The sequence below is a fragment of the Rhodococcus sp. IEGM 1409 genome (genome assembly GCF_030056735.1).
GTDB lineage: Bacteria > Actinomycetota > Actinomycetes > Mycobacteriales > Mycobacteriaceae > Rhodococcus_F.
In genome coordinates this window covers 263204-493889 of sequence record NZ_JASHKN010000004.1, presented here as the reverse complement: position 1 = coordinate 493889, position 230686 = coordinate 263204, and the positions used below count along the sequence as shown (strand labels likewise).

Below are 230686 nucleotides of genomic sequence, written 5' to 3'. Positions count from 1 at the left end.
GTCCGTCGTGCATAATGTTGCCGGCACCACCGTCGACCCGGTCGACTCGATCGTCGAACTCGGTGGTCGCCCTTGGCGTTTCGTCGACACGGCTGGTCTGCGCAAGCGCGTCAGCCATGCCAGCGGCGCGGAGTTCTATGCGTCGCTGCGTACGAAGAGCGCGATCGAGGCCGCTGAGGTCGCGATCCTGCTGATCGACGCACACGAGCCGATCACCGAGCAGGACCTGCGTGTTCTGAGCATGGTGGCCGACACGGGTCGTGCATTGGTGATCGCATTCAACAAGTGGGACCTCGTGGACGAGGACCGTCGACTCATGCTGGACAAGGAAGTGGACCGTGATCTGGTCCGCGTTCCGTGGGCTCAGCGAGTCAACATCTCCGCCCACACCGGTCGCGCCGTGGCGAAGCTCGTGCCGGCTCTCGACACTGCGCTCGAGTCCTGGGACAAGCGCATCCCCACGGGTCGCCTGAACACCTGGCTCAAGGAAGTTGTGGCAGCAACACCGCCGCCGATGCGTGGTGGCCGCCTGCCTCGCATCATGTTCGCGACGCAGGCAAGCACGCGCCCGCCGACATTCGTTCTCTTCACCACGGGCTTCCTCGAGGCCGGCTACCGCCGTTTCATCGAGCGGCGTCTGCGTGAAGAGTTCAACTTCGACGGTAGCCCGATCCGCGTCTCCGTTCGAGTGCGCGAGAAGCGTGACCGTAAGGGCCGCTGATTCTGCGTCCAATTCGGTACTGAAACGGCTCTGACCAGCCGATTGGTACTTCGGCCCGTCCCTGATGTAATCTTTCCAAGCGCCCGAAACAGGGGCGTGGGACGGGCTGTGGCGCAGCTTGGTAGCGCACTTGACTGGGGGTCAAGTGGTCGCAGGTTCAAATCCTGTCAGCCCGACCGAAGTTAGATCGAAAAGGCAGTTTCTCAGAAATGGGAAACTGCCTTTTTTGTATGTGCCTCACAGGTTCGGCAACGGATCTCGTGGGAAGTCCTGTGGTGACGTGATCTCCGCGTCGGCAGCGTTCACGACTGCAACATATTCTTCGTCGATCTCGTACGTAATGCCCGCAACGACGAAATACGGCGTGGACGCAGTGTCGACCGGGCCGATAACGGTCGTTCTCGGAAACTGGGTAAGGATCGATCTCGGCAATTTTCTGGACCGAAAGCTCGTCGAGAAGACGGTGATCGCCTTTCGGCTCACCACGACAAACACACTCGGTTTCGCGCTCATCAGAACGTCCGCTGGAAATACGTACCGGATCTCGTCCTCTGGATCCAAGTAAGACCGAAGGCGCTCGCGAACATCCGCAGAAACCGGCATGGGCGGAAGGTTAGCAGCACGGGCACAAGAGCTTGCAAAGTTCGTGGTGTCGACCGGCGGATAAGCCGATTATTTCTACGGCACTTATCCACTGATCGACGATTCTGCTCCCTGAACCCGTTGATTCAGACGAATGTTGTGGATGGCCACTGTCGCTTCAAAGAGTGCGATCAGAATTGCGGCAAAGGCTGCTGCCAACCACCACGGCGCCGAGCCTGCTGTGTTCAGCCAGATTGTCAGTGCTCCGAAGATTGTGGTCGGAATACCCACAGCACGAGAAAGATCGACGTTCCTCGGATTGACCGGTGGCGTTCTCCACCAATGGAGGCGATGTCCTCGATTCTCGTGCAGCATTCGCAGAATAGACCAGACAGAAAGCGTCACACCAATCGCGAGGATGACCATCCCGCCAATCATTGCCAGAGTGGACCCGCCTCGGAAGTACGTCACGGCAGCGCCTACAACACCTGCAAAACCGATGGCCGTGAAAACTTTCCACGCCGGGGTTATCGACTGGCCATGTGGTTGTGTTGCCATGCAAGCACCCTCCCACAAACCGCGTCGAAGACCTCAACCCCGCTGCAAACTTTGGTTGTGCATCACAGTGATAATCAAACTCGGCATGCCGTTAACTGCGCCGAGTACAGCTACCGCGATACCCGTGCTCAACAGAGGTGCTGTCTCCCAATAGTTGTCGACGACGCGGAATGTCCCGATCAGGCTCAATGCCCAACCCGCGAGTTGAGCACGCCGTACATGTTGTGCTGCTCGCGTTGAGAACGGTCCCACCGCGAGAGGTAATCTTCGCCCGTAGTTTCCGTGAGCCGCGAGGCGCGCGCCGTAGACATGGGCAGCAATAGCAAGCATCAGTGCTCCCAATCCGATCAACATCGTTGATCCCTTCTTCGATTACCGTCGACGTTATCGCCCCTTCGTGCATTTTCGGGTTGTAATCGCTTTCTGCTGCGGAGCGCAATGTTCGTTACTGGCATGATCTCTTCGTATGACTGGGATTCGGATCGCGTGGGTTGTATTGGCGGTCGCCACCGGGATTCTGGGATCCGCGACGGCACAGTGGCCGCTGTATGAGATCACCGATTGCGAAATAGGCCTCGGCCCGCTCAGTTCTGCTGATTGTTACCGCTCGATTCATGACTATTTCGGACGAGAGCTCTTCTTGGTGCTCGCCTTACCGGTGGCCCTGTGCGTCATTCCAGCCGTGATCCCGCGACCATTCGTTTCCTGGATCGTCTCGGCGACAATGCTTTGTGCTGCAGTGGTGGGTTTCGTTACCGCTTTCAGCTCTGATATGCCGTCTCTGCTGTCGATGGTCGGGAGCCTCCCTGCGGCAGTGCTGGCATTGGTACTTGCTGCGGTGCATCAGGGCATCGCCTTGCAGAACAAGCGCGCCACTGCGCGTGCTCGCGGCGGGGTTCGCAATACGCGATCGAGTGGGTGATCAGTCGGGGCTGAAGAACAGTTCCATCGAGATCCAAAACCACGCCACCATTGCCGCGACCGGAAGGAACGCGAGAACCAATGGCAACGCAAATTGCCGGCCGGTGCGGCTGGGAATAGTGATAAGTCCGAGAATGACGAACACAACGGCAGGCGCCGCCCAACTAATCCAGTAGGTGAGCGGTGGCGGGTTGGGGCCGAACGACGTGAACGAACGGTTCGGATAAAGCTGCGGCTGCGGGACATCTGCGAAGTGTTGCCACAGGAGTACCAACGGCAGATAGCCGAACAGCCCCAGCAGAAAGCCAACGACGAGTCCCGCGAAGATTCGCTCGCCCCTCATGTCGATGCGACCGTCCGAATCAATCGTTCCACCGCCTATGCAACTTCTGGAAAGTCACGAGCCTGCATCCGTAGTGCCCACGCTCGGGCAACAACGAATGTTCCAGCCAATACGAGCACCACCAGCAGTACGACTGCAATCCAGGTGGGAGCGGCGGTGGAGAAGCCCAGCCTCCAGGCAGTTCCGACACCCGCAGCAGTCGCCGCCAACGCCCCTACCGGAAGCATCGCCGCCACCGCTCGCGTCGTGCGAACAGTAAGTCGATCCCCGGCAGCGCGAAGGACTCCGAACACGGCGGCGACCGACAGGCCATAAGCCAGGAGACCGCTTACGGCATAGACCAGGAGCGGGGGCCATCCGATATCAACCGACCCGGTGAATGCCTTGCTGATCAAGACCAACAGGGGCGTCAGCCCAAGCGTGACGCCTGCGAGGCCTGCCACCACAGTTCGGACCATTCGAATGTCCTGGCCTCCGGAGACTCGCACGCCCGCGAGGCGGAGCACGAAGCCGGTCAGCGCGCCCAGAAGGGCGCCGATCACCGCAGCCTCTATCGGCCGGTTCCATTGCGGTTCACCCGCGAAGCCCGAGATTGTCGTGCCACCCGAAAAGAGGGTGATGGTGGCCGATGCCTGTGAAGACCCCTGTGTCAGCGACGCGGCGACCAAGGCAACGGCCGCCCCGAACAAAGCAAACCCGAATGCCTGTTTCCACATCAAGCCATCATCACCTAAACGGAGCGGGAATTCGGCACAACGGCAGTCTCATCCGGATGCCTTCTCACTGTGCAGATTCGGGGCGCAGCCGACTTCGGCGATAATTGTGTGAAGCTGCTGGTGGTGACACCCTCGTCGTATCACCACCAGCCACGTCCGACGCTCACGACCTGCTGTCACGCACGCAATCGGCGACGTGCTGCCAGTGCTGCCGGAAATCCGAGATCTGCATCGATCACTTCACCGGAGAGACGTTCCGAGATTTCGATCAGTCGACTGCATCCGGTCTCGCCGATCGCCTCGTACGGGTACGACCCCAGCACATCGGTCTGATGCTCAACCCTCTGCCGGCGATCGCGACCCACCTCGTTCAGGTGAAGCTCGGGGCCGTCTTCGAGCCATCCACGCGCCCGCACACTTTCGACGCCTTCCACCCACTGATCGTTGTCCCATGCCCGGCTCATTTGCAGAGCAGCAGCAGGAACATCACCGGTTGCGGCGTGAACTACCAGTGCTTCGACACCGTTGAGCCCTTCGGTGTGAAGTAGGGCGACATGAGAGTCACCGCGATACTCCCGGAGCAAGGATTGGGCATGCCACAACACGAGATGAGGCTCCTCAGGCCACGGCAATGATGCGTGCCCACCGAACAAGGGTCGCCCTTGTGGTCTGTTGCATGCGCGTTCCGCTGCTCCGCGTGCGAGTTCGGCAGCTTCTCGAACCTCGGCGCCGTCGACATGTTCTCCCCATGCCTTGCGCAGCGAACGGTCGACAGCGTCGAGTCGAGCGGCCAAGATCTGTTCGGGGGTGGCGATCGTCCAGGCTTCCGGCAGGACCGCGTGTACCAGTTCGGGGTTGAAGTTGAAGAAGGTAGCGATGGTGACTTCTGCCGCTACCGCGCCCATGGGTGCGGACCGCGAAGCGAAGTACCCCATTCGAGGATGCGTAAAGCCCAGTGCAGCATATGCTTCCGTGCCAAAGGGGGTGAAGTAGATCATGCCGTGTATCGGTTCGGCTCCACGGAAGACGCGGCGCGCGGTTTCTGGTGCTATAGAAGTCATCGGTATTCCTTCATACGGGTGGTGTGGTGGTCGAGAAGTCGGACTGGGTGCGGGATGTTCGTAAGCTATCTCCCTCTGACATACATGCGGTCCCGGACGGCATCACCCACTCGGTAGACGGCCAGGACGACCAGTGAAATCAGAATGCCGGAGGGGAGAATCTGTTGTGGGGCGCTCAAGATGTGCAGGTACGCATCGGATAAGTCACCGCCCCAACTCGGGGTGGGCGGCTGTATACCCAGTCCGAGGAACGAGAGGGCGGCCTGCGCGAGAAAAGTCAGACCGGTGAGCACAGTCACCTGAACGACAACCGGTCCGATTGCGTGCGGTAGGAGATGACGCAAAAGCACTACGTGCGGCGGACATCCCGAGAGTCGCGCGCTCAGGACGAAGTCTCGGTTCCTCGTTTCGCTGACCCCGGCAGCCAGAATTCTTGCAATCGTGGGTGCGTAGACAACTCCGAGGGCGGACATCGACGTAATCAGGCTCGGCCCCAGAACGCCCGTAATTGCCACTGCAAGAACCAAACCGGGGAATGCCAGTAGTGCGTCTGCCACCCGGAGGAGCGACGCACCGATCCAGCGTGGCCAGTATCCGGCGATCAGTCCCCACGGAATTCCCAACAGCAGACTGACAGCGACCGCAATCGCAACGCCGAAGAAGGCGGAGCGTCCTCCCCAGATGAGCCGACTGAGCACGTCGCGGCCGAAGCCGTCAGTACCCAGCAGGTGCTGTGCACTTGGTCCGGCGAACGTGTTGGTCAGGTTCTGATCGGTCGGACTGTACGGGGCCACGAAGGAGGCCAAGGCGGACGCCGCGATCAGTATTCCGAGAAAGCAGTAGCTGAGCCATAATCCGAGCGTCAGGCGAGGGCGAGGCCGCTTGGGACGAGACTCGCCTGCAGTGGTCACTACGAGTTGGCTCACGAGATCGTTCCCTTTCTCAATTGCGGGCTGATCATGGTGTTGACGACGTCGACCAGGATGTTCACGAGAAGCACGATCACGACGAACAGCAACACGATGCCTTGAAGCATCGGATAGTCTCGCGTGTCGATCGCGATGACCAAAGCGCTGCCGAGGCCCGGCAGCACGAAGATCTGCTCGAGGATGACCGTCGCACCCAGCATCGCCACGGCGAGCAAACCGTAGACCGTGACAATGGTGGGAACGATGTTTCGTAACGCATAGCGCCACAGGATCTTCCGCTCGTCGATACCCATTGCACGCGCGGTTCGCACGTAGTCACCGGACAGTGTCTCGATCATCGCAGCCCTGGTCTGCCGAATCGCAATCGATGCTGCGCCGGCAGCGAGTGCCGTTGCAGGCAAGACGAGATGGCTCAGGTTGTCGATCACATCGTCGCCCAGAGGAACCCAGCCGAGCACCGGTAGAAGTCCCAAGCCGAGGGCGAAGACATCGACCAGCACGATAGCGAGGAAGAAGTCCGGCACCGCGAGTCCGATCCCTGAAACCGTGCGAGTCAAACCATCGCTGCGTCGCCCCACCCGCGTTGCGGTCCACACACCGAGAGGCACGGCCACGACGGCGGACAGCAACAGAGCGAGAACAACGAGTTCCGCGCTTGCCGGCAGACGCGCAAGGATCTGTGGGCCTACTGGGGCGCTGTTCTGTAGCGACGTGCCTAGATCTCCGTGCAGCGCTGACACCACCCAGTTCCAGTACTGGACCAGTAAGGGTTGATTTAATCCAAGGCGCTCGTTGAGCGCCGCGATCGATTCATCGGTGCCGTTCGGACCGAGAAGGGCCTCGGCTGGTCCACCTGGAATGATCCGAATGAGGGCGAAGGTTATGAAACTGGCGATAACCGCGGTCGGAATTATTTGCGCGAACCGGACGGCGATCATCCGTACGTAGGGGTTGACGGGCGATCGGTGAGGGCTTCGAGTTGGAACGCTCTCAGGCCCTGGCATCACCGAATTCTCGCGCGATACGACGGTCGCTGTCATGACTTCGAGAGGTATGCGAGATTGGGGGATCCGTTCAGAGCAGGAACGGCCCCATGAACGTTCTTCGTGTACGCGACCACGTCGGGAGTGAAGTACAACGGTACGTACTCAGCGGACTTGATCACGACTTGATTGATCTGTTTGACGATGTCGAGCTGAGCGGCTTCGTCATATGAGTTGTTCAACATTGCGATCAGCTTCTCCAACTCCTCGTTGGGTACTGAATTCTGCCGGAAGTACGATCGCGAACCCAGTGAGGCTTCGAAATTGAGTGGTGCGGATGCTCGCGTGGGCCATCCCACGCTGAAGACGTCCGCGCTGTTGTGTGCGACGAACTCCGTAATCGCCTGAGGTCCACTCATTTCGACAAAGTCGACCTTGATGCCGACCTTCTCCCATTGTTCTCCGACAAGGACTGCGTTGGTCGAGTACGGCGGTAAATTGCCTGCCAATCCGCGCACAGTGACTCCGTTCGGATAACCCGCCTCGGCTAGCAGCGATTTGGCCTTCTCCGGGTCGTATGGCCATGCATCTTCTGTTTGCTCGTCGTAGAACTGTGAGCCGGGAGGATATTGACCGAACGCCGCAGTTCCTTCCGAGCTGTCCAGCGCGGCTCGCGCAATTGCCTTGCGGTCGAGCGCATATTGCATTGCCAGACGAACTCGGACGTCGTTGACTATTGGGTTCTTGTTGTTGATCACGACGAGTGCAACTCCGAGTCTCGGGTCGTGACTGACGTTCAGGTTGGGATTGCGTTCGAGGATCGGAGCACTCGACGGTGTGAGCCCGTATGCAAAATCCGCGGCGTTCGATGTCAGGGCATTTGTCAGCGCTGTGGGGTTGGAGATCACCTGGATCTGGATCTTGGCGAGCTGAGGGCTGGGTGGACCCGCCGGTTTGTAGTCGTCAAATCGACTGAATGTGTATGAACTGTTCGGGACTGCGCTGGTGAACGTGTACGGGCCGGCACCTACAGGCTTGTTGGCGAAGTCCGCCCCTGCTGCTGCCAGCGCAGTGGGGGAGACGACCATCCCCAATCTGCCGTTGAGCCACCCTGGTAAGCCAGAGGTAGGTGAGCTCAACGAGATCGTTATCTGATCCGGGGACGTTGCTTCGATGCTTTTGATCGTCGGGACGGAAACGATTCCGAGACTCAAGCAGTGTTCCATGCTTGCTTTGACTGCTGCTGCATCGAGAGTTGTACCGTCGTGGAAGGTCAAGCCGTTCTGCAACGTCATCTCGAACGTGAGGTTGTCCGGTCCGGAGAAACCCCACTCGGTAGCGATTCCCGGCCGCAGTTTCTGGGTGGCAGGTTCTGCATCGATCAGTGGTGCGTACATCAACTGTAGGTAGTCGATGTCGTATCCGATGTTTCCCGCACACGGGTCGAGCGAAGCCGGCACGTGCGATGTCGCGACCTTCAGTTCGGCGTTCGGATCGACAGGTCCGGTACCGCCGGCGGTACCTGTGGTGCTGCTCGAACAGCCACTGAGCACGAGGGCAGAAAGTGCGAACGCAGCCACCAGCGCATGTGGGCGACTTTTCCCATGATTCTGGAAGTGGGTGATCGGATATCGAGATCGCGAAAACAGACGTGGATTCATATGGTGGACTTTCGCTTTGGTCTTGCCGGAATGGGGAGACTGACGCGGCACGCATTTACTGCGGCGGGTTCGAGATTCCGGTCGATGTGGCCGGGGAGGACAGATGGCAGGCGGAGCTGTGCGCGGAATTCGGGGCCGCGCGAAGCGCCGGCGATTCCGACGCACAGCGATCCATCGCAAACGGGCAGCGGGTGCGGAATCGACAGCCCGAGGGTGGATTCCGCGGGTCGGGTAACTCTCCGCGCACCAATGCTTTCCGACGATTGCGACGCTCGAGTTCGATATGCGGGGCCGCGGCGAGCAGTGCCTGCGTGTAGGGGTGCGATGGAGTTGTCAGGACCGTGGCAACCGGCCCGATCTCGACGATTCGGCCGAGGTACATCACTGCGACGCGATCGGCGATCCGGGCCACCGAACCCAAATCGTGCGAAATGAAGATGTACGTGAGGTCGTGCTCTTCTCGGAGATCGGCAAGAAGTTGCAACACCTCTTCCTGCAGTGAAACATCGAGGGAAGCAACAGGTTCGTCGCAGAGAATCAGTGGCGCCTTGGAGGCAAGGGCGCGAGCGATGGTCACGCGTTGGCGTTGGCCGCCGGAGAGTTGGGTCGGGAGGCGGTCGGCAAGCTCGGCGCCGAGACCGACCCGACGCAACAGCTCGACGGCCTTCGGCCGCAACGACTGCGGGATTCGTACGCGTCCTGGCGCCATCGGCTCGGCTACGCACGCCCAAGAGCTCATCCGAGTGTTCAAAGCCGACGTGGGATTTTGAAAGATGAGGTGGGAAGATCCGCCTTTGCCGAATGCCGGGCCGTCGAGGTTCGTCGTGATGGAGCCTGCTGCCGTACCGACCAGGCCGGCCAGAGCGTGAGCCGTCGAGGATTTTCCCGACCCTGATTCACCGATGATCGCAAGGGTTTCACCCCTCTGCACGGAGAAGCTGATGTCGTCGACCGCTCGAAGAGCTTTGCGCCCTCGTCCGTACTCGACGGCCAGGTTCCGAACATCGACGATGATGTCGGTGTTGCTCATCAGCTCACCAGTCCGAGCAACTCGAGTTCGGAACTGCGGTGACATCTCGTTGCCGATTCCGGTGATCCGATCAGAAGTGGATGATCGGATACGCAGCGTTCATCGGAGTAGTTGCACCGGGCGAGGTATCGGCAACCCTCACTGGGAGAAGGGGCTTTGGTGGTGAAATCGCCGCGCGTCTTGGGTGATTGGGAGGAGATGTTTTCGAATGTCGAGCGCGCGGCCTCGAGAAGGCTGAACGTGTAGGGATGCGCTGGCCGGCGAAGCAACGCGTCTCGCGGCGCGACGTCGACGATCTCGCCGCGAAACATGGTGATGACTCGATCTGCGACCTCGGCGACGACTGCTAGGTCGTGACTGATCAACAACACGGCAAGATCGCGCTGTTCGGCCAGTTCTCGAAGGAGATCGACGATCTGGGCTTGGATGGTCACGTCGAGCGCTGTCGTCGGTTCGTCCGCGATCAGCAACTTCGGACCGCATGCGAGGGCCATCGCGATCATCACCCGCTGACACATCCCACCGGATAGCTCGTACCCGTACGATTTCAGGGTTCTGCTCGGGTCGGCCAGACCGACCTGGTGGAGAAGATCTGTTGCTACACCCTCTGCGTCGACCTTCGTGATGTCACGGTGCGCCTTCAATACATCGATGATCTGGCGACCGATGCTGACGGAGGGGTTGAGAGCCGAGCTCGGATCCTGAAACACCATACTGACGTCGCGACCGCGTATTTTCCTCAACTCGGCGGCGGGCAGACCCACAAGTTCGCGTCCTTCGAAACGGATGCTTCCGCTGGTCGTAGCCGCGCGGGGCAAGAGACCGAGCAGTGCGAGACCGGTCAGTGTCTTTCCGCTCCCGCTCTCGCCCACAAGGCCGGTGACTTCGCCTGCCCCCAACTCGAAGCTCACTCCGTCGAGGACTCTGTTCGAAATCGATTCCGTCCCAATGTCAACCGTGAGGTCTCGGACTTGCAGAAGTGGGCTCATCGTCGAGTCGTCCACGTGTGATCGTTCATCGCATTCCTCCGTAAACAACTGAATTGTTGTGACTGGAATCACGTACCGGGGAACCATAAACACCCACCTGCAACAAAGTCAATGAATGTTGCAACGATTGCCGTCGACGGCTCCGGCCGATCGTCTCCGGCTACCGACCAGCACGTCGTCAGCGATACATTCACTCAATGGCCGAGACACGTGACATCCGCGCGGAAGCGTTGAGTGCTGCCCGCCGACAGTTCGCAGCCGGAAAACCGCTCGATGTGAACGCTTTGGCTACCGAGTTGGGCGTGGATCGGACCACGTTGTTCCGGCGTGCAGGGAATCGCGACACACTTACCGGTGACGTGCTCGATTCTCTGGCGCGTCGAACGTGGCGAATGGGCCTCGAGGAGTGCACTGGAAGCGGAGCGTCAAGGGTCGTCGACGTCCTCACTTACCATGCACGGGCGACGATCGAGACCGAATTCTTCCGGACGTATTTGACTCGCGAACCGCAAAAGGCGTTGTGCATACTCACAACTGGACTGGGGCCGATTCAGGGCACGATGGTCGAATCCGTGCGAAGGCTGATCGAAGCCGAAATACCAGAGCAGATTCGGCCCGACCTGCCCGTCGAGGACATGGCATATCTGCTGGTTCGCGTAGGTGAGTCGTTCATCTACAACGATTTGCTCACCGGTGGCACTCCGGATACAGAGAAGGCTCGCCTGGCGTTCCGGCTCATCCTCTCGCGTGACTAGTGTGCAGGGTTTCCGTTTTCTCCGATGTCGTGAAAGCGCTTCGAATACAAGCTATTTCATAGCTACGTCTGGCCGCGTGAGAAACTCAGGTGGGTGTGATCGGTGAAAAGATCCGCATCTCGTCCCGCCCGGGGTGGATAACGCCTGCGGCAGATTCGGGAACCTCGTTCCACGCGCCGGGAAGGTCACGCAGAGGCTCGGAGACGACGATTCGGGTCTCCTCGCTCAGCTGGTGCAGGGCTTCCACCTCTGGATGGAGTTTGCGTAGCGTGGAGATCTCGGTGGAGAAGAACAGCGACCTCGACTGGTTCTCGCTCGAATAGCGAAAGATCCAGGTGGAGGTGCCATCCGACGTGGCAACGGTCATCTGGACCGGATTGTCGATTCCCTGCGAGCGAGCCGTGTGCTCGACAAATCCGACGGCCCTCGCGACACCCTCGAACGGATCGTCGGTCAGGCCGAACGTCAGTGCGAGGAAGAAGAGAGTTTCCGAGTCCGTCGATCCTTCGAGGTCGGGGAAGAGCGACGGATCAACGGCGGTCACCAATTCCCGTTTCATGTCGTGGAATCCGCGTAGTGAACCGTTGTGCATCCACAACCACTGCCGGTGCCGGAACGGGTGGCAGTTGCTGCGCTGCACTGCTGTTCCTGTCGAGGCGCGGATGTGGGCGAACAGTAGAGGGGTACGCAGTTGCGAGGTGACCTCGCGCAGGTTCGAGTCGTTCCACGCGGGTTCGATGCTCTTGAACACTGCCGGTTGGGGGCCTTCCCCGTACCAGCCGATTCCGAAGCCGTCGCCGTTTGTCGTCGTGGCCCCGAGTTGAGAATGCAGGCTCTGGTCGATCAGCGAGTGCTGTGGTCGGAACAGCAAGTCATGGGCCAGTATCGGTTCTCCCGAATATGCCATCCACCTGCACATACTTTCAATTCAAGCAGATTGCGGCGGCGTTGACGATGCGTGCGCCGCGGCGTTTGTCGAATGGCTGGGCTTCCAGGTCGACACAGCCCAGATCACGACGATGTTCAGCGCGATGATGAGAGTCGACCACCAGGGGTAATACGGCAGCCACAAAAAGTTCGCGATGATCGAGATCGCGCAGATCACGACGGCCGACACCCGTGCCCAGGCCGCTCCGGTGAACAGTGCGAGCCCGACGAGAGCGACGAGCGCCCCCAGCACGAGATGGATCCAACCCCACGTCGTCAGGTCGAATTGATAGACGTAGTCGATACCGACTACGAACACTTCGTTCTCGGCGACGGCAGCGAGTCCTTGGAAGAACTGCACGATGCCGACCGTCACCAAGATGACGGCTGCCCCGATCGATGTTCCTACCGCGAAACCCTGCTTGACTGACGTTCTATCCGACATGACGGTTTCCCTTGATTCGGTGGGAGCGACCGGACACGTGCCCGGCACGCTCGTTGTAGTGATCGTTGTTCCACCGGCTGACCGCAGTGAAACGGAAATGCCTGTCCATGCGGTGAGAAATCAGCATGTTCTGCTCCGATGTGTGAGGGCGAAATGTAACGTCGGGCCCCTGTAAATGCGATGTACCCCCTGACCGAGTGCGTGTGCGGAGAAATTGCTCGTAACCGAAGTTCACCGAAAACGAGAAGAATTCGGCACGGAATTCGATCTATTTGTCCAGCTGTACTGGCATTTCGACGGAAGCGACCGGAAGCTACGGTCCGCGGAAAAGAGTAGCGAGAGCATGACGATCTTCGGCAGGCGTTCCGCGGGCATCACCGCGACGGCCTTCGTCTTGGCGACTGTTGTGTCGACGGCACTCCCCGCCGTGGGATCGGCTGCCCCCGTCGCGCTCACCCGCGCGTGCAACTCTGAAATCAACGACAACTCGATGTCGCTCGATCCGGCCGTGATCGACGGCTGGTACGACATCTCCACTGGTTCACCGGGAACGAAAATCAACTCGATCGAGGCATGGAGAACCGTGCCGGGAGACATCCTCGAGTTTCGCGCATCGGTGACGATCAGAGCCCACGGAAGTCCCGTCCGAGGCACGCTTCGGATCGACGGAGCCGGCCTGACCGGAGATCAGGATTTGATCGCCAGAATGACATTGACCCAAGATCTCGGTCGGTCGGGATCAACGGTCACCGACGCTGACGACGGTTCGGTCATCCCTGTACGTGCCAAGCTCGCCTTCGATGTCACCACTCCGGGGCAGGTAGCGCAGAACCAGACAGTCAACCTCTCTGCGGTCAAGATCGTTTTGAGTGGCGACACTACCGATCCGGGAGGTGAATGCCCCGGACCCGGCCCAGGCGAAGGCGGGAATAGCGGCGGCGGGAATGGCGGCGGCGGGAATGGCGGCGGCGGGAATGGCGGCGGCGGGAACGGAGGCGGCGGGAATGGAGGCGGCGGGAACGGAGGCAGCGACAACGGTTCCGGCGGTGGTGACGGCGACAACGGCGGCGCACTTCCCGGTCGCGACGTCGGAAACCGCGTTCCGATTTCCCAGGTCCCGTCCGGCCCGACTTCTCGTCCGTGACAGCGACACCCGGATCTGTGATCCGTCGGACATGGGTCGCTGTGGTACTGGCAACGATGTTCCTGGTCGGCGGATGTTCCGACGACGGGAACTCGCCGACTCGCGTCCTCGCGACCGGCCAAGAAGATTTGCCGCCGGCAGTTCGCGCCGCAGTCGACAGTCCGGATGTCCCGACCACACTGCGCATAGTCGACAGCACCGCTGACATTCTGCCGATCAAAACGACGACGGACGGCTCGCTCGTTCCGCCCGAGGATGTCAGCGAGATCGGGTGGTGGGCGGACTCGGCCTTGCCCGGTTCCGGCGTGGGCACCGTGGTGATCACCGGCCACATCAACGACATCTATCAGGGCGACGGTTTCGGGAAGAAGTTCTCTACCTTGGACATCGGCTCGATCGTGACCATGACGGGTATCGGGGGACAGGTCTGGAACTACCGCATCGATGCAGTCGATCACTACGGCAAGGACGGCGAGTTACCGGTCGACAGATTGAACAGCCTCGACGGACCCGAAACCATCGCTCTGATCACCTGCGGTGGCGAATTCGTCGGTCCGCCGTTCGGGTACGAGGACAACGACGTCGCGTGGGGGACCCCGGTGGCCGCATAGGCGAAAAATCGACGTCGGGCCGGTTGATAAACTGGGCCCTGCGTTCGTGGCGATCCACGCATGTTTCGAAAGTCCGAAGAAGGAGATTGTGCTGTGGTTGACCTCGCCTATGTCATCGCTGGGTCCGAAGCGACTGGCGGTGCCGGCCTGCAGGTAGATCTGAAAACGTTTCAGGCATTGGACGTCTATGGCGTAGCGACCACCACGTGCATCGTCTCGTTCGATCCCAAGAACAACTGGGGTCATCGCTTCGTGCCGATCGCTCCTGATGTGATCGCTGATCAGATCGAGGCTGCCACTGCCGCTCACGATCTGGACGTCGTCAAGATCGGCATGTTGGGCACGCCCGCCACGATCGAGGTTGTGGCGGAGGGATTGCGTCGGCAGTCCTGGCGCCACGTCGTCCTCGACCCGGTCCTGATCTGCAAGGGCCAGGAGCCCGGTGCGGCGCTCGATACAGATACGGCACTTCGTGATTCGATCCTTCCGCTCGCCACTGTCGTCACACCCAACCTGTTCGAGGCACGCACCCTCGCCGGAATGGACAGCATCGAGAGCGTCGACGACCTCATCGAGGCCGCACGTCGTATCCATGACCTCGGGCCCAAGTACGTGCTCGCAAAGGGAGGTGTCGAACTTGCCGGTGGCGACGCTGTCGACGTGTTGTTCGACGGCACCGACGTGACTGTTCTCTCCGCTCCCAAGGTCGGCGAAGAGCGCGTCTCCGGTGCCGGTTGCACGTTGGCTGCCGCAGTGACCGCGGAGCTGGCGAAGGGCGCCGACGTGGGAGAAGCCGTCGCTCTGGCCAAGAAGTTCGTGACGGCGGGCATCGAAGGCCGCGTCTCGGCGCACACGCCGTTCGACACCGTCTGGCAGGGCGCGTTCGTTCGGTAAAGGCCTGGCCGTCGAAGGCTGACACGGTCGGGTAGACGATTTGGGTGTGGTCAGGTGAGTGCCCTGGGCCGTCATCAGCCGTGCCGTCCGGGTGCCGGACACGGTCGGCCAGCGGTCGATCCATTCGATCGAGTCCACGGCAGTATTAAAAGAGCAATTCGGTAATCTGTTGTCTCGCTGCCAATTCGGCGATGACATGCGATTCGGTAGATGCCACGGTCCGCCCTCTCTTCGGTTGGACGTGAAGCAAGAAGTACATCTCATCGTAATGTCTCGCGCCTAAAGTGCTGTGACAGTACGGTTTGAGATACTTCAGGCAAGCGTATTAAGCCCCTACGCTTGCGAGACGGTGACGATCTCGAGATGGCCAGGCGGATGCGGTCGAGATCGATCCCCCCGGTGCGGCGCAGCGGGCACGAACTATCTTGCTCGCGTCTCAAGGTGAGTCGAATTCCTCGATCGCGGAATTGGTCGGGGTGTCGCGGCCGACGGTGATTTCCTGGCGCGCCCGCTACGACGCGGACGGGTTGGCCGGCCTCGATGACGATCCGCGTTCGGGCCGGCCCCGGAGCCTCGATCACCGCGAGATTGTCTCCGCGACCTTGATGCCGCCGCCGAAGGAATACGGTGTCACACAATGGAGTTCCCGACTGCTCGCGAAACATTTGGGGATCGGGTACGGCACGGTCGCACGGATCTGGCGTGAGTACGGTATGCAGCCTTGGCGCAGTGAGACATTCAAGTTCTCTACCGATCCCGAGCTGGTCGCGAAGGACACCGACATCGTCGGTTTGTTATTGGAGCCGCCGGAGAACGCGATCGTGCTGTGCGTGGACGAAAAATCGCAGATCCAAGCACTCGATCGAACGCCGCCGACGCAGATCAGGATCCCGGAACGGCAGACTCCGCAATGTTCGTGAACTCACGAGCGAGATTCGGGAGTTCATGAACGGGTGGAACCCGCGGGCACAGCCATTCGTCTGGACGAAAACCGCGGAGCAGATATTCACGAACGCTGACCGTCGAAAAAATTCAAGAACACCGCACTAGTCCGGCACCTTGTAGTTATTCCGATGACCGGAACGTGCGTGCGTTGTCTGCGCAACGTACCCACGGCATTTTATGTGTTGGTAATTCGAGACCAAAGATTCTTTATCTCGTCCCGAAGCGGCTAATAGCGACAAAATGGTGTGTTCGACCCTCTTGGCCGAGAGTGGACTCTCGGCATTCGTGATACGTTCGTTATATGCGTAACCAAGTATTGGCTGAGCCTCTGGTTGCGATGACGCGGGTGTCCAGTACGTAAGAGTTTATTGCGAGAAAATGAATAGTTTGGCTCGGGGGGGACCGATAGATGTTTGCGTTACCTGATGGAATAAGTCGAATAGCTGCCATTATTGGAATTGTCCAAATGGTACTGGTGAGCGTAATTTCTCTTCGACTACTTTCCTATTGGAGCAGTTTCGTGTTCGGGTGGCGCAGATACCGCGAGCGCACTGTGAGAAGCGATGTCGACATCGTCGGAATGAATCCTCCACACCTCAAGGTTCAGATCACAACACGCGGTAGTGAAGGTAGTACCGAGGTGATTCTGCGTGGAATAAATGGGATTGTCCGCTTTGCTGAGGAATCTCCGATACTGGCGCAGTATATTTCTGTCGAGGTCGTCACGGAGTCTGCCGAGCAGGTGTACCTGCTCGAATCAACGTATGCACATTCCCCGATACGGGTAACCGGCCTGCAGGTTCCTGCCGGGTACGACACGCCGAACGGGACGGGACTGAAGGCGCGCGGTTTGCACTATGCCGTGGAGGCTAGACGTCAAGGATGGAATTACCGACCGGGAAAAGTATTTGTCGTACATTTCGACGAGGAGAGCATCATGCTTCCTGCCGAATTGCGAAAATTGATGCACGTGCTCGCGACCACGGACAAGAAGATTCTCGAAGGTCCCATCTATTATCCTCTCGAATATCAGCACAGCAGCGCAATCTGTAAATCGATGGAAGCCAACCGGCCAGCCGGATGCTTCGAATGCCGTGTAGTGATGGAGAAGGGAGTTCCCCTTCATCTGCATGGATCGAATCTGGTGGTCGAGGAGCAGCTCGAGAATGAAGTCGGATGGGACATCGGTCAACTCGACGATAACTATTTCATTGCCGAGGATTTTGTGTTCGGAATGAATAACTACCTTCGGTACGGGAGTGACATATTCGGCTGGCACGGATGTGTGATTCTCGAACAACCGCCGTTTTCGTTCAAGAGTGCATTCCGCCAGCGTCATCGGTGGATCTTCGGTGTTCTGCAGGGGCTGGCGGCCGCCTCGGGCTCGGCGGACTTTCGGACATTGCCATGGATGACTCGGTTTCGCTTCGTGTGGGGCACCCGATTCAGAGCCTTCACCTTTGCTGCGGGATCGGTCGTCGGAGTTCTGTCGTTTCTGATTCTGCCGCTGATGTCGATCGCCGCCGGCTACAGCCTGGTGACCGGCGAACCGTCGCCGTTCAGCCCTCTCCTCACCTTGTGGATGACGATCGTCGGAGGCCTGTGGCTCGGCACCGTCATGATCGGCGCCTGGCTGAATGTGCGTGATGCGAACATGACCGGGGTGCGGCGAGAACTCGAAATCGCGCGAACCATTGCGATCGCTCCTGTAGCCGGAGTTCTCGAGAGCAGTGCGGGGCTGTCTGCTCTGTTCGACTGGGCCCGTGGCAAGCGTGGAATCGCGTGGATTCCTACCCCCAAGACGTTGTCTGCCGACGCGAACGCGATAGGAAAGTGATCGAATGACAACGAATATGTCGAATGAGCAGGTTGTTTACGAGGCCATGCTCTTGCCCGGCGACGAACCGGAGCGACTTTCCGCATCCTGGTTCAAGGCGGTAGCGCTGTACGCGGCCGCATCCGTTGTGGGATTCATCTACATCGTCATTCCCATGACCATGTTCGTTCTGCCGCTCGTGGAAAGTGTCGTGCGGGCTCTCGTCATTTCGCTGGCGCTCTTCCTGTCCGCGATACTCGCCATCCGCATGGTGCTGCGTCGAATTCTGTTCGTACGCAGGATCAAATCCGGAAAGAGGAGGGTGAACCGTTGACCTCCGAGCGCCGACGGACATTTCGAGACGGCCAACGTGTGATGACCGCTGTGCTGGGTGTGCTTCTGGTCGGGTGTGCTGCACTCGTGGGCTTCACCGTTGCGACGAGTGGGCCGGTCGAATCTCTGCGTTACGGATCTGCAGCGTCGTTGGTACACGACGGGGGTGACGGTGACCGGGTCATGTTCGGAGCACAGATCGATTGGGAAGATCAGAGCCCCGACAGCTACTCGGCAGAGCTCGGGAAATCACCCTACGTGTACGGGAAATTCCTCGACTTTCCGCTCAACGCCGAACGACGGGCGTCGCTGGATTCGGCTTGCGAACAGGTCGCGCGTCACGGCGGAATCCTCTTCGTGACGTTGCAGCCGTACGACGGCCTGAGCACGGTCACCGACGCGACTGCGGAACAATTGACCGTAGATCTAACACGGTGGAACAAGGCTGGAACACCGGTCATCGTTCGCTTTGCGCACGAAATGAACGGCAGTTGGTACCCGTGGTCGCAGCAACCGACCACCTACGTGCCGGCGTTCAGGAAGATCGCGGAAGCTGTTCACGCCGCACCGGATTCGGCAATTGTCTGGTCCCCGAACGACGGCGGTGGGTACCCGTTCGACGGCGGCAAGTACCAGGCGACGGCAGGTTCGGAGGATTTCGAGATACTCGACACCAATCACGACGGCACGATTACCGAGGCGGACGATCCGTACGCCCCCTACTATCCCGGAGACGACGCCGTCGACTGGGTCGGGTTGTCGCTGTACCACTTCGGGCCGTCGTATCCGTGGGGGCAGAACGAAGTACCCGAGCCAGGGAAATTCGTCGAGAAGCTCACCGGAAATTACTCCAACATGTTCTTCGACCAACGGGACGTACCCGATTTCTATTCGACCTACGCCGACGGGCATGACAAGCCGCTCGCTATCTCTCAAACCGCTGCCGTCTACAACCCGGCGAATCCGGACGGAGAATCGAACTTCGCGATCAAACAGGCTTGGTGGTCGCAGGTGCTTTCCGACGAAGTCCACGAGCGTTTTCCGCGGATCAAGCTCGTCAACTGGTTCGAGCAGCACAAGGTCGAAGCCGATTTCTCACCTGCTCCGATCCCGTGGGGTGTCCTCGACGAGTTCGACACCCGCGTGGCGTTCAGGCGTTTTCTCCCGTCTTGGTTGCTGTTCGCACCGTGAGGCAGCGAACCCGCGTCATAGCACTCCTGGCCGCGATTGGTCTGGGAATAACCGTTGGCCTGGCGATATCGAAAATCGATACTTTCGCGACCAACGGTAGCCGCAACCGCATGTGTGTAGGTATAGCCGAACGTGATTTGCCGGGCGCCGCGGTGGTCATGAGGACCTACGCGTCCATCGGGGAGACGCGCGATCCGGACATGATCATGTGGTACACCGACTTTCGATCCGACTTGGACGTGACATCTCTCCTCGCCCTTCCACCTCGGCTGACTCCCGTGATCACCTGGGAACCGTTCGATTCCAGTGGTGGCACAGAGCAACCCGATTTTCGGCTCGACAAGATTCTGAGCGGAAGCTTCGACAGTTACATCGAGAAGTGGGCGCGGGACGTCAGTTCGGTGGGCAGGCGGGTTTTCGTTCGATTTGCTCATGAACAGAACGGTGATTGGTATCCGTGGTCGGAGCAGAGGAACGGCAATCGGGCCGGTGACTACGTGCGAACCTGGCGACATGTACAGGCGATCTTCGATCGTGTCGGCGTCGACAACGTCGAGTGGATGTGGAGTCCGAACGTCGATTACGAGGGAGCGACCGCACTTGCGGACGTGTATCCGGGCGATTCCGCCGTCGACGTCGTCGGTATCGACGGTTACAACTGGGGCACTTCCCAGCCCGGGAAGTCGTGGCAGATTCCGGCCGAGGTGTTCGAGGCCACGGTGAATCAGGTTCACGACTTGTCAGATCGGCCGATCATCCTGTCCGAGGTCGGTTCCACAGAGCTGGGCGGCGACAAGGCGACGTGGATCAAGCAGCTCGGGCATTACTTCGAACAGACACCCGAGATCACGGGGTTCATCTGGTTCGACTACAACAAGGAGACAGACTGGCGAATTGCCAGCAGTGAGGCCTCACGTGCGGCTTTTCTCCAAGTCCTTGCAGCCCTTCCCCGGTCTTGCCCGACGGGTGTGTCCAACTGACCTACTGCACCCGTGGTGCTGAGGGGGAAACCTGGCAGGATGGGTCAGGTGAGTACCGCGAACCTGAATCGAAGCGAAGTCGCCGAACGATCTCGAACCATCGACGTCACCGGTTACCGGGTGGAGTTGGATCTGCGATCGGCGGTGGACTCTGGCGAGACGACCTTTTCGACGGTCACGACGATTGATCTGACGTCCTCGGCGGAGTCCACGTGGCTCGATTTCATCGGTGCTGCAGTCGATTCCGTGGACATCGACGGTGTGTCGATTCCGGTGGAGTACGACGGATCCCGGATTGTGCTGCGCGGACTCGGCGGATCGAACGTCGTGCGGGTGGTAGCTCACGGCCACTACAGCCGTTCCGGCGAAGGGCTGCACCGATTTGTCGACGACGCCGACGATCAGACGTATCTCTACACGCAGTACGAGCCGGCCGACGCAAGGCGTGTTTTCGCCTGCTTCGAGCAGCCGGACCTCAAGGCGCCCTTCACGTTCGAGGTGACAGCGCCAGACGGCTGGGAAGTCCTGTCGAATCAGCCCGCGGCCCAGACCCTCTCCGTGGACGGTGCACAACGCGTCACTTTCGCCCCGACGCTGCCGATTTCGACCTACATCACCGCGATCGCAGCCGGGCCGTATCACCGTGTGGCGTCGTCGTGGAGTCGCGGCGAACTCACTGTCGAGTTGGGTGCGCTGTGCCGGGCGTCGTTGGCTCCTCATCTCGATGCGGAGAACGTTTTCGACATCACCCGTCAAGGGCTGGACTTCTACGCCGAGCACTTCGACTATCCGTATCCGTTCGGCAAATACGACCAGATCTTTGTCCCCGAGTACAACCTCGGTGCGATGGAGAACCCGGGATTGGTGACCTTCACCGAGGCATACGTGTTCCGCGGCACCGCGACCGACGAGCAGCATCAGCGCCGCGCCAACACGATCCTGCATGAAATGGCGCACATGTGGTTCGGCGATCTCGTGACCATGGTCTGGTGGGACGACCTGTGGCTCAAGGAATCTTTCGCCGATTTCATGGGATCGCTGGTCAGCGCCGAAGCCACTCGCTTCACCGATGCCTGGGTGGCCTTCGCCATCAAGCGAAAAGCGTGGGCGTATCTCCAAGATCAGCTGCCGACCACGCACCCCATCGTCGCCGACATCGTCGACCTCGAAGCTGCGAAGCTGAACTTCGACGGAATCACCTACGCCAAGGGCGCCAGTGTCCTCAAACAACTTGTGGCGTTCGTCGGGCGTGACGCGTTCTTCGAAGCCGCACGCCGGTACTTCAAGGCCCACGCTTACGGGAACACCACGCTGGTCGATCTTCTCGACGTGCTCGCGGAGACTTCCGGCCGTGACGTGCGCGAATGGGCTCGAATCTGGTTGCAGACCACCGGGGTGTCCACGCTGTCGCTCGACGGAACCGACGTGGTCCAGACGGACCCGAGGCCTCATCGGCTCGCAGTCGGGATCTACGACTACAACGACTCCGGAGATCTTGTTCGCACAGAACGCGTCGAACTCGACATCGCCGAATCCCGCACCTCCGTCGACCTTCCACCTGGAGCGCTCACACTGCTCAACGACGAAGACCTCACCTATGCGAAGGTCCGATTGGACGAGGTATCACTGTCCACTGTCGAGAATTCCCTGGACCGCGTGAGTGATCCGCTTGCGCGTGGGGTGATCTGGTCATCGCTGTGGAACTCGGTGCGTGATGCGCAGCTCTCGGTGTTCCGGTACCTCGACATGGTGGAACGATTCGCCCCCGCGGAGACGGATCTTGCGATTCTCAGCTCGATCCTGACCGATGCCCAATACGCGGTGCTTCACTACGTTCCGAAAAGCTTGCGGCCCAATGTAAGCGCAGGCTGGTTGGAAACGACCTGGAAGACGGTGTTCGAAGCTGAACCGGAGTCCGGCAGACAGTTGGCCTGGGCGCGAGCTCTGTCGGTCGCTGCAACGGTCAACGACGCCCGCGCGGACGAATTGCGGTCGATACTCGACGGCGCGTGCCCGGGACCGGTCGGGCTGGCTCTCGATCCTGATCTGCGGTGGGCGTTGTGGATCGCCCTGTCCGCGACCGGCCACGCGAGTGTGAGCGACTTCGACGGTGAGCTGAGCAAGGACAGCACGTCGGCGGGTCGAACGGCGTACGTCCGCGCCGTGGCGTCGCTACCCGACACAGGGACCAAGGCCGCTGCCTGGGCGTCGGCGACCACCGATGTTGCACTCTCGAACGACCGCCTGGATGCGACGATCGCCGGATTCCGTTCGGGCACGGACGCGTCACTGATCGAGGGATATGCGGACGAGTACTTCTCGTCTTTGGGGAAGTGGTGGTCGGAACGCAGCATCGAGATTGCGCGACGGTTGGTGAACGGACTCTTCCCGGCAGCTGAAGATACTTCTGCGGTCGATTCCTGGATCCGGGCCAATGAAGGCGCGCCCGCATCGCTGCGGAGGCTGGTTCTCGAGCGGCGAGATCACCTTGCCCGGGATCTGCGTGCACAGGCGTCGAACGCGGTGATCTGAGGCCATCAGCTCCGAAATGTCCTGTTCTTGGATATTGTCTAGGCAGGGCTGCGACGGGAGACAACGTGCACACGATCACGGATCTGTCGCTGGTCACGGGCCCCGTCCCGCCCGTGGTGACGGTGCTCGGAATTCTGGCACTTCTGTGGCTGATGTTTTCGCGGTCGAGGCGTCACGTCCTGATTTCGATTCCCGTCTGCATCGTCGCGGCGATCGCGATCACCCTCGTGCTGTACTGGCTCATCGAGAAGGTGTGGCATCCGTTCCCCGATCCGATTGCTCGCCCGGTCTACGTGTGGATCGGGCTGGGCATTCTGGGTGTGCTGCTGGGTGTTTCGAGGATCTTTGCGGCGACGAGGCTCGACGGCCGTGTACTCACCGTGGTCTCCGTGCTGCTGGTGGTGGTCTCGAGCGCGGCTCACGTGAATCTGCAGTTCCAGTCGTACCCCACAGTGGGAACAGCGTTGGGACTCTCGGACGCGGAGCAGGTCTCGCTTGCAGACTTGGACGACGGCAAGGACGGTGCAGTTCCGGTCTCGCAATGGAAGGCGCCGGCGGACATGCCGTCGGCCGGCAAGGTCAGCACGGTCACGATTGCGGGGAAGATCTCCGGATTCAGCGCCCGCGACGCCGAGATCTACCTGCCGCCCGCGTATTTCACCAACCCACGACCGGAGTTGCCGGTGTTGGTACTGCTTGCCGGTCAACCAGGCGCGCCCGAGGACTGGCTGCAGGGTGGCCGCCTCGTCCAGACGATGGACGCCTACGCCGCTGCGCATTCGGGAATGGCGCCCGTTGTCGTCGTAGCTGACGGGACCGGAGCGGAACTGGCGAATCCGCTCTGCGTCGATTCCCAACTCGGGAACGTCGCGACGTACCTTTCGCGTGATGTGCCTGACTGGGTCCGCGGGAACCTGCAGGTGGATCCCGATCCGAGGAAGTGGGCTATCGGGGGGCTTTCCTACGGCGGTACCTGCGCGTTCCAGATGGCGACGAACTTCCCCGCGGTGTATCCGACTTTCCTGGACCTGTCCGGTCAGATCGAACCCACACTCGGTGACCGCAAACAGACGGTCGATGCCGCGTTCGGCGGCAACGAAGCCGCGTTCGTGGCAGTGAATCCGCAGGATCTGCTCCGGGAGAAGAAGTTCCCCGACAGCGCCGGAGTGTTTGTGGTCGGTAAGCAGGACAACGACTACCGCCCAGGTCTCCAGACGCTCTACGAAGCGGCAAAGGCTGCCGGGATGGATGTCCAGTACGCCGAGGTCGACGGTGGACACAGCTTCCAGGTGTGGTCCGCCGGTTTGGCGAGTCAATTAGGTTGGCTGGGAACGCGACTCGGTCTGCCCGGGTGAACGATCGTCCGGGAGTCCCGAAGACCCGATGATCAGCGGGTGAATTCGTCCGGTCGCCCCGGCTTCGGAGCCCAACCCCTGCGGATCGGCCACACTTGCGAGCCGAAGGTCGAGTGCGCCGGTCCATTCACGGGTCAATTGCGCATCGAGAGCGTCGACGCGCTCGAGTAGTGGCGGGTGCTGGTCCGGCGGGCAGGCCGCCAGCAGGGTGGCGAAAACCGCGCGTAGACGACGCTGGACCTGCGCCGAATTGGTGCTGAAGTGGCGGATCTCGTCGGTGGCGACCGACACGTAGTCGGTCCACGTGCGTTGCTGCCCCCGGATCAGCGTGAGATCCGAGGTGGCCGTGTCGAAGCGGACTCTCGGGGCTAGGAGGACCAGAAGATCCTCGATGTGATCGAGCGCCTGGACTGCTCGACCCGGATCGTTGATGGCAGGTGAGAGCGCCTTGAGTGCGATGTCCACGATCGACTGCAGCGCTGCACCGGGGCTGACGACCGGGCTGTGCGTGTCGCCGAAGATCAAGCACGACATCAATGTGTCCGGACGAACCTTCAGCGACGGCCCGCGAACCTCGAAGAGGGGCGCGTTCTGGGCAACGAACTCGCCGATGCTGGGCACCACCTCGACAGCGACGCCCCATCGACCGGCCAACCGCTGCAATCGTGCGAGATCGATCGCCAGCAGAATCCGGCCGTTGGGAGAGAGATGGCGCAGCCGAATCACCAGTGCGTCGGCGTTCTCGGAGTTTTCGGAGTCGCTCGGCTGGACCAAGGGGAGTTGCCGGCTGGGTTTCGTTGCGCCGGAGGGTAAGTCCTCGTACAACGGATAGGCGCGGATTGTCGCGCTGCGACCCTGGGCCGCTATCCAACGCAGTAGCCGACTGGAATTGAGAATCGACCCGACTTTCGCCACCAACGCGATGAACAGGATCGCACTGGCCAACGCCAGAAGCAGTGCGATCGCCGTGGAGATGGTCGGAGAAGAATTTTCCGAATCAAGCGCCAGATCGAGCGCAATGATCAAGGAGAAGACGAACGTGGCCAGAAACATGCCGATCGACCACCGCATCACTCGCTGCTGCGCGAGCATCGGGACGACCCGCACTGAAATCTGCGAGGCACCGAACTGCATGGCGAGAGTGATGGCGGTGAACACCAAACCGGTGAGAGTGATCATCCCGCCGGCGATGACGCTGAGCAATGTTGCGGTGGCCCCGGCGTCCACGCCCTCGGAAATGGCACCGATGTCGCCGTCGCTGACGAGATCTCCGTCGATCCCGACGAGGATGTTCGCGGTGACGACGGACAGGACAACGAGGATCACGGGGAGGCGCCAGACGGGGACTGTTCGTAGTCGTCGGCGAGTTCGACGCCAGCGAATCATGTCCGAAAGCCGACGCGACAATCCGACCTTCGACGTGGGGGTTGCGGTGTCGACGACTGGGAGCGGTGGTGGGGGCGGGGGAGTGGAACCGAAACTTCCCGACACCGTTTCCTGAACGTAGATCTTCGCGTGAATCATCGGCTCGCGATAGCGCTGCTCACGGGCGACTGCCCGGCTCATCTTTGCCGGCCTGTCGCGGTATCGCGAGCGCGCCCACGGCGCACCCGGGCGACTCAACCTAATTGCCCCGACCAACAGAAGCGGGGTGAAGAACAGCCCGATCAAGCCGGTCCAGAGTTTGCCCTTCATCAGGGTGATGACGGCGAGTCCGAGTTGGATGACGATTGCGACGACAATACCGATCAGCGTCGCAAGGCTACGGTCCTGCTCGTACGGGTCGAACTCTCCCGCGAATCCGATCGGGTGGACTCCGAGAAGGAAAAGGAACGAGATCGCGATGGCAACGAACACCGCGTCGATGGACGAGCGACCTTCCTCGGCCCAATAGACATCGCGCAGATGTAACACGAGCGCGTACTCGTCGAGGACCAACGCGCTGCCGATACCGAAGACCGACGCGAGAACACAATTGGCGATCGGGGTGTGATAGTCAGCCAGAGCGATGAAGGCAAAGCCGGACACGAGCATCATCATCAAGCCGAAAACCATGTGGTGGATGTGCATTCCACCGGGCGTGACATTGCCTGGCCACCACGAGACCTCGGCTCGGATCATTCGGACGCTGAACCGGATGAACAGGAACGTCAGGACAAAGGCGAGTAAGAGGAAGAACAGCGGGAGCCTGCCGGTGTCGACGACCGTGTGCTCGAACCAGGACCGCACGGCGTCAACTCTTGCTGGTAGCGAGCTTGATCAGCTGGGGAGCCGTCGCATCGGGAAGATATGCACGCGTCAGCGCGATTCCGATCCGAGGCAGATCGGCCTCGTCGCGGAAGCACAGGAAAACGGGTTCGTACCTCGGCTTGAACTTCTTCTTGAACGCGTGAAGAGACCGGAAGCCGTAGAGCGGTTCCATCGCGGCTCCGAGCATGTCCAGCAGGCGGTCCATGGATGCGGCGTCGGCGCCGTCGTCGCTGCGGGCGAGTGGTGCTCCGGACAGTGAGACGAATTGGGCACCTTGTTCTTTGAATTCGAGGGCCGACGATGCGATGAGGAACTCGACCACTGGACGGAACCCGTCCGGGCGTCGACGCATGACGTCGAGCGTCCAACCCTGGACCACTCCGCCTTCGCCGTACACCGGCAACCACGAGGTGACGCCGTGAATGCTTCCGGTCGGGTCGACGGCCAAACCGACCCGGACGTCGCGATCGAGCGCCTCCTCGACGCTGCCGAGGGTGAACCCCATCTCGGGTAGTCCCTTGTCGCCCACCCATTCCTCGGAGATGGCGCGCACCTGAGCCAGCACGGAGAACGGCTCGTCGGCCAGTGTTGTCATCCGAAAGGTGATGTCGTCCTTCTTGGCCTTGTTGAGCGCCGAGCGGATGTCCTGCCAGGATTTACCGGTGAACTGCAATTCCGGCAGGTCGACGATCGTGTCTTCGGCGACCTGAACGGTGCGCCAGCCCCGCCGCGCGGCGGCATCGGCTGTCTCCTTCCCCACGGAGAACAAGCAGGGAGTGAGGCCGTTGGATTCGGACATCGTCGTGAACTCGTCGACCGCTACGGCAAGTCGGTCGGGGCTCGCGATCGGATCGGCGAGGACTACGACGACGCCGACGTGCCGTTGGAATGCGACGACGCTGTCACCCGACTCGCCGAAGTAGTAACTGTTGCCGTCCCACGTCGTCATCCACGACATGGTTCCGCCGCCGTGCTGTTTGAGCAGTTCCCGAGCGGCAGCGCGCGGATCGTTCCCGGACAACGGCCCGCCTCGAATCTTGCGCCGCATCGGTACGTGAAAAGCGTGACGGCCCTTGATCAACAAGATGAGTTCGAGAAGCCAGAGCAGCGCGGTTCCGACCGTGACGGCGCCGGCGCTCTCGTAGTCGAAGAAGATGACCGAACCGAGGACGAGGGCGGTGGCCAAAACCGTCAGTGAACCGAACACGACGGCAACCCACCAGGCCCAGCGGCGTCCTCGTCGCAACTGATCCGCGATCAGTGCAACGATGACCACGTCGATCAATGCGGTCCAGCCCGAACCGGTTTCGGCTTCCGTCGGTCCGAACGGTCCGCTTCCGGGGAACAGCCAGACGGCGATCTCGACCACGCCGATCAGGAGCAGGCCGATGAATCCGAGCAGGCGGATCTCGCGTCGGGTTCGGGGGATGAACCCGCGCTCTCCGATGCCGAAGAACTTCTCGCCCACCGGCAGGAATATCGCGACCGCGATGAGGTGCTGCACGTCGGCGAGGCGGCCTTCGAAGAGGAACGCGATCGCAATGTACGCACACAGAATGGCGCGGACTCGCATTCGCCAGGGCGAGCGGAGTGTTGCTGTGGTCGCGGCGAGAGCGGCGATGATTGCGGTGGTCACACCGACGTCGCGGTGGGTGGCGAGGTTGCGGGCCCAATCCCAGTCGGTGTGGCTGCCGGCCCAGAGGAGTAGCGAAGCGCCGAGTTCGCCCGCCAACTGCCCGCTGATCGTGACGAGGGCCGCGTTCTTCGTTCCCAGGCGCCATTCGCACCAGCCGACCGCGAAGGCGAAAACGACGATGAGCGAAACATACTGGCCCGGCGTCAATCCGAAGAACCACCCCGTGACGAGTGTCCACCACTTGCCTTCCTGCAAGGCAGGGACTCCGTAGGCGATGTCGTCGAACCACGAGTAGGTGCGGACGTGATTCCACAAAGCGCCGGTCGCAATCCCGACGACGGTGATGGTGAGGACAACGATCGAAGTGAACGGCACGCGCCGCAGGACGCTCAGTGCGTCGGAAGCAAAGCGAGAGGCCCGATTCGACGCACCCGGTGCGCTCTCTTCGGTCTGCGGGGTGGGGGTCTGGGACTGCTCAGCCATCGAGGTTCTCTTCTCGCCATGCCGCACGGTGGATTCTGCCTGTTCAGCATGACAGGAATACCGACCGATAATCAGGCGAAGCGGTCATAATGGACCAGACTGACTGGGGGGCTCGGACTCGTGGCGCTACTGTCGAGCCATGGTGAACGGAGATTTACTGAATCGGGACCACGTTGTCACTTCACTTGCCGCTTTCGAACCTCGATCGGTCGAATTGGGTGGAAGGCGTTCTGCGTCGGTGGTCATCGTCGTCATGCGGACCGCGGACGGGACACCGGTGTTTCCGGTAACCAAGCGGCCCAGCAAGATGCGAGCTCACCCCGGTCAGTTCGCGTTGCCAGGCGGAAGCGTCGATCCGGGTGAGACGTCCGAACGAGCAGCGGTTCGAGAACTGTCCGAGGAGTTGGGCGTCGAAGTCCCTGAGTCGGACATCATCGGCCGACTCGACGACTACGTCACCCGTTCGGGGTTCGTGATCCGTCCGTTTGTCGTCTGGTCCGGCGAGGACATCGCGGGTCTGGTACCCAATCCGGACGAGGTGGCTCAGGTGTACGCCGTGACGTCTGAGGAACTCGACGTCGACTCGCGATTCGTCACTATCGAGGAATCACCGAATCCCGTGATCCAATGGCCGTTCCGGACGAGCCTGATCCACGCGCCGACCGGAGCTGTCATCTATCAGTTCCGCGAAGTGCTGAACGGCCGACACACGCGCATCGACAACCTCGAGCAGCCGGTGTTCGCCTGGCGATGAGAGCAGCTCGACACGCTCGGGACAGTTCGGGCCGCGGTGCCTCGGCGAATAGTGCGTCGCGCTGTGGAAAGCTGGCCGCACGGCAATCGAACGACGCGAGGTGTGTGCAGTGAACTCTGGCGAACAAGAACCGATCCCCACGGATCGGATTCTCACTGTTCCCAACGTGCTCAGTATCGTGCGTCTACTCGCTCTGCCGCTGTTCGCCTACCTGCTGCTGGTCACCCACGCGGACGGGTGGGCGTTGGCGCTGCTGATGCTCAGCGGGTTCACCGACTGGCTCGACGGCAAGCTGGCCAGGGTGCTCGGACAGACCTCGCGTCTGGGAGCTCTTCTCGACCCGTTGGTCGATCGCCTCTACGTCGTGACGACGCTGGTCACCTTCGTCGCCCGCGATTTCATTCCCTGGTGGGTCGCGGCGATACTCATCGGCCGTGACCTTCTGCTCGCGTTGACACTGCCGATCTATCGCAGGCGTGGACTGCCACCTCCCGAGGTCATCTATCTCGGCAAGGCCGCGACGTTCTTGCTGATGTTCGCGCTGCCGTTGATCCTTGCCGGGCACGGAGACTGGGTCATCGGACCGTTCACCCATGCCTTCGGTTTCGCTTTCCTGATCTGGGGAACCGTCCTGTACGTGTGGACTGCAGCGATTTACGTGCTCAAGGCCGCCGACGTGGCGCGAACGCACGAGGTCGTGCCCCGATGAAGTCGACCGGGGAGGACGTCCGTCGTAACCCGGTACCGTCGCTGCTTCGGTCGTTGATGACCGAACATCTCGACCCGGGCTACGAAGCAACTGCATTCGAACGCCAACACGAGCACACCAAGAACACGTCCTCGAAGACGGGGCCCTGGCTGGCTCTCGGCGCACTGTTGATCGGGTTCATCGTCACGGTCTCTGCAGTTCAGGCGACAAAGCAGGTGACCGGCACCGAAGAAGTTCGAAGCGAGTTGGTGGCAAAGGTCCGTGACGCGGAGGATCGAATCGATTCGCTGGCTGCGTCCCGCGATTCGCTCGGCGGCGACGTCGATGCTGCCCGAGGCGTGGCGCTCGAAGGCGATGCACGCGGCAGCGCCGTCCTCGACCAACTGCGAGCGGTCGAATCCGGTGCAGGGGCCGAAGCTGTTCACGGTGAGGGACTGGTGGTGACGCTGACGGACCCGGCCGGACGCCCGAACCTCTCGGACGCGTCGCAGCGGAGCGTCGGCGGCAAGACCGTCGTCCTCGATCGTGATCTGCAAACCGTCGTCAACGCGTTGTGGGCGGGCGGCGCGGAGGCAATTGCCGTCGGCGGCGTGCGAATCGGGCCGACCGTGACCATCCGTCAGGCGGGCGGCGCGATGCTCGTCGACAACCAACCTGTCTTCTCGCCGTACCGCGTCGAGGCGATCGGCGACACGCGCGCACTGCAGCGAGAGTTCGTCGTCAGCGACGCCTACGTGAGAATGTCGAGCGTCTCGCAACTCTACGGGGTCGGTTTCGCGGTGGCCGAAGACGATTCGTTGACACTGCCGCCCGCGACGCCGCGCGCGGTCCGGGTGGCAACAGAACCCACAGAACCCAAGTGACAGAAGGAGTTCGATGAAGGCCGGTTCCGCCCTGTACGGACTCGCAGCACTGGTCGTCGGCATCGTCTTGGGCGTCGTTTTCAGCCCGCAGGTGCCCGACGTCATCCAGCCGTATCTTCCGATCGCGGTCGTTGCGGCGCTCGACGCCGTCTTCGGCGGACTACGCGCGTATCTCGACGAGATCTTCGACGCGAAGGTGTTTGTGGTCTCCTTCGTCTTCAACGTGCTCGTCGCGTCGTTGATCGTCTGGCTCGGTGATCAGTTGGGTGTGGGTACTCAACTCTCGACGGCAATCGTCGTCGTGTTGGGTATCCGGATCTTCGGCAACGCAGCGGCATTGCGACGCCGACTGTTCGGAGCGTGAGTCATGGCGGAACACTCCACGACTGAACCCGAAGAACCACCCGTCACCACTGCGGGTGAAGGTCGTCACGAGCTGCGTTCACCGTCGAAACACCGCACCAACGTCGTCTTCGCCATCCTCGCTGCCGTGCTCCTGGGCGTGCTCGGTGTCGCGATTGCCACACAGGTACGCAGCACCGTGGCCGGAGATTCACTCGACGCCGCGCGCCCTGCCGACCTCCTGGTCGTTCTCGACAACTTGAATCGGCGCGAAGCCGCGCTGAGGCAGGACGTTGCCAATCTTCAGGAATCGCTTGCCACTTTGGAAGCCGGCGGCAACACCGGAGCAGCGTTGGACGAGGCGCGGGCGCGGCTGACCTCGCTCTCCATTCAAGTGGGGACCGCTCCGGCTACCGGACCGGGTGTGACGATGACCCTGACAGATCCGGCGGGCGGCGTCGGCTCCGAAGTGATTCTCGATCTCATCCAGGAATTGCGTGCTGCCGGTGCCGAAGCCATCTCGATCGCAGGTGCGAACGGCGAACCCATACGTATCGGCGTGAACTCGTGGGTGAGTGGGCGCGGCGGCGAAATCGAATTGGACGGAACCAGGATCGAGCAGCCGTACACTGTGACCGCGATCGGGGATCCGCCGACTTTGGCAGCAGCGTTGAACATTCCCGGAGGCGTCTTCGACAACGTCGCACGCAACGGCGGAACTTCCTCGGTCGAGCAATCGCAGCAGGTCACGATCTCCGTCTTGCGACAATTGAATCCGCGCCAATACGCTCAACCTGGAAATTGATCTTTTGCGTCCGACTTTCGGACGGCCTGTGAAAGGAAGCCACTGTGAGTGAGCTCGATACACCTACCGATCTGCGCTACACCGCGGAGCACGAGTGGGTGAAGCGGACCGGCCCGACCTCAGTTCGAGTCGGTATCACCGACTTTGCTCAGTCGCAGCTCGGTGACGTCGTGTTCGTCCAGCTTCCCGCTGTCGACGAAGACGTGACCGCCGGTGAATCCCTCGGTGAGGTCGAGTCGACCAAGAGCGTCTCCGACATCTTTGCTCCGTTCACTGCGAAAGTTCTTGCAGCCAACGGTGAATTGGACGGACAGCCTGACCTCGTCAACACCGATCCGTACGACAAGGGTTGGTTGGTCGAGCTCGAGGTTACCGACGAAGCCACACTCGATGCCGCGCTCGCGGCAACTCTGGACGCGGAGGCGTACAACGGACTCACGTCCGAGTAGAAAACTACGCGTGGACCGGCCAACTCGTGTTGTGTCGCGGCCTGTCTCGCTGCACACGGCGGTCTGCGCAGGGTACGGTCGTTAGGTACGCATGTGCCGAGTCGGGGCGCAGGGCCGTATCGAACGTGACTGTGAAAGATGCTCGTGAAGAAAGTGCACTGCGTAGTCCAGTGATTCATGATCTGGATGATTGACCCAGGAGGAGAAACAGTGAGCGAGAACGGTAACGACGCGGGCTATGGGGAGTCGCCGGCGGAGACCACTTCGGTTTTCCGTGCGGACTTCCTCAATGAGCTCGACAACACCTCCTCTGCAGCACCGGCCGCCGAGCAGCCGGTTTCGGGCGTGGAAGGTCTTCCCGCCGGAGCCGCCCTTCTGGTGGTCAAGCGGGGACCGAATGCAGGATCCCGCTTCTTGCTCGATCAGCCGACGACGTCGGCGGGTCGGCACCCGGACAGCGACATCTTCCTCGACGACGTGACCGTCAGCCGTCGTCACGCCGAGTTCCGTCAGGAAGATACAGATTTCCACGTCGTCGACGTCGGAAGCCTCAATGGCACCTACGTCAACCGTGAGCCTGTCGATTCGGCAGTTCTCGCGAACGGTGACGAGGTTCAGATCGGCAAGTTCCGTCTGGTGTTCCTCACCGGCCCTCGTGCCGGCGGTTCGCAGGTCGGCGAGTCGTCAGCAGGTGCGGGTAGCTAATGACGGCAGTGCGGCAGCAGAGCCAGCCCGGAATGTCGATTGGTTCCGTGCTGGATCGGTTGCGTCCAGATTTTCCCGACGTGACGATTTCGAAGATCCGTTTCCTCGAGTCCGAGGGCTTGATCAGCCCACAACGGACGCCGTCGGGATACCGCAGATTCTCTGTCGAGGACTGCGAGCGTCTTCGCTTCGTGCTGACCGCTCAACGCGATCAGTACCTGCCGCTCAAAGTGATCAAAGAACAACTCGAAGCGATCGACAGTGGCGCTGCGACGGTGAGTGCGGAAGTTCCTCCGCCTCGTCGTGCGCGCGTCCTGTCGATCGCTACGGGCGATATCTCGCCCGAGGCTTTCCGTGTCGACCGCGAAGTTCGAGTCGGTCGTCAGGATCTTCTCGCGCGCGCCGACATCGACGATCGGTTTCTGACCGATCTGATCCGCACCGGTTTGGTCGTTCCCGGCGCGGCGGGCTTCTTCGACGAGGACGCCGTGACATTGGCGCGCACCGCGAAAGCGATGTCCGAGTACGGCTTGGAGGTCCGCCATCTGCGGGCCTTCAAGTTGGCTGCTGACCGCGAAGCAGGACTGGTGACTCAAATCGCCGGACCGGTTGCCAAGGGTCGTGACGCCGGAGCGCGTGATCGCGCCGAGGAAATGGTCCGGGAACTGGCTGCCCTGTCACTGACTTTGCACACGTGTCTGGTCAAATCGGCGGTTCGGGGAAGTCTCGATCGCTGAGTTCCTCGATCAGCGGGGCTCACTCGAATAGAATTTCAGTACGACCGCATCGGAGTCGGTCGACTGGATCACGTCAGGTTGGAGGCAAGCTCGATGGGCGAAATGCGTGTGATCGGAGTTCGTGTCGAGCAGCCTCAGAATCAGCCGGTCCTGTTGCTGCGGGAGTCCGACGGCGATCGGTACCTGCCGATCTGGATCGGGCAAACCGAAGCTACCGCGATTGTTCTCGAACAACAGGGAGTTGAGCCGGCGCGTCCGCTGACTCACGACCTGATCAAGATTCTGATCGAATCTTTCGGTCGGAGTCTCAAGGAAGTGCGGATCGTGGACCTGCAAGAGGGCACGTTCTACGCGGATCTGGTCTTCGACGAGCAGACCACCGTGTCGGCACGTCCGTCGGATTCGATTGCCTTGGCCTTGCGCATCGGAGTTCCGATCTTCGCATCGGAGGCCGTCCTGGCCGAAGCCGGTCTCGTCATTCCCGACGAGCGCGAGGACGAGGTCGAGAAATTCAAGGAATTCCTCGACACCATCTCGCCGGACGATTTCAAAGCCACCGATGGCTAGCGTGAATTGACCGGTTACGGACTTTAGTCTTCAACTCTCAAGTAGAGGTTGAGTCTCGGTCGGCGTGTTGCGTTGACCGCGCACCCTCCTGGTCTTAGCGTTGCGTGCGGTGGAGATCTTCTCGCCTTGTCGATCGAGGCGTACTCTGGGTAAGTCCACTCATGGAATTACCTGCCTTGGATTCACATCTGAAAGTTCGGTCGGCACGGGATCCTCGTGACTGCTGATAGCACAGGTTGGTTACATGATGGCGAAGCGAGAGGGAGACGGCAGTGGAAGAACAGTCGAATGAGCGCGGAACGGGCATAACCGGTAGTGCCGATCCGACTGCACAAATGTCTTCCGAAGAGCTGCAGCCCGGCTTGTTCCCGGACGACTCCATTCCTGACGATCTGGTCGGATACCGAGTACCCAGCGCTTGCCAGATTGCCGGCATCACTTATCGCCAGCTCGACTACTGGGCACGGACGTCGTTGGTCGTGCCGTCCATCCGCGGCGCTGCCGGATCCGGTAGTCAGCGTCTGTACTCCTTCAAGGACATCCTCGTCCTGAAGATCGTGAAGCGTCTGCTCGACACCGGAATCTCACTGCAGAACATCCGCGTTGCCGTCGATCACCTGCGTAAGCGCGGCGTGCGCGATCTTGCCAACATCACGCTCTTCTCCGACGGCACCACCGTCTACGAATGCACGTCTCCCGAAGAGGTCGTCGACCTTCTTCAAGGTGGGCAGGGTGTATTCGGCATCGCGGTCAGCGGCGCCATGCGTGAACTCACCGGAACCATCGCCGACTTCCCGGCCGAGCGCGCCGACGGCGGTGAAAGTGATCCCAACCCGGAAGACGAGTTGGCCTCACGACGTAAGAATCGCGCCAGCCGCAAAACCGGATAACCTACGTCACATCTCTTTGGAGGATGCCACGGTGCAGGTAGGCGCCTCGGTCTACTAGACTGGGCCTGCGTCGCCGGCGTACGGGAGAGCCTCGGATACCGATTCACCGACTTGTCTTTGTTTCAGTTTTTGCTTCAAAGGCCAGTGGTGAGCGGGATCAGGGCGCCGAAGGAGCAATACCTCCCCGTCAATCTCTCAGGCACCAAGGACCGTACGGGCTCCGACGCCTCTGGAAAGCGGTGGGACAACCCACCCGCCGACGGGGAAAGGCTGTGGCTTCCGTCGATTGGCGGATCACTACCGAATCTCTCAGGCGCTCGGGAATCGAGCATGCGACAGAGGGGGAGGAACACACCGCAGGTCGGTGTGTGTCCTGATCCTCCGATCTGTCTGGGAGTTGTCGTGATCGACGCTGCAAGCCGTATATTTGCCGACCGCCATGTCGGTCCGAACGCCGCGGAACTCGCGCGCATCCTCGAACTGGTCGGGGTCGATTCACTCGACGAACTGGCAACCAAGGCCGTTCCTTCCGTCATCCTCGACGCTGCACCGAATGGCATCGCTGCCGGACTCGACGCTCTGCCCCTTCCGGTCGGAGAGCACGAGGCACTCGCCGAACTGACCGCTCTCGCCGCCCAGAACACCGTCGCGACATCGATGATCGGCCTCGGCTACTTCGACACGTTGACGCCGCCGGTGTTGTTGCGCAACATCATCGAGAACCCGGCCTGGTACACCGCGTACACCCCGTACCAGCCGGAGATCAGCCAGGGCCGCCTCGAAGCCCTCCTCAACTTCCAGACCATGGTCGCCGATCTCTCCGGCATGGAACTGGCCAACTCGTCGATGCTCGACGAGGCCACCGCAGCCGCCGAAGCCATGACGCTCCTGCGCCGCGCGAACCGCAGCAAGTCCCCGCGATTCGTCGTCGACACCGATCTGTTCCCGCAGACCCTCGCCGTCATCGAGACTCGCGCCGAGCCGCTCGGCATCGAGATCGTCTCCGCAGACCTCACCGCCGGTCTTCCCGAAGGCGACTTCTTCGGCGTCATCGCCCAGGTTCCCGGAGCCTCGGGACGGGTCGTCGACTACACCTCGATCATCGCGGAAGCTCACGAGCGCGGCGCACTTGTTGCCGTCGGCGCCGACCTCCTTGCGATGACGCTCATCACCTCGCCGGGTGAACTCGGTGCGGACGCGTGCTTCGGCACCACCCAGCGTTTCGGTGTTCCCATGGGGTACGGCGGACCGCACGCCGGTTACTTGGCCGTGCACTCCAAGCATGCGCGTCAGTTGCCCGGGCGCTTGGTCGGTGTTTCGATCGACGCCGACGGAGACAAGGCATACCGCCTCGCGCTGCAGACACGTGAGCAGCACATTCGCCGCGAGAAGGCGACGTCCAACATCTGTACCGCTCAGGTGCTCCTCGCCATCCTCGCCGCGATGTACGCGAGCTACCACGGCGCCGAGGGACTCAAGGCGATTGCGTTGCGCGTCGCTGCCCGCGCACACGCGTTGTCAAACGGCCTGCGCGAAGGCGGCGTGACCGTTGTCCACGATTCGTTCTTCGACACCGTACTGGCGCAGGTTCCGGGCAAGGCGGCCGACGTTGTCGCTGCGGCCAAGGAATCCGGGATCAACCTGCGCCTGGTCGACGCTGACCATGTCGGCATCTCCTGCGACGAGGCCACCACCGCCGACCACGTCCTCGCGGTGCTCGACGCGTTCGGCATCGAAGACGCTGTTGTCGCCATCGAAGCAGAGGGCAACTCGGTTCCCGCTGCTCAGGAGCGCACCTCCGACTACCTGCAGCACGAAGCCTTCACCCGTTACCGTACCGAAACGGCAATGCTCCGCTACCTGCGTGCGCTGTCCGACAAAGACATTGCGCTCGATCGCAGCATGATCCCGCTGGGCTCGTGCACCATGAAGCTCAACGCGACCGCCGAGATGGAATCCATCACCTGGCCCGCGTTCAACGCGATCCACCCGTTCGCGCCGACGTCGGACGCACCCGGTCTGCTGAAAATCATCAAAGATCTCGAAGACTGGCTGGTCGCGGTCACCGGCTACGACAACGTCAGTCTCCAACCCAACGCCGGTAGCCAGGGGGAGTACGCGGGTCTGCTCGCGATTCGCAACTACCACCTCAGCCGCGGCGACGATCACCGTGACACCTGCCTGATTCCCTCGAGTGCTCACGGCACCAACGCGGCTTCGGCTGTCATGGCCGGGATGCGCGTCGAGGTTGTCGCGTGCCGTCCCAACGGTGACGTCGACGTCGACGATCTGCGTGCGAAGATCGCCGATCACGCCGAGCGCCTCGCCGCGATCATGATCACCTACCCGTCAACCCACGGTGTCTACGAGCACGAGATCTCCGACATCTGCGCAGCGGTACACGACGCAGGCGGCCAGGTGTACGTCGACGGTGCCAACCTCAACGCGCTTGTCGGCCTTGCTCGTCCGGGACGTTTCGGCGGCGACGTCAGCCACCTGAACCTGCACAAGACCTTCTGCATCCCGCACGGCGGTGGTGGACCCGGTGTCGGCCCGATCGGTGTGCGCTCACACCTGACGCCGTTCCTGCCCGGACACCCGATGGCCCCCGAACTCGGTGGTAGAGGCACGATTTCGGCAGCGCCGTACGGCAGTGCGTCCATCCTGCCCATCACCTGGACCTACATCCGGATGATGGGAGCTCAGGGCTTGCGCCGCGCCAGCCTGACCGCCATCGCGTCGGCAAACTACATCGCGCGTCGACTCGACGAGTACTTCCCGGTTCTCTACACCGGCGAGAACGGCATGGTCGCGCACGAGTGCATCCTCGATCTACGCGGGTTGACCAAGGACACCGGCGTCACCGTCGACGACGTGGCAAAGCGTCTGGCCGACTACGGATTCCACGCTCCGACCATGAGCTTCCCCGTGGTCGGCACACTGATGGTCGAGCCCACCGAGAGCGAGAACCTCGAAGAGATCGACGAGTTCTGTGAGGCGATGATCGCCATTCGCGGCGAAATCGATCGCGTCGGCGCCGGCGAGTGGACGGTGGAGGACAACCCGCTCCGCGGTGCTCCCCACACTGCCGGAAGCATTGCAGCGCAGTGGGATCACCCGTACTCGCGTGAGATCGCAGTCTTCCCGCGTGGCAAGGCTCGCCCCAAGGTGTGGCCGTCCGTGCGTCGTATCGACGGTGCACACGGAGACCGCAACCTGGTCTGCTCCTGCCCGCCGATCGAAGCGTTCGCAGGTAACTAGTTCGCAGGTAATTAGTTCACCAGCCGCCGGAGATCATCAGTTCTCGAGTACGAGTTCGAGAACGGTGATCTCCGGCGGTGCGCCGACGCGTACCGGAGGGCCCCAGGCCCCGGCGCCACGCGTCGTGTACAGCACGGTGTTTCCGATCTTGTCCAAACCCTGCACCGACGGCTGCTGCAGCGGAACGAGATAGCGCAGCGGCCACATCTGCCCGCCGTGGGTGTGCCCGGACAGTTGCAGATCGATACCCATTTCGGACGCTTCGATCGCCTGGCGCGGTTCGTGCGCGAGAAGCAAGGCGAACGTATTCGGATCGTGGCCTACGAGGGCGGCTGTCAGATTCGGCTCGTACGGGGCCGGTGAGGTGTAGTCGTGGATGCCCACGATGTCGATGGTGTCGCCGTCATGCTGGATCGAGGCTCGGCTGTTGCGAAGGGTGGTGATCCCCAGGGTTTCCCACACGTCCAGCCACTTGCCACCGTCGTCGGCGTAGAACTCGTGGTTGCCGCTGACTCCGAAGATTCCGTCCGGCGCCCGAAGATCGGCGAGCGGAGCAAGATCGGGTGCAACTTTCGCGACGGTGCCGTCGACGAGGTCCCCGCCGATCGCAATCAGATCGACGTTCTGCGCATTGACGATCTCGACCACCTTACGAGTGAACTCGACCCCGCGGGCCGGACCCACGTGCAGGTCGGTGATCAGGGCGATCCGGTATCCGTTGAAGCCCTCGGGCAGGCGTGCCACGGGGACCCGAATTCGGGAGACCTTCGGGTTCGACGCCTCGTAGACGCCGTACCCGGCGGTGCCCAACGCCGCGAGAGTGACTGCCGCTGTGGCCAACTGCAGCGTACGACGCTTGGACGGGTCGACTTCGGCGGTAGTGTCCGTGCGACGTGCACGCAGACGACTGATCCCGGCAAACAGGCCGATCACGAGCAGTCCTGGAATCAGGTACAGCCAGGAGGCCAGCCAGACCCATCCGAGGAATCCGATAGGTCGCGCCCACGACGTCGGGAAGATTTCGCCGCTACCGACCCCGATGAGCGTCGAGACCCCCAAGACGACAAGCGCAGTGTCGGCAAGGCGAGCCCATCGTCTCGGCATGCCCGTGGCACGAACGAGTCTGCGGTGCAGGAACCAGGTCAGAAGGGCGAGGAGAACCGCGAAAACCGCGACGCGCCCCATCAGGACAGCATCTTTGTCACTGCGGCGGCGAGCGCCGGGTCGTACGTCGAATCGACGCGAACCAAAGTTCCGCCCGTCCGATCCGACACGTCTTGGAGCGTAGAGACGTCGTTGCCTGCACCGACTGCGATCACGTCGACCTGCACCGGACGCGACGGATTACCCGCAGCGGCGATCGCGCTGAGTAATTCGGTTCGCGTCGTGGTGGATTCGTCAGGTGTACTCGAGGTGATCAGCAACACCGAGTTGGCCCGTCCCGCGTCGAAACCGTCCACCGCAGCCTTGTACGAACTGGCAAGCGCCGGATACTTGGAGGTCTTTCCGCCGGCGCGAAGCCCGTTGAGGAAATCGGTGATCGTGGCGCGCCGATTCGGCTCGGACAGCGAACCACCCGGAACCAGGACACGCTCGGAAGGTCTTCCGTCCGTGTTGGTGCTGAACTCGCGAAGGCCGATGTCGGAAGCGTCAGGGCTGCGACCTAATTGAGTATTCAATGCCGCAGCAACATTCGCCAAGCGAGTATTGCCACCGTCGTCGGTGCCCATCGACTCCGACGTGTCCATCAGAATGGTGGCACTACGCGGCGAGACCGGGTTGGCCACTATTTCACCGAGTGCCGCTGCGGTTTCGGCGGAAGCCGGTGTCAACGTGGACGAGAACTTGGCTGCGGACACTCCGCCGAGATCGGGAAGTTCGTGACCCTCGACCCGGAAACCGGCGCCCACGAACAACTGTGACTGGCTGGACTCGCGCATGAAATCGGCGAACTGCGCCGCTGCGCGCGACGCGGTTTCATCGATCCCGCTCCCCGAGGTGATGACCGCCGGATAATCCGCGACGGGCGTTGCGCCGGCAGGGGAGTACGTCGTCATCGCCGGGTTCGCGCTCTGCGCTATCGACTGTTCCGTTGCCGGAACGGCTTTCACCGAATCCGGAGTTCCGGCACTCAAGGCTCCGAGGGCTTCGGCTGTGGATGCGGGAGGAGTCGGCAGGGATTGGAACTGTAAAGCACGCGCACTGAGCGCACTGTTGACCTGAGCGGACTTTGCCTGATCCGTCGTGACCGGACCGGTACCCGCGTCGGCGATGTCGGCGGCGATTGCCTGTGCAGCCATCGAGGTTTCGGTACTACCGACCGGCAGGGCGAGTGTCACATCCGACGGCAGCGATTTCCACGCCGACGCTGCGCTGTCCAATGCTGCAGCGGTCTCGGGGCTGACGGCCAGAACGATCGGGGAACTCGCAAGCGAGCGAGGATCACCGTTGATCACGGCCTTGCCGACCAACGGCGCGAGCTCGAACGAACTCGTCGGGATCCACAGCGAGGGACGCGGTCCCAGGGCTGCGTCGTCCCAGGGTGCCTCCGGACCGGCTTCGAGTGCCGTCGAGACGGACGAGGACGGTGCACCGTGTACCGCGACGGCGATGCAGTGATCGCGCACCACCGGCGAGGTCTGGGTGTACCGCTTGGCCAATTCCTCGACTTGCGGCGCGATGGACGGATCCGCGGTGACGTCGAGTGTCTTGTTACCTTCGACGCACGTACCTGCTGCCTGCTGCCCCTGATCGTCGATCCTGTTGCTGAGGGCCTTCCACCCGAAGAAGCCTGCCACGATCAAGGCGATCAGCACGACGACGAGAATCGGCCCCTTGCTGATACCTCTGGCGCCTGACCCGCCGCGATGTTCGCCCACGTACCTTGCCCTAACTCGGTCACTCGAAGAATGTCTCTTGAACGGACTTGTGTCCTCGGCCAGTCTAGTGACGAATCTTCGGGGCCTACGCGAACAGCCTCGACACCGGGAGCGGTGCCGAGGCTGTTCGGGTTCAGCTTCGAGTTCAGCGAGGTGAAATCAGGCGTTGGCAGCCTTGTACTCGCGGCGGCGGCGATGCAGGATCGGCTCCGTGTATCCGCTGGGCTGCTTCGCACCTTCCAGGATGAGTTCCTTGGCAGCCTGGAAAGCGATGTTGGAATCGAAATCAGGTGCCATGTTGCGGTACTCGGCGTCGCCCTCGTTCTGACGGTCGACAACCGGTGCCATGCGCTCGAGTGCACTCACGACGTCGGTTTCGCTGACGATGCCGTGACGCAGCCAGTTGGCGAGCAGCTGGCTCGAGATGCGCAGGGTGGCGCGGTCCTCCATGAGCGCGACATCGTGGATGTCGGGAACCTTGGAGCAGCCGACGCCGGCGTCGATCCAGCGGACGACGTAACCGAGGATGGACTGGCAGTTGTTGTCGAGTTCTTCCTTCTTCTCCGCGTCGGTCCAGTCGGTGCTGGGAGCGAGCGGGATGGTCAGGATGTCGTCGACGCTCGCGCGCGGCTTACCCTTCAGCCCGTCCTGAACAGCGAACACGTCGACGCGATGGTAGTGCGTCGCGTGCAGCGTTGCGCCGGTCGGCGAAGGCACCCACGCGGTGTTGGCGCCGGCCTTGGGGTGGCCGATCTTCTGCTCGAGCATGTCAGCCATCAGCTCGGTCATTGCCCACATGCCCTTGCCGATCTGAGCCTTGCCCTGCAGACCGCAGGCCAGTCCCGTGTCGACGTTCCAGTCTTCGTAGGCGCCGATCCACTTCTGCTTCTTCATCTCGGCCTTGCGCACCATCGCGCCGGCTTCCATGGAGGTGTGGATCTCGTCGCCGGTGCGGTCGAGGAAGCCGGTGTTGATGAACACGACGCGGTCGACGGCTTCCTTGATGCAGGCAGCGAGGTTGACCGTCGTACGACGCTCCTCGTCCATGATGCCGACCTTGAGCGTGTTCTCCGGAAGCCCGAGGACCTGCTCGACGCGGCCGAACAGTTCGGTGGTGAAGGCAACTTCCTCGGGACCGTGCTGCTTGGGCTTGACGATGTAGATCGAGCCGGTGCGGCTGTTGTCGAGCGGGCCGTTGGCGTCACTGATCGACAGGCCGTGCACTGCACAGGTGCTGGTGATCAAAGCGTCGAGAATGCCCTCGGGAACCTCGTTACCGTCGGCGTCGAGGATCGCGGGGTTGGTCATGAGGTGACCGACGTTGCGGACGAACAGAAGTGAACGACCGTGCAGGCTGAGTTCGCTGCCGTCGACGGCGGTGTACTTACGGTCGCCGTTGAGCGTACGAGTGAAGGACTTGGCGCCCTTCTTGATCTCCTCGGACAAATCACCGCGGTTGAGGCCCAACCAGTTCCGGTAGCCGACAACCTTGTCGTCGGCGTCGACGGCGGCGACCGAGTCCTCGAAGTCCATGATGGTGGTGACGGCGGATTCGAGAACGACGTCCTTGACGCCGGCGGCGTCGGTGCTGCCGATCGGCGAGGATGCATCGATCTGGATCTCGGCGTGCAGTCCGTTGTTGAGCAGCAGGATGCTCGTGGGTGCGTCCTTCTCGCCGAGGTATCCGACGAACTTCTCCGGCTGGGCGAGCGTGGTGACCGTACCGCCTGCCAACGTGATCTTCAGTTCACTGCCGTCGACAATGTACTTGGTTGAATCTGCATGCGATCCCGACGCGAGAGGTGCTGCGGCGTCGAGGAATTCACGCGCCCAGGCGATGACCTTGTCGCCGCGGACCTTGTTGTAGCCGGAACCCTTCTCGGCGCCGTTCTCCTCCGAGATGGCGTTGGTGCCGTACAGCGCGTCGTACAACGAACCCCAGCGGGCGTTGGACGCGTTGAGTGCGAAGCGCGCGTTGAGGATCGGGACGACCAACTGCGGGCCCGCCGTGGAGGTGATCTCGGTGTCGACGTTCGCGGTGGTGACCGAGAACTCGGCCGGCGTCGGCAGGAGGTAACCGATCTCCTGCAGGAAGGCCTTGTATGCGGCGGCGTCGATGGGAGCGCCGGCATTATCGCGATGCCACTGATCGATCTGAGCCTGCAGATCGTCACGCTTGGCAAGCAAGTCGCGGTTCTTCGGTGCGAGCTCGGTGATGACCTTGTCGGCGCCGGCCCAGAACGTTTCGGCATCTACACCGGTGCCGGGAAGAGCCTCCTCGACCACGAAGTCGTAGAGAACCTTGGCAACCTGAAGACTGCCGACCTGAACGCGCTCAGTCATGAATAGCCTCACTTTTCCGAAAGCGGAGCACCACATATGGATGCCATGAACCAACACCAATGTTACCTGGGAGTATTCCCACCGCTGTCCGCGCCCTGAGCTGCGATAATCGGGCGCGAAGAGCTGAAACGATCAAGTGAAATTCGTTCTGTCTAGAGTTTGCGCGCGGAAATCTCGAAACCAGCCGCGCGCAGACGCTCGACCAGGACGTCGCCGAGCGCTGTCGCCGGGGTCAAGACGCCGGCGGCCGGTGGAAGATCCTTTTGGTCTTTCGCCAATGACAACGCAGATTCGCCGAGCATCACCGCCGTCGCGCTGTATCCCGGGTCGCCCTTCGCCTTCACTCGTGATGTGTATCGAGCGCCGGTCGTGGTCGTGGTGAACACGTCGAGCGTGAAGTGACCCTTCTTCTGGGTGCTCTCGCTCGGACCTTCGCCGGGAGCAGGCAATACCTTGTCGAGAAGGAAGCGTGTCGGGGGAAGGGCGAGTCCGGCGACGAGCGCGCCGAGGCCGACCGCCACTCCGCCCGCGATCACCGGTGACGCCACCGACGAACCGACGCTCATCACCTCGCTGTACTTGAACTTCTTGCCGTACGTCCACTCTCGCAACGCATTGCTGCGACGGACGACGCGGGTGTTGTACGACGCCATCACGAACGGCGCCTTCCACCCCTTCAATGACAGATCGATCTTCTTGCCGTCGACCACGCTCACGTCGCTCTGACGTCCGAGTTCGGGCTCCCGATCACGATCGGGGCTCAGTGAATACGGCGAGGCCGCGAGTTTCCGCAGGCGCGCATCGTCTTTCGACACGTCGATCTGATTGCGAAGCGAATCGATGGTGCCACCGCTCACGCCACCGCGGAGCGCGGTGACCACCAGGGTTGTGTCGGTGAGTTCGCCGGCGCCGTCGGCAGCGACCTTCTCGTGTAGGACGTGCACTCCGAGATCGGAAGGGATGGAATCGAATCCGCAGGAATGGACGATCCTGGCGCCGGTCGACACCGCCAGGTCGTGGTTGGCGTCGATGCTCTCGCGGTGGAACAGTACCTCGCCGGTGAGGTCGACGTAATGAGTTCCGGCGGAAGCGCATTCGTGAACAAGAGCGTGGCCGTACTTGGCATACGGACCGACCGTGGTGGCGACGACTCGGGTTCGCTGTGCGAGTGCCTTCAGCGCGGTTGCGTCGTCGGCGTCGGCGATGATCAGGGGGAGATCGGCAGCCGCGGTACCCAGATCCGCGCGGGTGGCTGCCAACTTCTCGAGTGAGCGGCCGCCGAGGCCGATCTTCGTGCCTTCGGGCGCGTGTTTGACCAGGTAGTCGGCGAGCAGCTTTCCGACGAAGCCGCTCGCTCCGTAGACGATGATGTCGAGTTCTCGGGCGGGCGAGGTTCCAGTCATGGAGCCAGCCTACAAACGAGTACCGGAAAGTGATGTGACGGCGGTCACTCGACGGGGAGGGGTTCCTTGACGACGAGGATCGGAGCCTCGACTTCGAGCAACAGGCGTTGCAGCGGGCGTTCGAGCAGGAACTTGCCGATGGGGGACATCCGGCGCGTTCCGACGATCAGGAGATCGACACCCGCGCCGTGCACCAGGTTGACGAGCGCGGTTACCGGATCGCCGTCGTGCTCGGTGGTGCGCAGGTCCCACTTCGTCTCCGAGAATCCACCGGCGTCGAGCGCCGACTGGATCTCGCCGCGAAGAGCGACCCGATCCTCCTCGGAGTCTCCGATGTTGACGGTGTCTCCGATGTTGACGTCGTCCAGGACGTGCAGAACCAGGAGTTCATCGCTTCGACCCACGGATTCCCGTGCAGCGGCCACGATTGCGGCGCGGCCTTCCGGGCTGTCCTTGTGTACGACGGCGATCGTCATGGTTCCTCCGAGTCGGTGAGCAGGTTCGCAGTCCATTATCGCCTGCAATGCTGTGCTCTACCTGAAATGAGCTACTCGACACGGGGGTTTGGGGGTGACGAGATCGCCACATCGGGGCGCGGGCGTGCCGCCTGTCACCACTGCGGCGGTGCCGCCTGTCACCACTGCGGCGGTGCCGCCTGTCATCACTGCGGCGGTGCCGCCATCACCACGGTGAGGGTTGGTAATCCTTGAGGAAGCAGCCGTGTAGGTCGACGCCCAGTTCGCCCTGAACGATGGGGTCGTAGACGCGGGCTGCACCGTCGACGAGGTCGAGTGGCGCGTGGAAACCTTCGTCGGCCAGCCGCATCTTGGTGAAGTGCGGGCGTTCGTCGGTGATCCAGCCGGTGTCGACGGCGGTCATGAGGATGCCGTCGTCGAGCAATTCCTTGGAGCTGGTGCGGGTCAGCATGTTCAGTGCTGCCTTGGCCATGTTGGTGTGCGGGTGGCCAGGGCCCTTGTACGCGCGGCTGAACTGACCCTCCATGGCGGAAACGTTCACGACGTACTTGCGTCGAGCAGCGGCCGCGGCCATCGACGGGCGCAGGCGCGAAACGAGGATGAAGGGCGCGACCGAGTTGCAGAGCTGCACTTCGAGAAGCTCGATCGGATCGACCTCTTCGACGGTCTGAACCCAGCTGTTGGTGTGCGCGAGGTCGGGAAGTAGTCCGCCGGCGTCGATGGCGATCCCCTGTTCGATGCGATCGGGTGAAGCCGACTTGGCGACGAGAGCGAGCGAACTGACCGCGTCGGCCGAGAGATTTCCGGAGGTGATACTCGCGACGTCCGACAGCGATCCGGCCAGAGCAGCGGGGTGAGCGTCGCTCGTCTTGCCGAAGGTCAGGACATCGGGCAGTTCACCGGCAGGCAGTGCGCCGGACTCGGCGTCGACCAAAGCGCCGTAGGCGCCGGGGGAGCGTCGAACTGTTTGTGCGGCGTTGTTGATGAGGATGTCGAGCGGACCCTGTGCGGCAACAGAATCCGCGAGTGCAACAACCTGGGCGGGGTCACGGAGGTCGATGCCGACGATGCGCAGACGATGAATCCAATCGTTGCTGTCTTCCATCGCCTTGAATCGGCGGATCGCGTCGTTGGGGAATCGCGTCGTGATGGTCAGATGTGCACCGTCACGCAGCAGGCGCAACGCGATGTACATACCGATCTTCGCGCGGCCGCCGGTAAGTAGTGCGCGTCGGCCGGTGAGATCAGTGCTGGCATCACGTTTGCTGCGGCTGGTGGCAGCGCAATCGGGGCACAGTTGGTGGTAGAAGGCGTCGACTGCGGTGTACCGCTGCTTGCAGATGTAGCACGGCCGCGCCTTGATGAGCGTGCCGGCGGAAGCGCCTGCGGTGTTCGACTTGATCGGAATGCCGGCGGTCTCGTCGTCGATGCGATCGGGTGAACCGGTGGCCGTCGCGGCGACCACTTGGCGATCGGCTTCGTTGACGGCTGCGCGCGAAGCGAGGCGGCGCTTCTTCTTGAGTCGCTTGAACAGATGGCCGACAGCGCGCTGCATGGTGATCGAATCGGGATGCTCGTCGTCGAGTTCGGCGGCTTCGGAAAGGACCTTCAAGCAGATTTCGAGTTCTGCGGGGTCGAGTCCGGTTAGTTCGGCTCGAGCAGATTCTGAATCGGCTGTTTCCAGCGAATCTGCCTGCAGTGCATCCGACTTCTTGGTGTCTGTATCCACTTCGAACTTCTGTTCCATCTCGATCGCCGCTCGCGCGGACTGTTCCCTGGTTCGGGAACTTCGCCAATTACGAGAAAAGCTCCGGTTCGATGAACCGGAGCTTTTCCTGTCTGTCTCAACACAGAGTGTCCGAGGGGGGACTTGAACCCCCACGTCCGTTAATAGGACACTAGCACCTCAAGCTAGCGCGTCTGCCATTCCGCCACTCGGACTCGGCCCCGATTTCTCGGTGCTGGGAAAGAGTATCCGATGCCATCGCCAGGTCCCAAATCGGCCCATTGCTGTGCGCCTTTGTTAACCGCCCGGGGTTAATAAAGGCGCACAGCAAAATGACCCCAACCTGATCAGGCTGGGGTCATTTTGCTGTATTCGAGTGTCCGAGGGGGGACTTGAACCCCCACGTCCGTTAATAGGACACTAGCACCTCAAGCTAGCGCGTCTGCCATTCCGCCACTCGGACTCGGCCCCGATTTCTCGGTGCTGGGAAAGAGTATCCGATTAGCTCATCTGCCCCAAATCGCCAGGTTGCGGGGCATTCCGGTCGCCCGCGTCGTTTGATTCGATGGTAGGAAAGTGGAATGACCACAACCCTGAATAATCCGAATCCGAGTAGAGCCGAAGCAGAAGTAGTCGAACTGGTCAGTTCTCTCATCCGCTTCGACACCTCGAACACGGGAGAACTCGAAACCACCAAGGGCGAGCGTGCGTGCGCGGAGTGGGTTGCTGCGCAGCTTCAAGAAGTCGGTTACGAGACGGAATACGTCGAGTCCGGCGCACCCGGACGTGGGAACGTTTTTGCTCGCTTGAAGGGTGCCGAGTCGGGTCGCGGTGCGCTGATGCTTCACGGTCACCTCGACGTCGTCCCGGCCGAGCCCGCCGACTGGAGCGTGCACCCCTTTGCCGGCACCGTCCAGGACGGTTACGTCTGGGGGCGCGGCGCCGTGGATATGAAGGACATGGTCGGGATGATCCTGGCCCTCGCCAGACAGTTCAAGGCGGAAGGCGTCGTACCTCCGCGTGATCTGGTGTTCGCCTTCGTGGCGGACGAGGAAGCAGGCGGGAAGTACGGATGCCAGTGGCTGGTCGAGCATCGCCCGGATCTGTTCGAGGGAGTGACCGAGGCCGTGGGTGAAGTCGGCGGCTTCTCGCTGACGGTTCCGCGACCTGACGGAACCGACCGCCGCCTATACCTCGTGGAGACTGCGGAAAAAGGGCTCGGGTGGATGCGTCTGACTGCCAAGGGACGCGCCGGGCACGGATCCTTCCTCCACGACGACAACGCCGTCGCCACACTTGCCGGCGCGGTCTCGAGGCTAGCTGCCCACCAGTTCCCGATCGTGATCTCGGATTCGGTCGCGGAGTTCCTCACCGCCGTCGGCGAGGAGACCGGATTGGACTTCGATCCGGGATCACCCGACATCGACGGAACCCTCGCGAAGCTGGGGACGATCGCCAACATCATCGGGGCGACGTTCCGTGACACGGCGAACCCGACGATGCTCAAGGCCGGATACAAGGCGAACGTCATTCCGCAGACAGCCGAGGCGGTTTTCGACTGCCGCGTGCTGCCGGGACGGCAGGCCGAATTCGAGCGCACGGTGGACCAACTGATCGGTCCGGACGTGACCCGCGAGTGGATCACCAAGCTGGACTCGTACGAGACGACGTTCGACGGCCATCTCGTCGACGCCATGAACGAGGCGATCCTCGCTCATGATCCGGAGGCCCGCACCGTTCCGTACATGCTCTCCGGTGGTACGGACGCGAAGGCTTTCGCGAAACTCGGCATTCGCTGCTTCGGTTTCGCGCCGTTGCAGTTGCCGCCCGAGTTGGATTTCAGCGCGCTGTTCCACGGCGTCGACGAGCGAGTTCCGGTGGACGCACTACTGTTCGGGACACGTGTTCTGGAACATTTCCTGCTCAATTCCTGACGAGCACGTGGATAGATCCGTGGGCTCGACTCACATCGAGCTCTCTTGTCACAGAAAGGATTCGCATGGCGCACGATCCGTACGAACCATTGCCGAAGTTGCCGAGTTTCGAGCTGACCAGTGACGACATCACTGCCGGCCAGCCGCTGAAGCTTGCTCAGGCCAGTGGTGCTTTCGGTGTTCCCGGTGGCGAAGACATCTCACCGCAGCTCTCGTGGTCGGGCTTTCCGGCCGAGACGAAGAGTTTTGTCGTGACGGTGTTCGACCCGGACGCACCGACAGCGTCGGGATTCTGGCACTGGGCCGTGGCGAACATTCCGGCTTCCGTCACCGAACTTCCGGCCGGCGCCGGCGCGGCGGACAGCAGTGTCCTGCCTGCCGGAACCGTCACACTCCGCCACGACGGCGGCGGGTTCGGTTTCATCGGTGCAGGCCCGCCACCCGGGCACGGCCCGCATCGCTACATCATCGCGGTGCATGCCCTCGACGTGGAGACACTGGACGGGGTTACTGCTGACTCGTCGCCGGCGTTCCTCGGTTTCAACGTGTTCCATCACGCGATTGCGCGTGCAACCCTGACCGGGACGTTCGAGGTCGAGTAATCACCCTGCTGTGCGCCTTTGTTAACCGCGGGCGGTTAACAAAGGCGCACAGCAGTTTCTAGCGAGGGTTCTCAGCTCCGACAGCCTGCGCGATCGACGAGAAGCCCGCCGCGCGCACGCGCTTGGCGATGCCTTTGTGGATGCTGCGAGCCCAGAACGGTCCGCCGTAGATGAAGCCGGTGTATCCCTGAACCAGCGTCGCGCCGGCGAGGATCCGTTCCCACGCCTGATCGGCCGTCTCGATACCGCCGACCGAGATGATGGTCATCTTTTCGCCCACTCGGCCGTACAGCCTCCGAAGTACCTCGAGCGAGCGCTCGGCAACCGGTGCGCCGGACAGCCCGCCCGCGCCGAGTGCAGCTACCTCGGCGTCCGGGGTCTTCAAACCGTCGCGGCGGATCGTGGTGTTGGTCGCGACGATTCCGGCAAGTCCGAGTTCGACTGCCAGATCGGCAACGGCGTCGACGTCGTCGTCGGAGAGATCGGGAGCGATCTTCACCAGTACCGGCACGCTGACGGTGTCGAGCACGGCCTGCAGGATAGGGCGCAGTGATTCGACGGCTTGCAGATCACGGAGCCCGGGTGTGTTCGGCGAGCTGACATTCACGACCATGAAGTCGGCCAGAGGTCCGAGAAGCTGCGCGCTGGCGGTGTAGTCGGCAGCGGCGTCGGCGGCTTCGACGATCTTGGTCTTGCCGATGTTGGCGCCGATCGGCACCGTGACGCGGCGCTGCCGCAGGAAGTTGGCTGCGTGACCGGCGCCGTGGTTGTTGAAGCCCATCCGGTTGATCAGAGCATGGTCGGCTGGAAGACGGAACAGGCGCGGCGCGGGGTTACCGGGCTGAGCCTGGGCCGTCACCGTTCCGACCTCGGCGAAACCGAAGCCCAACGGGCCCCAGGCGTCGACTCCGGTGGCGTCCTTGTCGAACCCGGCCGCCAGTCCGAGAGGTGCGGGGAACGTCAGACCGAAAGCTTGACTGCGCAATACCGGGTCGTCGACGACAAGAACTTTCGAGACCAGCCAGCGAAGGGGAGCGAATCGTGTCACCAATTTCATCGCGGTGAAGGCAATGTGGTGGATGCGTTCCGGTGGGACCCGGAACATCAGGCTCAGCAGCAGTTGGTACACGATTCTCCAGCTCTTCGGTGGTGTGATGTTGTCAGCGGCTTCGACGGCGGCGGATCCTGTTTCGTATGTCGAACAATCAGTGCTGAATGCCGTCCGGATCGGTCACGTGCAGCGGCGTCTTCTTGCGCTTGAGAAGCACACGTCGGCTGCCGTCGGGATAGAGACGAACGCGGGAGAGTTCCCACCCGCCGAACTCGGCGGAGATCGCCAGCCGCATCGACGCCGTGACCCGCGAAACGTTCGGCGGTAGCCGGAGCGGCACGTAGTCGAACTTGTCGTCCGACGTTTCCCACTGCGCGGGGATCCCGCGCGCACGCTTTTCCATCAGTTCTCCCGTGACGGGATGACCTGCAGCCCGTCACCGGTTGCCGATCCGACGATCAGATTGCCGTTGGAAGAGTCTACGGCCAACGAATTCGGCTGTCGCACCGTCTTGAACCGTCCGGTCTCCACGGGGATGCCTGACGACAGATCGAAGCCGACCACCTCGTTGGTCGCGGTCAGCGTGACCCACACCCGATCCGCGGTTTCGTCGTAGGCAACGGCGTAGGGCGACTCGCCGACGGGGTAGCGCTGGTGCATCAGGAGCGGATCGGCAGTGAAGACGAGTAGTTCGTTGCCGGTGGTGTCCGTGACCAGAATTCGTCCGAATCGATCGGTGGTCAGGTGGGTCGCGCCTTCACCGGCGCGGAGAGCAACGCCGAGTTTGCTGTCTTCGAGATTGATCGCCGTCAGCGAGGTCTGACGGTGATCGAGTGCGCTCAGGTTGTCGCCGGTCACCGCGAGTTCGTCAACGGAGGCGAATCCCGAAACCGTCTGTGACTGATCGGTCTTCGGGTCGATGATGTGAACTGAACCATTGTCCGTGCCGATCGCGATGCGGCCGTCGGTGAGCTCGACCGCGGAGTTCGCCTGGCCGTCGACTGGGATGGACGTCTGTTCGCCCGAAGTCAGATTCAGCTTCACTACCTGGCGATTCATCGACAGCAGCGCATTGCCGTCAGCGGCGATCGAGACATCGCGCACGTCCGAATCCAGGGTGATCGGACGACCTGTCGAGGCCGGGTCGGCGCCGGCCAAGCTGTCCGAAGGAACGACCAGCACCGAGCGGGGGTCGTTGGCGACCAGGACAGCGCTGCGCGTGATCGGGTCGAATGTGATGGAATCGATCAGACCTGAATACGGGTGAACCACGCCGGCCGGGGTGCTGGTGGTGGCCGGCGAGACCCCGGCCGTTGCGGGATCGATCGTGATGAGGTCGTCTCCGCCATCTCCGGAAGAACATCCTGTGACCAGCAGAACCGCCGCCCCCATTGCTGCTGCAGTGGTGCGGATCCCTAGGCGAGCCATGTGTAGTTCCTCTTTTTCTTGTCATCTGTTCTTCACGCAGTGCGACTGTCATCGATCATCCCTGATCGCAGTCGGGCGCCATTCATCGCGTCGAGGAACCACTGACCATTCCGCTCACACCCTTGACGCGATACCGTACGAACAGCGATTGCGGTTGACGCTGCAATCACCGAGGAGATCATTGTGATTCCCACAGAACCCACCGATTCCGGCGCACAGCCGCCCGAACCGGCGCGGCCGGGCTTCGAGATCGAGGACCTCAGCATCGGCGCTCATGCACATGGTTTCGGCAGGTCCGACGGTCGGACTTTCGCGTTCCGCGTGCGTAAGAGCGTGTTGTTCGTCGAGGTTTACGGCGAGTACTGCGAGCACAGTGTGCCGACCCCGTCGGATGTCATCGCTACGGCGGAGCGATCGGTAACCGATATCGATCTGACGGACGAGCGAAGTATCGCCGGTGTGGTCCGCGACGCAGTGCTGTCGACGGAGACTGATTGGTCACATCCCGGTTCCGGTGACGGTGTTCGTGAGGGCGACGGTCGCAGCCTGCCGACGTTGAGAGCCGTACTCAACAGGCTGGGATCGATCATCGATTCTGTTCGGTGAATTCTCGGCGCGGGATCACCAGGGTTGCTCCGGTCTTCGGATGCGGGAACACCTCGACCGGATAACCGTAGACGCGGGTCAGAAGCTCTTCGTGCAACACCGATTCCGGGGGACCGTCAGCGGCGATTCGCCCATTTTCGAGTACGACGATCCGATCCGCGTACGCCGCTGCCAACGCGAGATCGTGCAATACGACGACGACGGCATCGCCGTCCGCAGCGCGGGCGCGCGCCACGGACATCACCGCCTCCTGGTGTCCGAGATCGAGTGCTGCCGTCGGTTCGTCCAGCAAGATGGTCGACGTCTCCTGCGCCAGTACCCGGGCAAGCGCGACTCGCGCCTGCTCGCCACCGGACAGCACGGCAAACGGCCGATTGGCGAACCCCTCGACATCGCAGGTCTTCATCGCCGAGGTGATGGCAGCGCCGTCGCGGTCTTCTCGGCGAGTTCCCGCCCAGGGTGCGCGTCCCATGCGAACGACCTGGCGAGCACTGAACGAAAATCCGATCGTGTGTTTCTGGGGGAGCACCGCGCGTCTGCGCGCCATGTCGATCGGCGACCACTGAGTGAGGTCGGTGCCGTCGACATCCACCCGCCCGGCGATGACGGGTTGATCACCGGCCAACGCCGCAAGAAGTGTCGACTTACCGGCGCCGTTCGGTCCGACGAGGACGACGACTTCCCCGGCCCGGACTTCGAGGGACACACCTTCGAGAATGTGCCGACCACCGCGCTCGACGGTGATGTCGCACGCCTCGAGGGTGACATCACCGACGCCAGGGCTCTCCGGTTCGGGGGTGACGCGGCCGAAGAGTTCGCGCCAGTTTCGTACGAGGCTGCTCACGCCCAACCGCCCTGTTGCGCGCGAGTGCGTCGGAGAAGCCAGAAGAAGAAGGGTCCGCCCACCAAGGCGGTCAGCATTCCGAGTGGCAGGTCTGCGTTGTCGATCAGCGACCGCGAGCCGAGGTCGGCGACCAGCAGAACCAGGGCGCCGGCAAGGGCGCTCGCGGGAATCAGCGCGCGATGGCCAGGTCCGACAAGAATGCGCATCAGGTGCGGAACGACCAGGCCGACGAAAAGGATGATGCCGGTGAAGGCAACACTCGCGGAGACGAGGAGGGCGACGATCAGAACCGCGAACTGCCGCAGTCGCTCGACGTTGACGCCCAGGTGACGAGCCGCGTGTTCACCGAGTGCCAGTAGGTCCAAGCGCGGGGCGATCATCATCGTCGCGGCAATCCCGACGGCGGTCATCGGAGCCACGATCAGGACTGCGTTCCAGGAAGCACCGTTGAGTGAGCCGAGTTGCCAGAACACGATCTGATCGCGAGCAGACGGGCTGGCGACGAAGGTGAAGAAAGCGATGAGACCGCCGGCGAACGCGTTGATCGCAACGCCGGTCAGCACCAACGTCACCACTTCGGTTCTGCCCTCGTGCCGAGCGAGCAGATACACCGCAGCGGTGGTGACCAGTCCGGCGACGAACGCCGCGGCAGCTACAGCCCAGCCGGCCACGAACGTGCCGCCGACGACGATGACAGCGCTCGCGCCGACCGCCGCACCCGCGGACACTCCGATCACTCCGGGTTCGGCCAGCGGATTGGAGAACACACCTTGCAGAAGCGCACCGGAACACCCCAGCGCCGCGCCGACACAGATGGCGAGCACGACGCGGGGGAAACGAACCTCCCACAAGGTCACTTCACCGCTGGGATGGGCGGGCATCGGACCGAGGTCGAGCCCGATGCGGTGCAGGATGCTGCCCAAAACCTCGAGTGGCGACGTCGGAACCTGACCGATGCACGCCGACAGCACTGCGACGATCACGAGAGCGAGAGTCAAGCTGATAAGAACCGCACTCACCCGCGACCGCGATGCGGGGCGAGATGCCGACTTGTCGGCGCCCTTGACGTCGTGTGAATCCTCGGCTCCGGACACAGTGTTACCTGTCTCTGTCTTGCCTGTTTCAGTACTCACGAATCAGCACTCACAAATCTCTGCTCACGATCCATCGGGCTCGTAGATCGCTTCGGCAAGTGCCGCCATGACACGTCCGGTGTTCGGCCCGAAGCTGAGCAACACTCCGTCCTCCATGTCGACTACTCGCTTGTTCTTTCCGGCCGGTGTCTGAGCGATCCCAGGGACCTTTTCGAGGCCGTCGATACCGCCGATCGACGCCAACCCGTCCGTCATCATGAGCAGGGCGTCCGGTGCGGCGGCGATGAGCGCCTCGCTGGTGATGGGCACGAACTGTTGTGTGATGCCCGAGGCGGTTCCTGCATCGGTGGCGCCGAGTGCTTCGATCAAGGAATCTGCTCCGGACCCTTCGCCGCCGATCATGGTGATGGCCGATCCGCGCATGTAGAGGAACGCGATCTTCAGTGGATCGCCCTCGGTGGGGACCAGATCACGAGCTCCAGCGATCTCCGATTCGGTCCGATCGACCAGCGCCGCGCCCTGGGCGGGGACGCCGAGCGCGTCGGCGACGGCCTGGAGTTGCCCCGGCACACCCTCGAGTGTTCGGGTCGGATCGAAGAAGACGACTGGAACACCGGCGGCGCGCAACTGATCCTGGACGCTCTTGGGCCCGATACTCGTGTCGGTGAGAACCACGGTGGGATTGAGGTCGAGGATCGCCTCGGTATTGAGCGATTGGCCACCGACCGTGACAACCGGCACGTCCGCGACTGCGGGGAACTTGGCTGCGGTGTCGCGGCCGACAAGATTGTCACCGAGGCCGAGCGCCACCGTCGTCGTCGCGAGCGTCCCGTAGCGGTCGGCCGCAACGATCCGGCTGCTGTCGGTGATGGTCACGTCGACGCCGTCGAAGCTCTTCACCGTCACGGGCAGAGTCGCGGTCGGGTTGTCGGACACGGGAACCGGGCTGGAATCTTCGAGTACCGCGGTCCGAGCGCCCTGAGATGTCGTGGAATTATCGCTGGACCCGCAAGCCACCAGACCGAAACCGACTGCTGCGACCAGTGCCGCCGCGGCCAAGCGCTTCATCATTTGACGAGGTAGCTCTCGATGTCGCCTTCGAGGTCGGCGAACAGGTCGCCGTTGAGGCGGTACGCCAAATTCACCTCGTCGATGAAACGCTGCTGTTCCTCGGCGGGAATCTGCAGCGCATCCAGATTCGAGCGGTAGTCGTCCTTGAAGGGCTTCGGCTTGGGGATGCCTTCGAAGATGTAGAAGCGAAGTCCGTCGGTCTCGAATCCGTAGGCGCGCTCGAGCATGCGGCGGATGATCTGTCCGCCGGACAGATCGCCCATGTAGCGCAGGTAGTGATGTGCGACGAAGCCGGCAGGCCAGTCGAACGCCACCTCCTTCAGCCGGGCGATGTAGCGCTCGGTTGCCGGCAGTGCCACGAGTTCGTCGCGCCAGTTCGGTCCGCCCAGGAATTCGAGATCTGCCTCGAGTGAAGCCACTCGCAGCAGATCCTCGGACAGGAACGGAGTGACCAACTCGTTGTCGGCGTGTGTGCGACCGGCCTCTTCGAGGCTGGTGTAGACGAGGTAGGTCTGTCCCAGGAGAGCGGCATAGCCCGCGGTGGTCAGCTCACCGCCGAGCAGAGCGCCCACGAAACGCGACTGCTCGGTCTCGCGGTGCGCTGCGTCCGTCTCGGTCTTGATTCGTTCGGAGAAGGCGGGGCCTGCGTCAGCGGAAAGGCTGTCTGCGTCGAGCGTGGTCATGGATTCTCCTGAGGCTGTAGTAAAGCGTTGCCTACTAGGTTAGCCTGCCCTCGCCAAGACGATACCTTCGGTATTTCGATCAGCGGGACGAACTAAGCGCTCACGTCGTCGAGAGCCGCGGCAATCGCTTTCGGCAGTTCCAATTCTTCGGTTGCCAGTACTCCTGTCAACTGGGCGAGATCACGCGTACCGACGACGGCGCTGGCCACCCCGCCGCGATCGCGCGCCCAGGCCAGTGCCACCGCCAGTGGGGAAGTACCCAGACCGTCGGCAGCGGTAACGACGGCGTCGACCACCCGGATCGAGGAATCGGTCAGGTAGCTCTGAACGTCCTGTGAATGTGCTTCGTCGGCGCCGCGGGAATCGACGGGAATGCCGTCGCGGTATTTGCCGGTCAGCACGCCGCCTGCGAGGGGCACTGCGGCGAACACTCCGACGCCGTGATGGGCGGCTGCTGCGAACAATTCCTCCTCGACGCCGCGTGCGAGCAGTGAGTACTCGGCCTGCGTCGCGGCGAGTGTTGTTGCGCCACCGGCTCCGACGGCCGTCGCCAGCTGCCAGCCGAGGTAGCCGCGCACCCCGACATACCGCACCTTGCCGCTCGAGACCGCGTAGTCGAGAGTTGCTGCAACCTCGTCGACGGGCGTGAGCGGATCCCAGGTTGCGACCTGCCACATGTCGAGGAAGTCGGTTCCGAGTTCACGAAGAGTCGCATCGAGTTGGCGGAGCAATCCGCGCCGCGAGCAGTCGACGCGGTCGGTGCCGATCGGAGTGGGATCGATGCCGGCGCTCGAGCTGATGATGAGTTCGTCACGCGGAACGACGTCGTCGAGCAACTCGGCGAGGATCCGTTGCGCCGCACCGGCGCCGTACGCGGGCGAGGTGTCGACCAAGGTTCCGCCGGCCTCGGCGAAGGCGAGCAGCTGCGCCGCAGCCTCGTCGCCGTCCGTGTCGCGTCCCCATGTCAGTGTGCCGAGTCCAAGTCGCGAGACCCGAAGTCCGCTCGTTCCGACAGATCTGTGCTTCATAACCGCCTGCATCTCGCGCCTGACTCGTGTGCGCAAGTGCGGCACCCGAGAGATCTCACCACGTGCAGACTAGTGGGCGCTCGCCCCGAGTCGGGGTATTCGGACACGGACGTGCCGGGCGCGGCGCGCTGCAGTGAGCACCGGTAGCGTGGCGCCGGTGAAACGTGAACCCGACACACGAAACCTGTGTGCAGTAACCCCATTCGAATCAGCCGGGATCGGTGAGTGATGGGCGAAGCGATGACCTGGCTCCAGGCCGTGATCCTGGGCCTCGTGCAGGGATTGACCGAGTTCCTGCCCATCTCGTCTTCCGGACATTTGCGAATCGTGTCGGAGATATTCTTCGGCAGTGACGCCGGTGCGTCCTTCACCGCGGTGACGCAGCTCGGCACCGAGCTGGCAGTGTTGATCTATTTTGCGCGCGACATCGTGAGGATCATCACTGCCTGGTTCCGGGGTGTGTTCAACGCCGAGCACCGGGGCGATCTCGACTACCGCATGGGCTGGTACGTCATCATCGGCACCATTCCGGTCGGCATCCTCGGCTTCTTCTTCAAAGACCAGATCCGTACCGGCGCACGCAATCTGTGGTTGATCGCCACGATGCTGATCGTGTTCGCGCTTGTCATTGCCGCTGCCGAGTACTACGGGCGCAAGACTCGGCCCATCGAAACACTCACAGCGCGCGACGGCATCATCATGGGTTCGGCGCAGGCACTCGCGCTCATCCCGGGCGTCTCGCGCTCCGGTGGCACGATCAGCGCCGGTCTCTTCCTCGGGCTCACCCGTGAGGCCGCAGCTCGCTACTCGTTCCTCTTGGCGATTCCGGCAGTTCTCGCCTCCGGCCTGTTCAGCCTTCCGGACGCTTTCGAACCGGCAGGTGAGGGCCTGAACGCGAGCGGCCCGCAGTTGCTCGTGGCGACCGTCATCGCCTTCGCGGTCGGCTACGCAGCAATCGCCTGGCTGCTTCGCTTCGTGGTGAATCACTCCATGTACTGGTTCGTCGGATACAGAATCGCTCTCGGCGTAGTCGTCCTTGCGCTGCTGGCCACAGGGGTCGTGTCCGCGACATAGAGCCCGTTTCGACGTCGACCACCCGTCCGTCTGGCCACCGCCCCATTAGGGTTGTGGAATGACAGTTGTCCTACTGCGGCACGGGCGGTCGACGTCCAACACTGCCCATACCCTGGCCGGTCGAACGCCGGGTGTGGAACTCGACGATCACGGCCGGAAACAGGCCGAAGGCGTCGTCGATCGGCTGGTCGGTCTGGACATCGCGGAGATCGTCCGCTCGCCGTTGTTGCGGTGCGAGCAGACGGTCGGCCCCATTGCCGTCGACCGCGGCCTGACGCCGGTGGTGGAGGATCGCCTCATCGAGGTCGACTACGGCGACTGGACGGGTCGTCCGCTCAAGGAACTGCTGGAGGAACCGCTCTGGAAAGTGGTGCAGCGCCACGCTTCCGGTGCCGTGTTCCCGGGCGGCGAAGGACTGGCCCAGGTGCAGGCGCGAGCCGTTGCCGCGATCCGCGAGCACGACGCACGGCTGGCCGAAGAACACGGCAAGGACGTCGTCTGGATCGCGTGCACGCACGGTGACGTCATCAAATCGGTTCTCGCCGACGCGTTTGCGATGCACCTCGATTCGTTCCAGCGGATCGTCGCCGAGCCCGCTTCGGTCAGCGTGATTCGGTACACGGCCACGCTGCCGTTCGTACTTCGGGTCAACGACACCGGAGACGTGCTCGCAGCGATCGGTGCAGCGAAGGCCGCGACCAACGGCTCGGCTCCCGCGCAGGAGTCCGTCCCCGGCGGAGAGGTCGGTGCGTGAGCTGTGACGGATAATGGGTACTCAGTGATGTTCTGCTCGAACTCGAGGAGGTGCAATGTCGCGCGCGATTCACGTATTTCGCACTCCTGACCGATTTGTCGCAGGAACGGTGGGCGAACCCGGTGACAGGTCTTTCTATCTCCAGGCCGTGCACGAAGCACGGGTGGTGAGTGTGCTGCTCGAGAAGCAGCAGGTTCAGGTCCTCGCCGATCGCATGGGCCTACTCCTCGAAGAGGTACATCGTCGTTTCGGAACCGAGGTTCCGCCGCAAGCCGACGACGTCTCCGATCTCAGCCCGTTGGTCACTCCGCTCGACGCGGAGTTCCGGGTGGGCACGATGGGACTCGGTTGGGACGCCGATGCCGGCGCGGTCGTCGTGGAGCTGCTTGCCGTCAGCGAGACGGAGTTCGACGAATCAGTTGTCCTCGACGACGCCGACGACGGTCCGGACGCGGTCCGTGTGTTTCTGACACCTGAGCAAGCGCGCGAATTTTCGCTGCGGTCCGAACGCGTCATCGCGGCGGGACGCGCGCCGTGCCCACTGTGTGGTGAACCGTTGGCGCCCGAGGGACACGTCTGCATCCGCACCAACGGATACCGACGCGGCGAGTCCTTCGGTTTTGCGATCGACGACGCAGACGACGACGAGGTCTGACGTCGTGGCCGAACCCGGAGTGCCGGACGTTCTGCTCGAGGGTGATCTGACTCTGATCGGTCAGATCACCACGGCGAGCAACGCCACTCTGGTGTGCGAGTCGACTCTGGGGGAGCAGTCCACGCGTGTGGTCTACAAGCCGGTGCGTGGGGAACGCCCATTGTGGGATTTCCCGGACGGCACCCTGGCGGGGCGTGAGGTCGCGTCGTACCGCGTGTCCGAGGCGCTGGGCTGGGGAGTGATTCCGCGAACGGTGTTGCGGGACGGTCCTTTCGGGCCAGGAATGGTGCAGCGGTGGGTCGACACCGTCGATCGCCGCGCGGACGGATCGGGCGGCCTCGAGATGGTCGACCTGTGCAGTCCCGGCAATGTTCCACCCGGGTGGTTCGAGGTTCTGCAGGCCTTCGACTCCGAGGGTGAACCCGTCTCCCTCATTCATGCGGACGATCCGCGGCTGCAACGAATGGCCGTTCTGGACGTCCTCATCAACAATGCCGACCGCAAGGGTGGTCACGCCCTCGAGGGCGTCGACGGCTCGGTGTACGGGGTTGATCACGGAATCTGTCTTCACTCGGAGAACAAGCTGCGGACCGTGTTGTGGGGGTGGGCCGGGCAGCCCGTACCCGGTGCCTTGATTGCCGACGTCGCCGAATTCGCGACAACTATCGACGGGGATCTCGGCGACGAGTTGTCCGAACTGATCACCGAGGAAGAGATCGTGGCGTTGGCGGTGCGGGCGATGCAGTTCGCCGAGTCCGCTGTGATGCCTGAGCCGAACGGCCATCGAACGATTCCCTGGCCCGCTTTCTAGTCGCCCGAATTTTCCTGCTGTTCGCGAGTTGCCGTCTTCAATCCGGGTGAGCGAACCAATCGCAGTAGTTGTTCGCGCAGCGCGGCGACATCCCCGACCCCGACGGTCAACGCCGCGTCTTCCTTCTCGAGCGTCAGTAGTCGCTGGTACGTCAGTCGGCCGGCGTCGGTTATCGCGATCACGCGCCGACGCTCGTCCCGCGGATCGGTGTCTCGGGTGACGAAACCCGCTCGTTCGAGACGGTCGATCGTGCGACTCATCGTCTGATCGGTGACCCGGGCATTCTTCGCGATGTCGCGTTGCGACGCCGGTCCACCAGCTATCGAGTGGAGCACGATGAGACCCGCGTGAGTCATGTCCTGAGACCGCAGAACCTTCTCCCACGAGTGCTCTACCAGGCGTGCAGCGGTGGACAACAGTCGGCCTGTGGGCCAGTCGTCCAGGCCGTCGCTGCTCATGTTTTCGCCTTCCGTTTGCAATTACTCAGCATGCTGAACAAAATAGTCGGTAAGTCCTCTCTGTTGCCGATCCCTGGAGACCCAGTGAGCACACCAGTACAAAATCGTCCTGTTCGTCGCCTTCGATGGATTGTGCCAGCTCTCCTGGTGATCGGCTGGCTGGCAATCGGAGGGTTCGGGGGGCCGTTCGCCGGAAAGCTCAGCACGGTACAGCAGAACGACAACACCTCGTTCCTGCCCGCTTCAGCTGAAGCCACCGAGGTGGCGAAGCTTCAAGAAAGCTTCACGGACACACGCTTCGTGCCGGCCATCATCGTGGCGGAACGATCAGGTGGACTGGGGCCCTCGGACTCCGCCTTCCTGTCCCAGACCGTCGATTCGTTCGTCGGTACCGAGGGGTTCGGCGACGCGTCATCGCCGCCGATCCCGTCGGCCGACGGCCAGGCACTGCAGATGTTTTTGCCGGTCGACAGCACGCTCGAGGTCAAGGACAGCGTGAAAGCGCTGCGCACGGCGCTGGAATCGAGCCCTGATGGACTCACCGTGAAGGTGACCGGTCCCGCGGGGCAGGTTGCGGATCTTTCGGCAGCATTCGCGGGCATCGACGGATTGCTGTTGTTGGTCGCCGGATCAGTCGTGATCTTGATTCTGATCGTCGTCTACCGGAGCCCGATCCTGCCGTTCGTGGTGATCTTCTCGGCGGTCTTCGCCCTCGGTTTGTCGAGCTTGCTGGTATATCTGCTCGCGGACACAGGCGTCATCGCGTTGAACGGTCAGAGCCAGGGAATCCTGTTCATCCTCGTGTTCGGCGCCGCCACCGACTACGCGCTGCTTCTGGTCTCGCGCTACCGCGAGGAGTTGCGGATCGAGAAGGACAAGTACGCGGCGATGCGTACCGCGTGGCGTGCGACGCTCGAACCCGTCGCAGCGTCGGCCGGAACGGTCATCGCGGGCGTTCTGTGCCTGTTGCTCTCCGACCTGAACTCCAACCGCGGACTCGGTCCGGTAGCTGCCATCGGCATTGCTGCTTCCTTCCTCGCGTCGATGACATTCCTACCGGCGGTACTGGTTCTCTTCGGGCGAACTGCCTACTGGCCGACCAAGCCGAAGTTCGACGCCGATCTGGCGCACCACGACGAGGCGAACGATCACCGCTTCTGGGCCGGGCTCGCTGCTCGAATCGGTAGGCATCCGCGCCGCTTCTGGGTGGCGTCGACGCTGGTGTTGGTGATCTTCGCGCTGATGATGCCGCAGTTCAAGGCCAGCGGTGTCTCTTCGTCCGACATCTTCTTGCTCGACGTCGATTCGGTTGCAGGCCAGGAGATTCTCGGTGAGCACTTCGACGCCGGTTCAGGGTCGCCGGCCGTGGTCATCGCCAATGCCGACCAGGTCGATGCGGTTGCGGCAGCAAGTCGCGTCGATGGTGTCAGCGATGTGAATGTCGTCCAGAGCGGGGGAGCGCCTCTGGTTGTCGACGGACGAGTCTCCCTGCAGGCGACGTTGACTGACGCCGCCGACTCACTCGAAGCCGAAGACACCATTATCCGGTTGCGTGATGCAGTTCACTCGGTGGACGGCGCCGACGCATTGGTGGGCGGCGTCACCGCGACCGATCTCGACACCAAGACCACGTCGACTCGGGACCGGACTCTCATCATTCCGGTGGTGATCATCGTGGTGTTCGTCATTCTGTCGCTCCTGCTGCGTTCGCTTCTGGCACCGTTGCTCCTCATGGGCACCGTTGTGCTCTCGTTTGCTGCGACACTGGGCATTTCGTCGCTCGTGTTCGACCACATCTTCGGCTTCCCCGGTGCGGATCCGGTGGTTCCGCTGTTCGCATTCGTGTTCCTCGTGGCGCTGGGAATCGACTACAACATCTTCCTCATGACGAGGGTGCGGGAGGAAGCGCTGAAGATCGGCACTCGCGCGGGCGCTCTGCGGGGACTCACAGTCACCGGCGGGGTGATCACTTCTGCCGGAGTTGTTCTGGCAGCAACCTTCTCGGCGTTGGCGGTGATCCCGCTGTTGTTCCTCGCGCAGATCGCGTTCATCGTGGCGTTCGGCGTCCTGCTCGACGCCCTGATCGTCCGATCTCTGCTGGTCCCGGCCTTGACCTACGACATCGGTCAGAAGATCTGGTGGCCGAGCAAGCTCGCGTCGACGCCCGAACCGGAGCAGGATCAGCCAGCACCTTCCCAGCCTCAGAGCAGCCTCCACTAGGCTCGGCAGCATGCAGTCTTGGTCCGATACCGCACTCCCGTCCGTTCCCGGTCAGGGGCCGCCGTTGCGGCTGTACGACACAGCCGACCGTCAGGTTCGTCCCGTCACGCCGGGCAAGAAGGCGACGATGTACGTCTGCGGCATCACCCCGTACGACGCCACCCACCTCGGCCACGCGGCCACGTACCTCGCGTTCGACCTCGTGAACCGCATCTGGCGCGACGCCGGACACGACGTCCACTACGTCCAGAACGTGACCGACGTGGACGACCCGCTGTTCGAGCGCGCCAATCGCGACGGCGAGGACTGGATGGTCCTCGGCATGCGTGAGACGGCACTCTTCCGTGAGGACATGGAAGCGTTGCGGGTTCTACCGCCGAAGGACTACATCGGCGCCGTCGAGTCGGTGAACGAAGTAGTCGAGTTGGTGGAGAAGTTCGTGGCGTCCGGCGCCGCGTACGTCGTCGACGACGCCGAATTCCCCGACGTCTACTTCCGCGCCGACGCGACCGAGCAGTTCGGTTACGAGTCGGGCTACGACCGCGCGACGATGGAGAAGTTCTTTGCCGAACGCGGCGGAGATCCCGATCGCGTCGGCAAGCGCAATCCGCTCGACGCACTTGTCTGGCGTGCGGAGCGTCCGGGCGAGCCCTCGTGGCCCTCACCCTTCGGACCGGGACGCCCCGGTTGGCACATCGAATGCGCCGCCATTGCGCTCAACCGCATCGGCTCCGGCTTCGACGTCCAGGGTGGTGGCAGCGACCTGATCTTCCCGCACCACGAGTTCTCGGCTGCACATGCCGAATCGGCGACGGGCGATCGCCGTTTCGCACGGCACTACGTGCACACCGGCATGATCGGCCTCGACGGCGAGAAGATGTCGAAGAGTCGCGGAAACCTCGTCTTCGTCTCCAAATTGCGCGGCGAGGGGGTAGACCCCGCAGCAATCCGTCTCGGACTGCTCTCCGGCCACTACCGCCAGGATCGCGCATGGACCGAACAGGTTCTCGAGGATGCTCAGTCGCGTCTGAAGGTGTGGCGGGAGGCAGCGGCCCGCGGTTCTGCACAGTCCGTCACCGACACCGTCGCACGGTTGCGTCAGCACCTGGCCGACGACCTCGACACCCCGAAGGCTCTCGACGCGCTAGACGGTTGGGCACGCCGCGCAATCGAAGGTGGCGGATCCGACGCACAGGCACCCGGCGAGTTCGCCGATGCCGTGGATGCGTTGCTGGGTATTTCGCTTCGCTGAAGTCCTGCTGTGCGCCTTTGTTAACCGCGGGCGGTTAACAAAGGCGCACAGTGGTTTCTAGGCGTAGTCCAGCGCACCCTCGGCTGGGGTCGGCACCCGGCGCCGCAGCGGTGAGCCCAGCGCCCGCGCCAGATCCGTTCCGTCGTGCTCGGCGAGCAACTCACCGTTGGACCACACCAGCAGCGCGGCGCTGACTGCCTGCTCGGCCGTGGAGTGCGCGAGGTCGTAGTGCGCACAGCCTGGGACGTCTGCGTACGTGATCCACAGGTCGTAGCCGGTCATGAACAGATCCAGGTCGAACTGAACGCTCAGGCCGAGAAGCTCGCTGCGCCCGTTGTCGTCGACACCGGCGAAAGCCTCGTCCAGTGCCAGCAGACGTGGGGCGTGCGGGTCGGCCGAGTCCAACATGACGTGCGCCGCTGCGAAGAGTGGAAGGTGCAGCGAAACCGACTGCTCGCCACCGGACAGTGCGCTGTGCCGCGCAACAGTCAGCCGGTCTTCCTTGCCTTCACCGCTGATGAGGGTGAACGAGAACACACGCCACTGCCGGTAGTCGAGCGCCGAGGACAAGATCTCCGGGTACGAGCGTTCGGGGTGTGCGGCGCGGGCGGTGCGGATCTGGGTCGCGAAATGCGCTCGCAGAGTCGCCAGTTCGTCAACTCCGAGGGCCGACGCATCTCGATCCAGCAGCTTGGAGATCGCCCGCGAGCTGTCGTCGAGGTTGTCGGCGAGCACCCAGTGAACGCCGATGGTGTTGCCCGAGGACATACGACGCTCACGCATCTCGGTGCCCATCTGTGCGATCAACTCTCGTGCGTCGACGGTGCGCTCGTGAATCTGCTGAGCCAATCCGGTCAGCAGGGCATCTTCGAGAATGCGACGCTCGGATTCGGTGAGCAACTGCTCCTGATCGCCGCGAGCATCGTGGATCCGCGTCGCGAACTCACCGATCGACGAGTAGCCCTGATCGTCCTGCACTCGTACGACGGTCAGTCCGTCCGGTGCATCCCACTGCAGGCGGTAGTCCTGTCCGGCGGCGGCGAGTTGCGCGTCGAAGTCCTGCAGCGCCGAGGTCAGTGCCGTGCGGGTTGCCTTGCGGGCGCCGTCGGTGACCCGGACCGCCGAGGTCGCAGCCTCGAGCGCCCGGTACAACTTGTCGACGTCTTCGGGGAGAACGGGCGGGTGCGCGGCGTCCTCGCTGCGATCTTCGTTCTGGATGCGGTAGACCAACTGATCGGGACTCATCCACGCCGCCGAACTGGCCGGCCAGCTCAGGTGCTCCTTGACGCCCAACAAATCCAGTAGATCCAGACGAGCGTAGGGCGCGAGTCGCTCTGCATCACTGCGGGTTTCGGTCAGGGTGTGACGCAACGTCTCGACAGCGGTGTTGTATGCACCCTCTGCCGTGCCGATCTGGAGCACCGCGGCGTCGTACGCCTTTCGCGCAGCACGCTGTTCGACCTTGCATTCTTCGATCTTCGCGCGCGCTTTTGCCAGGTCGAGATCGATCTGCTCGGCGCTGGCACCGAGAGTGTCGCGGAGCGTCTCGAGACGCTGCACCTGCTGGAGCAGACTCTCCTCGGCGATGGCGGCTTCCTCGGCGAATTCCTCGGCATTGGCCCGTGATTCGTCGAGACGGTCGCGGGACTCGCGCTCGAGTTCGACTTCCTTGGCGTGCTCGCGCCGGCAGCGCAGCGCCAGTTCACCCTGCTTCTCGAAGTGCCGGATCGCCGCGGCGAGGGAGTCCAGTTCACGGCCGACGTGCGGCGTCCGGTGCTGCGACGCCGTCGCCCGGAGTTGCTTTTCCTTCGCCGCGAGATCGGCGATCGCCGCGTCGAGTTCGCGTTGCGCTGTTTCGGTGGCCTCCGAGCGAGTGCGGAGAGCACCAGCGGATTCGGTGACGGTCTTGAGTGCGCGCAGGATCGAACCGGTCTTCGGCAATTCTTTTGCCGCAGAGTTGATCCGGCTCAGCTGCTCGTTGGTCTGCGTCACCAGTGCCTTGGCCGCATCGTCTGCCGCGGCAAGCTCTTCCAGAGCCGCGTCGATCTCGGCGATCCGAGCCTCGCGTCGACGCGCCCGTGCTGTCGTGCCGATGTACTCGGCGTCGGCCTTGACGTGCCGACCACGTGCGACGCCCTGCCAGAAGCTGCCGTCGACGCCGATCGCGACGCCGGCCTCGGAGTCGCCCGGCGCCTCGACCAGACTGATCGAGGCGAGGATCTCCTGCACCAGAGTGTCGGGTACGTCGGCATTGCCTTCGACCTCGAGGACATCGGCCAGCGTTCGTCCCTTCGGACGCTGCTTGACGGGTAGAGCGGTCAGGAACTGCTCGCTGACGTGATCGGGAATCTTCTCGTCCGGGCAGACCCAGCCGTCCAACAGGTTTGCGGCTTGGAGTGCGGATTCGATACCGGTAGCCACGTCGGGTTCGACGGAGTCGGCGAAGCGCACCAACTGCCATAGCGGTGCGCCGCCCAGGTCACCCCGGTTGTCGGTGCGTGCGTGGAAGGCCGGCGGAGCGTCGTCGTGTTCCGCCGAGACGGCTTTGCGCTCGGATTTGAGAGCCGCGATGGAGGCGTGTGATGCCGAGATTTCCGCTTCTGCTTCGCGACGACGCTCGCGCAGCGTCTCGGTTCCTGCCTCGGTGTGCTCGGCGAGAACTGCGGACAGCGCCGGAGCGTCCTCGTCGCCGACCTCGGCGAGCGCTGAGTCGAGAGCCTCGAACAGCGACGCGTCGGCGCCGACAGCCGAGAACAGAGAGGAGTGATCGGTCCACCACGCGCGCAGCCCACTGGCGCACTGACTGCGCGCGAGTTCCACGGCAGCTTCGCCCTCGAGCACAGCCGCCTTGGACGCTTCGAGCAGCTCTTGTCCACGGCGAGAGCTGTTTTCGGCGCGGGTTCGCTCGGTCGCGGCCTTGTCAACGGTCGCGAGAGCGCTGCGCACGACGCGCACGTCGCCGTCACGCTCCTCTGCATGCCCCCGCACGGCCGCTGTGATCTGGTCACTGCGTGAGCCGTCGGGCAGGGGAGTCCAGACGATGCCGGCGTCCTCGGCCGCTGCTTGCAGTTCGTCCTCGGCGCGCGAGAGTGCTTCGGCCGCACGCTTGACCGACGATGCGGCCTTGTCGGCTTCGTCGCCGCGTTGTGCGAGTGCGGCCTGCGCTTTTCGTGACTTGTCTGCCTGCTGCTCGGTCGAGAGCTTCAGCGTCGCGACGGCCTGGGCGAGATCGTCGAGTTGCTGCTTGCCTTCGTAGGCGCTCGAGCGTTGCAGTGCTTCGACATTGGCGCGCGCGTTCTCGAGTGCGTGCTCGGCCTGGTTGAAGCGCTCCTCGGCAGCTGCCCGCGCCTCGCGGCTGCGGGTCTGTGCGAGCGACGACTCGTCCATGGCGGCAACACCTCTGGTGACCGCTGCGAGGCGGGTGCTGACCTGTTCGATCTCTCCGCGGGACTGTTGACGCAGGTACTTGGTGTAGACCCCGATGAAACTCTGTGCTGCCTGATCTGCTGCCGCTAGCCCCTCGAGCGCCCGGCCGACCTCCTCCATGTCGCTGAACGAACGCGCAGCTTCGAGGACCAGCTGGTCGTCGAGCGGACGGAGGCCGTCGGTGAGCGCTTGCGAGAGGCCCTTCGGATCAAGGTTCTTCGCGAGCTGGGGGCGGCGAAGCGTGAGAATGAGGTTGATCAGCTGGTCGTAGCGCTGCACACCGAGACCGAACATCCGCGCGTCGATGGCAGTGCGGTAGTCGAGGGGACGGTCGGTGATGGAATCGCTGCCGAGTTGTTCGGCCAACTGCTTCTTGGTCAGGGGACGATCGTCGTTGCCGATCAGCGAGAAGTCGACCCCGACGCGGCCGTCGGCGACGAAGTACCAGCGAGTGACCTTGTCGTTGGTGCGTGTTGCACGCATGCCGATTCCGACGGTCACCGACTCGGGGTCTTCGAGTGAGCCGCGGCAGAACTCCATCCACACGTAGGAGTGCGCGCTGTCCTGACCGCGGTAGAGCAGGTTGGACTTCATGGTGCGCTCTTCACCGGCGAACGGGTTGAGGCGCCGCGGTTCGATGCGGCCGTCGAAGACGAACGGGAACAAGACCTCGAGGGCCTTGGTCTTGCCGGATCCGTTGGGTCCTCGCAGAACCAGTCGACCGTCGGCGAACGAGAACTCTTGGTCTCGGTAATCCCAGAGGTTGATGATTCCAGCCCGAGTAGGTCGGAAGCGGGCGTTGCTCATACGTTCTCTACCTCTGATAGTTCGCCGTTGGGGGAAGGTTCGGGGCCGAATTCGTCGACCGGATCCGGTGCGGAGTTGTCCACCGCGAAGTCGATCTGAGGGTCGCGTTCGCGCACGGAGACCACGACGTCTCGGTACCGGGCCAACACGGGCAAGACCAGAACTCCGCCGTCGACCACGTGCGTCAGGCGTAGACGCTGCAACAACCCGAGCGCCTGCTTGCGCAGCCCGTTGTGATCGGCCTGCCACTGCGCCGCGAATGTTCGCCCGAACTGGTCCACCAATTCGGTTACCTTGTCGGCGAGCCAGTCGTCGTCGATTTTCGGGTACGTGACGGGTTCCGGTGGCTCGGTCGGTTCGCCGGCAGGAAGCGCGAATTCTTCTTCCTCGTCGGCGAGGTCCTCGAAGATTCCAGCCTCGGGGATGGCGGCATCGAGTTGTTCGATCAGGTGATCGTCCGACACGTGCGGGATCGGAAGTTTCGGCAGTTCGGGAGCGTCGACGTCGAGTACGCGGTCGGCGATCTCGCCGGCCAGGAGAAGCGCCACCTGAGCGATCGTTCCGGTGCTCGGGAAGCGGACGTCGGAGAGTCGACCGGTGGGATCGATCATCGCGATTCCCTCGGCGCGACGCTCGGCCACCAACCCCGTCAGGAGTTCGACTTCCGACGCGGTCTTGGGCTGCGCCAACGCGATCAACTCGTGCTGATCGAGTTCGCCGGCCAGTACGACCGGGCGCTCGACGAGTGCCCGACGCACCCGGCGCCCGATCTCTTTTGCGTCCACGGGGATTCCGTCGTCCTCGGAGGCGCTCGAGGTCTCCGCCGCCAGTAGCCCTCGGATGGAGTGCAGGTGCTGCAGGGCGCGCGGCGGGCGGAACAGGGCCACGACGACGGAACGATCTATGTCGTAGAGCGCCTCTCCCGCTTCGGGATTGGACGCCCAGCCGTTTGCGTCACCGTCGGCGAGGGCGATGGCGCCCCGGACGCCGAGCCAGCCAACTGCGTCGACGAAAGCGTCGCGGTCCGACGCACGATCGGTGGACAGTTCGACGCCGTCCACCTGCGCGGCGTCGGCCGCGACGTGATCGGCCAACTCCGACAACGTGATCTGGTTTCCGGCGCGGCCCAGCGCGGCCAGGCACAACGCCAGGTAGGCGTAGCGCGTGCGATCGAAGGTTCGCTCGGAGGCAGTTCTGGCCGGTGCCGACGGGTTGAGTCGATCCGACACCGTGAACAGGCGCGCGGTGGTCTCCGTCACTTCGAGGCGGTATCCGAACAGTTCGAGCAAGTCGTCGCGTAGCTCGGTGGCCCATCGGCGCAAGAGCGGCAACGCAATTCGATCCGGATACGTCGAAGTGATCAGGTGATTGGACAGAATCACGCGCGCCGCGCGTTGATACGAATCGAGGGCAAGGGGCGTGATCTCGCGAGCTCTCATCGAACACTGACCTCGATACCGTCGAGGTGCATACGCCCGCGAGCAGTTTTGATGGTGGTTGAACCGTCCGAGGGACTGAGCGTGAGCTTCACCCCGTTCTCGCTACCGGTGGAACTCTTGACGCGTCCCACCACCGGAACGCGTGCGGTCAATGCTGCATTGAGCAGACTCAGCAAAACTTCGGTCTCCTGCTCGTTGAGTTCGCGCTGATAAACACCGTTCGACGCGAGAGATTGCGCGGCGGCGCTGCGGGTACGTTGCGCCGCCAACTGCTCTTCGCGCAGTCGGCGGATGCTGCCATCGTTGCGGGCAACCTTGCTCGGCAACCCGGGTGAGGGCGGCCGGCCGGTTTCGGCGAGCGTCCGCGCGATCTCCACCGGCGGTGCCTCCCACCACGAACGCGAGTGCGAAATGATGTCGGCGTCCGGATGCACCATCGACAGGTGGCGTGGTCGGCCGAGATCGAAGACAGCTTGAAACAGAGCGTGAGCTGCGTCTTCGGACGGGGTGGCGGCAAACCAGCCGGCGAGGTGCCTGAGTTGGCTCTCACGGCTGACGCCGCCGCGACGGGTCTCCGTGACGCGGCGAAGGAGCGCCAGAACCGCGGCAATCGCACTCATCGTGCCTTCACGCAGGCGTTCGGACTCGCTGATCCCCGATTCCGCGGAGACGAACCAGGCGGTCAATCCTCGCCAACGGGCAGCCCAGTCGTCTTCGCGTTCGGCGATCGGGACGAACACCCGCTCGTCACTGGCGGCGGCGAGGCGGATCATGCGATCGACGCCTGTTGATTCGACGTGCTCGATCGCTTCCTTGAGCTTCGGGGCGTAGCGCGCCAGATCGGAGCTGAATTCGCGCATGTGCGTGAGCAGAGCGTCCTTGTGCGTGAGGAAAGCCTGCGGAGTGATCTCCGTGGTCCGAACCAAGTCGCCGAGTGTCAGATAGAAGTGCGCGGCTCGATCGGCCATGTCGGAGAGCGTCGAGTCGAGGCGCTTGAGCTTGCGGAAGATCAGATCGCCGTCGGAGCTTCGGTTGGCTTCCGCGAGTTCGGACATGTCTGCGAGCAGATCCGCAAGAGCGAGACGCGAGAGCGACGCCGAGTCCAGGCGTGCGGCAAGAACGTCCTCGACTGATCGATAGACCTGGTATCCGGCCTGACCGAACTGGTAGACGAAGTGGCGATTACGGTACTCGGCCAGCGTGGCCGCACGGGTGCCGTCGTAGCTGCGCTCGAGGATCTCCCAGACGTGGAGCTGATCCAACAGGGGAGTGACCTCTGCTGCCGACAGATCGGCAGCGGGATCCGACCCGCCGATCTTCTCGAGGATGTGCGCGACGGTTCCGGCATGCAGCAGCACGGTGTAGTTGGCCCGAGCATGGTCGAAGGCACGAAGCACCCAGAGGTATTCGGCCCGTTTTTCCGCGATCGTGAACGAAAACAGCTTCAGTCGATTGGTGTCGGCGTACGCGGCGTAATCGGGCGCACTCGTTTCTTCCACCATGACAGGGTAGGCGAGAGACGCCCCCTCTTTTTCCTACGGGCGATCCGTAGCAGGGGATGCGGCGCGTCGCCACTGTGATTCGTTCTCGATCATCCACGTGAGCAGGTGCTCGGCTGCCGCTTCGTCGGAGTCCGGGCCGACAAGAAGATCAGCGAACGCCTGGCTCGGCGCGACGATGCGGATGCCGTCGCGAGTGAGCAATCGGTCGAACGCGGACGGTGAGAGGGGAGCGGTGATCCACACGTCACCGCCGGATTCCACACGCCGAAGGCCGAGAGCGTCGGCGAACTGGTCGACGTTGTCGGCATGGAAGTGTGCGCGTTGGGTGGGCGCATACCGAGCAAAGGGCGCCGCGGCCACCGAGGCGGTACCGGCATAGATGTGACCGCTGAGCTGACGCAGTTGATCGAAGAGTGCTTCCAAGCCGTCCGGCGCGTGAAAGCCGTGAGGCGTCGGTGCTTTGGCCCCGGCTTCAGCCGCCCATTCACGAAGCATCTTCGGCCAGCGGACGTCGCCGATTCCGCCGCGGGGGAGCCTGGTCACCAGTTCGCGATCCGAGAGTGTCTGAACCACCCGATAGGTTGCTCCCGTCGACGCACCGGCCAGGCGCACCAAGGCAGTGATCGCCAGCGGCGCCGCGAAATCGGCAAGCGCACGCACGACGCGAGCTGACGGATCGCCCGTCAGCTGTCCTGAGGGACGTCCGGGCCCCCGCCACGGATCGGCATCGGCTCCGCGTCCACGAACCCAGACGGCGGGTCGATCAGCGGTCAACGACACGTTGCCCGTGGCATCTGCGTACGAGATCGCGTGGGAATCGAGCTGCCGGCGGACCGGCTCGGACAGATATTTTGCGCACACGAAGCCCGATTGACCGGTGGGGAAGCGATCGGCGATACCGGGAACGTCGCTGCTCAGGACACCGTGAGCGGCGTACACACCGAATTTGGCCACCGCGCCGTCAGGGGAGCGGAGGTCGAGACGGAGCGGCGCCTCGGACAGGTCGGGGGAGCGCTGTGTCGACAAAGACCAGGTAGGAGGCAAATTTTCTTCGATGACGGCAACCGATCGCCGAAAAATGTCGATCGGTCGTTCCGGTTCCGACTCAGATTCGCTCATGTTCCAACGGTATCAATATCTGTCGCCGACGGAAACATATGATTTTCAGAATATGGCTCATCCTGACAATCACAAGGCAACGGCGGTCATTTTCCCCAATCGCCTCACCGTTCGCACAACAAAAATTCCGAAAGCGGCCCAGACCGATCAGCGTTGCTTCGGCATCACCAGGGGAGCGACGACGGCGAGCAGTATCGCGGGGATCAGGAAGCTCGCGGCAGGCGAGGAGTCGTAGATCGGTGTCAGGGCCAGAGGAGCAAGGGCAGCGCCGCCGAAGCGCATCGCTTGGACAACCGACACGGCGCCGCCGCGGTTCGGGCCCTCGGAGCCGAGTACCGCCGCGTTGACGCCTACCAGGACGAACTGGCTCGCGACGCCTGCGACAAACCATGCGATCGCGATCACCGGCACCAAGCCGGCGAGGCCGACGATGGATACCAGAACTGCACCGCCCAGGGCGCCGATCATCACGGAGGAGCGTGCTCCGATGCGATCGATGAGGCTTCCGATGCGCCGGGCCGAGATAATGCCGGCCACACCGAAGACGGTGAGCAGCAGGCCACGGACGGTGGGGGACAGTCCGAACTCGTCTTCGAAGCGGAAGGCAAGCAGGAAGCTCAGCCCACCGAGAGCGCCCCAGCCGAGCAGTGCAGCGATGCCGATCCGGAGCACTTCGGGGCGCAGTGCATCCCGTAGGCGTGCGGGAGTAGTTGCTGTCTGCGCTTCGGACTTCGGGAGTCCGACGGCTCCCAGGACGCCTGCGACCACTGCAATGACGAGAAAGGCCAGACGCCAATCGAATTCGGCCGCGAGGCCGCCGATCAACGGAGCTGACGACTGCCCTGCGGCTTGGAAAGCACCGAAGGCTCCGAGCGCTCGGCCCAGTCGAGCCTGCGGTGTTGCGGCCGCCAACGAAGCAAGCAGTAGCGGTGTGGTGAATGCGTTCGCGGAGCCCTGCAGTACCCGGGCGGCCAGGAAGATCTCGAGAGTGGGGGCGAGGAAGCATGCCAACGACGCGAAAACGTAGACCCCGTACGCGATCCGCACGGTCCGGACTTTGCCCCACCGCGTCCCGAGTGTCCCGGACACCAACATCAGAGCGGCGAAGGGGAGCAGGTACGCGGTGAGCGAGGAGGCGGCCGCCGACGGACCGACCCCGAGATCGTCACCGATCTCGGGGAGGATCGAAGCAACCACACCGCCGCCGAACGGGCCGAGGAACCCGCCGGCGTACAGCGCGATCAGTTGAAGTCGGAGGCGCAGGGGGCGCGGTGTACTTCCGCCTTCTTCCTCTGGAGTGTTCTTGCTCACAGCCCGAAGCTGCCGGGGCCTCGCCGTCTGAGGTAGCGCTCGAATTCCGCGGCGATGGCGTCGCCGTCGATCTTGGAGATCGCTTCGCTGATGTCGGTTTCAGCGTCGCCCCGTTCTTCCAGGGTGCGCACGTATTCGCCGATTTCCTCGTCGTCCGCGGTCATTTCGTTGACCGCTTCCTCCCAGTCTTCCGACTGAGCTGGGAGCTCCCCGAGGGGGACCTCGATGTCGAGAACATCCTCGACGCGTTGAAGGAGGGCCACTGTGGCCTTCGGGTTGGGTGGCTGCGACACGTAGTGCGGAACCGCTGCCCAGAACGAAATAGCGGGTACACCAGCACGAACGCACTCGTCCTGAAGGACTCCGGTTATGCCCGTCGGTCCTTCGTAGCGGGTCTGTTCCAGATTGAACCGGGCGGCGGATTCACTGCTGTACGCGGTGCCTGTGACCGGGACCGGGCGTGTGTGCGGAGTGTCGGCAAGCAGTGCGCCGAGGATGACCACGGTCTTGACGTTCAGTTGGTCGATCAACTCGAGCAGATCCTCGCAGAAGCTGCGCCACCGCATGTTGGGTTCGATCCCGCGCAGCAGGACGATGTCGCTCTCGCTGCCAGGAGGCGAACAGACCGACAAACGTGTTGCCGGCCAGACGATTTCGCGGGTGACTCCGTCGACCTGACGGACCGTGGGACGGTTGACCTGATAGTCGTAGTAGTCCTCGGAATCGAGTTCGGCGAGCGGCTGGGCATCCCAGATCAGCTCGAGATGTTCGACCGCACCACTGGCCGCGTCACCGGCGTCGTTCCAGCCCTCGAAAGCTGCAACGAGGATGGGATCACGTAGGACAGGGATGTCGCCCTCGAGGCGGTCGCTGCTGTCGACGGCAAAGCCGTCAGGACTCTCGAAGGCCGCGGAATCGTCGAAATCGACCGGGCCATCGGGAGTGACGGGGAACTCACTTGGACTCACCCACCCAGCCTACGGCCAGAGCTTGTCGGTGCGCCCACTACTCTGGACGGCATGTCTGCCCCATTTAACTCTGCCCTGCTTGATGCGCTGAAACAGCGCGTTGTCATCGGCGACGGAGCGATGGGCACCATGTTGCAGGCCGCGGACCTCACCCTGGACGACTTCCTCGGCCTCGAGGGGTGCAATGAGATCCTCAACGACACCCGTCCCGACGTGCTCAAAGACATCCACCGTGCGTACTTCGCCGCTGGTGCCGATGCCGTCGAGACCAACACCTTCGGTTGCAACCTGCCCAACCTCGCCGACTACGACATCTCTCACCGGATCCGCGAACTCTCGGAAAAAGGTACTGCTCTCGCCCGCGAAGTAGCGGACGAGATGGGACCCGGCCGTGACGGAATGGCCCGATTCGTACTCGGCTCGATGGGGCCGGGAACCAAGCTTCCCAGTCTCGGACACGCACCGTACGCAGTCCTTCGTGACGCGTACACCGAAGCTGCGCTCGGCATGATCGACGGTGGCGCCGACGCCATCCTCGTCGAAACCTGCCAGGACCTGCTTCAGGTGAAAGCTGCAATCCTCGGCAGTCAGCGTGCGATGGAGCAACTCGGACTGCGGTTGCCGATCATCACGCACGTGACGGTCGAGACAACCGGAACGATGCTCCTCGGCAGTGAGATCGGTGCGGCGCTGACGGCACTCGAGCCGCTCGGTATCGACATGATCGGTCTGAACTGCGCCACCGGGCCGGCCGAGATGAGCGAACACCTCCGACATCTCTCCAAGTACTCGACGCTGCCGGTGTCGGTCATGCCCAATGCCGGCCTGCCGCAACTCGGCCCCAAGGGCGCCGAGTACCCGCTGACCGCCGACGAACTGGCCGAAGCCCTCAGCGGCTTCGTCTCCGAGTTCGGACTCGGTCTCGTCGGTGGCTGCTGCGGTACGACACCCGAGCACATCAGTGCGGTGGCCGAGGCGGTCCGTCAGGTCGAGAAGGCGCAGCGCACTCCGATCCACGAGCCGAGCACCTCTTCGCTGTACTCCGCGGTGCCGTTCGAGCAGGACGCCAGCATCCTGATGATCGGCGAACGCACGAACTCCAACGGCTCCAAGGCTTTCCGCGACGCAATGCTCTCCGCGGACTACCAGAAGTGCCTGGACATCGCCAAGGACCAGACCCGCGACGGCGCCCACATGCTCGACCTCAACGTCGACTACGTGGGCCGTGACGGTGCCGCTGACATGTCAGAGCTGGCAAGCCGCTTGGCGACGTCCTCGACGCTGCCGATCATGCTCGACTCCACCGAGCCTGCTGTTCTGCAGGCCGGTCTCGAGCACCTCGGTGGACGCTGCGCCGTCAACTCCGTCAACTACGAAGACGGCGCCGGCCCGGATTCGCGTTTCCACAAGATCATGACGCTCGTCAAGGAACACGGCGCCGCGGTTGTCGCCCTGACGATCGACGAAGAAGGCCAGGCTCGCACCGCCGAGACCAAGGTTGCCATCGCCAAGCGTCTGATCGAGGACATCAAGGGAAACTGGGGACTCGCCGAGTCCGACATCATCGTCGACGCGTTGACCTTCCCCATCTCGACCGGTCAGGAAGAGGTTCGACGCGACGGCATCGAGACCATCGAAGCCATCCGTCAGCTCAAGGCCGCCTACCCGGAACTGCACTTCACCCTGGGTATCTCGAACATTTCGTTCGGTTTGAACCCGGCCGCACGTCAGGTCCTCAACTCGGTGTTCCTGCACGAGTGCACCGAGGCCGGTCTGGACACGGCGATCGTCCACGCGTCCAAGATTCTGCCGATGGCCCGAATCCCGGACGAGCAGCGTGAAACCGCGCTCGACCTGATCTACGACCGTCGTAGCGAGGGCTACGACCCACTGCAGAAGCTGATGGCTCTCTTCGAGGGCGTTTCCGCTGCGTCGGCGCGCGAGTCCCGTGCACAGGAACTCGCGGGACTTCCGCTGTTCGATCGTCTCGAGCGTCGCATCGTCGACGGTGAGCGCAACGGCCTCGACGACGACCTCACCGAGGCGATGACGATCAAGCCGCCGCTGGCCATCATCAACGAGACTTTGCTGTCCGGCATGAAGACGGTCGGTGAGCTCTTCGGCTCCGGTCAGATGCAGCTGCCGTTCGTGTTGCAGTCGGCCGAGGTCATGAAGGCTGCGGTGGCCTTCCTCGAACCGCACATGGAAGCCACCGACGAGGACGGCAAGGGCCGCATCGTGATCGCGACTGTCAAGGGCGACGTTCACGACATCGGCAAGAACCTGGTCGACATCATCTTGAGCAACAACGGCTACGAGGTTGTCAACATCGGCATCAAGCAGCCGATCGCGACCATCCTCGACGTCGCGTTGGACAAGAAGGCAGACGTCATCGGCATGTCCGGACTGCTCGTGAAGTCCACTGTCGTGATGAAGGAGAACCTGCAGGAACTCAACGCACGCGGTGTCGCCGAGAAGTTCCCGGTTCTGCTCGGCGGTGCGGCGCTGACGCGCTCGTACGTCGAGAACGATCTGCAGGAGGTGTACGAGGGCGACGTCAGCTATGCCCGCGACGCCTTCGAGGGTCTGAACTTGATGGACCAGATCATGACGACCAAGCGTGGCGGCGGCCCGGCGCCGGACAGCCCGGAGGCCATCGCAGCTCGCGAGAAGGCTGCCGAGCGCAAGGCCCGTCATGAGCGTTCCAAGCGCATCGCCGAAAAGCGTAAGGCTGCAGCGGTTCCCGTCATCCTGCCGGAGCGTTCCGACGTTGCCACCGACATTGCGGTTCCGACGCCGCCGTTCTGGGGCTCGCGGATCGTCAAGGGCATCTCTCTGTCCGAGTACTCGGGCCTGCTCGACGAGCGCGCTCTCTTCCTCGGCCAGTGGGGTCTTCGCGGTCAGCGCAAGGGCGACGGTCCGACGTACGAGGAACTGGTCGAGTCGGAAGGCCGTCCGCGGCTTCGATACTGGCTCGATCGCCTGACCTCCGAGGGCATCCTCGCGCACGCCGCTGTTGTGTACGGGTACTTCCCGGCGATCTCGGAGGGCGACGACGTCATCGTGCTCACCGAGCCGAAACCGGATGCACCCGAACGGTTCCGGTTCACTTACCCGCGTCAGCACCGCGACCGATTCTTGTGCATCGCGGACTTCGTCCGCTCGCGCAAGGACGCCGAGGCCACAGGCCAGGTCGACGTGCTTCCGTTCCAGCTGGTGACGATGGGTCAGCCGATCGCGGACTTCGCCAACGAGCTGTTTGCGTCGAACTCGTACCGCGATTACCTCGAGGTGCACGGTATCGGCGTCCAGCTCACGGAATCGTTGGCCGAGTACTGGCATCGACGTGTTCGTGAGGAGTTGGTGCTTCCCGAGGGGCATACCGTCGCGGAGCAGGATCCGACCGAGGTTGCCGGGTACTTCGATCTCGAGTACCGCGGCGCTCGTTACTCGTTCGGATACGGCGCGTGCCCGGACCTCGAGGATCGTGCCAAGTTGGTGGCGTTGCTCGAACCCGAGCGGATCGGCGTCGAATTGTCCGAGGAACTGCAGCTGCATCCCGAGCAGTCCACTGACGCTTTTGTCCTGCACCACCCGGAAGCAAAGTATTTCAATGTCTGAGTTGTTGACCGAGGTATCCGAAACGACCCTCGGTGGAGTCCTGTGGGACATGGACGGCACCCTGCTCGATTCGGAGAAGCTGTGGGACATCGCGCTTCGTGAGTTATCCCTGCGCCTGGGCGGACCGATGACGGAAGCAACACGCATCGCCGTCATCGGTGCGTCGAGCCCGTTCGCCCTGGCGACGGTGTTCGACGCGCTCGGCTTGGAGAAGCATCCCGATGCCATCGCCGAGGCGAAGGACTGGATGTACACCCGCGTCGGCGATCTGTTCGAGGACGGCGTGACCTGGCGACCGGGCGCTCGCGATGCACTGTCGACCGTGCGTGACGGTGGTCTGCGTTCTGCACTGGTCACCAACACCGAGCGAGTTCTGGTCGATCGGGCGCTCGCCATGCTCGGCCGCGAGTTCTTCGACCACTCGGTATGCGGCGACGAGGTCCCCAACGGAAAACCGGCGGCGGATCCGTACCTGCGCGGCGCGCACCTGCTCGGACTCGAGCCGGCGCAGTGCCTCGCGATCGAAGATTCACCGACCGGTACGGCGTCGGCCAGCGCTGCGGGTTGCGCGGTGCTCGTCGTTCCGTGTGAGGTCGACGTCCCGGCCGGTCCTGGCCGCGTGTTCCGAGAGTCCCTGGTGGACTTGTCCATTCACGATCTTCACGACGTTCACTCGAGCGCGGCACGTTAGGCTGGATTTGCTGTGGCTATTCCGAAAATTGTTCTGTTCTACCAGTTCACGCCCTTGGCGGACCCGGAAGCGATCAAGCTGTGGCAGCACAGCCTCGCTGAGTCGAACAACTTGACGGGTCGGATCATCGTCTCGCCTCACGGGATAAATGCGACGGTCGGCGGAGACATCGAGGATGTCAAGCGATACGTCCGAGGTACTCGTGGCTACGGGCCGTTCCGCACCGCTGACATCAAGTGGTCGGACGGACTCGGTGACGATTTCCCTCGCCTGAGCGTCAAGGCTCGCTCGGAGATCGTGACGTTCGGTGCCCCCGACGAGCTGAAAGTCGACGAGAACGGTGTAGTCGGCGGCGGAGTTCACCTGGCACCCAAGGAACTACACGAACTCGTCGACAGTCGCGGTGACGAGGTCGTGTTCTTCGACGGGCGCAATGCGTTCGAAGCCGAGATCGGCCGTTTCCGAGATGCAGTGGTTCCGGACGTGGCCACCACTCGCGAATTCGTCGACGAACTCGACAGCGGCAAGTACGACCATCTCAAGGGCAAAGCCGTGGTCACCTACTGCACCGGAGGAGTGCGCTGCGAGGTCTTGTCTTCACTGATGCGCTCACGTGGCTTCGACGAGGTCTACCAGTTGGACGGCGGAATCGTCCGTTACGGTGAAACTTTCGGCGACCGCGGTCTCTGGGACGGTTCCCTGTACGTGTTCGACAAGCGGATGAACATCGAGTTCTCATCCGAAGCCAAGACGCTCGGCGTCTGTGTCGACTGCGGTACTCCGACGCCGCGGTTCCGCAATCGGATCGACGGTGACGGTCGCACCCTCGAATTGCTCTGCGAAAGTTGTTCACCAGACCTCGAGCAGGACTGAGCAGTGCCCAAGGCTCCGTTGCCGATCCGAAACGGTCTCGGGCCGGATCGGCTGCGGATGCCGGCCGGGTCGTCCGCGCGTACCGTCCTCGAACATCTGATCGCCGAGAATCCGGGGGAGCGGGATCTGTGGGCGGATCTCGTGAACGCCGGGGATGTCGTCGACGAGCACGGGCGGAAGATCACCGGCGAAACGCCCTATCAGCCGACCCGTTTCGTGTACTTCTACCGCGAACCAGCTCCCGAGATTCCGGTCCCGCACGAGATCGAGATCCTGTACCGCGACGACTCGATTCTCGTGATCGACAAACCACACTTCCTGGCGACCATTCCGCGGGGAGCACACATTGTCGAAAGCGCGGTAGTGCGACTGCGTCGCGACCTGGAACTTCCGGATCTTGCGCCAGTTCACCGCCTCGACCGGATGACGGCGGGGGTCATCGTGTTCACCGTGACACCGGACCTACGACGGCCGTACCAGGAACTTTTTGCCGAGCAGCGGATCGTCAAGGAATACGAGGCGATTGCAGGCTTCGATCCGGACCTGACTTTCCCTCGCACGGTGCGCAGTCGCATCAACAAGGTTCACGGCGAGATGACGGCCACCGAGATCGCAGGCGAGCCGAACAGTGAGACCTCGATGGAACTGATCGAGGTGGTCACCGACTCGGCCGGCCGGACACTTGGGCGATACAAGTTGCTCCCACGGACCGGCCGGACCCATCAGCTTCGCCTGCATCTGAACTCGCTCGGTATCCCGATCGTCGGTGACAATTACTACCCCGAGTACCTACCCGCGGTGCCCGGCGACTTCTCCACGCCATTGCGATTGCTGGCAAGGGCACTGGAATACCCAGATCCGATCACCGGGCAGATCCGCAGGTTCGAGAGTTCGCGCAACCTCGACGCAGGGCTGTGAACACCGCTGTTCGTGGGCGTGTGAAAACCGCTTCCGTCCTCGTGAAAGAATGTCTACCCGTGAAGACCTTCGAATCCTTGTTCGCCGAATTGACCGAGCGTGCTGCTACTCGCCCCGAGGGGTCCGGCACTGTCGCCGCCCTCGACGCCGGTGTGCATGCGCAGGGCAAAAAGGTCATCGAGGAAGCCGGTGAAGTGTGGATCGCCGCGGAATACCAGAGCGATGAGCAGCTAGCCGAGGAAATTTCCCAGTTGCTGTACTGGACGCAGGTGTTGATGGTCGGTCGCGGACTGACCCTCGAGGACGTGTACCGACATCTGTGATCGGAGCTGACCAGCGAGATGTTCGCCATCTCGCTGGTCCAGGGCTTCCGATTCACGTCGTCTCACGTCAACCACACCTTCCGAAAGGACATCCACCATGCTGCGCGTAGCAGTTCCCAACAAAGGCTCACTGTCCGAGTCCGCCGCCGAGATTCTCAGTGAGGCCGGCTACCGTCGACGCACCGATTCCCGTGATCTGACGGTCCTCGATCCTGCCAACCAGGTCGAGTTCTTCTTCTTGCGCCCCAAGGACATTGCGATCTACGTCGGCTCCGGTGAACTGGATCTCGGCATCACCGGTCGCGACCTCGCCGGCGACTCGGGAGCTCCCGTGTCCGAGCGTCTGTCGCTGGGCTTCGGCCGTTCGTCGTTCCGCTACGCAGCACCGGCCGGCAAGGATTGGACGGTCGAGGATCTGTCCGGCCTTCGCATTGCGACGTCGTACCCGAACCTCGTCCGTAAGGACCTCACAGATCGCGGACTCGATGCCACCGTCATCCGTCTCGACGGCGCCGTGGAGATTTCGATTCAGCTCGGTGTCGCCGACGCGATCGCCGACGTGGTCGGATCGGGTCGCACTCTCCGTCAACACAACCTCGTGGCATTCGGCGAATCGCTCTGCGATTCCGAGGGTGTGCTGATCGAGCGCACCGGCGCCCCGCAGGACGATCCCGCACGCAACCAGCTCATCGAACGCGTACGCGGAATTGTCTTCGCTCAGCAGAATCTGATGATCGACTACGACTGCCCGCGCACCATTCTCGACGATGCCATCAAGATGACCCCCGGTATGGAGTCGCCGACACTCTCGCCGTTGGCCGATCCCGACTGGGTCGCGGTTCGCGCGATGGTCCCGATCAAGGGACACAACCAGGTGATGGATGCCTTGGCGGAACTCGGTGCCAAGGCCATCCTCGCGTCGAACATTCGCTCGGTACGCGCTTTCTGATCACTGCCTGAACAGATTTACGCGTATTCGCGCCCGTTCCTGAAGTCAGGAACGGGCGCGAATCTGCAAAGTCTGGGCGATACGGCCGACGGCACCCTGCTCGTCGTAGAGCACACCCGCACACATGCCGACGCCGTCCGGACCGGTTGTGGTTTCGGCGGCGACACCGACCCAGTCACCCTCGGGCACGCGGAAGATGTGCACCGTGAGATCGGTATTGAGGAACGTCCAGTGCTCCGGGTCGAGCTTGGCGCCGACGCCGTTGGAGATGTCGGCCACCGCGAACAAGCGCTCGAGGGCAGACATCTTCTCGCCCTCGACCAGCTCGGGCTTGGGGCGTGCCCACACCTTTCCGGTGCCCACGCACCCGATCGGAGCAATCCAGGACCAGTCGAGGGTCTTGAGGTACCCGACGCTCCAGAGACCCTCGAGAACGCCCGGGGTTCCACCGTCGCGGGGTTCGAGCGGGGGATCGACAACGTGGACGACGTCACCGGTATCCACCGTCTCCATCCGCCATGCCGTCCCTCGTGCAACAGCGCGTGCAGATCCGTCGGTGGTGGTCGCCCACAGTTCGGCGACAATCAATTCGATTCGGCGACCGGGTCGTTCGATCCAGGACCGGAGTTCGAGGTCGGCGATCGGAATCGGTCCGAGAATCTCGACGACGACACGCGTCAGACGGGTTTCGTCGCGCGCACCGCACCGCTCGAGGGCTCGTACCAACAGCGCTGACGGGGGAGCGCCGTGCTGCAGCGTCGGGCCCCAGATGCTGACAGTTGCCTGCGTGCTCGCGAACCGCTCGTGCCCTTCCTCCGTCGTTCCGAGGTAGCGGTAATACGAACTGTCCGTCATGTTATGAATTCTCCTTTGCGACAACAGGTTCGGTGCTCGTCAGATCCGGCCAGCCTGGATACGGCGGTGGTGTTCCGCCGAACGAGGGGCACAGTGACTTGTGATCGCACCAGTCGCACAGTTTGCCAGGCTTGGGTCTGAAGTCTCCGGTCGCACCTGCTGCGAGGATCGCCTTCCAAATGGCGGAGAGGGTTCGTTCGAATCTGATCAGCTCGTCGTGGTCCGGGGCGTACGTGAGAATCGAGCCGGAGGCCAAGTAGATCAGGCGCAGTTGCGCGGGAACGATTCCGCGAGTGCGCAGCAGTACGAGCGCGTAGAACTTCATCTGGAAGAGCGCTTTGGACTCGGTGAACTCGCGAGGAGCCTTCCCGGTCTTGTAGTCGACCACCCGCACCTCGCCCGTAGGCGCAACGTCTATCCGGTCGACGAAGCCGCGGAGTCGAACGCCGTTGTCCAATTCGGTCTCGACGTACACCTCGCACGCCTCGGCATCGAATCGAGTGGGATCTTCGAGCGTGTAGTACGTCGCGACGAGCTTGCCGACTTCACCGAGAAACGAATCCAGCTCGTCCTCCGGAATCAGATCGGCCGCCTCGGGAGACTCGGCACTGACACGCTCCCACGCAGGCCGGACGAGTTCAGCTGCGCGATCAGGAACCCGGTGACCGGCCGGGAGTGCAAACAGCGCTTCCATCGCCGCGTGTACGACGGTGCCTTTGACCTGGGCTCTGGTCGGTGTTTCCGGAATTCTGTCGACCGCTCGAAAACGGTAGAGCAGGGGGCATTGTTTGTAGTCACCCGCCCGAGACGGAGAGAGCGCCGGCCGACTACGCGGGCGCTCGTGTGATGTTGCACCCGTTGGAGTGGGGGTTGGCAATTCGACAGAGCTCACACCTGGCAGGCTATGCGGTTGGTCCGACAACTCCGTCGGAGCCGGTGGCGAGGACACCGGAAACAAGCGAACAGGGATCATCTGCGCATGGCGAACGAGCTGCAACCAGAAGAAGTCACGACCGAAATGGATGAGGTTGCGCAGTCCGCTGTCGCCGAGATTCCCGAACAAGAGATTCCAGAAGCTGATCTCACCGCGCCGGGTAAGAGGCCATCGGGACCGTTCCGCGTCGGCGACCGCGTCCAGCTGACCGACGGCAAGGGACGGCATTACACGATCGTCCTCGAGGCGAACCGTGAGTATCACACCCACAAGGGTGGAATCGTTCACAACGACCTGATCGGTGCCGACGAGGGCAGCGTCGTCAAGTCGGTCAACGGAACGCCCTATCTCGCACTGCGCCCACTACTGGTCGACTACGTGCTCTCCATGCCGCGCGGTGCCCAGGTCATCTACCCGAAGGACGCGGCTCAGATCGTCCACGAGGGCGACGTGTTCCCCGGAGCGCGCGTGCTCGAAGCAGGAGCCGGCTCCGGCGCACTGACGTGTTCACTGCTGCGCGCTGTCGGTCCCGAGGGCAAGGTCATCTCCTACGAGGTCCGCGACGATCACGCCGAACACGCGGTTCGCAACGTAGAGACCTTCTTCGGGGAGCGTCCCCCGAACTGGGAACTGACCATCGCCGATCTCGCGGAGTTCGATCCGGAAGCGCACGGCGGCAAGGTCGATCGCGTCGTACTCGACATGCTGGCTCCGTGGGACGTCCTGCCCGCCGTCTCGAAGGCGCTCGTGCCTGGCGGCGTGCTGATCGTCTACGTCGCGACGGTTACTCAGCTCTCGAAGGTCGTCGAGGCGATGCGCGAGCAGGAATGCTGGACCGAGCCCCGGTCGTGGGAATCGATCGTGCGCGGGTGGCACGTCGTCGGTTTGGCAGTGCGCCCCGAACATCGGATGCAGGGCCACACCGCGTTCCTCGTGAGCGCTCGTCGTCTGGCCGAAGGAACTGTCACCCCGAAACCCCAGCGGCGCGCGGGCAAGGGTTCGAATACCGCAGCCAAGTAGTCACAGGAAAACAAGAAGAGCGGCGATCCGGTATCCGGATCGCCGCTCTTTCTGTTGCCTGAAACCTATGCGGTGCAGGAAGCGCGGCCCATTTCCAGGAGCACGCAAGCCGAGGTGTCGGACAGCTTCCAGGAGCCGTCTTCGAGCTCCCAGGTCCAGGGCATTGCCGGAGCAGCGCCATGAGGGCTGACGACGGCGACGTCGGCGGTTGCGGTCTGACCGTCCACCTTGACGTTGTCCACGGTGAACGTGATCGCGTAGGCCGGGTTACCGCCCAGCGCAGCACTCATCGTCTCGATGTTGGCCTGACGCTTCGTTCCGTCGACCACCAGAGCGGTCTTCTCCTCGATCGGCTTCGCCGGATCGATCAGAGCGACGAGCGAAGCGTTGAGCTCGTCGGCCGTCGGAGCCGCTGCGGCAGCCGCGGCTGACGTCGTGGCGGAAGCCGAGGCCTTGGCCGTGGTGCTCGAGACGGCGGCGGACGTCGAGCTGGCAGCCGTCGAATCCTTGTTGTCGTCCGAGCTGCATGCACCCATGGTCAGGACAGCAGCGACGGCACAAGCGCTGATGAGAGTCTTGCGGATGATCACAGCGTTACCTTTCGTTGTAAAGAGAGACAGGCGCTGTCTCCATCTTGTAGGCAAGGCTAACATGACCAAAATCTGGCTCGAGACCAGTCGGCACGGCCCCCGCGCGGGTGTGAATTCGCACTCGCGCACCGTGTCTGGCGACAGTTGGGGCCTTATGCCGGTAGCGTTGATGGATCGCACTGGGAGGAGACGCACATGAGCTCGACAGAGAACCCGGATTCGGTTGCGGCAGCAGAAGAACTCCACGCGCTACGAGTGGAAGCACAGGTACTGCGCCGACAACTCGCACAATCGCCGGAGCAGGTGCGTGAGCTGGAGTCGAAGGTGGACTCGCTGTCCATCCGAAACAGCAAGCTGATGGACACTCTCAAGGAGGCCCGTCAGCAGCTCATCGCACTTCGTGAAGAAGTCGACAGACTCGGTCAGCCGCCGAGCGGTTACGGAGTCCTTCTCTCGGTACACGAGGACAAGACCGTCGATGTGTTCACGTCCGGTCGCAAGATGCGATTGACGTGCTCACCGAACATCGACACGGACACACTTGCCCTCGGACAGACGGTTCGCCTCAACGAGGCACTCACCATCGTCGAGGCAGGCACCTACGAGCAGGTCGGCGAGATCAGCACGCTCCGTGAGGTACTCGACGACGGACTGCGCGCGCTGGTGGTCGGGCATGCCGACGAGGAGCGCATCGTCTGGCTCGCAGCACCGTTGGCGGCTGTCTTCGCCGACCCCGAAGCCGACATCATCGCGTACGACGCCGATTCTCCGACCAGAAAACTGCGTCCCGGTGACTCGTTGCTCGTCGACACCAAGGCCGGATACGCCTTCGAGCGCATCCCGAAGGCCGAGGTCGAGGATCTGGTTCTCGAGGAAGTTCCGGACGTTCACTACGACGACATCGGTGGTCTCGGTCGTCAGATCGAGCAGATCCGTGACGCCGTCGAGCTTCCGTTCCTGCACAAGGACCTGTTCCACGAGTACTCGCTGCGACCGCCGAAGGGTGTACTGCTCTACGGTCCGCCCGGTTGCGGTAAGACGCTCATCGCCAAGGCCGTCGCCAACTCGTTGGCCAAGAAGATCGCCGAAGCCCGGGGCCAGGACAGCAAGGACGCCAAGTCCTACTTCCTGAACATCAAAGGCCCGGAACTTCTGAACAAGTTCGTCGGCGAAACCGAGCGTCACATTCGGATGATCTTCCAGCGAGCTCGCGAGAAGGCGTCCGAGGGCACTCCGGTGATCGTCTTCTTCGACGAGATGGACTCGATCTTCCGCACCCGTGGTTCGGGAGTCTCCTCCGACGTGGAGACCACGGTCGTTCCACAGCTGCTCAGCGAGATCGACGGCGTGGAAGGGCTCGAGAACGTCATCGTCATCGGTGCGTCCAACCGTGAGGACATGATCGACCCGGCCATCCTGCGTCCGGGCCGACTGGACGTGAAGATCAAGATCGAGCGTCCCGACGCGGAATCTGCTCAGGACATCTTCTCGAAGTACCTGGTGGACGGTCTGCCGATCAATGCGGACGACCTCGCCGAGTTCGGTGGAGATCGCACTGCATGCTTGAAGGCGATGATCGTTCGCGTCGTCGATCGCATGTACGCGGAGAGCGAAGAGAATCGTTTCCTCGAGGTCACGTATGCAAACGGTGACAAGGAAGTTCTGTTCTTCAAGGACTTCAACTCGGGTGCGATGATCCAGAACATCGTCGACCGTGCCAAGAAGTACGCGATCAAGTCGGTGCTCGACACCGGTGCTCCGGGCTTGCGTGTACAGCACCTCTTCGATTCCATCGTCGACGAGTTCGCCGAGAACGAGGATCTGCCCAACACCACCAATCCTGATGACTGGGCACGTATTTCGGGCAAGAAGGGGGAGCGGATCGTCTACATCCGCACTCTCGTCACGGGCAAGAACGCCAGTGCCAGCCGCGCGATCGACACGGAGTCGAACACGGGTCAGTATCTGTAGCGAAACGAACACCGATCGGGCCGGCCACTCTTCGAGAGTCGTCGGCCCGATCGATGTGTCGCTGCTGTTCCCTTCGCTGCGATTGGACCGGTCGGTCGCGCTGGTTTAGAGTCCCGCCGTGCAGATACATCTTCGACACAATCCGTCGTCCACCGTCGCTCGCTGCTACCTCGCGCCCGGGGAACCGCTGCGCGTGGAGAGCGGGGCAATGCTCGCGCATTCCGCCGGCGTAGTTCTCGAAGCGAAGGCGCAGGGCGGCGTCCTGCAAGGCCTCAAGCGGTCGATGCTCAGTGGAGAATCGTTTTTCGTCACGACGTATACCGCTCCGCCACAGGGTGGTTGGGTCGATGTGACGGGCGTTCTTCCCGGCGATCTGATCCCGCTCACCATCACGTCCGATCGCCCGTTCTTCCTCAACCGTGGAACCTGGTTGGCCAACTCCTACGGCGTGACGGTCGAGTCCAAGTGGGGAGGCATGTCCAACCTCTTCGGCGGTGAGGGCGGATTCGGTCTGCGGGCAAGTGGCGACGGTGAGGTAGTCCTGGCCGTCTACGGCGCGATCGACGTCATCGACTTGCAGCCGGGCGAGACGATCACGATCGACACCGGTCACGTGGTCGCCTACGACCTCGGGATGACCTTCAACATGCGACGCGCCGTTCAGGGGCGCACCATTCAGTCCATGAAGTCCGGCGAAGGATTTGTCTTCGACTTCACCGGCCCCGGACGCGTTCTCGCGCAGACCCGCAACCCCAGTGCGTTTGCGGCGTGGCTCTCGGCGATCACCCCGGGCTGATCACAGTCCCAGCGGTGTTGAGCTCCAGCGGTGTTCAGCTCCAGCAATAGTCGGCCAGCAGAGCGCGTGAGTCCGGAACGAACAGCCACGACGGGTCCTGCAGGTGGGCGCCGAGTTCTTTCGGCGTCCACCACCAACCTTCGGCGATTTCGCTGGGTTGATGTGCCATCGGGCCGTCGTACCTGAGTTCGAACGCAAACAGGTGACAGCGCAGCGGAGAGTTGTTCCACTCGCCGTCCCAGGATTTTCGAGCGATCTCCGTCAGTTGGAGCGGCTGATCTGCCGTTCCGAAGATGCCGAGTTCTTCACCAACTTCACGGATCGCAGTTTCCTGCGGCGTCTCACCTGGATCCACGACACCCCCGGCAAGACAGTCGTGATAGCCCCCGAACACCGCTTTCGTGTCGGTTCGGCGATGGACGTAGATGTGCGAGCCGTCCTCGGTGCGAACGAGGACTCCTGCGCTCGCGTGCCAGAGCCCACCCGAGTAGACGACGGAGCGTGAAGCGCGGCCGACCGGATTACCCGTCCGGTCGTACACGGCGACTACCTCGTCCGCGGGATTCAGGTCTGCGGTGAGAGGTTGGTGCATTCCTCCAACTGTGCCACGCCTGTCGGCACCGCGCCGCAATCACATAGGCTCTTGTGTCATGCAGCGGATCATCGGTGTCGAGGTCGAATACGGAATATCTTCACCCAGTGAGCCGTCGGCGAATCCGATTCTCACTTCAACCCAGGCGGTGCTTGCCTACGCCGCCGCAGCGGGCGTGCCACGGGCCAAGCGCACACGCTGGGACTACGAGGTCGAATCTCCGCTTCGTGACGCCCGAGGCTTCGATCTGGGGAGAATGAGCGGTCCCGCACCGGTGATCGACGCGGACGAGATCGGCGCCGCGAACATGATTCTCACCAACGGGGCACGGTTGTACGTCGACCATGCCCATCCGGAGTACTCGGCCCCCGAGGTCGCCGACCCGCTCGATGCCGTGATCTGGGACAAGGCCGGCGAACGTGTCATGGAAGCGGCTGCGCGGCACGCGTCCAGTGTGCCGGGCGCACCACGGCTGCAGTTGTACAAGAACAACGTCGACGGCAAGGGTGCGTCGTACGGCACGCACGAGAACTACCTCTGCTCGCGTGACACCCCGTTCGCCTCGATCGTGACCGGCTTGACGCCGTTCTTCGCGTCACGGCAGGTGATCTGCGGTTCCGGTCGTGTGGGTCTCGGTCAGTCCGGCGACGAGGCCGGATTCCAGCTTTCGCAGCGATCCGACTACATCGAGGTCGAAGTAGGCCTCGAGACCACGCTCAAGCGCGGAATCATCAACACCCGCGACGAACCGCACGCGGATGCGGACAAGTATCGCCGTCTGCACGTCATCATCGGTGATGCGAACCTCGCGGAGATGTCGACGTACCTCAAGGTGGGAACAACCGCGCTGGTACTCGACCTGATCGAGGCAGGTGTCGACCTCACCGATCTGCAACTGGCACGTCCGGTCACTGCTGTCCACCACATCAGCCACGACCCGACTCTGCGCAAGACCGTCGCGCTGGCCGACGGACGTGAACTGACAGGGCTTGCGCTGCAACGTATTTACCTCGAACGTGTCTCGAAGTTCCTCGATCGTGAGACCGATCGTGATCCGCGAGCGGACGATATCGTCGCCAAGTGGGCGATGGTTCTCGATCTCCTCGAACGCGATCCCATGGAGTGCGCGAACATCCTCGACTGGCCGGCCAAACTGCGTCTGCTCGAAGGTTTCCGCAATCGTGAGGGACTCGCGTGGTCGGCGCCGCGATTGCATCTGGTGGATCTGCAGTATTCCGACGTACGGCTCGACAAGGGGCTGTACAACCGCCTGGTTGCTCGCGGCTCCATGGAGCGGCTGGTCACCGAACAGCAGGTTCTCGACGCGGTCATGAACCCTCCCACCGACACTCGCGCATACTTTCGCGGCGAGTGCCTGCGTCGGTTCGGTGCCGATATCGCGGCTGCGAGCTGGGATTCGGTCATCTTCGATCTCGGGGGCGAGTCGTTGATCCGGATCCCCACGCTCGAGCCGCTTCGAGGCACCAAAGCGCACGTCGGAGCGTTGCTCGACTCCGTCGACAGCGCCGCAGAATTGGTAGATCAGCTCACTCACTGAAATCAGCCGATGCGGCTCGCCGTCGCGTCTCTCCACACCTGACGGTGCCGCTCGGTAGGGTGAAGGTCCGAGCGGGATCAGTTACCGACTCTGCTGGGCCGAACAGGATGCTCGCGAGAGCTCCCTTCACACAAGGAGGTCGACGGCGATGGCTCAAGAACAGACGCAGCGTGCCGGTGGCGGCGAAGACGACGAAACCACTGGTGGCGACGGAAGTGCCGGCCAGGAACGTCGCGAGAAGCTGGCTGCAGAAACCGACGACCTGCTCGACGAGATCGACGACGTGTTGGAAGAGAACGCCGAGGACTTCGTCCGCGCCTATGTCCAGAAGGGCGGCCAGTGACGGTGGATCGCGCGCCCCGGATCACAGACGGGGACACACGCTTGAGCTTCGGCTCGAATCTGTCGTCATTCTCGGAATACCTTCGGGTGCATGCACCCGAGCATCTTCCGCAGAACCGCTTCGCCGACACAGGAGGTGTTGTCATGGGCGGGGGAGACGTAGCGCCGCACGGCACCACCATCGTCGCGATCAGCTATGCGGGTGGTGTTCTGCTCGCTGGTGATCGCCGAGCGACGATGGGCAACCTCATCGCCAGCCGTGACGTGCAGAAGGTGTACGTCACCGACGATTACTCGGCTGCGGGTATCGCCGGAACGGCCGGGATCGCAATCGAACTGGTTCGGCTTTTCGCGGTCGAACTCGAACATTACGAGAAGATCGAAGGCGTCCCTCTCACCTTCGACGGTAAGGCCAATCGACTTTCGTCGATGGTTCGAGGAAATCTCGGAGCGGCGATGCAGGGATTGGCGGTCGTGCCGCTGCTGGTGGGTTACGACTTGGACGCGGTCGATCCGTCAACGGCCGGGCGGATCGTCTCCTACGACGTCGTCGGTGGGCGATACGAGGAGCGCGCGGGGTATCACGCAGTCGGGTCGGGTTCGCTGTTCGCTAAATCGGCGCTCAAGAAGCTGTATTCCCCGGGAATCGACGAGGCCACTGCGCTTCGGTTCGCAGTCGAAGCGCTGTACGACGCAGCAGATGACGATTCGGCTACCGGTGGTCCCGATCTGACACGCGGGATCTATCCGACAGCGGTCACCATCACCTCGGCCGGCGCGGTGGAGTTGTCGACGACGCGGGCTGCCGAGATTGCCAGGGAGATCGTCGCGGCTCGCACTGCGACCGCGAGTCCGGAAGGGGAGTCTGCGCTATGACGATGCCGTACTACGCATCAGCCGAACAGATCATGCGCGATCGTTCGGAATTGGCGCGCAAAGGAATTGCCCGCGGACGCAGCGTCGTCGTTCTCACCTACCGCGACGGAGTTCTCTTTGTCGCGGAGAATCCGTCGCGGGCGCTGCACAAGGTCAGCGAACTGTACGACCGTCTCGGTTTTGCTGCAGTAGGCAAGTACAACGAGTTCGAGAATCTGCGCCGCGCGGGCATCGTGCACGCGGACATGCGCGGGTACTCGTACGACCGTCGGGATGTCACGGGGCGTTCCCTCGCCAATGCGTACGCGCAGACCTTGGGAACGATCTTCACCGAGCAGCCCAAGCCGTACGAGGTCGAGATCTGCGTTGCCGAGATCGGCCGCTTCGGAAGCAGTACGTCGGCTCAGCTCTACCGGATCACGTACGACGGTTCCATCGCGGACGAGCAGGAATTTGTGGTCATGGGCGGTACAACCGAACCGATCGTGACGGCGATGCGCGAGTCGTACCAGCGAGACCTCGACCTCGAATCCGCAGTGCGGATCGCGGTAGGGGCGCTTCAAAAGGGTGGCCCGGCACCGGCCGGAACCACTGAGGCGGAACCGCGAACACTCGATGTGAGTGCGCTCGAGGTTGCCGTCCTCGACAGCAACCGTCCACGCCGCGCGTTCAAACGAATCGCCGGAACGGCATTGGAAGAGATGCTTCCAGCTCCGGCAGCGACTGAGGATGCGCCGCCGGCAAACGGCGACGCACCCTCGTAGTTACTGCGTAGGTCTGGGAGTTATTGCGTGATTCTGTAGACGGCCACCGCGCCCGGTTCGGTGTCGAAATCGAACCGGCGCGCGTCCGCCACCACCTCACCGTCGGTGGCGATGGCTACCGGTGAATCGGCCACTCGCACCGACATCGACGACACGAGTTCGCGAACGTAGACCCTCGAGCTGCCCAATGTTCCTGTGGCAGCCGCAAACAGAAGACGTGAGCGCGAGAACTTCTTGTCCGCGCGCAGGTAACGGACGTCGAGTAGTCCACGGTTCATCTCCGGACGCGACATCGGCACCTGATCAGCGGGGGAGTATCGCCCGTTTCCGACGAACAGCATCCAGATGGTGCTCCGCTTCCCGTCGATGGTGACAGTCATCGGCTCCGCCGCCGCGAGAACACGGATCATTGCGGCGCCCGCGGCCGGCCATTTACCGAATCGCGGCTCCCACTTCTCCCGCAGCCGCACGGCGTCCGGGTATCCGCCCAGGCTGGCGGTGTTGAGAAACCGTGCAGTCACTCCGGAATCCGTGCGCACCACCGCGTGGTCGACAAATGCCGCCTGACCGGACTCGACTGCCTGTGCGGTCTCCTCGACGTTCACGGCACCGACGTCACGGGCGAAGTGGTTCAATGTTCCGCCGGGAAAAACCGCAAGTGGTAGCTCGTGCTTTGTTGCCGCAGTCGCGACTGTGACCACTGTTCCGTCGCCCCCGCATACTCCCAACGCTTTCGGCGAGAGTTCGGGGATCTTGGCATCGATCTGCATGTCGAAGTCGATGTCCGCGTCGAACTCGTAGACGATCGCTTCCGGTAGTAATTCTCGAATCGATTCCACGATCCCGTCGTCCTCGGATCCCGAACCCGGATTGGTGAAGACCAGCAAGCCTTCTCCGCGCGGGAGCGCGGGAACCACGCACTCGGGTCCGAGTTCGGCCGGTTCTTCGTCGCGCACCGCCCACCAGCGCCGCGTGCCGGCGGCAATAGCGCCGCCAACCGCGAGGCCGGCGAACACGTCGGACGGCCAGTGCACTCCGTTGTGAACGCGTGAGTACGCGACCGCTGCGGCCAGTGGTGAGAGGGCCGCGCCTGCCGCCGGGGATTCCATGGCCACTGCCGCGGTGAATGCCGCCGCTGATGACGAGTGACCAGAGGGGAACGAGGACGACGTCGGAATGTCGACTCCTCGCTTCGGGCTCAGCCAGACACGCGCCGGTGGGCGCCGCCGGGGAAACAGGGGCTTGAGTATGCCGTTGGCCAGCGCGCTCGAACCGGCAAGTGCGAGCATCCCACGTGCCGCTGCCCTCCTGGGGCGGCCACCGATCATCGCGAGCAAGGCGGCGACAACCATCCACAAAACGCCGTGATCGGCCGCTCTGGAGAGAAACCGCATGGTCGGGTCGAGCACGGAAGGGCGCAGTGCTCCAGTACTTTCCATGACTTTGACGTCGCTTCGGACAACTTTTCGGCGAATAAGGCTCACACCGTCACAGTATGCCGCCGCCCGACGTTGTCGAGTCGTGACGTACGACGCGATCGAAGTACACGGGTGAACCTCGCATTCTGGTTGTACTGTCGAAGTGTGCAGAGACGAATCATGGGTATCGAGACGGAATTCGGCGTTACCTGCACCTTTCACGGGCACAGGCGACTGAGCCCCGACGAGGTTGCTCGTTACCTCTTCCGTCGTGTCGTGTCGTGGGGTCGCAGCTCCAACGTCTTCCTCCGCAACGGAGCCCGCTTGTACCTGGATGTGGGTTCGCACCCGGAGTACGCGACGGCAGAGTGCGACAGCCTCATCCAGTTGGTCAATCACGACCGAGCCGGTGAGCGTGTGCTCGAAGAACTGCTGATCGACGCCGAGGCGAGACTCGCCGAGGAGGGGATCGGTGGCGACATCTACCTCTTCAAGAACAACACCGACTCGGCCGGAAACTCGTACGGATGCCACGAGAACTTTCTCGTCGCGCGCGCCGGTGAGTTCTCCCGGATTTCGGATGTCTTGTTGCCGTTCCTCGTCACGCGCCAGTTGATCTGCGGCGCCGGCAAGGTGCTGCAGACACCGAAGGCTGCGACGTTCTGCCTCTCACAGCGTGCGGAACACATCTGGGAAGGCGTCTCGTCGGCGACCACTCGTTCGCGTCCGATCATCAACACCCGCGACGAACCGCACGCGGACGCCGAGAAGTACCGCCGTCTGCACGTGATCGTCGGCGATTCGAACATGGCCGAAACGACGACGATGCTCAAGGTCGGTTCTGCAGCACTCGTGCTCGAAATGATCGAGGCCGGAGTTTCGTTCCGCGATTTCGCCCTGGACAATCCGATTCGTGCCATTCGCGAGGTCAGCCACGACGTGACCGGCAAGAAGCCTGTCCGGCTGGCCGGTGGACGTCAGGCCAGTGCTCTCGATATTCAGCGCGAGTACCACTCCAAGGCAGTCGAACATCTGCGTAACCGCGAACCAGACCCACAGGTCGAGCAGGTTGTCGATCTCTGGGGTCGTACCCTCGATGCCGTCGAGGCTCAGGATTTCGCGAAGGTCGACACGGAGATCGACTGGGTCATCAAGCGCAAGCTGTTCCAGCGCTACCAGGACCGTCACGGCTTCGATCTGTCCGATCCCAAGATCGCGCAGCTCGACTTGGCCTACCACGACATCAAACGTGGCCGCGGCGTCTTCGACGTGCTGCAGCGCAAAGGCTTGGTCAAGCGGGTCACCGAGGACGAGACGATCGACGAAGCCGTCGAGAATCCGCCGCAGACCACCCGCGCCAAGCTGCGGGGCGATTTCATCACCGCAGCCCAGGCCGCCGGCCGGGACTTCACGGTCGACTGGGTTCACCTCAAGCTCAACGATCAGGCGCAAAGAACTGTGCTCTGCAAGGACCCGTTCCGTTCTGTCGATGAGCGTGTGGAGCGTTTGATCGCTTCGATGTAGGTCACCGATTTTCACGATGTACAAGACGGCAGGTCTGTTTTACGGCGACGCGCCGGGCACGAAAGTGTCCGGCGCGCGTTCGGTTATCGGATAGCCACTAGGATTTCGGCGTGGCGACATCAAAAATCGAGCGGTTGATGAACCTGGTGATCGCATTGCTGTCCACCAGACAGTTCCTCACGGCGGAGAAAATCCGCGACAGTGTGGCCGGGTACAACGATTCCGCGAATTACGAAGCGTTCAGCCGCATGTTCGAGCGCGACAAGAACGAACTTCGTGACCTGGGTGTCCCGTTGGAAACCGGTCTGGCAGGACGGTTCTCGACGGTCGAGGGGTACCGGATCAATCGCAATGCCTACGAGCTTCCGGACGTGGATCTCACCAGCGAGGAATCTGCTGCCGTCGCCGTCGCGGTGCAGTTGTGGGAATCTCCGGAACTTATTTCGGCAGCCCAGAGCGCGCTCCTCAAACTCCGAGCGGCCGGCGTGCAGGTCGACGCAGAAGTCAGTGCCGCACCGGTTACTGCGATTCCCGCACGCACCCGCGGCTCGGAGCCCGCCCTCGGAAAGCTGCTTGCAGCGGTCGACGCCGGCCGAGCAGTTCATTTTCAGCACCGCGGGGCATTGAACGAACCGTTCACCGAACGCACCGTCGAACCGTGGGGCGTCGTCACGCACAACGGCAAGTGGTACCTGGTCGGGCACGACGTCGATCGTGATGCGGTGAGAACCTTCCGGCTCTCCCGGATCGGTGACGACGTCAGGGAGTTCGGGCCCGCCGGATCGGTCCACAAACCCGAGGGTGTCGATCTTCGCGAGGTCGTCGATCGGGTGACCGGGTCGGGCGTGGTGACCGGGACCGCTACGGTGTGGGTCGCAGACGGTCGCGCACACGAGCTTCGCCGGCTTGCGACGTCGGCGTCCGATCGGCGGTTGACCGATCGCGACGGCAGCGTGCTGTCCATCCCCGTCCGATCCTGGGAGTGGACCGCTCGGTTGATCGCCGGACACGGGGTGGATGCACTGGTGTTGGACCCACCGGATTTGCGTGCGGAGGTCGTCGCGAAGCTGCGCGCCGCGGCGCGCCCTATCACCGGCAATGACGGACAGGGGGAGAACTGATGAGCAATCGACTGTCATCTCGGTTGGCGCGGCTGCTCAACCTCGTGCCGTACTTCATCGCGAATCCGGGCATCAGTCCCGCCGAGGCCGCCGAGGAACTCGGTGTCAGCACCACTCAACTGATGACCGACCTCAATCAGCTGTGGGTCTGTGGACTGCCCGGGTACGGTCCGGGCGATCTCATCGACCTGTCCTTCTCCGAAGAAAGCATCGAGGTCACGTTCTCGGCCGGGATCGATCGTCCGTTGCGGCTCACCTCCACGGAGGCGACGGCGTTGCTGATTGCTCTACGGTCGTTGGTCGAAATGCCGGGCATGGTTGATCCGTCTTCGGCACAGCGCGCTATCGCGAAGATCGAGGACGCAGCAGGCTCGGCCGCGGCGCGAGCCGTCGGCCAAGATCGCAGTACTTCGCCGGCTCCGGATATCGCCGAAGACCCGATCGCCGCGACGGTCAGAGCCGCGCTCGCAGACAAGACCGCCCTCCGACTGACGTATTACTCGGCCTCGCGAGACGCGGTCTCCGAGCGCATCGTCGATCCCGTTCGCATCGTGTTGGTCGACAACTACAGCTACCTCCAGGCCTGGTGTCGCCAAGCCGAGGGTGTGCGGTTGTTCAGATTCGATCGGATCGACGCCGCCGTCCAACTCGACGAACCTGCCGATCCTCCGCCACAAGCCCTCGAGGAGGACTCGAATCTCGAGTTGTTCAGCGGCGACGGTTCCCTTCCGGAAGCACGGTTGTTCATCACCAAAGAGTGGGTGTGGATGCTCGACTACTACCCGATGGACGTCGTGCACGTGAACGACGACGGCTCAGTCGAGGCGACGATGAGTTTCGGAACTCTCGAGTGGATGGCAAGGCTGGTCCTCGGGTTCGGTGAGGGTGTTCGCGTCCTGCATCCGCCGGAATTGGTTTCCGAAGTCCATGATCGGGCCGTTGCGGCACTCGACGCGTACGACGTAATCGGTTCGTAAAACTTCGGGAAACTTCACCTTCAGTGAGTTCGCAGGAAACAAACAGGTAAAAGGTAGCTGAAGTAAGTGCTTTGACACCTCCGAGTGCCTGTTGTGTCCGGTAGCATCGAGGAATCTGATCATGGGAGGTCGTTATGGGTGCAATGCAGCCGATGCATTGGCTGATTGTCGCTGTTGTCGTCGTAATTCTGTTCGGGTCGAAGAAGCTTCCCGATGCAGCACGCGGTTTGGGTCGTTCCCTCCGCATCTTCAAGAGCGAAGTCAAGGAAATGCAGAACGACGATGCGGCGCCCGCAAGCGCGCCGGTCGCACAGCCTGCTCCGGCACAGTTGCCGACGGCCAACACCGCGGTGGTCGCAAACGGTGCAGCAGCCCCTGTTGCGCAGCCGACCGAAGTCAAGCCGCTCTAGTACACACTGCGTTCCAGCCGGGGTGAAATATTCGTTCACCCCGGTTCTCTGCTGACCAAGACCAGGATGCACAGTGCGTATTCCGTTAGACCCGCGTAACCGCAAGCGGAAGGTCAATCCAGACGGCACCATGTCGTTGGTCGACCACCTGTACGAATTGCGGACTCGTTTGTTGTTCGCATTCCTCGGCGTGATCATCACCACGGCGTTCGGCTTCTTCTGGTATTCACATTCGATACTCGGTTTCGAGAGCCTGGGCGATCTGCTTCGCGGACCGTATTGCGAGCTTCCGTCCGAGAGCCGCGCCAACCTCAGCACCGACGACGCGTGCCGATTGCTCGCGACCGGACCGTTCGAGCAGTTCATGCTGCGATTCAAAGTGGCGCTCACCGCCGGCATCGTCCTTGCCTGCCCTGTGTGGCTGTACCAATTGTGGGCCTTCATCACCCCGGGCCTTTATGCAAAGGAACGTCGATACGCGGTCGGATTCGTCACCGCGGGTGCCGCCCTGTTCATTCTCGGCGCGATTCTGGCGTACCTCGTCGTGGCAAAGGCTTTGCACTTCCTCCTGACCATCGGCGACAACGTCCAGATCACCGCGCTCAGCGGTTCGGAGTACTTCGGCTTCATCATCAATTTGCTGCTCATCTTCGGTGTCAGCTTCGAGATTCCGTTGCTCGTGGTCGTGCTGAACTTCGCCGGCATTCTGACGTACGAGCGTTTGAAGGCCTGGCGTCGAGGATTGATTTTCGGGCTGTTCGTTTTTGCCGCAGTTGCCACGCCGGGTTCGGATCCGTTCTCGATGCTGGCGCTCGCATTGGCCCTGACGCTTCTCTTCGAGGTCGCGGTCCAGATCGCTCGCCTCAACGACAGACGTAAGGCCAAGCGAGCCGGTGAAGACTGGGGCGCAATCTCCGACGAGGAAGCTTCCTCCATCTCGGCTCCGTCCGATCTGAACGAGGCTTTCGACAATCCGACCAAACCCAAGGCCGAATCGAGTGGATTGTTCGGACGTAAGTCCAAGCCCAAGGCTCCGGCCGCGAAGAAATCCGATGCCGGCGGCGGCAATGCACCCGGCCAGGATTTCACTGACACTCTCTGAGCGCCGTGCCACCACGTCGGCGGCGTGTGAAACCCTGACGAGGTGGTTATGAACAAGAGCGAACTGAGCACATTTGCGTCCAGCCTGAAGTTCGAACTCGATCCATTCCAGGTGAAGGCATGCGTTGCGCTCGAAGCGGGCCACGGAGTCCTTGTCTGCGCACCAACCGGCGCAGGCAAGACCGTGGTCGGCGAGTTCGCTGTCCACCTGGCTCTCGCGGCCGGCCGCAAGTGTTTCTACACGACGCCGATCAAGGCATTGAGCAATCAGAAGTACGCAGAACTCGTCGAGCGCTACGGCCCGAGCGAGGTCGGGCTACTGACGGGTGATTCGAGCATCAATTCGGACGCGCCGGTGGTCGTGATGACCACCGAAGTCCTGCGGAACATGCTCTACGCCAACTCCGAGGCACTGCGCGGGCTTTCGCACGTCGTCATGGACGAAGTGCATTACCTGGCCGACCGGTTCCGCGGGGCGGTGTGGGAGGAAGTGATCCTGCACCTGTCCGAGGATGTTCGCCTGGTGAGCTTGTCGGCGACCGTGAGCAACGCCGAAGAGTTCGGTGGCTGGATGGAAACCGTCCGCGGCGACACCACCGTGGTCGTGGACGAGACGCGGCCGATCCCGCTGTGGCAGCACATCATGGTCGGTCGACGGATCTTCGATCTCTTCGACAGTCGTAGTCATCCTTCGGCTGGGCCGAAGACCGTACTCGTCGACCAGGATCTGGTTCGCCACGTCAAGCAGCGTCAGGCTCTCGAACGCGTCGAGAGCTGGCAGCCGCGTGGCCGCGGACGGCGTGGCAGCTACCAGAGTTCCAACGATTTCCGACCCTTGCCGCGACCTGACGTCATCGCTCAGCTCGATCAGTCCGGGCTGCTCCCGGCGATCACCTTCATCTTCAGCCGCGCCGGTTGTGATGCGGCACTTGCACAGTGCCTGCGGTCCAGACTCGACCTGACTTCTCCGGAGCAGGTTCGCGATATCGACACCATCATCGAGAAGCACACCGGGGAACTACCCGAGGAAGATCTCGAAGTCCTCGGATATCGGGACTGGTGCAAGGCACTGCGACGCGGACTGGCGTCCCACCACGCGGGCATGCTGCCGGCATTCCGGCAGACAGTCGAGGAACTGTTCGTCAAAGGTCTCGTGCGAGCGGTCTTCGCGACCGAGACATTGGCCCTCGGTATCAACATGCCGGCACGCACGGTGGTGCTCGAACGACTGGTCAAATACAACGGTGAGTCGCATGCCGAACTGACACCGGGGGAGTACACGCAGCTGACCGGCCGGGCCGGCCGACGCGGTATCGACGTCGAAGGACACGCGGTGGTCCTGTGGCAGCCCGGGGTCGAGCCGACGGATGTCGCCGGCTTGGCGTCGACACGGACGTTCCCGCTCCGCAGTTCGTTCCGCCCCTCGTACAACATGTCGATCAACCTCGTCGAGCGCATGGGAGCGGCTGATTCACGCAAGCTGCTCGAGCGTTCCTTCGCACAGTTCCAAGCGGACCGCTCGGTGGTCGGCCTGGTGCGTGGCATTGAGCGGAACGAAGAAGCACTGAAGGGTTTGCAGGAGAAACTCGGTGGCGCGGACGGCGAGTACTTCGAATACGCGTCGTTGCGTGAGCGGCTCAGTGCGCGCGAGCGGGCGCTCGAACGTAAGGGCCGCGAGGATCGTCGCGAAGATGCCGTGGAGTCCCTCCGTGCACTCGCCCGCGGTGACGTGATCGCGATTCCCATCGGTCGTCATTCCGGCGTGGCAGTGGTCCTCGTTCCGGACAACGATCCGAAAGACCCCCGTCCGTTGGTTCTGACTGCCGATCAGTGGGCCGGCCGACTCTCCTCGAGCGATTTCCCGGAAGCAGCCGAGGCTCTGGGAAAGATGCGGCTGCCCAAGCATGTCGATCACCACACCGCCCGGATCCGGCGCGATCTGGCTTCGGCGTTGCGTAGCACCGGAATCAGCGCCCCTCGGCGGAAGAAGCGCCACAAGGCGGGCGCGTCCGAAGATGCCGAGGTCGCTACTTTGCGACGCGCTATTCGCTCGCATCCGTGCCACAGCTGGCCCGATCGCGAACATCTGAGCCGGATCGGTGAGCGCTACAACCGGCTGGCCCGCGAAACGCAGGCGATGAGGGAAAAGGCCGCGGCCACCACCAACTCGTTGGCGCGAACATTCGACCGAATCATCGCGTTACTCAAAGAGCGTGAGTACATGACTGCCGAAGCAGCGCCCGAAGTCACCGAATCCGGACGACGACTCAGTCGCATCTATTCGGAAAGCGACCTTCTGGTCGCCGAGTGCCTGCGGACCGGTGCGTGGACAGGTCTCGGTCCGGCCGAGCTGGCGGCTGTCGTCTCCTCGGTGGTCTACGAATCACGTCGAGACGGCGACACGGTCGATCGGGTGCCGACCGCCGCACTTCGCCACGCGCTCAACGACACTCAACGACTGTGGAGCGAATTGCGGTCGGACGAGATTCGCCACAAGCTGCCGCCGACGCGCGAACCCGATCTCGGATTCGTCACTGCCGTTTACCACTGGGCTAGTGAAAACTCGCTGGTCGACGCTCTGATCGCGGCCGGAGTGCAAGGTCGCGCGCTGTCTGCGGGTGATTTTGTCCGCTGGTGTCGCCAGGTGATCGATCTCCTCGATCAGGTCCGACTGACATCGACGGACGCCGACGTCGCGAAGACCGCGGCGCGGGCGGTAGCTGCCATTCGTCGCGGGGTGGTTGCTGTCGACGCAGCATGACCGCAACTATGTGGTTTGATTCGCAGACTGGTATTTCGAGTGGGAGGCGAACATGAGCGGGCCTTACGGACCGAACGATCCGAATCGGCAATGGGGTCCTGGTGATCAGCAGCAGCCGAACGAACAGCAGTGGGGGCAGAATCCCCAGCAGCCGGGCGGACAACAGCAGCCTGGTCAGCAGCCCGGCCAGCAGCAGCCGTGGGGTCAGCCTGGTCAGACACAGCAGCCCGGTCAACAACCCGGCCAGCAACAGCCGTGGGGACAACCTGCCTACGGCCAGCCCGGGCAGCCGGGTGTCCAGCCGGCATACGGTCAGCCGCAGCAGCCTGGACAAGGACAACCCGGCCAGCAACAGCCGTGGGGACAACCCCAGCAACAACCTCCAGCTCAGCCGTGGGGCCAGCCCGGGCAACAGCAGGCACCGGATGCAACCCAGGCGTGGGGTCAGCCTCCTGCAGCCGCACCTCAGCAGGCGTGGGGCGCCGCGGCTCCCGGCCAAGCTCCGGGACAGCAGAACCAGTGGAACCAGGCTCAGCCGTTCCCGAGCCCAGGTGCGCCCGGAAACCAGGCGGGCAAGTCGAAGAAGCCCCTGATCTTCGGTGCGATCGGTGTTCTCGTTGTTCTGGCGGCTGTGGTGGTTGCCCTGGTGTTCGGTGTATTCGGCAAGAACACACTCGATCAGAGTGCGGCTCAGGCCGGCGTCGAAAAGATCGTCACCGAGTCCTACGGGGCAAAGAACGTGAGCAACGTTCAGTGCCCCGCGGACCAGGAAGTGAAGTCAGGCAACAAGTTCACCTGCACGCTCTCGATCGCGGGCGTCAAGTCGAACGTGACCGTGACGTTTGTCGACGACAACGGCACGTACGAGGTCAGCCGCCCGAGCTGACGCTCAACTGGTCGGAACGGCCTGCCGCCGCAGCCTTCAGCGCGGCGGCAAGCCGGCCGGCCGAGCGTTCGATGTTCAGCGAGGCGGCCACTTCCTCGAAGCGTGCGGGATCGACGGGGATCGCCGGGAGTCGGTCGTCCTTCGAGAACTGAACGTCCGCGTCGCGAACGACTCGTACTACCGGCAACGCAGCGTCGAGGTATGCCATTGCCTCTGGTGAGGTGAGTTTCGCGCGAATTCCCTTGGCCATATCCGATTCCGGATCCGCGGCGGCCGCGCGAAGTCCGGCCAGCGAGCCGTAGCGGAGCATCAGCGTCGACGCAGTCTTCTCACCGACACCCTTGATGCCGGGTAGACCGTCGGAGGCGTCTCCGCGCAGTACCGCGAGTTCGGCGTATGCCTCGCCCGCACGGTCATCGGGTACCCCGTACTTCTCGGCGACCTCGACCGGTCCGAAAAGTTCCGCCTTGGACAAACCGCGGCCCACGTAGAGGACACGAACGGGCACGTACTCGTCGGTGACGACCTGCAGAAGGTCTCGGTCACCACTGACGACGACGGTGAGATCTTCGCGCTCGGTAGCGGCAAGCGTTCCCAACACGTCGTCGGCTTCGAGCCCGACGGCGCCCGCCGTCGCGATACCTGCTGCTGCGAGCACGTCCATGATCATGTCGACCTGAGGTGTCAACGTGTCCGGAACTTCCTCGGACGAACCGTCAGAGCCTTCCTCGACGCGATGCGCTTTGTACGTCGGGACGGCGTCGACGCGGAACTGTGGTCGCCAATCCAAGTCCAGGCATACTGCGAGGCGACTCGGCTGGTGTTTGGTGATCAGGGAAGCAACCATGTCGGTGAATCCGCGCACCGCGTTGACAGGTCTGCCGTCGGGGTCGACGAATGACTCGGGCAGTGCGTAGAACGCACGAAACCACAGGCTGGCACCGTCGAGGAGAAGCAATGGCCCACTCATGATCACCATCCTGCCAGGCGGCACTAACCTGTAAGCCATGACGTCTCCAGCCGAACAGGATTCCCGATTCTCCAGCGCCGTGTACGGCGCACGTATCGCTCGTGCCGCCGAGTTGGCTCGATCAGCAGGACTAGACGGTCTGGTGGTGACTCCCGGTCCGGATCTGCGGTACCTGACGGGTTCTCGGGCTGACTCGTTCGAGCGCTTGACCGCGTTGGTGATCGCCGCGGACACGGCGAAGGCGGCCGTCGTGCTTCCTCGCTTGGAGTTGGCGTCGCTGAAGGAATCGGCGGTGGGGGATCTGGGCTTGGAGGTTCTCGACTGGGTCGACGGTGTCGATCCGTATGCCATTGTGGCGGCGCAACTCCCGGCCGGCGCCAAGGTTGCGGTGACGGATGCGATGCCTGCGCTGCATTTGATCCCGCTCGCAGACACGTTGGGTGCGTTGCCGATCCTCGCCACCGGCGTGCTGCGTGAATTGCGGATGGTCAAGGACGACGCCGAGATCGAGGCGATGCGACGGGCTGGTGCGGCGATCGATCGTGTTCACGCTCGTATGGCGGAGTTCTTGATCGTCGGCCGCACGGAAGCCGAAGTGGGTGAGGCGATTTCGGCCGCGATTCTCGAAGAGGGGCACACCGAGGCCGCGTTTGTGATCGTCGGATCGGGCCCGCACGGTGCCGATCCGCACCACGAGGTTTCGGGCCGGGTGATCGAGAGCGGTGACGTCGTGGTGATCGACATCGGTGGACCGGTCGAGCCCGGATACAACTCGGACTCCACCCGCACCTACAGCATGGGGCAGCCGTCCGACGAGGTTGCAGCACAGTTCGCGGTACTGGAAGCTGCGCAACAGGCTGCCGTCGATTCGGTGCGGCCAGGAGTATCCGCAGAATCCGTGGACGTTGCCGCCCGCGAAGTGCTTGCCGCGCAAGGTCTTGCAGAGGTGTTCGTTCACCGCACCGGTCACGGTATCGGGCTGTCCGTGCACGAGGAGCCGTACATCGTCGAGGGCAACACCATCGAACTCGTCGAAGGTATGGCCTTCAGCATCGAACCGGGTATCTACTTCCGCGGCAATTGGGGCGCCCGTATCGAGGACATCGTCGTCGTGACCGCCGACGGTTGCGAGTCGTTCAACAACCGTCCGCACGGCCTGACTGTCCTCGACTGATCAGTTTTCCTTGAACGCCGCGGACCCGAGTATGCGTGTGACATCGATTTCGATCACCACACGCGCAGGGTTGACCCGTGGCTGGCGGTACCGCTCGGCGTAACGCCGAACGGCGTCAGCCACGGAGTCCGCGTCGGTGAGAACGCGTGCAGGCCCCTCGAGTGTGAGCCAGCGGCCACCGTCAACCGAACTGACGGCGGCGTATCCGCCACGCGCTGCGTTGATTGCCTTCTGTGAACCACCGCTGGTGATCACGCGCGCCTTTCCGGCTTCCTGATCCCAGGTGAATCCGACCGCCACGACGTGCGGGGTGCCGTTCGGACGCAACGTCGTGAGTGTCGCGAGGTGGTATTCACCGACGAACTTCAGCCCGTCTTCGGTGAGAGTCTGCTGTGACGATGGCGTGGTGGAGGGGGTGAGCGTCATGCCACGACGGTAATCCAGGACACTGGAGCGGTGACTGCGGGTGCGAACGTAAATGACGTCGAGACAGTGCTGCTCCTCGGTGGACGAAGTGAGATCGGCCTCGAGGTCGCGGTCAGGCTCGCGCCGGGCCGCAACATCGTTCTGGCTGCCAGACGCAGCGGAGAACTGTCGGAGCAGGAGCAGCTGCTCAGGAACGCCGGAGCGATCGACGTCTCCTCCGTCGAGTTCGACGCCGACGCCGTGGACACTCACGGAGACCTCCTCGGCGCCGTGGTCGCCGAGCACGGCCGGATTTCGGTTGCAGTGCTGGCTTTCGGAATTCTCGGCGATCAGGCGCGTGCCGAAACCGACGCGGCGCATGCGGTCGCGGTGGTGCACACCGACTACGTGGCTCAGATCAGCATCCTTACGCACCTCGCGGAGATCATGCGCCGACAAGGAACCGGAAAGATCGTGGTGTTCTCGTCCGTCGCCGGCGTTCGGGTTCGCCGCGCCAACTACGTCTACGGGAGCGCAAAGGCCGGCTTGGACGGATTTACCAGCGGCCTCGGCGACGCACTGCACGGTTCGGGCGTTCAATTGATGCTGGTTCGGCCGGGATTTGTCATGGGCAAGATGACCGAGGGAATGTCGCCGGCCCCGATGTCGAGTACTCCGTCGCAGGTCGCCGACGCCGTCGTACGGGGATTGAACTCCGGGGCGACGCGTGTGTGGGTTCCGCGAATTCTTCAGCCGGTGTTCTTTGTCATGCGGCTTCTGCCTCAGACGATCTGGCGCCGGATGCCGCGATGACCACACACCCGGTGGTGATCGTCGGCATCGGTGCCGATGGCTGGGAAGGGCTGTCCGAGATTGCGCAGGGCGCAATCCTGGGCGCAGAGGTCCTGATGGGGTCACCGCGTCAGCTGGAGTTGGTTCCGACGACACATCTCGGAGCGCGGCGAGCGCACACCCGTCTGGCGTGGCCGTCTCCGATGATCCCGGCCTTGCCGTCGATGTTCGCCGAGAGCGCCGATCGCAGAGTGTGTGTACTCGCGAGCGGTGACCCGATGTTCCATGGGATCGGAGTGACTTTGGTGCGACTGCTTGGCGCGGACAACGTGCGAGTGATCTCCCACCCGTCGTCGGTGGCATTGGCGAGCGCGCGAATGGGATGGGCATCGACCGAGATCGATGTCGTGAGCCTGGTCAACCGAGACTCGGCCACGGTCTTGGCCGCCGTGACCGACGGTGCGCGCCTGCTGGTTCTGAGCAACGGATGCTCGACTCCGGGGGAGGTGGCGAGGTTGTTGTCCGGCGCGGGATTCGGTCGATCGACCGTGACCGTGCTGGCCCAGCTCGGTGGGGCCGATGAATCGCGGACCGTCACCGTCGCAGACGAGTGGGACTATGCGGACGAGGACGTGGACGCGTTGAACGTTCTCGCCGTAGAGTGCATCTCGGTGGATCTTCCGATACGGCTGACTCGAATCCCGGGTCTACCGGACGCTGCTTTTGTCGGAGACGGTCAGATGACCAAACAAGAGATCCGCGCGTTGACGTTGTGTGCGCTCGCTCCGGCGCCGGGAGAACACCTCTGGGACGTGGGCGGCGGATCGGGAACCATTGCTGTCGAGTGGATGAGGACCCACCCGCGTTGCAGCGCAACAGCATTCGAAAAGGTGGCGAGCCGCGTGTCACAGATCGGCAGCAATGCGCGCAATCTCGGCGTTCCAGCGTTGAACGTGAAAGGGGCCGCGCCCGAGGCGTTTGCGGATGAGATCCGCCGACCCGATGCGGTGTTCGTCGGCGGCGGCGTCACGCAACCGGGAATGCTCGATGCGTGCTGGGAGCAGTTGAGCGTGGGTGGCCGTCTGGTTGCGAACGCCGTGACCGCCGAATCCGAGTCGTTGCTGCTCGGCTGGCTGAGTCGCCATGGTGGGACGCTGCGACGCTTTCAGGTGCAGCGCGCGGAGCCTTTGGGCACGTTCAACGTTTGGCGACCGCAACTCCCGGTGGTCCAATGGTCCGTCACAAAAAGTCCGCCGTCTGCAGGCGCAGACACAGATACGCCGGAGGAATCCACACAATGACCGTTCATTTCATCGGTGCGGGTCCCGGTGCGGCAGATCTGATCACTGTCCGCGCGCAGCGCATCATCGCGGCGAGCCCTGTGTGCTTGTATGCCGGCAGCCTTGTTCCAGCGGAGTTGCTCGAGTGGTGCCCGGTCGGTGCTCAGGTCGTGGACACTGCTCGCCTGAGCTTGGACGAGATCACCGCGATCCTTGTCGAAGCGCATTCGGCCGGACTGGACGTTGCGCGCCTGCATTCCGGTGATCCGTCGATCTTCAGTGCGGTGGCTGAGCAGGCTCGTCGCCTGGACGCCGCAGGGGTCGATTTCGCCATGATCCCCGGTGTTCCGGCATTTACCGCGGCAGCAGCCGCGCTGGGGCGTGAGCTGACCGTTCCAGGGGTCTCGCAGACCATAGTTCTCACCCGAGTCTCTACTTTGTCGACAGCAATGCCGGAGGGCGAGGATTTGAGGTCCCTGGGCCGCAGCGGCGCAACGATGGTGGTCCACCTCGGCGCTCATCGCATCGAACAGATCGCATCCGAGTTGGCCGACAATTACGGCGAAGATTGCCCCGTCGCGGTCGTTGCCTTTGCCTCGCGGCCCGAGGAGATCGTTGTTCGAGGCACCTTGAGGACGATCGTCGAACTTGTTCATGCGGCCGGCATCACGAAGACAGCCGTTGTGATCGTGGGCCGAGTGTTGACGGCGGAGGGATTTCCGGACAGCTACCTCTACTCGGCAGCGCGTGAAAGAAGCACACACTGATCCCGACGGGTCGTCGCGTACTCCTACTCGGAGGCACGGGCGAGGGCCGAGCGATCGCATCTCGGTTGGCCGGTTCAGCCGAGCTCGACGTTGTCACCTCACTGGCCGGCCGGGTTCGTGATCCTCGCTGGCCGGAGGGCGAAGTGCGCATCGGCGGGTTCGGGGGAGTCGAAGGACTCTCGGAGTGGTTGTCGGCCAACGGTATTCGCGCGGTGCTCGACGCCACGCACCCCTTTGCCGCTCGCATCACCAGAAATGCATCCGAAGCCTGCCTCGCGAATTCCGTTCCGTACGCCATGTACCGACGCCCGCCATGGCGTGAGCATCCCGGCGACACGTGGTTTCCGGTACGCGATCTCGATCACGCCGCAGAACTGGTGCCGACGGTCGGCTCACGCGCATTCTTGACGATCGGGAGGCAAGGTGTCGCGGCGTTCGATCGCGTGAACAACGTCTCGTTTCTCGTGCGCTCGATCGATCCGCCTTCGGGGACATTGCCGCCTCACTCGCAATCGCTGCTCGCACGTGGTCCATTCGACGTCGAAGCAGAAGTCGATCTGATGCGCAATCACGGCATCGACGTCGTGATCACCAAGAACAGTGGCGGCGAACAGACGTACGCAAAGATTGCGGCCGCCAGGCAACTGTCGATCCCGGTCATCGTCGTCGAGCGACCACCGATCCCGGCGACCGTCGAGGCACTCGACACCGAAGCCGCTGCGGTGAACTGGCTCACGGCTTTCGGTGGGGGATCGGAGCCATGAGGCGAACATCGCGTTCGCTTCAGGTTCGTCTAAGGTTCCGTACCCATACTGGAGGGATGTTGGGATCTTTCGACGCCGCACCGCGGGACCGCGCATGAGAGTGCCGGTTCCCGGAATGGGCCGTCGAAAACCATCGGGAATTCATGTGCGGACGCTCCATGCCCGCGTGAAATTGCTGACCGCAGGCCTGGTGGCGATCGCGGTGATCGTGTCGGCGTCGGCGGTCTACATCGTGTTCAACGCGTATTTGCAGGGCAACGTCGACCGGCAGCTCGAGCGTACGAGTGATGCGATCACCGACACCGTCAATTTCGGCGGTGTCACACCGGTTCTGGGATTGACGGCCGGCGCGGATACAGCGGTTATCCAGGCGGTAGGGCTTCTCACTGCTGACGGCGCTTTGGTGACCGCGACTCCAGGTCTGCCGCCGTTCAGCACGAGCGCGGACGCCATCAGGTCGATCGCCGACGGGAACTCGTCGCAGACAATCGCAACCGTCGATGCGTATCGAATTCTTGTCGAGCCATCGGTTGCCGGGCAGACGCTGGTTGTCGCGCAATCCTTGGGGCCGACACGTTCGGTACTCAAGCGGCTTGCTGTGGTGTTGGCGGCACTGGGTGCGGCTGGGATTGCGCTGGCCTACGCGGCCGGAGATGCAGTGGCACGCACAGGATTACGGCCCATTTCGCGACTCACTGCGGCGACCCGACGAGTTGCCGAAACGGATGATCTTGCGCCGATCCCGGTAACCGGCGACGACGAGTTGGCGTCGTTGACAGTCAGTTTCAATCGGATGCTCGGGACGTTGTCGGAATCGCGGGCGCGCCAGAGAAGTCTGATCACCGAAGCGGGTCAGGACCTTCTGGCTCCGTTGACTGCACTGCGCACCAATATCGAGTTGTTGATGTCCTTCGATACCAAGTCCCGCGCGATTTCCGAAGCAGATGCTGCGCAGTTGCGTGATGAAATCACGGACCAGATGATGGAGTTGACGCTGCTTGTCGGAGAGTTGGTGGACCGTGCGCGCGTTGACGAAAGTACGTTGGGGAGAGGAGATTCCCCCTAGATCGGACGTCTGACCAGCACTTTTGTTGCATTCGGAATTGAAGCAGCAGAAGGAGCACTGGTAATGTGGGGCAATTGCGAAGTTTCTGGGTATAGCTGCAGTGTGGCGCGAACCGTGGGGTTTGCTGGGTGGGGGCCTTTGGAGGGACGAGAGGGTTTCAGTGGTCAAGCAAGCACGCGCCGAGCTGACTCGGCAGCAAATCGTTGCCGGCGCGGCCGCGCAGTTCGAGAAGACTGGTTACGGCAGCACCAGCATGGCCGACATAGTCTCGGGGGCCGGTACTACCAAGGGCGCGTTGTATTTCCATTTCGCGTCGAAGGACGAGCTCGCGCAATTCATCATTGCCGAACAACATCGGCTCTCGATCGAATCGGTGCAGGCGATTTCCGCGACGGGCAAGAACCCGTTGGAACAAATGATCATGCTCACGCACGAAATGGCGCGCCAGATCGTGGACGAGCCGATAGTTCGCGCGGGCATTCGTCTCACGCTGGAACTGAGCACGTACGAGGGACCGGTGGAACCGTACGCCGAATGGATCTCGGCAATCACCGATCTCACCGCCAGAGCTCAGGCGGAAGGTGAAATCCGGAAATCGGTCAGCGCAGAATCGTTCGGCAGGTTCATGCCCTCGGCATTCACCGGAGTACAGCTTGTTTCGAACGTTCTCACCCGACGCTCGGACCTTCCGGATCGTGTCGACGAGATGTGGCAGCTCCTGCTTCCGGGAATCGTCAGCGACGAACTTTCCGGTGACATCGAGCGGCTCGTCAAGTCGCGGTGGACTCCAGCGGCGGCGTAGCCTGCGGGACATGACCGTTACGCGGATTGTTTCGGATCTGTCGAGTAGTTCTCTCGAGGCCGCGCAGCGCTTCTACACCGAAGTGCTGGGCCTCGAAGTTGTGATGGATCACGGGTGGATCGTGACGTTGGCTTCGCCGACGGATCCGTCCGTGCAGATCAGTGTCATGACGCACGATGCTCATGCGCCCGTAGTGCCGGACGTCTCCGTCGAGGTGGACGACCTTGATGCGGCGTACGAGGCCGCGGTGCAGCGCGGCGACACCATCGTCTATCCCGTCACGGAGGAGCCGTGGGGTGTGCGCAGGTTCTTCGCTGCCGACCCCGACGGGCACGTGATCAACATCCTCAGCCACCGACGCGATCAATGATGGCTTCCAGCCCGGGCGGGCTGACGTACCTCGAGGTGGGCGCAACGTCAGGCGTTCTCCCAGCCGGCTATCACCACGTTCACGAGAGCGCGACGGTCGGATCCGGACGTGAGGATTTCGAGGTCGCCGTCAAGACCGTCTCGAATTGGGGAATGCACCGCGGAGCCGGTTTGACCGTCCGTACGGCAGCCCCGACCGCGGTGGCGGGTCACGATGCGACTTTCGGACTCGGTCCGGTGGCTATCCCAGTTCGGATCGTCTACGTCGTCGACGAACCCAATCGGAAAGGCTTCGCGTACGGAACCCGCGCAGGCCACCCCGAATGCGGCGAAGAACTGTTTGTCGTCCAGTTCGACGAGACCACCAAAGAGGTTCTCATCGAGATCGTCGCGTTCTCCAAGCCTGGAACGTGGTGGGTGCGTCTCGGCGCTCCGATCGGGCGCCGAGTTCAAGCGTTTGTCACGCGGCGCTACATCCGTGCCGTCCGCGCGAGCGTCGACCGATCGCGGGTATGACCCTCGGATCGGTGGGCTGGAAAATGATTGGACGGGCTTCGGTTCGGGTTGATAGCTTGTGCGAGACCGTGACAACACGCCAGGAGGTGAGACCTATGAACGCAGTAACCATGTGGGTGCTCCCACTCGTGTTCACGGATCGGCGATTGACGTAGGTGTCGCCGGGAGCGCCTCAACCAGGCAATCCCGAAAGGTAACACCATGCAATCCAATTCTCAGACCATGGAATTCACTTCCGAGACAACGTCGAACGGTGTCGTCGAACGCCATTTCGTTCTGGACGACATCACCGGTGTCCTCTGGTCGCCCGCATCCGGATCTGTCGGATCACCACTCCTGCTGTCCGGGCACTCCGGCGGCATGCACAAGAAGGCACCAGGACTGGTTGCCAGTGCACTGCACAGCGTGAGCTCCCACGGTTTCACAGTCGCCGCGATCGACGCGCCCGGACACGGTGACCGGCCGCGGGACACACAGGACGAACAGTGGGTCGACGCGATCCATCAGGCCCGGGCCGCCCGCGAGCCAATCGCCCCGATCGTCGTCGAGTACAACCGGTCGCTGGCGGAGCGTGCAGTGCCGGAATGGCAGGCGACCCTGGACGCCCTGCAAGCGCTGCCCGAGGTCGACGCCGATGCTCCGATCGGCTTCGGTGGCGTGTCGTTAGGGGTCGTGACCGGGCTGATGTTGGCCCCGGTCGAATCCAGGATCGCTGCCGTGAGCTTCGGTGGAGTTTTTGTGGACGACTCCGTCATCGAAGCGGCACGAAAGCTCACCGTCCCGGTCGAGTACCGAATTCCTTGGGACGACAAGGATTACGACCGCACGTCAGGGGTGGCGTTGTTCGATGCCTTCGGATCGAAGGAGAAGACACTGCACGCCTACTCGGGCAGGCACTATCCGGTGCCCGACTACGAGCGCGACAGTTCGGCTCGGTTCTTCGCCCGCCACCTCGGCGCGGGTGCTGGTGCTCCTGTGAGCTGACGTGAAACACGTATCGGCGTCCGGCGCAAGTCGGACGCCGATACGATGTTGACCAGTATGGCGTGACCACCTAGACCCACGACGCGCTGACCAACTGGGAGCACGCTAGCCTAATCGGTGACACCGCACTCACGGAATTTCCGTACCAATGGCTACTCCCGCACAAGCCCGCATGGTCCGTGGGAAAGCTCCTCTGGGGCTGCACAATCGGAAGTGGTGGTGCTGACAAGGGCTCGGTACGCACTGCGCACCATGTCCTCATCAAGCGGTCTGTCCGCGTGGAGTGCGCGATAGCTCCACCACCCCCCACATCAACGCGTCAACCGCTCGAGCTGAGCCGTCCGACAGCAGCGGCGAAGAACCGCTGTCGTCAAATGTTGGGGCCGTTGAGCCGCATGTGGCGGCCACGAGCGCGTCGACGACGTCTGCAGGGTTTTGCGCCTTGCACACAGGGTCTGCGTATCTCGGTTCGAGCGGATCGCGCAGGGTCTCCTCCGATGTCTGCCCAAGTGCGTACCTTTGTACGCACATCCGGGACGGTTACGTTCTGGCGAGTGATTTGAGGAGGTCGGGCATGGATGGTGACACGTTGCAACAGCACGCCCGGAGCCGAGTCGGTGAGCTTCCGGGCGCTGAGCTCGAGCATCCGTCCGGTGGGACCGTGCAGAAACACCTGGTCGATCCCCAGACCTTCGGCCGGAGGGAACAATGATGCTGTCGGGCGCGCAGCTGCAGCAGTATGCCCGCGACACCGCGGGATCGCTCGAGGACGTCACCAGCGGGCGCCCGTTCACACCGCACCTTGATGTGTGGAAGGTCCGTGGCAAGGTGTTCCTCATCGTCACCGAAGATGATCCGGACCTGCAGATCGTCACAGTGAAGGTCGACCCGTACCGAGGGGGTGCGCTCCGTCGGGACTTCGACACGGTCACGATCGCGCGCTATTTCGACAAGCGGCACTGGATCTCCATCGGGCCCGGCGCCGGGATTACTAAGCAGCTGATCGAGGACCTGGTGCACGATTCCCACGACCTCGCCGACGACCGCCCACGGAAGCAGCAGTCGTGAGCGAGGAGCCGTCGCTTTTCGAGATCGACGACGCCTCGCGGCCACTGGCTGACCGGCTACGGCCGCGCGCCGTGCGGGACGTCGTCGGGCAGGATCACCTTCTTGCGGCGGACGCCCCGATCGGGCGGATGGTCAACGCGCAGCGGCTTGTGTCGATGGTGTTGTGGGGGCCGCCCGGGTGCGGGAAGACGACGATCGCTCGGCTCCTCGCGGAAGCGACCGATCTCGCGTTCGAACCCCTCTCTGCTACGTTCTCCGGCGTCGCGGACCTCCGCAAAGTGTTCAGCGCGGCGCAGCGCCGGCGAGAGGTCGGTCAGGGCACGCTGCTCTTCGTCGACGAGATCCATCGCTTCAACCGCGCCCAGCAGGACTCGTTCCTTCCCTACGTCGAAGACGGCACCATCGTTCTCGTCGGCGCAACCACCGAGAACCCCAGCTTCGAACTCAACGGCGCACTGCTCTCCCGCAGCCAGGTCTTCGTTTTGAAGCGTCTTGACGACGCCGCGCTCAGCACCCTCATTACCCGCGCGGAAGCGCTCATCGCTCAACCACTACCGCTGACCGGTGCCGCACGCCAGGCGCTGATCGCAATGGCGGACGGCGACGGGCGGTACCTGCTGAACATGATCGAGCAGGTGCACGCCCTGCCCGGACCCGTCGATTCGGCCGCCCTAGCTGCAGCCGTGCAGAAACGGGCACCGTTGTACGACAAAACGCAGGAAGGCCACTACAACCTCATCTCCGCGCTCCACAAGTCGATGCGCGGCTCCGACCCCGATGCCGCCCTGTACTGGTTGGCACGGATGCTCGACGGCGGCGAAGACCCCCTGTTCATCGCCCGCCGCATCACCCGATTCGCCACCGAGGACATCGGCATGGCCGACCCGAACGCCGTCCAACAAGCCCTCGCCGCCTGGGACGTCTACGAACGCCTCGGCTCTCCCGAGGGAGAACTCGCCATCGCGCAAGCGGTCATATACCTCGCAACAGCACCGAAGTCGATCGGCGTGTACCGCGGATTCACCAAGGCACGCGCCGCTGCGAAACTTACCGGATCGCTGATGCCGCCCGCGCACATCCTCAACGCCCCGACCCGCCTCATGAAAGACCTCGGCTACGGCGACGGCTACCAGTACGATCCCGACACCGAGACCGGCTTCTCCGGCGCGAACTACTTCCCTGACGGAATGCCCCGGCAGACCTTCTACCAACCCACCACCGGCGGATACGAGCGAGCCATCACCGAACGGTTGCGGCACTGGATGCAGCTCCGGAATGGCGAAACCCACGACCATCCTCCAGAACCCGACGCGGACTTACCCCTCTCCGAAAGTGCCCGTCCATGACCGACACCCCGCACCTGCGCGGTTACGACGAGCCCTCGCGTGTCCGATGGGGCGACATTCAGATCGGCCTCGTAGTCGGAGGCATTGCCGCCGAGGTCCTGTGCGAGGCGTTCGGAAGGTACGGATACGTCATCGGGGGACGTCACGTTGCTGATGAAATATTGGCTCGTCGAGCCGTCAGGTGCTTGGACCGGTTCGATGTTGGACTGTACGAACGCAGTCGCGGTGAACGCGATCGTCTTGGCCCACCACAAACGTCCCATCACGATGAATGTGAAGGCCACGATGACTATCACCACTTGATTCCGGTGGTGGGAGAAGAATGTTCGTATAGTCAGCCACGTCAAGCAGGTACTCGTGTGGGCCGATATCGCACGGCGACCGCTCCTGACCGGAACTCATGGCGATCGACGAGCTCGAGCTGGATGCGCTCGCGCAGGCCCGCGAACAACGTCGGTCCGTGTCCGGCTAGGACCGGTTGCACAACGAACTCGTACTCGTCGATCAGTCCCAGGTCTGCCAGCGCCAGGGGGAGCGTCACGCCACCAACCCACAGGTCTCCGCCTGGCCCATCTTTGAGTCGCTGAACCGCTGGCCCCACGTCGTCTTGCACGAGTTCGGCATTCCAATCGACCTCGCTCAGCGTGCTCGACACGACGTATTTCTTCGCCCGGTCCATAGTCTCGGCGAACGGGATCTCCCACTCGTCCATCCAGTCAGGCCATGTGCCCGTTGCGGGCCGCCGCCACGCCGACTCCATCATCTCGTAGGTGACACGGCCGAATAGCAAGGCATCGGCTCGTTCCAGCTGGGCGGTCCAGTAGCGCATCGATTCCTCATCGGGTGGGAGCCCGGCCTCGTGATGGCAGCAGCCGTCGAGGGTGACGTTGATCGAGTATCGAAGTGGTCTCATCTCGTAGATCTCCCTTGATGCGCGCAGAACGTGTGCACCGGACCGTCCTCAGACTACTGCCGGGCCGTCGGTGCAGATCAGGTTTGGACCCTGGACTCACGCGGGAGTCGACCGAACAGGAACCAGACTGCCGCGCCGAGGACGGGCACGGCGATCACCAGCGCGCACCACCAGAATTTGCCGCCCGAACGGTCGAAGTCGGTGCGCACGATCGCCACGAGCGCGCTAATCGTGATGAAGATCCAGGCAAGAACGAAGACCGTGAAGGTGATGTCCATCCAAAGCGGAATGGTGGGGTTTTGGGTCGATTCGTTCACGCTTCCAGGCTGCTTTCGACGACTGTGCCTTGATGAAACAGCACGGTCCATCGATTCTCGGTGAACCGCCAGACAGACGATCGCTCGGTTACCCGATCCGCCTGCGCCAGACGGTACGTCACCAGATACGTGTCAGCCGCGATCCTGCTCAGCGCAGGCCGGTCAACTGTCCACCCGAGTTAGGCAGCGTCGTTCGCTTCGCCGCGGAGTCGCCGGGTCTCGACTACCGACTGCACGTAGTCGCGGGTGTATCGCGCACCGGAGGCTCCGATTTCTCGGAACTCCGGGTCGACGACAGCATCGAACTCGTCTCGCGACATGGCTACTCGCGTCCGGTGAAACAGAGGTTCGAACTCCATCAGCTCGTCGAGAATCGGACTCAACTCGTCCGGGGCCGTCACGACTGCTCCGAGAACTGCGCCCTCATCTCGATACCTATCTCCGCGTGGCGCAGGAGAAAGGCCTTCTCGTCATACCCCTTGCGCCGCAACCAAAGAGTGACCTCGCTGTTGCATTTGCTCGCATTGCACGAGCGGCATGCCGGTGCAATGTTGTCGAGGGTGTAGCGCCCACCGCGGGAGATCGCCAGCACGCAGTCACGCTGCGGCGACTCGTCCAGCTCGCCGCAGTAAGCGCAGCCACCCCAGGCCGCTTTGAGTGCGGACCACTGCTCGGCGGACAGGTCGTGCTCCACCAGATCCATTCGGCGTTTGCGTTTACGCGCGTATCTGGCTTTCCGGGTCCGGTTGACGGGCATGACGCCATGCTATCGCCGTGTGGGGTTCACTCCGGGTAGCGCCGCGGAGTGAACACCTGACGGCCCGAACCGGTTTCGACGACCGTCGTCATCGAGGAGCCGACGATGAGCAGAGTCCGCATGTCGATCTCGGAAGGCTCGAGTTCACCGAGAGTAACGACTCGGACGGATTCCTCGGCGCCGGCAACATCGCGCCCGATGACAACGGGAGTCTCGGGGGAGCGGTGTTCGAGCACGAGGTCCTTCATGGCTTGGACCTGCCACGTCCGGGACTTCGACGCCGGGTTGTAGACCGCAAATGCCATGTCCGCGGCTGCAACTGCCGAGATCCGGCGTGCGACGACATCCCACGGCTTGAGGCGATCGGAGAGGGAGAGCACCGCGTAGTCGTGCCCGAGGGGAGCGCCGACGCGACTGGCGACAGCGTTTGCCGCCGTCATGCCGGGAAGGATCCGGACCGGGACGCCGCACCACTGGTCTTCGGCGGCAACTTCGAGCACTGCTGCAGCCATCGCGAATACGCCGGGATCTCCCGACGAGACGACAGCTACCCGGGCGCCGTTCTTCGCGAGGTCCAACGCCATCGCGGCGCGTTCCGCTTCGACGCGGTTGTCGCTGGAATGGCGACGCTGGCCCGGACGCGTCGGCACGCGATCGACGTAAGGGCCGTAGCCGACGAGGTCGGTGGCCAACGAAAGCTCATGCGCCACTTCGGGTGTGGTCCATGCGGTGTCGCCTGGCCCGAGTCCGACCACGACCACCTCGCCGCTGAACTCGGCTGCCGGTCGAGTGTTGTTCGACGGGCTCGGAACGATGGCGATCGAGAAGTACGGAACTCCGTCCGGGTCGACGTCGGCAGCGGATTCGACACGTTGACGTGCGGTGCTCGCACGCTCGACGTAGTGGGCTTCACCCAGGCGGCCGGAATCCTCGAGCGATTGCAGGACCGGCGGGAAGGTGCGTCCAAGCTTGAGAATGGCGGCGGCGTCGGTTTCCTTGAGCCGCCTGGTCAGCTCGGCCTGCGGCAACGTGCCGGGCAGGATCGTCAGGATTTCTTCACCCTCGACCAGCGGCTTTCCGAGTGCCGCAGACGCGGCGCTGACGGAGGTGACACCGGGAATCACCTCGGCGTCGAAGCGATCGGCCAGCCTCTTGTGCATGTGCATGTAGGAGCTGTAGAAGAGCGGATCGCCGGCGGCGAGCAACGCGACGGTTCGACCGGCCTCGAGGTGAACTGCGAGTCGCTCGGCAGCCGCTTCGTAGAACTCGTCCATCGCGCCCTGATATCCGCCGGGGTGGTCAACGGTCTCGGTGGTGACGGGGTAGACGAGGTGTTCTTCCATCTGCCCTTCGCGCATGTACGGCGCTGCGACTCCGCGGGAGATGCTCTTGCCGTGCCGCGCAGAGTGGAACGCGACCACGTCTGCCTCGCCGATGACGCGTGCGGCCTTGACGGTCACCAATTCGGGATCACCGGGGCCGATACCGACACCCCAGAGCTTGCCTGCACTCATTCGACTTCGCTCGCAATCGCGTTGACGACGGCCGCGGTGATCGCGCTGCCGCCGCGTCGGCCGCGGAGCACGAGATGATCGATTCCGCTGGCGTGTTCGATGAGAGCTTCCTTAGACTCGGCAGCGCCGATGAAGCCGACCGGACCTCCGACGATTGCGGCCGGACGAGGCGCTCCGGCTTCGATGAGGTTCAGGAGATGGAACAGCGCGGTGGGTGCATTTCCGATTGCGACAACAGCGCCCTCGAGCTTGGCTCCCCATAATTCGAGGGCTGCGGCCGAGCGAGTGTTGTCGATGGTCGACGCCAGCACCGGAACCCGCGGATCGCCGAGGGTGCAGATGACGTCGTTGCCGGCGGGCAGACGCTTGCGCGTGATGCCGGCAGCCACCATCTGAGCGTCGCAGAAAATCGGCGCGCCGTCGCGCAGAGCGGCACGCGCGGCCGAGACGACACCGGGTGTGAAGGCGACGTCGTCGACGAGATCGACCTGGCCACTTGCGTGAATCATGCGTACTACAGCTTGCGAGACATCCGCCGGGAAACGGCTCAGGTCGGCTTCGGCCCGAATGGTGGCAAAGGACTGGCGATAGATTTCCGCGCCGTCACGGATGTACTCGATCATGTGCCACACGATAGAGGCATCACCGATTGGCCTGATTCACCCGGTAACCGTCACCCGTCGCAACCACATCCGCTACGTCCCCGCGGGGACGTCCGCAACTGCGGTCGCACCCCGCCCAGTGCTGTCGCCCAATGACGGGCAGTTCTGCTTGCTCGACGGCGGTGATCGCGTCGGTGCGCACGTCGGCGAGCGACTTCTCGCATCCCGGACTTCCGGTGCAGGCGGTGACATCGAGCCACGGTGAGTTCTCGTCGAAGATCAACCCCATGGGGGCAAGCACTCGGACTACCTGTTCGGCCGCCCATTCTTCGAGGTCGAAGATGTGCACCGATCGCCACGGCGTCACGACGACAGGCTTGTCGACGGCGGCGAGAAACTCGGCGAGCCGAGCGTCGAGCAGCCCGAATCGCAGGCCGCCGCCCAGGGCTACCGTTCCGTCTTGCTGTTCGAGCCACCCGATGGTGGGCCGTGCATCCGGCGTGAGGTCCGCCTCGGCGATGGACGCGGCGCCCAGTCCCAACTGGTCGAGGGTGCGCTCGATTCCGTCCGGAACCTCGGCCAGCCGCCAGTGTTTGTCGCGAACGTCGAGGAAGGATCGAGCCGCCTCGAGGAGCAATTCGACGGCGTCGTCCGCATGTACGCGGTGAGTGGTGTGGTGGCCGGCGAGCACCAGGGAATGCTCGGTGGCGCTGTGCGCATGGAGTCCGAAATCGCCCCGCAGCCCAGTGATGTCTCCGCGGCCGTCGTCGAGGGTGAACAAGATTCGCCCGGGCAGATCGGCCAATGCCTGATCCGCTTGGATGGCCGAATCGAGTCGGTGGACCAGTTCACGAATGTCGGCGACGCCCCCGATACGGCCGGACAGTGGGGACGCGAGGATGTTGCGTACTCGCTCGTGTGTCGCGGACGGTAGGAGACCGGCCGACGCGATGCGCGCCGCGAAGGCTTCGGGGTCCGAGACCGAGCGCAGCTGAACGTTGCCCCTCGAGGTGAGTTCCATCTGACCGTTGCCCAGATCGCGCGCCGCGTCTGCGAGCGTCTGCAATTGGGCCGGGGTGAGGAGACCGCCGGGCAGGCGCACGCGTGCCAGTCGGCCGTCGGCGGCTTGGTGAACTTGCAGTGCACCCGGGCACGCGTCTGGCTGTGAACGGTCCGTGGGCATGGCTCCAGGGTACGACCTGTCATGAGTGCCTTCCGCGGACCGGTAGCATCACCACCACCAGTGACGGCAGTTGAGGAAACCGGTGAAAGTCCGGTGCGGTCGCGCCACTGTGAGTGTTTCTCGAACGGGACGTGTTTCCGTTCGGAAACACGAGTCAGACCCTCAACCGCCGCCCTAGACAGATCTGTGCCACGGGGCGCGAAACCCCAGGAAGGCTTCACCCGTGATTCTTCTGCTCTCCACGTCCGACACCGATCTGCTGAGCGCCCGCGCCAGCCAGGAAGCCGGCGACGGAGTTTCCTACCGTTGGGCCAATCCCTCACGCTTGCTGGTCTCGGAAGACTTGCCGCCGCTGCTCGACGGCGTCGATCTCGTGATCGTTCGTATCCTCGGCAGCCGTCGCAGTTGGGAAGACGGCCTGGACATGGTCCTCGCTTCCGGACTCCCCGTAGTCGTGCTCGGCGGCGAGCACGCACCGGACGCCGACCTCATGGAGTGCTCGACGGTCTCCGCCGGTGTCGCTGCCGAGGCCCACAACTACCTGGCCGAGGGTGGTTCGCAGAATCTGGCACAACTGCACCACTTCCTGTCCGACACCGTCCTGCTCACCGGTCACGGTTTCGAGCCGCCCACTCACCTGCCTTCCTGGGGAATCGCAGATTTCGCGCCCGATCTCGACTCGGCGACCGGTCCCGTCATCGCCGTTCTGTACTACCGCGCTCAGCACCTGGCCGGAAACACCCGGTACATCCAGGCGTTGTGTGACGCCGTCGCCGAGGCGGGCGGCACCGCGCTCCCGATCTACTGCGCATCACTACGAACCGCAGAAGCCGAACTTCTGACCAGTCTCCGCCGCGCCGACGCCATGGTCGTGACAGTTCTTGCTGCCGGTGGCACGAAGCCCGCGACGGCGTCCGCCGGTGGCGACGACGAAGCCTGGGATGTTGCCGCACTCGCTGCGCTCGACGTCCCGATCATGCAGGGCTTGTGCCTGACCAGTAGCCGCGCGACCTGGGACGAGAACGACGACGGACTGTCGCCTCTCGACGTCGCGACCCAGGTCGCGGTGCCGGAGTTCGACGGTCGGATCATCACGGTCCCGTTCTCCTTCAAGGAAATCGACTCCGACGGGCTGTCCACGTACGTCCCCGACGTCGAGCGCGCTGCCCGAGTTGCCGGGATCGCGGTCCGCCACGGCAAGCTGCGCCACATTCCCACCACCGAGCGTCGCGTTGCTCTCATGCTCTCGGCGTACCCGACCAAGCACGCCCGTATCGGCAACGCCGTCGGCCTCGATACTCCGGCGAGCGCAATCGACCTGCTCACTGAAATGCGTTCTGCCGGTTACGACCTCGGCCCGGTCGACGGTCCGGACGCAGTTCCCGGCCTGGCGGCGAAGGACGGCGACGCGCTGATCCATGCCCTGATCGCGGCCGGCGGCCAGGATCCCGACTGGCTCACCGCCGAGCAGCTCGAGGGCAATCCCATCCGCATCTCGGCCGCGAAATACCGCGAATGGTTCGCCACGTTGCCCGAAGGGCTGCGCAGCGGCGTCGAAGAGCATTGGGGCGCAGCGCCCGGCGAACTGTACGTCGACCGCTCACAGGATCCCGACGGCGAAATCGTCATCGCGGCACTGCGATTCAACAACATCGTGCTCATGGTCCAGCCGCCCCGGGGATTCGGCGAAAAGCCAGTCGCGATCTACCACGATCCGGATCTGCCGCCGAGCCATCACTACCTCGCGGCCTACCGCTGGATCGCGGCGACGCCCGACGCGGGTGGATTCGGCGCCGACGCGGTTGTGCACCTCGGCAAGCACGGCAACCTCGAATGGTTGCCGGGCAAGACGCTCGGCATGTCCAGCAACTGCGGCACCGACGCGGCCCTGGGTGACCTGCCGCTGATCTACCCCTTCCTGGTCAACGACCCGGGTGAAGGAACACAGGCAAAGCGTCGTGCGCACGCGACACTCGTCGATCACCTGATCCCGCCGATGGCCCGCGCCGAAAGCTACGGCGACATCTCCCGTCTCGAGCAACTGCTCGACGAGCACTCCAACATCTCAGCACTGGACCCGTCCAAGCTGCCGGCCATTCGTCAGCAGATCTGGACGCTGATGCGGGCAGCCAAGATGGACCACGACCTCGGCCTCGCGGAGCGGCCCGAGGAAGACGTCTTCGACGACATGCTCCTGCACGTCGACGGTTGGCTGTGCGAGATCAAGGACGTCCAGATCCGCGACGGTCTGCACATTCTCGGCCGCGCACCGGAGGGCGACGCCGAGATCGAACTGGTCCTCGCGATGCTGCGTGCCCGTCAGATGTGGGGCGGCGAACAGAGCGTCCCGGGTCTACGCGAGGCTCTCGGACTCAGCGAAGACGGCGACGAGTCCCGCAGCCGTGTCGACGACATCGAGGAAAAGGCGCACGCGCTGGTTCGCGGCATGTACGACGCCGACTGGAACCCCGCTGCTGCCGAAGACCTCAGCGACGACCCGACCGTGGTGAAGATCCTGCAGTTCGCCGCCACCGAAGTGGTCCCGCGCCTGCGACAGACGAACAACGAGATCAAGCAGGTCCTGCATGCGCTCGACGGCGGTTTCATTGCGGCCGGTCCGAGCGGCTCACCGCTGCGCGGCCTGATCAACGTGCTTCCCACCGGTCGCAACTTCTACTCGGTCGACCCCAAGGCAGTTCCGTCGCGTCTGGCGTGGGAGACCGGTCAGGCGATGGCCGAGTCGCTCGCCGCTCGTTATCTCGCCGATCACGGCGAGTACCCGCGCTCAGTGGGTCTGTCGGTGTGGGGCACCGCCGCTATGCGCACCTCCGGCGACGACATCGCCGAAGTGTTTGCGCTCCTCGGTGTTCGCCCCGTCTGGGACGAAGCAAGCCGACGCGTCGTCAACCTCGAAGTCATGGATCTCGAAGAGCTCGGCCGCCCGCGCATCGACGTCACGGTCCGCATCTCCGGATTCTTCCGTGATGCGTTCCCACACGTGCTCGCATTGCTCGACGACGCTGTTCAGTTGGTGGCGGCATTGGACGAGACGGACGAGCAGAACTACGTGCGCGCTCACGCACAGGCGGACCTCGCCGAGCATGGCGACGCCAGGCGTGCGACCACCCGTATCTTCGGCTCGAAGCCCGGAACCTACGGCGCCGGCCTGCTGCAACTCATCGACTCCAAGACCTGGCGCGGTGACGACGACCTCGCCGAGGTGTACACCAACTGGGGCGGCTTTGCGTACGGCCGTGGGCTCGACGGAATCCCGGCAGCCGACGACATGCGCAGTGCATACCGTCGAATCAACGTGGCAGCCAAGAACACCGACACGCGTGAGCACGACATCGCCGATTCGGACGACTACTTCCAGTACCACGGCGGCATGGTTGCCACCGTGCGCGCACTGACCGGAAAGTCGCCCGAGGCGTACATCGGTGACAGCACCCGCCCGGAATCGGTTCGCACACGCACACTTTCGGAAGAGACCGCACGTGTCTTCCGGGCGCGCGTGGTCAATCCCCGCTGGCTCGATGCCATGCGCCGTCACGGATACAAGGGTGCATTCGAGATGGCGGCCACGGTCGACTACCTCTTCGGCTACGACGCCACCACCAACGTGGTAGCGGACTGGATGTACGAGAAGCTTGCCGAGACCTACGTTCTGGACGAGCAGAACCAGAAGTTCATGACGCAATCCAACCCGTGGGCACTGCACGGAATCGCCGAGCGACTCCTCGAAGCTGCAGAGCGCAACATGTGGGAGCACCCCGAGCAGAAGACACTCGACGGCTTGCGTCAGGTTTACCTCGAAACCGAAGGTGAACTCGAGGGGGAGTAGACCTCGAGGATCACCGACAGGTCCGGGCGCTGAAGTGTTTCAGCGTCCGGACTTGATGATCTGAGCGATGTTCCGCTCCGCCAGAGCCGTAATGGTCAGTGACGGATTGACAGTGCCGGTGCTTCCCGGAATGGCAGCGCCGTCCATCACGTACAGGCCGTCGTAGCCCTTGACGCGCCCGTAGCTGTCGGTGGCCTTGCCCAGAACTGCACCGCCGAGGGGATGTGCGGTGAACGAGGAATTGACGTCCTTCGCGAACGGCAACGCAGATGGCAGGGTGGTCCCGGCGAATGCCATCTTGTTCTGGACGGCGCGCAGAGCCTCGACGGTGGCGTCGTTGCCGTTCTTCGGCCAGTTCAACACCACCCGATCGTTGGCGCCGTCGTAGGCGAAGTCGGCGCGCTGCGAGTCGAGAGTCATACCCAAGGTTCCGAGCATGCCGATGTTCACGGGCACGCCGGGAACGTACCAATTTTCCAGAGAGAGTGGCATTCCCGACTCGTCGACGATGCGCGACGCAGACGGCGCGGCCTGCGCGTTGCCGTCACTGAAGCCGAACGAGCGCACCATTCCGGCGTCGCCGTTGGTTCCCCAGCCTTTGCCGACGTGTTCGTTGAGGTTCGGCAGCGCGCCGGTCGCCTGGGCGCGTACCAACAGTTCGGACGTACCGATGGAGCCGGCGCCGAGGAACAACCGGTCACACGTGAGAGTCTTCCGCGCCAGAACGCCGCCCGTCGGATCCGTCGATTCGACGTCGACGACGTAACGTCCATCGCGTTCGCGACTGATTGCGAGCACCTGATGTCCGTAACACACGGTGGTTCGTCCGGTGGCTTCGGCGGCAGGGATGTAGTTCTGAGTGAGGTCGAACTTCGCCCCGTTGGAGTTGCCCATGTTGCTGTCACCAGCGGTGGCCGACGCTCGGGTGCGGCCGGCGAGCTCCGCGCGAACCACGTCCCAGTTCCAGATCCCGTCGATCCGCTGCGGATCGAAGCCCGCACGACGAGCGTCCTGATCCCAGCGGCGCGAGTGACCGAAGTTCGGGGCTTGGTAGATGTCTTCGGGCAACGGGCTCAAACGCAGCATCTGGCGCACTTTGGGGTACCAAGTCGACGACATCTCGTCGTAGTCGAGGGAGTTGCCGAAGACCGCGTCGAAGAATCGGCGCTCGGGGGCGATCATCACGCCGGTGAAGACGATGGAGCCGCCGCCGACTGCAGCACCGCGCCAGACCGAGATGTGTTCGTAGTCGGTGGCATCGAGGACGCCGCTGAAGTAGTCGCACACCACGGGGAGCCCGGTGAGGTTGGTGAACGACGTTCGCCGGAAAACTCCGCGCCCGTCAGCCAGCATGTCGGAGGTGTGAATCTCCCGCTGCGGATCGTGAGGCCACCGCAGTCCGCGTTCGAGGATGGTGACCTGGGTGCCGCTCTGCGCCAACCTGAGGGCGGTGGCGCTGGCGCCGAATCCGGACCCGATGACGATGGCTTCGGAATGCTCCGGGGGAGTAGGCGAGGGTACGAACAACTCGGGGACGAGCGCGCGGTAGTGATCAGCACCCATCGGTAACGCACGCAGAGGTGCGGGGCCGGCGTGGCTGATCGACGTCGACATGAGCGGTGTCGCGGCTGCAACTGCCGCCCCCACCCCGGCCGCTTTGAAAAAGTCACGACGCTGCATGTCACGGCACTGCATGTGTAAGTTCGACTCCCCAATTCGACAGTTTGCCTCAGAATAACTCGAGGGGGAGTTTGGGGACGAAACGGCGTGTTGAATGTGCGCCGAAAACGGATAAAACGTGCATAGGTGGCAAATTTCAGCCCAGGATGAACGGTCGCCAGATATTCGCGGAAGCCTGTCGGTGTTCAGCGAGAGGCGCTCACACCTATCCTCGAGGGGTGAACCCCGACTTCAAGCGTGTCTCCGAGGCCAAGTACGTCCTACTCACGACCTTCCGCAAGGACGGAACGCCGGTGGCGACTCCGCTCTGGGCCGCGCCGGACGGCGACAAGCTCCTGATGTGGACCGTCACCGATTCCTACAAGGTCAAGCGCATCAGGCGAAACCCGTCGGTCACCGTCGCTGCGTGTGACGCTCGGGGAAATCCGAAGGGTGAACCGGTTGTCGCCGTCGCCGAGATCCTCGACGGATCGGGCACGGATCATGCTCGCGACGCGATCGCCCGTAGGTACGGAATCCTCGGATGGATCACCATGAAGGGCAGTCTGCTTCGCCGCGGCAAGACCGGAACGATCGGCCTTGCCATCGCCGCGGCCTGACCGCGCGTCAGTTGCCGAGCAGATCACCCAAGGCTGTGTCGAACTTCGGATAGGTGAATGGGAAGCCGTTGTCCGTCAACACTTTCGACACGGCGTGTCGGCCGGTCAGGCCCAGGGCGGCGTCGCTGCGCAAGAGGAATGCGCCGAGTTTAACCATGAACGCGGGTGTCGGCGGGGCAGGTGGCCGGTGAAGGTGCTTGCGCAACCCGGCCATCAGTTCTGAATTTCGGACAGGATCCGGGGCAGTCGCGATGACTACCCCCGAGGCGGCCGAATCGGGTTCGAGGGCCCAGCGCACGATCGACAGCCAGTCGTCGATGTGAATCCAACTCGTCCATTGCCTACCCGAGGCAACGCGTCCGCCCAAACCGAAACGCACCAGCAACAGTAGTCGCTCGAGCGCCGGCGTGCCCTTTTCCAACACGACGCTGGTCCGCAGGATCACTACTCGTGACGTGTTTGCGCCCTCGACTGCTGCCTCCCAATCCTTTGCGACGTCGGCCATCTGAGGTGGCCCGTCAGCGAGGGGAGAATCCTCGTCGAGACGGGACTCACCCGCGTCGCCGTAGATCGCGAGCGTGCTCGCCTGGATCCAGACCGGAACAGGGCGCGCCAGTAGGTTCGACGCTTCGACCAGTGCGCGGGTCGGATCGACTCGGGAGCTGGTGAGCAGTGCGATGTTTGCCGGTGTCGGTCGGCGATCGACCAACTCGCCGGCAAGATTGATCACCGCGGCGCCGTCGAGTTCTCCTGCCCAGTCGCCGACAGTGACGCCGTCCCACTGAACCTGCCTGTGCCTGCCGGGTTTCGGTGACCGAGTCAGGATCACGACGCCATACCCGCGGTCGGCGAGATCGTCGCTGATCCGGCGGCCGAGAGCGCCGGTGCCGCCGGCGATCACGACCTTCGTCATCACTGCGCCTGACTGACCGAGGACATGTGGAAATCGGGAATCCGCATCGGCGGCATAGCTGTTCGAGTGAACCAGTCTTTCCACTCACGGGGGAGCGTGATCTCTGTGCGACCCGCCTCGGTAACCCGCCGCAGGAGATCGAGAGGACTCTCGTTGAATCGGAAGTTGTTGACGGCGCCGACGATCTTGCCGTCCTCGATCAAATACACACCGTCGCGCGTGAGCCCGGTCAACAGCAGAGTCGTGGGATCCACCTCGCGGATGTACCAGAGGGTCGTGAGCAGCAACCCCTTCTCAGTACCTGCGATCATGTCCTCGATCGAGGTGTCGTCACCACCGGTCAGGATGAGATTGTCGCCGGGAACTGCGACGGGTCGACCGAATTCTCGGGCAGCGTGGCGCGGGTATGCCAGCGCATTGACAACCCCGTCTCGGACCCAGTCGACGGGTTCGATCTCCATGCCGTTGTCGAACAGTGAGACGGATTCGCTCGACGACGTCGTGATCACGAACGGCGCGGACTGCAAGCCCTCTGCCTCGGGGTCGGAGGTCAGCGTGAGTGGCAAGGCACCGAGTTTCTCGCCGATCCGGGTGCCACCGGTGGAGGAAAGTGCGGTGTGGCCCTCTTCGGCGCCGCGACCCTCCATCGTCCACATCAGATAGATCATCAGGTCCGCCACAGCAGACGGCGGGAGAATTGTCTCGTAGCGGCCGGCGGGCAGGCTGACGGAATTACCGGCCCAGTCGAGTCGAGTAGTCAACTGCGACAAGAGCTTCGGCATTGAAATGTCGCTGAAATCGACAGTTCCGGATCCGACCCAGGCACTCGCGTCGCCGCGCTTGCCGTTGATCTCCACGGAGCCGGTGGCCTGAGCCGTTCTACGTCGCACGCCCGTCGAAGTTCCCAGCCAGGTGGTGTGCAACTGGTGGTGGGCGAAGCCGAACAACTGGTCGTCGCCGTCGAAGGCCTTCGACAGATCGGCAGCCAACTGAGCGAAGACACCGATGTCGGTCAAGGCGGGCGGCAGGTCCCAGTCGGTCTCCGCCGCCGATTGGGTGATCAAGTCGGATGCGTCGTCAGCGGGAGTGGCTGTGCGAGCAGCTTCTTCGCTTGCCTGCACGAGCGCGGAAATCTGCTCCGGATCGACACTGCTGGAACTGACAGTGCCCACCTTCGCGATGTCACCTTCGCGCACGATCGAGATCACCGTCCACGTCCGGGACAGTGAGACTCCGTTGGTGGTCATCGAATTGTTGGCCCACCGGAGCGACGCCTCACTCGCGTCGGTCACGATCACCAACGATTCGTCTACCGTCCTCGCGGCCAGTGCACGCTCGACGACCTGCTGCGGATCGATCACTGCTGAGCCTCCGAACGGGTATTGAGGATGTTGACTCCGCGGAACAGAGCCGACGGGCTGCCGTGGCTGACCGCCGCAACCTGACCGGGTTGCGCCTTGCCGCAGTTGAATGCGCCTTGCAGGCGCCACGTCGACTCGCCGCCGACGGCTTCCATCGAGCCCCAGAAATCTGTTGTCGTCGCCTGATACGCCACGTCACGCACCTGACCGTCGAGCTTTCCGTCACGGATCTTGAAGAACCGCTGACCGGTGAACTGGAAGTTGTAGCGCTGCATGTCGATCGACCAGGACTTGTCACCGACGACGTAGATGCCGTTCTCGACCCGCGAGATCAGGTCTTCGGTCGAAGTGTCCGTGTGGGGGTCGGGGGAGAGCGAGACGTTGGCCATGCGCTGGATGGGAACGTGATGTGCGGAGTCGGCGTACGAGCATCCGTTGGAACGCGTCAGTCCCAACCTCGGCGCGAACACGCGATCGAGTTGATACCCGACCAGCGTTCCGTCGGCGACCAGATCCCACCGTTGAGCGGCGACGCCGTCGTCGTCGAATCCGACGCTGGCCAGGCCGTGCTCTTGGTTTCGATCGGCGGTCACGTGCATGAGCGATGTTCCGTACTTCAGCGTTCCCAGCTTGTCCGGCGTCGCGAACGACGTACCGGCGTAGGCCGCTTCGTAGCCGATTGCCCGGTCGTATTCGGTGGCATGTCCGATGGATTCGTGGATCGTGAGCCACAGATTGGTCGGATCGATCACGAGGTCGGTCGGCCCCGCTTCGACGGTCGGTGCCTTCGTCTTCTCGGCCAGCCACTCCGGTATCCGGGCGAGCTCGTAGCCCCAGTTCCACGTGCTCTCCGCCCCGAGATACTCCCATCCGCGCCCTACCGGCGGAGCCAAGGTACGCATCGATTCGAAGCTGCCGGCCGACTTGTCGACGGCTGTCGCTTCGAACTCAGGGTGCAGACGCACCCGTTGCTGTGTGATCGACGAACCGGCCAGATCCGCGTAGAAGGTCTGTTCTTTGACCTGGAGGACGCTCGCCGTGACGTGATCCACGCCGTCAGCGGCTTGAAGCCGTCCGGAATAGTCGACCAGCAGGGCTACTTTGTCGGACGTCGGTGTCGCGAAAGGATCCTCGAGGTACGGCGACACCCACGTCGCGTCGGCGTAGACGGGCTCGTCGGCGAGGGTGACCGGATCACGATTGAGCGAGCGCAATGCCTTCGCAACCTCGACGGCTTGGCGCGCCAGCGCAGCCGCGACGTCGGGGGACACCTCGGCGTGGGAGGCGAACCCCCAGGTGCCGTCGACGATCACGCGGACGGCGACCCCGATCTCGTCTCCGTCGGATACGGCCTGAACTACGCCGTCGCGCAACCTGATCGACTGTGTGAGCACGCGGTGGACACGAACGTCGGCGTGCTGGGCTCCGGCGGTTCTTGCTGCCGACAGCGCCGCGTCAGAGACGGCTCGCAGCGGGAGGGCGAGGAAATCTGCATCGACATCTCGGGTGACGGTCACGCACACGACGCTAGTCGACGACCGCCGATCTCAGCCGAACTGCTGCCATCCGAGGCGGATCACCATGGCGATCACGACAACCAACAGCGTGATTCGCACGAACCCGGATCCCTTGCTCAACGCCATTCGCGAACCGATGACCGCGCCGAGAACGTTGCAGACTGCCATCGCCAAACCCAAACTCCACCAGACATGTCCGGTGACGGCGAAATACGCGAGCGCGCCGAAGTTGGAACCGAGATTGATCACCTTCGCCATAGCAGCGCTGCGGACGAATTCGGTTCCGAGGAATGTCGCGAAGCTGATGATGAGGAACGTGCCGGTGCCCGGTCCGAGCAGACCGTCGTAGAGGCCGATGAGTCCGGCGGAGAGCAGCAGGACGAGGACGGTCTTGCGCTGCGTCGGACGATGAGTGGCGATGGTGGTGCCCAGCGTCGGACGCATTGTCACGAAGACGGCGACGGCGACGAGGACGACCATCACGATCGGAATGAAGTACTTCTTGTCGATCAGTGAAACGGCCGCCGCTCCGCACGCGGCCGTCAACGCGGCCAACGCAGCTGCCGGCGCCAGCTGCCGCCACTCCATCGGGATTCGACGCGAGAACGTGTACACCGCGGCACTCGTCCCGGTGAAGGCCGTGAGTTTGTTGGTGGCCAGGGCCGCTTGCGGAGTCAATTGGGGTGCGACCAGAAAGAGCGCGGGCAGCAGAATCAATCCGCCGCCGCCAACGACGGCGTCCACCCAACCCGCCGCCGTCGCTGCCGTCATCAGCAGTCCCCAATCAGCAATATCCACGGCGGTGACTCTTTCACAGCTGTGACACTCTTGAGCACATGCGGAGGTTCAGCCTGTGGCTGCGAGGAAAGCCGATGATCGCGGACAGCGCTCTGGCGCTCGTGTTCTTCGCGCTCGAAGTTGTCACGTTCGTGAGCTCACCTCGCGAGGAACGATGGCCTCAGCTCGTCGTCGGATTTCTGATCTGCCTGCCGGTCGTGTGGCGTCGCAAATTTCCCCGCACCTCCGCAGCGGCCATATTGTCCATGTCGTATTTCGCGACCCTGATGATGTGGGCGACAGGTGACCCGGCTCCCGAACATCCAGGACTGCTGGCACTCGGCGTCTCGCTCTACACACTCGTTGCGTACGTAGATCGGCGCACCGGGGCAATCTTCGCGTGCTTCCTGGCCCTGGACATGACGCTCTCACTGCTCGTGATCCGCGAAGACGTGATCCTCACGATCATCATCGCGACGCTGCTCTATGCGCTCGCCTGGATCACCGCCGAGTTCTTGAGCGCGCGACGCGCTTACGACGAGGAAGTGGCAGCCAGACTCGAAGTGGCCGAGTACGAACGGGATCGGCGCGCCGAGGATGCGGTGGCCACGGAAAGAACCCGTATCGCCCGCGAACTTCACGATGTGGTTGCCCACGCGGTCAGCGTGATGATCGTTCAAGCAGACGGCGCCTCGTACACGGTCGAATCCAATCCGGCGTTGGCAAAGAAAGCGCTGGGCAATATCTCCAGCACCGGACGCGACGCCCTTGCCGAACTTCGCCGGACCGTCTCACTTCTGCGCACCGAGGTCAGCAGCGATGCCATGCCGCAACACGGAACTGCCGGCATTGCCAAGGTCGTCGAGATGATGCGTGCCGCGGGACTCGGCGTGCGGCTCGAACTGACCGGTGAGCTCGACGACGTCAGTCCGTCGGTCAGCCTGGGCATTCATCGACTCGTACAGGAGTCACTGACCAACGTCCTCCGTCACGCCGGCGCAAATCCGAAGGCACGAGTCACCGTGCGCCGCACCGAGACCGCGGTGCTGCTCGAGGTGGTCGACAACGGAACGTCGAGTTCGACCTTCGCGCACGGTTCGGGGAACGGACTGGTCGGCATGCGTGAGCGGGTGGCGGTACTGCACGGGACACTCGAGACCGGACGACGCCCAGACGGCAGTTGGCGTGTCTATGCGGAACTACCACTCGAGATCCACGACTGATCCAGGCGATGTCCCTGTAACCAGGTGTCGGAGCAATCGCGTTGGCACCGACGACTCAGGCCCGATAGGTTTACGCCGTGCCCATCACCGTGCTGTTAGTCGACGATCAGGAACTCATGCGGATGGGCCTGAACATGGTGCTCGAAGCACACGAGGACATCTCGGTCATCGGTGAGGCCGGCGACGGAGCCGCAGCGGTCGCTGCGGCGGTGGCGCTGAAGCCTGACGTCGTGTTGATGGACGTGCGGATGCCGATTGTCGACGGAGTGAAAGCCACGGAGCAGATTCTTGCTTCCGGGATCGAGTCGCGAGTCCTGGTTATGACGACATTCGACCTGGACGAACACGCCCTCGGCGCCCTGCGAGCCGGGGCCAGCGGCTTTCTCCTCAAGGACACCCCGCCCGAGGATCTCGTGTCGGCCATCCGCAGCGTGGCAGCGGGTGATGCGGTTGTCTCCCCGAAGGTGACACGACGCCTGCTGTCGAGGTTCATTGTCGACGGTCCGGCGCCGCGACGCGATCCGGTTGTTCTCGACGTCCTGACCGAACGCGAACGCGAAGTCCTCGGACACGTGGCCACGGGCCTGTCGAACATCGAGATCGCACAGCAGCTTTACCTGTCCGAATCGACGATCAAGTCGCACGTCGGACGCATTCTCACGAAACTCGACCTGCGCGATCGTGTGCAGGCAGTGGTGCTGGCCTACGAGACCGGATTGGTGACTCCGGGCGCGTAGGCCGGCCACGGGTCAAGCCGCGAGCGGTTCGCTCTGATCACGCATCGAGCGGTCCGCTCTGATCACGCATCGAAGGCGCCCACGGTGGGGAGAACGATGCAGGACTTTCCGTCCGCGTAATCGACATTGCCGAACAGTGCGGCAAATACCTTGCCGTCACCGGTGTCGACGACCTTCGAGAGCAACGGCGTTTCGAGTACCGGCAACTTCTCGTCCAACGGGACGATGCCGCCCTTGAACGTGCCGACATTGATCCAGGCAACACTCAACCCTGATGTCTTGGGAATGCCCACGTAACCCGGGATTGCCTGGAAACGAAGGTGATCGGCCTCGACCCACGGCGGCAAGGGGAAGTTCGGACCGGCCTGCGCGGAGCTGAGCGTGACGGTGACAGGCTCGCCGGCGATGCCGCACCCGATCGTCGGTGCCGGGTACATGAACGACTGAGGCTTCGTGACGCCGATGTCCGGAAGATCGAGGGCGGCCGTGATCTGGTCTGCGCCTGCCGTACCGATCAACTGCTGGACAGCGGCAGAAGCTTCGGGGGAGATGGCTGCGGCCTGGGCGATCAACGCGGCAATACCTTCGGGTGCAACCGGTTCTGCGGCGGCGGTTCCGGCGCTCGTCATCGTGCTGCCGGCGGTGAGTGCCACGACGGCGGCAGTGCCGGCGAGGGCAGCCGGGATGCGTCGGGCGAATGTCTTGCCGGGGAGTGGGCTCATGTCGGGCTCCTTCATTTCATGAGGCCGGGAAATGCGGCCCGAAGTGACTTGACCACGTCCAGAGTCTCAACGTCAACTTGAGGTTTAGAATCGTTAGCGGAGTGTTAGTTAACGCCAGGCAAGTCGACGGCGGCCCGCGGAGGCCCCATGTGACTCACGGCACCCGCCTGTTTTGCAGGTCTGCATCGTTGTCGGGAGAAAAACCGGCCCCTCGAGCGTTGAACGGGTAGACCGTCTGAAAGGGGACGTCATGATCGCCGCCGTATTCCTCCTCTACGTGATCGTCGAGATCGCCGCATTGGTCATCGTGGGCAACGCCATCGGTGTCGCCTGGACCGTGCTGCTGTTTCTTGCCGGATCGCTTGTCGGATTGATCCTCATGCGTTCGCAGTGGCGACGGGTCATGGACGGATTCCGTAAGGCCACGCGGGGTGAGGGATCGCCGTCACTGGCGGTCGCCGACGGCGCCTTGGTCGCGGCGGGCTCCGCATTGATGTTCGTACCCGGACTCGTGACTTCCGTTCTGGGCCTGCTGCTTCTGATTCCGCCGACCCGCTGGGCACTGCGCCCGCTTGCAGTTCTCCTGGCAGGCAAGCGCGCAGCAGCATTTGCTGCCGGTGGTGACGCCTTCGCCGGAACCGTCGGCTACGCGGCGCGGATGCGCGGAAACGGCGAGGTGATCGACGGCGAGATCATCGTCGAGACACCCGAAACCCCCGAGTACGTGGCCAGCAACGGCAAGGAACTGGTCCTCGAGGGTGAGATTCTGGACACGGATACACCCACCCGTTCGCGGGGGCCGCAGTAGTAACAGGCAGACTGGGTGCTCGTGACTACTCGTCTGCTGGTCAACGGCCGGATCTACAGTTCCTTTGCACCTGACGCGACCTCGATCGCCATCACCGACGGCACCGTCGTGTGGGTGGGCGACGAGCGCGCCGGACGGGCGTTGCACCCCGGCGCGGAGATCGAAGACCTGGGCGGTGCGTTTGTCACTCCGGGGTTCGTCGACACCCACGTCCACATCACCGCATTGGGACTCAATCTCGTCGGCCTCGATCTCGTAGGCGCGAACTCGCTGGACGAATGCCTCTCGCGAGTACGAACATTCGCAGCCGCGAACCCCGAAACTGCCCATCCGGACGCAGTCATCTGGGGACACGGTTGGGACGACACCGAGTGGGCCGAGCAGACGCCGCCGTCGACCGCAGATCTCGACGCGGCCGCCCCTGGCCGCAAGGTGTATCTCTCGCGGATCGATGTTCACTCGGCCGCGTGCTCGAGCGCATTGCGCGACGGCATCTCCGGCCTCGCCGACACCGCTGGATACTCAGCCGAGGGCCCGTTGACATTCGACGCACACCACCTGGCGCGCAATGCCGCTCGGAATCTGCTGACGGAAACTCAGCGCGCTTCTGCTCGTACCGCTGCGCTCGATCTCTGCGCCTCGCGCGGAATCGTTGCCGTTCACGAGTGCGGGGGACCGGACATCTCGGGATTGACCGATTTTCAGGAACTCCTGGCCCACGATCACGGCGTGGAGGTTCGGGGCTACTGGGGTGAACGCGTCGACAGCGAGGAGGACGCTCGCGCACTCCTCGACAAGACCGGCGCACACGGACTCGGCGGGGATCTCTTCATCGACGGTTCTCTCGGTTCACACACCGCTTGGTTGCTCGAACCCTATGCAGACCAACCTGATTCGACAGGAAACGCCTACCTCGACGTCGACGCGATCGCCGCACACATCCGAGCCTGCACCCTCGCGGGTGTCCAGGCCGGATTCCACGCCATCGGTGACGGCGCCGTGTCGTCGGCAGCGGCCGCGTTCCGGCAAGTGGCCGACGAACTGGGTGGTCCCAAGGTCGCCGCGCTGGGGCACCGCCTCGAACATGCGGAGATGATGTCGATGGCCGACGCGGAAACCTTTGCCGCCTTGGGCGTCATCGCGAGCGTCCAGCCGGTGTTCGACGCATTGTGGGGCGGTACCGACGGCCTGTACGCGACGCGTCTGGGCATCGACCGCGCGGCAGCGCTGAATCCGTTTGCACCCGCTGCCGGTAAGGGAGTCTCGCTCGCCTTCAGTTCCGATGCGCCGGTCACCCCGATCGAGCCGTGGGCAATGCTGCGCGCCGCTGTTCAGCACCGCACCGACGGAAGTGGGATCTCGCCCCGTGCGGCCTTCTCCGCAGCAACACGCGGCGCCTGGCGCGCGGGCGGCGTGCGGGACGGCGCCGCGGGAACGCTCAATCCAGGCGCACCGGCGTCCTACGTGTTGTGGGAGGCGGGCGACCTCGAAGTGAGTGCACCGGCCGACTCGGTTCAGCGATGGTCCACTGATCCACGCTCGCGAGTACCCGCTCTGCCGAGGCTGGCGGAAGATGCACCGATTCCGCTCTGCACCAAGTCCGTGCATCGCGGACGCGTCGTCTATCAGCGCAGCTCGACGAGTGAGTGAGCGCAGCGCCGAGGCGCCCAGCAACGATCGCTCCCGCGTGAACGCTGTGCTCACCGGTTCGGCATGGCTGCGTTCGCTGTACGCAGCCGCAGGCGGATTCTTCATTTTCGCCGGGTTCCCACCCCGCCCGCTGTGGTTCTTGGCGCCCGTCGGGATCGCTCTTCTGACGTGTGTGTTGACCAACTTCGGCCGCGGCGGACTTCGCCTGCGTGCCGGCTTCGGTTACGGGTACCTGGCCGGTCTCGGATTCCTGGTGCCGCTGCTTCCGTGGATCGGTGTGTTCGTAGGCGCGGTCCCGTGGATCGCGTTGGCCGCGGTGGAGTCGCTGTTCATCGGACTGTTCGGGTTGCTCGCGGTCCTGGTGGCGAGGTTGCCGTGGGCACCGTTGTGGATTGCCGCGACCTGGACGCTGACCGAGTGGCTTCGTTCCAGCGTTCCTTTCGGCGGATTTCCTTGGGGCAGGCTCGCATTCGGTCAATCCGAAGGGTGGCTCCTCCCTCTTGCGAGTGTCGGCGGTGCGCCGCTGCTCAGCTTCGCGGTGGCCCTGACCGGTACCGGATTGGCAGCAGTTGCCCTCGCTGTCGCAGCCAAGCGATGGGACCGAGGATTCTTCGGCGCCATTGCCGCTGCCCTCGTACCCGTGATCATTGCTCTTGTGGTGTCGCCGTTTCTGGCCACCATGGATTCCGGCGAGCGAACGATCACCGTCGCCGCGATTCAGGGAAGCGTTCCGCGTTTGGGATTGGACTTCAATTCGCAACGCAAGCAGGTCCTCGACAACCACGTCACCGAAACCCTGAAACTTGCCGCCGAGGTGGACGCGGGCCGCGTCGATCAGCCTGACGTCGTGATCTGGCCGGAGAACGCCTCGGACATCGACCCCCTGCGAAACGCCGATGCAGCTGCCGACATCACCCGAGCGTCCGAAGCGATCAGAGCGCCGATTCTTGTCGGCACCGTACTCGTGAATGCCGATCGCACGACCACAAATTCGGTGATCGTGTGGGACAGCGCCGATGGTCCTCAGGAACAACACGACAAGAAGATCATCCAGCCGTTCGGCGAATACCTGCCTTACCGGAGCTTCTTCCGGAACTTCTCGTCCTACGCCGATCGCGCGGGCAACTTCGTGCCCGGCGAGGGCAACGGGGTCGTCCACGCAGCGAACGTACCCGTCGGCGTCGCAACCTGTTACGAGGTGGCGTTCGACCGGGCCTTCCAGGAGTCGGTCCGCAACGGTGCACAACTTCTCGCGGTACCCACCAACAACGCCACCTTCGGTGACACCGAGATGACGTATCAGCAGCTGGCGATGTCGCGCGTGCGGGCAGTCGAGCACGGTCGCGCGCTGGTCGTCGCTGCGACCAGTGGCGTCAGCGCGATCATCGGTCCCGACGGCGCGGTGACCTCGCAGACCGAACTGTTCGTGCCTGCCGCACTGGTGGCGAAGGTGCCGCTCTCGACCAGCACCACCCTCGCCACCCGAGTAGGCCCGGCACCGGAAATCGTGCTCAGCATCATCGCTGTCGGCGCGATTGCCATTGCAGTGATCGCCAGGCGCCGAGACCGGACCGAGCTACCTGCCGAAAAGACGGCAGCAACCTGAGCCTCGGGAATCACTCCCCACCAGCAGGGAAAGGCGCATCATGCGACGGCGGTCCCCTCGAGTTCGACCATTTGACCCGGGATTGCCAGCCGAACCACTCCGAGCATTGTCGTGGTCGGTGTGACCCCGACGGCGGCCAGCCGTGAGGCCAACATGCCGTAGTGCGTGAACAACGCGTCCACATCTGTGGTGTAGACGTTGAGACGGACCAGGTTTGCCAGACTCATGCCGGCCTCGGCGAGCACTGCCTCCATGTTGTCGAGGCTGAGCGCCACTTGCGCTGCCATGTCGCCTTCATTCCGAGGTCGACCGTCTTCGCTCATAGACGTCTGGCCCGAGATGAACAGGGTCCGAGTCTGCCCGGAGACGATTTCACCTTGGTTGAATCCCATTTCCGCCGACCACGTCACCGGGTTGACTGCCGTTCGTTCCATTGCCACGTCGACTCCATTCGATTGTTCGAAAAACGTATGGCCGGGGGCTCGACAGCCGCCGTCTCCACCGTCGTGTAAGAAGCCTGTCAATAAATCACGACACCCTCTGTCATGTATTTCGGTAGATTTTCGGAATGCGTGCTGATCGGTTGGTCTCGCTCGTCCTGATACTGCGCCAACGGGGCCGTCAGTCCGCGGACGCACTGGCACGTGAGTTGGAGGTGTCCACACGTACCGTGTTGCGCGATATCGAGGCTTTGTCTGCAGCCGGGGTGCCGGTCTACGCCGAACGCGGTCGAAACGGAGGTTTCGCGCTGCTGCCCGGTTTCCGAACCGAACTGACCGGACTCAACCACGACGAGGCACTCGCACTGCTGACCGCGGGATCGGCGCGTGGCGAGCAGGTTTTCGGACTCGGCTCGGAGCTCGCTTCAGCCATGCGCAAGGTCGTCGACGCGCTACCCGAAAGCAATCGAGTTGTCGCGGACATTGCAGCCCAGCGGTTTCTGATCGACCCCGAGAAGGATCTGCTCTCACGGCGATCGGTCACCGAGGAAGTGCCCGACGCGGTCTTGATCGAGGTCCGGCGTGCGGTACTTGCCGGGCACAAGCTGCGGATCCACTACGCAGCGGTGAACCGGGCGCCGAAGTGGCGCACGGTGGATCCGGTCGGCCTGGTCACAGTGCGCGGCAAAGGCTACCTGTTGACCGTGACCTCGGGCGCTGACCGGACTTATCGGTTGTCTCGGATTCTGGCCGCAGAGGAACTCGCCGAACTCGCTGAGCGGCCGGCCAGTGTCGATCTCGAACAGATCTGGCAGGAACGCAGTACGCGCTTTCGGGCGGGCGGAGACCAGGTCGCCGTGAGGCTGCGGCTGGATCCGGCACGCAGGGAGGAGTTGGTAGAGACGGCGCTGGGCGTGCATACCGAAAGTGCCGGAGACGACGGATGGCTGCGGATGGAGGTTACCTTCCAAGATTCGCGACATGCCGAATGGGCGCTGTGGCAGCTTGGCGTCGATGCGGAGGCGTTGACCCCGCAGTCACTGCGCATTGCCCTGTCGAGCCGCGCCGCCGCAGTGGCGGAAAGCTACCGCGACTCGTCCTGACGCTTCGGGGGCCGTCTTCGCGGGTACTCGCTGTGCCACCCGTTCCAGCGCAAAGGCGGCGTTCCGTGACCGAGCCCGAGAAGACCCAGCCACAGAAGACCGAGCGAGAGAATGCAGTTCGTAAAACGAGCGTGGTCGATGCGGTTCTGCAATCACCGCTCGCGGGCCTGTCGCCGTGGATTCTGCTGTCTTTACTCTCCGGGCCGGGAAGGTTCGAGGAATCCGCAGCTGCCGCGCTGGGGTTGTCACTGCTGATTTTGGCGGCCAGTCACCGGCGCGGCGGCACCGTGAAGCTGTTGGAGGTCTTCGACGTCGCGTTCTTCGGCGTTCTGGCGGCCATCGGGCTCCTCGCGTCGGCGAACACGATTCGGTGGTTCGAACTCTGGGGAGGCGAACTGACCAACATCGCACTGGTGGTCTTCGCCTTCGGTTCGATCCTGCTCCGCAATCCTTTCACTTTGCAGTACGCGAAAGAGTCTACGCCCGAGGAGTATTGGACGACACCGTTGTTTCTGCGCATCAACTACGTCATCACGGCAGTATGGGCGCTCGCCTTCACCTGGTCGGCTGCGGTGGGCTTGTTCGGAGATGCACGGCTGCACGACAGTGACAACTTCTGGACCGGATGGATTCTGCAGTTGCTCGGAACCTTCTTCGCGATCTCGTTCACCGAGTGGTACCCCGAGTACGCGCCGAACAAGGCCGCTCAGGCGCAGGGCCTCGACACCGAACCGCCGCAGTCGATTTTCAGGCTGTTCGACTTTCTGCCGGTGTTCATAGCCGTGACCGGAATCGCAGGGCTGGTGACCGACTCCGTTTCCGTGACTGCAGGCGTCACGTTGATCCTGGTCGGCGTTTTCGGATATCTGGCGATGCGAAGATTCACGGTCGACTAGAAGCTCGCAGTCATCGCGCGCCGACGGGAACCTGGTGCACGATTGTGTCGGCGACCGGCAGAGCGTTGACCGCCTCGATAGCATCCCACTTGTATTGGCCGCATGTGCCCTGGGGAACGTGGGGGCGCATGCCGTACCCCCGATCGTCGACAAGCCACACGGTCGGCGGAACAGGCTGGTCTGTCATGCAAGAGGGATCCCGCAGGTCGGAGGGCACTCTGAAGGCGGACAGAACCGCCGACAGATCGCCCCTATGATGCTGCTCAACCCAACCGACCATGTGATCGGCACTGACATCGCCATTGCCATTTGCACCGAAGTCGCAAGTGATCACTTGGGTGGGGGTGAATCCGTCAGGGATCGATTTCGGTTCGGAAACGATCACTCCTGTACCGAGCGACGCGACGAGATTGTCGGCGAGGCAGGTCGCCGGCTCGAGCATCGAAAGATCGACTGTCGGGGGAGCAGGGGCGAAGCCCCGCACCGGGGACTCGGCACTTCCGCAGCTCACAAGGAGAAGCAGTGCGCTCGCGCCGACAAACATTCCTGACGGTTTCATTCCGGCACTGTATTCGAGGTCCTCATGCGGTAGCGAAGTTTGGTGTACCGAAGTTTGGTGTGTCGCAGGGTTGGGGATACAGCTGACACTGGTGCACGAAGCAGTGCCGATGGTTCTCCAGCGCGAATCCCGCATTCGCGCACTGTCGGCTCGCGAGTGCGCCTGGATGCTGAATGACGTTGTACTGAAATATCCTTCAGTACGGCGAAGCATCTGGAGTTGCAACGTCGAAGAAGGGCCGAAGTATGACGTCGACTTGTGAACGATCACTCCCCGAAGAACGAGAAAGACCGCCCGGTGCAGAACCGGACGGTCTTGATCGAAGTGCTAGTTCATGCGCCGCGACGCTTGGCCTTCAGCAAGTCGAGACGCTCTTTGAGGAGCTCTTCGAGTTCCTCGACCGAGCGACGCTCGAGAAGCATGTCCCAGTGGGTGCGGGGAGGCTTGACCTTCTTGGCTTCGGGAGCAGTTCCCTCCATGAGGCTGCCTTCGAGGCCGTTACGGCACAACCAGGTGCCGGGGATCTCGGCTTCGTCCGCGAACGGGATGTCGAAGATCTCGCCGTTCTCGCACTTGTACTTGGCCATACGACGGGGCGCGAGGTCATGGTCACGGTCGGTCTCGTAGCTCACAGCTCCGAGTCGGCTACCTCGAAGTACGCGATCTGCCATGGTGGTGTCCTCTCTTCGTTCGTCACCGCTGGTGGGCGCCCTGACTTGGGGAGTAGACGCTCACACTCATCTACAACGCCACGAGCACCCGATTGGTTCCCGTGTGGCGAGAAGACGCAACCTCTCCATCTTACCGGGTACCGTGCGCGTTCATCGAAGGCGTCCGAATCTCGAGTACAGTGTCGACTCATGGCTGAGAGCACACGCGTCGGATCACCGCAGACTGCGCGTTCCGGAAACCCGTGCGTGTGGTGCGGCCGCGAGGTCGCGGTGACGGGAGTGGGTCGTCGTCGCCGGTACTGCAGCCAGTCCTGTCGCCAGCGCGCCTACGAACAACGCACTGCCGTCAAAGGCACGTCCATCCCGGCTGACGCCGTCATCTTGACCGCCGTCGAGGCTGTCGAACTCGTGGATCGGATGTTCGAGGTCCGCTGCGCCGCCGAAGATGTGGCGACAGCTGTAGCCGAGGGCGCCGAAAGTTCGGAACTGACACAGTTGTGTGAACGGTTGACCGAACTTGCCCGGGAAGCCGAACGTTTCCGGTGAAGCAGGTGTGGGCAACCGGTTTCTAGCCTTGCGTTGAGCACCGCAGCATTGCGGTGCGCCTGACGCCTGACGACGACAAATTCTGATCCTGAGTTCGGACCTTCGGGGAGGTTCGGACTTCGAAGCGACCCTTCGTCGAGGTCGATGACCTTCGGCTGCGCTCTCGCAGGATCGCCACATGGTTTCCACTCGATATCGAGGCGGTGCGATGTTTCTCTTCAATCCCCGAACCACAGTTCCCAGCGCTGATTGTGGCAACGCCGATCGTGGCACCGCTGTGTGGGGGTGGTCGTGATGGATACCGACAAGAGGATCGATCCGCTGACCGGATCACGGAGTCTGCCGGCCGGGGCATTTCCTCTCTCGGCCGTGCAGCGCAGCATGTGGTTCGCGCAGCAACTTCACCCGACGGTCCCGTATTTCATCGCGCAGTACATCGAATTCCACGGCGACCTGGACATGCAACTGCTCAGCCGCGCTGCAGTGGAGGCTGCCCACGAGTTCGAGTCGCCATTTCTGCGGTTGATGTACCCGGATGGGGAACCGTGCCAGATCGTGGACTTCACGATCGATCCGGGCATCGATTACTTCGACTTCCGTGAGCGTGAGAATCCGAGGCTCGCGGCGTCGGAGTGGATGGACAACGACTACGCGACGACGCTCGACTTGACGCGCGATCGTCTTGTCGAAATGACAATCCTCCAAACTGGTGATCGAGATTACTTGTGGTACACCAGAATTCACCACGTTGCTCTCGACGGATACAGTGGAATGACGATCGTCAATCGGATCGCGGCGATCTACACCGCGGCCGTCGAGGGTCGAGGGCCTGCGGTGAACAAGGCGCTCGACGTCACGACACTGTCCGAACTCGACCAGAAGTACCGCGAATCAAGCAGATTCGAAGCCGACCGCGAATACTGGGCCCAGCGCGTGTCCGGCGTCGAACACGGTTCTACGTTGGCCACGCGTGAGGGACCGCCGACTGCACACAGTGAACTCGTCAGCGCCGCGATGTCGGCGAACAGTCTTGCCGCGTTGGACGAGTGGAATTCACGTTCCGGTGCCACTGCGGCTGCGGTGCTGATTTCGGCACTGGCGTGCTATTTGTCCCGCAACACCGGCTATGACGACGTTCTGATCAACCTGCCGGTCTCGGCGAGGACCACAGCCCCGCTGCAACGGTCGGGCGGCATGCTGGTCAACGTCGCCCCACTTCACATTCACGTCGACCCGGACGAAAACGTCGACGATCTGGTCGGGCGGGTCCAACTCGAACTCCTCGGCGCGCTTCGTCATCAACGGTGCAGTCTCGAAGACATCAGGCGCGATGCCGGCTTGGCGGTCGGCGACGCACGTCTGTCCGGTCCGATGATGAATGTGATGCTCTTCCGGCAGGAGATCACGCTGGGATCACTGACCGGCGAGTTCCACATCGTCACGTCGGGGCCGGTCGAAGATCTCTTGGTCAACGTGTACCAGAGCGGCGATCCGGCCCAGACGTTGATCGACTTTCGTGGCAACCCCAATCGTTACGGTCACGACGAACTGGCTGATCACCACCGAGCCTTCACCGAGTTGGTCGCTGAACTGACAGCAGCGCCGACCGGTACACCGATGAGCCGGATTCATCCGGCCAGTGCCGAGGCCGGGGCGCGCAGTGCACAGCGGAGGGAACACGAGCGGTTCTGGGCGAGATACCTGGGGGACGCCGACGAGGGCTCGACTCTGGATCTCGAGCGAATCGACGCCGAATCGGAGCCGACCGGTACGAATCGGCTGAGCGTCCCGCTCGATCCCGCGGTCGCCGAACTCGCACGGTCGGAAGGTGCTTCGCTCTTTGCCGTTGTCCATGCGGCATTTGCCGCATTGTTGTCGAGATCGACCGAGCGCCGTGACGTGTTGATCGGGACGAGGACCGAGCTGGGGACCTTGCCCCTGCGCTGCGAGGTCGATCCGGCAGCGCCGTTCGATGAATTCGTGGGTTCTCTTGCGCAAGAACACGATACGTTGCTGCTCCGATCGGCGACAGGTGTCCCCGAGCTGCCCGCGCTGCATGTCCATCTCAACGACGGATCGCAGGAGACGACGATTGCCGGCCTCGACGTGGCGATCGACGTCCACGCGGACGCCAATGCCCTCGAGGTGGCGTACTCCGCACAGCACTACGCCGAGTCCACGGTCCGCGCCTTCCTCTCGAGACTGGTGTGGGTTCTCGCCGGCGCAGCCGCAGCCCCACAAACGCCGATCGGAGACCTCGATCTCCTCGACGCGTTCGAGCGTGAGTCCTTGGTGCCGGCACGGGGAGGGGTCGCGTCCGACCCGCTGACCCTCCCCGACATCCTCCGCCGCGCCGCGGCTGTGAATCCCGATGCCCCAGCGCTCGTGTTCGGCGATCGTCAGGTGAGCTACCGGGAACTCGACGCCGAGTCGAATACGCTCGCCCGCGAACTGATCGCCCGCGGAGTTGGCCCCGGCACCTATGTCGCCCTGGCATTGTCGAGGTCGATCGAATCCGTGACCGCGACGTGGGCGGTAGCCAAGGCCGGTGGAGCCTTCCTCCCGATCGATCCGCACTACCCCGAGGACCGTATTCGGCACATGCTCACCGATTCGGGAGCTGTTGTCGGAATCAGCGTGGGGGAGCACCATGCAGCGCTCGCCGATTCGGTGGATTGGCTCCTTCTCGACGAATTGAACGCCGACTGCTCGGATGCACCGGTTCACGATGCCGAACGTCGTTCACGCGTGCGCTACGACGATCCGGCGTACCTGATCTACACCTCCGGTTCGACCGGTGTCCCCAAAGGCGTTGTGGTCAGTCACCGCGGGCTGAGCAGCTTCGCCGACGAAGAGCGAGTCCGGTTCGGAGTCGAACCAGGAGATCGCACACTGCATTTCTCCTCGCCGAGCTTCGACGCTTCGGTCCTCGAACTTCTCCTCGCCTTCGGCGGCGCGGCAACGATGGTGATCGCGCCACCCACCGTGTACGGCGGCGACGAACTGGCCCAGGTGATGCGCGTCGGCCGGGTGACACATGCCTTCGTCACCCCGGCCGCGCTGGCAACCGTCGATCCCGCCGGCCTTCCGGATCTGCGGGTGGTCGTGACCGGCGGCGACGCCTGCTCGCCCGCACTGGTCGATCAGTGGTCACACGGGCGCTCGATGTTCAACGCGTACGGACCGACCGAAACCACCGTCGTCGCCGCCCTGACCGGACCGCTGAGCATAGATGTTCCCGTCACCATCGGAAAGCCGATGCGCGGCGCCGCGGCCGTCCTTCTGGACTCGCGGCTTCAACCGGTGCCCATCGGTGTCGCCGGCGAGCTCTACGTGAGCGGTATCGGTCTGGCGCGCGGCTACCACGCGCGTGCCACGATCACGGCCGAACGATTTGTTGCCGACCCCAACGGTGTTGCGGGAGAACGTATGTACCGCACCGGCGACCTGGCGAGGTGGAACGGCGCCGGTGAACTGGAGTACCTCGGCCGTAGCGACTTCCAGATCAAGATCCGCGGTTTCCGCGTCGAACTCGGTGAGATCGACGACGTACTGCGCCGACATCCGAGCGTCGCGCAGGCCGTCACCGCCGGAGTTGCGGGCCCGAGCGGGGAAACACTGTTGGCGGCGTACGTCACGGCGGCTGCGGGCACACACATCGACAACTCCGAGTTGATCGCCCACGCCGGATCCTCGTTGGCAGCCCACATGGTTCCGTCGCGGATCGTCGTACTCGATTCCATTCCACTGACTCCGGCAGGAAAGATCGACAGGAAGGCGTTGCCGGACATCGATTCAGCGGGCGGCTCGGCCGAATACCGTGCACCCGAGACCTCGACCGAGAAGCGAATTTCGGCGGTGTTCTGCGATCTGCTCGGCATCACCCGGGCGGGAGCAGACGACAGTTTCTTCGACCTCGGTGGTGACTCGCTGATCGCAACGCGCGTCGTGTCGCGGGTCAACGGAGCGCTCGGGACGACGCTCAGCGTTCTCGACCTCTTCGAGGCACCGACTGTCTCCGCTCTGGCTGCACGCGCCGACCTGGCGGACTCGCGAAATACGCGAGCGCCTGCACTGACGCGTATCGATCGCCCCGATCGGATACCGGTTTCTCTGGCGCAGCAGCGAATGTGGCTGACCAATCAACTCGATCCGAACTCACCCGCGTACAACATTCCGATCGCGGTGAGGATGACAGGCGATCTCGACGTCGATGCCCTGTTCGCCGCCCTGCGAGACGTGATCGTTCGACATGAGGTCTTGCGGACCGTTTTGCCCGAGAGTGCTCGCGGTCCGGTACAGCACGTTCTCGGTGTGGACGAGATGTTCGATCACCTTGAGGTGGAAACTGTGCCGGCGGCAGCGGCTGCGGTGCGGGCGAGCGAACTGGCGCGCGTGGGATTCGACGTCAGCGAATCGGTGCCGATCCGCGCGACTCTGCTCGAGGTGAACGAACGCGAGCACACCTTGGTCCTCGTCGTGCACCACATTGCAGCGGACGGCCTGTCGATGGCGCCGCTGGCCCGTGACGTGATGGTCGCGTACGCCTCGAGGGCGAGCGGACGCGTACCGGCGTGGCTGCCACTCGAAGTGCAGTACGGCGATTTCAGCGAATGGCAACGCGGAGCGCTCGGCGAAGCGTCCGACCCGGATTCGATCCTCGCCGAGCAGTTGCGGTTCTGGTCGCACACGCTCACCGAACGCGGCGAGCTTGCGGAATTACCGATGGATCATCCGCGGCCGGCAGGTGTCTCGCTAAGCGGTCACGATCTCGATTTCCGCATCGACTCCGCGACGTACCGCCGGGTCGGCGAGATCGCGGCGCGCAGCGATGTCAGCGTCTTCATGGTGATCCACGCCGCGCTGGCCGTCCTGCTCAGCCGAGAATGTGGAGCGAACGACATCACGGTCGGCACCCCGGTGGCCGGACGTAGCGAGCGCGCCCTCGACGAGGTCGTCGGAATGTTCGTCAACACCGTGGTGCTGAGGACGGTTCTCGACGGGGGGCTCACCTTCGGCGAAGTTCTCACCCGAGTGCGCGACGTCGACGTGGCGGCCTTGCAGCACACCGAAGTGCCGTACGACGTACTCGTCGAATCCCTCGCGGACAACCAGGCGCCGCTGTTCCAGGTCATGCTGGTGATGCAGGGCGCCGCTCCCACCGAGGTCACCTTACCCGAGCTCGACGTCACCGTTCACGAACTCTCCACGGGCGCAGCAAAGTTCGACCTTCAGATCATTCTCACCGACCGCGGCGACCATCTCGACGGCCAGTTGAACTACGCAAGCCAACTGTTCGACTCGGACACCATGTCGGGCCTCGCCGATCGCTTCACGATGCTCCTCGACGCGGTAGCTGCCCACCCTGAATCCGTCGTCGGCGACGTGGACCTCACAGCCCCGGGCGAGGCGGAACTGGTCCTCGCGCGTTGGAATGCCACCGAGCGCGCCGTACCGATCACCACCCTGGCCGATCTGTCGGCGGAGCAGGCAGCCCGGACACCCGAGAGGGCCGCGCTGATCTTCGGTGAGCGAACACTGACGTATGCGGAGTTCGACGCGAGGGTGAGCGAACTTGCCAGAACCCTCATCGGCCGAGGAGTCGGCCCGGACATGCGCGTCGCGGTGTCGATTCGCCGATCACCCGAACTGCTCGTCGCCGTCCACGCCGTGATCCGTGCCGGTGCGGCATATGTCCCGGTGGACCCCGACCATCCTGCCGAGCGCATCGCCTACGTCTTCGACGTCGCGGAACCGATCTGCGTGCTGAGCCGACCCCAGGACCGCGGCGCTCTTCCCGCAGAAGTGCCGATCGTCGACGTCGATGTCGATCATCCGGTGTCCACGACGGCGCCGATTACGGACGCTGATCGGGTCGGGCCCCTCCGTCCGGACAATGCTGCATATGTGATCTTCACGTCGGGATCGACCGGTCGACCGAAAGGTGTTGCAGTATCCCACCGTTCGATCGTCAATCGCCTTCTGTGGATGCAGGACGCGTACCCACTTCACGCGTCGGACGTGGTGCTGCACAAGACTCCGGTGACGTTCGACGTCTCGGTGTGGGAACTCTTCTGGCCCCTGCAGACCGGCGCGCAGTTGTTGATCGTGGAACCGGCGGGTCACCGTGATCCTGGATACCTGTCGTCGTTGATCGCCGAAAAGGGTGTCACGACGGCGCACTTCGTACCGTCGATGCTCGCGGAATTCGTCGCCGTCGCGACTCCCGAGCAGTGCGCGAGCTTGCGTCAGGTGTTCTGCAGCGGTGAAGCTCTTCCACCCACCACAGCGGAGGCGTTCACTCGTCTGAGTCCTGCGGGGTTGTTCAACCTGTACGGACCCACCGAAGCGGCCGTCGACGTGAGCGCCGCCGAATTCACCCCCGACATGACCGTCACAGTTCCGATCGGTGCGCCCGTCTGGAACACGCAGCTCTACGTACTCGACGGACGGCTGCACCCCGTCCCGGTCGGTGTACACGGTGAGCTGTACCTGGCGGGAGTGCAATTGGCGCGCGGATACCTGGGGCGCAGTGACCTCACTGCCGACAGATTCGTTGCAGATCCGTACGGCCCGGCGGGCACACGAATGTACCGAACCGGCGATGTCGTCCGATGGCGCGCCGACGGGCTACTCGACTACGTCGGCCGACGCGATTTTCAGGTCAAGATTCGCGGCCAGCGCATCGAACTCGCCGAGGTCGAAGCAGCGTTGCTGAGGCTCACAGGTGTCGCGCAAGCTGCTGCTCTCGTCCATCACGACAACGTGGTCGGTGACAGCCTCGTCGGCTACGTCATCGCCGAAGCAGCGAATTCGATCGACACGGACGGCTTGCGCACCGAGTTGAGAGGACTCCTCCCGGCCTACATGGTTCCGGCAGTGGTCATCGACCTCGACGTGTTCCCGCTCGGCTCGACCGGCAAGCTCGATCGGAAGGCCCTGCCCGCGCCCAGCTTCGACAGCTCGCAGACGTATCTGGCGCCGCGAACGCCGGTCGAAGCCCAGCTGGCGTCGATCTTCGAGGAGCTCCTGGAATCCGGTGCCGTCGGTGTTCACGACAATTTCTTCGAGATCGGCGGAAACAGTCTCGTCGCTGCCCGCGCCGTGGCGCGAGTGAACGATTCGCTGTCGCTGAACTTGTCGATCAGAGAGTTGTTCGACGCCCCGACCGTTGCGCAGTTGGCGGTCGAGTGCGCCACGGCGCGAGGGGGACCGGCCGTCGTTCCGCTCGAGGCGTTGCCGAGGCCACAGTCGATTCCGCTCTCGCTGGCACAGAAGCGCATGTGGTTTGTCAATCAATTCGACGTCACGTCCGCGGCATACAACGTCGCCATAGCGATCAGGCTCAGAGGCCGGTTGGACGTTGCCGCATTGGAGAGCGCGATCACCGACGTACTCGCTCGACACGAATCGCTGCGCACGCTGTTTCCCATGATCGAGGGAGTGCCGGCGCAGGTGATCGTGGAACCTGGTGAAGCGTTGGGCACGATGCCGATTGTCGTCGCGGACGCCGAAGCGGCACTCACGGAGATCGAGCGCGTCACCTCGACGGGCTTCGACGTGACGCAGGCTCCGCCGATCAGGGCCGAACTGATCGAGGTCGACGCCGAAGATCACGTCCTGACCGTCGTCGTCCATCACATCTGTGCCGACGGATTCTCGATGGCACCGTTGGCCTTCGACGTGATGAGCGCGTATTCGGCCAGACATCGAGGTGAGGCCCCTGAGTGGGTTCCGCTCCCCGTCCAGTACGCGGACTTCGCGATCTGGCAGGAACGGGCGCTCGGCCGGATCGACGAACCGGACAGTACGCTCTCCGGTCAGCTCGAGTACTGGACACGTCAGCTGGCAAGTGTGCCCGAGCTTCTTGCGCTTCCTGCAGATCGTCCGCGGCCGCGTGTGCAGGATCTCTCGGGCGGCGTCGTCCGGTTCGACATCGATGCCGGCATCCACCGTCGTCTGAGCGAAGCCGCGATCGAACATCGAAGCAGTATGTTCATGGCGATTCACGCCGCCTACGCAGCGCTCTTGGCCAGATTGTCCGGCATGGAAGACATAACGATCGGCTCACCGATCGCCGGGCGCGGAAATGCCCTGCTCGATCCGATGGTCGGCATGTTCGTCGGAACTTTGGTCCTGCGCGCCGACGTGGACCCCGCAGCCTCGTTCACCGATCTCCTGGCCAGGGTTCGCAGCACCGACCTCGACGCCTTTGCTCACGCAGACGTCCCCTTCGAGCGCGTCGTCGATGCGCTGGCTCCGGAGCGGTCGACGTCGCATTCACCGCTGTTCCAGGTGATGCTCGAGTTCAAGAACACCACTCGACCAGTCGTTCGTCTGACGGATCTCGACGTCGAAGTCCTCGAACTCGAATCGTCCGTCTCGAATTTCGACCTGCAACTCACTCTTGCCGAGACTTTCGACGAGGACGGTCAGCCGGCGGGAATCGGGGCCGGGTTCACCTACGCGAGTGCGCTTTTCGACGAGGAGACCGTCGACGGTTTTGCTCGGTATCTGATTCGGATTCTGGATGCCGTGACGGAATCGCCACACACACCGGTCGGCGACATCGATCTCGTGAGCGACCTCGACACGATTCGCACCGTCGCACCGGAACTTCCCGAGCAGGTTCACTTCTCGACGTTACTCGAGCGGATGTACATTGGCGAACCGCAGAGAACCGCGCTGGTTTTCGGCGACCGACATCTGACGTACTCCGAACTCGACCGCAGCGCCAACCGGCTTGCGAGACTGTTGATCAGCCGCGGGGCCGGCCCGGAATCCGTTGTCGCCCTGGCATTGCCGCGCTCACTGGAATCCGTGGTGGCGATCTGGGCGGTTGCTCGGACCGGCGCCGCGTTCGTACCCGTCGACCCGGCCTATCCCGTCGATCGTGTACACCACATGATCAACGACTCGGGATCGGGCGTCGTCCTCACCACTGCCGAGCATGCCGGTGTCGTCCCGAACGAGGCGGACGCGATTCTGCTCGATCAGGCCGAGATCCTCGCGACCCTCGAACAGATCGGTGATCACCGGATAGAGGCTTCGGAACTGCTGGGAACTGCGTCGCACGACAATCCGGCCTATGTCATCTACACCTCCGGTTCCACCGGCGTCCCCAAAGGTGTCATGGTCACTCACCGTGGGCTTTCGGCGCTCGCCGAGCAGGAGCGCAGTCGCTTCGGAGTCGAGTCGACTTCCCGCACGCTGCATTTCAGCTCACCGAGCTTCGATGCCTCGATTCTCGAACTTTTGATGGCGGTCGGTGCCGGGGCCACGATGGTCATCGCTCCACCGAGCATCATCGGCGGAACCGAACTGACGAGCCTGATCGCCGATCAGCACATCACGCACGCCTTCATCACCCCAGCCGCTCTTGCCACAGTTGATCCGAGCGGACTGGACGAGTTGGTCTGCATCGGAACTGGCGGCGACGTCTGCCCGCCCGATCTCGTGGCTGCCTGGGTCAGTGATCACCGGATCATGATCAATGCCTACGGGCCGACCGAATCGACAGTCGTAGCCAGCATCACCGAGCCGATGTCACCGACCGATCGGGTAACCATCGGACGGCCGTCGACAGGCATCACCGCGTGGGTTCTCGACAATCGCCTACACCGCGTCCCGGTCGGAGTGACGGGGGAGTTGTACGTCAGCGGCGACGGACTCGCCCGCGGCTACCGCAATCGCGCGGGCACCACCGCCGAACGGTTCGTACCCAATCCCGCGGGCGATGCGGGCACGCGGATGTACCGCACCGGCGACCTCGCCCGGTGGAACAAGAACGGAGAACTCGAATACCAGGGCCGCGGGGATTTCCAGGTCAAGATTCGCGGATTCCGCATCGAACTCGGCGAGATCGAGGCAGTTCTCGCTCGCTATCCCGGCGTCGCACATTCCGTGGTGACGACGCACGAACGTGACGGCGGCGCCGCACGGATCGTCGGATACGTCGTGCCTGCCAGCGACGCTCAGACTGTGGATCCCGAGGCCGTCATTGCGTTCGCGGGTTCGGCTCTGGCCCCGTACATGGTTCCCGCAGTGGTGGTAGTCCTCGACGAACTTCCGATGACTGCCAACGGAAAGCTCGACCGCCGAGCCCTGCCGGTTCCCGACTTCCGGGTAACCCAGGCACGCTCGCGGGCTGCCGAATCCGATACCGAGCGCACGCTGGCCGCCCTGTTCGTCGATGTCCTGGGCGTCGAATCGGTGGGCGTCGACGACTCGTTCTTCTCGATGGGCGGCGATTCGATCATGTCGATTCAGCTTGTCGCCCGCGCCCGCGACGCGGGACTCGTGTTCACCCCGCGGGACGTCTTCGAGGTGAAATCGGTCGCCGGTCTTGCGGTATTGCTGGCGTCGACCAAGGACGACGAACCCGAGGTGCTCGAGGAACTTCCCGGAGGCGGCGTCGGCCACGTGCCCTTGTTGCCGGTAGCGCAGTGGTGGCTCGACCGGCTCGGCGCCGACCACCAAGGGCTCGATTCGTTCTCTCAGGCCACCCTTCTCAATGCGCCGCAAGGACTCCACAGTGTGGAGCAGTTGACCGCAGCGCTTCAAGTCGTACTCGATCGTCACGACATCCTTCGGGCTCGCCTCGAGCTCGGTGACGAGCGCAGGCTCGTCGTCGACGAGCCTGGATCTGTTGCAGCCGAGGACATCTGCCAGGTACTCGAGGTGGAGGCCGAGCCGGGCACCGCAGTGTTCGACGCGGCGATCGTCGACGCCTTGGGCGGTGCACGCCGAGAACTCGACCCCAGCCGGGGTGTGATGGTCCGTGTCGTCTGGTTGGCCGGCGTGCGCAACACCGGCCGGTTGCTCCTGGTGATCCACCACCTCTCGGTCGACGGTGTCTCCTGGCGCCTCCTCGTGCCGGAACTTGCGTCGGCGTTCCACCGCATCGATGCAGGCGAGAAACCGGAGCCTTCGTACTCGGGCACGTCGGTTCGTCGTTGGTCGTACGCGCTCCGAGACATCGCGCCCGGCCGAAGAGTCGAATTGCCCAGGTGGCGTTCGATACTCGAAGGTGCCGACCCCCTGATCGGAACCCGCCCACTGGACCCGCGACTCGACACGTTCGACTCGGTCGGCCGAGTCGTCGCCGATGTACCCGTCGAACTGTCCGAAACAGTCCTGACAACGCTTCCGGCGCTCTTCGGTGGATCCGTCAACGACGGCCTCGTTGCTGCCCTCGCACTGGCATTGACGCAGTGGAGGCAGGCACAGGGCATACGAACCGACAACGTGCTCGTCTCGATGGAGGGCCACGGACGCGAAGCTCACGTGGTCCCCGGCGCGGATGTGCTGCACACCGTCGGCTGGTTCACGAGCGTCTTCCCGATGCGGATCGACCTCGCCGACATCGACATCGCGAACGTGATGAGCAGCGGCCCCGAGACCGCGGTGGTGCTCAAGCGCGTCAAGGAAGAGCTACTGGGTGTTCCGGACAGCGGTATCGGGTACGGAGTTCTGCGTTACCTCGACGAGGTAGGTCGAGCGGCACTCGAAGACCTCCGCCAACCGCAGATCTCGTTCAACTATCTGGGGCGTTTTTCCGGCACCGAAGCAGGAGAGGCGCTGGGGGACTGGGCACTGGCCCGTGACGTCGATCTGGAAGCGGCAGCTCAGTCCGACATGCCCGTGGGTTCGGTTCTGGACGTCAATGTCGTCACCACCGAAATCTCGGGTGCACCGCACATCGGCGCCACTATCGCCTATCCCACCGCCGTGCTGGCGGACGGTGATGTGCGCGCCATCGCAGAACTCTGGGTGCAGGCGTTGCGCGCTCTGGCCACGTACGCCGAGCAGAGCGAACGCGGTGGACTCACACCGTCGGACATCGACCTGATCGACCTGGACCAGGAGTCCATCGATCGCCTCGAGCTCGAGTTCCCGACGCTGACCGACGTCTGGTCCCTCTCACCGCTGCAATCCGGACTGCTGTTCCATGCCCGCTACGCAGAACACACCGTGGACGCGTACACCGTCCAACTTGCACTCGAACTCGACGGCGTCGACGCGTCCCGGTTGCACCGTGCCGCACAGGCGCTGCTCGACAGACACGAGAACCTACGCGCTGCGTTCACGACCGACACCGGTGGGCGATCGGTACAGGTGATCAGCTCCGCCGTGGATGTGCCGTGGACCGAGATCGATATTTCCCCGTTGGCACCCACCGAACAGGCGACCGAGATACGCGAACTCCTCCATGCGGATCGGGTGCGCGGCTTCGACATGGACACACCGCCCCTACTGCGGTTCCTGCTTCTGCGAACCGGTGACGACGCGTATCGCTTGATCCTGACCAACCACCACATCCTCCTCGACGGATGGTCGATGCCGCTGCTGGTCCGCGATCTACTCACCCTCTACGCAACGGACAGTGATCACAGCGCCATCCCGCGCGTGCATCCGTACCGGGATTATCTGAGCTGGATCAGCACTCGCGACGAGAGCGTGTCGATCGAGGCCTGGGACGAAGCACTTCGCGGACTCGACGATCCGACACTGCTCACCGGAACCCACGTAGTCGACGAGGACGGTGCAACCTCACGCTCGACCACCACGGCGCTCGGAGAACGTGAGACGGAACTCCTGCGCGGATTCGTCCGCTCCCGCGGTCTGACGACAGCGTCCCTGATCCAAGTGGCCTGGGGAATCGTGCTCGCCGAACTCCTCGGCCGCGACGACGTAGTCTTCGGCGGAACCGTCTCCGGACGCCCGCCGCAGGTTCCCGGCGTCGAGTCGATGGTGGGCCTGTTCATCAACACCGTCCCCGTGCGAGTTCGCCTCGACCCGCGAGAGTCCCTGGCAGCACTGTGCGTTCGTGTCCAAACCGAGCAGGCACGGTTGTCCGATCACCACCATGTGGGTCTTTCCCACATCACATCGGCAGTGGGAGGTGCTGCATCATTCGACACCCTGACAGTCTTCGAGTCGTATCCCGTCGACCGCGGTGGACTCTCGTCCGGCACGGACATCGCCGGAATGCACGTCCTCGACGTCCACGATGCCGAGGATGCGGCGCACTATCCGCTCGCGATCGTCGCTTCCGCGGCAGACGGACGCTTGCGGCTCAAGTTCGAGTATTTCCCGGGAGTCCTGGGCGATCACGACATCGACGCGATCGCGGACCGGCTGCTCCGCACCCTCGAACTGATCACCGCACAACCGGATCTTCCGCTGGCAAAACTGCGTCTGATGCCGGATTCGCAAGTGCAGCAATTGGTTCCCGCGCGAGGAAAGCAAGGACGCTCGGTCAGAACACTCGATCGCATCTTCGTGGACACGGCGAGCAGATTCCCCGAACGGATCGCACTGTCCTGTGGTGACAGAAAGATGACCTACCGGGAACTGGACGAGGCCTCGAATCAGTGGGCACGCGTGCTGATCTCCGAAGGTGCCGGCCCGGACTCACGGGTGGCGATCTGTGTGGAACGTTCCTTCGACTCCGTGGCAGCGGTCTGGGCGATCACCAAGACCGGCGGCGCCTTCGTGCCGATCGATCCGCGCTACCCGAGTGACCGGATCTCGTTCATGCTCGAAGATTCGGCATCCGCGCTGGGAATGACCACGGCGGCACACGCACCGCGCGGCGGCGGCGCGACGAAGTGGCTCGAACTCGACGACCCGACGAGCATCGCTCGGCTCGCCGGAGTGTCCACGGCACCGCTCCGCGAGGACGAGCGCCGCGGAACCACACGGCTGGAGAACACCGCCTACCTCATCTACACCTCGGGCTCCACCGGCCGACCCAAGGGTGTTGTCGTCACCCATACCGGCCTCGAGAACTTCGCCGACGAGCAGCGCCATCGCTACGGTCTCACGGAGAATTCGCGCGCACTGCACTTCGCCTCACCGAGCTTCGATGCGTCCGTTCTCGAATATCTGCTCGCTTTTGCCGTCGGCGGCGAACTGGTCGTAGCTCCGACCACCGTCTACGGAGGAACCGAACTTGCCGACGTTCTCCGGGAAGGACACGTCACCCACGCGTTCATCACGCCCGCAGCTCTGACATCGGTGGATCCCGAGGGAATCGACGAACTGACCACCATCACGGTCGGCGGCGAAGCGCCCTCGGCAGACCTGGTGCGCACCTGGGCTCCGGGAAGATCATTCGTCAACGTCTACGGTCCCACCGAAACCACCATCTCCTGCAATCTCAGTGACCCCATTCCAGCCGGCGACAAGGTCCATCTCGGGCCACCGAACCGAGGATTCAGTGAAGTTGTCCTCGATCGCAGACTCCAACCGGTGTCTGTCGGTGTTCCCGGGGAACTGTACGTGGCCGGAGTCGGACTCGCGCGTGGCTATCACGGGCGTTCACCGCTGACGAGCGAAAGATTTGTCGCCAACCCCTACGGCGAGCCGGGGGAGCGGATGTACCGCACCGGCGACGTCGTGCGCTGGCGTAGTGATCGCACCATCGAGTACCTCGGACGCAGCGACTTCCAGGTCAAGATCCGCGGTTTCCGCATCGAACTCGGCGAGGTCGACACCGCATTGGGCCAACTACCAGGCGTGGAGTATGCGGTCACGCTGGCGGTGCGCGGACCGTCGGAGGAGCAGGCTCTGGCGGCGTACGTCGTCTGCGACGACGAACACCCCGTGACCGCCGAGGACATCCGCGCAGCGGCACGAAAGGTACTGCCGGCACACATGGTGCCCGCGAGCGTCGTCGTGCTCGACGAACTGCCACTCACCGGCGTCGGCAAGGTCGATCGGGCTGCTCTCCCGAAGCCTCGCTTCGACACCGATGCCGAAACGTTCACGGCACCGACTACCGAGCTGGAACGACTGGTGGCGGGTGTCTTCGAGGACGTGCTCGGAGTGACTCCGATCGGCATCGACACTCACTTCTTCGACGTCGGCGGAAACTCACTGACCGCGACGCGCGTCATCGCCCGCGTCAACGCTCTTCTCGGCACCGACATCGGCGTTCGAGGATTGTTCGAGTCTCCGACAGTTCGGCAGCTGTCGCGCCTGGCCGAGAGCGTCGGCCGCGGCGAACACCCCAGACCACCGTTGACGCGACGGTCTCGCCCGGACCCACTGCCCGTGTCGCTGGCGCAGAAGCGGATGTGGTTCCTCAACCAGTTCGACGTGACGTCACCGGCCTACAACGTTCCCCTGGCAGTGCGGCTGGACGGCGATCTGGACTTCGCCGCATTGCAGGACGCCGTAGCGGACGTACTGGGCCGCCACGAAAGCTTGCGGACGAAGTTTCCCTCGATCGACGGGCAACCGGTACAGCAAGTTGTCTCCGCCGAGGCGGTCATGCCGATCCTGGAACCGGAGATCGTCGCTGCTGCACAAGTTTCCGATCGAATTCTCGAATTGGCCTCGGAAGGGTTCGACGCCTCGGTCGATGTCCCGATCCGCTGCGCAGTCCTTCGCGTGGACGGAGACGCACGCAGGCACGTGCTCGTCATCGTCGTCCACCACATCGTCGCCGACGGGTTCTCGATGAACCCCCTGGCAGTGGACGTGGCAGCGGCATATGCGGCCCGCAGCGCCGGCAGCGCGCCGAACTGGTCGGAACTGGCCGTGCAGTACGGCGACTTCGCTATGTGGCAGCACGAGGTACTCGGCTCCGAAGAAGATCCGGACTCTGCCCTGACCCGACAGCTCGATTACTGGAAGGACCGTCTCGCGGGACTGGGTGAGCCGATCGCGCTGCCGACGTCGTTCCCACGTCCGGCGAAGCCCTCCATGGCGGGCTCGGTCCACAGGTTCGCTGTCTCACCGAAGATCCATCGAGCGCTGACCGACCTGGCACGCGAGCACGGCAGCACCATGTTCATGGTCATGCACGCAGGACTGGCGGTACTTGCAGCGCGTCTGGCCGGAAGCGAGGACATCGCCATCGGTACACCCGTCGCCGGCCGCGGAGAGGCCGAACTCGATCACCTGGTCGGAATGTTCGTCAACACTCTTGTGCTGCGAACACAGATCACGCCCGACTCGTCGTTCGAGGACGTACTCGCCCAGGTTCGTGAAGGCGATCTCGGTGCGTTCCAACACGCCGACCTGCCCTTCGAAAGGTTGGTCGACGCACTCGACCCGGAACGCTCGACGTCACACACTCCGTTGTTCCAGATACTCATCGAGTTCCGCAACAACGCACTACCGCAACTTGAACTGCCGGGGCTGTCGGTCTCGGGAGTCGAGTTCGACCTTCCTGTCGCCAAGTTCGATCTCCAACTCGCGGTCACCGAACATTACGGCGCGGACGGAAATTCGGATGGTATCGACGCCGAATTCATCTATGCCACAGACCTGTTCGACGGTGAAATGATCGAATCGTTCTCACACAGGCTGATCACCCTTCTCGATGCGGTTTCCCGAGACCCGTCGACTCCTACCGGCGACATCGACGTCGTCGGCGCCGACGAGCGTCGACAGATGCTGACCGAGTGGAACACTCACGCCGAACCGGCTGCGGCCGACAACATCGCGGACCGTTTCTTCGAGGCTGTTGCAGCACATCCGTCGTCGACCGCGGTCAACGACAGCGACGGCGCAATGACATACGCCGAACTGGACGGGCGCGCGAACCGCCTGGCGCGGATTCTGATCAGCCGCGGTATCGGTCCGGAATCCGTGGTGGCCGTTGCGATGCCCAGAACGACCGATCTCGTGCTCGCTCTCGTCGCCGTCATCAAGACCGGAGCGGCATACCTGCCGGTAGACATCACCTATCCGGCCGAGCGCATGCGATTCCTCTTCGACGACGCGCGGCCGGTATGCCTGGTCACGACCGGAGGCTTCCGAAACGATCTGCCTTCGGAGATCATCGAATCCGGCATCGACATCGTCGAACTCGGATCTCCGGAGATCGCCGTACGCCTCGATCACTCCGCGCCACATCGCATCACCGACGCAGACCGGACGACACCCCTTCTGCCCGACGCGGTCGCGTACGTCATCTACACGTCCGGATCCACCGGGCGCCCCAAAGGTGTCCAGGTCAGCCACCGAAACGTCATGACTCTGATGGACAACACGTCTCCGACGTTCGGGTTCGACGACACGGACGTGTGGACGATGTTCCACTCGTACGCATTCGACTTCTCCGTCTGGGAACTGTGGGGTCCGCTGCTGCACGGTGGCCGGTTGGTCGTCGTCGACTACTACACAACCAGATCGCCGGACATGTTCCACGAACTGCTCCGCCGCGAGCGAGTGACGGTGCTGAACCAAACACCCACCGCCTTCTACCAACTCGCCGAAGCCGACCGCGCGTACACACCGAACGGCACGGAACCCGACCTTGCCCTGCGTTACGTCGTCTTCGGTGGAGAAGCGCTCGATCTCGGGCAATTGCGCAAGTGGTACGACCGGCGCACCGACACGGCGCCGACGCTGGTCAACATGTACGGGATCACCGAAACGACAGTGCACGTCAGTCGAATCGGGCTCGACCGCAACGACAGTGAGCACGCATCGGCGAGCATCATCGGGCGAGCGGTACCAGGATTGTCCGTCTACGTACTCGATCGGCGACTGAACCTGGTACCACCAGGCGTGGTCGGCGAAATGTACGTCGCCGGTGACCAGGTGACTCGGGGATACCTCGGGAAACCCGCATTGACTTCGGTGCGGTTCCTTCCCGATCCATTCGGTAGTTCGGGGGATCGAATGTATCGGAGCGGGGACCTGGCGAGGTGGAACGACGCGGGGCAGTTGGAGTACGTGGGCCGTAGTGATTTCCAGGTGAAGGTGCGTGGTTTCCGCATCGAACTCGGAGAGATCGAAGCCGCAATGCTCCGCTGCCCCGGCGTCGCGGCCTCAGTGGCGCTCGTACGTACCGACGGAGCCTCACCGCGGATCGTCGGGTACGTAGTTGCCGAAACAGGCAGTGCCGTCGATTCCGCGACGGTTACCGACTTCGTCTCCGCTGAACTCGCGGAGTACATGGTGCCCACCGCTATCGTCGTCCTCGAATCACTTCCACTGACCGTCAACGGAAAGCTCGACCGACGCAGCCTCCCGGCACCGGACTTCGCCGTGATCGGAACAACGGAGACGACGCGGGCACCAGCCACCGCTACCGAGGCGGTCCTCGCGGACCTGTTCGCGGAAGTGCTGGGGCGGGGCAGTATCGGAGTGGACGATTCCTTCTTCGGCCTCGGCGGCGATTCGATCATGTCGATCCAACTCGTCTCACGGGCGAAGTCCGCAGGCCTCATCTTCACTCCGCGGGACGTCTTCGAAGCGAAGACGGTTGCCGGACTCACCAAGGTCCTCCTCGTCGAATCAGCGGAAGCTGCACCGGTTCTCACGGAGCTACCGGGCGGGGGAGTCGGCACCCTACCGCTCACTCCGATTATGGAGTGGCTCGTCGAACGCAGTCGCGGTGACCTGAGCATGATCCGCAGTTACAGCCAGAGTGCCCTGATCGCACTGCCCGCGGATGTCTCCGGCCCCGCGCTGGAGCGCGCACTGCAAACGATCCTCGATCGCCACGACGTACTGCGGGCGCGTCTGGACACCGCGACTCACCAACTCGAGATCCGCGAACCCGGCAGCGTCGCCGCCTCCGATGTCCTGCGCCGAACCTCCATCGTGTCCACCAGTGGCGAAGATTTCCTGCGCGCCGCAGAAGCCGCGATGCAGGACGCGTCCAGCCGTCTCGCTCCCGAGCACGGAAAGATGATCAGCGCAGTCTGGTTGGATCCCGTCAGCGCGAACGGCAACCAGGCCGAGGCCGGCCGGTTGCTCCTGGTCCTTCATCACCTCGCGGTCGACGGTGTGTCCTGGCGAATGCTCGTCCCCGGCTTGGTCACCGCATACGCCTCGGCGTTCGACGGCGAATCGCCGATGCTTCCGCCCGGCGGAACGTCGATACGGCGTTGGGCGACCGCCCTTGCCGAGACCGCCGCGGATCGACGCGACGAGGTCCAATTGTGGTCGAGGATGCGGGCCGACGAGCCACTGCTCGGGACACGCGTGCTCGACCCTGCCGTAGACATCGGTTCAACTGTCGACCGCGTCAGCGTCGACGTTCCGACCTCGGTGACCGAGAACATCATCTCGACGGTGCCTCGACATTTCGGGGGCTCGGTGAACGACGGGTTGCTCGCAGCTCTCGCGATTGCCGTCACCGCCTGGCGTCGATCGCGCGGACAGCGCAGCGGGGAAGTGCTTCTCAACCTCGAAGGGCACGGCCGCGAGGAGAACGCAGCACCGGGTGCCGACCTCTCGCGCACGGTCGGCTGGTTCACCACCTTGTTCCCGGTGCGGATCGACCTGACCGGGCTCAACGTCGTCGATGCGCTGTCCGGTGGAACAACCGCGGCCTCGGCGGTGAAGCTCGTCAAGGAAACGTTGCTCGACATTCCGGACAACGGAATCGGTTTCGGCATGCTGAAGTACCTCGATCGAAACGAAGAACTGCGGAAGCTGCCTACGCCGCAGATCTCGTTCAACTACCTCGGACGTTTTGCCGGCTCGGATCCCGAGCACGGCGAAGTGCCGTGGCTGCCGATCTCCGAAGTGACCCTCGACGAAGCGCACAGCGGAGAGCTTGCTGCCGCGTCGGTACTCGACATCAACGCCGTCACCACCGACACCGCACACGGTCCGATCCTGCGCGCTACCTGGTCCTTCCCCCGCGGCATTCTCAGCGAGGCTGAAGTCACCGAACTGGCGGAGCTCTGGGCCCGTGCACTCGGCGCGCTGAGTTCGTACGTCGACGAACACTCCGAGCGTGAGCTCACGCCCACCGATCTCGATCTCGTCACCGCGGATCAACAGAGCATCGAACAGCTCGAGCGCAGATTCCCCGACCTGACCGACATCTGGTCACTGTCACCTCTGCAATCGGGCATGCTCTTCCACGCCCAGTTCGACGAAACGGAAATCGATCCGTACATGGTGCAACTGACCCTCGAACTCGGGGGACGGGTGGAGGCGCCGCGATTGCGCCATGCCGCGCAGGCCTTGGTTGATCGTCATCCGAGCCTGCGTGCGGGATTTGTCTCCGCGCCGGGAGGTCGGGCGCTGCAAGTGATCCGGTCCGGAGTCGAGATCAGCTGGACCGAAATCGACTTGTCCGGGGCCGAAGACAGCGAACTCGCGTTCGCTCAGCTGCTCGAGAGTGATCGCGCTGAGCGTTTCGACATGGAAACAGCCCCACTGATCCGGTTCATGCTCGTGCGAATCGGACCGGACGCGGCACGCTTCGTCGTGACGAACCATCACATCCTGCTCGACGGCTGGTCCACCCCGCTGTTGCTTCGAGACCTGCTGACTCTCTACGCAACTGACGGCGACCCCGAGATTCTGCCCAGAGTTCAGTCGTATCGCGACTACCTCACCTGGATCTCGAAGCAGGAACCCGAAACTTCGCTTCGGGCGTGGCAGGAAGCGCTACGAGGCGTCGATACATCCACCCACCTATCGCAAGCGGGCACCGCCGCCGAAACCGTGGCTAGTGACATTCACTCGTACTCACTGCCGACCGAACGAGCCGAGACTCTTCGGGCATTCGCGCGAAGCCGCGGTCTGACCATGGCGACCTTGGTCCAGGTGGCCTGGGGAATCGTGCTCGCCGAACTCCTCGGCCGCGACGACGTCGTCTTCGGCGGAACCGTGTCAGGACGCCCACCCCAGGTGTCAGGCGTGGAATCGATAGTCGGCCTGTTCATCAACACCGTCCCCGTGCGAGTCCGCCTCGACGCCCGAGAAACCCTCGCGGAACTGGCCATTCGCATCCAATCCGAGCAAGCGTCACTGCTCGACCACCACCACATCGGCCTGTCGGACATCGCGGGAGCCGTCGGCGCCGCAGGATCCTTCGACACACTGACGGTGTTCGAGTCGTACCCCGTCGACGAGGCAGCCCTGACCGCCGAGACCGACATCGCGGGAATGCACGTTCTCGGCATCGACGGACGCGACTCGGCGCACTACCCGATCGCCGTGGTCGCTTCGGAAAGTCACACGCTCAACTTGAAGATGGAGTACTTGCCCACACACTTTTCGGCCCGCGAAGTCGCGAAGATCACCGAGCGCGTGGGCATCGTCCTCGAACATCTGGCCTCGGCACCGGATCAGCCGCTGGCCCGTCTGCAGGTTCTCACGGAGTTCGAAAGCCGCGATCTTGCGCCGGTCTTCGGATCCCCGGGTCGCTCCGCTCGAACCCTCCCGGAGATACTCGCCGACGTTTCCGCCACATATCCCGACCGCATCGCGCTCTCGGCCGGTGGCCGCTCCATGACCTACGCCGAACTCGACCGGCGCTCGAACCAGTTGGCCAGAGCCATGATCCGCCGCGGCGCCGGACCCGAAACGTCGGTTGCCATCGGCATCGAACGGTCCATCGAATCGGTTCTCGCGGTCTGGGCGGTCGCCAAGACCGGCGCAGCTTTTGTCCCCGTCGACCCCACCTATCCGGCCGACCGAATCGAACACATGCTCAGCGATTCCGAAGTGCTGTTCGGGTTGACCGTCATCGACGCCATCGAGACACTGCCGCCGATCGTGTCCTGGCTGGTGCTCGGAGAAGAAGCCTTCGACGATGACGTCGCCACCAGTTGCACCCTGCCGATCGCCCAGGACGAACGGCCCGCACCGGTGGTCATGGACAACGCCGCCTACGTGGTCTACACCTCGGGATCCACCGGACGACCCAAGGGAGTAGTGGTCACCCACACAGGACTCGACAGTTTCGCGCTCGATCAGCAACGTCGATTCCACGCCGATCACCACTCTCGGACCCTGCACTTCGCCACCCCCAGCTTCGACGGAGCCATCTTCGAGTACCTGCAAGCATTCGGTGTCGGAGCAACCATGGTGATCGTCCCGACCGACATCTACGGCGGAGCCGAACTGGCAAGTCTGATCCGCCGCGAACACGTCACCCATGCGTTCGTCACCACGGCGGCACTCGCTACCGTCGACCCGGCCGGCCTGGACGAATTCCGGCACGTCGTCGTCGGGGGAGAGGCTCTACCACCGCACCTCGTCGGTCTGTGGGCTCCTGGACGAGAATTCGTCAACGCCTACGGCCCGACCGAGACAACCGTCATGGCAGACATCAGCGAACCCATGACGGTGGGCGCACCCATCACTATCGGTGGCCCGATCCGCGGTGTGCACGAGATGATCCTCGATTCGCGCCTGCAACCGGTACCCGTCGGAGCTCCCGGTGAGCTGTACATCGCCGGTATCGGCCTGGCTCGCGGATACCACCGGCGTCCCGGCCTGACCAGTGAGCGATTTGTCGCCGACCCCTTCGGCAAGCCAGGTGACCGGATGTACCGCACCGGGGACATCGCCTCCTGGCGAAGCGATCACACCATCGAATACGTAGGGCGCAGCGACTTCCAGGTCAAGATTCGCGGATTCCGTATCGAACTCGGCGAGGTGGACGCCCAGATCACCGCAATGGCGACTGTCACGAACTGCGTGACCCTCGGCGTCGACGGACCGGCCGGAGCAACTGTCCTCGCGTCCTACCTCACTGTCGGGGAAGGATCGACGCTGACAGGTACAGAGATCACCGCGCACCTTGCCGGACGTGTTCCGTCGCACATGGTTCCGGCGAGCATCATGATCGTCGACGAGCTCCCTCGCACCGCGGTCGGCAAGCTCGATCGACAGGCGTTGCCGACCCCGGAGTTCACCGGGACCGCTGTGGAATTCCGGGCCCCCGGTACCAGCCTCGAACGCCGGATAGCCGATGCTTTCATCGATGTACTCGGCGTCGAGCGAGTAGGCATGGACGACAACTTCTTCGAACTCGGCGGCAACTCGCTGATCGCCACTCGCGTCGTCTCGCGGCTCAACTCCGCCCTGAACATCGACGTCGGGGTACGCGTGTTGTTCGAAGCACCGACGACCGCCCAGCTCGCCGAGCGGCTTTCCAACGCTGTCACTGCCGTCGGCACCGTGCCGCTCACTCCCATGGAGCGCGACGGCAACGTCCCGCTCTCGTTGGCGCAGAAGCGCATGTGGTTCCTGAACCAATTCGACACACGCTCAGCTGCGTACAACATCCCACTGGCTGTTCGCCTTACCGGTGACCTCGACGTCACCGCCATGCAACAGGCGATCGCCGACGTCGTCGAGCGGCACGAAACCCTGCGGACGGTGTTTCCCGCAGTCGGCGGCGATCCGATTCAGAATGTGCTCACCGCCGACGAGGCAATACCACCAGTCCGTGAAATGACATTGGGGGAGCACGAACTCGCAGAGCGCATGCAACGACTCGCCACCACCGGCTTCGACGTGTCAGTCGACTTGCCGCTGCGCGTGGCACTCTTCCGACTCGACGCCGACGAACCCGTTCACATTCTGTTTGTCGTCGTCCACCACATCTGCGCCGACGGTTCGTCGATGGCGCCGCTCGCACGTGACGTGATGGCGGCCTATCTGGCGCGTACGGCCGGGACCGAGCCCACGTGGGCACCACTCGAAGTGCAGTACGCGGACTTCACGTTGTGGCAGCATCAGGTCCTCGGATCGGAAGACGATCCGGAATCTGTCATCAGCCGTCAATTGCACTACTGGAGTGAGCAACTCGCCGGACTCGACGATGTCATCGCTCTGCCCACAGACCACCCGCGGCCCGTGCAACAGACCTTCCACGGTGACCGATTCACCTTCGACATCGACGCGAACACCCACCGCGCGCTCGCGGACCTGTCCAGGTCCCACGGTGTCACGATGTTCATGGCACTGCACGGCGCACTGGCCGTGCTGATGTCGAAGCTGTCCGGCGCAGACGAGGTCACCATCGGCACACCGATCGCCGGCCGCGGTCAGGCAGCGCTCGACCACCTCGTCGGGATGTTCGTCAACACGCTGGTCCTGCGAACCAGCGTCGATCCCGACATCACGTTTGCCGAACTGGTGGAACACATCCGCGAAATCGATCTGGCCGCATTCCAGAACTCTGATCTACCTTTCGAACGGCTCGTCGACGTGATCAACCCGACGAGATCCACGTCGTACTCACCGCTGTTCCAAGTAGCGCTCGAACTTCAGAACAACGAACCCGCACACTTCCACCTACCCGGCCTCGACATCGACGGACTGACCGTGGAAACCAAATTCGCGAAGGAAGACCTCGAACTGATCGTCGACGAGAAGTTCGACGAGTCCGGCGCCCCTGCCGGGATGTCCGCCGCCTTCGACTTCGCGACGGATCTCTTCGAACCCGGCACCATTCGGCGGTTTGCCGACCGACTTCGCCTGATCCTCGACGCCGTCGGACGTGAACCTGCAACACGTATCGCCGACATCGGCATCCTCGCCGCCGACGAAACAGCAGCCCTGGTGCCGGCATCCGGTGCAGCCGCAACTCGCGCGCGGGTGTGGCCGGAGATCCTCGCCGAAGCAGTCGCCTCGAACCCGGATGCCCCAGCCCTCTCGAGTCGCGAGAGGTCGATGACCTACCGCGAACTCGACGAGGAATCGACGAAGCTGGCGCGAGCGCTGTGCCGGCGAGGTGTCGGACCCGAAGATTTTGTGGCCTTGGGTCTGCCGCGGTCCGCCGCGGAGATCGTCGCCATCTGGGCGGTCACGAAGACCGGGGCGGCATTCTTGCCCGTCGACCCGAATTATCCCGACGACCGCATCAACCACATGCTCGACGATTCACGGGCCGTACTCGGCATCACCGACGACGCTCACCGCAGTCAACTTCCCGACACGGTCGAGTGGATGGTCCTCGATGAAGCGGAGACCGTCGAGGAGATCGACGGCCAGAGCGTCGCCGCGATCACCGATCGTGACCGTGCGATCCCTCTGCATCACGGGCATCCCGCGTACCTGATCTACACGTCGGGTTCGACCGGGAAGCCGAAGGGCGTCATCGTCACCCACCTCGGGTTGTCCAACCTCAACGCCGAAGAACATCAGAGATTCAACGTCCAGCCCTACTCGCGGATCTCGCACCTGGCATCACCGAGCTTCGACGCCTCGGTCTTCGAACTCATGATGGCGTTCGGCAGCGGAGCCTGCTTGGTCGTCATCCCACCCACGGTCTTCGGCGGATCCGAGTTGGCCGACATCTTTGCCGAAGAACACGTCTCACACGCGTTCATCACGCCGACCGCGCTCAGCTCCATCGAAAGCTCCGCGCTGCCCGAACTCCGCGTGCTCGCAGTCGGTGGCGAAGCCTGCCCACCCGAACTCGTGGACATCTGGGGTCGAGACCGTCGCATGTTCAACGGATACGGACCTACTGAATCCACGATCCAGGCCAGCGTCAGTGAACCCATGCGGCCGGGCAAGGAAATCAACATCGGTCGTCCGGCCATCGGCTTTGCCGGCCTGGTCCTCGACGGGCACCTCAAGCCCGTACCAGTAGGAGTCATCGGGGAGCTGTACGTGACCGGCCCCGGACTCGCCCGCGGCTACCACAATCGTCCCGACCTCACCGCCGACCGATTTGTCGCCGATCCGTTCGGTGAACCAGGCCAGCGGATGTACCGCACGGGCGACCTGGTGCGCTGGCGCTCCGACAGCACCCTCGAATACCTGGGCCGCAGCGATTTCCAGATCAAGGTCCGCGGATTCCGCATCGAGCTCGGCGAAATCGACTCTGTCCTGATGGCACACCCCTCCGTCTACTTCGCCGCGACTCTCGGGCACGAAGCGCCGTCGGGGGAGACGATGATCGCCTCCTACATCCAGCCCGTGGACGGACAGACCGTCGACGACTGGGAGCTCCGACGCCACCTGTCTTCTCGCCTGCCCGCGCACATGGTTCCCGGCGCGATCGTTGTCGTCGACCGAATTCCGGTGACACCGGTCGGCAAGCTGGACCGCAAAGCACTGCCGACGCCGAGCTTCGAGCGTCGTACGGTCCCATACGCACCGCCGACCAATGGCACCGAACGAACTGTGGTCGACGTCTTCGAGACCGTGCTCGGTCATGAGCACATCGGCGTCGACGACGACTTCTTCGAACTGGGTGGAACGTCGATCGTGGCGACTCGAATCACCATCGAACTCGAGAAGCGTCTCGGGCTACGAGTGCCGTTGCAGGCACTGTTCCTGGATCCGACGCCTGCCGGTGTCGCACGGGCGGCCGACGGAATGGACGCACACTCGCCGGACGACTCGTCGGATCTGCTCGCCCCGATGATCACGCTGCGCGCCGGATCCGATCGTGCACCACTGTTCTTCGTCCATCCGGGTATCGGATTGTCCTGGGGTTATGCGGAATTCGTCAAACATCTCGAGCTGGATCAACCCGTATACGGTCTTCAGCTACCGTCACTGAGCGGCGGGCCCAGCTTCGACTCGCTGACCGAACTCGCCGACGACTACGCGAATCGCATTGCAGCCGTGACATCGACCGGCCCGATCCATCTGGCCGGCTGGTCGCTCGGCGGTGTCATCGCACACGCCGTGGCGCACAGTCTCACTCGGAGCGGACGTGACGTAACGCTGTCGATCCTCGACAGTTATCCGTCGTCGGATTCCGATCAGCCCGCAGAACTCTCGGTCTCCGAACTACTGGCGGGGCTCGCGATGCCTGCGGGATCCAAGACAGTCGAGACTTTCGAAGAAGCGGCGAAATTGCTGGAGCGGACCCTGGGGGCCGGGATCGGCATCGAAGCGGAGCATCTAGCGCGGATCAGTCGCGGTTACTCCCACTCCGTCGAGTTGACGAATCAGCACCAACCGCCTGTTCACGCTGGAGACATCGAGTTCTTCGTAGCCGGAAGATCTACCGAAAACGGACACGATGTGGCCGAATGGCGCCATTTTGTGGCCGGAGACATCCGCGTCGTCGAAGTCGACTGCGAACACAACCAGATGATCGAACCGGTACCGGCAATGACCATAGCTGTACGATTGCGAGAAGTTATCGCTCAGTGGGGTGTCTAAACCAGGTTCGACATGGGTATGAGTGAAACATACAGGGTGATGGATCTCGCATGGGTCCGGACGAGGGGAAAACGTTGAATCTACGAACCAAACGCGTGTTTACCGGATCGATGCTGACTGCCGCCGCGCTGACCGCCACACTGCTCTCCGGGTGGACTGCACAGGCAGATCCCGCGTATCCGGCACCGGACCCGGACCCGTTCTATTCGCAAGCAGCAGCCGAGGGGAGTGCCGGCACGCCGATCTCCGTACGGCGAGCCCCCGATCTGATGACTTTTCCGGGCGTCGCGATCTGGCAGGTCAGTTATCGGTCCACGAACTCCGAGAACAAGCCGATTGCCGCGGTCAGCACTATCCTGGTCCCTCCGAATCAAGCGCAAGACGGCCCCTTGCTCTCCTATCAGCACATCGTCAACGCACTCGGAACAGGTTGTGCGCCATCGCGCGCGCTCTACGCATCGGATCCCAACATCGTCATCCGTGAAGCACCCATCCTCAACGTCGCTCTGCAGCGTGGATGGACTATCGCGCTTCCCGACCATCTCGGACCCAACAGCGCATACGGCGCCGCACGACTCGGGGGACAGATCACGCTCGACGGCATACGCGCCGTCCAGAAAATCCCCGAATTGCGTAGCGGCACCAGCCCAGTCGGCATCGCCGGATACTCCGGTGGTGGTATGGCCACCGCGTGGGCAGCGGCGCTGGCGCCGACCTACGCACCCGAGGTCAACCTCGTCGGTGTTGCCGAAGGCGGCGTTCCGATGAATCTAGCCAAGATGGCCAACGGACTCGGGCAAGATCCACACCCGGCATTCGGACTCGCCTTTGCCGCAGCGATGGGCCTCGAGCGGGAGTATCCCGACCTCTTGCCGCTCAGTAACCAACTCAACGACCTCGGTCGGTCGATGCGGTCCGAACTCACCAACGCCTGCACCAACGACATTCTGAGAGTCGGCGCCGGGCGCAGCGCTTCCCAGGTGTCGACGTCGACTTCCCTGTTGTCCAGTCCTGAAGTGCGAAAGGTGATGGACGACAACAGTGTCGAACTCTATCCAGGAGTGCCGACCGCCCCCGTGTTCGAATGGCACACGCCCGACGACGTGCTGATTCCCATCGACTCGGTGGTCAACACCATTTCGAGGTACTGCGCCGCGGGAGCAACGATTCAATCCCAACTGTTCCCCAGCCCTGACCACCTCACCACCGCGGTCCTCGGTCTGCCCACTGCATTCGAGTATCTACAGGACAGATTCGACGGAGTGCCCGCGCCACGGTCGTGCTGAAGATCTCCGGCGTGATGTATCGAGCAGGCGCGGCACGTGGCCAACTCTGTGTGCCCGTGGCATCGTTGAGTGTATGAGCGACACGGATGACACCGGCGCGGCCGGCAATGGCGATTACAGTCTCGATCCCGACGACCAGCTTCAACCCGAAGACACTCTGATCGATCGAGGCGTCGACGACATTCTCGACGAGGGAATCTCCCCACCGGAACGCCCACTGGGACTTGATGCCCACGGGCTGACAGGCAGCGAGGAATCAGCGGGGGAGACCCTCGACGAGCGCCTGGCCGAGGAAGAACCCGATCCGTACGCGTCGCTGGGTGATCCGCTGAAGGATCCGGCCGATGCCGACGAATTCGAACGGGAAGAAGAATTCCCGAACGGTGACGAAGTGGGTAACCGCCGCGTCGGGCGTCTCGTTGCCGAAGACGAGGGCCGATACGAGGACGAGGAAAGCGAACTCATTGCAGGAGACGTCGGAATCGACGGCGGCGCAGCGTCGGCAGAGGAAGCTGCGATGCATCTGATCGACGACTCAGAGGACTGAACGACCGCCGAAGCGTTGTGGCTGGTGATCAGTGAGAACGATGGAATGGACGTGATTTCCGCCCATCCTCTTGCTTTCGTACATGGCCGAATCGGCGAGGCGGTGTAGATCGTGCAGGCCGCTTTCTGCTGCCTGCACGTCCGGCCAGCCGCCGTTGTGTACGGCTATGCCGATGCTCGTCGTCGAGAGTGGTTCGCCCGTAGGGGAGTTCATGACGGGGTGAATCCGCGCGAGCAAATCGCCGACATAGGGCAACGGCATTATCTGAACGACGACGAACTCGTCACCGCCGATACGAGCGATCGCTGCGTCCGATCTGGCCCAGTCGTAGAGTCGATACGCGGTCCGCAGGATGACGCGGTCACCCACGTCGTGACCGTAGGTGTCGTTGAAGTGTTTGAAATTGTCGATGTCGATCACTACAACCAGCAGAGACTGATCGAGGCTGGATTTTGCCTGTAGGAGTTCGGAAGTCCGCCGCGCCAGTCCACGCCGATTCAGCAGATCCGTCAGTGGATCGAGTTCGGAGCTTTGTGCGTCGTTGCTCAGGAGCGCCAGAGCAATCTGCGTGACGACCGGTATGACAGTGATGACAGGGATGGCAAAGGCAATGCGTCCCAGTGCGTCTGAGGCTGACGAAGGCGCATCCGTGAAGACCCCGATGCTGGCGACAACAATGACCGCCCCGGACCACAGCAAGTGCCACAGTTGCGCTCGAAGATTGTGAAAGAAGGCTACATACGAGCCGACGAGCCCGAAGACGAGACATCCGAGCAATCGCTGATCCGGATTCGCCTCGGTCAGCACGATCACCGCAACAGCGAAGTCCCCGGCAACGACTAAGAAATACGACTTTTCACGGGTGGTCGCAATGACCGGCAGGGCAATTCCGCCGATCATCACAAGCACTGCGATGACGGCGTCCAACGGAAATCCGATTGTCTGTACCGAGTCGGTGCCCAGTCGCTTCAGCAGAATCGTGACGCCAAGAAGGAAAACCAATACGCCGATTCCTATCCGAGTCGGCATCAGAATTCCGTTGTCGCGCAAGAATCGCGTGAATCGGTCGAACTGGTCTGGCACTGCGAGCCAGCGGTGCACGACCTTGGGTGTGTCGCTCATCGCGGCCACTGATCGTGAGAAGTGGCCGGTCGAATACAACACATGCGGCGATAGTAGTCCGTGGCGATGACAATGGAACTGCGCTCGCTCCCAGCCGGTCAACCCTAATACGTCACTGTGACGAATTAGGGTTGGGTGGCTGGAAGTGGGCGAGACTCGTTCATCAACATCAATCCACATCAGACGGCTTGTTGGTCGATCTTGCTTCGTGAGCGACTAGGTAACGCGGCCACGCCAGGCGGTGGCCGGCAGCGACTCGGCCGGCGACCGCCGAGTCGTAATCATCAAGTCACGCAAGGCGGTCCAGGGTCTCGGACAGAAACGCAGGACAGTCTGCAGATGCATTGATAGATAGACATGAGCAGGCGGCGACAAAGCAGGTTGCAAGAAGCGAGCGTAAGCCGAATATCGCCAGGTCGAGAATTTGCCGATAATCTACATTATGTCAAGTAATGGATATTCGAACGTCCCCCGTCAGCTCGTCCGCTAGCTTTACCCCCATGGATTCTGTGGCGCTTGTCCTCGGCTCACCGCGCGGTCGTCGGTTCTGCGCGAACGTCGGGTACGCGTGCCACGCCGACGCACGCACATCCGGTAGACACTGGCCTCAATCGACGGAACATGCGCTTGAAGTACTCGACACTGTCGATGTCCGAGCAATCACCGAAATGTCGGAACTCGAGATTCTGCACTGTCTCACGTATGCCGTGGATTGTGCACGCTACTGGGAGCCACCCGACGAGGAAGACCTGATCTTCGTGCGCCCCGAGGTCATTGCGGCATTACGCCCGATCGCCCGGACCCTTCTCGGCTCGCCGCACTCCGCCTGGTGGACCGAGCCGGTTGACCTCCTGAACCAGCATCTGGTTGAGAAGCGAAATCCCATCTACGGCTGGTCCGACTTACCCGTGCGGATTTACCGTACAAAGGACGGCCTCGAACAGTGGCGTGAAGAGGCGCTCGATACCGAACGTCGGTTTCTCGAATATCAGATCGCAGATCCCGACCGGCATATCGGAGGCGAATGGTGGTCCACCCCATCTGCCAACGGCACTACGCGAACGACCAGAAGTCGCGACGGCATCGGAGCGCTCGGAGTATTTCTCGAAGAAGACAGCTCGTCGAACGAGGCTCGGGTGCAGCCTGTAAGGATCACCGGCACGCCCCGCATCTATGAAATCGCCGGTCCATCGGACTGGGCGACTCTGGTCGACACCTATCCCCTGGCAGTGCCCGCTTCACGTCGTTCCGACTGGCATGACACCACCGGTCAATACCGTGACTGGTTCATCCCGGATTGGGTATTAGTGGCCGACGATTACGACGCCGTCCACCTGACGATGATGGCGTACCTGACCACGCCGGGCATCGCGATCCCCCTGTCGGCCAACTCGGGTGCCACTGTGCTCGCCGGATGGAATCCCGACACCACCTTCTGGCTTCGCAGCAACAACATCACCCTCGACGGCGACCCGACAGGCTGACGTTCGGCGACATCGAATTCAGCAGGTGCGACCGCACGGCCAGCCACCGTGCGGTGGCCTCGATCCCCTGTTCCAGGGTGAACGTCGGAACCCGCCCGAGTAGTCGCAACCCAGGACATACTTCCCGGTTGCCTTGCGGAACAGGACATCCCGCACTGTTGTGGATCGAACGTCGGCGAACGGAATGTGACGGAAACGATCGAGGCGCTCCGGAAAGATTCGGCGTGTCACCGGCTGCGAGGGCCGGTGCCGCACCCCCGAGGCTGGTCGACGTCACGACCGGCAAAGTTACCGCTGAGGCTGGGCCGACAGTTCGGACAGAAGTACGGCGATCTCCTCGTGTTCAGGGGGCTCGTTTGTCCTGGTCGACACCCGTCAACCGACCGGCATCTCCCACGGCGCCACTGGAAGAGTGTTCCCGGTCTCGAGGTAGGACTTCAGGTTCGACAACACCGCCGACCATCCGCCCGCGACCTCCATGCGAGCCGATTCGTCCGCCAAATCGGTGTGCTTGACGGTCAGTCGCACAATCGCGCCGAAGGCTTCGATATCAAAACTCACCCGCGAGATGTCGACGCCTGGTTCGCCGTTCGGATCGGCCCAGGTGGTGACCAACCTCGACGGTGGGTTGCTCTCGACTACGGTGCCGACTACGTCCGCGACGTTCGAACCGTCGATCCGGCGATGCTCCCACGTCGATCCTGGCTGCCAATCGGAGACGTTACTGTGTCCCCAATACTCCGCAGTGGCCTGTGCATCCGTGAGTGCTTTCCAGACGTTCTCGGCCGTGCTGGCGATGTAGGTGACATACACAAAACTGGGCTTGTCGGTCATGGCTTCCTCCGCGAGTTTCTTGACGGCACTGAGCGCATTCAGGCGCGGTACCTCGAACTTGTTGATCCATCGCTCTCGAATTTCTTCGAGCGCAACGGGATTGAGATAATGAAGCTTGGATCTCCCCTGCCTCACCGTGCTGATCAGATTTGCATCCTCCAGCGCGGTGAGGTGTTGCGTGACAGCTTGTCGACTCATGTCGAGGCTGTCGCACAGGTCGCCGAGCGACTGACCGTTGGCTACGAACAAGCGGTCCAGGAGAAGCCTCCGTGTTGGATCGGCAAGAGCTTTGAACACTGCATTCATCCGGTCGTCCACAACTTCACAATATGCAAGCGTTTACTTGCATGTCAATCGTTGGGCGTGCCGGGTTTCGGAAGTAGGGATCAATAGGGTGTGATGTCACTAGGCAAATGTGATCTGATTCCCGGATCGCAGCACACGAGAGGTTGGGCACATGGACTGGGCAGCAATTGGAGTAGGTGTCGGGTATGCGTCGGTGGCCCTGTCGATCCTGGTTTTCGTCGGCGGGTGCATCGCGCTGTTCATCTTGTCGGTCCGCCAGTAGCTGACACCTCGACAAAGTGGTGATCACCCCCGGTTCGGCGAAGCCGATCGCATCGGGAGTGATCACCTCCGGGGCCGCTTGATCGATTCGGACCCAGCTGCGTTCGGCGGACTGCTCACAGAGAAGCTCGGCCGCGGTGGGACTACCGTAGGACTGTCGCCTAGAACTCGAGGAGTACGGAATGAGCATCCAGTCGGTTGAACCGCACCGCCACCGCGTAGTGGTGATCGGTTCCGGCTTCGGAGGACTGTTCGGCACTCAGGCTCTCAAAAAAGCCGATGCCGACATCACGATGATCGCGCGTACAACCCACCATCTGTTTCAGCCTCTCCTCTATCAGGTTGCCACCGGCATCCTCTCGGTCGGGGACATCGCTCCCGCTACGAGGCTCGTGCTGCGCAAGCAGAAGAACGCCCAGGTACTGCTCGGTGAAGTCGAGACGATCGATCTCGAGAACCGGACCGTGACCTCGCGCCTGCTCGAACGCGTCACGGTAACGCCATTCGACAGTCTGATCGTGGCAGCAGGTGCCGGTCAGTCGTACTTCGGTAACGATCAGTTCGCAGAGTTCGCCCCGGGCATGAAAACAATCGACGACGCACTCGAACTGCGTGGACGTATCCTCGGCGCGTTCGAACAGGCCGAGCTGTCGGACGATCCTGCCGAGCGCGCACGCTTGCTGACCTTCGTCGTGGTCGGCGCCGGCCCCACCGGCGTGGAGTTGGCCGGACAGATCGCCGAGCTTTCCCGCCGAACGCTCGACGGTGCTTTCCGTAAGATCGATCCCCGTGAGGCACGTGTTGTGCTCCTGGACGGCGCGCCTGCAGTCCTGCCCGTGTACGGCGGCAAGCTCAGCCGTAAGGCAGCCGAGACGCTCGAGAAGCTCGGCGTAGAGATCCAGCTCGACGCGATGGTCACCGACGTCGACAACGACGGTCTGATCATCAAGGAGAAGGACGGCACGCTTCGCCGTATCGAGTCGCAGTGCAAGGTGTGGTCTGCCGGAGTTCAGGCGAGCCCGCTCGGCAAGCAGCTCGCAGAGCAGAGCGGCGGGGAAACCGACCGCGCCGGCCGCGTCATGGTCAATCCTGACCTGTCGCTTCCCGGACACCCCAATGTCTTTGTCATCGGCGACATGATGTCGCTCGACAAGCTTCCCGGTTTGGCTCAGGTCGCCATGCAGGGCGGCAAGTACGCGGCTAAGCAGATCAAGGCTGAACTGAATGGCCAGTCCCCCTCGGCGCGAGTTCCGTTCAAGTACTTCGACAAGGGCAGCATGGCAACGATCTCGCGCTTCAGCGCGGTAGCCAAGGTGGGCAAGCTCGAGATCAGTGGCTTCATCGGTTGGGTTGCCTGGCTGGCAATTCACCTTCTGTACCTAGTTGGGTTCCGTTCGCGCGCCTCGACGCTTTTGTCATGGGCGGTGACGTTCTTCGGGCGTGGCCGTGCTCAGATGGCGTCCACCGAGCAGCAGGTCTTCGCGCGAAACGCGATGGGCGAATTGGAGAAGAAGAACAAGGAAGCGACGGAGTCCAGCAGCGCTTCCAACGGCGAGTCGAAGAAGACGGCGAGCAAGCAACAGAAGGCTGCCGGCTGATCAGCACCTGAGTGAACGACGAAGGGCGGCAGTGGAGTTCAACTCCATTGCCGCCCTTCGTCGTGTTGTCAGTTTCCGATCTTCGCCACCTCGGTGATGTTCGCGAGGCGAACCTGTCCCTTGGAAACGAGTCGGTCGTTCTCGTCGGTGATGCGAACCTCCCAGAGCTGCTGAGTGCGTCCACGATGAATCGGGGTTGCTTCTGCGGTGAGTGTGCCTTCCCGCGTTGCACGCAGGAAGTCGGTGTTGTTGTTGACTCCGACCACGTGGCCTCGCTCACCCAGCCACACGGTGCCACCTACGCTGGCAAGAGACTCCACCACCGAGCAGTACACGCCTCCGTGCTGAATCCCTGCTGGCTGGTGCAGCGTGGGCTTGACCGTCCATTGCGCCCGCACACGATCTGGGCTCAGTTCGGTGTACTCCAGGCCGATGGTGGCGTCGAAGCCCGTTCCGAGTCGTTTCATCATCTCTGCGGTCTCAGCAGTGTCGACCATGCCATCTCCATCTGTGATTCTCTGGCGCCGGTATGGCTGCCACTCCCTACTTGATTACACGAGAGGTAACTCGAGCTTGGAATCAGGTCTGGAAAAAGAACCGGCGGGTTTCACATCAATCGATGTGAAACCCGCCGTGGGAAGGACCGGGAGTCTCTGCAGCCCTCAGGACTCCGGCGCGGTCCGGCAGTTTCGCCACTCTCGCGGTGTGTAACTCTCCGCGAGGTGTTCCACAATCATAGGCAAGGCTGACCTAATTTAGCAAGCCCTTCGTCGAACTGATTCCAGCGAGGACGCAGCGAGACCTTGCGGCGCGCGCGAACCGGCAGCCCTGCCGCGACAAAGGCGTCGAGCAATCCCTGCCCACGGCGCTGCGCTGCCGATTCACCTTCACCGGCCAAGATGGGAACGTAGGCAGCTGCACCCAGGATCGATTCCCCCACCAAACCCCAGAATCTGAACTGGTCGACGGGTGCACATCTGGACACGGCGTCGTAGATGGCTCGGAGCGACGTCAGGCAACGGTGCGCAGTCCAGATGAGGAGCGCCTCTTCGCACGGCATGTCGACGACGCCGTCACTTCCGGCCTCCTGCCCGTTCGGGGCCACGCGCAGCGTTTCGTCGACTACGCCGGCCCAGTCGATTCCGCCGTCGCTGTCCATGTGGATGAACAGGTTTTCGAGCCCCGGGTCCCATGCAGACCCCTCCGAGACAATGGATGCAGCAACTCTGCCGACCACGGCATGAATGAGCGACGTCGCAACCTGTACCGCGGCAGCTTCAGCACTGTCGAGATCCTGAAGTGAACGGGCGAACATCTGTTGCACCCGATCCCCACACAAGCCCTCCCTCAGCTGCCACCAGCGCCGTTTGCCTTCGCCTGCCATGGCGGCAACCGCATAGACGCGCGGATAGTCAGGGTTGAGTGCTCGTAGGCGAACGCTGGTGCGGCTCAATGCGTTCGACCGGAGTTCGAATTCACGAACATCCGCATGCTGGGTGGTCAAGGTGATTGTCACCGTGCACTCCAATCGGCCGAAGTTGTCTTGTGGTTCTTAATGTAGGTTAGCCTCACCATAATTCAAGAGTAAAGAACTGTGACGCTGGGCACCGCATATTCACAGGAAACTTGCCCCACAGGGAGCACACCCACATAGGGTTCCGTAACCTAAGATGCGAATTCCCTGCGCACAAAGACCAGGAGCTCGAACCGCCAGTGACGATGATCAAACCTCTCGGGAACGGACATCCCCGAGGACCCAGCGAGACTTACGGACGGCGCATAGTGCCGCGCGGCCCGGCTCCTGTCCGAATGCGTGTCCTAGCTGGGATTTTCGACGCGGGGGTGTTCCTGCTTCCGTTGCTCGTCGGCTGGTACATCGTTCAGTCGCTCCGAGACGAAAACGGTGGCGGCGAAGCCGACCGCGCCGTATTCGGTGGGACGGCAATAGCCATCGCAGTCGGTCTCGTTGTGTGGAACCTCGGATTCCGCGAAGGTGCCACGGGCCGGACCTCGGGAAAGGGATGGGTTGGACTGGTCACGCGTGACACGAAGACAAAGCAGCCCATCGGTGTTCGCCGGGCTCTGCGCAGGCCGTTCGATCAAACCGGAATCGAGGTGGTCCGTGAAACCACGGCGCGCGACGAAGGGTTCGAGGAACTCGCGCGCGACAACAGCGTCGGGGCAACTCGTCGGCGGCGGCTGATCGGTCTTGCGGTGCTCACGGTTCTTCTCGCGCTCGTCATGCTCGCGAGCATCGCGGTGGGCGCTCGGCCGTTGACGTTTGCCGAGATCTTCCACGCCATCTTCAGTTCGGACGGCACCCAGACGGACATCATCGTGCGAACGTTGCGTGCTCCGCGGACCATCCTGGGTCTTGTTGTCGGCATCGCACTCGGTATCGCCGGCGCCCTGATTCAGGGACACACGCGTAACCCGTTGGCGGATGCCGGTCTACTCGGTCTCAACGCCGGCGCTGCGTTTTTCGTAGTCATGGCGATCTACCTCTTCGGCTTCACCGCTCCGAGTCAGTACCTCTGGTTCGCGTTTGCAGGATCGTTCGTCGCCAGCATTGTCGTCTTCGGCTTGTCCTCCATCGGAAACGGCGGCGCAAGTCCTCTGAGTTTGGCTCTGGCGGGCGCCGCCGTCGCGTTCTTCCTGCAAGCCATGACCAATGCCGTGATCATCCTCGATCAGACCAGCCTGGACGCCTACCGCTTCTGGGTAGTCGGGTCGGTGTCCGGTCGCGGGTTCGACGTTCTCTGGCAGGTCCTCCCCTTCCTGATACTCGGTTTGGTCATCGCCCTGGCAAGTACGCCTGGTCTCAATGTCCTCAGCCTGGGTGAAGACGTCGCGAAAGCGTTGGGAACGAATATCGCGTTCAGTCGCACACTCGGCATCATCGCGATCACCCTGCTGACCGGCGCCGCGACCGCAGCGTGTGGACCTATCGCGTTCATCGGATTGGTAGTCCCCCACGTGGCCCGGGCCATCACCGGACCCGACTACCGCTGGCTGGTCCCGTACGCGGGCTTGCTCGGTGCGGTCATGCTGATCACCGCGGACATCATCGGTCGCGTGGTCGTGCGCCCCGGCGAGTTGCAGGTCGGAATCATCCTAGCCCTCTTCGGCGCCCCGTTCTTCATCGCTCTCGTACGCCGCAGGAAGTTGGCAAGTCTGTGACGCTCAAACAAGAACTCCGGGTACTCCCCCGGACCGTCCCCTCCCGTAAGTCGATTCGTATCGGTGGATTCTCGCTGGTCTACCGTCCACTCGCGGTGTCGGTGAGCATTGCACTCGCGGTCGCACTCTTCCTTCTGCTCTGCATCAACATCGGACGGGGCGACTATCCGATCTCGATCCCCGATGTCATTTCCGTCCTCCTGGGTAATGGAAGCAAGACACAGAACCTGATCGTCTTCGACCTCCGACTTCCTCGCTCGCTCACCGCGCTCTTCATCGGTATGGCGCTCGGCATCGCCGGTGCGGTCACCCAGACAATCGCTCGCAACGCCCTCGCCAGCCCCGACATCCTCGGAATCACGGCCGGATCGAGCGCTGCCGCAGTTGCTCTCATCGTGCTCGGTGGTGGCGGGTCGTTCGTGGGACTACTTGCCACACTGGGGATTCCGTTGGCTGCTCTCTGTGGCGGCCTGCTGACAGCAGTGGTGATCTACGCCTTGGCATGGCGCAAAGGTGTCGAGGGGTTCCGCCTCATCCTGATCGGCATCGGCATCAACGCCATGCTCGTGGCAGCGACGGGATGGCTCCTCATCTCGGCGGACATCAACGATGCTTCCCGCGCACAGGTGTGGCTCAACGGTTCGCTCAACGGTGCCACCTGGAATCAGATGTGGCCGGTAGCCATCGCTGTCGCGGTAGTCGGTGGTTACGCGGTGATCGCCTCGTTCACCATGGGAGCACTGCGGTTGGGCGACGACAACGCCACCTCACTCGGTGTTCGCTTGCAATCATCGCAGGCCAAACTGTTGCTCTCCGCAGTGGCGCTGGCCGCCATCGCAACCGCCGCAGCAGGTCCGGTCGGCTTTGTCGCCCTGGCTGCGCCACAGGTTGCCATGCGTCTGGTGCGCTCTGCCGGCCCGCCCATCGTGGCTTCCGCGCTGACCGGTGCTGTACTGGTGGTCGGCAGCGACGTCATTGCCAGGACAATTCTGCCCGTGGAACTGCCTGTCGGAATCGTGACTTCCGCATTGGGTGGCCCGTTCTTGCTCTACCTGTTGGTTCGTAACAATCGGAAGGTCACAGCATGACCACCATCGCCCAGTCCACCGACGCTCCTTCGCGTCTCGTCGCGCAGAATCTGACGCTCGGATACGGGGATCGCATCATCGTCGACGGACTCGATCTGGAGATCCCCACCGGCGTGATCACGACGGTCATCGGCCCCAACGGTTGCGGCAAGTCGACACTTCTACGTGCGCTGGGCCGTCTGCTCAAGCCCAAGGGTGGATCGGTCATCCTCGACGGCAAGGCGATCAGTTCGATGAAGACCAAGGAAGTCGCGCGGGTCCTCGGAATGCTCCCCCAGACTCCGGTAGCGCCCGAAGGGCTCACCGTCGCCGATCTGGTCTCACGTGGGCGCCACCCGCACCAGTCGTGGATTCGGCAGTGGTCCGCGGACGACGAGGGCGAGGTCGCGGAAGCACTCGAGCTGACCGGTGTCTCGGACCTCGCCGATCGGCCGGTCGATCAATTGTCCGGGGGCCAGCGTCAGCGGGCCTGGATCTCGATGGCTCTCGCCCAGGGAACCGACATCCTGCTCCTCGACGAGCCAACCACGTACCTCGACCTTGCGCACTCGATGGAAGTCCTCGACCTGGTGGATCAACTCCACGAGGAAATGGGGCGCACCGTGGTGATGATTCTGCACGACCTCAATCTCGCGGTCCGGTACAGCGATCATCTGATCGTGATGCGCGACGGCGCCGTCGTCGCTTCGGGTGTCCCCAAGGACATCATTTCCGCGGAACTTCTGCTCGAGGTGTTCGGTCTCGAAGCGGCGGTTATCGACGATCCGGTCTCGGATCGGCCCCTGATCGTCCCGATCGGCACCCGGCACGTCTTCGGCGCTGTCGGCGGGCCGGCCAAGCCCGCCTGAAGATCGCGAATCAGCGACCTAGAATCGTCCGAACGAGTTTGAATCCCTGTCCGATCGAAACGGTAGGCAGATATGCCCGCCCGACCGCGTTGCCGATGCTCGGTAGCGCGGCCGGATCGGCGAACGTCATGTGCATCGGCACGTACCGGGGTTGGAACTTCGATTTGAAGGCCAGTAGCGATCGGAAGCCGTACACCGGTTCCAGTGTGCGACCGAGTAGATCGAGGACGCTGTCCATCATCGCCGAAAAGGTCGTGGCCTCAGGTTCGGCTGCGTTCGAATCGGCTGCGTCCATAGTGGAGTCGGCGGCGATTGTTGCCAACGGCGCACCGGACAGACTGAGGAACTCGACACCCTCCTCCTCCAATTTCAGTGCGGCAGAAGCGATAAGAAACTCCATCGCGGGCCGGAACCCTTCGGAGCGTCGCCTCATGAAGTCGAGGGTCCAGCCGACGACCTTGCCGTCGCGGTGCACCGGCAGCCACGACGTGACACCGTGCACCGTGCGATCCTGGTCGACGGCGATCAGGCAGCGCACCGCCTCGTCGTCGACCTCGTCGAGTCCACCGAGAGTGAAGCCCATCTCGGGCATCCCCTTGTCCGCTACCCACTCTTCCGAGATCGCGACGATCTGATCCTTGATCGCGAGAGGCGCGTGCGGGAAGGAAATCCACTCGGCCGTGATCCCAGACTTCTTCGCCCGATTCAGTGCCGTGCGCACGTCCTGGAACCGCTTGCCCGTGAACGCGATTCCGCCCAGATCGAGCACTGTTTCCTCAGCGACCTGTAGGCCGCTCCAGCCCATGGAATCGGTAATGGTGCGCGCGTCGTCGGTCACCGAATAGAAGCACGGAATCCAACCGTTCGACGACGCGAACTCGGCGAACCCCTCGATCGCTGCGCGCATCCGATCAGGAGGACCGACTGGGTCACCGGTGGTGAGTGCGACTCCGGCGATGACGCGGTAGGCGACGTAGCTCGAATCGTCTGCACTGAACCAGTAGGTGTTGCCCTTCCACGTCGTCATCCACGACAACGGACTGCCGGTGCCGGCGAGCAACATCGATCGCGCACGTTCGGCGGCTTTCGGATCAGCGGTCTTGACGGGCTTGAGGAAGCTCACGAAGACCAGCACGGCAGCAACGCCCCAGAACACGACGCCGGTCCACTCGAACAGCAACGTCGACTCGATGTCCACGGGAAGCAGGCGCGGGTCGATCAACTGCAGGTACACCGGCGGCACGAGGCGCTGCGGGAAGTCTGCGAGCAGCATCGTGACAGTGGGCTCGCGGTCGAACCCGTGCCTGGCGAGCATTCCGCCGCCCACGTAGATCACGGCGAGGACCCCGAGCAACGTCACGATCGCGACGCCCAAGCGTCTGTATGTCTTGGCCGGGGCCGCCACGTCGAAGTATCGGCGTGTGGAGATCAACAGGATCAGCACGAACAGCGGCGTGAGGAACGGCACGAGCGTCCGGTACACGTTCGGATCGCTGATTCCGTAGAACAGACTGTCGCTGTCCACGGCGTCGACGAACCTGATGACGAAGTTCCCGATCGAGAGGACGAGCAGGACCACCTGGGCGCACACCGTCGCAATCCAGGCGAATCTCCGGCCACGACGCAGCCCGTCGCTCAGCACCAGGACAAAAATCGACGGCATCAGCGAGAGCAGGGTCGGCCCGATACCGGAGAGTCTGAGCTCGAGGAGTCCTCGTCGACAGTCCGGGTCCGACGCGGACTCGGCGCACAGTTCTCGAACCTCGGCCACCGTCCACGGAACTCCGCGGAAGAGGTCACGGAGGACGGCAAGTGGACCTACCGCTTGCGGGGACAGCGCGGCAATCATCGGGCCGATCGCACTGGACGCCACGACGATGGCCACGAGGACGCGACCTTCCCGCTGGGTCCCGGCAATTCGCTCACCGCGAGCCGACCGTCCCACGACCCACTGGCCGATCACCAGACCTACGACGGCGGCGAAGAACCTGATGACATCTTGAAGCTGGCCGCTGAACAGGGCCAAGGTGATGGTCAAAGCCAGGGTTCCGACGCGGATGCGTCGACGCCACAGTGTGCCCATGTTCGAGCTGGCGGCCATGGCGGCGCCGACGATCCATGCACTCGCGCCGACAGCGGAGCCGACGTGTAGGCGGAACCCCCAATTGGAGTCGAACACCTTCGCGAACGATGCCCAGCCGAGTCCGAGGAGCACACCGAGGATTTGGGTGCTCGCTCCGGCGATTGCGAGCTTGACCGTCCCCATGCGCCGCTCGAGGGGCGCAGCGACCGCGATCAGGAGCACGCTCGCACCGATGTACCCGAGCAGGTTTCCCGCCCACAGGGCGGAGGTGAGCGGAGTCCAGATGCGTCCGTGCTGGATCGAGCCCATTCCCGCGCCGATCGCGTGCTCGAGATCGCGGGACGGTCCGTGCACGAGACTGCCGGTGACAGCGCCCAGGATCCACATCGTGAGAAGTAGAACGACTGTCAACGGTGCGTCGCGAATGCCGAAACGAACGATGTCGGCAGCCTTCTGCGCGACTGCCCGTGCCCGTGATGTGGATTCTTCGGTGCCCGGCGAACTGTCGATCGTCATCTACGTGCGGCTACTTTCTGCGGATCGACTGTGGGCTTGCTCAGTATCGGGCATTTCTCTCTGCTCTCACCACCGTAACCGTCATGCAGATCACTATGGCCAATACCACACCCCCACCGAGGCGGTTACTACTACCAGTAGTACGTATTTGGTCGTGGAAGTCCGTAGAATCGAAGAATGGCAGGTCTAGGTGAACTCGAACGCGCGGTGATGGATCATTTGTGGTCCACATCAGAACCGCAAACTGTGCGACAGGTGCATGAAGCACTCGCGACGCATCGCGAATTGGCGTACACGACGGTAATGACCGTTCTGCAGCGCCTGGCGAAGAAGCATCTGGTGATTCAGCAGCGTGACGATCGCGCGCACCGCTATCTTCCCGTCAACAAGCGCGAAGAACTGGTTGCGAGCCTGATGGTCGACGCTCTCGCCCAGGCTCCGGAGTCCGGCGGTCGCGCTGCGGCACTCGTTCACTTCGTGGGCCAGGTCAATGCAGACGAAGCAGATGCTCTCCGCGAAGCGCTCGCTGCGCTCGAGGTGCGCGAGTCCGCGAAAAAGGCTGCGCAGCCCGGATTTTCTAGGCCGAACTGAATTCGTCGTGCATGATGTGTAGGACATGAACGCCACTACTGCACTGGTTTTCGGACTGCTTGCCTTGTTGCTTGCCGGTCCGGTACCCGCACTCCTGAGCCGCTCCACGTGGCCTTACCGCGCTCCACGCGCGGCCCTGGTTCTGTGGCAAGCGGTCGCAATCGCTGCGGTGTTGTCGGCATTCAGTTCGGGCCTGGCCATTGCCAGCCAGCTGCTCGTCCTCGGCGCTGACGGAAGGCCGACGACGGCTCCGACGGCCGAGATCGATGCTCTCGGGTTGCCGCTGTGGATTCTGTACGTGGTTGTTTTTGCCCTGACACTTCTGATCGGCGCAAAGCTGATCTTCTCGGTCATCCAGGTCGCCGTGAGGACCAGGCGTCGCCGTGCACGTCACCGTGTGTTGGTTGACTTACTCGACGATTGCGCCATGCCCGCCTCGGTCGAACGCACACCCGACCTGCGAGTGCTCGACGTCGACGAACCGATCGCTTACTGCCTTCCGGGTCTGCGCCAACGCGTGGTTCTCAGTCAAGGCACTTTGCAGAACCTCGATCATGCCGAGGTCAAGGCCATCCTGACGCACGAGCGTTCGCACTTGCGGGCTCGTCACGATCTAGTCCTCGAGGCATTCACCGCCGTCAACCACGCGTTCCCCCGTTTCGTCCGTAGCAAGTCGGCTCTCGGATCGGTACAGCTGCTGGTGGAGTTACTCGCCGACGATTCGGCAGTCCGCGCTACCGGACCGACTCCCCTGGCGCGAGCCCTGGTCGCGTGTGCCGGATCGACCGCACCGCGCGGAGCGATGGCAGCGGGCGGTCCGTCAACGCTCATTCGAGTGCAGCGCCTCTCGGCTGACGATGCCGATCCTCGGATTGCGATTTTTGCGTATCTCGGGGCGGTCGCCATTCTGGTGGTGCCCACCGTGGCTGTGGCAGTGCCCTGGCTCACCGAACTTCGCCTGCTTTTCAACGCCTACTGAGTCTTGACCAGCAAAACCCCTGCAGTAGTGCAGGTCACAGGCGGGGTTACCTGACTTAAGTGCCGCCAGTCGCGTAGAGTGGACCTCGGCCACCATCGTGGTCCGTAAACATTAAACGGCACACAGCCCAATTCCCCGCAGTATGCGTTCGGATTGCCAGGTGACATGTGCCCTGGCTCGTCCCTTTGCGAACTGTCGTGTATTTCAGCATGGCTTCTTCCGCTCCGCGACGTGCCCGAAGTCCGGAGAGGTTTCCGCGTGACAAACGCTGTCCAAATGTCGTCTTCTGAGAACATCGACGCCGATGTAGTTATCGAAGACACCACCATCACCACCCCCGCCGTCGAAGAAGCAGCCACCGAGCCGGGTATCACTTTCGCCGAGATCGGCCTGCCCGAGCAGCTTGTTGCCGCTTTGGCTCGCAACTCCATCTCCAGCCCGTCACCGATTCAGGCACTTGCCATCCCGGACGCGCTGGCCGGCGTCAACGTTCTGGGCCGCGCCCAGACCGGCTCGGGCAAGACCCTCGCTTTCGGCCTGCCGATGCTGACTCGCCTGTCGCGTCACGAGGATCGCCCCGCTGCCAAGCGCCCTCGCGCGCTGGTTCTGGTCCCCACCCGCGAGCTCGCATTCCAGGTGGTCGAGTCCCTCAACTCTTATGCCGGTGCACTCGGACTCACCGTCCGTCCCGCCGTCGGTGGAACACCGTTCTCCAAGCAGGTCGACCAGCTTCGACGCGGCGTCGACGTCCTCGTCGCCACCCCGGGTCGCCTGGGCGATCACCTGCGTCAGGGCACCTGCATCCTCGACTCGGTGGAGATCACCGCACTCGACGAAGCCGATCAGATGGCGGACATGGGCTTCCTGCCCGAGGTTCGTTCGATCCTCGGCGAGACCCCCGCTGACGGACAGCGTCTGCTGTTCTCGGCCACCCTCGACCGCGAGGTCCAGTCACTCGTTCGCCAGTTCCTGGCAAACCACGTCACGCACTCCACCGAGGACGGCCGCGCAAGCGTCGACACGATGGAGCACTACGTCCTGCTCGTCGATCGTGGACAGAAGGACTCCGTCCTCTCCGAGATCGGCGCCCGTGACGGACGCACGATCATGTTCGCTCGCACCAAGCTCGGTTGCGAAGGCATCACCGATCGCCTGCGCGCAGTCGGCATCGCTGCCGAGTCGCTTCACGGCGGCAAGGCACAGAACCAGCGCACCCGCGTCCTCGAGCGTTTCAAGAACGGCCGCACCCCGGTCCTCGTCGCAACGGACGTCGCAGCGCGCGGAATCCACGTCGATGGCATCGACCTCGTCGTTCACGTCGATCCCCCGGCTGATCACAAGGACTACCTGCACCGCGCGGGTCGTACCGCTCGCGCCGGCGAGAAGGGCACCGTCGTTGCCATCGTGCTCCCGAATCAGAAGCGTGGGTTCAAGCGTCTGACCGGAATGGCCGGCGTCAATGCCGCTGCCGTTCCCGTCACCCCGGGCTCTGCTGAGCTGGCTCGTATCACCGGCGCCAAGAAGCCGACCGGAGAACCGTTGCGCGAGAGCTCTTCTCGTGGCGAGCGTTCCTTCGGTGATCGTGGCGGAAGCCGCGGCGGATACCAGGGCAACCGCTCTTCCGGCGGATACCAGGGCAACCGTTCCTCGGGTGGGTACCAGGGCAACCGCGACGGCGAGAGCCGCGGTGGCTACCAAGGTGATCGCTCCAGCGGTGGCTACCAAGGCAACCGCGACAGCCGCCCCTCGACCGGATACCAGGGCAACCGCTCTTCCGGTGGATACCAGGGCAACCGCGACGGCGAGAGCCGCGGCGGATACCAGGGCAACCGCTCATCCGGTGGCTACCAGGGTGATCGCTCCAGCGGTGGTTACCAGGGCAACCGTGACAGCCGTCCGTCCTACGGAGACCGAGACAGCCGCCCCTCGACCGGATACCAGGGCAACCGCTCATCCGGTGGATACCAGGGCAACCGCGACGGCGAAAGCCGCGGCGGATACCAGGGCAACCGCTCATCCGGTGGATACCAGGGCAACCGCGACGGCGGCGACAACCGCGCAGCCTCGACCAGCGGTGGCGGCTTCCGTAGCCGCACCGACCGTCGTAGCTATGACGGATTCGACGGCCCGAAGCGCGATCAGCGGTAATACCTGCGCTGAGCTGCGGCTCGACAACTGAACACTGAGAACCTTCCGGCTGCGCCGGATGCTCTATCAAGACGGATGCAGGTCACTGCAATTAAAGTGATCTGCATCCGTGTTTTGTATGCACGGTCTGATGTTCACGCGCGTCGCGGCCGCACAGTTTTCGGCTGCGCACAGCGCAGGATTTCACAGCCGCGGACCGAAAGGGAAAGCTGTAAGCATGTCAACCACTAGCACCGAATCACCCCGAGCTCAGATCGGCGTCACCGGCCTGGCCGTCATGGGTTCGAATATTGCCCGCAATTTCGCCCGCCACGGTCACACCGTTGCCCTGCACAACCGCAGCATCGCCAAGACCGATGCTCTGATCGCCGAGCATGGTTCCGAGGGCGATTTCGTGCGCACCGAGACCGTCGAAGAGTTTGTTGCCGCACTGCAGAAGCCGCGACGCGTCCTGATCATGGTCAAGGCCGGCGCGCCGACGGATGCTGTCATCGAAGAACTCGCGAACGCCATGGAGCCCGGCGACATCATCATCGACGGCGGCAACTCGCTGTACACGGACACGATCCGTCGTGAAGCAGCGATCCGCGCCCGCGGTCTGCACTTCGTCGGCGCTGGTATCTCCGGTGGCGAAGAAGGCGCACTCAACGGTCCGTCGATCATGCCGGGTGGCCCGAAGGAGTCGTACGAGGCTCTCGGCCCGCTTCTCGAGTCGATCTCCGCTCACGTCGACGGCACACCGTGCTGCACGCACATCGGCCCCGACGGCAGTGGACACTTCGTCAAGATGGTGCACAACGGCATCGAGTACGCCGATATGCAGCTCATCGGCGAGGCCTACAACCTCTTCCGTGACGCGCTGGGGTACGACGCCGGTCAGGTCGCCGACGTCTACACCGAGTGGAACAAGGGCACGCTCGAGTCCTACCTGATCGAGATCACCGCCGAGGTGCTCCGTCAGATCGACGCCGAGACCGGCAAGCCGTTGGTCGACGTCATCGTCGACGCGGCCGAGCAGAAGGGCACGGGCCGCTGGACGGTCAAGTCCGCTCTGGATCTGGGCGTGCCGGTCACCGGTATCGCGGAGGCCGTGTTCGCTCGCGCACTGTCCGGTAGCCGCAATCAGCGCGCCGCAGCTCAGGCGCAGGGCTTGGCTTCGGGTTCGCTCGGCGACAAGCCGGCTGACGCCGAGCAGTTCGCCGCTGACATCCAGGCCGCGCTGTACGCGTCGAAGATCGTGGCGTACGCGCAGGGCTTCGACCAGATCGCTGCCGGTAGCGCCGAGTACGACTGGAACCTCAAGCCTGCCGACCTGGCAACGATCTGGCGCGGCGGCTGCATCATCCGTGCGCAGTTCCTCAACCGCATCAAGGACGCGTTCGACGCGGATTCGAGCCTGCCGAGCCTGATTCTGGCGCCGTACTTCCGCGAGGCCATCGAGGCGGGCATCGACAGCTGGCGCCGCGTGGTCGCCACCGCGACGATGCTCGGCATTCCGGTACCGGCGTTTGCGTCTTCGCTGTCGTACTACGACGGTCTGCGCGCGGAGCGTCTGCCGGCCGCCCTGACGCAGGGTCAGCGCGACTTCTTCGGCGCTCACACCTACGAGCGAATCGACAAGCCCGGCAAGTTCCACACGCTGTGGAGCGGTGACCGCAGCGAAATCGAGGCCTGATTCACAGCGGGTATCGGTAGATGCGGTTATCTGCGTCTACCGATACCCGGTAGCCTGGACAAATGCAGGAATCGACGATCGACTCGCCCACCTCGACCGAAGGGCGTTCGTTCGTCGACCTCGGAATCCCCGCCGTGATGGTGCATGCGTTGCGCCGGAGCGGCATCGATGCCCCCTTCCCCATTCAGTCGGCCACCATCCCCGATGTCCTTGCCGGCCGGGATGTGCTCGGGCGCGGCGCGACGGGTTCCGGAAAGACTTTGGCATTCGGGCTTCCGATGTTGGTGCGCCTCAAGGGCGGGGCGAGCAAGCGGAATCGTCCTCGCGGCTTGGTGCTCGCTCCCACCCGCGAACTGGCGATCCAGATTCACAAAGCACTCGACGACGCCGCTACCGAGATCGGTTTGCGTGTGGCCAACGCGGTCGGTGGTGTTCCGATCAAGCGCCAGGCCGACATCTTGACCAGGGGCGTCGATCTGCTCATCGCCACTCCCGGCCGTCTACTCGACCTGCTCGAGCAGCAGGCGGTGGTGCTCGACGACGTCGTGATCACGACCATCGACGAAGCCGACCACATGGCAGACATGGGCTTCATCGACGAGGTCGCGAAGATTCTCGACACGACACCGAAAGATGGTCAGCGTCTTCTCTTTTCGGCGACCCTCGACGGCAAGGTCGACGATCTGGTCGCGGGTTACCTGCGCAATCCGGCGTCGCACTCGACTGCTCCCCCGGTTGCCACAGTCTCGACGATGGAGCATCATCTGCTCTTCGTAGACCGCGACGACAAGAGATCCGTTGTCGCACATATCGCTTCGCGCGCGGGGCGGACCATCATGTTCGTCAAGACCAAGCACGGCGTGGATCGCCTTGCGCAGCAGCTACATTTGATCGGTGTCTCTGCCGGCGCTCTGCACGGCGGTAAGACGCAGAACAACCGGACCAAGACCCTCGCGTCGTTCTCCGACGGGACAACTCCCGTCCTGGTCGCCACTGACGTCGCGGCCCGCGGAATCCATGTCGACGACGTAACCCTCGTTGTTCACGTCGATCCCCCGGCCGAGGCGAAGGACTACCTGCACCGCGCCGGTCGGACCGCTCGCGCCGGTGAATCGGGCGTCGTCGTCACCATCGTCACCGACGAAGAACGTGACGCGGTCGAGAAGTTGACCAAGCAAGCAGGCATCAAGGTTCACGGTGTGCGGGTCCGCCCCGACGATCTGGAACTCACGCGTATCACCGGAGCAATGGAGCCGACAGGCATTCCGGTCGAGGCTCCTGATACGACCGTCGCCGTCAAGCACACCGCCAAGCGTGGCCGCCAGGAGCACGACACCGCAGGCCGGACCGCTGCCGGAGGCCGGATGAAGAAGGACGGCGACAAGCGAGCCGTCTCCTCGCGGCGCGTCACCGACCCCAAGAGTGTGAAGAAGATCCGTGCTGACGGCACCCCGGTCCCGACCCGTTCGGAACGTTTGGCGTCCAAGGGCCTGACCCCGCGGCGGGGTGCACCTGGCGCAGGAAAGCCGTCTGCCGGAAATCGGTCGGGCAAGCGCGCACACTGAGGACATGGGTGATCTTCCACTGATCTCGGTTCTCTGCGCACTCGTCGCCGCACTGCTCTTCGCGTGCGCTTCCGTCGCTCAGCAGCGGGCCGCGTCGGCGGTTCCCGAGGGCGAGGCGCTGGTGGCGTCGCTGATTCGGAGCCCTCGGTGGTGGGCCGGATTGATCGGCGACGGCGGCGGTTACGTCATGCAGGCCGTTGCACTGTCGTTGGGTTCGGTGTTGGTGGTGCAGCCGCTGATCGTGACCTCGCTGCTGTTCGCGCTGCCGCTCTCGGCCAAGTTCTCGGGTATCCGCATCACCCGCTCGGCGTGGTCGCTGGCGATCATGCTCGCGATTTCGTTGGCGATCTTCCTCGTGGTCGGTGATCCTACCGAGGGTGACAGCAATGCTCCGTGGTCCGATTGGGCTGTGCCCCTGACAATCACGGTCGCGGTCGCCGTGGTCGCGACCATCGGCGGCTTGTCCAAAATCGACGGCGGTTGGCGCGCACTGCTTCTCGGCTCCGCGGCCGGTATCTTCTACGGCATTGCGGTCGCATTCACCAAGTACGTCACCGACCTACTCGGACACGGCGTCGTCGGGGTGATTTCGGCATGGCAGACGTGGGCGCTGATCGCCTCGGGTGCGATCGGCGTCTACCTGCAACAACGCGCATTCCAGGTCGGGCCGCTGTCGGCGTCGCTGCCCGCTCTCACTATCGGCGAGCCGATTGCGGCTATCTTCCTGGGGATGACGGTTCTGGACGAACGCCTACGCGTCGACGGCCCCGGAATTGCCCTCATCGGGTGCGCTGTCGCCGTCATGATCATGACCACGATTGCTCTGTCCCGCTCACAGGCACGCGATACCGAGGGCGCCGCGGCGGAATCGACGGTAAGCTCGTGAAACGTGCAGTTCCTCGAAGGGCAACGCCCCCCATACGACCTGACCTACGACGACGTTTTTCTCGTCCCTAACCGGACAGAGGTCACCTCCCGGTTCGACGTCGATCTCACTTCTTCCGACGGATCCGGAACGACCATTCCCGTCGTCGTCGCCAATATGACCGCAGTGGCCGGCCGCCGTATGGCCGAGACAGTCGCCCGCCGCGGCGGGCTGGTCATCATTCCGCAGGACGTCCCCACCGAAGCCGTCGCCGAGACCGTGGCATTCGTCAAGAGCCGCCACCTCGTCGCCGATACGCCGGTCACCTTGAGCCCGGACGACGCCGTCTCCGACGCGCTGGCGCTTCTGCCCAAGCGCGCTCACGGCGCCGTCGTGGTGGTCGAGGACGGTAAGCCGCTCGGTGTAGTCACCGAGGCCGCCTGCGCTGACGTCGACCGGTTCACGCGTCTGCGCTCGGTCGCCATCACCGACTTCGTCACCGCCCCGGTCACCGCTACACCTCGCGAGGTGTTCGAACTCCTCGAAGCCAAGCACGATCCGCTGGCGGTCATCGTCAACGAAGACGGCACTCTTGCCGGGGTCCTCACCCGTACCGGTGCGATTCGTGCGGGAATATACGATCCCGCAGTCGACGAGCGCGGCGCACTCCGGGTTGCTGCGGCGGTGGGTGTGAACGGTGACGTGGGCGCCAAGGCAAAGGCACTCGTCGACGCCGGTGCCGACGTGATCGTCGTCGACACGGCGCACGGTCACCAGCAGAGAATGATCGATGCGCTCACCACTCTCAAGGCGCTCGACCTCGGCGTCCCGTTGGTCGCAGGCAACGTGGTGTCGGCACAGGGCGCCCGTGATCTGATCGCGGCCGGCGCGGACATCGTCAAGGTCGGAGTCGGGCCGGGCGCTATGTGCACGACGCGCATGATGACCGGCGTCGGACGCCCCCAGTTCTCGGCTGTCGCGGAATGTGCCGCAGCGGCACGTGAGCTCGGCAAGCACGTCTGGGCCGACGGCGGAGTGCGCCACCCCCGCGACGTCGCACTGGCCCTCGCAGCGGGCGCGTCGAACGTCATGATCGGCTCGTGGTTCGCCGGTACCTACGAGTCCCCCGGCGACCTCAAGGTCGATCAGGCGGGCAATGCGTACAAGGAGAGCTTCGGCATGGCGTCCAAGCGCGCCGTTGCCGCTCGCACCGCCACCGAAACGGCTTTTGATCGCGCCCGTAAGGGATTGTTCGAGGAGGGTATCTCCAGTTCGCGGATGCGTCTCGATCCCGAGCGCCCGGGAGTCGAGGACCTGATCGATCAGATCTGTTCCGGCGTGCGCAGTACCTGCACGTACGCGGGTGCGCGCTCACTCGAAGAGCTGCACGAGAAGGCAGTTCTCGGTGTTCAGTCCGCTGCCGGATTCGCCGAAGGACGGCCGCTTCCGTCAGGTTGGTGAACTGGGTTCTGTGACAGTCGGCGGGTGCTCGGGTCCCTACTCCTGGGCACCCGCCGGTATCATTGGTTCCGTAAACCAAAAATAAAACTCGGTCGGGTGCCCTTCGGCGACCCGACCGAGCCCGCTACAGCCGAGAAATCCTCGGCTCTGACGAGAGGAACCCGGTGCCCGAGGCACCCACACACTTACCCGGCGCTACACCCGTCGTTTTATCCGAGGAATCGTCTGATTCCGCCGGTTCGGAGGGCTCCTCTAGCGAGCCGGGAGACAAACCCGGCGGCCTCCGTGCACAACTCAGGTGGCGATGACACATGGACATCGTTTTCACCATTCTCAGCCTCTTCGGCTTCATCGCGCTGACTGCAGGCACCGCCCTCTTCGTGGCGGCCGAATTCTCACTGACCGCGCTCGAGCGCAGTACCGTCGACGAAGCCGCTCGCGACGGCGACCGACGCTCGCGCCAGGTTCAACACGCGCACAAGACTCTCTCGTTCCAGCTCTCCGGTGCCCAACTCGGCATCACGATCACCACACTGATCACCGGTTACCTGGCCGAGCCCGTTCTGGCGCGGTTCATCACACCGGTTGCGAAGGCCGTCGGACTCAGCGAATCCGCTGCCTCGACAACGTCTTTGATCTTGGCGCTGGTGCTCGCGACGTCGTTCTCGATGATCTTCGGCGAGCTCGTACCCAAGAACCTCGCAATCTCCAAGCCGATGCCCACCGCCCGCGCAACTGCGGGCCTGCAGGCAGGCTTCTCGTTGATCTTCAAGTGGGCCATCAACGGTCTCAACGGAACTGCAAACTGGATCGTGCGACGCCTGGGCATCGAACCCGCGGAGGAACTGCGCTCGGCGCGCTCACCGCAGGAACTCGGATCCCTCGTGCGGACGTCCGCGCAGCGCGGTTCCATCGACAAGGGCACGGCGATGCTCGTCGACCGTTCGCTGCAGTTCGGTGACCGCACCGCGGAAGAACTGATGACCCCGCGAGTGAAGATCGAATCGCTCGAACTCTCGGACACCGTGGCAGACCTGATCGTGACGGCGTCGCGGACCGGCTACTCGCGCTTCCCTGTCGTTCGCGGCGATCTGGACGACACGGTCGGCGTCGTACACATCAAGCACGCGTTCACGGTTCCCGCCGAGCGTAGGCGCACGACGCGAGTCGACAGTCTGGCTCAACGGGTTCCGGTCGTGCCGTCGAGCCTGGACGGTGACACCGTCATGGAGCGGATCCGCTCGGACGGCATGCAGGTCGCTCTGGTCGTCGACGAATACGGCGGAACTGCGGGCATCGTCACGATGGAAGACCTCATCGAGGAAATCGTCGGCGATGTGCGCGACGAACACGACGAACCGGAGCTGGACGTGCAACGCGTCGGCGACGGATGGTCGTGCTCCGGTCTCCTGCGTATCGACGAGGTCACTTCGGCTACCGGATACACCGCTCCTGAAGGCGACTACGACACCCTCGGCGGATTGGTGCTCACCGAACTGGGGCGCATCCCCGAGGAAGATGACGAAGTGGAGTTGCCCGACGTCGACTCGTCCGGGGATTCCCGCGGAAAGTGGATCGCCCGCGTGACCAGCATGGACGGCCGTCGCATCGACCGAGTGACCATCACACCGGTCCCGGCGGACGTCGAACCCGAATCCGCCGACTACGACAAGAAGGAGTCCGACGATGAATAACCTCTTCGGCGTTCTCCTCACCGTCGTGCTGCTCGCGAGCAACGCATTCTTTGTCGGCGCGGAATTCGCGCTGATCTCCGCTCGCCGTGACCGTCTCGAGGCACTGGTCGCGCAAGGCAAGAAGCGGGCACTCACAGTCATCAAGGCCGGTGAGAACCTGTCGCTGATGCTTGCGGCGGCTCAGCTGGGTATCACGATCTGCTCGATCCTCCTGGGTAAGGTCGCCGAACCTGCCATTGCGCATCTCCTCGAGGTGCCGATGGAAGCCGTCGGTCTGCCCGACGGATTGCTGCACCCGATCTCGTTCGCGATCGCGCTGTCGCTCGTCGTCGTTCTGCACATCCTGCTCGGCGAGATGGTTCCGAAGAACATCGCGTTGGCCGGCCCCGAGAAGACGGCCATGCTGCTCGTTCCTGTGCATCTGGCCTTCATCAAGATCGCTCGCCCGATCATCGCGTTCTACAACCTGTGCGCAAACGGCGTGCTGAAGCTCCTGCGCGTCGAGCCGAAGGACGAACTCGACGTCACGGTCTCAGCGGTGGAGTTGTCCGCGATGATCGGTGAATCGCGATCCGAAGGTCTGATCGACGCCGAAGAACACCGGCGGTTGAAGCAGGCTCTCGAATCGACCGATCGCACGGTGTCCGAGGTTCTGATCACTCTCGACAAGGTTCGGACCATTCCCCTCACTCCGTCGGGAACAACACTGGGTGAGATCGAGCGTGCGGTCATCGAGACCGGATACTCGCGGTACCCGGTGCGGGCGAGCGACGGATCCCTGGCTGGGTACGTGCACCTCAAGGACGTGCTCGACGAGGTTCTGGACGAAGCTGCCGGACCGGACACCGTCGTTCCGACGTCGGACATCCGCCCGCTGCCCATCGTTCCGCTCAGCACGCCGCTGGCCGAAGCGTTGGCCGGCCTTCGTCGGGCCAGCTCGCACCTCGGTGCAGTCACCGACGCCGACGGAGTGGTGATCGGTATCGTCGCGCTCGAGGATCTCCTCGAGGAGTACGTCGGCACGGTTCGCGACGGCACCCACCGCGGCACGGATGCTGTTCCCGGACAACGAAACAGCTGATCGATGACACGTTCGGTGCACTCACTCGCACTCGCGCAGAGCGAGTGGACGGCTCGGCGGGCACTCCATCTCGAGAAGGTGGAGAAGCTCGTCGAGCCGCACCGAGCGCGTCGTAGCGCCGGTATCTCTCACCCGGTGCACGACTTCCTCTTCACGTACTACAACTTCAAGCCCGCTCAACTGCGGCGCTGGCACCCCGGCTACGGAGTCGCACTCGAGAATGCCGGTGAATACGCAGCTTTCTCCGGCTACCGCGTCGATTCGGGTACCGCGACGGTCGAGGATTCAGTGTTGGAGCGTCGCCGTCACACTGTCGAATTCGTGTGGAATCTGTTAAACCGGACGTCTGCGCGGCCCGCTGCGCTGGGCTGTTTCGGCCTCCACGAATGGGCGATGGTGTACCGAGGCGGCGAGGACGCGATCCGCCACCAATCCGTGCCGTTGCGGCTCGGATTCGCGGGTACCGACGCGGTCGTCGAATCCTTGCCCCTCAAATGCACGCACTACGACGCGTTCCGGTTCTTCACACCGGACGCGGCCCCCAAGAATTCGCTCCCCCTTGCACGGGAGACTCAGGCGGATCACGAGCAGCCGGGCTGCCTGCACGCCGGTATGGACCTGTACAAGTGGTCTTTCAAGTTGTTGCCGCTCGTCGATTCGGATCTGGTGATGCGGTGCTTCGAACACGCGCTCCTGGCCCGCGAACTCGACATGCGCGCGAGCCCCTACGACCTCTCCGAGTACGGGTACTCCCCCATTCGCATCGAAACTCCCGCCGGACGCGCCGAATACGTGCGTCAGCAACAACACTTGGCGGATCGTGCTGCGCCGCTCCGCGATACGCTGGCAAAGAAGTGCCGGGAGCTTCTCGGCTACTGAACTGCCGAAAGGCGTCGCATGGATCACGGGTACCGGTTCTATCTCGACGAATACCAACGTGACGTCGGGGTGCACACCGACGACCGGCGCGGGCACATCGAATGCCCGGACTCGGCGGGCTTTCTCGCGGCACACTTGCCGGTGTTCGACCTCGCTGCGGGTTCGGTTGCGGCGTTCGCCTCTGCGATTGACCGAGCAGCCGGGCGCTGGACGCTGAATCCCGAGCGTATCGCCGCGTCCTTTGCGAGCGATCGCCTGTTCCGCACCGGAGGCGACCCGATCAACGGGTTCTCCGAGTACTCGGGATTCTTCGCCGCCCGTGACGGTTGGGTCCGCACGCACGGCAACTATCCGCACCATCGCGACCGACTGCTCACGATTCTGGAACTCGAACCTGGATCTTCCAAAGAAGCAGTGGCGCAACGTATATCCGAACTCTCTGCCATCGCGATCGAACAGCACGCAGCAGAGATCGGCGCCATCGCGGTCCGCGTTCGTACCGAGACCGAATGGCGCCTGAGTGAGCAGTGCGCAGCCGCGAGGTCTGCGCCTCTGGTATCCATCCGGGCACGTGAGGAGGGGAAACCCCGCGCACTCCCGACGCGCCCACGTGTTCTCGACCTGACCCGCGTCATCGCCGGCCCGGTCGCGACCCGTGCCCTCGCGCTGGTCGGCGCCGAAGTTCTGCGGATCGATCCCTCGGCGATCCCTGAAATCGGATGGCAGCACCTCGACAGTGGCCAGGGCAAGCGGTCGGCGCTTCTCGACCTGAAATCCGCGGAGGGAGCGACAGCGTTCCGCGAACTCCTCGAAACCGCCGACGTGCTGGTCACCGGCTACCGGCCGGGTACACTCGAAGCGCTCACCGGGCGAGATCTTCCCTCGCACCTGATCCACGGGCGTGTCAGCGCATGGGGATGGGAAGGTCCGTGGGCGGATCGGCGCGGCTTCGACAGCATCGTGCAGGCAGCGTCCGGTATCTCGTTCCTCGAGGGTGGAGAGAAACCCGGCGCCCTTCCTGCGCAGGCACTCGACCACGCGAGCGGGTACTTCCTTGCAGCAGGGATCCTCGACGCGTTGACAATGCGCTCGCACGACGGCCGTGGCCGCGCAGTCGACGTGTCGCTGGCAAGCACTTGCGCTCGTCTCCTCGATGCACCCGGCCGAACCGTCCACCCCGGCCTACCGACTGCTCCCGGTGCCGATGTGGTCGTCACCCACGGCGACGTGACCACTGCACGACCCGCGTTGGCAGAGTTCGAGGACTACCCGGAACCGGCACATTCGTGGGGATCGGATCCGGCGGAGTGGGCTCGCTGAGGGACCGGCACATTCAGGGCAAGATGGACCTGTGAAGTCACATACCTACACACTCGACCTCCAGTGGACGGGCGATCTGGGATCCGGAACGTCCAGCACACAGGCATATTCGCGCAATCATGCACTATCCGCGGTCGGGAAGCCCGAGCTTCTCGGCAGCTCCGATCCCTCGTTCCGCGGTGACGCGCAGCGGTGGAATCCCGAGGAACTGCTCGTAGCCTCGCTCGCCCAGTGCCACATGCTCTGGTACCTCGGTCTGGCAGCGGCCGCAGGGGTGGTAGTCCTCGACTACAGCGATCAGCCGGTCGGCAGCATGATCGAGGAGTCAGACGGCGGTGGGCAGTTCATCGAAGTGACCTTGAATCCGACGGTGTTGGTCGCCGACGCGTCGATGGTCGAGACGGCCGAGGATCTTCACGGCCCGGCACACACGAAGTGCTTCATCGCTCGTTCGGTGAACTTCCCGGTCCTGCACTCGCCGACGATCCTGGTGGCCACCGATGAGTGATGTGCACAAGCTCATTGTCGACGTCGACACCGGTATCGACGACTCGCTGGCACTGCTCTATCTACTCGCCAGCCCCGAGGCCGAGATTGTGGGGATAGCGAGTACCGCCGGCAACGTTCCGGTGGAACAGGTCGCGGCCAACAATCTGAACTGGCTCGCGCTCTGCGGCGCCCCGGACATCGAGGTTGCTCTCGGTGCCCGCGAGCCCCTGGTCATCGCGCTGCGCACCACCGAGGAGACTCACGGGCCACAAGGGATCGGGCATGCCGTGCTCCCCGATTCGGGCCGTGAGCTGTCGGTTCGTACCGCCACCGACCTCTGGGTGGATCTCGTCCGTGAGTACCCCGGACAGCTCACCGGACTGGTGACGGGTCCGCTCACCAATCTGGCCCTGGCGATCAGACGCGAACCCGACCTTCCCTCTTTGCTGAAACGACTGGTCGTGATGGGTGGGTCGTTCAACTATCCGGGCAACACGACGCCGACTGCGGAATGGAACGTCTCGGTTGATCCACACGCCGCCAAGGAAGTGTTCGACGCGTTCTCCGTAGTACCCGCGCACCGACGCCCGATCATCTGCGGCCTCAACGTCACCGAATCCATCGAGATGTTTCCCGAACATGTGCGTCGGCTCGCCGAAGCTGGCGGGAGCACCCCGGAAGAGATCATCTCGCCTGACGACGGCCCCGACGTCCGCAGTTCCGCGTCCAACAGCGTGATCCGGCACATGTCCGACGCGATCCGGTTCTACATGGAGTTCCATCGTGAGTACGACCAGGGATTTCTTGCTCACATGCATGACCCGTTTGCGGCTGCCGTCGCGCTCGACCCGACCCTGGCGACCCTGAAACCGGCAACGGTAGATGTCGAAACCGAGAGCCCACTCTTGATCGGAACCACTGTCGCGGACTGGGTCGGACATTGGAAACGCGAACCCAACGCGGACATCGCGGTCAGCACCGATCCGGCCGAATTCTTCGATCGACTTGTCCACCGAGTGGGAAATTACGCCCGCGCCGTGGGTTGATCGAGCGCGGCACCGGCTATGCTCGCATGGACAGAACACCAACGAACGAGAACCGAAGGACCCTGACGTGCAGATTTCCAGCCACGATGCCTCCCCGGCATTTGCGCTCGGTTTGATGGCGTTCTGGCCCACTCGTCGTAGCGCATGCTTCGATCAGGCGTGTTGCTGAGCGGCGATTTCTCGCTGCCTGCACCCCTGACTTTGTCGCTTCTTCGCTCGGAGTCTGTCTTCTCATGTTCAACCTTCTTTTGTTCACCCTTGTCGGCGTCGGCGCCCAGCTCGTCGACGGCGCTCTCGGTATGGCCTTCGGTGTCACCGCAACCACCCTGCTGATGATCGGTGGGCTCGGTCCGGCTCAGGCCAGCGCCGCAGTTCACCTGGCTGAGGTCGGCACCACCCTCGCTTCGGGTGTGTCGCATTGGAAGTTCAAGAACATCGACTGGAAGCTGGTCGCCAAGCTGGGCGTGCCCGGCGCTGTCGGTGCATTCATCGGTGCCACCGTTCTCTCGGGTCTGTCTACCGAAGCGGCAGTCCCCATCACGGCGACGATTCTGCTGGCAATCGGTATCTATGTGGCTCTTCGCTTTTCGGTCCGCCCACCGGCCGTCGCGAATGCTCGCACCACCCCGCACACCGCTCGCTTCCTGTCCCCGCTCGGCCTGTTCGGTGGTTTCATCGACGCATCCGGCGGCGGCGGTTGGGGCCCGATCACCACCAGCACACTGCTCTCCCGCGGCAAGACCGCGCCGCGCACGGTGATCGGCTCGGTCAGCGCGTCGGAGTTCCTGGTCGCGTCCGCTGCATCGCTGGGATTTCTCATCGGGCTCGGTCACGAGTCGATGGGAAACCTCCTCGTTGTTGCCGGTCTCGCTCTCGGTGGTGTGATCGCAGCACCGTTTGCGGCGTGGTTGGTCAGCCGGGTGCCCGCGACGTTGCTCGGAACGGCAGTGGGCGGCGTGATCGTCTTGACCAACGCGCAGAAGCTGTTCAAATCCTTCGACATCACCGGAGCGGTCACGGTGGCCGGATACCTCACCATCATCGCCGCCTGGGCAGCGTTGCTGTTCTACGCGTGGAAGCGGTCCACCCTCACCCCGGCCGAAGCAGAAGGTGATTTCACGGGAGTCGAACTCGCTGTCGAGACCGAACTCACCGAGCCTGCAGTCAAGCGCGAACGATAGCTCGTCACAGAAAAAAATCCCGGGTATCCGCGCTCGGATACCCGGGATTTCCTGATTCCGCCCTAGTTGCTTCCGTCGAACGCGTCGAGAATCCGACCCGCCGCCAACGCCGCCGTCAGTGAACCGTCGCGCACGCTCTGCTCGACGTCGGCCCGGATCGCACGCACCCGCTCGTTGCTGGAGAGCCCGCGCAGCAGTTGATCGTTGACCATCGTCCAGGTCCAGTCGACCTGCTGCTGTCGACGCTTCTCCTCGAACTGCCCCGCTTCGGTGAGCACCTCACGGTGCTTGGTGACAGTTCCCCAGAACTCGTCCAGACCGACACCTTCGAGGCCGCTCATCGTGATGACGGGCGGCTTCCAGATCGCGTCGTGCGGGTAGATCAGGCGCAGCGCTCCGGCCAGTTCGCGGGCTGCGCCCTTCGCTTCGCGCTCGTGCTTGCCGTCGGCCTTGTTGACCGCGACGAGATCCGCGAGTTCGAGTACACCCTTCTTGATCCCTTGCAACTGATCGCCCGTACGAGCGAGGGTCAAGAACGTGAAGCAGTCCACCATGTTCGCGACGGTGACCTCGGACTGCCCGACGCCCACCGTTTCCACGAGGATGACGTCGAAACCGGCAGCTTCGAGAAGCACGATGGTCTCGCGAGTTGCCTTCGCGACACCGCCGAGTGTGCCGGACGTCGGTGACGGACGAATATATGCGTTCTTCTCGACCGTGAGCCGAGCCATGCGCGTCTTGTCGCCGAGGATGGAGCCACCGGTGCGGGTGGACGACGGATCGACCGCCAACACCGCAACCCGATGCCCCTTCTCCAGCAAGTACATTCCGAGCGCGTCGATGAACGTCGACTTGCCGACGCCGGGAACACCGGTGATGCCGATCCGGTGTGCTCCCCCGGCCTCGGGCAGCAACTTCAGCAGAAGCTGCTGCGCAAGGGCCCGGTGGTCGTCGCGAGTGGACTCGACGAGGGTGATCGCCCGAGCGAGGCCGGCGCGCTGATTTCCACGTACCGCCTCGGCGAGAGAATCAACTGATGGCCTTGCCGCTGGCGACGGCGTGTCGATGGGCTGACGTGCCATCTTCAGTGACCCCCTTCTCAGCTGTGATCGTGACCCAGTTGGGCCGAAAGCTTCTCCAACAATCCGCTGGCGGCGTCGGCGATGACGGTGCCGGGCGGGAAGATGGCAGCAGCGCCGGCTTCGTAGAGTTCGTCGAAGTCACCGGGCGGGATGACGCCACCGACGACGATCATGATGTCGGGCCGACCGGCCGCAGCCAGAGCTTCCCGCAGCGCCGGCACCAAGGTGAGGTGACCGGCTGCCAACGACGACACACCGACTACGTGGACGTCGTTGTCGGCCGCCTGATTGGCGACCTCTTCGGGGGTCTGGAACAGCGGTCCGACGTCCACGTCGAATCCGATGTCCGCGAAGGCCGTGGAGATGACCTTCTGGCCACGGTCGTGACCGTCCTGGCCCATCTTCGCGACGAGAATACGGGGACGACGTCCCTCGTCTTCGGCGAACTTCTCGACCAGTTCCATCGCCTTGCTGATGTTGCTCACCGTTCCTGCCTCGTCGCGGTACACACCACTGATGGTGCGGATCTCGGCCTGGTGGCGTCCGTACACCTTTTCGAGGGCGTCGGAAATCTCGCCGACGGTAGCCATCGCGCGGGCGGCGACGACAGCGAGGGCGAGGAGGTTGTTCTCCATGCCGCCTTCGGTGGATGCTGCTGCGCGCGTGAGGTTCGCGAGTGCGGCCTCGACGGCTTCCGGATCACGTTCTGCGCGAAGGCGAACCAGCTTCTCGAGCTGTTCCTTGCGCACTTTGGAGTTCTCGACCTTGAGAACTTCGATGGTGTCGACCTCGTCGGGAACGTACTTGTTGACGCCGACGAGCGGCTGCCGACCGGAGTCGATGCGTGCCTGGGTGCGGGCGGCAGCTTCCTCGATGCGTAGCTTCGGGATGCCCTCGTTGATGGCCTGAGCCATTCCGCCGGCTTCCTCGACCTCTTCGATGTGCTTACGAGCCCGGTTGGCGAGTTCGTTGGTGAGCCACTCGACGTAGTACGAGCCGCCCCACGGGTCGATCGGGCGAACGGTGCCGGACTCCTGCTGCAGCAGCAACTGGGTATTGCGGGCGATACGCGCGGAGAAGTCCGTCGGCAGAGCGATGGCTTCGTCGAGAGCGTTGGTGTGCAGCGACTGGGTGTGTCCCTGGGTGGCAGCCATGGCTTCGACGCAGGTACGCGGAACGTTGTTGAAGACGTCCTGCGCGGTGAGCGACCAGCCCGAGGTCTGCGAGTGGGTGCGCAGCGACAGAGACTTGGCGCTCTTGGGGTCGAACTTGGCAACCAGCTCGGCCCACAGGAGGCGTCCGGCACGGAGCTTGGCGACCTCCATGAAGAAGTTCATGCCGATGGCCCAGAAGAAGGACAGGCGAGGCGCGAACTTGTCGATGTCCATCCCGGCGTCGAGGCCGGCGCGGATGTACTCGACTCCGTCGGCGAGGGTGTATGCCAGTTCCAGATCGGCCGTCGCTCCGGCTTCCTGGATGTGGTAGCCCGAGATGGAGATGGAGTTGTACTTCGGCATTTCCGCGCTGGAGTACGCGAAGATGTCCGAGATGATCCGCATCGAGGGCTTGGGCGGATAGATGTAGGTGTTACGAACCATGAACTCTTTGAGGATGTCGTTCTGGATCGTTCCGGCCAGCTTGTCCGGAGTGACACCCTGCTCGCCTGCCGCTGCGACGTACAGCGCGAGGATCGGCAACACGGCACCGTTCATCGTCATCGAGACCGACACCTGCGAGAGATCGATTCCGTCGAAGAGCTGACGCATGTCGAGGATGGAATCGATTGCGACACCAGCCATTCCGACGTCACCGGCGACGCGCGGGTGATCGGAGTCGTAGCCGCGGTGCGTGGCGAGGTCGAAAGCGACCGACAGGCCCTTCTGACCGGCCGCGAGGTTACGACGGTAGAACGCGTTGGACTCGGCGGCAGTGGAGAAGCCGGCGTACTGGCGAATGGTCCACGGCTGGTTCACGTACATGGTCGGGTATGGACCGCGCAGGAACGGAGCAGCACCCGGGAAGCTGTCCAGCGGGTAACCGGACTCGGTGGCGGCCGTGCGGTCGGCACCGGTGTACACCGGCTTGACGTCGATGCCTTCCGGGGTGGACCAGACAACCTGCTCGGCGGCGTAGTTGTTGGCGTTGGCGCCCTCTTCGATGAGCGCCTGTGCCTGCTCGACCGACGGCGGTGTGGGTGCCGGAGACTGCGGGTCCTCGAGTGGGACCTCGGCGAAACTGCCGATCACGTGCTTGACCTCTCGTGTCGTCACTTGGAGCTTCCCGTCTCGATGAAGTCGAGCAGTTCGGTCAGAGCCGACACTGCGTCGATGCGGGCGGTGAGGAATCCGTCCGGGCGAGAATCGCCGGTCACGTCTGCGACTGCCTTTTCCGGGCCGGCCAGCAGCACCTTGGTGATACCGGCGGCGCGAAGTTCGGCGACGGCTGCTGCGGCACTCTCGCCGTAACGCTTGTCCGTGCCACACAGCACGGCGACGGTGGCACCGGAAGCCTTGACGGCAGCGGAGATAGCCTCGGCGCCCACCTCGAGCGGGCCGGGGTTGATTGCGTCGATGCCGCCCGAAGCGAGCAGGTTGGACGCAAACGTGGTGCGCACGTTGTGTTCTGCGACCGAGCCCAGCGGCGCGAGAAGCGCAGCGGGACGGGCGCCGCCGGCGGCGAGGAACGCATCCGAACGGTCGCGAAGCGCTTCGAACGCAGCTGCGTAGCGGGCGACGGCCTGACCGGGCTCGACTGCTTCGGCGGACAGTGGTGTTTCACCGAGGTTCGGGAACTCGTTGATACCGGTGACCGTGGTCTTGCGGTGTGCGATGTCGGAGTCGCGCTTGGCTTTGGTGGCAGCGATGCGACCGGAGACGATTCCCGCCTCGAGTGCAGCAAGATATCCACCGGCTGCTTCGATTTCCTGGAAGAACTCCCACGCGGTGGCGGCGATCTGCTGTGTCAGGTCTTCGACGTACCAGGATCCGGCCGACGGATCGAGGACACGGCCCAGATGCGACTCTTCGAGCAGCAGCAACTGTGTGTTGCGGGCGATGCGTGAGGAGAACGACTTGCTGACGCCGAGGGTGCCGTCGGCAAGCGCGACGTCGAACGGAAGAACCGTCACCGCGTCTGCTCCACCGACACCGGCACCGAACGCGGCGAGGGTGGTGCGCAGCATGTTCACCCAGGGATCACGCTGAGCCATCATCGCGGCGGAGGTGACCGCATGCTGGGGCGCTCCACCGAAATCGGAAGCTCCGCAGACCTGGGCGATGCGTGCCCACACGAGACGTGCGGCACGGAACTTCGCGATGGTCTGGAACTGATCGTCGGTTGCCGAGTAGCGGAAAGCCAACTGCGACAACGCAGCACCGATGGTCAGGCCGCTCTCGGCGGTGAGTGCGCGGAGGTATTCGAGGCCGGCGGCAATCGCGGCTCCGAGTTCTTCGGCATCCCCGGCACCGGCGTTGTGGAACGCCGTGCCGTCGACGGTGATCGCGTGCACAGTTTCCGCGCGAGCTGCAGCGAGGGCGGACAACTCGACGGCGTCGGCAAGCGCGACGTCGGCTGAGCCGGAAAACGAACTGGTCAGCGGAGCGGCACCGAGGTCGATGCGGATACCGGCGCGATCGCTGACGCCGTCACCGGCCTCGGCACGCGCGTCGAGGAGCGAGAAGAGTCCGCGGGCTGCATCGCCGGCCTCCGCACCTGCGTCGAGCGTCAGCGGCGCGAGATCGAGAAGCACGCCGTCGAGCGCAGCGGCGAGGTCGGTGACCGGAACCCCGCCCCTGCCCACCTTCAACCAGAGTGCGCTGACGCCGTTTTCGAGGGCGTCCAGGACGCTGCGATTCGTCTCGACTGCGGAGGCGGTTCCGACTGCAGCGGAGACCAACCAACCGGCATTGACGTCACGGTGAGCATCGACACCCCGCACGTACGGGAACGTGCCCGGCAGGGCCTGCTCAGGACGCTCGTCGCGTGGGCTGTAGAGCGGTGCGACAGTGACGCCGTCGTAGGTGACGGTTTCGAGCAGTTTCTGCGGCTCGGGGCCCAGTTCTGCCGCATCGACTCTGCGGGACTTGGCGAGCACACCGGCTACGGAGCGCTGCCACTCCGCGTATGCCTGCTCGACAGCCTCGGCTTCTGAAGCTAATGACACTGTGTCCGCTCCCTCTCATTTTTAGCGTGAGCGCTGTACCGATAATCGGAATTGTTCGTTAGTTCTGTGATGCTAACCCGCGTCTGAGCTCAGATATCGTGAGGATCACGTCAGGTTCTTCACAGTGCCGTTGACGACGCCGTTCACGAGCACTTCCCGACCGGTCCGCCGGCGTGTGTGTTCAGTGATTCGGACACGTGCAACTGGTCCTTACCTAGCGATTGTTCAGCATGTATGCGAGTTACTCGCGAGTTCGTTTCACTGGCCGGGACTGCAGGTGCGCACCACCTCGAAAGCGTAGTGGTTTTCGTCACAGCGCTGCTTTCATTGTCGCCTGGAGCACGTGAATTTCCAGCATTCGGGATGGTCTCCGGCACATCGTTTCCAGCGTGCGGTCGGCTCGGTTCACCGTTCGCAGGTAGCCTTGTGACCTGTGATGGGACGCCTGCTGGACCGAAGATTGATCGCAATAGTCCTGGTAGTGCTCGCTTTGTTCCTCGCAGCCCTCCTCGCCCCACATCCCACCGTGTCTCAGGTGCGCGAGTGGGCGGACTCGGTTGGCCCGGCGTTTCCCCTCATGTTCTTCCTGGTTCATTCGATAGTCACCGTCGCGCCGTTCCCGCGCACCGTCTTCACCCTCAGCGCGGGCGTTCTCTTCGGTTCGGTGACCGGCATCGCTCTTACCGTGGCGGCAACGACTGTGAGCGCTGTTCTGGCCCTCTACCTGGTTCGCACCATCGGCCGCGACGTCGTCTGGCAACGGATTTCGAGTCCGACGATCCGGCGGGTGGACGAGCGGATCGAGAAGCGGGGGTGGCTGGCCGTCGGCTCGCTGCGCTTGATCGCGTTCGTCCCCTTCTCGGTGGTGAACTACTGCTGCGGCATTTCGTCGATCCGGATCGTGCCCTACGTCCTTGCCACCGTTGTCGGCATTTTGCCTGGCACCGTGGGGATCGTCGTTCTAGGTGATGCACTCTCCGGCGAAGCCGACCCTCGTCTCCTGATCCTGTCGGGGATCTGCATTGCGATCGGCATCGCCGGTCTGGTGTTCGACGCTCGCCGCCAACCTCCGCTGCGCGAAACCACCGCTGACAATAGTCAACCTCAAGGGATTGATTTGATTGAGTCAACCCAAAACGATTGACTATTAAAAGTCAACTACATAGCATTGACTGATGTTCGTACTGACAGTGGATCAGCGAGGTAGCCGACGGGACGTCGATCGCGTCGGGGAGATTCTTGGTGCGCTGTCCAGCTACCAACTCCTTCGACCGTTCGAGCGCACTGCAGGCGACGAGATTCAAGCGGTCACCGACGACCCGGCGCCGCTCGTCCTCGTCGCACTGGAGCTGATTCGGCGCGAACACTGGAGTGTCGGGATCGGGATCGGCCCAGTCGAGCACCCCCTCCCCCGGCAGACTCGCGCCGGACGCGGGCCGGCGTTCGAAGCTGCGCGGGTCGCCGTCGAGCGCGCCAAGCGAGCGCCGGCCAAAATAGCCGTCGAGCAGGCACCGGCCGACAGATCACGCAACGAACTTGCCGCAGACGTCGATGCCGCGTTCACCTTGCTCGGCACGATTGTCACGAGACAGACGAAGGACGGGCGCGAAGCCATCGCTCTGATGGACAGCGGACTCACTCAGGTCAGCGCGGCCGCCCAACTCGGAATCACCAAGCAGGCCATGTCCAAGAGACTCCTGACCGCCGGGTGGCACGCAGAACTCGCCGGGCGCAGACTCGCAGAACGGCTTTTGGTCAGACTCCAGCCCTAGACTGCTCACGCTCGCACCAGTACAACTCGTCGACACAGCAGGGGGCTTGGATACATGGTCGTTCTGGCGTTGATCGCACTCGCAGTCGCCGCCGCCGCACCAGCAGTGGCAGCGGCGCTGGGACCGCTCAGTCGTGGTCGACTGGAAGTGCCCGAATGGGCGTCGTCCGTGGTGGCTCTTCCAGCGCTCGGTGTTGCCGCGCTCGCATCGACCCGAACAAGCCCGGTCACCGGCTTTGCACTCGGGGCGACTCTCGTCCTGTGCGTACTTGCCGCCGCCACGGCCGGTGCACCGTTGGTGCTCGCCACCTTCAAGATCGCTCGTCGCCAACCGGACGGGAGCCCGGCACCAGATGCGGGACCTCTTCGCGGCGGACGTGTGATCGGGATACTCGAGCGGCTCGCGGTGGCGGCGTCTATTCTCGCGACCTGGCCGGAAGGCATCGCGATCGTCTTGGCAGTCAAGGGACTCGCACGGTACCCGGAACTTCGCGAACCGCACGCGTCGGAGCAGTTCATCATGGGAACCTTCGTCAGCGTCCTCTGGGCGATCGCTGTATGTGGAACGGGACGGGCACTCATCACATAGGTGATGAGTGCCCGTCCCGATTACCAGAAGAACCTACTGGCGCTGGCCGCCCTCCGGCGGCTGACCCTGATATGGGTACTTCTGCTGGAATTCTTCACGCTCGGACGGCAGCGGTAGCTGACCGGGCCAAGGATTTTCACCCTGCTGCGGCAGCGCGGGATCTACGAATCCAGGCTGATCGGGCGCACTTTCACGGCGGTGCCTGACCGCAGCTGCCGGGTCTTCGACGGGTGTACGCGCAGCAACTTCAGCGGCGCGAACTGCTTCCGCGATGGCCGGGTCGGATTTTGTCTCGAACCACTCTGCTACCTCAGCTGAATCATCCTCAGGTTTGGGAAGATTCTCTTCGGCGGCCGGCGGCTCGTAACGGAAAACACCGTCCTGCCCCTGCGCGCCAAGTGTTTTCGCAAATCCCTTCAGTGCGTCACCGAAGTCGCTGGGTACGAGCCACACCTTGTTTGCATCGCCCTGAGCCATCTGCGGCAACGTCTGAAGGTACTGGTATGCAAGCAATTCCGGAGTCGGTTTGCCGGACTTGATGGCGGCGAAGACCTTCTCGATGGCCTTGGCCTCGCCTTGGGCCTGCAAGTACTTGGCCGCGCGGTCACCTTGAGCGCGAAGGATCTGAGACTGACGCTCACCCTCGGCGTTCAGGATCGAGGCCTGCTTGTTGCCCTCGGCAGAAAGAATCTGACTCTGCTTTGCGCCCTCGGCGGTCTTGATGGCGGACTCACGGTGACCTTCAGCCGTCAAAATCATGGCGCGCTTTTCACGGTCCGCCTTCATCTGCTTCTCCATCGACTCCTGGATCGAGGGCGGCGGATCGATACTCTTGAGCTCGACACGGGCCACTCGCAGGCCCCAGCGACCGGTCGCCTCGTCCAGGACACCGCGAAGCTGACCGTTGATGGAATCACGCGAGGTCAGCGTCTCTTCGAGGGTCATACCGCCGACGACATTTCGCAGCGTCGTAGTTGCCAACTGCTCGACGGCAGCGATGTAGTTGCTGATCTCGTACACCGCAGCTTGCGGATTGGTGACCTGGAAGTACACCACCGTGTCGATGGACAGTGTCAGGTTGTCCTGGGTGATCACCGGTTGCGGCGGGAAGGAGACCACCCGCTCGCGAAGATCCACCTTGGCGCGCACGCGATCGGCGAACGGGATCAAGAACGTGAGCTGACCGGACACCGTCTTCGAATATCTGCCGAGCCGTTCGATGACCGCGGCTTCTGCCTGCGGTACCAGTGCCACCGACTTCGCGACCACCAAGATCACGAATAGCACCAACACACCGAGCACTATGAGTGCTGCCATTAAGGTCCCCTCCAGACGACTGCTGTTGCGCCGTTGATTTCCATCACCGTCACCTTGGTGCCCGGCGGGTACACCTCGGTGGTGTCGTACGGCCTGGCACTCCACACCTCGCCGTTCAACTTGACCTGCCCGGAATGCTCGCCCACTTCTTCCAGAACCAGAGCGTGCTTACCTTCGAGTGCCTGAATTCCGGTCGGGGTCGGCGGCGGACTACCGAAGCGACGCAACATGATCGGTCGCACACCCAGGACGAGGGCGGCGGAGAAAACTCCGAACATGACGGCGTCGACCCACACCGGGAAGTCGGTGACAGCACTGACACCGGCAGTAGCGAGTGCCCCACCGGCGAGCATCAACAGGAAGAAATCCCCCACCAACGCCTCGGCCCCGGCGAGCACAAGTGCTCCGATCAGCCAAATAAGTGCAGCCACAACACCATCTAACCAGAATGTGTGACCCAGGCCGCCGCTACGTCAGTTCGGCTCGGTAACGAAATCGACAAGTTGTTCGACGGCGCCGATCAACGGAGGTTCCAGATCGCGGAAGCTCTCCACCGAGTTGTAGACCCGTCGCCAGCCCTCCTGAGGGGTCCCCCAACCCAATGCGCGGCAGATTCCCGTCTTCCAATCCTCGCCGCGCGGAATCTTCGGCCAGGCTGCGATACCGACGGATTTGGGGCGCACTGCCTCCCAGACGTCGATGTACGGGTGACCGGTCACCAGCACGTTCGGGCCGAGGCCCTGAGTCAGTTGGGTTTCCTTGGAACCGGTGACCAGGTGGTCGACCAGGACCCCGACGCGGCGGCCGGGACCTGGACCGAATTCGGCAAGCCGCTCCCCCAGATTGTCGAGTCCTTCGAGATGTTCGACGACAACACCTTCAACGCGAAGGTCGTGACCCCACACTCGCTCGACGAGGGCGGCGTCGTGCACTCCCTCCACCCAGATCCGGCTGGGCAGCGCCGTCCGGGCACGCAAGCCTTCGACTCGCGTCGAACCCGAAGCCGACCGTGCGGGCTTGGTGGACGCGGGCTTGGGCGCGGGCCGGACGAGGGTGACCGGTGAGCCGTCGATGAGGAAAGCCGCCTCGCGCATCGCGAACAACCGCGTCCGGGAGCGCCCGTCCTCGAGCCGCACGAAATCGCCGTCGTACGTGCGCTCGAAACTGACTACCGCCCCGCAGAATCCCGTCGCCGCATCCTCGACGACTAGATCGCGTTCGGCCGCCACTTCGGGCGTCACGCGCTTCTGTTTACGGGTATGACCCGCAAAAATGTCACCGTATCCGTTGCCACCGCTCACGCCGGATCACGCTAGGTCACAACGCCGGGGCCGCGCATGTCGCCACGCCGAACTAAACTTCACGGTCATGAGTTCTCCCAGCGCAACCCTCACCGTGTGGGCAGCGTCATGGCTCGCCGGCGACGCTGCGCCGGACGACGTCATCGACGCCCTTGCCGCGTGGGCACCGATGCACCTGATCGGGGCCGCCGATGCGGAAACCGCAGTCCGCCACGATCTCGAGTGGCCAGGAGTTACGGCATCCGGTGTCTCCACGCTGCTGAGAATCGCACGCTCGGAGGCTGCCGAAGTCCGCCTGGTCCTTCCCACGGCCGGCGACGTTCGAGGCCTGCCCACAGGGACTGAGTTCGCCCGCGCTGCGATCACAGCGGGTGAAGGGATACAAATCGGCGCCGTCGGCAAACCGGGAGTCGGCCTCGTGCCGTCGAAGGAAGGCCCCGACGTCTTGCGGTGGACGGTCTTCTCCATCCCGACTGTGGCGGGCAGCGCCGAAACGATCGGACTCCGCGAAGCCGAATACGAACTGCGCCAAGCTGTTCGGGATGCAGCGGAGATCCTCGGCGGGCTTCCGACCGTTGCCACGGGAATGCCCGGAAGCGACGCGCGCACTCTGGTCGCCGAAGCACTGCAGGCGCAGGCCGACTACCGCTGGCCGTCGACGCTGTCACCGCGGCATCTGCAGGTGATCGACACCGCCGACAACGTAGCGGCGATTCTTGCCGTCGCCGCGTCGGCCGGGACCAATCAGGCACCGAGTGTATCCACCGCGCAGACGCGTGAAGACCTGCTGCGACGACTGTGGGACGTCGTCCGCATCGCCCGTGTTGCTTCGGCCAACAGCGTGTCGATCAGAGCTTGAGCACGAAGTTCCGGCGTTCTCGGCAAACCCGCTCCCCCCAGAGCCGGACGGACGCACCGATAGATTGATTGAGGTATTTAGGGACTTAATACCTACCGCCTGTTGTTCAATAGCTATTTTCAGGAAAACAGTTTGCCTGGTCAACGCACAGACTTGTGATTGATCGCGATGTGGCGGTCGATTCGAATATGTTCGTCCAGCGTCGGGTAGCGCAGGCCGGTGTCCTGGCTGTACCCCTGACGGCGCAACCAATCCAGGACATCTCCCCAGAACCAGATCCCACCGGCCACCGAGTTGTACGGAATCGGGAACGGAGTAGCGGCCTGCCGGACCCCTCGCACCCACTGTCCGACAGCTTGCCGAGTCACGCCCGCGCGGTCGGCAATGTCCTGGCGTGACACCAAATCGGGATGTGTCCGTTGTGGGCGCACACCCGCGGTCACCAACTGATCGACCACGGTGATAGCCGTCGTCGCTGCGCGCATGCCCTCCGAGGTGAGCGTCAGCAACTGCAACCCACGTCGATCCTCGACTCTTCCGCCCAAGCTCTCTTCGATCGCCTGCTCTTGCGAGACTGTCAGCATCTGAACGATGAATGTGAATTCGTAACGGTGATAGAGGTCTTCGGCCACGCCATAAACATAGCCGTAAGCTGCACTGTTTCCACATGGACACACCCGAATCCCACCCTCGAACGCACAATGGGCAGATGATCGACGTGGACGACAGTCAGTTCGAGGACATGGTCAAACGGGCGCTCGACAGTCTGCCGCCGAAATTGGGTGCGGAGATGGCCAATGTCGCGGTGACGGTTCAACTCGAAGGGGGACGACCGGGGCTACTCGGCCTGTACCAGGGCATCCCACTGACCAAGAGAACCACCACATACGCCGGTGTCCTCCCGGACCGCATCACGATCTACCGCAGGGCTATCTGTGCGATCTGCAGCACCGAAGACGAGGTGATCGAGCAGGTTCGCCGAACCGTGATCCACGAGATCGGCCACCACTTCGGGATCGGGGATCCCCGGTTGCGCGAACTCGGATGGTGACAACCAACTCATCTACAAGTCGGAAATCAGCTAGAGGTTGATAATCGGCGAATTGTCATGTCAGCTGTACCAAGCCCGCAACAATTGAACACTTACAGGAGTTCGCATGGTCAATTTGATCCAGATCGCCCCGAAGAATGCCCCGACGTTTGCGATGAGCCGACAGAAGGCTGCCGAACTGTTGGGCATCTCGGTCGACAGCGTCGCGTTTCTCCTCAAGTCCCGCTATCTCCCGGATCTGGACGCCGGCCGCTTGATCTCGATGGCCAACCAACCATGGTTGTACTCGGACGGCGACTTTCCCGTCCTTCAGCAAGGCGCATCCGAACTTGCACCGAAGAAGATGCTGCCGGCCCGTAAGTACATCGGCGAGAGCGCAATTCACTCCGATGCCGAATGCGTGGAAGCCAACCAGGGGCAGTGGGCCGGATTCAACGTCGACCACGTGTTGAGCGCCCGCTTCCTGCCAGTGACGCTGCGCAAGTTTCCGGTGTCGGTTCTGCAGATCCACGACGTCAACGACGACGACGAGGAACGAGTCTCGTTTGTCGCGACCCTCGCCGGGCGAGTCCGCGAACTGGGAGCGCCGACGCTCAACTACATCGACCCGTCACTGAGCCCGGAAGACCGACAGATCGTCGAGACGCTCCTCACCTCGCGCAGCACGTCCACCGTTCCGGGGCCCTGCGGAAAGCTCAAGCAGCCGAACACCTGAGCGTCGGGCCGTCAGCGGGGGCGCTGAACGGCCGCGCAGCAGTTCACTGCGCAGGAGAGTCCGTTGGTGGTCGAGCCGAGCAGCGGCTCGACCCCCAGTCGCAGTGGTTGCTCGGCCTCGGCCAGTTCCTGGACGAGCGTGGGCACCAGTTGCGCAAAACGCTGATCGCGGCCGGGTGTCGCTGCGCGAACGAAATCCATCCCGAGTTCGGCTGCCTTGTCCTTGGCCTCGGTGTCCAGGTCCCACACCACTTCGAGGTGATCGGAGACGAAGCCGACGGGGCACACGATCACGGCGCGAACGTCCTTGGCGGACAACGTGTCCAGATGATCACAGATGTCAGGGTCCAGCCACGGAACCTGTGGCGGGCCTGATCGTGACTGCCACACCAGATCAAAATCTTCGACGCCGACGGCTTCGGCAACAAGCTTCGCAGCCTCGGCAACCTGTCGGCTGTACAGGTTTCCGCCCTCCGTCGGCGGACCCGCATTGCGGTCCGCGGCAATCGGTACCGAATGCGCCGTGAACACCAGGCGCGCGGCATCGCGAGTCGATTCGGGCAACTCTGCGCGGGCAGCTCGGACCCCGTCGGCGAATGCGCCGACGACCAGCGGATGGTCGTAATACTGGCGAAGTTTTGTCAGCGTCGGTGCGCCGTCACCGACCGCCTCACGGGCACGAGCGATGTCCTCGTGGTACTGCCGACACCCGGAGTAACCGCCCCATGCCGACGTGGCGAACACGGCGGCGTTGCGGACACCGTCCTCGCGCATCTTGGCAACGGTGTCTTCGACCATCGGGTGCCAGTTGCGGTTGCCGAAGTACACGGGCAACTCCATGCCGGCTGCTGCCAGCTCACCTTCGACCCGGTCGATCAGGTCTCGGTTGAGCGCGTTGATCGGTGAAACCCCACCGAAATGCATGTAGTGCTCGACGACGGCGTCAAGCCGTTCCGGTGGCACTCCCCTACCGCGCGTGACGTTTTCGAGGAAGGGTCGTACGTCTTCGGGTTTTTCGGGACCGCCGAACGACAAAACGAGAAGAGCATCGAACTGCATGTCCATACTTGCGGTCATGAGTTCAATCTTGCGCGATGCCGTTCGGCGGGGGTCACCCGGGTACTCACCTGCGTAGTAGAAGTGGTGCTACTGGCCGACCATCGCGTGGAAGCCGCCGTCGACGTAGATGATCGACGCGGTCGTGCCGGGCAACCAATCCGAGAGGACGGTGCAGACGGTCTTGGCGACCGGCTCGCGATCGTCGACGTCCCAGCCGATGGGCGCAGCGCCGTCCCATGCGGTGTTCAGTTTGTCCAACTCCGCGCCCGGACCGGTGCTGTCACCGGCAATGGCCTTGGCAGCCAGGGTCTTGATCGGGCCGGAGGACACCAGGTTCGAGCGGATGCCACGAACGCCGACCTCTTTGGCGACGTAGCGGTTCACGGCCTCGAGCGTCGCCTTGGAGACACCCATCCAGTTGTAGAACGGCATAGCGCGCGCCGGATCGAAGTCCATACCGACGATGGACGCGTTGTCGTTGAGCACCGGCAGCAACGCCTTGGCCAGTGCGCTGTACGAGTATGCGGACACCTCGAGTGCGACCGCCACGTCTTCCCACGGCGCGTCCATGAACGGGCTTCCCAGGCAGGAACGGGGAGCAAAGCCGATCGAATGGACGACGCCGTCGATACCCTCGGGAGCCAGCTCGCGAACACGCTCGGCGAGAGATGCGAGATCCTCCGAGCTCTGGACGTTGAGCGAGATTGCCGGCGGCACGGGCTGCGGCAGGCGCTGGGCGATTCGGTCGATGAGGCGCAGACGATCGAACCCGGTGATGAGCACCTTCGCGCCCTGCTCCTGCGCGACTTTGGCCACGTGGAACGCGATCGACGAATCGGTGATGATGCCGGTGACAAGAATGGTCTTACCCTCGAGCAAACCGCCCATGAGATGTCCTCCTGATTTCAGACGTACGAGAAAGGTGTGCGTGTTCGAAAAAGCGGGTCAGTGCCCCATACCGAGTCCGCCGTCGACGGGGATGACCGCACCCGAGACGTATGCCGAATCGTCCGAGGCGAGGAAACTGACAACTGCTGCAACATCTTCCGGCTTTCCGGTCCGCTGCAACGGGATGAACTCGGTGGCCTTGTCCTTGACGGCGTCGCCCAGGGCGGCCGTCATGTCGGTCTCGATGAATCCGGGAGCGACCACGTTGGCGGTGATCGAGCGCGAGCCGAGTTCCCTTGTCAGGGAACGAGCGATACCGACGATGCCCGCCTTGGACGCGGCGTAGTTGACCTGGCCGGCTTGTCCTGCCAGACCCACCACCGAGCCGAGGAAGATGAACCGTCCGAAACGCGCGCGCAGCATCGAACGGGTGGCACGCTTGGAGAGGCGGAAGGTTCCGGTCAGATTCGCGTCGACGACGCTCGTGAACTGCTCTTCGCTCATCCGCATGATCAGGGTGTCGTCGGTGACGCCGGCATTGGCGACGATGACCTCGACCGGGCCCTGGTGCGCCTCGACCTCTTTGAACGCCCGGTCGATCGACTCGGTGTCGGTGACGTCGCAGACAACGCCGAACAAACCTTCAGGTACACCGGAACCGCGATGCGTGACGGCTACCTTGTGACCGTCTGCAGCGAGTCGCTGAGCGACGGCCAAGCCGATTCCGCGGTTGCCGCCGGTGACGAGCACCGAGCGCGGTGTGGTGACGGTCCGTTCGGAAACCACTGTCGTGGGAGGGGTAGACATGGCGATCAACCTATCAATTCTCTGCGGGCCGCGTACCAGCGGTATTTGGACAATTCGGAACTGCTCTCGATCAAGGCAGACGCTGCCTGCGTACCAGGGCAATCGTCAGACCAGCGGTCGCGAATACGACGCCGAGGATCAACCATGGTCGACTCGCGTCGCCTCGAGTCGTCTCGAAACCGATCTGCTCTTCGAGCGTGTCGTACACCTGGCGTAGTTCTTCCAGGCTCGATGCCGTGAAGAAGCTTCCGCCGGACAGGTTGGCGATCTCCTTCAGTGACGGGTCGTCGACCGGGACGGGGATTCGGTCCCCTTCGATCTCGACGCGTCCGTATGTCGTTCCGAAGGAAATGGTCGAGATCGGAACGCCCTTGTCCTTGGCTTGACGGGCAGCGGTGAATCCGCCCCGCGGATCATCCGGGTTCTCGGGAACAGTCTGCTTACCGTCGGACAGCAACACGATGCGCGCCGGAGGCGCCTGATCGCTACCACCGAGAACAGCCGACAGCGTGTCGATCGACTGCAACGAGGTGAAGATCGCTTCGCCCGTCGCCGTCCGCTCACTGAGCTTGAGGTTGTCGATGGCGACCTTTGTCGCGTCACGATTCGTGGTGGGCGACACCAGAACCGAAGCTGTTCCGGCAAATGCGACCAACCCGAGGTTGATTCCAGGAGTCAAGCCGTCGGCAAACGACTTAGCTGCTTCCTGTGCTGCTGCCAAACGCGTCGGCTCGACGTCGGTGGCCTGCATCGACAGCGACACGTCGATCACGAGGATCACGGTGGCGCGGTTTCGCGGGACCTTCTTGTCTGCCGTCGGACCGGCGAGCGCGACGGTGAAGAACACCAACGCAACGACCATCAGAATCGCCGGAATATGACGCCACCGCCCGGGCCGCGAAGGCGCGACCTTCTCCAGTAGCGCGAAGTTCGTGAACCGAAGTGTGTGCTTTTCACGCTGCTTCTGGACAAAAACGTAACCGACGACCAACGCGGCGATGACAGCGAGGAACAGCAGCCACCACGGTGCGGTGAATTGAGAAAGACTCACGAACGAACGCCCCCAGTTCCGGCGCCGGCACCATAACTGTGGCGGCGTGCCGAGATGAATCTCACGACGTCGGCGATCCAGTCCCTGTCGGTGTGCAGGGACATCAGCGGTGCGCCGCAACGACGTAGAGCTTGTCGGACCTCGACGCGGTGCTCAGCGGCGACTCTGGCGAAGTCGGCTCGCAGTTGCGGCGTCGTGGAGAATTCTCTCGTCCGACCTGACTCCGGATCGTGGAGCACCACGTCGCCGACGTCGGGCAGTTCGAGGTCGCGCGGATCGACTACTTCGACGCCGAGCACGTCGTGCCGTCCCGAAATGGCGCGCAGCGAGCGTTCCCAGTCGATCGGCCCGAGGAAGTCACTGATGACCACCGCGAGTCCGCGCCGACGCTGTGGGCGTCTGAGCGCTTCGATCGCACCGACCAGATCGCCACGCACCCCGTCTGGAGCGTGCGGGGTCGTCGCGATCTTGCGAAGCATCGCCTGTGCGTGAATTCGCCCGCCACGGGCCGGAATTCGTGTTGTCTGTGCGCCCGTCGAGATGATGGCGCCCACGCGATTACCTCCCGAACTGGTCAGGTGGGTGATCGCTGCGGCCGCCGCGACAACCAGGTCGCGCTTCTCGCATCCGGCCGTCCCGAAATCGAGACTTGCGGACAGGTCGATGACAAGCCACGTCTCGAGCTCACGATCTGCGACCGACTGACGCACGTGCGGGTGCGTCGTTCGGGCGGTGACGGACCAATCCATCTGCCGCACGTCGTCGCCCGGCTGATATTCACGAGCGTCCCCCGGTTCCGAACCCGGTCCAGGAATCAGACCGAGGTGGTCGCCGTGCAGCACACCGTCGAGGCGGCGACGAACCGTCAGTTCGAGGGTGCGCAGCGCAGCGGTGAGTTTGGGATCACTGAGTTCGCCGGATCGGAACGACGGCGGAGAACCGGTGGATCCGGCGGGTGTCGCCTGGCCACCGTCGCGGCCTTCGGTCACTGCGGGCGACTCATCGTCTCAGCGGTCGCGATCGGCGCGCCGTTGCCCTGTGGATTGGCCATGCCCTGCGGATTAGCTGTGCCCTGTGCGTTGAACTGCGGTGCTTGCGGTGCGCCCGGCTGGGGCGGGCCGGGAACGGTGGGAACCGGCCGCGCGGCGATCTGCGGCAGTCCGACGGTCTGCAGTACCCGGGCGATGACGGCGTCGGGAGTCACCTCGTCGGCCATGGCGTCGTAAGAGAGAACGAGGCGGTGGCGCAACACGTCCGGGATCACTTCGATGACGTCCTGCGGCACGACGTAGTCGCGGCCTCGGACGAGAGCGAGGGCCCGCGACGCAGCGATAATGCCGAGCGTCGCGCGGGGTGAGGCACCGTAGGCGATCCAGCCTGCGACATCCTCGAGTCCGACCTCACGCGGCGTGCGCGTGGCGGCGATGACCCGGACCACGTAGTCGACGAGCGCGTGGTGGACGAAGACGTTGCTGGCGACGCGTTGGAGCCTGACCAACTCCTCCGGACCGAGGATCTGGTGCGGCTCCGGGGCTGCGACACCCATCCGGTAGACGATTTCGCGTTCTTCCTCCACCGTCGGGTAGTCGACGAGGATTTTGAACAGGAAGCGGTCGCGCTGCGCTTCGGGGAGCGGATAGACACCCTCGTTCTCGATGGGGTTCTGCGTCGCCATCACCAGGAAAGGATCGGGCATGTGGTAACGCTTGCCACCGATCGAGACGTGACGTTCGGCCATCACCTCGAGGAGCGCGGACTGCACCTTGGCCGGGGCGCGGTTGATCTCGTCGGCCAGGACGAAGTTCGCGACGACTGGTCCGAGTTCGGTGTCGAACTCCTCGCGGCCCTGACGGTAGATGCGCGTACCGATGAGGTCGGTGGGCACCAGGTCCGGGGTGAACTGCACGCGAGAGAAGGAACCGCCGACGACCTTCGCGAAAGTCTCGACGGCCAGCGTCTTCGCGACACCGGGGACGCCCTCGAGGAGGACGTGGCCCTTGGCCAGGAGACCGACGAGAATGCGCTCGACAAGCCGGTCCTGCCCGACGATGACTCGCTTGACCTCGTAGATCGCTCGTTCCAAGGTCTGAACGTCGGCTGTCAGTGAAGGTGCTGCTCCGTCCGCACTTCCGCCCGCCTTGCTTACGTCGACCGTTCCGACCGAATCTTCACGTGAGGTCACCAAGAATCCATCGCTTTCACCTAGAAAAGTACCGACAGTAACGTGTTCCCCGTCAACTATTCCAGGTAGTTGCGCTCGATGCCGTAACACCACGTCGGGAACTTGATACTTCTCCTGACAAAGCGGGCGTCCGCGACAATTTACTCTGACGGTCAGGACACCAGTCGGACGGCGTACGGCGTCATTCCGCCCCAGCGAACCGGGGAGACCATGACACTCGAACCGGATTGTGGTGCCTCGAGCATCTGCCCGTTACCGAGGTAGAGCGCCACGTGCTGGCTGGCATTGGGGCCGTAGAAGATCATGTCGCCGCGCTTCATCTCCGAAGACGGAACCTGCGTGCCCGCGGTGTACTGATAGCCGGTGTAGTGCGGCAGCGAGATCCCGATGCCGGCAAAGGCGTAGATCATCAAGCCCGAGCAGTCGAACCCGACTTTGTTGAAGTCGCCGTAACTGTCAGCGACGCCGCCGTCACGGATGCCTCGCGTCGGACCGTTCTCGTCGCCGCCGCCCCAGGCGTACTGCACGCCTAGCTGAGACATTCCGCGGTCGATGATGGATTCGATTGCAGCGCTTCCGGTAACGGAAGGCTTCGGTGTAGTGGGCTTCGGCGTGGTGGGCTTCGGCGTCGTCGGCTTGGGCGTGGTGGGCTTGGGTGTAGTGACCGTTTCCTCGTCGGTGCCGGTCTCTTCGTCCGTGCCTGTTTCTTCGTCGGTCCCGGTTTCTTCGTCGGTCCAGGTGTCGTCGTCGTCCGGGATGACGGTCGGAGTCGGGTCTTCGACCGCGGTGTGCGGACGCTGGGCTGCTGCCAGTGCTGCAGCTCGATCCTTGGCGGCCTGGTCGGCAGCTGCACGGGCGGCGGCCTGAGCGGCGGCTTCCTTGGCAGCGGCTTCGAGGGCCGCCTGATGAGCTTCCTCGGCGCGGCGCTGTTCGTCCCACGTCGCGTACGCCTGGCGTTGCCCCTGCAAGCCGGCGACGGCGTTGCGGGCGGCGTCGAGTTGAGCCTGAGCGGAGTTGCGCTCGGCTTCGATCGAGGCCTTCTTGGCTACCTGCTGATCGAGGGCGTTGCGCGCGATCTGAATCGCTTGCTCGGCCAGATCCTTCAGTTGTGCGGCGACCTCGGCTGCGGCGTCGGCCTGCTGCTTTGCCTGGCGGGTGGCGGAGTCCTTGTTCGCCTGCTCGGTACGTGCTCGTTGGAGACCGTCGAGCACTGTGCTCTGTGTATTGGCGAGAAGTTTGAGGACCTGGGCACGGTCGAGAACGTCGCCCGGGCCTTTGGCGTCGAGGAACGACGAGATCGACGCGGTGTTCGTGCCCTTGACGTAGCTCGAGCGTGCGTACTTGTCGAAGTCCGTCTGAGCGACCTCGATCTGCGCCGATGCGTCCTTCAGAGCTTGTTTGGTGACTCCGACGGCCTGCGCTGCGGAGTCTGCGGCGCCGCGAGCGTTCTGCAGATCCACGAGAGTCTTGTTGACGTCTTCACGTTTGATCGCGACTTCGTTGTCGAGCGCCGACAACTGTTCGTTGGCTGATGCGACTTGATTGATGAGCGCGCTTACGGTGCCGACGCTCGACGAGACCTGCGAATCGGCCGCGGCGATGTCCGAGTCACTCGGATTCGGTGGCGGCGGCGGTACGGCCGAGGACATGGCGGGCGTTCCGACGATCAGGGATCCGACGACGCCGAATCCGATGACCAGTTGCGCCAGGCGCATCGACTTACGGGAAGGACCACGACGGGACTGGCCGCCACGTGTTACTTGCCTCACAAATAACTCTCCCTCGCGTGTAACGCCACGTCCCGCTGGGTCGCGATCCGTGCGGGGAGGGAATGCGCAGACCAAGCACCGGTCGCCTGCAGCCCGAGAGCTGCTCGTCGACCTGGACGTGCCGTAAGAACGCCACCGCCGATACCTCGAGAACAAGGCAACCGACAAGTACGCGTCGAACAACATCAGCCTGTCTGCGACACTTCTTCCCCAAAAAGTGCCAGTTGTACCGTACGACACTCAAGCGTTCTTTGGAAACTTTAGCCACAAATAACACAATCGGTATTTGAGCTGGTCGAATGGCATGCAGGCACCAAAAAGGGCAGGTACTCACCGCAAACAGCGGTGAGTACCTGTTTTCGACGAGTTACTGAAAATCTTGCAAAAGGACCAAGGTCAGACGGAATCGGCCCGGTGGTCGGAAGATGTCGCAATCTCTGAAGCAGAAGCGATATGTCTGGTTTGCGTGCTTTCCGGAAGTCGCCGCCACTTGATGGCAAAGGTAATTCCGGCAATTACCGCCACCACGGCGATGACGAGAACCGTGTAAAGCGTCCACGGCGGACCCGGCGCCACGATCTCGTGCGAGAAACGGCCCGCGGTCACACTCGCACTCTCACCGAGAGATCGGTCTTGCGCAGTTTCGAGTTGCACGCGAGAGATCGAGTCGCTGTAGCTGCCCATCCAGTTCGGGCTCAGAACAAGGACCGTTCCGCCTTCGGTTTCGCCGACCGTCGTGGCCAGGTCTCGAAGATCGGACGGGCGGCCGGGATTCGCATCGACGACAACGACACTCAAGTCGACACCACGTTCGCGAGCGTCGGTCACCACCGCGGTCAGCCCCGCAACTTCTGACTCGGGGGCGGAGACGCCGTCCGTCGAGAGATCCGCGAGTACGTCGTCGAGATCGACGTCCGATGGAACAGCGGCGTGCGACGGGGACTTCACGTGTACAGGCGCGAAAGCGTGATTGGTAGGAGCAGACATCTCTCATCCGGGTGCTGTTCGGATTCCGTCCACCGCTGAGATGCGGGGAGTTGGTCCGAGGTCGTTTTTCGGCGGCCGACCCGCGACGGGCCTGCATGCACCCTACTTCAGGTCGCCTGCCACCCGGCGTCACACACAACCGCCGCGCGTGCCGCCCGAGCAGGAACTGTGGGTGCGGTCACCCAGCCAAGCCTGCGTTGCGCAGGCCCGCAGTCTGCACGAAGATTGTTTCGGTCAACTTGCCCTGAATTCTCACAGGACAAGCGTACTGTTAGACTTGGACCGAGAGGTACCACCGGTCAGGACAGTTTCTACTGCAGCTCCGATGTTCGGACAGTTCTCACGCGAACTGTGCGATTGGCGTGAGCTACGGAGGATCTACCAGCCGAAGTACCTCGCTTCAGCTGCCGACACAGCCCCGTCGGTAGCGACCCTCATAGACGAGTGGAGCAGACGTGAGCACCAGTATCGATTCATTCGGAGCCAAGGGAACCCTCGAGGTCGGTGAGAACTCTTACGAGATCTTCCGCCTCTCGGCCGTCCCCGGCACCGAGAAATTGCCCTATTCCTTGAAGGTTCTCGCCGAGAACCTTCTCCGCACCGAAGACGGTGCCAACATCACCGCGGATCACATCCGCGCCATCTCGAGCTGGGATCCCTCAGCTGAGCCGAGCATCGAAATCCAGTTCACGCCGGCCCGCGTGATCATGCAGGACTTCACCGGCGTTCCTTGCATCGTCGACCTCGCCACCATGCGTGAGGCCGTCACCACCCTCGGCGGCGACCCGAACAAGGTCAACCCACTCTCCCCCGCCGACATGGTCATCGACCACTCGGTCATCCTCGACGTCTTCGGCCAGGCTGACGCACTCGAGCGCAACGTCGATCTCGAATACGAGCGCAACGGCGAGCGTTACCAGTTCCTCCGTTGGGGCCAGGGCGCATTCGACGACTTCAAGGTCGTCCCCCCGGGAATGGGAATCGTTCACCAGGTCAACATCGAGTACCTGGCTCCCACCGTCATGTCCCGTAACGGCCAGGCCTACCCCGACACCTGCGTCGGCACCGACTCGCACACCACGATGGTCAACGGCCTCGGCGTGCTCGGCTGGGGCGTCGGCGGCATCGAGGCCGAGGCAGCAATGCTCGGCCAGCCCGTCTCCATGCTGATCCCCCGCGTCGTCGGCTTCAAGCTCTCCGGTGAGATCAAGCCCGGCGTCACCGCGACCGACGTCGTGCTGACCGCAACCGAGATGCTCCGTAAGCACGGAGTCGTCGGCAAGTTCGTCGAGTTCTACGGCAAGGGCGTCGCCGAGGTTCCGCTGGCGAACCGCGCAACGCTGGGCAACATGAGCCCCGAATTCGGTTCCACCGCAGCGATCTTCCCGATCGACGAAGAGACGATCAACTACCTGCGCCTCACTGGCCGCAGCGACGAGCAGCTCGCTCTCGTCGAGGCGTACGCCAAGGAACAGGGCCTGTGGCACAACCCCGACAAGGAACCCGTCTTCTCGGAGTACATCGAGCTGGATCTGGGAACCGTTGTTCCCTCGATCGCCGGCCCGAAGCGCCCGCAGGACCGAATCCTGTTGTCGGAGTCCAAGACTGCGTTCCGCAAGGACATCCACAACTACGTGGAAGAGAACTACCCGACCGAGCACACCCAGCTCGACGAGGCAGTCGAGGAATCCTTCCCGGCTTCCGACCCCGCAGTTCTGTCGTTTGCCGACGACGGAGCGGTCGACGTTCTCTCCGCTGCCAACGGTGCAGAAGGCCGTCCGAGCAAGCCGGTTGTCGTCAAGTCCGACGCGGGTGAGTTCGTTCTCGACCACGGTGCCGTCGTTGTTGCCGGCATCACGTCCTGCACCAACACGTCCAACCCGTCAGTCATGCTCGGCGCTGCACTGCTCGCACGCAACGCCGTCGAAAAGGGCCTTGCCACCAAGCCGTGGGTGAAGACCAACATGGCTCCCGGTTCGCAGGTCGTCACCGATTACTACGAGAAGGCCGGCCTGTGGCCGTACCTCGAGAAGCTCGGCTACTACCTCGGCGGTTACGGCTGCACCACATGCATCGGTAACACCGGACCGCTGCCCGAGGCAGTCTCCAAGGCGATCAACGACAACGACCTCTCGGTCACCGCGGTGCTCTCGGGTAACCGTAACTTCGAGGGACGTATCTCCCCCGACGTCAAGATGAACTACTTGGCTTCCCCGCCGCTCGTGATTGCCTACGGCCTCGCGGGAACCATGGACTTCGACTTCGAGACCGACTCGCTCGGTAACGACACCGACGGAAACCCCGTCTACCTCAAGGACATCTGGCCGTCCACGCAGGAGATCGAAGAGACCATCAAGTCCTCGATCGACCAGGACATGTTCCGCAAGTCGTACGCAACCATCTTCGCGGGCGATCACCGCTGGCAGAACCTCGAAACCCCGGAGGGTGACACCTTCGAGTGGGACGTGAACTCCACCTACGTGCGGAAGCCACCCTACTTCGACGGCATGACGATGGATCCGGCTCCGGTCAAGGACATCAAGGGCGCCCGCGTCCTCGCGCTGCTCGGCGACTCGGTCACCACCGACCACATCAGCCCGGCAGGTCCGATCAAGGTCGGTACCCCCGCTGCGCAGTACCTCGACTCTCACGGCGTCGAGCGTGCGGATTACAACTCGCTCGGCTCGCGTCGCGGTAACCACGAGGTCATGATTCGCGGAACATTCGCGAACATCCGCCTGCGCAACCAGCTCCTCGACGACGTCTCCGGTGGTTACACCCGCGACTTCACGCAGGAAGGCGCACCGCAGGCATTCATCTACGACGCGTCGCAGAACTACCAGGCAGCCGGCATCCCGCTGGTCGTCCTGGGCGGCAAGGAGTATGGCTCCGGATCCTCGCGTGACTGGGCAGCCAAGGGCACCAGCCTGCTCGGCGTCAAGGCCGTCATCACCGAGTCGTTCGAGCGCATCCACCGCTCCAACCTCATCGGCATGGGCGTTGTCCCGCTGCAGTTCCCGGTCGGCGAGTCCGCAGGTTCGCTCAAGCTCGACGGCACCGAGACCTTCGACATCGAAGGCGTCGAGAAGCTCAACGAGGGCGTCACCCCGAAGACCATGAAGGTCACGGCGACGCGCGAGAACGGCGAGAAGGTCGTGTTCGACGCAGTCGTACGCATCGATACCCCCGGCGAAGCGGATTACTACCGCAACGGTGGCATCCTGCAGTACGTGCTTCGCAACATGATCCGGGGCTAGTCAACCGAGCCCTGCTCTAACCCACGTGGCGGACTCAGCGAGGTGCTGAGTCCGCCACGTGCGTTCAGAGCACGAAGAAAGCGCGAGACGAGGACAACAACGTGCCCAAGGTCAGTGAAGACCATCTCGCGGCACGGCGCAGTCAGATCCTTGACGGCGCCCGCCGCTGCTTTGCGGAATACGGCTACGACGGCGCCACAGTTCGCCGTCTCGAAGAAGTCACCGGTTTGTCCCGGGGAGCGATCTTTCATCACTTCAAGGACAAGGACGGCTTGTTCCTCGCGCTTGCCAGCGAGGATGCGAGCCGGATGGCAGATGTCGTCGCCGAAGAGGGCCTCGTCCAGGTCATGCGGGACATGCTCGCGCAGCCCGATCAATTCGATTGGCTGGGAACGCGACTGGAGATAGCGCGTCGACTGCGCAACGACGCCGATTTCCGTGAGAAATGGTCGCAGCGCTCCGCAGAACTGACGGAAGCGACCAGTGCGCGCCTCGCCCGACAGAAATCGGCGGGCCGGCTCCGTGACGACGTTCCCACCGAAATCCTGATCGGGTATCTGGATCTGGTGATGGACGGCCTGGTCGCGAGAATCGCCTCCGGCCACGGCGTCGACAACCTTTCGGCTGTTCTCGACCTGGTCGAAGAATCGGTGCGGCGACGGGATTGAGGGGCTTCGCCCCTGTGAGTGGTTAGGGAGTGCGGGGACTACCTAACCACTCACAGGGGGTTAGGCGAGCTGGATCAGCTCGAGGTACTCCTGCGACCAGTGGTCCTCGTTGCCGTCGGGCAGGAGGATGACGCGCTCGGGGTTGAGTGCCTCGGCAGCGCCCGGATCGTGAGTGACCAGGACGACGGCGCCGGTGTAGCTGCGGAGCGCGTCGAGCACCTGCTCGCGTGAGATCGGGTCCAGGTTGTTGGTGGGCTCGTCGAGAAGCAGAACATTGGCAGCCGAAGACACCAGGCCGGCCAGAGCCAGACGCGTCTTCTCACCACCCGAGAGCGTTCCGGCCGGCTGCTCGAGCTGCGGGCCGGTGAACATGAAGGCACCGAGCAGCGACCGCAGTTCCTGCTCCCCCGTATCCGGCGCGGCGTGGCGGATGTTCTCCCACACGGACGCGTCGTCGTCGAGGGTGTCGTGCTCCTGAGCGAAGTATCCGACCTTTAGTCCGTGACCGGAAATCAGCTCACCCGCGTCCGCCTTCTCCGCGCCCGCGAGGATGCGGAGAAGTGTGGTCTTACCCGCACCGTTGAGTCCGAGAATGACAACACGCGACCCACGATCGATCGCGAGATCAACACCGGTGAAGATCTCGAGCGAGCCGTACACCTTGGTGAGGTTCTTGCCCATCAGCGGAGTCTTGCCACACGCTGCGGGTTCGGGGAAACGAATCCGCGCCACCTTGTCCGAGACGCGTTCGGCATCGAGGTTCGCCATCAACTTGTCGGCTCGCTTCGCCATGTTCTGCGCGGCGACGGCCTTGGTTGCCTTTGCGCCCATCTTCGCAGCCTGAATCCTCAGCGCACCGGCCTTCTTCTCGGCGTTGGCGCGCTCGCGACGACGACGCTGCTCGTCCGTGGCGCGCGCGTCGAGGTACTTCTTCCAGTTCATGTTGTAGACGTCGGCCTCACCGCGGACGGCATCGAGGAACCACACGCGGTTGACGACGTCGTTGAGCAGGTCGACGTCGTGGCTGATGACCACCAGTCCACCCTCGTGGTTCTGGAGGAATCCACGCAGCCAGGTGATGGAGTCGGCGTCGAGGTGGTTGGTGGGCTCGTCGAGGAGCAGTGTCGTGTCCGAGCGGGCACCGCTGCCGTCGGAGGCGGCGAAGAGGATTCGCGCCAATTCGACGCGACGACGCTGACCACCGGACAGCGTGCTGAGCGGCTGCCCGAGGATACGGTCTTCAAGGCCGAGGCTGCTGGTGATACGTGCGGCTTCACTCTCGGCTTCGTATCCGCCGAGGGCCGAGAACCGGTCCTCGAGCTGGCCGTACTTCTTGACGGCGCGATCCTGGGATTCCTGATCGAGCACCTCGCCCATCAGGATCTGCTGCTTCTCCATCTCGCGAAGCATCGTGTCGAGACCTCGCGCGGAGAGCACCCGGTCCTTGGCGAGGATGCTCAGGTCACCCTCCTTGGGGTCCTGAGGGAGGTATCCGAGTTCACCGGTGCGTACGACGCTTCCCGCGTATGCCTCACCTTCACCGGCCAGGATGCGCAGTGTGGTCGTCTTTCCGGCTCCGTTACGTCCGACGAGTCCGATCCGGTCGCCCGGCTGGATGCGCAGCGAGGGCCCGGGAGCCGTGAGAAGGGTGCGGACACCGGCACGAACTTCGAGGTCAGTGGCGGTAATCAAGCAAACTCCTCAGGAAAAACGACGAATACGGGTAAACAATGCCTGACTTCAGACACAAGAACTATCGATTTTACCGTGACCTGACGGTCGTTCCGACCAGCAGCGTGTGAGTCCGCTAACGTTCGGGACATGACTAGCGAAAACAGCACTCGTACTCGCGACCTCGAAGGCCGCGCCGCCATCGTCACCGGCGCAAGTCGCGGAATCGGCAAAGCTGTCGCCGCCGAGCTCCTCTCGCGCGGCGCCGACGTCTTGATCACCGCCCGCAAGCCGGAGCCCCTCGAAGCCGCCGCAACAGAACTGTCCGCCCTGGGACACGGCGGAAAGGTCGTCGCATTCGCGGGCAACGCTGCCGATACAGAAGCCCGCTCCGGCGCCGTCGACCGCGCCGTCTCCGAGTTCGGTTCGCTCGACATTCTGGTCAACAACACCGGGATCAATCCGGTCTTCGGTTCGCTCATGGAGGCGGACCTCGACGCTGTGCGCAAGATCTTCGACGTGAATGTGGTTGCCGCCCTCGGTTACGTCCAACAAGCGCATCGGGCGTGGATGGGCGAACACGGTGGAGCCGTCGTGAACCTGGCCAGTGTGGCGGGGATCCGATCGACGGGCGTCATCGCGGCATACGGCGCGTCGAAGGCTGCGCTCATCCGTTTGACGGAAGAACTGGCCTGGCAACTGGGACCGAACATTCGTGTCAATGCCGTAGCTCCGGGGATCGTCAAGACTCAGTTCGCGGCAGCCCTGGTCGCTGCCGGCGAGGACAAGGCGTCGGCGGGCTACCCGATGAAACGACTCGGCACCCCCGCAGACGTTGCCGGCCTGGTCGGCTTCCTCGTCTCCGACGCGGCGGCGTGGATCACCGGCGAAACCGTGCGGGTCGACGGCGGGCTGCTCGCAACGGGATCGATGTAGCTCGCGGGCACACGAAGACGCCGCTCATGAAGACACACGGTTCCTCCGCGGACGTCGTGATCGTCGGCGGAGGCCCGGCGGGGCGGGCGCTTGCCACCCGCTGTCTCGCCAGGCAACTCACCGTCGTAGTCGTCGATCCACACCCCCGCCGGATGTGGACTCCGACGTATTCGGCATGGGCGGACGAGTTGCCGTCGTGGCTGCCGGACCAGGTGATCGCGAGCCGGATTCAACGTCCGAGCGTGTGGACCAACGGACAGAAAACGCTTGATCGCGCATATTGCGTATTGAATACATCATTGCTGCAATCATTTCTCTCTGGTGCTTCCATGCAGTTCAGAGCATTGCGCGCTCAAACACTGTCCCCCACTACCGTCGTGTGCGTGGACGGATCGCAGCTGACGGGATCCATCGTCGTCGACGCCAGAGGCACCGATCTGACGGTGACAACCGCGCAGCAGACCGCCTTCGGACTGATCGTGGACCGCGCCCTGGCAGCTCCGATTCTGGGCGGCAACGAAGCCTGGTTCATGGACTGGCGAAGAGACAACGGCACTTCCGACGCCGACGCCTCGTCGTTCCTCTATGCGGTCCCACTCGACGACGACAGAGTCCTCCTCGAAGAGACCTGCCTCG

187 protein-coding genes, 3 tRNA genes, 1 pseudogene and 1 riboswitch (2 of these 192 cut by a window edge) are annotated in these 230686 nt (G+C 63.2%); of the genes and pseudogenes, 109 read left to right on the top strand and 82 right to left on the bottom strand.

The features are described from left to right. Both der and QM716_RS14910 read left to right on the top strand, forming a co-directional pair. Positions 1–721 carry the 3' portion of a ribosome biogenesis GTPase Der gene (gene der / locus QM716_RS14915; RefSeq protein ID WP_003946199.1) on the top strand. 707 nt of this gene lie to the left of the window's left edge, so the window shows 721 of its 1428 coding nt (coding positions 708–1428); its start codon lies off the left edge, out of view; it ends in the stop codon at positions 719–721. Positions 722–823: 102 nt separating this feature from the next. Continuing rightward, positions 824–897: transfer RNA gene (locus QM716_RS14910), tRNA-Pro, on the top strand. A 61-nt stretch (positions 898–958) separates the two neighbouring features. Here the strand turns inward: QM716_RS14910 and QM716_RS14905 are convergent. From QM716_RS14905 to QM716_RS14895, 3 genes are all read right to left on the bottom strand, one after another. Further along, positions 959–1324 carry a hypothetical protein gene (locus QM716_RS14905; protein ID WP_283304814.1) on the bottom strand — a complete coding sequence of 122 codons (366 nt, stop codon included), beginning with the start codon at positions 1322–1324 and terminating at the stop codon, positions 959–961. 84 nt (positions 1325–1408) lie between these two features. After that, positions 1409–1729, bottom strand: coding sequence for a hypothetical protein (locus tag QM716_RS14900; protein WP_283304813.1), 321 nt, complete (start codon positions 1727–1729; stop codon positions 1409–1411). Between the two features lie 165 nt (positions 1730–1894). After that, complete coding sequence (locus QM716_RS14895; protein ID WP_283304812.1) at positions 1895–2215, bottom strand: hypothetical protein; 321 nt, start codon at positions 2213–2215, stop codon at positions 1895–1897. 112 nt (positions 2216–2327) lie between these two features. Here QM716_RS14895 and QM716_RS14890 point away from each other — a divergent pair, with 112 nt between their 5' ends. Further along, positions 2328–2783, top strand: a complete 456-nt coding sequence (locus QM716_RS14890; protein ID WP_283304811.1) for a hypothetical protein — start codon at positions 2328–2330, stop codon at positions 2781–2783. Here the strand turns inward: QM716_RS14890 and QM716_RS14885 are convergent, their stop codons facing one another. The 8 genes from QM716_RS14885 to QM716_RS14850 form a co-directional block, all read right to left on the bottom strand. Beyond that, complete coding sequence (locus QM716_RS14885; RefSeq protein WP_283304810.1) at positions 2784–3125, bottom strand: hypothetical protein; 342 nt, start codon at positions 3123–3125, stop codon at positions 2784–2786. Positions 3126–3160: 35 nt separating this feature from the next. Beyond that, positions 3161–3841 carry a hypothetical protein gene (locus tag QM716_RS14880; protein ID WP_283304809.1) on the bottom strand — a complete coding sequence of 227 codons (681 nt, stop codon included), beginning with the start codon at positions 3839–3841 and terminating at the stop codon, positions 3161–3163. 176 nt (positions 3842–4017) lie between these two features. Then, complete coding sequence (locus QM716_RS14875) at positions 4018–4902, bottom strand: SCO6745 family protein (RefSeq protein WP_283304808.1); 885 nt, start codon at positions 4900–4902, stop codon at positions 4018–4020. A 65-nt stretch (positions 4903–4967) separates the two neighbouring features. Then, the gene (locus tag QM716_RS14870) at positions 4968–5828 is read right to left on the bottom strand and encodes an ABC transporter permease (RefSeq protein ID WP_283304807.1); all 861 of its coding nucleotides are present in this window, start codon (positions 5826–5828) and stop codon (positions 4968–4970) included. Next, the gene (locus QM716_RS14865) at positions 5825–6871 is read right to left on the bottom strand and encodes an ABC transporter permease (RefSeq protein ID WP_283304806.1); all 1047 of its coding nucleotides are present in this window, start codon (positions 6869–6871) and stop codon (positions 5825–5827) included. Before QM716_RS14865 ends, QM716_RS14870 begins: the two co-directional genes overlap by 4 nt. Next, positions 6868–8394, bottom strand: coding sequence for an ABC transporter substrate-binding protein (locus tag QM716_RS14860; RefSeq protein ID WP_283304805.1), 1527 nt, complete (start codon positions 8392–8394; stop codon positions 6868–6870). Before QM716_RS14860 ends, QM716_RS14865 begins: the two co-directional genes overlap by 4 nt. A 136-nt stretch (positions 8395–8530) precedes the next feature. Beyond that, positions 8531–9505 carry an oligopeptide/dipeptide ABC transporter ATP-binding protein gene (locus tag QM716_RS14855; protein ID WP_283304804.1) on the bottom strand — a complete coding sequence of 325 codons (975 nt, stop codon included), beginning with the start codon at positions 9503–9505 and terminating at the stop codon, positions 8531–8533. Beyond that, entirely contained in the window at positions 9505–10416 is a 912-nt protein-coding gene (locus tag QM716_RS14850) for an ABC transporter ATP-binding protein (protein WP_283304803.1), read from the bottom strand. The genes QM716_RS14855 and QM716_RS14850 overlap by 1 nt, the downstream gene beginning before the upstream one ends. A gap of 275 nt (positions 10417–10691) precedes the next feature. Between QM716_RS14850 and QM716_RS14845 the strand changes: the two genes are divergently transcribed. Then, a complete protein-coding gene (locus QM716_RS14845) occupies positions 10692–11249 on the top strand; it encodes a QsdR family transcriptional regulator (protein ID WP_283304802.1) in 558 nt (185 codons plus the stop codon). A gap of 85 nt (positions 11250–11334) precedes the next feature. Here the strand turns inward: QM716_RS14845 and QM716_RS14840 are convergent, their stop codons facing one another. Both QM716_RS14840 and QM716_RS14835 read right to left on the bottom strand, forming a co-directional pair. Beyond that, positions 11335–12156: a class II glutamine amidotransferase gene (locus tag QM716_RS14840; protein WP_283304801.1), complete on the bottom strand. Its 822-nt coding sequence runs from the start codon at positions 12154–12156 to the stop codon at positions 11335–11337. A gap of 21 nt (positions 12157–12177) precedes the next feature. Further along, positions 12178–12621: a DUF7144 family membrane protein gene (locus tag QM716_RS14835; RefSeq protein WP_283304800.1), complete on the bottom strand. Its 444-nt coding sequence runs from the start codon at positions 12619–12621 to the stop codon at positions 12178–12180. A gap of 343 nt (positions 12622–12964) precedes the next feature. On the opposite strand from QM716_RS14835, the gene QM716_RS14830 reads away from it, so the two are divergent. The 10 genes and pseudogenes from QM716_RS14830 to QM716_RS14785 all read left to right on the top strand — a co-directional run bounded on the left by QM716_RS14830 (position 12965) and on the right by QM716_RS14785 (position 24422). Next, positions 12965–13765, top strand: a complete 801-nt coding sequence (locus QM716_RS14830) for a hypothetical protein (protein ID WP_283304799.1) — start codon at positions 12965–12967, stop codon at positions 13763–13765. Beyond that, positions 13762–14376 (top strand): class F sortase, encoded by a 615-nt coding sequence (locus QM716_RS14825; protein ID WP_283304798.1) that lies wholly within the window; start codon positions 13762–13764, stop codon positions 14374–14376. The genes QM716_RS14830 and QM716_RS14825 overlap by 4 nt, the downstream gene beginning before the upstream one ends. Positions 14377–14469: 93 nt before the next feature. Next, on the top strand, positions 14470–15270 hold the full coding sequence (gene thiD / locus QM716_RS14820; protein ID WP_283304797.1) for a bifunctional hydroxymethylpyrimidine kinase/phosphomethylpyrimidine kinase: 801 nt from the start codon (positions 14470–14472) through the stop codon (positions 15268–15270). A 386-nt stretch (positions 15271–15656) separates the two neighbouring features. Continuing rightward, a pseudogene (locus QM716_RS14815) lies at positions 15657–16175 on the top strand (IS630 family transposase); the annotation flags it as partial. 449 nt (positions 16176–16624) lie between these two features. Further along, entirely contained in the window at positions 16625–18052 is a 1428-nt protein-coding gene (locus QM716_RS14810) for a glycosyltransferase family 2 protein (protein WP_349307351.1), read from the top strand. Positions 18053–18056: 4 nt separating this feature from the next. Continuing rightward, positions 18057–18365, top strand: a complete 309-nt coding sequence (locus QM716_RS14805; RefSeq protein ID WP_283304796.1) for a hypothetical protein — start codon at positions 18057–18059, stop codon at positions 18363–18365. Positions 18366–18406: 41 nt separating this feature from the next. Further along, positions 18407–19555, top strand: coding sequence for a glycoside hydrolase family 26 protein (locus QM716_RS14800; RefSeq protein WP_283304795.1), 1149 nt, complete (start codon positions 18407–18409; stop codon positions 19553–19555). A 110-nt stretch (positions 19556–19665) separates the two neighbouring features. Next, positions 19666–20535 carry a glycoside hydrolase family 26 protein gene (locus QM716_RS14795; protein ID WP_283304794.1) on the top strand — a complete coding sequence of 290 codons (870 nt, stop codon included), beginning with the start codon at positions 19666–19668 and terminating at the stop codon, positions 20533–20535. A 48-nt stretch (positions 20536–20583) separates the two neighbouring features. Further along, positions 20584–23067, top strand: a complete 2484-nt coding sequence (gene pepN / locus QM716_RS14790; protein ID WP_283304793.1) for an aminopeptidase N — start codon at positions 20584–20586, stop codon at positions 23065–23067. 65 nt (positions 23068–23132) lie between these two features. After that, positions 23133–24422 (top strand): alpha/beta hydrolase, encoded by a 1290-nt coding sequence (locus tag QM716_RS14785; protein WP_283304792.1) that lies wholly within the window; start codon positions 23133–23135, stop codon positions 24420–24422. Here QM716_RS14785 and QM716_RS14780 read toward each other — a convergent pair. Both QM716_RS14780 and QM716_RS14775 read right to left on the bottom strand, forming a co-directional pair. Then, entirely contained in the window at positions 24384–26651 is a 2268-nt protein-coding gene (locus tag QM716_RS14780) for a DUF2254 family protein (protein WP_283304791.1), read from the bottom strand. The two genes, QM716_RS14785 and QM716_RS14780, sit on opposite strands and share 39 nt — an antisense overlap. 4 nt (positions 26652–26655) lie before the next feature. Continuing rightward, the gene (locus tag QM716_RS14775; protein WP_283304790.1) at positions 26656–28791 is read right to left on the bottom strand and encodes a bifunctional lysylphosphatidylglycerol flippase/synthetase MprF; all 2136 of its coding nucleotides are present in this window, start codon (positions 28789–28791) and stop codon (positions 26656–26658) included. Between the two features lie 139 nt (positions 28792–28930). Between QM716_RS14775 and QM716_RS14770 the strand changes: the two genes are divergently transcribed. The 11 genes from QM716_RS14770 (at position 28931) to gcvP (ending at position 38873) form a co-directional block, all read left to right on the top strand. Further along, complete coding sequence (locus QM716_RS14770; protein ID WP_283304789.1) at positions 28931–29545, top strand: NUDIX hydrolase; 615 nt, start codon at positions 28931–28933, stop codon at positions 29543–29545. A 109-nt stretch (positions 29546–29654) separates the two neighbouring features. Continuing rightward, entirely contained in the window at positions 29655–30254 is a 600-nt protein-coding gene (locus QM716_RS14765) for a CDP-alcohol phosphatidyltransferase family protein (RefSeq protein WP_283304788.1), read from the top strand. Further along, a complete protein-coding gene (locus QM716_RS14760) occupies positions 30251–31117 on the top strand; it encodes a DUF881 domain-containing protein (protein WP_283304787.1) in 867 nt (288 codons plus the stop codon). Before QM716_RS14765 ends, QM716_RS14760 begins: the two co-directional genes overlap by 4 nt. 13 nt (positions 31118–31130) lie before the next feature. Further along, positions 31131–31481 (top strand): small basic family protein, encoded by a 351-nt coding sequence (locus QM716_RS14755; RefSeq protein WP_003946178.1) that lies wholly within the window; start codon positions 31131–31133, stop codon positions 31479–31481. Between the two features lie 3 nt (positions 31482–31484). Beyond that, positions 31485–32264, top strand: a complete 780-nt coding sequence (locus QM716_RS14750; RefSeq protein ID WP_283304786.1) for a DUF881 domain-containing protein — start codon at positions 31485–31487, stop codon at positions 32262–32264. Positions 32265–32308: 44 nt separating this feature from the next. Then, complete coding sequence (gene gcvH, locus QM716_RS14745) at positions 32309–32713, top strand: glycine cleavage system protein GcvH (RefSeq protein WP_283304785.1); 405 nt, start codon at positions 32309–32311, stop codon at positions 32711–32713. Between the two features lie 210 nt (positions 32714–32923). After that, complete coding sequence (gene garA / locus QM716_RS14740; protein ID WP_283304784.1) at positions 32924–33418, top strand: glycogen accumulation regulator GarA; 495 nt, start codon at positions 32924–32926, stop codon at positions 33416–33418. Continuing rightward, positions 33418–34155 carry a transcriptional regulator FtsR gene (ftsR, locus tag QM716_RS14735; protein WP_283304783.1) on the top strand — a complete coding sequence of 246 codons (738 nt, stop codon included), beginning with the start codon at positions 33418–33420 and terminating at the stop codon, positions 34153–34155. Before garA ends, ftsR begins: the two co-directional genes overlap by 1 nt. Before the next feature lie 93 nt (positions 34156–34248). Further along, complete coding sequence (locus QM716_RS14730; protein ID WP_003946194.1) at positions 34249–34722, top strand: bifunctional nuclease family protein; 474 nt, start codon at positions 34249–34251, stop codon at positions 34720–34722. Positions 34723–35057: 335 nt separating this feature from the next. Beyond that, a complete protein-coding gene (locus QM716_RS14725) occupies positions 35058–35612 on the top strand; it encodes a MerR family transcriptional regulator (protein ID WP_021344354.1) in 555 nt (184 codons plus the stop codon). Between the two features lie 219 nt (positions 35613–35831). Next, a riboswitch (glycine riboswitch) is annotated at positions 35832–35961 on the top strand. Positions 35962–36014: 53 nt separating this feature from the next. Then, positions 36015–38873, top strand: coding sequence for an aminomethyl-transferring glycine dehydrogenase (gene gcvP / locus QM716_RS14720; RefSeq protein WP_283304782.1), 2859 nt, complete (start codon positions 36015–36017; stop codon positions 38871–38873). Positions 38874–38909: 36 nt separating this feature from the next. Here gcvP and QM716_RS14715 read toward each other — a convergent pair whose 3' ends face one another. The 8 genes from QM716_RS14715 to QM716_RS14680 all read right to left on the bottom strand — a co-directional run bounded on the left by QM716_RS14715 (position 38910) and on the right by QM716_RS14680 (position 48163). Further along, complete coding sequence (locus QM716_RS14715) at positions 38910–40058, bottom strand: metallophosphoesterase (RefSeq protein WP_283304781.1); 1149 nt, start codon at positions 40056–40058, stop codon at positions 38910–38912. Further along, positions 40058–41752: a substrate-binding domain-containing protein gene (locus QM716_RS14710; RefSeq protein ID WP_283304780.1), complete on the bottom strand. Its 1695-nt coding sequence runs from the start codon at positions 41750–41752 to the stop codon at positions 40058–40060. Before QM716_RS14710 ends, QM716_RS14715 begins: the two co-directional genes overlap by 1 nt. Before the next feature lie 159 nt (positions 41753–41911). Further along, on the bottom strand, positions 41912–44095 hold the full coding sequence (locus tag QM716_RS14705; protein ID WP_283304779.1) for a malate synthase G: 2184 nt from the start codon (positions 44093–44095) through the stop codon (positions 41912–41914). Between the two features lie 152 nt (positions 44096–44247). Further along, positions 44248–45498, bottom strand: a complete 1251-nt coding sequence (locus tag QM716_RS14700) for a saccharopine dehydrogenase family protein (RefSeq protein WP_283304778.1) — start codon at positions 45496–45498, stop codon at positions 44248–44250. 44 nt (positions 45499–45542) lie between these two features. After that, a complete protein-coding gene (locus QM716_RS14695; protein ID WP_283304777.1) occupies positions 45543–45974 on the bottom strand; it encodes a universal stress protein in 432 nt (143 codons plus the stop codon). Positions 45975–46179: 205 nt separating this feature from the next. Further along, complete coding sequence (locus tag QM716_RS14690; protein WP_283304776.1) at positions 46180–47721, bottom strand: SDR family NAD(P)-dependent oxidoreductase; 1542 nt, start codon at positions 47719–47721, stop codon at positions 46180–46182. Positions 47722–47829: 108 nt separating this feature from the next. Further along, positions 47830–47915 (bottom strand) — tRNA-Leu (locus QM716_RS14685). Between the two features lie 162 nt (positions 47916–48077). Beyond that, positions 48078–48163 (bottom strand) — tRNA-Leu (locus QM716_RS14680). A gap of 118 nt (positions 48164–48281) precedes the next feature. On the opposite strand from QM716_RS14680, the gene QM716_RS14675 reads away from it, so the two are divergent. Both QM716_RS14675 and QM716_RS14670 read left to right on the top strand, forming a co-directional pair. Next, entirely contained in the window at positions 48282–49634 is a 1353-nt protein-coding gene (locus QM716_RS14675) for a M20/M25/M40 family metallo-hydrolase (protein ID WP_283304775.1), read from the top strand. A gap of 65 nt (positions 49635–49699) precedes the next feature. Continuing rightward, positions 49700–50236, top strand: a complete 537-nt coding sequence (locus tag QM716_RS14670) for a YbhB/YbcL family Raf kinase inhibitor-like protein (protein ID WP_283304774.1) — start codon at positions 49700–49702, stop codon at positions 50234–50236. A gap of 58 nt (positions 50237–50294) precedes the next feature. Here the strand turns inward: QM716_RS14670 and QM716_RS14665 are convergent, their stop codons facing one another. The 3 genes from QM716_RS14665 to QM716_RS14655 all read right to left on the bottom strand — a co-directional run bounded on the left by QM716_RS14665 (position 50295) and on the right by QM716_RS14655 (position 52715). Further along, positions 50295–51365: a quinone-dependent dihydroorotate dehydrogenase gene (locus QM716_RS14665; protein ID WP_283304773.1), complete on the bottom strand. Its 1071-nt coding sequence runs from the start codon at positions 51363–51365 to the stop codon at positions 50295–50297. A gap of 76 nt (positions 51366–51441) precedes the next feature. After that, entirely contained in the window at positions 51442–51690 is a 249-nt protein-coding gene (locus QM716_RS14660) for a DUF5703 family protein (RefSeq protein ID WP_007733391.1), read from the bottom strand. Next, a complete protein-coding gene (locus QM716_RS14655; RefSeq protein WP_283304772.1) occupies positions 51690–52715 on the bottom strand; it encodes an NHL repeat-containing protein in 1026 nt (341 codons plus the stop codon). The genes QM716_RS14660 and QM716_RS14655 overlap by 1 nt, the downstream gene beginning before the upstream one ends. 183 nt (positions 52716–52898) lie before the next feature. Here QM716_RS14655 and QM716_RS14650 point away from each other — a divergent pair, with 183 nt between their 5' ends. Next, complete coding sequence (locus QM716_RS14650; RefSeq protein WP_283304771.1) at positions 52899–53321, top strand: hypothetical protein; 423 nt, start codon at positions 52899–52901, stop codon at positions 53319–53321. On the opposite strand, the gene QM716_RS14645 is transcribed toward QM716_RS14650, so the two are convergent. The 5 genes from QM716_RS14645 to QM716_RS14625 form a co-directional block, all read right to left on the bottom strand. Further along, positions 53302–54165, bottom strand: coding sequence for a heme ABC transporter ATP-binding protein (locus QM716_RS14645; RefSeq protein ID WP_283304770.1), 864 nt, complete (start codon positions 54163–54165; stop codon positions 53302–53304). The two genes, QM716_RS14650 and QM716_RS14645, sit on opposite strands and share 20 nt — an antisense overlap. Continuing rightward, entirely contained in the window at positions 54162–55259 is a 1098-nt protein-coding gene (locus QM716_RS14640; RefSeq protein ID WP_283304848.1) for a FecCD family ABC transporter permease, read from the bottom strand. The genes QM716_RS14645 and QM716_RS14640 overlap by 4 nt, the downstream gene beginning before the upstream one ends. 63 nt (positions 55260–55322) lie before the next feature. Next, a complete protein-coding gene (locus QM716_RS14635; RefSeq protein ID WP_283304769.1) occupies positions 55323–56330 on the bottom strand; it encodes a heme/hemin ABC transporter substrate-binding protein in 1008 nt (335 codons plus the stop codon). Continuing rightward, positions 56327–57013, bottom strand: coding sequence for a biliverdin-producing heme oxygenase (locus tag QM716_RS14630; protein WP_283304768.1), 687 nt, complete (start codon positions 57011–57013; stop codon positions 56327–56329). Before QM716_RS14630 ends, QM716_RS14635 begins: the two co-directional genes overlap by 4 nt. Positions 57014–57105: 92 nt before the next feature. Continuing rightward, positions 57106–58041 (bottom strand): aldo/keto reductase, encoded by a 936-nt coding sequence (locus QM716_RS14625; RefSeq protein ID WP_283304767.1) that lies wholly within the window; start codon positions 58039–58041, stop codon positions 57106–57108. Between the two features lie 228 nt (positions 58042–58269). On the opposite strand from QM716_RS14625, the gene QM716_RS14620 reads away from it, so the two are divergent. From QM716_RS14620 to QM716_RS14605, 4 genes are read left to right on the top strand one after another with little or no spacing between them, the layout of a single operon-like run. After that, on the top strand, positions 58270–59115 hold the full coding sequence (locus tag QM716_RS14620; protein WP_230815760.1) for an undecaprenyl-diphosphate phosphatase: 846 nt from the start codon (positions 58270–58272) through the stop codon (positions 59113–59115). Between the two features lie 58 nt (positions 59116–59173). Then, positions 59174–59869 (top strand): histidine phosphatase family protein, encoded by a 696-nt coding sequence (locus QM716_RS14615; protein ID WP_003946173.1) that lies wholly within the window; start codon positions 59174–59176, stop codon positions 59867–59869. A 55-nt stretch (positions 59870–59924) separates the two neighbouring features. Beyond that, positions 59925–60524, top strand: coding sequence for a DUF3090 domain-containing protein (locus tag QM716_RS14610; protein ID WP_030537532.1), 600 nt, complete (start codon positions 59925–59927; stop codon positions 60522–60524). Positions 60525–60528: 4 nt separating this feature from the next. Next, on the top strand, positions 60529–61335 hold the full coding sequence (locus tag QM716_RS14605; protein WP_283304766.1) for an SCO1664 family protein: 807 nt from the start codon (positions 60529–60531) through the stop codon (positions 61333–61335). Here the strand turns inward: QM716_RS14605 and QM716_RS14600 are convergent. Next, positions 61332–61793, bottom strand: a complete 462-nt coding sequence (locus tag QM716_RS14600; protein WP_283304765.1) for a MarR family winged helix-turn-helix transcriptional regulator — start codon at positions 61791–61793, stop codon at positions 61332–61334. The genes QM716_RS14605 and QM716_RS14600 overlap by 4 nt on opposite strands. Before the next feature lie 147 nt (positions 61794–61940). Between QM716_RS14600 and QM716_RS14595 the strand changes: the two genes are divergently transcribed. Both QM716_RS14595 and mshC read left to right on the top strand, forming a co-directional pair. Beyond that, the gene (locus QM716_RS14595; RefSeq protein WP_502942054.1) at positions 61941–64013 is read left to right on the top strand and encodes an MMPL family transporter; all 2073 of its coding nucleotides are present in this window, start codon (positions 61941–61943) and stop codon (positions 64011–64013) included. A 10-nt stretch (positions 64014–64023) separates the two neighbouring features. After that, positions 64024–65265, top strand: a complete 1242-nt coding sequence (gene mshC, locus QM716_RS14590; protein WP_283304763.1) for a cysteine--1-D-myo-inosityl 2-amino-2-deoxy-alpha-D-glucopyranoside ligase — start codon at positions 64024–64026, stop codon at positions 65263–65265. 57 nt (positions 65266–65322) lie between these two features. Here mshC and QM716_RS14585 read toward each other — a convergent pair whose 3' ends face one another. The 6 genes from QM716_RS14585 to QM716_RS14560 form a co-directional block, all read right to left on the bottom strand. Beyond that, complete coding sequence (locus QM716_RS14585; protein ID WP_283304762.1) at positions 65323–69498, bottom strand: TIGR02680 family protein; 4176 nt, start codon at positions 69496–69498, stop codon at positions 65323–65325. Then, positions 69495–70937 carry a TIGR02678 family protein gene (locus QM716_RS14580; protein WP_283304761.1) on the bottom strand — a complete coding sequence of 481 codons (1443 nt, stop codon included), beginning with the start codon at positions 70935–70937 and terminating at the stop codon, positions 69495–69497. The genes QM716_RS14585 and QM716_RS14580 overlap by 4 nt, the downstream gene beginning before the upstream one ends. Further along, entirely contained in the window at positions 70934–72439 is a 1506-nt protein-coding gene (locus QM716_RS14575; protein WP_230815680.1) for a TIGR02677 family protein, read from the bottom strand. Before QM716_RS14575 ends, QM716_RS14580 begins: the two co-directional genes overlap by 4 nt. A 33-nt stretch (positions 72440–72472) precedes the next feature. Beyond that, on the bottom strand, positions 72473–73558 hold the full coding sequence (locus QM716_RS14570) for a helix-turn-helix domain-containing protein (protein WP_230815679.1): 1086 nt from the start codon (positions 73556–73558) through the stop codon (positions 72473–72475). A 147-nt stretch (positions 73559–73705) separates the two neighbouring features. Beyond that, a complete protein-coding gene (locus QM716_RS14565) occupies positions 73706–74869 on the bottom strand; it encodes an MFS transporter (RefSeq protein ID WP_502942044.1) in 1164 nt (387 codons plus the stop codon). Next, complete coding sequence (locus QM716_RS14560; protein WP_223257810.1) at positions 74866–75720, bottom strand: PAC2 family protein; 855 nt, start codon at positions 75718–75720, stop codon at positions 74866–74868. The genes QM716_RS14565 and QM716_RS14560 overlap by 4 nt, the downstream gene beginning before the upstream one ends. A 168-nt stretch (positions 75721–75888) precedes the next feature. Here QM716_RS14560 and metH point away from each other — a divergent pair, with 168 nt between their 5' ends. The 6 genes from metH (at position 75889) to hisG (ending at position 83212) form a co-directional block, all read left to right on the top strand. Beyond that, entirely contained in the window at positions 75889–79458 is a 3570-nt protein-coding gene (gene metH, locus QM716_RS14555; RefSeq protein ID WP_283304760.1) for a methionine synthase, read from the top strand. Then, positions 79451–80149, top strand: a complete 699-nt coding sequence (locus QM716_RS14550) for an HAD family hydrolase (protein ID WP_283304759.1) — start codon at positions 79451–79453, stop codon at positions 80147–80149. The genes metH and QM716_RS14550 overlap by 8 nt, the downstream gene beginning before the upstream one ends. Before the next feature lie 12 nt (positions 80150–80161). Next, positions 80162–81022, top strand: a complete 861-nt coding sequence (gene trhO / locus QM716_RS14545) for an oxygen-dependent tRNA uridine(34) hydroxylase TrhO (protein ID WP_283304758.1) — start codon at positions 80162–80164, stop codon at positions 81020–81022. 57 nt (positions 81023–81079) lie between these two features. Further along, complete coding sequence (locus QM716_RS14540) at positions 81080–81940, top strand: pseudouridine synthase (protein ID WP_502942053.1); 861 nt, start codon at positions 81080–81082, stop codon at positions 81938–81940. Between the two features lie 59 nt (positions 81941–81999). Continuing rightward, positions 82000–82263, top strand: coding sequence for a phosphoribosyl-ATP diphosphatase (locus QM716_RS14535; RefSeq protein ID WP_003944933.1), 264 nt, complete (start codon positions 82000–82002; stop codon positions 82261–82263). Positions 82264–82360: 97 nt separating this feature from the next. Further along, entirely contained in the window at positions 82361–83212 is an 852-nt protein-coding gene (gene hisG, locus QM716_RS14530) for an ATP phosphoribosyltransferase (protein WP_095970083.1), read from the top strand. A 45-nt stretch (positions 83213–83257) separates the two neighbouring features. Here the strand turns inward: hisG and QM716_RS14525 are convergent, their stop codons facing one another. Both QM716_RS14525 and QM716_RS14520 read right to left on the bottom strand, forming a co-directional pair. Continuing rightward, positions 83258–84067: a thioesterase family protein gene (locus QM716_RS14525; protein ID WP_283304756.1), complete on the bottom strand. Its 810-nt coding sequence runs from the start codon at positions 84065–84067 to the stop codon at positions 83258–83260. A gap of 1 nt (position 84068) precedes the next feature. After that, positions 84069–84959 carry a RecB family exonuclease gene (locus QM716_RS14520; protein WP_502942043.1) on the bottom strand — a complete coding sequence of 297 codons (891 nt, stop codon included), beginning with the start codon at positions 84957–84959 and terminating at the stop codon, positions 84069–84071. A gap of 87 nt (positions 84960–85046) precedes the next feature. On the opposite strand from QM716_RS14520, the gene QM716_RS14515 reads away from it, so the two are divergent. Beyond that, the gene (locus QM716_RS14515; RefSeq protein WP_283304754.1) at positions 85047–86021 is read left to right on the top strand and encodes a tRNA (adenine-N1)-methyltransferase; all 975 of its coding nucleotides are present in this window, start codon (positions 85047–85049) and stop codon (positions 86019–86021) included. A 65-nt stretch (positions 86022–86086) separates the two neighbouring features. Here QM716_RS14515 and QM716_RS14510 read toward each other — a convergent pair whose 3' ends face one another. Continuing rightward, positions 86087–86611: a WKL family lipoprotein gene (locus QM716_RS14510; protein ID WP_283304753.1), complete on the bottom strand. Its 525-nt coding sequence runs from the start codon at positions 86609–86611 to the stop codon at positions 86087–86089. 195 nt (positions 86612–86806) lie between these two features. Between QM716_RS14510 and arc the strand changes: the two genes are divergently transcribed. Next, positions 86807–88582 (top strand): proteasome ATPase, encoded by a 1776-nt coding sequence (arc, locus tag QM716_RS14505; protein WP_003944870.1) that lies wholly within the window; start codon positions 86807–86809, stop codon positions 88580–88582. 118 nt (positions 88583–88700) lie between these two features. Continuing rightward, complete coding sequence (locus QM716_RS14500) at positions 88701–89378, top strand: TIGR00266 family protein (RefSeq protein WP_283304752.1); 678 nt, start codon at positions 88701–88703, stop codon at positions 89376–89378. A gap of 34 nt (positions 89379–89412) precedes the next feature. On the opposite strand, the gene QM716_RS14495 is transcribed toward QM716_RS14500, so the two are convergent. Continuing rightward, positions 89413–89970 (bottom strand): NUDIX hydrolase, encoded by a 558-nt coding sequence (locus QM716_RS14495; protein WP_283304751.1) that lies wholly within the window; start codon positions 89968–89970, stop codon positions 89413–89415. 58 nt (positions 89971–90028) lie between these two features. Here QM716_RS14495 and dop point away from each other — a divergent pair, with 58 nt between their 5' ends. From dop to prcA, 4 genes are all read left to right on the top strand, one after another. Beyond that, positions 90029–91528, top strand: coding sequence for a depupylase/deamidase Dop (gene dop, locus QM716_RS14490; protein ID WP_283304750.1), 1500 nt, complete (start codon positions 90029–90031; stop codon positions 91526–91528). A gap of 148 nt (positions 91529–91676) precedes the next feature. After that, a complete protein-coding gene (locus tag QM716_RS14485; protein ID WP_003944925.1) occupies positions 91677–91871 on the top strand; it encodes a ubiquitin-like protein Pup in 195 nt (64 codons plus the stop codon). After that, entirely contained in the window at positions 91868–92746 is an 879-nt protein-coding gene (gene prcB / locus QM716_RS14480; protein ID WP_283304749.1) for a proteasome subunit beta, read from the top strand. Before QM716_RS14485 ends, prcB begins: the two co-directional genes overlap by 4 nt. Continuing rightward, positions 92743–93510, top strand: coding sequence for a proteasome subunit alpha (gene prcA / locus QM716_RS14475; RefSeq protein ID WP_283304748.1), 768 nt, complete (start codon positions 92743–92745; stop codon positions 93508–93510). Before prcB ends, prcA begins: the two co-directional genes overlap by 4 nt. Before the next feature lie 20 nt (positions 93511–93530). Here prcA and QM716_RS14470 read toward each other — a convergent pair whose 3' ends face one another. Beyond that, positions 93531–94949, bottom strand: a complete 1419-nt coding sequence (locus tag QM716_RS14470) for a bifunctional phosphatase PAP2/diacylglycerol kinase family protein (protein WP_283304747.1) — start codon at positions 94947–94949, stop codon at positions 93531–93533. Between the two features lie 144 nt (positions 94950–95093). Here QM716_RS14470 and pafA point away from each other — a divergent pair, with 144 nt between their 5' ends. The 7 genes from pafA to QM716_RS14435 all read left to right on the top strand — a co-directional run bounded on the left by pafA (position 95094) and on the right by QM716_RS14435 (position 103708). Continuing rightward, complete coding sequence (gene pafA, locus QM716_RS14465) at positions 95094–96452, top strand: Pup--protein ligase (protein WP_230815667.1); 1359 nt, start codon at positions 95094–95096, stop codon at positions 96450–96452. A gap of 110 nt (positions 96453–96562) precedes the next feature. Beyond that, positions 96563–97573: a helix-turn-helix transcriptional regulator gene (locus tag QM716_RS14460; RefSeq protein WP_283304746.1), complete on the top strand. Its 1011-nt coding sequence runs from the start codon at positions 96563–96565 to the stop codon at positions 97571–97573. Beyond that, a complete protein-coding gene (locus QM716_RS14455; RefSeq protein WP_230815665.1) occupies positions 97573–98550 on the top strand; it encodes a helix-turn-helix transcriptional regulator in 978 nt (325 codons plus the stop codon). Before QM716_RS14460 ends, QM716_RS14455 begins: the two co-directional genes overlap by 1 nt. Positions 98551–98684: 134 nt before the next feature. After that, positions 98685–98960, top strand: a complete 276-nt coding sequence (tatA, locus tag QM716_RS14450) for a Sec-independent protein translocase subunit TatA (RefSeq protein ID WP_003944836.1) — start codon at positions 98685–98687, stop codon at positions 98958–98960. 73 nt (positions 98961–99033) lie between these two features. After that, positions 99034–100062 carry a twin-arginine translocase subunit TatC gene (gene tatC, locus QM716_RS14445; protein ID WP_283304745.1) on the top strand — a complete coding sequence of 343 codons (1029 nt, stop codon included), beginning with the start codon at positions 99034–99036 and terminating at the stop codon, positions 100060–100062. A gap of 48 nt (positions 100063–100110) precedes the next feature. Continuing rightward, positions 100111–102822: a DEAD/DEAH box helicase gene (locus QM716_RS14440; protein ID WP_283304744.1), complete on the top strand. Its 2712-nt coding sequence runs from the start codon at positions 100111–100113 to the stop codon at positions 102820–102822. A gap of 52 nt (positions 102823–102874) precedes the next feature. Continuing rightward, on the top strand, positions 102875–103708 hold the full coding sequence (locus QM716_RS14435; protein WP_283304743.1) for a DUF4333 domain-containing protein: 834 nt from the start codon (positions 102875–102877) through the stop codon (positions 103706–103708). On the opposite strand, the gene QM716_RS14430 is transcribed toward QM716_RS14435, so the two are convergent. Beyond that, on the bottom strand, positions 103692–104678 hold the full coding sequence (locus tag QM716_RS14430; protein ID WP_283304742.1) for a 5'-3' exonuclease: 987 nt from the start codon (positions 104676–104678) through the stop codon (positions 103692–103694). The genes QM716_RS14435 and QM716_RS14430 overlap by 17 nt on opposite strands. Positions 104679–104715: 37 nt before the next feature. On the opposite strand from QM716_RS14430, the gene QM716_RS14425 reads away from it, so the two are divergent. Continuing rightward, positions 104716–105852: a M24 family metallopeptidase gene (locus tag QM716_RS14425; RefSeq protein WP_283304741.1), complete on the top strand. Its 1137-nt coding sequence runs from the start codon at positions 104716–104718 to the stop codon at positions 105850–105852. On the opposite strand, the gene QM716_RS14420 is transcribed toward QM716_RS14425, so the two are convergent. Next, positions 105853–106278 (bottom strand): PPOX class F420-dependent oxidoreductase, encoded by a 426-nt coding sequence (locus tag QM716_RS14420; protein WP_283304740.1) that lies wholly within the window; start codon positions 106276–106278, stop codon positions 105853–105855. It lies immediately after the preceding gene. Between the two features lie 30 nt (positions 106279–106308). Here QM716_RS14420 and dprE2 point away from each other — a divergent pair, with 30 nt between their 5' ends. The 12 genes from dprE2 (at position 106309) to QM716_RS14360 (ending at position 116011) form a co-directional block, all read left to right on the top strand. Next, positions 106309–107070 (top strand): decaprenylphospho-beta-D-erythro-pentofuranosid-2-ulose 2-reductase, encoded by a 762-nt coding sequence (dprE2, locus tag QM716_RS14415; RefSeq protein WP_283304739.1) that lies wholly within the window; start codon positions 106309–106311, stop codon positions 107068–107070. Then, positions 107067–108350 (top strand): precorrin-6y C5,15-methyltransferase (decarboxylating) subunit CbiE, encoded by a 1284-nt coding sequence (gene cbiE, locus QM716_RS14410; protein ID WP_283304738.1) that lies wholly within the window; start codon positions 107067–107069, stop codon positions 108348–108350. The genes dprE2 and cbiE overlap by 4 nt, the downstream gene beginning before the upstream one ends. Next, positions 108347–109096, top strand: a complete 750-nt coding sequence (cobM, locus tag QM716_RS14405) for a precorrin-4 C(11)-methyltransferase (RefSeq protein WP_283304737.1) — start codon at positions 108347–108349, stop codon at positions 109094–109096. The genes cbiE and cobM overlap by 4 nt, the downstream gene beginning before the upstream one ends. Then, positions 109096–109860 carry a cobalt-precorrin-6A reductase gene (locus QM716_RS14400; protein ID WP_283304846.1) on the top strand — a complete coding sequence of 255 codons (765 nt, stop codon included), beginning with the start codon at positions 109096–109098 and terminating at the stop codon, positions 109858–109860. Before cobM ends, QM716_RS14400 begins: the two co-directional genes overlap by 1 nt. A gap of 166 nt (positions 109861–110026) precedes the next feature. Next, the gene (locus QM716_RS14395) at positions 110027–110926 is read left to right on the top strand and encodes a HAMP domain-containing protein (protein WP_283304736.1); all 900 of its coding nucleotides are present in this window, start codon (positions 110027–110029) and stop codon (positions 110924–110926) included. Between the two features lie 160 nt (positions 110927–111086). Further along, complete coding sequence (locus tag QM716_RS14390) at positions 111087–111728, top strand: ScbR family autoregulator-binding transcription factor (RefSeq protein ID WP_283304735.1); 642 nt, start codon at positions 111087–111089, stop codon at positions 111726–111728. 10 nt (positions 111729–111738) lie between these two features. Then, positions 111739–112098, top strand: a complete 360-nt coding sequence (locus QM716_RS14385; protein WP_283304734.1) for a VOC family protein — start codon at positions 111739–111741, stop codon at positions 112096–112098. Next, complete coding sequence (locus tag QM716_RS14380) at positions 112098–112613, top strand: DUF1990 domain-containing protein (protein WP_283304845.1); 516 nt, start codon at positions 112098–112100, stop codon at positions 112611–112613. Before QM716_RS14385 ends, QM716_RS14380 begins: the two co-directional genes overlap by 1 nt. 222 nt (positions 112614–112835) lie before the next feature. Continuing rightward, on the top strand, positions 112836–113597 hold the full coding sequence (locus QM716_RS14375; RefSeq protein WP_283304733.1) for a dienelactone hydrolase family protein: 762 nt from the start codon (positions 112836–112838) through the stop codon (positions 113595–113597). Between the two features lie 574 nt (positions 113598–114171). After that, positions 114172–114309 carry a hypothetical protein gene (locus QM716_RS14370; RefSeq protein WP_283304732.1) on the top strand — a complete coding sequence of 46 codons (138 nt, stop codon included), beginning with the start codon at positions 114172–114174 and terminating at the stop codon, positions 114307–114309. After that, a complete protein-coding gene (locus tag QM716_RS14365) occupies positions 114306–114665 on the top strand; it encodes an MmcQ/YjbR family DNA-binding protein (protein WP_283304731.1) in 360 nt (119 codons plus the stop codon). The genes QM716_RS14370 and QM716_RS14365 overlap by 4 nt, the downstream gene beginning before the upstream one ends. Next, positions 114662–116011: a replication-associated recombination protein A gene (locus tag QM716_RS14360; protein WP_283304730.1), complete on the top strand. Its 1350-nt coding sequence runs from the start codon at positions 114662–114664 to the stop codon at positions 116009–116011. The genes QM716_RS14365 and QM716_RS14360 overlap by 4 nt, the downstream gene beginning before the upstream one ends. 343 nt (positions 116012–116354) lie before the next feature. Here the strand turns inward: QM716_RS14360 and QM716_RS14355 are convergent, their stop codons facing one another. The 7 genes from QM716_RS14355 to cobG form a co-directional block, all read right to left on the bottom strand. Next, positions 116355–116924 (bottom strand): dihydrofolate reductase family protein, encoded by a 570-nt coding sequence (locus tag QM716_RS14355; RefSeq protein ID WP_283304729.1) that lies wholly within the window; start codon positions 116922–116924, stop codon positions 116355–116357. 77 nt (positions 116925–117001) lie between these two features. After that, positions 117002–117241, bottom strand: a complete 240-nt coding sequence (locus QM716_RS14350) for a PLDc N-terminal domain-containing protein (protein ID WP_283304728.1) — start codon at positions 117239–117241, stop codon at positions 117002–117004. A 179-nt stretch (positions 117242–117420) separates the two neighbouring features. Then, on the bottom strand, positions 117421–117642 hold the full coding sequence (locus QM716_RS14345) for a hypothetical protein (RefSeq protein ID WP_283304727.1): 222 nt from the start codon (positions 117640–117642) through the stop codon (positions 117421–117423). Then, a complete protein-coding gene (locus QM716_RS14340) occupies positions 117639–117998 on the bottom strand; it encodes an HNH endonuclease (RefSeq protein WP_283304726.1) in 360 nt (119 codons plus the stop codon). The genes QM716_RS14345 and QM716_RS14340 overlap by 4 nt, the downstream gene beginning before the upstream one ends. 26 nt (positions 117999–118024) lie before the next feature. After that, on the bottom strand, positions 118025–119512 hold the full coding sequence (gene cobJ, locus QM716_RS14335) for a precorrin-3B C(17)-methyltransferase (protein WP_283304725.1): 1488 nt from the start codon (positions 119510–119512) through the stop codon (positions 118025–118027). Continuing rightward, the gene (locus QM716_RS14330; RefSeq protein ID WP_007729839.1) at positions 119509–120135 is read right to left on the bottom strand and encodes a precorrin-8X methylmutase; all 627 of its coding nucleotides are present in this window, start codon (positions 120133–120135) and stop codon (positions 119509–119511) included. The genes cobJ and QM716_RS14330 overlap by 4 nt, the downstream gene beginning before the upstream one ends. Before the next feature lie 19 nt (positions 120136–120154). Then, the gene (cobG, locus tag QM716_RS14325; protein WP_283304724.1) at positions 120155–121297 is read right to left on the bottom strand and encodes a precorrin-3B synthase; all 1143 of its coding nucleotides are present in this window, start codon (positions 121295–121297) and stop codon (positions 120155–120157) included. A 223-nt stretch (positions 121298–121520) separates the two neighbouring features. Here cobG and cobN point away from each other — a divergent pair, with 223 nt between their 5' ends. Beyond that, entirely contained in the window at positions 121521–125141 is a 3621-nt protein-coding gene (gene cobN / locus QM716_RS14320) for a cobaltochelatase subunit CobN (RefSeq protein ID WP_283304723.1), read from the top strand. 39 nt (positions 125142–125180) lie between these two features. Here the strand turns inward: cobN and QM716_RS14315 are convergent, their stop codons facing one another. Further along, a complete protein-coding gene (locus QM716_RS14315; RefSeq protein WP_502942042.1) occupies positions 125181–126821 on the bottom strand; it encodes a GMC oxidoreductase in 1641 nt (546 codons plus the stop codon). 218 nt (positions 126822–127039) lie between these two features. On the opposite strand from QM716_RS14315, the gene QM716_RS14310 reads away from it, so the two are divergent. Then, positions 127040–127420: a PPOX class F420-dependent oxidoreductase gene (locus QM716_RS14310; protein WP_283304721.1), complete on the top strand. Its 381-nt coding sequence runs from the start codon at positions 127040–127042 to the stop codon at positions 127418–127420. A gap of 7 nt (positions 127421–127427) precedes the next feature. On the opposite strand, the gene QM716_RS14305 is transcribed toward QM716_RS14310, so the two are convergent. Genes QM716_RS14305 through QM716_RS14290 form a run of 4 tightly spaced genes read right to left on the bottom strand, consistent with a single transcriptional unit; the run spans position 127428 to position 132009 of the window. Then, positions 127428–128333 (bottom strand): TIGR01777 family oxidoreductase, encoded by a 906-nt coding sequence (locus tag QM716_RS14305; RefSeq protein WP_283304720.1) that lies wholly within the window; start codon positions 128331–128333, stop codon positions 127428–127430. Beyond that, complete coding sequence (locus tag QM716_RS14300) at positions 128333–129694, bottom strand: metallopeptidase TldD-related protein (protein WP_283304719.1); 1362 nt, start codon at positions 129692–129694, stop codon at positions 128333–128335. Before QM716_RS14300 ends, QM716_RS14305 begins: the two co-directional genes overlap by 1 nt. Continuing rightward, the gene (locus QM716_RS14295; protein WP_283304718.1) at positions 129691–131211 is read right to left on the bottom strand and encodes a TldD/PmbA family protein; all 1521 of its coding nucleotides are present in this window, start codon (positions 131209–131211) and stop codon (positions 129691–129693) included. Before QM716_RS14295 ends, QM716_RS14300 begins: the two co-directional genes overlap by 4 nt. A 30-nt stretch (positions 131212–131241) precedes the next feature. Further along, positions 131242–132009: a TSUP family transporter gene (locus QM716_RS14290; protein ID WP_283304717.1), complete on the bottom strand. Its 768-nt coding sequence runs from the start codon at positions 132007–132009 to the stop codon at positions 131242–131244. 38 nt (positions 132010–132047) lie between these two features. On the opposite strand from QM716_RS14290, the gene QM716_RS14285 reads away from it, so the two are divergent. After that, the gene (locus tag QM716_RS14285) at positions 132048–133211 is read left to right on the top strand and encodes a sensor histidine kinase (RefSeq protein WP_283304716.1); all 1164 of its coding nucleotides are present in this window, start codon (positions 132048–132050) and stop codon (positions 133209–133211) included. A 77-nt stretch (positions 133212–133288) separates the two neighbouring features. Then, on the top strand, positions 133289–133948 hold the full coding sequence (locus tag QM716_RS14280; protein WP_003945024.1) for a response regulator: 660 nt from the start codon (positions 133289–133291) through the stop codon (positions 133946–133948). A gap of 62 nt (positions 133949–134010) precedes the next feature. Here QM716_RS14280 and QM716_RS14275 read toward each other — a convergent pair whose 3' ends face one another. After that, entirely contained in the window at positions 134011–134670 is a 660-nt protein-coding gene (locus QM716_RS14275; protein WP_283304715.1) for a hypothetical protein, read from the bottom strand. Between the two features lie 250 nt (positions 134671–134920). Here QM716_RS14275 and QM716_RS14270 point away from each other — a divergent pair, with 250 nt between their 5' ends. Genes QM716_RS14270 through lnt form a run of 3 tightly spaced genes read left to right on the top strand, consistent with a single transcriptional unit; the run spans position 134921 to position 138734 of the window. Next, the gene (locus QM716_RS14270; protein ID WP_283304714.1) at positions 134921–135478 is read left to right on the top strand and encodes an FxsA family protein; all 558 of its coding nucleotides are present in this window, start codon (positions 134921–134923) and stop codon (positions 135476–135478) included. Between the two features lie 15 nt (positions 135479–135493). Continuing rightward, the gene (locus QM716_RS14265) at positions 135494–137128 is read left to right on the top strand and encodes an amidohydrolase (protein WP_283304713.1); all 1635 of its coding nucleotides are present in this window, start codon (positions 135494–135496) and stop codon (positions 137126–137128) included. A 37-nt stretch (positions 137129–137165) separates the two neighbouring features. Further along, on the top strand, positions 137166–138734 hold the full coding sequence (lnt, locus tag QM716_RS14260; RefSeq protein WP_283304844.1) for an apolipoprotein N-acyltransferase: 1569 nt from the start codon (positions 137166–137168) through the stop codon (positions 138732–138734). A gap of 38 nt (positions 138735–138772) precedes the next feature. On the opposite strand, the gene QM716_RS14255 is transcribed toward lnt, so the two are convergent. After that, complete coding sequence (locus QM716_RS14255) at positions 138773–139168, bottom strand: RidA family protein (protein ID WP_283304843.1); 396 nt, start codon at positions 139166–139168, stop codon at positions 138773–138775. A 134-nt stretch (positions 139169–139302) separates the two neighbouring features. On the opposite strand from QM716_RS14255, the gene QM716_RS14250 reads away from it, so the two are divergent. After that, the gene (locus QM716_RS14250) at positions 139303–140277 is read left to right on the top strand and encodes a helix-turn-helix transcriptional regulator (protein ID WP_283304712.1); all 975 of its coding nucleotides are present in this window, start codon (positions 139303–139305) and stop codon (positions 140275–140277) included. 65 nt (positions 140278–140342) lie between these two features. Next, on the top strand, positions 140343–141173 hold the full coding sequence (locus QM716_RS14245) for a hypothetical protein (protein ID WP_283304711.1): 831 nt from the start codon (positions 140343–140345) through the stop codon (positions 141171–141173). A 10-nt stretch (positions 141174–141183) separates the two neighbouring features. On the opposite strand, the gene QM716_RS14240 is transcribed toward QM716_RS14245, so the two are convergent. After that, the gene (locus tag QM716_RS14240) at positions 141184–141732 is read right to left on the bottom strand and encodes a hypothetical protein (RefSeq protein ID WP_283304710.1); all 549 of its coding nucleotides are present in this window, start codon (positions 141730–141732) and stop codon (positions 141184–141186) included. A gap of 332 nt (positions 141733–142064) precedes the next feature. After that, complete coding sequence (locus QM716_RS14235) at positions 142065–142403, bottom strand: RNA polymerase-binding protein RbpA (protein ID WP_230815631.1); 339 nt, start codon at positions 142401–142403, stop codon at positions 142065–142067. Between the two features lie 189 nt (positions 142404–142592). On the opposite strand from QM716_RS14235, the gene QM716_RS14230 reads away from it, so the two are divergent. The 4 genes from QM716_RS14230 (at position 142593) to QM716_RS14215 (ending at position 171635) form a co-directional block, all read left to right on the top strand. After that, the gene (locus tag QM716_RS14230) at positions 142593–142949 is read left to right on the top strand and encodes a hypothetical protein (protein ID WP_283304709.1); all 357 of its coding nucleotides are present in this window, start codon (positions 142593–142595) and stop codon (positions 142947–142949) included. 294 nt (positions 142950–143243) lie between these two features. Beyond that, complete coding sequence (locus tag QM716_RS14225) at positions 143244–169802, top strand: non-ribosomal peptide synthase/polyketide synthase (protein WP_283304708.1); 26559 nt, start codon at positions 143244–143246, stop codon at positions 169800–169802. A gap of 110 nt (positions 169803–169912) precedes the next feature. Then, complete coding sequence (locus QM716_RS14220) at positions 169913–171088, top strand: lipase family protein (RefSeq protein WP_283304842.1); 1176 nt, start codon at positions 169913–169915, stop codon at positions 171086–171088. 73 nt (positions 171089–171161) lie between these two features. Then, on the top strand, positions 171162–171635 hold the full coding sequence (locus tag QM716_RS14215) for a DUF5709 domain-containing protein (protein WP_003945009.1): 474 nt from the start codon (positions 171162–171164) through the stop codon (positions 171633–171635). Here the strand turns inward: QM716_RS14215 and QM716_RS14210 are convergent. Further along, a complete protein-coding gene (locus QM716_RS14210) occupies positions 171624–172757 on the bottom strand; it encodes a GGDEF domain-containing protein (protein ID WP_283304707.1) in 1134 nt (377 codons plus the stop codon). The genes QM716_RS14215 and QM716_RS14210 overlap by 12 nt on opposite strands. 500 nt (positions 172758–173257) lie before the next feature. On the opposite strand from QM716_RS14210, the gene QM716_RS14205 reads away from it, so the two are divergent. Further along, positions 173258–174241, top strand: coding sequence for a hypothetical protein (locus QM716_RS14205; protein WP_283304706.1), 984 nt, complete (start codon positions 173258–173260; stop codon positions 174239–174241). 375 nt (positions 174242–174616) lie between these two features. Here the strand turns inward: QM716_RS14205 and QM716_RS14200 are convergent, their stop codons facing one another. Continuing rightward, complete coding sequence (locus QM716_RS14200) at positions 174617–175381, bottom strand: ArsR/SmtB family transcription factor (RefSeq protein WP_283304841.1); 765 nt, start codon at positions 175379–175381, stop codon at positions 174617–174619. 443 nt (positions 175382–175824) lie between these two features. Here QM716_RS14200 and QM716_RS14195 point away from each other — a divergent pair, with 443 nt between their 5' ends. Further along, positions 175825–177240 (top strand): NAD(P)/FAD-dependent oxidoreductase, encoded by a 1416-nt coding sequence (locus tag QM716_RS14195; protein ID WP_283304705.1) that lies wholly within the window; start codon positions 175825–175827, stop codon positions 177238–177240. Between the two features lie 68 nt (positions 177241–177308). On the opposite strand, the gene QM716_RS14190 is transcribed toward QM716_RS14195, so the two are convergent. Together QM716_RS14190 and QM716_RS14185 are read right to left on the bottom strand one after the other, a co-directional pair. Beyond that, entirely contained in the window at positions 177309–177737 is a 429-nt protein-coding gene (locus QM716_RS14190; RefSeq protein WP_003945020.1) for a PaaI family thioesterase, read from the bottom strand. 236 nt (positions 177738–177973) lie between these two features. Then, positions 177974–178756, bottom strand: a complete 783-nt coding sequence (locus tag QM716_RS14185) for a hypothetical protein (RefSeq protein WP_283304704.1) — start codon at positions 178754–178756, stop codon at positions 177974–177976. Between the two features lie 203 nt (positions 178757–178959). Between QM716_RS14185 and QM716_RS14180 the strand changes: the two genes are divergently transcribed. From QM716_RS14180 to QM716_RS14170, 3 genes are read left to right on the top strand one after another with little or no spacing between them, the layout of a single operon-like run. Then, positions 178960–180420 (top strand): FecCD family ABC transporter permease, encoded by a 1461-nt coding sequence (locus tag QM716_RS14180; protein ID WP_283304840.1) that lies wholly within the window; start codon positions 178960–178962, stop codon positions 180418–180420. Continuing rightward, a complete protein-coding gene (locus tag QM716_RS14175; RefSeq protein ID WP_230815623.1) occupies positions 180417–181508 on the top strand; it encodes a FecCD family ABC transporter permease in 1092 nt (363 codons plus the stop codon). The genes QM716_RS14180 and QM716_RS14175 overlap by 4 nt, the downstream gene beginning before the upstream one ends. Next, on the top strand, positions 181505–182356 hold the full coding sequence (locus QM716_RS14170) for an ABC transporter ATP-binding protein (RefSeq protein ID WP_283304703.1): 852 nt from the start codon (positions 181505–181507) through the stop codon (positions 182354–182356). Before QM716_RS14175 ends, QM716_RS14170 begins: the two co-directional genes overlap by 4 nt. A gap of 10 nt (positions 182357–182366) precedes the next feature. Here QM716_RS14170 and QM716_RS14165 read toward each other — a convergent pair whose 3' ends face one another. Continuing rightward, on the bottom strand, positions 182367–184955 hold the full coding sequence (locus QM716_RS14165; RefSeq protein WP_283304702.1) for a bifunctional lysylphosphatidylglycerol flippase/synthetase MprF: 2589 nt from the start codon (positions 184953–184955) through the stop codon (positions 182367–182369). Positions 184956–185132: 177 nt separating this feature from the next. Between QM716_RS14165 and QM716_RS14160 the strand changes: the two genes are divergently transcribed. The 14 genes from QM716_RS14160 (at position 185133) to QM716_RS14095 (ending at position 201929) form a co-directional block, all read left to right on the top strand. Beyond that, positions 185133–185546, top strand: a complete 414-nt coding sequence (locus tag QM716_RS14160; protein WP_283304701.1) for a BlaI/MecI/CopY family transcriptional regulator — start codon at positions 185133–185135, stop codon at positions 185544–185546. A gap of 25 nt (positions 185547–185571) precedes the next feature. Next, positions 185572–186525, top strand: coding sequence for a M56 family metallopeptidase (locus QM716_RS14155; protein ID WP_283304700.1), 954 nt, complete (start codon positions 185572–185574; stop codon positions 186523–186525). Between the two features lie 258 nt (positions 186526–186783). After that, positions 186784–188673, top strand: a complete 1890-nt coding sequence (locus tag QM716_RS14150) for a DEAD/DEAH box helicase (protein ID WP_502942041.1) — start codon at positions 186784–186786, stop codon at positions 188671–188673. A 217-nt stretch (positions 188674–188890) separates the two neighbouring features. Continuing rightward, on the top strand, positions 188891–190348 hold the full coding sequence (gene gnd / locus QM716_RS14145) for an NADP-dependent phosphogluconate dehydrogenase (RefSeq protein WP_283304698.1): 1458 nt from the start codon (positions 188891–188893) through the stop codon (positions 190346–190348). Between the two features lie 62 nt (positions 190349–190410). Next, positions 190411–191913 carry a DEAD/DEAH box helicase gene (locus tag QM716_RS14140; protein ID WP_283304697.1) on the top strand — a complete coding sequence of 501 codons (1503 nt, stop codon included), beginning with the start codon at positions 190411–190413 and terminating at the stop codon, positions 191911–191913. A 4-nt stretch (positions 191914–191917) separates the two neighbouring features. Continuing rightward, positions 191918–192799: a DMT family transporter gene (locus QM716_RS14135; RefSeq protein ID WP_283304696.1), complete on the top strand. Its 882-nt coding sequence runs from the start codon at positions 191918–191920 to the stop codon at positions 192797–192799. Positions 192800–192802: 3 nt separating this feature from the next. Further along, a complete protein-coding gene (locus QM716_RS14130; protein ID WP_283304695.1) occupies positions 192803–194239 on the top strand; it encodes a GuaB1 family IMP dehydrogenase-related protein in 1437 nt (478 codons plus the stop codon). Positions 194240–194550: 311 nt separating this feature from the next. Continuing rightward, positions 194551–195933: a hemolysin family protein gene (locus tag QM716_RS14125; protein ID WP_283304694.1), complete on the top strand. Its 1383-nt coding sequence runs from the start codon at positions 194551–194553 to the stop codon at positions 195931–195933. Then, on the top strand, positions 195926–197014 hold the full coding sequence (locus QM716_RS14120) for a hemolysin family protein (protein WP_230815612.1): 1089 nt from the start codon (positions 195926–195928) through the stop codon (positions 197012–197014). Before QM716_RS14125 ends, QM716_RS14120 begins: the two co-directional genes overlap by 8 nt. Positions 197015–197017: 3 nt before the next feature. Continuing rightward, positions 197018–197893, top strand: a complete 876-nt coding sequence (locus QM716_RS14115; protein WP_283304693.1) for a 3-methyladenine DNA glycosylase — start codon at positions 197018–197020, stop codon at positions 197891–197893. An 18-nt stretch (positions 197894–197911) separates the two neighbouring features. After that, positions 197912–199213 (top strand): CoA transferase, encoded by a 1302-nt coding sequence (locus QM716_RS14110; protein ID WP_283304692.1) that lies wholly within the window; start codon positions 197912–197914, stop codon positions 199211–199213. A gap of 31 nt (positions 199214–199244) precedes the next feature. Then, the gene (locus tag QM716_RS14105; protein WP_283304691.1) at positions 199245–199721 is read left to right on the top strand and encodes an OsmC family protein; all 477 of its coding nucleotides are present in this window, start codon (positions 199245–199247) and stop codon (positions 199719–199721) included. After that, positions 199714–200748, top strand: coding sequence for a nucleoside hydrolase (locus tag QM716_RS14100; RefSeq protein ID WP_283304690.1), 1035 nt, complete (start codon positions 199714–199716; stop codon positions 200746–200748). The genes QM716_RS14105 and QM716_RS14100 overlap by 8 nt, the downstream gene beginning before the upstream one ends. A gap of 233 nt (positions 200749–200981) precedes the next feature. Beyond that, on the top strand, positions 200982–201929 hold the full coding sequence (locus QM716_RS14095) for a sulfite exporter TauE/SafE family protein (protein WP_283304689.1): 948 nt from the start codon (positions 200982–200984) through the stop codon (positions 201927–201929). Positions 201930–201991: 62 nt separating this feature from the next. On the opposite strand, the gene meaB is transcribed toward QM716_RS14095, so the two are convergent. The 3 genes from meaB to mutA are packed head-to-tail and all read right to left on the bottom strand — an operon-like array spanning position 201992 to position 207173. After that, a complete protein-coding gene (gene meaB, locus QM716_RS14090; protein ID WP_283304688.1) occupies positions 201992–203011 on the bottom strand; it encodes a methylmalonyl Co-A mutase-associated GTPase MeaB in 1020 nt (339 codons plus the stop codon). A 17-nt stretch (positions 203012–203028) separates the two neighbouring features. Beyond that, entirely contained in the window at positions 203029–205281 is a 2253-nt protein-coding gene (gene scpA, locus QM716_RS14085; protein WP_230815605.1) for a methylmalonyl-CoA mutase, read from the bottom strand. Beyond that, positions 205278–207173, bottom strand: coding sequence for a methylmalonyl-CoA mutase small subunit (mutA, locus tag QM716_RS14080; RefSeq protein ID WP_283304687.1), 1896 nt, complete (start codon positions 207171–207173; stop codon positions 205278–205280). The genes scpA and mutA overlap by 4 nt, the downstream gene beginning before the upstream one ends. Before the next feature lie 436 nt (positions 207174–207609). Between mutA and QM716_RS14075 the strand changes: the two genes are divergently transcribed. Genes QM716_RS14075 through QM716_RS14065 form a run of 3 tightly spaced genes read left to right on the top strand, consistent with a single transcriptional unit; the run spans position 207610 to position 209533 of the window. Then, positions 207610–208317 (top strand): TVP38/TMEM64 family protein, encoded by a 708-nt coding sequence (locus tag QM716_RS14075; protein ID WP_283304839.1) that lies wholly within the window; start codon positions 207610–207612, stop codon positions 208315–208317. Between the two features lie 31 nt (positions 208318–208348). Then, the gene (locus tag QM716_RS14070; protein WP_283304686.1) at positions 208349–208945 is read left to right on the top strand and encodes a hypothetical protein; all 597 of its coding nucleotides are present in this window, start codon (positions 208349–208351) and stop codon (positions 208943–208945) included. Positions 208946–208999: 54 nt separating this feature from the next. Next, on the top strand, positions 209000–209533 hold the full coding sequence (locus QM716_RS14065; protein WP_095970155.1) for a hypothetical protein: 534 nt from the start codon (positions 209000–209002) through the stop codon (positions 209531–209533). 33 nt (positions 209534–209566) lie between these two features. Here QM716_RS14065 and QM716_RS14060 read toward each other — a convergent pair whose 3' ends face one another. From QM716_RS14060 to QM716_RS14050, 3 genes are read right to left on the bottom strand one after another with little or no spacing between them, the layout of a single operon-like run. Further along, a complete protein-coding gene (locus QM716_RS14060) occupies positions 209567–210850 on the bottom strand; it encodes an SPFH domain-containing protein (protein WP_283304685.1) in 1284 nt (427 codons plus the stop codon). After that, positions 210850–211281: an NfeD family protein gene (locus QM716_RS14055; RefSeq protein WP_283304684.1), complete on the bottom strand. Its 432-nt coding sequence runs from the start codon at positions 211279–211281 to the stop codon at positions 210850–210852. Before QM716_RS14055 ends, QM716_RS14060 begins: the two co-directional genes overlap by 1 nt. 42 nt (positions 211282–211323) lie before the next feature. Next, complete coding sequence (locus QM716_RS14050) at positions 211324–212151, bottom strand: DUF3097 domain-containing protein (RefSeq protein WP_283304683.1); 828 nt, start codon at positions 212149–212151, stop codon at positions 211324–211326. Positions 212152–212218: 67 nt separating this feature from the next. On the opposite strand from QM716_RS14050, the gene QM716_RS14045 reads away from it, so the two are divergent. Continuing rightward, the gene (locus tag QM716_RS14045; protein ID WP_283304682.1) at positions 212219–213010 is read left to right on the top strand and encodes an Rv1486c family protein; all 792 of its coding nucleotides are present in this window, start codon (positions 212219–212221) and stop codon (positions 213008–213010) included. Between the two features lie 140 nt (positions 213011–213150). Here the strand turns inward: QM716_RS14045 and QM716_RS14040 are convergent, their stop codons facing one another. Next, the gene (locus QM716_RS14040; protein WP_283304681.1) at positions 213151–213642 is read right to left on the bottom strand and encodes a hypothetical protein; all 492 of its coding nucleotides are present in this window, start codon (positions 213640–213642) and stop codon (positions 213151–213153) included. Between the two features lie 77 nt (positions 213643–213719). On the opposite strand from QM716_RS14040, the gene QM716_RS14035 reads away from it, so the two are divergent. Both QM716_RS14035 and QM716_RS14030 read left to right on the top strand, forming a co-directional pair. Next, a complete protein-coding gene (locus tag QM716_RS14035; RefSeq protein ID WP_003944783.1) occupies positions 213720–214061 on the top strand; it encodes a metallopeptidase family protein in 342 nt (113 codons plus the stop codon). A gap of 106 nt (positions 214062–214167) precedes the next feature. After that, complete coding sequence (locus QM716_RS14030) at positions 214168–214776, top strand: transcriptional regulator (RefSeq protein WP_283304680.1); 609 nt, start codon at positions 214168–214170, stop codon at positions 214774–214776. Positions 214777–214787: 11 nt separating this feature from the next. On the opposite strand, the gene QM716_RS14025 is transcribed toward QM716_RS14030, so the two are convergent. The 8 genes from QM716_RS14025 to QM716_RS13990 all read right to left on the bottom strand — a co-directional run bounded on the left by QM716_RS14025 (position 214788) and on the right by QM716_RS13990 (position 223518). Further along, on the bottom strand, positions 214788–215840 hold the full coding sequence (locus QM716_RS14025) for a ferrochelatase (protein WP_502942052.1): 1053 nt from the start codon (positions 215838–215840) through the stop codon (positions 214788–214790). Between the two features lie 81 nt (positions 215841–215921). Next, a complete protein-coding gene (gene inhA / locus QM716_RS14020; RefSeq protein WP_283304678.1) occupies positions 215922–216722 on the bottom strand; it encodes an NADH-dependent enoyl-ACP reductase InhA in 801 nt (266 codons plus the stop codon). A gap of 57 nt (positions 216723–216779) precedes the next feature. Next, a complete protein-coding gene (gene fabG1 / locus QM716_RS14015; RefSeq protein ID WP_283304677.1) occupies positions 216780–217529 on the bottom strand; it encodes a 3-oxoacyl-ACP reductase FabG1 in 750 nt (249 codons plus the stop codon). A 70-nt stretch (positions 217530–217599) separates the two neighbouring features. Continuing rightward, on the bottom strand, positions 217600–218580 hold the full coding sequence (locus QM716_RS14010) for a VWA domain-containing protein (RefSeq protein ID WP_283304676.1): 981 nt from the start codon (positions 218578–218580) through the stop codon (positions 217600–217602). After that, complete coding sequence (locus QM716_RS14005) at positions 218577–219569, bottom strand: DUF58 domain-containing protein (protein ID WP_283304675.1); 993 nt, start codon at positions 219567–219569, stop codon at positions 218577–218579. Before QM716_RS14005 ends, QM716_RS14010 begins: the two co-directional genes overlap by 4 nt. Further along, on the bottom strand, positions 219566–220762 hold the full coding sequence (locus QM716_RS14000; protein WP_502942039.1) for an AAA family ATPase: 1197 nt from the start codon (positions 220760–220762) through the stop codon (positions 219566–219568). The genes QM716_RS14005 and QM716_RS14000 overlap by 4 nt, the downstream gene beginning before the upstream one ends. Before the next feature lie 152 nt (positions 220763–220914). After that, a complete protein-coding gene (locus tag QM716_RS13995) occupies positions 220915–222477 on the bottom strand; it encodes an NlpC/P60 family protein (protein WP_283304837.1) in 1563 nt (520 codons plus the stop codon). A gap of 450 nt (positions 222478–222927) precedes the next feature. Beyond that, positions 222928–223518, bottom strand: a complete 591-nt coding sequence (locus QM716_RS13990) for an Rv1476 family membrane protein (RefSeq protein WP_283304674.1) — start codon at positions 223516–223518, stop codon at positions 222928–222930. A gap of 455 nt (positions 223519–223973) precedes the next feature. Here QM716_RS13990 and acnA point away from each other — a divergent pair, with 455 nt between their 5' ends. Next, on the top strand, positions 223974–226775 hold the full coding sequence (acnA, locus tag QM716_RS13985; RefSeq protein WP_283304673.1) for an aconitate hydratase AcnA: 2802 nt from the start codon (positions 223974–223976) through the stop codon (positions 226773–226775). Between the two features lie 101 nt (positions 226776–226876). Beyond that, positions 226877–227443, top strand: coding sequence for a TetR/AcrR family transcriptional regulator (locus QM716_RS13980; protein ID WP_214886600.1), 567 nt, complete (start codon positions 226877–226879; stop codon positions 227441–227443). Between the two features lie 60 nt (positions 227444–227503). On the opposite strand, the gene QM716_RS13975 is transcribed toward QM716_RS13980, so the two are convergent. Beyond that, entirely contained in the window at positions 227504–229135 is a 1632-nt protein-coding gene (locus QM716_RS13975; RefSeq protein WP_283304672.1) for an ABC-F family ATP-binding cassette domain-containing protein, read from the bottom strand. A gap of 129 nt (positions 229136–229264) precedes the next feature. Here QM716_RS13975 and QM716_RS13970 point away from each other — a divergent pair, with 129 nt between their 5' ends. Together QM716_RS13970 and QM716_RS13965 are read left to right on the top strand one after the other, a co-directional pair. After that, positions 229265–230050 (top strand): SDR family oxidoreductase, encoded by a 786-nt coding sequence (locus QM716_RS13970; protein ID WP_283304671.1) that lies wholly within the window; start codon positions 229265–229267, stop codon positions 230048–230050. Between the two features lie 26 nt (positions 230051–230076). Then, a protein-coding gene (locus tag QM716_RS13965; protein ID WP_283304670.1) for a lycopene cyclase family protein crosses the window boundary here: on the top strand, positions 230077–230686 show its 5' portion. Its footprint extends 521 nt past the window's final position; only the first 610 of its 1131 coding nucleotides appear in the window; it begins with the start codon at positions 230077–230079; the stop codon falls past the right edge of the window.

Excerpts from the sequence above, each read along its gene's own strand:
- QM716_RS14905 (WP_283304814.1), bottom strand. The coding sequence starts at position 1,324 with ATGCCGGTTTCTGCGGATGTTCGCGAGCGCCTTCGGTCTTACTTGGAT.
- QM716_RS14900 (WP_283304813.1), bottom strand. The coding sequence starts at position 1,729 with ATGGTCATCCTCGCGATTGGTGTGACGCTTTCTGTCTGGTCTATTCTG.
- QM716_RS14895 (WP_283304812.1), bottom strand. The coding sequence starts at position 2,215 with ATGTTGATCGGATTGGGAGCACTGATGCTTGCTATTGCTGCCCATGTC.
- QM716_RS14890 (WP_283304811.1), top strand. The coding sequence starts at position 2,328 with ATGACTGGGATTCGGATCGCGTGGGTTGTATTGGCGGTCGCCACCGGG.
- QM716_RS14885 (WP_283304810.1), bottom strand. The coding sequence starts at position 3,125 with ATGAGGGGCGAGCGAATCTTCGCGGGACTCGTCGTTGGCTTTCTGCTG.
- QM716_RS14880 (WP_283304809.1), bottom strand. The coding sequence starts at position 3,841 with ATGTGGAAACAGGCATTCGGGTTTGCTTTGTTCGGGGCGGCCGTTGCC.
- QM716_RS14875 (WP_283304808.1), bottom strand. The coding sequence starts at position 4,902 with ATGACTTCTATAGCACCAGAAACCGCGCGCCGCGTCTTCCGTGGAGCC.
- QM716_RS14865 (WP_283304806.1), bottom strand. The coding sequence starts at position 6,871 with ATGACAGCGACCGTCGTATCGCGCGAGAATTCGGTGATGCCAGGGCCT.
- QM716_RS14855 (WP_283304804.1), bottom strand. The coding sequence starts at position 9,505 with ATGAGCAACACCGACATCATCGTCGATGTTCGGAACCTGGCCGTCGAG.
- QM716_RS14845 (WP_283304802.1), top strand. The coding sequence starts at position 10,692 with ATGGCCGAGACACGTGACATCCGCGCGGAAGCGTTGAGTGCTGCCCGC.
- QM716_RS14840 (WP_283304801.1), bottom strand. The coding sequence starts at position 12,156 with ATGGCATATTCGGGAGAACCGATACTGGCCCATGACTTGCTGTTCCGA.
- QM716_RS14835 (WP_283304800.1), bottom strand. The coding sequence starts at position 12,621 with ATGTCGGATAGAACGTCAGTCAAGCAGGGTTTCGCGGTAGGAACATCG.
- QM716_RS14830 (WP_283304799.1), top strand. The coding sequence starts at position 12,965 with ATGACGATCTTCGGCAGGCGTTCCGCGGGCATCACCGCGACGGCCTTC.
- QM716_RS14810 (WP_349307351.1), top strand. The coding sequence starts at position 16,625 with ATGTTTGCGTTACCTGATGGAATAAGTCGAATAGCTGCCATTATTGGA.
- QM716_RS14805 (WP_283304796.1), top strand. The coding sequence starts at position 18,057 with ATGACAACGAATATGTCGAATGAGCAGGTTGTTTACGAGGCCATGCTC.
- QM716_RS14800 (WP_283304795.1), top strand. The coding sequence starts at position 18,407 with ATGACCGCTGTGCTGGGTGTGCTTCTGGTCGGGTGTGCTGCACTCGTG.
- QM716_RS14795 (WP_283304794.1), top strand. The coding sequence starts at position 19,666 with ATGTGTGTAGGTATAGCCGAACGTGATTTGCCGGGCGCCGCGGTGGTC.
- QM716_RS14775 (WP_283304790.1), bottom strand. The coding sequence starts at position 28,791 with ATGGCTGAGCAGTCCCAGACCCCCACCCCGCAGACCGAAGAGAGCGCA.
- QM716_RS14770 (WP_283304789.1), top strand. The coding sequence starts at position 28,931 with ATGGTGAACGGAGATTTACTGAATCGGGACCACGTTGTCACTTCACTT.
- QM716_RS14760 (WP_283304787.1), top strand. The coding sequence starts at position 30,251 with ATGAAGTCGACCGGGGAGGACGTCCGTCGTAACCCGGTACCGTCGCTG.
- QM716_RS14755 (WP_003946178.1), top strand. The coding sequence starts at position 31,131 with ATGAAGGCCGGTTCCGCCCTGTACGGACTCGCAGCACTGGTCGTCGGC.
- QM716_RS14750 (WP_283304786.1), top strand. The coding sequence starts at position 31,485 with ATGGCGGAACACTCCACGACTGAACCCGAAGAACCACCCGTCACCACT.
- ftsR (WP_283304783.1), top strand. The coding sequence starts at position 33,418 with ATGACGGCAGTGCGGCAGCAGAGCCAGCCCGGAATGTCGATTGGTTCC.
- QM716_RS14730 (WP_003946194.1), top strand. The coding sequence starts at position 34,249 with ATGGGCGAAATGCGTGTGATCGGAGTTCGTGTCGAGCAGCCTCAGAAT.
- QM716_RS14725 (WP_021344354.1), top strand. The coding sequence starts at position 35,058 with ATGTCTTCCGAAGAGCTGCAGCCCGGCTTGTTCCCGGACGACTCCATT.
- QM716_RS14715 (WP_283304781.1), bottom strand. The coding sequence starts at position 40,058 with ATGGGGCGCGTCGCGGTTTTCGCGGTTCTCCTCGCCCTTCTGACCTGG.
- QM716_RS14705 (WP_283304779.1), bottom strand. The coding sequence starts at position 44,095 with ATGACTGAGCGCGTTCAGGTCGGCAGTCTTCAGGTTGCCAAGGTTCTC.
- QM716_RS14700 (WP_283304778.1), bottom strand. The coding sequence starts at position 45,498 with ATGACTGGAACCTCGCCCGCCCGAGAACTCGACATCATCGTCTACGGA.
- QM716_RS14695 (WP_283304777.1), bottom strand. The coding sequence starts at position 45,974 with ATGACGATCGCCGTCGTACACAAGGACAGCCCGGAAGGCCGCGCCGCA.
- QM716_RS14690 (WP_283304776.1), bottom strand. The coding sequence starts at position 47,721 with ATGGAACAGAAGTTCGAAGTGGATACAGACACCAAGAAGTCGGATGCA.
- QM716_RS14675 (WP_283304775.1), top strand. The coding sequence starts at position 48,282 with ATGACCACAACCCTGAATAATCCGAATCCGAGTAGAGCCGAAGCAGAA.
- QM716_RS14670 (WP_283304774.1), top strand. The coding sequence starts at position 49,700 with ATGGCGCACGATCCGTACGAACCATTGCCGAAGTTGCCGAGTTTCGAG.
- QM716_RS14660 (WP_007733391.1), bottom strand. The coding sequence starts at position 51,690 with ATGGAAAAGCGTGCGCGCGGGATCCCCGCGCAGTGGGAAACGTCGGAC.
- QM716_RS14655 (WP_283304772.1), bottom strand. The coding sequence starts at position 52,715 with ATGGCTCGCCTAGGGATCCGCACCACTGCAGCAGCAATGGGGGCGGCG.
- QM716_RS14635 (WP_283304769.1), bottom strand. The coding sequence starts at position 56,330 with ATGATGAAGCGCTTGGCCGCGGCGGCACTGGTCGCAGCAGTCGGTTTC.
- QM716_RS14630 (WP_283304768.1), bottom strand. The coding sequence starts at position 57,013 with ATGACCACGCTCGACGCAGACAGCCTTTCCGCTGACGCAGGCCCCGCC.
- QM716_RS14625 (WP_283304767.1), bottom strand. The coding sequence starts at position 58,041 with ATGAAGCACAGATCTGTCGGAACGAGCGGACTTCGGGTCTCGCGACTT.
- QM716_RS14620 (WP_230815760.1), top strand. The coding sequence starts at position 58,270 with ATGGGCGAAGCGATGACCTGGCTCCAGGCCGTGATCCTGGGCCTCGTG.
- QM716_RS14615 (WP_003946173.1), top strand. The coding sequence starts at position 59,174 with ATGACAGTTGTCCTACTGCGGCACGGGCGGTCGACGTCCAACACTGCC.
- QM716_RS14610 (WP_030537532.1), top strand. The coding sequence starts at position 59,925 with ATGTCGCGCGCGATTCACGTATTTCGCACTCCTGACCGATTTGTCGCA.
- QM716_RS14600 (WP_283304765.1), bottom strand. The coding sequence starts at position 61,793 with ATGAGCAGCGACGGCCTGGACGACTGGCCCACAGGCCGACTGTTGTCC.
- mshC (WP_283304763.1), top strand. The coding sequence starts at position 64,024 with ATGCAGTCTTGGTCCGATACCGCACTCCCGTCCGTTCCCGGTCAGGGG.
- QM716_RS14585 (WP_283304762.1), bottom strand. The coding sequence starts at position 69,498 with ATGAGCAACGCCCGCTTCCGACCTACTCGGGCTGGAATCATCAACCTC.
- QM716_RS14580 (WP_283304761.1), bottom strand. The coding sequence starts at position 70,937 with ATGAGAGCTCGCGAGATCACGCCCCTTGCCCTCGATTCGTATCAACGC.
- QM716_RS14575 (WP_230815680.1), bottom strand. The coding sequence starts at position 72,439 with ATGGTGGAAGAAACGAGTGCGCCCGATTACGCCGCGTACGCCGACACC.
- QM716_RS14570 (WP_230815679.1), bottom strand. The coding sequence starts at position 73,558 with ATGAGCGAATCTGAGTCGGAACCGGAACGACCGATCGACATTTTTCGG.
- metH (WP_283304760.1), top strand. The coding sequence starts at position 75,889 with ATGTCTGCCCCATTTAACTCTGCCCTGCTTGATGCGCTGAAACAGCGC.
- QM716_RS14550 (WP_283304759.1), top strand. The coding sequence starts at position 79,451 with ATGTCTGAGTTGTTGACCGAGGTATCCGAAACGACCCTCGGTGGAGTC.
- QM716_RS14540 (WP_502942053.1), top strand. The coding sequence starts at position 81,080 with ATGCCGGCCGGGTCGTCCGCGCGTACCGTCCTCGAACATCTGATCGCC.
- hisG (WP_095970083.1), top strand. The coding sequence starts at position 82,361 with ATGCTGCGCGTAGCAGTTCCCAACAAAGGCTCACTGTCCGAGTCCGCC.
- QM716_RS14525 (WP_283304756.1), bottom strand. The coding sequence starts at position 84,067 with ATGACGGACAGTTCGTATTACCGCTACCTCGGAACGACGGAGGAAGGG.
- QM716_RS14515 (WP_283304754.1), top strand. The coding sequence starts at position 85,047 with ATGGCGAACGAGCTGCAACCAGAAGAAGTCACGACCGAAATGGATGAG.
- arc (WP_003944870.1), top strand. The coding sequence starts at position 86,807 with ATGAGCTCGACAGAGAACCCGGATTCGGTTGCGGCAGCAGAAGAACTC.
- QM716_RS14495 (WP_283304751.1), bottom strand. The coding sequence starts at position 89,970 with ATGCACCAACCTCTCACCGCAGACCTGAATCCCGCGGACGAGGTAGTC.
- dop (WP_283304750.1), top strand. The coding sequence starts at position 90,029 with ATGCAGCGGATCATCGGTGTCGAGGTCGAATACGGAATATCTTCACCC.
- QM716_RS14485 (WP_003944925.1), top strand. The coding sequence starts at position 91,677 with ATGGCTCAAGAACAGACGCAGCGTGCCGGTGGCGGCGAAGACGACGAA.
- prcA (WP_283304748.1), top strand. The coding sequence starts at position 92,743 with ATGACGATGCCGTACTACGCATCAGCCGAACAGATCATGCGCGATCGT.
- QM716_RS14470 (WP_283304747.1), bottom strand. The coding sequence starts at position 94,949 with ATGGAAAGTACTGGAGCACTGCGCCCTTCCGTGCTCGACCCGACCATG.
- QM716_RS14455 (WP_230815665.1), top strand. The coding sequence starts at position 97,573 with ATGAGCAATCGACTGTCATCTCGGTTGGCGCGGCTGCTCAACCTCGTG.
- tatA (WP_003944836.1), top strand. The coding sequence starts at position 98,685 with ATGGGTGCAATGCAGCCGATGCATTGGCTGATTGTCGCTGTTGTCGTC.
- QM716_RS14440 (WP_283304744.1), top strand. The coding sequence starts at position 100,111 with ATGAACAAGAGCGAACTGAGCACATTTGCGTCCAGCCTGAAGTTCGAA.
- QM716_RS14435 (WP_283304743.1), top strand. The coding sequence starts at position 102,875 with ATGAGCGGGCCTTACGGACCGAACGATCCGAATCGGCAATGGGGTCCT.
- QM716_RS14430 (WP_283304742.1), bottom strand. The coding sequence starts at position 104,678 with ATGAGTGGGCCATTGCTTCTCCTCGACGGTGCCAGCCTGTGGTTTCGT.
- QM716_RS14425 (WP_283304741.1), top strand. The coding sequence starts at position 104,716 with ATGACGTCTCCAGCCGAACAGGATTCCCGATTCTCCAGCGCCGTGTAC.
- QM716_RS14420 (WP_283304740.1), bottom strand. The coding sequence starts at position 106,278 with ATGACGCTCACCCCCTCCACCACGCCATCGTCACAGCAGACTCTCACC.
- cbiE (WP_283304738.1), top strand. The coding sequence starts at position 107,067 with ATGACCACACACCCGGTGGTGATCGTCGGCATCGGTGCCGATGGCTGG.
- cobM (WP_283304737.1), top strand. The coding sequence starts at position 108,347 with ATGACCGTTCATTTCATCGGTGCGGGTCCCGGTGCGGCAGATCTGATC.
- QM716_RS14385 (WP_283304734.1), top strand. The coding sequence starts at position 111,739 with ATGACCGTTACGCGGATTGTTTCGGATCTGTCGAGTAGTTCTCTCGAG.
- QM716_RS14380 (WP_283304845.1), top strand. The coding sequence starts at position 112,098 with ATGGCTTCCAGCCCGGGCGGGCTGACGTACCTCGAGGTGGGCGCAACG.
- QM716_RS14375 (WP_283304733.1), top strand. The coding sequence starts at position 112,836 with ATGGAATTCACTTCCGAGACAACGTCGAACGGTGTCGTCGAACGCCAT.
- QM716_RS14370 (WP_283304732.1), top strand. The coding sequence starts at position 114,172 with ATGGATGGTGACACGTTGCAACAGCACGCCCGGAGCCGAGTCGGTGAG.
- QM716_RS14365 (WP_283304731.1), top strand. The coding sequence starts at position 114,306 with ATGATGCTGTCGGGCGCGCAGCTGCAGCAGTATGCCCGCGACACCGCG.
- QM716_RS14355 (WP_283304729.1), bottom strand. The coding sequence starts at position 116,924 with ATGAGACCACTTCGATACTCGATCAACGTCACCCTCGACGGCTGCTGC.
- QM716_RS14340 (WP_283304726.1), bottom strand. The coding sequence starts at position 117,998 with ATGCCCGTCAACCGGACCCGGAAAGCCAGATACGCGCGTAAACGCAAA.
- cobJ (WP_283304725.1), bottom strand. The coding sequence starts at position 119,512 with ATGAGTGCAGGCAAGCTCTGGGGTGTCGGTATCGGCCCCGGTGATCCC.
- QM716_RS14330 (WP_007729839.1), bottom strand. The coding sequence starts at position 120,135 with ATGATCGAGTACATCCGTGACGGCGCGGAAATCTATCGCCAGTCCTTT.
- cobG (WP_283304724.1), bottom strand. The coding sequence starts at position 121,297 with ATGCCCACGGACCGTTCACAGCCAGACGCGTGCCCGGGTGCACTGCAA.
- QM716_RS14315 (WP_502942042.1), bottom strand. The coding sequence starts at position 126,821 with ATGCAGCGTCGTGACTTTTTCAAAGCGGCCGGGGTGGGGGCGGCAGTT.
- QM716_RS14305 (WP_283304720.1), bottom strand. The coding sequence starts at position 128,333 with ATGACGAAGGTCGTGATCGCCGGCGGCACCGGCGCTCTCGGCCGCCGG.
- QM716_RS14285 (WP_283304716.1), top strand. The coding sequence starts at position 132,048 with ATGCGGAGGTTCAGCCTGTGGCTGCGAGGAAAGCCGATGATCGCGGAC.
- QM716_RS14275 (WP_283304715.1), bottom strand. The coding sequence starts at position 134,670 with ATGAGCCCACTCCCCGGCAAGACATTCGCCCGACGCATCCCGGCTGCC.
- QM716_RS14270 (WP_283304714.1), top strand. The coding sequence starts at position 134,921 with ATGATCGCCGCCGTATTCCTCCTCTACGTGATCGTCGAGATCGCCGCA.
- QM716_RS14255 (WP_283304843.1), bottom strand. The coding sequence starts at position 139,168 with ATGGAACGAACGGCAGTCAACCCGGTGACGTGGTCGGCGGAAATGGGA.
- QM716_RS14250 (WP_283304712.1), top strand. The coding sequence starts at position 139,303 with ATGCGTGCTGATCGGTTGGTCTCGCTCGTCCTGATACTGCGCCAACGG.
- QM716_RS14240 (WP_283304710.1), bottom strand. The coding sequence starts at position 141,732 with ATGAAACCGTCAGGAATGTTTGTCGGCGCGAGCGCACTGCTTCTCCTT.
- QM716_RS14235 (WP_230815631.1), bottom strand. The coding sequence starts at position 142,403 with ATGGCAGATCGCGTACTTCGAGGTAGCCGACTCGGAGCTGTGAGCTAC.
- QM716_RS14230 (WP_283304709.1), top strand. The coding sequence starts at position 142,593 with ATGGCTGAGAGCACACGCGTCGGATCACCGCAGACTGCGCGTTCCGGA.
- QM716_RS14225 (WP_283304708.1), top strand. The coding sequence starts at position 143,244 with ATGGATACCGACAAGAGGATCGATCCGCTGACCGGATCACGGAGTCTG.
- QM716_RS14220 (WP_283304842.1), top strand. The coding sequence starts at position 169,913 with ATGCTGACTGCCGCCGCGCTGACCGCCACACTGCTCTCCGGGTGGACT.
- QM716_RS14215 (WP_003945009.1), top strand. The coding sequence starts at position 171,162 with ATGAGCGACACGGATGACACCGGCGCGGCCGGCAATGGCGATTACAGT.
- QM716_RS14210 (WP_283304707.1), bottom strand. The coding sequence starts at position 172,757 with ATGAGCGACACACCCAAGGTCGTGCACCGCTGGCTCGCAGTGCCAGAC.
- QM716_RS14205 (WP_283304706.1), top strand. The coding sequence starts at position 173,258 with ATGGATTCTGTGGCGCTTGTCCTCGGCTCACCGCGCGGTCGTCGGTTC.
- QM716_RS14200 (WP_283304841.1), bottom strand. The coding sequence starts at position 175,381 with ATGAATGCAGTGTTCAAAGCTCTTGCCGATCCAACACGGAGGCTTCTC.
- QM716_RS14195 (WP_283304705.1), top strand. The coding sequence starts at position 175,825 with ATGAGCATCCAGTCGGTTGAACCGCACCGCCACCGCGTAGTGGTGATC.
- QM716_RS14190 (WP_003945020.1), bottom strand. The coding sequence starts at position 177,737 with ATGGTCGACACTGCTGAGACCGCAGAGATGATGAAACGACTCGGAACG.
- QM716_RS14180 (WP_283304840.1), top strand. The coding sequence starts at position 178,960 with ATGATCAAACCTCTCGGGAACGGACATCCCCGAGGACCCAGCGAGACT.
- QM716_RS14170 (WP_283304703.1), top strand. The coding sequence starts at position 181,505 with ATGACCACCATCGCCCAGTCCACCGACGCTCCTTCGCGTCTCGTCGCG.
- QM716_RS14165 (WP_283304702.1), bottom strand. The coding sequence starts at position 184,955 with ATGACGATCGACAGTTCGCCGGGCACCGAAGAATCCACATCACGGGCA.
- QM716_RS14160 (WP_283304701.1), top strand. The coding sequence starts at position 185,133 with ATGGCAGGTCTAGGTGAACTCGAACGCGCGGTGATGGATCATTTGTGG.
- QM716_RS14155 (WP_283304700.1), top strand. The coding sequence starts at position 185,572 with ATGAACGCCACTACTGCACTGGTTTTCGGACTGCTTGCCTTGTTGCTT.
- gnd (WP_283304698.1), top strand. The coding sequence starts at position 188,891 with ATGTCAACCACTAGCACCGAATCACCCCGAGCTCAGATCGGCGTCACC.
- QM716_RS14140 (WP_283304697.1), top strand. The coding sequence starts at position 190,411 with ATGCAGGAATCGACGATCGACTCGCCCACCTCGACCGAAGGGCGTTCG.
- QM716_RS14135 (WP_283304696.1), top strand. The coding sequence starts at position 191,918 with ATGGGTGATCTTCCACTGATCTCGGTTCTCTGCGCACTCGTCGCCGCA.
- QM716_RS14125 (WP_283304694.1), top strand. The coding sequence starts at position 194,551 with ATGGACATCGTTTTCACCATTCTCAGCCTCTTCGGCTTCATCGCGCTG.
- QM716_RS14120 (WP_230815612.1), top strand. The coding sequence starts at position 195,926 with ATGAATAACCTCTTCGGCGTTCTCCTCACCGTCGTGCTGCTCGCGAGC.
- QM716_RS14115 (WP_283304693.1), top strand. The coding sequence starts at position 197,018 with ATGACACGTTCGGTGCACTCACTCGCACTCGCGCAGAGCGAGTGGACG.
- QM716_RS14110 (WP_283304692.1), top strand. The coding sequence starts at position 197,912 with ATGGATCACGGGTACCGGTTCTATCTCGACGAATACCAACGTGACGTC.
- QM716_RS14100 (WP_283304690.1), top strand. The coding sequence starts at position 199,714 with ATGAGTGATGTGCACAAGCTCATTGTCGACGTCGACACCGGTATCGAC.
- QM716_RS14095 (WP_283304689.1), top strand. The coding sequence starts at position 200,982 with ATGTTCAACCTTCTTTTGTTCACCCTTGTCGGCGTCGGCGCCCAGCTC.
- meaB (WP_283304688.1), bottom strand. The coding sequence starts at position 203,011 with ATGGCACGTCAGCCCATCGACACGCCGTCGCCAGCGGCAAGGCCATCA.
- QM716_RS14075 (WP_283304839.1), top strand. The coding sequence starts at position 207,610 with ATGGGACGCCTGCTGGACCGAAGATTGATCGCAATAGTCCTGGTAGTG.
- QM716_RS14070 (WP_283304686.1), top strand. The coding sequence starts at position 208,349 with ATGTTCGTACTGACAGTGGATCAGCGAGGTAGCCGACGGGACGTCGAT.
- QM716_RS14065 (WP_095970155.1), top strand. The coding sequence starts at position 209,000 with ATGGTCGTTCTGGCGTTGATCGCACTCGCAGTCGCCGCCGCCGCACCA.
- QM716_RS14060 (WP_283304685.1), bottom strand. The coding sequence starts at position 210,850 with ATGGCAGCACTCATAGTGCTCGGTGTGTTGGTGCTATTCGTGATCTTG.
- QM716_RS14045 (WP_283304682.1), top strand. The coding sequence starts at position 212,219 with ATGAGTTCTCCCAGCGCAACCCTCACCGTGTGGGCAGCGTCATGGCTC.
- QM716_RS14035 (WP_003944783.1), top strand. The coding sequence starts at position 213,720 with ATGATCGACGTGGACGACAGTCAGTTCGAGGACATGGTCAAACGGGCG.
- QM716_RS14030 (WP_283304680.1), top strand. The coding sequence starts at position 214,168 with ATGGTCAATTTGATCCAGATCGCCCCGAAGAATGCCCCGACGTTTGCG.
- QM716_RS14025 (WP_502942052.1), bottom strand. The coding sequence starts at position 215,840 with ATGGACATGCAGTTCGATGCTCTTCTCGTTTTGTCGTTCGGCGGTCCC.
- inhA (WP_283304678.1), bottom strand. The coding sequence starts at position 216,722 with ATGGGCGGTTTGCTCGAGGGTAAGACCATTCTTGTCACCGGCATCATC.
- fabG1 (WP_283304677.1), bottom strand. The coding sequence starts at position 217,529 with ATGTCTACCCCTCCCACGACAGTGGTTTCCGAACGGACCGTCACCACA.
- QM716_RS13995 (WP_283304837.1), bottom strand. The coding sequence starts at position 222,477 with ATGCGCCTGGCGCAACTGGTCATCGGATTCGGCGTCGTCGGATCCCTG.
- QM716_RS13990 (WP_283304674.1), bottom strand. The coding sequence starts at position 223,518 with ATGTCTGCTCCTACCAATCACGCTTTCGCGCCTGTACACGTGAAGTCC.
- QM716_RS13970 (WP_283304671.1), top strand. The coding sequence starts at position 229,265 with ATGACTAGCGAAAACAGCACTCGTACTCGCGACCTCGAAGGCCGCGCC.